Source organism: Enterobacter sp. RHBSTW-00994 (genome assembly GCF_013782625.1).
GTDB lineage: Bacteria > Pseudomonadota > Gammaproteobacteria > Enterobacterales > Enterobacteriaceae > Enterobacter.
On sequence record NZ_CP056199.1, the window covers coordinates 518,166 to 748,851 of the forward strand.

217 protein-coding genes, 4 tRNA genes, 9 pseudogenes and 1 other annotated feature (2 of these 231 only partly in view) are annotated in these 230,686 nt (G+C 51.6%); of the genes and pseudogenes, 106 read left to right on the forward strand and 124 right to left on the reverse strand.

Going from position 1 to position 230,686, the window contains the following annotated elements; translation table 11 throughout:
• The 5 genes from gbpA to HV346_RS02455 form a co-directional block, all read right to left on the reverse strand.
• On the reverse strand, nt 1-37 hold the beginning of the coding sequence (gene gbpA, locus HV346_RS02435) for an N-acetylglucosamine-binding protein GbpA (protein WP_181622031.1). It extends 1,415 nt beyond the left edge of the window; the window shows 37 of its 1,452 coding nt (coding positions 1-37); it begins with the start codon at nt 35-37; the stop codon falls past the left edge of the window.
• A gap of 137 nt (nt 38-174) precedes the next feature.
• A complete protein-coding gene (ridA, locus tag HV346_RS02440) occupies nt 175-561 on the reverse strand; it encodes a 2-iminobutanoate/2-iminopropanoate deaminase (RefSeq protein WP_008501391.1) in 387 nt (128 codons plus the stop codon).
• A gap of 73 nt (nt 562-634) precedes the next feature.
• Nucleotides 635-1,096, reverse strand: a complete 462-nt coding sequence (gene pyrI, locus HV346_RS02445) for an aspartate carbamoyltransferase regulatory subunit (RefSeq protein ID WP_181622032.1) — start codon at nt 1,094-1,096, stop codon at nt 635-637.
• Between the two features lie 12 nt (nt 1,097-1,108).
• Nucleotides 1,109-2,041, reverse strand: coding sequence for an aspartate carbamoyltransferase (gene pyrB / locus HV346_RS02450; protein WP_181622033.1), 933 nt, complete (start codon nt 2,039-2,041; stop codon nt 1,109-1,111).
• A gap of 34 nt (nt 2,042-2,075) precedes the next feature.
• The gene (locus HV346_RS02455) at nt 2,076-2,180 is read right to left on the reverse strand and encodes a pyrBI operon leader peptide (protein WP_181622034.1); all 105 of its coding nucleotides are present in this window, start codon (nt 2,178-2,180) and stop codon (nt 2,076-2,078) included.
• On the opposite strand from HV346_RS02455, the pseudogene HV346_RS02460 reads away from it, so the two are divergent.
• Nucleotides 2,160-2,284: pseudogene (locus HV346_RS02460) on the forward strand (hypothetical protein). The gene HV346_RS02455 and the pseudogene HV346_RS02460 sit on opposite strands and share 21 nt — an antisense overlap.
• Here HV346_RS02460 and HV346_RS02465 read toward each other — a convergent pair.
• The 5 genes from HV346_RS02465 to arcA (HV346_RS02485) all read right to left on the reverse strand — a co-directional run bounded on the left by HV346_RS02465 (nt 2,281) and on the right by arcA (HV346_RS02485) (nt 7,533).
• Entirely contained in the window at nt 2,281-2,760 is a 480-nt protein-coding gene (locus HV346_RS02465; protein WP_181622035.1) for an arginine repressor, read from the reverse strand. The pseudogene HV346_RS02460 and the gene HV346_RS02465 sit on opposite strands and share 4 nt — an antisense overlap.
• A gap of 85 nt (nt 2,761-2,845) precedes the next feature.
• The gene (locus HV346_RS02470) at nt 2,846-4,249 is read right to left on the reverse strand and encodes a YfcC family protein (protein WP_181622036.1); all 1,404 of its coding nucleotides are present in this window, start codon (nt 4,247-4,249) and stop codon (nt 2,846-2,848) included.
• A 47-nt stretch (nt 4,250-4,296) separates the two neighbouring features.
• Nucleotides 4,297-5,301, reverse strand: a complete 1,005-nt coding sequence (gene argF / locus HV346_RS02475) for an ornithine carbamoyltransferase (protein WP_181622037.1) — start codon at nt 5,299-5,301, stop codon at nt 4,297-4,299.
• A gap of 89 nt (nt 5,302-5,390) precedes the next feature.
• The gene (gene arcC / locus HV346_RS02480) at nt 5,391-6,302 is read right to left on the reverse strand and encodes a carbamate kinase (protein WP_181622038.1); all 912 of its coding nucleotides are present in this window, start codon (nt 6,300-6,302) and stop codon (nt 5,391-5,393) included.
• 10 nt (nt 6,303-6,312) lie between these two features.
• Nucleotides 6,313-7,533 (reverse strand): arginine deiminase, encoded by a 1,221-nt coding sequence (arcA, locus tag HV346_RS02485; RefSeq protein ID WP_181622039.1) that lies wholly within the window; start codon nt 7,531-7,533, stop codon nt 6,313-6,315.
• A gap of 673 nt (nt 7,534-8,206) precedes the next feature.
• Between arcA (HV346_RS02485) and HV346_RS02490 the strand changes: the two genes are divergently transcribed.
• Nucleotides 8,207-8,659 (forward strand): YhcH/YjgK/YiaL family protein, encoded by a 453-nt coding sequence (locus HV346_RS02490; protein ID WP_181622040.1) that lies wholly within the window; start codon nt 8,207-8,209, stop codon nt 8,657-8,659.
• A gap of 84 nt (nt 8,660-8,743) precedes the next feature.
• Here the strand turns inward: HV346_RS02490 and argF (HV346_RS02495) are convergent, their stop codons facing one another.
• Nucleotides 8,744-9,748, reverse strand: a complete 1,005-nt coding sequence (gene argF / locus HV346_RS02495; RefSeq protein WP_181622041.1) for an ornithine carbamoyltransferase — start codon at nt 9,746-9,748, stop codon at nt 8,744-8,746.
• Between the two features lie 164 nt (nt 9,749-9,912).
• On the opposite strand from argF (HV346_RS02495), the gene rraB reads away from it, so the two are divergent.
• The 5 genes from rraB (at nt 9,913) to HV346_RS02520 (ending at nt 14,092) form a co-directional block, all read left to right on the forward strand.
• Nucleotides 9,913-10,338, forward strand: a complete 426-nt coding sequence (gene rraB / locus HV346_RS02500) for a ribonuclease E inhibitor RraB (protein WP_181622042.1) — start codon at nt 9,913-9,915, stop codon at nt 10,336-10,338.
• Nucleotides 10,339-10,382: 44 nt separating this feature from the next.
• Nucleotides 10,383-11,141: a tRNA isopentenyl-2-thiomethyl-A-37 hydroxylase MiaE gene (gene miaE / locus HV346_RS02505; RefSeq protein ID WP_181622043.1), complete on the forward strand. Its 759-nt coding sequence runs from the start codon at nt 10,383-10,385 to the stop codon at nt 11,139-11,141.
• Nucleotides 11,142-11,170: 29 nt separating this feature from the next.
• Nucleotides 11,171-11,902, forward strand: a complete 732-nt coding sequence (locus HV346_RS02510) for a topoisomerase II (protein ID WP_181622044.1) — start codon at nt 11,171-11,173, stop codon at nt 11,900-11,902.
• 105 nt (nt 11,903-12,007) lie between these two features.
• Nucleotides 12,008-12,092, forward strand: a tRNA-Leu gene (locus HV346_RS02515).
• 89 nt (nt 12,093-12,181) lie between these two features.
• A complete protein-coding gene (locus HV346_RS02520) occupies nt 12,182-14,092 on the forward strand; it encodes a site-specific integrase (protein ID WP_181622045.1) in 1,911 nt (636 codons plus the stop codon).
• Between the two features lie 133 nt (nt 14,093-14,225).
• On the opposite strand, the gene HV346_RS02525 is transcribed toward HV346_RS02520, so the two are convergent.
• Complete coding sequence (locus HV346_RS02525; RefSeq protein WP_181622046.1) at nt 14,226-14,558, reverse strand: NIPSNAP family protein; 333 nt, start codon at nt 14,556-14,558, stop codon at nt 14,226-14,228.
• A gap of 1,250 nt (nt 14,559-15,808) precedes the next feature.
• Here HV346_RS02525 and HV346_RS02530 point away from each other — a divergent pair.
• Together HV346_RS02530 and HV346_RS23365 are read left to right on the forward strand one after the other, a co-directional pair.
• Nucleotides 15,809-16,366, forward strand: coding sequence for a recombinase family protein (locus tag HV346_RS02530; RefSeq protein ID WP_181622047.1), 558 nt, complete (start codon nt 15,809-15,811; stop codon nt 16,364-16,366).
• A 65-nt stretch (nt 16,367-16,431) separates the two neighbouring features.
• The gene (locus HV346_RS23365) at nt 16,432-16,782 is read left to right on the forward strand and encodes an ASCH domain-containing protein (RefSeq protein WP_181622048.1); all 351 of its coding nucleotides are present in this window, start codon (nt 16,432-16,434) and stop codon (nt 16,780-16,782) included.
• Nucleotides 16,783-16,802: 20 nt separating this feature from the next.
• On the opposite strand, the gene HV346_RS02540 is transcribed toward HV346_RS23365, so the two are convergent.
• Nucleotides 16,803-17,300, reverse strand: a complete 498-nt coding sequence (locus HV346_RS02540; protein ID WP_181622049.1) for a hypothetical protein — start codon at nt 17,298-17,300, stop codon at nt 16,803-16,805.
• A 240-nt stretch (nt 17,301-17,540) separates the two neighbouring features.
• Here HV346_RS02540 and HV346_RS02545 point away from each other — a divergent pair, with 240 nt between their 5' ends.
• The 3 genes from HV346_RS02545 (at nt 17,541) to HV346_RS02555 (ending at nt 20,645) form a co-directional block, all read left to right on the forward strand.
• A complete protein-coding gene (locus HV346_RS02545) occupies nt 17,541-18,005 on the forward strand; it encodes a helix-turn-helix transcriptional regulator (RefSeq protein WP_181622050.1) in 465 nt (154 codons plus the stop codon).
• A gap of 190 nt (nt 18,006-18,195) precedes the next feature.
• A complete protein-coding gene (locus tag HV346_RS02550; protein WP_181622051.1) occupies nt 18,196-18,618 on the forward strand; it encodes a hypothetical protein in 423 nt (140 codons plus the stop codon).
• A 341-nt stretch (nt 18,619-18,959) separates the two neighbouring features.
• Nucleotides 18,960-20,645 carry an integrase arm-type DNA-binding domain-containing protein gene (locus tag HV346_RS02555; protein ID WP_181622052.1) on the forward strand — a complete coding sequence of 562 codons (1,686 nt, stop codon included), beginning with the start codon at nt 18,960-18,962 and terminating at the stop codon, nt 20,643-20,645.
• Between the two features lie 121 nt (nt 20,646-20,766).
• On the opposite strand, the gene HV346_RS02560 is transcribed toward HV346_RS02555, so the two are convergent.
• The 18 genes from HV346_RS02560 to HV346_RS02645 form a co-directional block, all read right to left on the reverse strand.
• A protein-coding gene (locus HV346_RS02560; RefSeq protein ID WP_181622053.1) for an IS3 family transposase occupies nt 20,767-21,887 on the reverse strand; the annotation gives its coding sequence in 2 pieces (ribosomal slippage) (nt 20,767-21,629 and nt 21,629-21,887; 1,122 coding nt in all).
• A 221-nt stretch (nt 21,888-22,108) separates the two neighbouring features.
• The gene (locus tag HV346_RS02565) at nt 22,109-22,720 is read right to left on the reverse strand and encodes a hypothetical protein (RefSeq protein WP_181622054.1); all 612 of its coding nucleotides are present in this window, start codon (nt 22,718-22,720) and stop codon (nt 22,109-22,111) included.
• 65 nt (nt 22,721-22,785) lie between these two features.
• Nucleotides 22,786-23,415: a DUF4400 domain-containing protein gene (locus HV346_RS02570; RefSeq protein ID WP_181622055.1), complete on the reverse strand. Its 630-nt coding sequence runs from the start codon at nt 23,413-23,415 to the stop codon at nt 22,786-22,788.
• On the reverse strand, nt 23,412-25,430 hold the full coding sequence (traD, locus tag HV346_RS02575) for a type IV conjugative transfer system coupling protein TraD (RefSeq protein ID WP_181622056.1): 2,019 nt from the start codon (nt 25,428-25,430) through the stop codon (nt 23,412-23,414). The genes HV346_RS02570 and traD overlap by 4 nt, the downstream gene beginning before the upstream one ends.
• Nucleotides 25,427-25,945, reverse strand: coding sequence for a transglycosylase SLT domain-containing protein (locus tag HV346_RS02580; protein ID WP_181622057.1), 519 nt, complete (start codon nt 25,943-25,945; stop codon nt 25,427-25,429). Before HV346_RS02580 ends, traD begins: the two co-directional genes overlap by 4 nt.
• A complete protein-coding gene (locus HV346_RS02585; protein WP_181622058.1) occupies nt 25,924-26,598 on the reverse strand; it encodes a TIGR03759 family integrating conjugative element protein in 675 nt (224 codons plus the stop codon). Before HV346_RS02585 ends, HV346_RS02580 begins: the two co-directional genes overlap by 22 nt.
• A gap of 3 nt (nt 26,599-26,601) precedes the next feature.
• Nucleotides 26,602-27,261: a pilus assembly protein PilL gene (locus HV346_RS02590; protein WP_181622059.1), complete on the reverse strand. Its 660-nt coding sequence runs from the start codon at nt 27,259-27,261 to the stop codon at nt 26,602-26,604.
• Nucleotides 27,262-27,374: 113 nt separating this feature from the next.
• Nucleotides 27,375-27,758: a hypothetical protein gene (locus HV346_RS02595; RefSeq protein WP_181622060.1), complete on the reverse strand. Its 384-nt coding sequence runs from the start codon at nt 27,756-27,758 to the stop codon at nt 27,375-27,377.
• A gap of 70 nt (nt 27,759-27,828) precedes the next feature.
• Complete coding sequence (locus HV346_RS02600) at nt 27,829-28,272, reverse strand: STY4534 family ICE replication protein (protein ID WP_181622061.1); 444 nt, start codon at nt 28,270-28,272, stop codon at nt 27,829-27,831.
• A 283-nt stretch (nt 28,273-28,555) separates the two neighbouring features.
• On the reverse strand, nt 28,556-28,738 hold the full coding sequence (locus HV346_RS02605; RefSeq protein ID WP_001561310.1) for a hypothetical protein: 183 nt from the start codon (nt 28,736-28,738) through the stop codon (nt 28,556-28,558).
• 107 nt (nt 28,739-28,845) lie between these two features.
• Nucleotides 28,846-30,651 carry a DNA topoisomerase III gene (locus HV346_RS02610; protein WP_181622062.1) on the reverse strand — a complete coding sequence of 602 codons (1,806 nt, stop codon included), beginning with the start codon at nt 30,649-30,651 and terminating at the stop codon, nt 28,846-28,848.
• Nucleotides 30,652-30,842: 191 nt separating this feature from the next.
• Nucleotides 30,843-31,268 carry a DUF3158 family protein gene (locus tag HV346_RS02615; RefSeq protein WP_181623674.1) on the reverse strand — a complete coding sequence of 142 codons (426 nt, stop codon included), beginning with the start codon at nt 31,266-31,268 and terminating at the stop codon, nt 30,843-30,845.
• Nucleotides 31,258-31,869: a PFL_4669 family integrating conjugative element protein gene (locus tag HV346_RS02620; protein ID WP_181622063.1), complete on the reverse strand. Its 612-nt coding sequence runs from the start codon at nt 31,867-31,869 to the stop codon at nt 31,258-31,260. Before HV346_RS02620 ends, HV346_RS02615 begins: the two co-directional genes overlap by 11 nt.
• 159 nt (nt 31,870-32,028) lie before the next feature.
• Entirely contained in the window at nt 32,029-32,901 is an 873-nt protein-coding gene (locus HV346_RS02625; RefSeq protein WP_181622064.1) for an STY4528 family pathogenicity island replication protein, read from the reverse strand.
• Nucleotides 32,891-33,448 (reverse strand): DUF2857 domain-containing protein, encoded by a 558-nt coding sequence (locus HV346_RS02630; RefSeq protein ID WP_181622065.1) that lies wholly within the window; start codon nt 33,446-33,448, stop codon nt 32,891-32,893. The genes HV346_RS02625 and HV346_RS02630 overlap by 11 nt, the downstream gene beginning before the upstream one ends.
• A complete protein-coding gene (locus HV346_RS02635; protein WP_249415120.1) occupies nt 33,432-34,652 on the reverse strand; it encodes a ParB family protein in 1,221 nt (406 codons plus the stop codon). The genes HV346_RS02630 and HV346_RS02635 overlap by 17 nt, the downstream gene beginning before the upstream one ends.
• A gap of 79 nt (nt 34,653-34,731) precedes the next feature.
• Nucleotides 34,732-34,926 carry an AlpA family transcriptional regulator gene (locus HV346_RS02640; protein ID WP_001561320.1) on the reverse strand — a complete coding sequence of 65 codons (195 nt, stop codon included), beginning with the start codon at nt 34,924-34,926 and terminating at the stop codon, nt 34,732-34,734.
• A 138-nt stretch (nt 34,927-35,064) separates the two neighbouring features.
• Nucleotides 35,065-35,955: a hypothetical protein gene (locus HV346_RS02645; RefSeq protein ID WP_181622067.1), complete on the reverse strand. Its 891-nt coding sequence runs from the start codon at nt 35,953-35,955 to the stop codon at nt 35,065-35,067.
• Nucleotides 35,956-36,115: 160 nt separating this feature from the next.
• On the opposite strand from HV346_RS02645, the pseudogene HV346_RS02650 reads away from it, so the two are divergent.
• The 10 genes and pseudogenes from HV346_RS02650 to HV346_RS02695 all read left to right on the forward strand — a co-directional run bounded on the left by HV346_RS02650 (nt 36,116) and on the right by HV346_RS02695 (nt 53,493).
• Nucleotides 36,116-36,895: pseudogene (locus HV346_RS02650) on the forward strand (HNH endonuclease).
• A gap of 68 nt (nt 36,896-36,963) precedes the next feature.
• Nucleotides 36,964-37,341 carry a hypothetical protein gene (locus tag HV346_RS02655; RefSeq protein WP_181622068.1) on the forward strand — a complete coding sequence of 126 codons (378 nt, stop codon included), beginning with the start codon at nt 36,964-36,966 and terminating at the stop codon, nt 37,339-37,341.
• Between the two features lie 324 nt (nt 37,342-37,665).
• Nucleotides 37,666-41,181, forward strand: a complete 3,516-nt coding sequence (locus tag HV346_RS02660; protein WP_181622069.1) for an AAA domain-containing protein — start codon at nt 37,666-37,668, stop codon at nt 41,179-41,181.
• A 96-nt stretch (nt 41,182-41,277) separates the two neighbouring features.
• On the forward strand, nt 41,278-42,267 hold the full coding sequence (locus HV346_RS02665) for a restriction endonuclease (protein ID WP_077905616.1): 990 nt from the start codon (nt 41,278-41,280) through the stop codon (nt 42,265-42,267).
• Nucleotides 42,268-42,603: 336 nt separating this feature from the next.
• Complete coding sequence (locus HV346_RS02670) at nt 42,604-45,897, forward strand: helicase-related protein (protein ID WP_181622070.1); 3,294 nt, start codon at nt 42,604-42,606, stop codon at nt 45,895-45,897.
• Nucleotides 45,894-46,592 (forward strand): DUF4391 domain-containing protein, encoded by a 699-nt coding sequence (locus HV346_RS02675; RefSeq protein ID WP_181622071.1) that lies wholly within the window; start codon nt 45,894-45,896, stop codon nt 46,590-46,592. Before HV346_RS02670 ends, HV346_RS02675 begins: the two co-directional genes overlap by 4 nt.
• A 39-nt stretch (nt 46,593-46,631) precedes the next feature.
• Entirely contained in the window at nt 46,632-48,599 is a 1,968-nt protein-coding gene (locus HV346_RS02680) for a site-specific DNA-methyltransferase (RefSeq protein WP_181622072.1), read from the forward strand.
• 10 nt (nt 48,600-48,609) lie between these two features.
• Complete coding sequence (locus HV346_RS02685) at nt 48,610-49,716, forward strand: AAA family ATPase (RefSeq protein ID WP_181622073.1); 1,107 nt, start codon at nt 48,610-48,612, stop codon at nt 49,714-49,716.
• Nucleotides 49,709-50,395 (forward strand): DUF4276 family protein, encoded by a 687-nt coding sequence (locus HV346_RS02690; protein WP_181622074.1) that lies wholly within the window; start codon nt 49,709-49,711, stop codon nt 50,393-50,395. Before HV346_RS02685 ends, HV346_RS02690 begins: the two co-directional genes overlap by 8 nt.
• Nucleotides 50,392-53,493 (forward strand): DEAD/DEAH box helicase family protein, encoded by a 3,102-nt coding sequence (locus HV346_RS02695; RefSeq protein ID WP_181622075.1) that lies wholly within the window; start codon nt 50,392-50,394, stop codon nt 53,491-53,493. Before HV346_RS02690 ends, HV346_RS02695 begins: the two co-directional genes overlap by 4 nt.
• A 360-nt stretch (nt 53,494-53,853) precedes the next feature.
• Here the strand turns inward: HV346_RS02695 and HV346_RS02700 are convergent, their stop codons facing one another.
• Complete coding sequence (locus HV346_RS02700; protein WP_181622076.1) at nt 53,854-54,108, reverse strand: hypothetical protein; 255 nt, start codon at nt 54,106-54,108, stop codon at nt 53,854-53,856.
• Between the two features lie 254 nt (nt 54,109-54,362).
• Between HV346_RS02700 and HV346_RS02705 the strand changes: the two are divergent.
• Nucleotides 54,363-54,786, forward strand: a pseudogene (locus HV346_RS02705) (FosA7 family fosfomycin resistance glutathione transferase).
• Nucleotides 54,787-54,913: 127 nt separating this feature from the next.
• On the opposite strand, the pseudogene HV346_RS02710 reads toward HV346_RS02705, so the two are convergent.
• Nucleotides 54,914-55,567, reverse strand: a pseudogene (locus tag HV346_RS02710) (IS630 family transposase); the annotation flags it as partial.
• Nucleotides 55,568-55,856: 289 nt separating this feature from the next.
• Here HV346_RS02710 and HV346_RS02715 point away from each other — a divergent pair.
• Complete coding sequence (locus tag HV346_RS02715; RefSeq protein WP_249415123.1) at nt 55,857-56,528, forward strand: IS110 family transposase; 672 nt, start codon at nt 55,857-55,859, stop codon at nt 56,526-56,528.
• Nucleotides 56,529-57,043: 515 nt separating this feature from the next.
• Here the strand turns inward: HV346_RS02715 and HV346_RS23375 are convergent.
• The 5 genes from HV346_RS23375 to HV346_RS02740 form a co-directional block, all read right to left on the reverse strand.
• Nucleotides 57,044-57,253, reverse strand: coding sequence for a hypothetical protein (locus HV346_RS23375; protein ID WP_249415124.1), 210 nt, complete (start codon nt 57,251-57,253; stop codon nt 57,044-57,046).
• Entirely contained in the window at nt 57,250-57,453 is a 204-nt protein-coding gene (locus HV346_RS23380; protein ID WP_249415125.1) for a hypothetical protein, read from the reverse strand. Before HV346_RS23380 ends, HV346_RS23375 begins: the two co-directional genes overlap by 4 nt.
• Nucleotides 57,454-57,674: 221 nt before the next feature.
• Complete coding sequence (gene nhaC / locus HV346_RS02730; protein ID WP_181622077.1) at nt 57,675-59,093, reverse strand: Na+/H+ antiporter NhaC; 1,419 nt, start codon at nt 59,091-59,093, stop codon at nt 57,675-57,677.
• Between the two features lie 11 nt (nt 59,094-59,104).
• On the reverse strand, nt 59,105-60,475 hold the full coding sequence (locus tag HV346_RS02735) for an FAD-dependent oxidoreductase (protein ID WP_181622078.1): 1,371 nt from the start codon (nt 60,473-60,475) through the stop codon (nt 59,105-59,107).
• A 297-nt stretch (nt 60,476-60,772) separates the two neighbouring features.
• A complete protein-coding gene (locus HV346_RS02740; RefSeq protein WP_249415126.1) occupies nt 60,773-60,943 on the reverse strand; it encodes a helix-turn-helix domain-containing protein in 171 nt (56 codons plus the stop codon).
• A 241-nt stretch (nt 60,944-61,184) separates the two neighbouring features.
• Here HV346_RS02740 and HV346_RS02745 point away from each other — a divergent pair, with 241 nt between their 5' ends.
• Together HV346_RS02745 and dcm are read left to right on the forward strand one after the other, a co-directional pair.
• A complete protein-coding gene (locus tag HV346_RS02745) occupies nt 61,185-62,195 on the forward strand; it encodes a hypothetical protein (protein WP_181622079.1) in 1,011 nt (336 codons plus the stop codon).
• A complete protein-coding gene (gene dcm, locus HV346_RS02750) occupies nt 62,192-63,442 on the forward strand; it encodes a DNA (cytosine-5-)-methyltransferase (protein ID WP_181622080.1) in 1,251 nt (416 codons plus the stop codon). The genes HV346_RS02745 and dcm overlap by 4 nt, the downstream gene beginning before the upstream one ends.
• 109 nt (nt 63,443-63,551) lie before the next feature.
• Here dcm and HV346_RS02755 read toward each other — a convergent pair whose 3' ends face one another.
• A complete protein-coding gene (locus HV346_RS02755; RefSeq protein ID WP_181623676.1) occupies nt 63,552-64,418 on the reverse strand; it encodes a phosphorothioated DNA-binding restriction endonuclease in 867 nt (288 codons plus the stop codon).
• Nucleotides 64,419-64,716: 298 nt separating this feature from the next.
• On the opposite strand from HV346_RS02755, the pseudogene HV346_RS02760 reads away from it, so the two are divergent.
• Nucleotides 64,717-65,160: pseudogene (locus HV346_RS02760) on the forward strand (SymE family type I addiction module toxin).
• 49 nt (nt 65,161-65,209) lie between these two features.
• Here the strand turns inward: HV346_RS02760 and trpS are convergent.
• Complete coding sequence (trpS, locus tag HV346_RS02765) at nt 65,210-66,214, reverse strand: tryptophan--tRNA ligase (protein WP_181622081.1); 1,005 nt, start codon at nt 66,212-66,214, stop codon at nt 65,210-65,212.
• A 198-nt stretch (nt 66,215-66,412) separates the two neighbouring features.
• Between trpS and fosA the strand changes: the two genes are divergently transcribed.
• On the forward strand, nt 66,413-66,835 hold the full coding sequence (fosA, locus tag HV346_RS02770; protein ID WP_181622082.1) for a FosA/FosA2 family fosfomycin resistance glutathione transferase: 423 nt from the start codon (nt 66,413-66,415) through the stop codon (nt 66,833-66,835).
• Here the strand turns inward: fosA and HV346_RS02775 are convergent.
• Genes HV346_RS02775 through HV346_RS02785 form a run of 3 tightly spaced genes read right to left on the reverse strand, consistent with a single transcriptional unit; the run spans nt 66,832 to nt 68,249 of the window.
• Nucleotides 66,832-67,641, reverse strand: a complete 810-nt coding sequence (locus HV346_RS02775; RefSeq protein WP_181622083.1) for a GNAT family N-acetyltransferase — start codon at nt 67,639-67,641, stop codon at nt 66,832-66,834. The genes fosA and HV346_RS02775 overlap by 4 nt on opposite strands.
• 42 nt (nt 67,642-67,683) lie before the next feature.
• Nucleotides 67,684-68,070 (reverse strand): VOC family protein, encoded by a 387-nt coding sequence (locus HV346_RS02780; RefSeq protein ID WP_181622084.1) that lies wholly within the window; start codon nt 68,068-68,070, stop codon nt 67,684-67,686.
• Nucleotides 68,067-68,249, reverse strand: a complete 183-nt coding sequence (locus HV346_RS02785; protein ID WP_181622085.1) for a hypothetical protein — start codon at nt 68,247-68,249, stop codon at nt 68,067-68,069. The genes HV346_RS02780 and HV346_RS02785 overlap by 4 nt, the downstream gene beginning before the upstream one ends.
• Before the next feature lie 93 nt (nt 68,250-68,342).
• On the opposite strand from HV346_RS02785, the gene HV346_RS02790 reads away from it, so the two are divergent.
• Together HV346_RS02790 and HV346_RS02795 are read left to right on the forward strand one after the other, a co-directional pair.
• Complete coding sequence (locus HV346_RS02790; RefSeq protein ID WP_181622086.1) at nt 68,343-69,113, forward strand: DeoR/GlpR family DNA-binding transcription regulator; 771 nt, start codon at nt 68,343-68,345, stop codon at nt 69,111-69,113.
• Nucleotides 69,114-69,177: 64 nt separating this feature from the next.
• Nucleotides 69,178-69,783: an ATP-dependent Clp protease proteolytic subunit gene (locus HV346_RS02795; protein ID WP_181622087.1), complete on the forward strand. Its 606-nt coding sequence runs from the start codon at nt 69,178-69,180 to the stop codon at nt 69,781-69,783.
• 29 nt (nt 69,784-69,812) lie between these two features.
• Here HV346_RS02795 and HV346_RS02800 read toward each other — a convergent pair whose 3' ends face one another.
• Nucleotides 69,813-70,109 carry an SH3 domain-containing protein gene (locus HV346_RS02800; protein WP_181622088.1) on the reverse strand — a complete coding sequence of 99 codons (297 nt, stop codon included), beginning with the start codon at nt 70,107-70,109 and terminating at the stop codon, nt 69,813-69,815.
• A gap of 207 nt (nt 70,110-70,316) precedes the next feature.
• On the opposite strand from HV346_RS02800, the gene HV346_RS02805 reads away from it, so the two are divergent.
• The gene (locus HV346_RS02805) at nt 70,317-71,438 is read left to right on the forward strand and encodes a cupin domain-containing protein (RefSeq protein ID WP_181622089.1); all 1,122 of its coding nucleotides are present in this window, start codon (nt 70,317-70,319) and stop codon (nt 71,436-71,438) included.
• Nucleotides 71,439-71,490: 52 nt separating this feature from the next.
• Here HV346_RS02805 and HV346_RS02810 read toward each other — a convergent pair whose 3' ends face one another.
• From HV346_RS02810 to HV346_RS02820, 3 genes are read right to left on the reverse strand one after another with little or no spacing between them, the layout of a single operon-like run.
• Nucleotides 71,491-72,228 (reverse strand): hypothetical protein, encoded by a 738-nt coding sequence (locus tag HV346_RS02810; protein ID WP_181622090.1) that lies wholly within the window; start codon nt 72,226-72,228, stop codon nt 71,491-71,493.
• A gap of 29 nt (nt 72,229-72,257) precedes the next feature.
• Nucleotides 72,258-74,210 carry a DUF262 domain-containing protein gene (locus HV346_RS02815; protein ID WP_181622091.1) on the reverse strand — a complete coding sequence of 651 codons (1,953 nt, stop codon included), beginning with the start codon at nt 74,208-74,210 and terminating at the stop codon, nt 72,258-72,260.
• Nucleotides 74,200-75,534 (reverse strand): DUF262 domain-containing protein, encoded by a 1,335-nt coding sequence (locus tag HV346_RS02820; RefSeq protein WP_181622092.1) that lies wholly within the window; start codon nt 75,532-75,534, stop codon nt 74,200-74,202. Before HV346_RS02820 ends, HV346_RS02815 begins: the two co-directional genes overlap by 11 nt.
• A gap of 245 nt (nt 75,535-75,779) precedes the next feature.
• Between HV346_RS02820 and HV346_RS02825 the strand changes: the two genes are divergently transcribed.
• Together HV346_RS02825 and foxA are read left to right on the forward strand one after the other, a co-directional pair.
• A complete protein-coding gene (locus HV346_RS02825) occupies nt 75,780-76,739 on the forward strand; it encodes an AraC family transcriptional regulator (protein WP_181622093.1) in 960 nt (319 codons plus the stop codon).
• 121 nt (nt 76,740-76,860) lie between these two features.
• Nucleotides 76,861-78,969 (forward strand): ferrioxamine B receptor FoxA, encoded by a 2,109-nt coding sequence (gene foxA, locus HV346_RS02830; RefSeq protein WP_181622094.1) that lies wholly within the window; start codon nt 76,861-76,863, stop codon nt 78,967-78,969.
• Between the two features lie 84 nt (nt 78,970-79,053).
• Here foxA and HV346_RS02835 read toward each other — a convergent pair whose 3' ends face one another.
• A complete protein-coding gene (locus HV346_RS02835) occupies nt 79,054-80,469 on the reverse strand; it encodes a PLP-dependent aminotransferase family protein (RefSeq protein WP_181622095.1) in 1,416 nt (471 codons plus the stop codon).
• Between the two features lie 176 nt (nt 80,470-80,645).
• On the opposite strand from HV346_RS02835, the gene HV346_RS02840 reads away from it, so the two are divergent.
• Entirely contained in the window at nt 80,646-80,807 is a 162-nt protein-coding gene (locus tag HV346_RS02840; protein WP_181622096.1) for a DUF1127 domain-containing protein, read from the forward strand.
• A gap of 47 nt (nt 80,808-80,854) precedes the next feature.
• On the opposite strand, the gene HV346_RS02845 is transcribed toward HV346_RS02840, so the two are convergent.
• Both HV346_RS02845 and HV346_RS02850 read right to left on the reverse strand, forming a co-directional pair.
• Nucleotides 80,855-81,109, reverse strand: coding sequence for a DUF4282 domain-containing protein (locus tag HV346_RS02845; protein WP_181622097.1), 255 nt, complete (start codon nt 81,107-81,109; stop codon nt 80,855-80,857).
• 82 nt (nt 81,110-81,191) lie between these two features.
• Nucleotides 81,192-82,583 (reverse strand): PLP-dependent aminotransferase family protein, encoded by a 1,392-nt coding sequence (locus HV346_RS02850; RefSeq protein ID WP_181622098.1) that lies wholly within the window; start codon nt 82,581-82,583, stop codon nt 81,192-81,194.
• Nucleotides 82,584-82,685: 102 nt separating this feature from the next.
• Here HV346_RS02850 and HV346_RS02855 point away from each other — a divergent pair, with 102 nt between their 5' ends.
• Nucleotides 82,686-83,165, forward strand: a complete 480-nt coding sequence (locus HV346_RS02855; RefSeq protein ID WP_181622099.1) for a carboxymuconolactone decarboxylase family protein — start codon at nt 82,686-82,688, stop codon at nt 83,163-83,165.
• Between the two features lie 65 nt (nt 83,166-83,230).
• Here the strand turns inward: HV346_RS02855 and HV346_RS02860 are convergent, their stop codons facing one another.
• Together HV346_RS02860 and HV346_RS02865 are read right to left on the reverse strand one after the other, a co-directional pair.
• Nucleotides 83,231-83,866: a DUF2272 domain-containing protein gene (locus HV346_RS02860; protein WP_181622100.1), complete on the reverse strand. Its 636-nt coding sequence runs from the start codon at nt 83,864-83,866 to the stop codon at nt 83,231-83,233.
• A 20-nt stretch (nt 83,867-83,886) separates the two neighbouring features.
• The gene (locus HV346_RS02865) at nt 83,887-85,041 is read right to left on the reverse strand and encodes a hypothetical protein (protein ID WP_181622101.1); all 1,155 of its coding nucleotides are present in this window, start codon (nt 85,039-85,041) and stop codon (nt 83,887-83,889) included.
• Nucleotides 85,042-85,429: 388 nt separating this feature from the next.
• Here HV346_RS02865 and HV346_RS02870 point away from each other — a divergent pair, with 388 nt between their 5' ends.
• From HV346_RS02870 to HV346_RS02895, 6 genes are all read left to right on the forward strand, one after another.
• Complete coding sequence (locus HV346_RS02870) at nt 85,430-85,753, forward strand: antibiotic biosynthesis monooxygenase (protein ID WP_181622102.1); 324 nt, start codon at nt 85,430-85,432, stop codon at nt 85,751-85,753.
• Nucleotides 85,746-86,147, forward strand: a complete 402-nt coding sequence (locus HV346_RS02875) for an amino acid-binding protein (protein WP_181622103.1) — start codon at nt 85,746-85,748, stop codon at nt 86,145-86,147. The genes HV346_RS02870 and HV346_RS02875 overlap by 8 nt, the downstream gene beginning before the upstream one ends.
• Nucleotides 86,116-86,811 carry a winged helix-turn-helix domain-containing protein gene (locus HV346_RS02880; protein WP_181622104.1) on the forward strand — a complete coding sequence of 232 codons (696 nt, stop codon included), beginning with the start codon at nt 86,116-86,118 and terminating at the stop codon, nt 86,809-86,811. Before HV346_RS02875 ends, HV346_RS02880 begins: the two co-directional genes overlap by 32 nt.
• A 114-nt stretch (nt 86,812-86,925) precedes the next feature.
• Nucleotides 86,926-87,396, forward strand: coding sequence for a MarR family transcriptional regulator (locus HV346_RS02885; RefSeq protein WP_181622105.1), 471 nt, complete (start codon nt 86,926-86,928; stop codon nt 87,394-87,396).
• Nucleotides 87,393-88,460: an HlyD family secretion protein gene (locus HV346_RS02890; RefSeq protein ID WP_181623677.1), complete on the forward strand. Its 1,068-nt coding sequence runs from the start codon at nt 87,393-87,395 to the stop codon at nt 88,458-88,460. The genes HV346_RS02885 and HV346_RS02890 overlap by 4 nt, the downstream gene beginning before the upstream one ends.
• Nucleotides 88,461-88,462: 2 nt before the next feature.
• Nucleotides 88,463-89,539, forward strand: a complete 1,077-nt coding sequence (locus HV346_RS02895) for a DUF2955 domain-containing protein (RefSeq protein WP_181622106.1) — start codon at nt 88,463-88,465, stop codon at nt 89,537-89,539.
• Here HV346_RS02895 and HV346_RS02900 read toward each other — a convergent pair.
• The 4 genes from HV346_RS02900 to HV346_RS02915 all read right to left on the reverse strand — a co-directional run bounded on the left by HV346_RS02900 (nt 89,536) and on the right by HV346_RS02915 (nt 93,017).
• Nucleotides 89,536-90,807, reverse strand: a complete 1,272-nt coding sequence (locus HV346_RS02900; protein ID WP_181622107.1) for a DUF445 domain-containing protein — start codon at nt 90,805-90,807, stop codon at nt 89,536-89,538. The two genes, HV346_RS02895 and HV346_RS02900, sit on opposite strands and share 4 nt — an antisense overlap.
• Before the next feature lie 113 nt (nt 90,808-90,920).
• Nucleotides 90,921-91,568, reverse strand: a complete 648-nt coding sequence (locus tag HV346_RS02905) for a LysE family translocator (protein ID WP_181622108.1) — start codon at nt 91,566-91,568, stop codon at nt 90,921-90,923.
• A 38-nt stretch (nt 91,569-91,606) separates the two neighbouring features.
• The gene (locus HV346_RS02910; protein WP_181622109.1) at nt 91,607-92,359 is read right to left on the reverse strand and encodes an AraC family transcriptional regulator; all 753 of its coding nucleotides are present in this window, start codon (nt 92,357-92,359) and stop codon (nt 91,607-91,609) included.
• A 112-nt stretch (nt 92,360-92,471) separates the two neighbouring features.
• Nucleotides 92,472-93,017, reverse strand: coding sequence for a YfaZ family outer membrane protein (locus HV346_RS02915; protein ID WP_181622110.1), 546 nt, complete (start codon nt 93,015-93,017; stop codon nt 92,472-92,474).
• A 560-nt stretch (nt 93,018-93,577) separates the two neighbouring features.
• On the opposite strand from HV346_RS02915, the pseudogene HV346_RS02920 reads away from it, so the two are divergent.
• From HV346_RS02920 to tssD, 3 pseudogenes are all read left to right on the forward strand, one after another.
• Nucleotides 93,578-94,256: pseudogene (locus HV346_RS02920) on the forward strand (hypothetical protein).
• 3 nt (nt 94,257-94,259) lie between these two features.
• Nucleotides 94,260-94,448 (forward strand): annotated as a pseudogene (locus HV346_RS23385) (hypothetical protein).
• Between the two features lie 44 nt (nt 94,449-94,492).
• Nucleotides 94,493-94,973: pseudogene (gene tssD, locus HV346_RS02925) on the forward strand (type VI secretion system tube protein TssD).
• A 50-nt stretch (nt 94,974-95,023) separates the two neighbouring features.
• Here the strand turns inward: tssD and yjiA are convergent.
• The 14 genes from yjiA to hpaG form a co-directional block, all read right to left on the reverse strand.
• A complete protein-coding gene (gene yjiA / locus HV346_RS02930) occupies nt 95,024-95,977 on the reverse strand; it encodes a GTPase (RefSeq protein ID WP_181622111.1) in 954 nt (317 codons plus the stop codon).
• 10 nt (nt 95,978-95,987) lie between these two features.
• Complete coding sequence (locus HV346_RS02935; protein WP_181622112.1) at nt 95,988-96,191, reverse strand: YbdD/YjiX family protein; 204 nt, start codon at nt 96,189-96,191, stop codon at nt 95,988-95,990.
• A gap of 99 nt (nt 96,192-96,290) precedes the next feature.
• On the reverse strand, nt 96,291-98,444 hold the full coding sequence (locus HV346_RS02940) for a carbon starvation CstA family protein (protein ID WP_181622113.1): 2,154 nt from the start codon (nt 98,442-98,444) through the stop codon (nt 96,291-96,293).
• A gap of 204 nt (nt 98,445-98,648) precedes the next feature.
• Entirely contained in the window at nt 98,649-99,548 is a 900-nt protein-coding gene (locus HV346_RS02945) for a WYL domain-containing protein (protein WP_181622114.1), read from the reverse strand.
• Between the two features lie 180 nt (nt 99,549-99,728).
• Nucleotides 99,729-100,241, reverse strand: a complete 513-nt coding sequence (locus HV346_RS02950; protein ID WP_181622115.1) for a 4-hydroxyphenylacetate 3-monooxygenase reductase subunit — start codon at nt 100,239-100,241, stop codon at nt 99,729-99,731.
• Between the two features lie 17 nt (nt 100,242-100,258).
• Entirely contained in the window at nt 100,259-101,821 is a 1,563-nt protein-coding gene (gene hpaB, locus HV346_RS02955) for a 4-hydroxyphenylacetate 3-monooxygenase, oxygenase component (protein ID WP_181622116.1), read from the reverse strand.
• Between the two features lie 192 nt (nt 101,822-102,013).
• Nucleotides 102,014-102,928 carry a 4-hydroxyphenylacetate catabolism regulatory protein HpaA gene (gene hpaA / locus HV346_RS02960; RefSeq protein WP_181622117.1) on the reverse strand — a complete coding sequence of 305 codons (915 nt, stop codon included), beginning with the start codon at nt 102,926-102,928 and terminating at the stop codon, nt 102,014-102,016.
• A gap of 9 nt (nt 102,929-102,937) precedes the next feature.
• A complete protein-coding gene (gene hpaX, locus HV346_RS02965; RefSeq protein ID WP_181622118.1) occupies nt 102,938-104,314 on the reverse strand; it encodes a 4-hydroxyphenylacetate permease in 1,377 nt (458 codons plus the stop codon).
• A 59-nt stretch (nt 104,315-104,373) separates the two neighbouring features.
• Nucleotides 104,374-105,162 (reverse strand): 4-hydroxy-2-oxoheptanedioate aldolase, encoded by a 789-nt coding sequence (gene hpaI / locus HV346_RS02970; protein WP_181622119.1) that lies wholly within the window; start codon nt 105,160-105,162, stop codon nt 104,374-104,376.
• Nucleotides 105,163-105,172: 10 nt separating this feature from the next.
• The gene (gene hpaH, locus HV346_RS02975; RefSeq protein ID WP_181622120.1) at nt 105,173-105,976 is read right to left on the reverse strand and encodes a 2-oxo-hept-4-ene-1,7-dioate hydratase; all 804 of its coding nucleotides are present in this window, start codon (nt 105,974-105,976) and stop codon (nt 105,173-105,175) included.
• 8 nt (nt 105,977-105,984) lie between these two features.
• The gene (locus HV346_RS02980; protein ID WP_181622121.1) at nt 105,985-106,365 is read right to left on the reverse strand and encodes a 5-carboxymethyl-2-hydroxymuconate Delta-isomerase; all 381 of its coding nucleotides are present in this window, start codon (nt 106,363-106,365) and stop codon (nt 105,985-105,987) included.
• Between the two features lie 9 nt (nt 106,366-106,374).
• Nucleotides 106,375-107,226 (reverse strand): 3,4-dihydroxyphenylacetate 2,3-dioxygenase, encoded by an 852-nt coding sequence (hpaD, locus tag HV346_RS02985; RefSeq protein WP_181622122.1) that lies wholly within the window; start codon nt 107,224-107,226, stop codon nt 106,375-106,377.
• 1 nt (nt 107,227) lies between these two features.
• Nucleotides 107,228-108,694, reverse strand: a complete 1,467-nt coding sequence (gene hpaE, locus HV346_RS02990) for a 5-carboxymethyl-2-hydroxymuconate semialdehyde dehydrogenase (protein ID WP_181622123.1) — start codon at nt 108,692-108,694, stop codon at nt 107,228-107,230.
• On the reverse strand, nt 108,691-109,968 hold the full coding sequence (gene hpaG / locus HV346_RS02995; RefSeq protein WP_181622124.1) for a 4-hydroxyphenylacetate degradation bifunctional isomerase/decarboxylase: 1,278 nt from the start codon (nt 109,966-109,968) through the stop codon (nt 108,691-108,693). The genes hpaE and hpaG overlap by 4 nt, the downstream gene beginning before the upstream one ends.
• A gap of 270 nt (nt 109,969-110,238) precedes the next feature.
• On the opposite strand from hpaG, the gene hpaR reads away from it, so the two are divergent.
• The 3 genes from hpaR to tsr all read left to right on the forward strand — a co-directional run bounded on the left by hpaR (nt 110,239) and on the right by tsr (nt 113,483).
• A complete protein-coding gene (gene hpaR / locus HV346_RS03000; RefSeq protein WP_181622125.1) occupies nt 110,239-110,679 on the forward strand; it encodes a homoprotocatechuate degradation operon regulator HpaR in 441 nt (146 codons plus the stop codon).
• Nucleotides 110,680-110,690: 11 nt separating this feature from the next.
• On the forward strand, nt 110,691-111,701 hold the full coding sequence (locus HV346_RS03005) for an Ldh family oxidoreductase (RefSeq protein WP_181622126.1): 1,011 nt from the start codon (nt 110,691-110,693) through the stop codon (nt 111,699-111,701).
• A 117-nt stretch (nt 111,702-111,818) separates the two neighbouring features.
• Complete coding sequence (tsr, locus tag HV346_RS03010; RefSeq protein WP_181622127.1) at nt 111,819-113,483, forward strand: methyl-accepting chemotaxis protein; 1,665 nt, start codon at nt 111,819-111,821, stop codon at nt 113,481-113,483.
• A gap of 16 nt (nt 113,484-113,499) precedes the next feature.
• On the opposite strand, the gene HV346_RS03015 is transcribed toward tsr, so the two are convergent.
• From HV346_RS03015 to HV346_RS03025, 3 genes are all read right to left on the reverse strand, one after another.
• On the reverse strand, nt 113,500-114,027 hold the full coding sequence (locus HV346_RS03015) for a GNAT family N-acetyltransferase (protein ID WP_181622128.1): 528 nt from the start codon (nt 114,025-114,027) through the stop codon (nt 113,500-113,502).
• A gap of 67 nt (nt 114,028-114,094) precedes the next feature.
• Complete coding sequence (locus HV346_RS03020; RefSeq protein WP_181622129.1) at nt 114,095-115,456, reverse strand: MFS transporter; 1,362 nt, start codon at nt 115,454-115,456, stop codon at nt 114,095-114,097.
• Nucleotides 115,457-115,673: 217 nt separating this feature from the next.
• The gene (locus HV346_RS03025) at nt 115,674-116,588 is read right to left on the reverse strand and encodes a GntR family transcriptional regulator (RefSeq protein ID WP_181622130.1); all 915 of its coding nucleotides are present in this window, start codon (nt 116,586-116,588) and stop codon (nt 115,674-115,676) included.
• 139 nt (nt 116,589-116,727) lie between these two features.
• Here HV346_RS03025 and HV346_RS03030 point away from each other — a divergent pair, with 139 nt between their 5' ends.
• On the forward strand, nt 116,728-117,750 hold the full coding sequence (locus HV346_RS03030; protein WP_181623678.1) for a zinc-binding alcohol dehydrogenase family protein: 1,023 nt from the start codon (nt 116,728-116,730) through the stop codon (nt 117,748-117,750).
• Between the two features lie 41 nt (nt 117,751-117,791).
• On the opposite strand, the gene HV346_RS03035 is transcribed toward HV346_RS03030, so the two are convergent.
• The 12 genes from HV346_RS03035 to HV346_RS03090 all read right to left on the reverse strand — a co-directional run bounded on the left by HV346_RS03035 (nt 117,792) and on the right by HV346_RS03090 (nt 127,406).
• Complete coding sequence (locus HV346_RS03035; RefSeq protein WP_181622131.1) at nt 117,792-118,265, reverse strand: FidL-like protein; 474 nt, start codon at nt 118,263-118,265, stop codon at nt 117,792-117,794.
• A gap of 2 nt (nt 118,266-118,267) precedes the next feature.
• Nucleotides 118,268-119,008 (reverse strand): winged helix-turn-helix domain-containing protein, encoded by a 741-nt coding sequence (locus tag HV346_RS03040; protein ID WP_181622132.1) that lies wholly within the window; start codon nt 119,006-119,008, stop codon nt 118,268-118,270.
• Nucleotides 119,009-119,162: 154 nt separating this feature from the next.
• Nucleotides 119,163-119,708 carry a helix-turn-helix transcriptional regulator gene (locus HV346_RS03045; RefSeq protein ID WP_181622133.1) on the reverse strand — a complete coding sequence of 182 codons (546 nt, stop codon included), beginning with the start codon at nt 119,706-119,708 and terminating at the stop codon, nt 119,163-119,165.
• A gap of 204 nt (nt 119,709-119,912) precedes the next feature.
• The gene (gene opgB / locus HV346_RS03050; RefSeq protein ID WP_181622134.1) at nt 119,913-122,204 is read right to left on the reverse strand and encodes a phosphatidylglycerol--membrane-oligosaccharide glycerophosphotransferase; all 2,292 of its coding nucleotides are present in this window, start codon (nt 122,202-122,204) and stop codon (nt 119,913-119,915) included.
• Nucleotides 122,205-122,473: 269 nt separating this feature from the next.
• Nucleotides 122,474-122,959 (reverse strand): DUF2501 domain-containing protein, encoded by a 486-nt coding sequence (locus tag HV346_RS03055; protein WP_239006534.1) that lies wholly within the window; start codon nt 122,957-122,959, stop codon nt 122,474-122,476.
• 85 nt (nt 122,960-123,044) lie between these two features.
• Entirely contained in the window at nt 123,045-123,782 is a 738-nt protein-coding gene (gene dnaC, locus HV346_RS03060) for a DNA replication protein DnaC (protein ID WP_181622135.1), read from the reverse strand.
• The gene (dnaT, locus tag HV346_RS03065; RefSeq protein WP_181622136.1) at nt 123,779-124,324 is read right to left on the reverse strand and encodes a primosomal protein DnaT; all 546 of its coding nucleotides are present in this window, start codon (nt 124,322-124,324) and stop codon (nt 123,779-123,781) included. Before dnaT ends, dnaC begins: the two co-directional genes overlap by 4 nt.
• 125 nt (nt 124,325-124,449) lie before the next feature.
• On the reverse strand, nt 124,450-124,878 hold the full coding sequence (locus tag HV346_RS03070; protein WP_126545177.1) for an organic hydroperoxide resistance protein: 429 nt from the start codon (nt 124,876-124,878) through the stop codon (nt 124,450-124,452).
• 84 nt (nt 124,879-124,962) lie between these two features.
• Entirely contained in the window at nt 124,963-125,415 is a 453-nt protein-coding gene (locus HV346_RS03075) for a MarR family transcriptional regulator (RefSeq protein ID WP_181622137.1), read from the reverse strand.
• Nucleotides 125,416-125,456: 41 nt separating this feature from the next.
• Nucleotides 125,457-126,098, reverse strand: coding sequence for a TetR family transcriptional regulator (locus tag HV346_RS03080; protein ID WP_181622138.1), 642 nt, complete (start codon nt 126,096-126,098; stop codon nt 125,457-125,459).
• A 67-nt stretch (nt 126,099-126,165) separates the two neighbouring features.
• Entirely contained in the window at nt 126,166-126,639 is a 474-nt protein-coding gene (locus tag HV346_RS03085) for a threonine/serine exporter (protein ID WP_181622139.1), read from the reverse strand.
• On the reverse strand, nt 126,630-127,406 hold the full coding sequence (locus HV346_RS03090) for a threonine/serine exporter ThrE family protein (RefSeq protein ID WP_181623680.1): 777 nt from the start codon (nt 127,404-127,406) through the stop codon (nt 126,630-126,632). The genes HV346_RS03085 and HV346_RS03090 overlap by 10 nt, the downstream gene beginning before the upstream one ends.
• Nucleotides 127,407-127,824: 418 nt before the next feature.
• On the opposite strand from HV346_RS03090, the gene HV346_RS03095 reads away from it, so the two are divergent.
• Together HV346_RS03095 and bglJ are read left to right on the forward strand one after the other, a co-directional pair.
• A complete protein-coding gene (locus HV346_RS03095; protein ID WP_181623682.1) occupies nt 127,825-128,562 on the forward strand; it encodes a LuxR C-terminal-related transcriptional regulator in 738 nt (245 codons plus the stop codon).
• Nucleotides 128,559-129,194 (forward strand): DNA-binding transcriptional activator BglJ, encoded by a 636-nt coding sequence (gene bglJ, locus HV346_RS03100; protein ID WP_181623681.1) that lies wholly within the window; start codon nt 128,559-128,561, stop codon nt 129,192-129,194. Before HV346_RS03095 ends, bglJ begins: the two co-directional genes overlap by 4 nt.
• A gap of 38 nt (nt 129,195-129,232) precedes the next feature.
• On the opposite strand, the gene HV346_RS03105 is transcribed toward bglJ, so the two are convergent.
• Complete coding sequence (locus HV346_RS03105) at nt 129,233-129,691, reverse strand: YbaK/EbsC family protein (RefSeq protein ID WP_181622140.1); 459 nt, start codon at nt 129,689-129,691, stop codon at nt 129,233-129,235.
• Between the two features lie 329 nt (nt 129,692-130,020).
• On the opposite strand from HV346_RS03105, the gene HV346_RS03110 reads away from it, so the two are divergent.
• Nucleotides 130,021-131,364: a PTS transporter subunit EIIC gene (locus tag HV346_RS03110; protein WP_181622141.1), complete on the forward strand. Its 1,344-nt coding sequence runs from the start codon at nt 130,021-130,023 to the stop codon at nt 131,362-131,364.
• 83 nt (nt 131,365-131,447) lie between these two features.
• On the opposite strand, the gene fhuF is transcribed toward HV346_RS03110, so the two are convergent.
• Both fhuF and HV346_RS03120 read right to left on the reverse strand, forming a co-directional pair.
• On the reverse strand, nt 131,448-132,236 hold the full coding sequence (gene fhuF, locus HV346_RS03115; RefSeq protein WP_181622142.1) for a siderophore-iron reductase FhuF: 789 nt from the start codon (nt 132,234-132,236) through the stop codon (nt 131,448-131,450).
• A gap of 95 nt (nt 132,237-132,331) precedes the next feature.
• The gene (locus HV346_RS03120; protein ID WP_181622143.1) at nt 132,332-133,396 is read right to left on the reverse strand and encodes a GGDEF domain-containing protein; all 1,065 of its coding nucleotides are present in this window, start codon (nt 133,394-133,396) and stop codon (nt 132,332-132,334) included.
• 254 nt (nt 133,397-133,650) lie between these two features.
• Between HV346_RS03120 and HV346_RS03125 the strand changes: the two genes are divergently transcribed.
• Nucleotides 133,651-133,881, forward strand: a complete 231-nt coding sequence (locus tag HV346_RS03125; RefSeq protein ID WP_181622144.1) for a DUF1435 domain-containing protein — start codon at nt 133,651-133,653, stop codon at nt 133,879-133,881.
• A 42-nt stretch (nt 133,882-133,923) separates the two neighbouring features.
• On the opposite strand, the gene HV346_RS03130 is transcribed toward HV346_RS03125, so the two are convergent.
• The 4 genes from HV346_RS03130 to rsmC all read right to left on the reverse strand — a co-directional run bounded on the left by HV346_RS03130 (nt 133,924) and on the right by rsmC (nt 135,427).
• Nucleotides 133,924-134,010, reverse strand: a tRNA-Leu gene (locus tag HV346_RS03130).
• A 31-nt stretch (nt 134,011-134,041) separates the two neighbouring features.
• Nucleotides 134,042-134,128: transfer RNA gene (locus tag HV346_RS03135), tRNA-Leu, on the reverse strand.
• A 28-nt stretch (nt 134,129-134,156) separates the two neighbouring features.
• Nucleotides 134,157-134,243 (reverse strand) — tRNA-Leu (locus tag HV346_RS03140).
• 155 nt (nt 134,244-134,398) lie between these two features.
• Nucleotides 134,399-135,427 (reverse strand): 16S rRNA (guanine(1207)-N(2))-methyltransferase RsmC, encoded by a 1,029-nt coding sequence (rsmC, locus tag HV346_RS03145; RefSeq protein WP_181622145.1) that lies wholly within the window; start codon nt 135,425-135,427, stop codon nt 134,399-134,401.
• Nucleotides 135,428-135,529: 102 nt separating this feature from the next.
• Between rsmC and HV346_RS03150 the strand changes: the two genes are divergently transcribed.
• The 8 genes from HV346_RS03150 (at nt 135,530) to HV346_RS03185 (ending at nt 141,858) form a co-directional block, all read left to right on the forward strand.
• Nucleotides 135,530-135,943 carry a DNA polymerase III subunit psi gene (locus tag HV346_RS03150; RefSeq protein ID WP_181622146.1) on the forward strand — a complete coding sequence of 138 codons (414 nt, stop codon included), beginning with the start codon at nt 135,530-135,532 and terminating at the stop codon, nt 135,941-135,943.
• Complete coding sequence (rimI, locus tag HV346_RS03155; RefSeq protein WP_181622147.1) at nt 135,912-136,355, forward strand: ribosomal protein S18-alanine N-acetyltransferase; 444 nt, start codon at nt 135,912-135,914, stop codon at nt 136,353-136,355. Before HV346_RS03150 ends, rimI begins: the two co-directional genes overlap by 32 nt.
• A 17-nt stretch (nt 136,356-136,372) precedes the next feature.
• Nucleotides 136,373-137,050, forward strand: coding sequence for a pyrimidine 5'-nucleotidase (yjjG, locus tag HV346_RS03160; RefSeq protein ID WP_181622148.1), 678 nt, complete (start codon nt 136,373-136,375; stop codon nt 137,048-137,050).
• A 91-nt stretch (nt 137,051-137,141) separates the two neighbouring features.
• A complete protein-coding gene (gene prfC / locus HV346_RS03165; RefSeq protein WP_181622149.1) occupies nt 137,142-138,731 on the forward strand; it encodes a peptide chain release factor 3 in 1,590 nt (529 codons plus the stop codon).
• Between the two features lie 305 nt (nt 138,732-139,036).
• A complete protein-coding gene (gene osmY, locus HV346_RS03170) occupies nt 139,037-139,654 on the forward strand; it encodes a molecular chaperone OsmY (protein ID WP_181622150.1) in 618 nt (205 codons plus the stop codon).
• 81 nt (nt 139,655-139,735) lie between these two features.
• Nucleotides 139,736-139,897, forward strand: coding sequence for a DUF1328 family protein (locus HV346_RS03175; RefSeq protein ID WP_002887716.1), 162 nt, complete (start codon nt 139,736-139,738; stop codon nt 139,895-139,897).
• A 129-nt stretch (nt 139,898-140,026) separates the two neighbouring features.
• Nucleotides 140,027-141,079: a patatin family protein gene (locus HV346_RS03180; protein ID WP_181622151.1), complete on the forward strand. Its 1,053-nt coding sequence runs from the start codon at nt 140,027-140,029 to the stop codon at nt 141,077-141,079.
• The gene (locus HV346_RS03185) at nt 141,076-141,858 is read left to right on the forward strand and encodes a TatD family hydrolase (RefSeq protein ID WP_181622152.1); all 783 of its coding nucleotides are present in this window, start codon (nt 141,076-141,078) and stop codon (nt 141,856-141,858) included. The genes HV346_RS03180 and HV346_RS03185 overlap by 4 nt, the downstream gene beginning before the upstream one ends.
• On the opposite strand, the gene HV346_RS03190 is transcribed toward HV346_RS03185, so the two are convergent.
• Nucleotides 141,853-142,713, reverse strand: coding sequence for a YjjW family glycine radical enzyme activase (locus tag HV346_RS03190; protein ID WP_181622153.1), 861 nt, complete (start codon nt 142,711-142,713; stop codon nt 141,853-141,855). The two genes, HV346_RS03185 and HV346_RS03190, sit on opposite strands and share 6 nt — an antisense overlap.
• Nucleotides 142,688-144,235: a YjjI family glycine radical enzyme gene (locus HV346_RS03195; RefSeq protein ID WP_181622154.1), complete on the reverse strand. Its 1,548-nt coding sequence runs from the start codon at nt 144,233-144,235 to the stop codon at nt 142,688-142,690. The genes HV346_RS03190 and HV346_RS03195 overlap by 26 nt, the downstream gene beginning before the upstream one ends.
• Nucleotides 144,236-144,498: 263 nt before the next feature.
• Here HV346_RS03195 and deoC point away from each other — a divergent pair, with 263 nt between their 5' ends.
• The 4 genes from deoC to deoD are packed head-to-tail and all read left to right on the forward strand — an operon-like array spanning nt 144,499 to nt 148,710.
• Nucleotides 144,499-145,278: a deoxyribose-phosphate aldolase gene (gene deoC / locus HV346_RS03200; protein ID WP_220131480.1), complete on the forward strand. Its 780-nt coding sequence runs from the start codon at nt 144,499-144,501 to the stop codon at nt 145,276-145,278.
• Between the two features lie 56 nt (nt 145,279-145,334).
• Nucleotides 145,335-146,657, forward strand: a complete 1,323-nt coding sequence (gene deoA, locus HV346_RS03205; RefSeq protein ID WP_181622155.1) for a thymidine phosphorylase — start codon at nt 145,335-145,337, stop codon at nt 146,655-146,657.
• Nucleotides 146,658-146,710: 53 nt separating this feature from the next.
• Entirely contained in the window at nt 146,711-147,934 is a 1,224-nt protein-coding gene (gene deoB / locus HV346_RS03210; RefSeq protein ID WP_181622156.1) for a phosphopentomutase, read from the forward strand.
• Nucleotides 147,935-147,990: 56 nt separating this feature from the next.
• Nucleotides 147,991-148,710 (forward strand): purine-nucleoside phosphorylase, encoded by a 720-nt coding sequence (gene deoD / locus HV346_RS03215; RefSeq protein WP_181622157.1) that lies wholly within the window; start codon nt 147,991-147,993, stop codon nt 148,708-148,710.
• An 85-nt stretch (nt 148,711-148,795) separates the two neighbouring features.
• On the opposite strand, the gene lplA is transcribed toward deoD, so the two are convergent.
• Together lplA and HV346_RS03225 are read right to left on the reverse strand one after the other, a co-directional pair.
• Nucleotides 148,796-149,815 carry a lipoate--protein ligase LplA gene (lplA, locus tag HV346_RS03220; protein WP_181622158.1) on the reverse strand — a complete coding sequence of 340 codons (1,020 nt, stop codon included), beginning with the start codon at nt 149,813-149,815 and terminating at the stop codon, nt 148,796-148,798.
• A 36-nt stretch (nt 149,816-149,851) separates the two neighbouring features.
• Nucleotides 149,852-150,499 (reverse strand): YtjB family periplasmic protein, encoded by a 648-nt coding sequence (locus tag HV346_RS03225; protein WP_181622159.1) that lies wholly within the window; start codon nt 150,497-150,499, stop codon nt 149,852-149,854.
• Nucleotides 150,500-150,616: 117 nt separating this feature from the next.
• Between HV346_RS03225 and serB the strand changes: the two genes are divergently transcribed.
• From serB to nadR, 3 genes are read left to right on the forward strand one after another with little or no spacing between them, the layout of a single operon-like run.
• Entirely contained in the window at nt 150,617-151,585 is a 969-nt protein-coding gene (gene serB / locus HV346_RS03230) for a phosphoserine phosphatase (protein WP_181622160.1), read from the forward strand.
• 11 nt (nt 151,586-151,596) lie between these two features.
• Nucleotides 151,597-152,982 (forward strand): DNA repair protein RadA, encoded by a 1,386-nt coding sequence (gene radA, locus HV346_RS03235; protein WP_181622161.1) that lies wholly within the window; start codon nt 151,597-151,599, stop codon nt 152,980-152,982.
• Nucleotides 152,983-153,017: 35 nt separating this feature from the next.
• Nucleotides 153,018-154,250: a multifunctional transcriptional regulator/nicotinamide-nucleotide adenylyltransferase/ribosylnicotinamide kinase NadR gene (nadR, locus tag HV346_RS03240; RefSeq protein WP_181622162.1), complete on the forward strand. Its 1,233-nt coding sequence runs from the start codon at nt 153,018-153,020 to the stop codon at nt 154,248-154,250.
• A 108-nt stretch (nt 154,251-154,358) separates the two neighbouring features.
• On the opposite strand, the gene HV346_RS03245 is transcribed toward nadR, so the two are convergent.
• Nucleotides 154,359-155,360: a zinc-binding alcohol dehydrogenase family protein gene (locus HV346_RS03245; protein WP_181622163.1), complete on the reverse strand. Its 1,002-nt coding sequence runs from the start codon at nt 155,358-155,360 to the stop codon at nt 154,359-154,361.
• A gap of 108 nt (nt 155,361-155,468) precedes the next feature.
• Between HV346_RS03245 and HV346_RS03250 the strand changes: the two genes are divergently transcribed.
• The gene (locus tag HV346_RS03250; RefSeq protein WP_181622164.1) at nt 155,469-156,368 is read left to right on the forward strand and encodes a LysR family transcriptional regulator; all 900 of its coding nucleotides are present in this window, start codon (nt 155,469-155,471) and stop codon (nt 156,366-156,368) included.
• 88 nt (nt 156,369-156,456) lie between these two features.
• Here the strand turns inward: HV346_RS03250 and ettA are convergent, their stop codons facing one another.
• Nucleotides 156,457-158,124, reverse strand: a complete 1,668-nt coding sequence (ettA, locus tag HV346_RS03255) for an energy-dependent translational throttle protein EttA (RefSeq protein ID WP_181622165.1) — start codon at nt 158,122-158,124, stop codon at nt 156,457-156,459.
• Nucleotides 158,125-158,354: 230 nt separating this feature from the next.
• Between ettA and sltY the strand changes: the two genes are divergently transcribed.
• Together sltY and trpR are read left to right on the forward strand one after the other, a co-directional pair.
• On the forward strand, nt 158,355-160,292 hold the full coding sequence (sltY, locus tag HV346_RS03260) for a murein transglycosylase (protein ID WP_181622166.1): 1,938 nt from the start codon (nt 158,355-158,357) through the stop codon (nt 160,290-160,292).
• A 55-nt stretch (nt 160,293-160,347) separates the two neighbouring features.
• Nucleotides 160,348-160,677, forward strand: a complete 330-nt coding sequence (gene trpR / locus HV346_RS03265) for a trp operon repressor (protein WP_181622167.1) — start codon at nt 160,348-160,350, stop codon at nt 160,675-160,677.
• Here the strand turns inward: trpR and yjjX are convergent.
• Nucleotides 160,668-161,183 carry an inosine/xanthosine triphosphatase gene (yjjX, locus tag HV346_RS03270; protein ID WP_181622168.1) on the reverse strand — a complete coding sequence of 172 codons (516 nt, stop codon included), beginning with the start codon at nt 161,181-161,183 and terminating at the stop codon, nt 160,668-160,670. The two genes, trpR and yjjX, sit on opposite strands and share 10 nt — an antisense overlap.
• 50 nt (nt 161,184-161,233) lie before the next feature.
• Between yjjX and gpmB the strand changes: the two genes are divergently transcribed.
• Nucleotides 161,234-161,881 carry a 2,3-diphosphoglycerate-dependent phosphoglycerate mutase GpmB gene (gpmB, locus tag HV346_RS03275; RefSeq protein WP_181622169.1) on the forward strand — a complete coding sequence of 216 codons (648 nt, stop codon included), beginning with the start codon at nt 161,234-161,236 and terminating at the stop codon, nt 161,879-161,881.
• Here gpmB and robA read toward each other — a convergent pair.
• Nucleotides 161,878-162,747, reverse strand: a complete 870-nt coding sequence (gene robA, locus HV346_RS03280; protein WP_181622170.1) for an MDR efflux pump AcrAB transcriptional activator RobA — start codon at nt 162,745-162,747, stop codon at nt 161,878-161,880. The genes gpmB and robA overlap by 4 nt on opposite strands.
• A 211-nt stretch (nt 162,748-162,958) precedes the next feature.
• Between robA and creA the strand changes: the two genes are divergently transcribed.
• From creA to creD, 4 genes are read left to right on the forward strand one after another with little or no spacing between them, the layout of a single operon-like run.
• Nucleotides 162,959-163,429 (forward strand): protein CreA, encoded by a 471-nt coding sequence (creA, locus tag HV346_RS03285; RefSeq protein ID WP_181622171.1) that lies wholly within the window; start codon nt 162,959-162,961, stop codon nt 163,427-163,429.
• A gap of 14 nt (nt 163,430-163,443) precedes the next feature.
• Complete coding sequence (creB, locus tag HV346_RS03290) at nt 163,444-164,133, forward strand: two-component system response regulator CreB (protein WP_181622172.1); 690 nt, start codon at nt 163,444-163,446, stop codon at nt 164,131-164,133.
• Nucleotides 164,133-165,557 carry a two-component system sensor histidine kinase CreC gene (creC, locus tag HV346_RS03295; protein ID WP_181622173.1) on the forward strand — a complete coding sequence of 475 codons (1,425 nt, stop codon included), beginning with the start codon at nt 164,133-164,135 and terminating at the stop codon, nt 165,555-165,557. The genes creB and creC overlap by 1 nt, the downstream gene beginning before the upstream one ends.
• Before the next feature lie 59 nt (nt 165,558-165,616).
• Nucleotides 165,617-166,966: a cell envelope integrity protein CreD gene (gene creD / locus HV346_RS03300; protein WP_181622174.1), complete on the forward strand. Its 1,350-nt coding sequence runs from the start codon at nt 165,617-165,619 to the stop codon at nt 166,964-166,966.
• 46 nt (nt 166,967-167,012) lie between these two features.
• Here creD and arcA (HV346_RS03305) read toward each other — a convergent pair whose 3' ends face one another.
• Nucleotides 167,013-167,729: a two-component system response regulator ArcA gene (arcA, locus tag HV346_RS03305; RefSeq protein WP_003856501.1), complete on the reverse strand. Its 717-nt coding sequence runs from the start codon at nt 167,727-167,729 to the stop codon at nt 167,013-167,015.
• A 95-nt stretch (nt 167,730-167,824) separates the two neighbouring features.
• On the opposite strand from arcA (HV346_RS03305), the gene yjjY reads away from it, so the two are divergent.
• The 7 genes from yjjY to HV346_RS03340 all read left to right on the forward strand — a co-directional run bounded on the left by yjjY (nt 167,825) and on the right by HV346_RS03340 (nt 174,636).
• Nucleotides 167,825-167,965, forward strand: coding sequence for a protein YjjY (yjjY, locus tag HV346_RS03310; RefSeq protein WP_001541509.1), 141 nt, complete (start codon nt 167,825-167,827; stop codon nt 167,963-167,965).
• A 399-nt stretch (nt 167,966-168,364) separates the two neighbouring features.
• Entirely contained in the window at nt 168,365-169,051 is a 687-nt protein-coding gene (locus HV346_RS03315; protein ID WP_181622175.1) for a tRNA/rRNA methyltransferase, read from the forward strand.
• Between the two features lie 211 nt (nt 169,052-169,262).
• Nucleotides 169,263-169,331, forward strand: a complete 69-nt coding sequence (gene thrL, locus HV346_RS03320; RefSeq protein ID WP_015572623.1) for a thr operon leader peptide — start codon at nt 169,263-169,265, stop codon at nt 169,329-169,331.
• Nucleotides 169,270-169,387 (forward strand) — a sequence feature (Thr leader region). It overlaps the preceding gene by 62 nt.
• A gap of 24 nt (nt 169,388-169,411) precedes the next feature.
• Nucleotides 169,412-171,874 (forward strand): bifunctional aspartate kinase/homoserine dehydrogenase I, encoded by a 2,463-nt coding sequence (thrA, locus tag HV346_RS03325; RefSeq protein WP_181622176.1) that lies wholly within the window; start codon nt 169,412-169,414, stop codon nt 171,872-171,874.
• Between the two features lies 1 nt (nt 171,875).
• The gene (gene thrB, locus HV346_RS03330) at nt 171,876-172,805 is read left to right on the forward strand and encodes a homoserine kinase (protein ID WP_181622177.1); all 930 of its coding nucleotides are present in this window, start codon (nt 171,876-171,878) and stop codon (nt 172,803-172,805) included.
• A 3-nt stretch (nt 172,806-172,808) separates the two neighbouring features.
• Entirely contained in the window at nt 172,809-174,095 is a 1,287-nt protein-coding gene (gene thrC / locus HV346_RS03335) for a threonine synthase (protein WP_181622178.1), read from the forward strand.
• Between the two features lie 247 nt (nt 174,096-174,342).
• Complete coding sequence (locus HV346_RS03340; RefSeq protein WP_181622179.1) at nt 174,343-174,636, forward strand: DUF2502 domain-containing protein; 294 nt, start codon at nt 174,343-174,345, stop codon at nt 174,634-174,636.
• A gap of 33 nt (nt 174,637-174,669) precedes the next feature.
• On the opposite strand, the gene yaaA is transcribed toward HV346_RS03340, so the two are convergent.
• Nucleotides 174,670-175,443: a peroxide stress protein YaaA gene (yaaA, locus tag HV346_RS03345; protein ID WP_181622180.1), complete on the reverse strand. Its 774-nt coding sequence runs from the start codon at nt 175,441-175,443 to the stop codon at nt 174,670-174,672.
• 66 nt (nt 175,444-175,509) lie between these two features.
• Complete coding sequence (locus HV346_RS03350; protein ID WP_181622181.1) at nt 175,510-176,940, reverse strand: sodium:alanine symporter family protein; 1,431 nt, start codon at nt 176,938-176,940, stop codon at nt 175,510-175,512.
• A gap of 262 nt (nt 176,941-177,202) precedes the next feature.
• Here HV346_RS03350 and tal point away from each other — a divergent pair, with 262 nt between their 5' ends.
• The 3 genes from tal to HV346_RS03365 all read left to right on the forward strand — a co-directional run bounded on the left by tal (nt 177,203) and on the right by HV346_RS03365 (nt 180,267).
• Entirely contained in the window at nt 177,203-178,156 is a 954-nt protein-coding gene (gene tal, locus HV346_RS03355) for a transaldolase (protein WP_181622182.1), read from the forward strand.
• A 110-nt stretch (nt 178,157-178,266) separates the two neighbouring features.
• Entirely contained in the window at nt 178,267-178,854 is a 588-nt protein-coding gene (gene mog / locus HV346_RS03360; protein WP_181622183.1) for a molybdopterin adenylyltransferase, read from the forward strand.
• Nucleotides 178,855-178,977: 123 nt separating this feature from the next.
• Nucleotides 178,978-180,267 (forward strand): MFS transporter, encoded by a 1,290-nt coding sequence (locus HV346_RS03365; protein WP_181622184.1) that lies wholly within the window; start codon nt 178,978-178,980, stop codon nt 180,265-180,267.
• On the opposite strand, the gene HV346_RS03370 is transcribed toward HV346_RS03365, so the two are convergent.
• The 7 genes from HV346_RS03370 to satP all read right to left on the reverse strand — a co-directional run bounded on the left by HV346_RS03370 (nt 180,264) and on the right by satP (nt 187,232).
• Nucleotides 180,264-181,010 (reverse strand): ABC transporter permease subunit, encoded by a 747-nt coding sequence (locus HV346_RS03370; RefSeq protein WP_249415127.1) that lies wholly within the window; start codon nt 181,008-181,010, stop codon nt 180,264-180,266. The genes HV346_RS03365 and HV346_RS03370 overlap by 4 nt on opposite strands.
• A 26-nt stretch (nt 181,011-181,036) precedes the next feature.
• Nucleotides 181,037-181,951 carry an extracellular solute-binding protein gene (locus HV346_RS03375; protein WP_181623684.1) on the reverse strand — a complete coding sequence of 305 codons (915 nt, stop codon included), beginning with the start codon at nt 181,949-181,951 and terminating at the stop codon, nt 181,037-181,039.
• A 143-nt stretch (nt 181,952-182,094) separates the two neighbouring features.
• Nucleotides 182,095-183,231, reverse strand: coding sequence for an ABC transporter substrate-binding protein (locus HV346_RS03380; RefSeq protein WP_181622185.1), 1,137 nt, complete (start codon nt 183,229-183,231; stop codon nt 182,095-182,097).
• Between the two features lie 22 nt (nt 183,232-183,253).
• Nucleotides 183,254-184,030 carry an ABC transporter ATP-binding protein gene (locus HV346_RS03385; protein ID WP_181622186.1) on the reverse strand — a complete coding sequence of 259 codons (777 nt, stop codon included), beginning with the start codon at nt 184,028-184,030 and terminating at the stop codon, nt 183,254-183,256.
• Nucleotides 184,027-185,100, reverse strand: a complete 1,074-nt coding sequence (locus HV346_RS03390) for an iron ABC transporter permease (RefSeq protein WP_181622187.1) — start codon at nt 185,098-185,100, stop codon at nt 184,027-184,029. Before HV346_RS03390 ends, HV346_RS03385 begins: the two co-directional genes overlap by 4 nt.
• 181 nt (nt 185,101-185,281) lie before the next feature.
• Nucleotides 185,282-186,541 carry a chloride channel protein gene (locus HV346_RS03395; RefSeq protein WP_181622188.1) on the reverse strand — a complete coding sequence of 420 codons (1,260 nt, stop codon included), beginning with the start codon at nt 186,539-186,541 and terminating at the stop codon, nt 185,282-185,284.
• Between the two features lie 124 nt (nt 186,542-186,665).
• Nucleotides 186,666-187,232, reverse strand: coding sequence for an acetate uptake transporter (gene satP, locus HV346_RS03400; RefSeq protein WP_181622189.1), 567 nt, complete (start codon nt 187,230-187,232; stop codon nt 186,666-186,668).
• 295 nt (nt 187,233-187,527) lie between these two features.
• Here satP and dnaK point away from each other — a divergent pair, with 295 nt between their 5' ends.
• The 4 genes from dnaK (at nt 187,528) to nhaR (ending at nt 192,985) form a co-directional block, all read left to right on the forward strand.
• Entirely contained in the window at nt 187,528-189,441 is a 1,914-nt protein-coding gene (gene dnaK, locus HV346_RS03405; RefSeq protein ID WP_181622190.1) for a molecular chaperone DnaK, read from the forward strand.
• A gap of 87 nt (nt 189,442-189,528) precedes the next feature.
• The gene (dnaJ, locus tag HV346_RS03410) at nt 189,529-190,674 is read left to right on the forward strand and encodes a molecular chaperone DnaJ (protein ID WP_181622191.1); all 1,146 of its coding nucleotides are present in this window, start codon (nt 189,529-189,531) and stop codon (nt 190,672-190,674) included.
• Between the two features lie 177 nt (nt 190,675-190,851).
• Nucleotides 190,852-192,027 carry a Na+/H+ antiporter NhaA gene (gene nhaA, locus HV346_RS03415; protein WP_181622192.1) on the forward strand — a complete coding sequence of 392 codons (1,176 nt, stop codon included), beginning with the start codon at nt 190,852-190,854 and terminating at the stop codon, nt 192,025-192,027.
• Between the two features lie 58 nt (nt 192,028-192,085).
• Nucleotides 192,086-192,985 (forward strand): transcriptional activator NhaR, encoded by a 900-nt coding sequence (gene nhaR, locus HV346_RS03420; RefSeq protein WP_181622193.1) that lies wholly within the window; start codon nt 192,086-192,088, stop codon nt 192,983-192,985.
• 58 nt (nt 192,986-193,043) lie between these two features.
• On the opposite strand, the gene rpsT is transcribed toward nhaR, so the two are convergent.
• On the reverse strand, nt 193,044-193,307 hold the full coding sequence (rpsT, locus tag HV346_RS03425; RefSeq protein ID WP_008502037.1) for a 30S ribosomal protein S20: 264 nt from the start codon (nt 193,305-193,307) through the stop codon (nt 193,044-193,046).
• Between the two features lie 99 nt (nt 193,308-193,406).
• Here rpsT and HV346_RS03430 point away from each other — a divergent pair.
• The 10 genes and pseudogenes from HV346_RS03430 to HV346_RS03475 all read left to right on the forward strand — a co-directional run bounded on the left by HV346_RS03430 (nt 193,407) and on the right by HV346_RS03475 (nt 205,628).
• Nucleotides 193,407-193,628 (forward strand): annotated as a pseudogene (locus tag HV346_RS03430) (DUF2575 domain-containing protein).
• A gap of 7 nt (nt 193,629-193,635) precedes the next feature.
• Nucleotides 193,636-194,574, forward strand: coding sequence for a bifunctional riboflavin kinase/FAD synthetase (gene ribF / locus HV346_RS03435; protein WP_181622195.1), 939 nt, complete (start codon nt 193,636-193,638; stop codon nt 194,572-194,574).
• 34 nt (nt 194,575-194,608) lie between these two features.
• Complete coding sequence (gene ileS / locus HV346_RS03440; protein ID WP_181622196.1) at nt 194,609-197,425, forward strand: isoleucine--tRNA ligase; 2,817 nt, start codon at nt 194,609-194,611, stop codon at nt 197,423-197,425.
• Nucleotides 197,425-197,925 (forward strand): signal peptidase II, encoded by a 501-nt coding sequence (gene lspA / locus HV346_RS03445; protein WP_181622197.1) that lies wholly within the window; start codon nt 197,425-197,427, stop codon nt 197,923-197,925. Before ileS ends, lspA begins: the two co-directional genes overlap by 1 nt.
• A gap of 55 nt (nt 197,926-197,980) precedes the next feature.
• On the forward strand, nt 197,981-198,451 hold the full coding sequence (gene fkpB, locus HV346_RS03450) for an FKBP-type peptidyl-prolyl cis-trans isomerase (RefSeq protein ID WP_181622198.1): 471 nt from the start codon (nt 197,981-197,983) through the stop codon (nt 198,449-198,451).
• On the forward strand, nt 198,432-199,382 hold the full coding sequence (gene ispH, locus HV346_RS03455; RefSeq protein WP_181622199.1) for a 4-hydroxy-3-methylbut-2-enyl diphosphate reductase: 951 nt from the start codon (nt 198,432-198,434) through the stop codon (nt 199,380-199,382). Before fkpB ends, ispH begins: the two co-directional genes overlap by 20 nt.
• Nucleotides 199,383-199,587: 205 nt before the next feature.
• On the forward strand, nt 199,588-200,409 hold the full coding sequence (gene dapB / locus HV346_RS03460) for a 4-hydroxy-tetrahydrodipicolinate reductase (RefSeq protein WP_181622200.1): 822 nt from the start codon (nt 199,588-199,590) through the stop codon (nt 200,407-200,409).
• Between the two features lie 454 nt (nt 200,410-200,863).
• On the forward strand, nt 200,864-202,012 hold the full coding sequence (gene carA, locus HV346_RS03465; protein WP_181622201.1) for a glutamine-hydrolyzing carbamoyl-phosphate synthase small subunit: 1,149 nt from the start codon (nt 200,864-200,866) through the stop codon (nt 202,010-202,012).
• A gap of 18 nt (nt 202,013-202,030) precedes the next feature.
• A complete protein-coding gene (gene carB / locus HV346_RS03470) occupies nt 202,031-205,255 on the forward strand; it encodes a carbamoyl-phosphate synthase large subunit (protein WP_181622202.1) in 3,225 nt (1,074 codons plus the stop codon).
• 139 nt (nt 205,256-205,394) lie between these two features.
• A complete protein-coding gene (locus tag HV346_RS03475; protein ID WP_181622203.1) occupies nt 205,395-205,628 on the forward strand; it encodes a YgdI/YgdR family lipoprotein in 234 nt (77 codons plus the stop codon).
• 40 nt (nt 205,629-205,668) lie between these two features.
• On the opposite strand, the gene HV346_RS03480 is transcribed toward HV346_RS03475, so the two are convergent.
• From HV346_RS03480 to idnO, 3 genes are read right to left on the reverse strand one after another with little or no spacing between them, the layout of a single operon-like run.
• A complete protein-coding gene (locus HV346_RS03480) occupies nt 205,669-206,136 on the reverse strand; it encodes a YhcH/YjgK/YiaL family protein (RefSeq protein WP_181622204.1) in 468 nt (155 codons plus the stop codon).
• Entirely contained in the window at nt 206,133-206,663 is a 531-nt protein-coding gene (locus HV346_RS03485; protein WP_181622205.1) for a gluconokinase, read from the reverse strand. The genes HV346_RS03480 and HV346_RS03485 overlap by 4 nt, the downstream gene beginning before the upstream one ends.
• Nucleotides 206,664-206,676: 13 nt before the next feature.
• Entirely contained in the window at nt 206,677-207,441 is a 765-nt protein-coding gene (idnO, locus tag HV346_RS03490; RefSeq protein WP_181622206.1) for a gluconate 5-dehydrogenase, read from the reverse strand.
• 244 nt (nt 207,442-207,685) lie between these two features.
• Here idnO and HV346_RS03495 point away from each other — a divergent pair, with 244 nt between their 5' ends.
• The 6 genes from HV346_RS03495 (at nt 207,686) to folA (ending at nt 214,218) form a co-directional block, all read left to right on the forward strand.
• Nucleotides 207,686-208,678 (forward strand): LacI family DNA-binding transcriptional regulator, encoded by a 993-nt coding sequence (locus HV346_RS03495; protein WP_181622207.1) that lies wholly within the window; start codon nt 207,686-207,688, stop codon nt 208,676-208,678.
• Between the two features lie 134 nt (nt 208,679-208,812).
• Entirely contained in the window at nt 208,813-209,763 is a 951-nt protein-coding gene (locus HV346_RS03500) for a 2-hydroxyacid dehydrogenase (protein ID WP_181622208.1), read from the forward strand.
• A 73-nt stretch (nt 209,764-209,836) separates the two neighbouring features.
• Entirely contained in the window at nt 209,837-211,141 is a 1,305-nt protein-coding gene (locus tag HV346_RS03505; protein WP_181622209.1) for an MFS transporter, read from the forward strand.
• Nucleotides 211,142-211,235: 94 nt separating this feature from the next.
• On the forward strand, nt 211,236-211,766 hold the full coding sequence (gene kefF / locus HV346_RS03510) for a glutathione-regulated potassium-efflux system oxidoreductase KefF (protein WP_181622210.1): 531 nt from the start codon (nt 211,236-211,238) through the stop codon (nt 211,764-211,766).
• Nucleotides 211,759-213,624 (forward strand): glutathione-regulated potassium-efflux system protein KefC, encoded by a 1,866-nt coding sequence (gene kefC / locus HV346_RS03515; RefSeq protein ID WP_181622211.1) that lies wholly within the window; start codon nt 211,759-211,761, stop codon nt 213,622-213,624. The genes kefF and kefC overlap by 8 nt, the downstream gene beginning before the upstream one ends.
• 114 nt (nt 213,625-213,738) lie before the next feature.
• A complete protein-coding gene (gene folA, locus HV346_RS03520; protein ID WP_181622212.1) occupies nt 213,739-214,218 on the forward strand; it encodes a type 3 dihydrofolate reductase in 480 nt (159 codons plus the stop codon).
• 37 nt (nt 214,219-214,255) lie between these two features.
• Here folA and apaH read toward each other — a convergent pair whose 3' ends face one another.
• From apaH to lptD, 6 genes are read right to left on the reverse strand one after another with little or no spacing between them, the layout of a single operon-like run.
• On the reverse strand, nt 214,256-215,104 hold the full coding sequence (gene apaH / locus HV346_RS03525; protein ID WP_181622213.1) for a bis(5'-nucleosyl)-tetraphosphatase (symmetrical) ApaH: 849 nt from the start codon (nt 215,102-215,104) through the stop codon (nt 214,256-214,258).
• Between the two features lie 4 nt (nt 215,105-215,108).
• A complete protein-coding gene (apaG, locus tag HV346_RS03530; RefSeq protein WP_181622214.1) occupies nt 215,109-215,486 on the reverse strand; it encodes a Co2+/Mg2+ efflux protein ApaG in 378 nt (125 codons plus the stop codon).
• Between the two features lie 3 nt (nt 215,487-215,489).
• Nucleotides 215,490-216,311, reverse strand: a complete 822-nt coding sequence (rsmA, locus tag HV346_RS03535) for a 16S rRNA (adenine(1518)-N(6)/adenine(1519)-N(6))-dimethyltransferase RsmA (protein ID WP_181622215.1) — start codon at nt 216,309-216,311, stop codon at nt 215,490-215,492.
• Nucleotides 216,308-217,297 (reverse strand): 4-hydroxythreonine-4-phosphate dehydrogenase PdxA, encoded by a 990-nt coding sequence (gene pdxA / locus HV346_RS03540; RefSeq protein ID WP_181623686.1) that lies wholly within the window; start codon nt 217,295-217,297, stop codon nt 216,308-216,310. The genes rsmA and pdxA overlap by 4 nt, the downstream gene beginning before the upstream one ends.
• Nucleotides 217,294-218,580 (reverse strand): peptidylprolyl isomerase SurA, encoded by a 1,287-nt coding sequence (surA, locus tag HV346_RS03545; RefSeq protein ID WP_181622216.1) that lies wholly within the window; start codon nt 218,578-218,580, stop codon nt 217,294-217,296. The genes pdxA and surA overlap by 4 nt, the downstream gene beginning before the upstream one ends.
• A gap of 53 nt (nt 218,581-218,633) precedes the next feature.
• On the reverse strand, nt 218,634-220,985 hold the full coding sequence (gene lptD, locus HV346_RS03550) for an LPS assembly protein LptD (protein ID WP_181622217.1): 2,352 nt from the start codon (nt 220,983-220,985) through the stop codon (nt 218,634-218,636).
• A gap of 239 nt (nt 220,986-221,224) precedes the next feature.
• Here lptD and djlA point away from each other — a divergent pair, with 239 nt between their 5' ends.
• On the forward strand, nt 221,225-222,043 hold the full coding sequence (gene djlA, locus HV346_RS03555) for a co-chaperone DjlA (RefSeq protein ID WP_181622218.1): 819 nt from the start codon (nt 221,225-221,227) through the stop codon (nt 222,041-222,043).
• Between the two features lie 35 nt (nt 222,044-222,078).
• Here the strand turns inward: djlA and HV346_RS03560 are convergent, their stop codons facing one another.
• The 4 genes from HV346_RS03560 to polB form a co-directional block, all read right to left on the reverse strand.
• Nucleotides 222,079-225,804 (reverse strand): S6 family peptidase, encoded by a 3,726-nt coding sequence (locus HV346_RS03560; protein ID WP_181622219.1) that lies wholly within the window; start codon nt 225,802-225,804, stop codon nt 222,079-222,081.
• Nucleotides 225,805-225,920: 116 nt separating this feature from the next.
• Nucleotides 225,921-226,580, reverse strand: coding sequence for a bifunctional tRNA pseudouridine(32) synthase/23S rRNA pseudouridine(746) synthase RluA (gene rluA / locus HV346_RS03565; protein WP_181622220.1), 660 nt, complete (start codon nt 226,578-226,580; stop codon nt 225,921-225,923).
• A 12-nt stretch (nt 226,581-226,592) separates the two neighbouring features.
• Nucleotides 226,593-229,499, reverse strand: coding sequence for an RNA polymerase-associated protein RapA (rapA, locus tag HV346_RS03570; protein WP_181622221.1), 2,907 nt, complete (start codon nt 229,497-229,499; stop codon nt 226,593-226,595).
• 127 nt (nt 229,500-229,626) lie between these two features.
• Nucleotides 229,627-230,686, reverse strand: partial view of a DNA polymerase II gene (polB, locus tag HV346_RS03575; RefSeq protein ID WP_181622222.1) — the 3' portion only. 1,298 nt of this gene lie beyond the right edge of the window; only the last 1,060 of its 2,358 coding nucleotides appear in the window; its start codon lies beyond the right edge, outside the window; it ends in the stop codon at nt 229,627-229,629.

Below are 230,686 nucleotides of genomic sequence, written 5' to 3' on the forward strand. Positions count from 1 at the left end.
TTGTTGCCACCGCAAACGCGATTTTTGAAAGTTTCATGGCGAGTCCATTAAAAGAGGGATACTGCGCAGGCAGTGTATTAATGGACGCAGAGGGGCGTCATTTTAAGCCGTGAGGAAAAATAACCAAAAAAAAGGCAGCCTAAGCTGCCTTTCATTCCACTGAGTGGAAATATCTTAGCGACGAACGGCAATCGCTTCGATTTCAATTTTCACGTCTTTAGGCAGGCGAGCCACTTCCACACAAGAACGGGCCGGGAAGGTGGCGTTGTGCTCGGTGAAGAAGGCTTCATAGGTGGCGTTAACGGTCGCGAAATCGTTCAAATCTTTTACGAATACGGTGGTTTTCACGATATCGCCGACTTTCAGACCCGCAGATTCCACGATGGCCTGGACGTTTTCCAGCGACTGACGCGCCTGTGCGGCTACATCTTCCGGAACAGCACCGGTCTTCGGGTTCACCGGGATCTGGCCAGAGGTGATGATCATGCTGCCCAGATCAACGCCCTGAACGTATGGACCAATAGCGGCTGGTGCATTTTCCGTCGCGAGTACTTTGCTCATGTTTTCTCCAGAATAACAGCGTTAAGAATGTTCCCGGCCATTATAACAGCCGGGATTTCATTACCAACCTCAATTAGTTGGCCAGCACCACATAATGAGAAAACTCTTTTTCACAGTATTTGCATTTGAGTGCAATGTCATCTGCGCGTTTTTTCACTGCAAAACTGGATGAAACCGGCTCAGCATGACTGATGCAATTACTGTTTGGGCAAACCAGCACGCTGTCGATGCGTTCAGGCAGGCTCGGACGGGATTTGCCCACCACTTCGTACTCGTCGATACGGTTAACCGTGGCATGTGGTGCGTACAGTGACAGCTGGTTAACCTGCTCGTCAGTCAGGAACGTATTTTCGATTTTGATCAGGTCTTTGCGGCCCATTTCACCGGAGGGCAGGTTCAGACCGATGGTGATGCGCTGGTCGGTTTCCGTCAGTTTAAACAGCGTCAGCAGCTTGAAGCCTACCTGCGCAGGGATGTGGTCAATCACAGTGCCACGTTTGATGGCCTCGACCTGAAGTTTGTTATCGTGTGTCATTGTCGTTTCCCCTTACAGTGCTAATTCGCGATTCAGAACCAGTGCCAGTAACGCCTGGCGAGCGAAGATACCGTTTCCGGCCTGCTGGAAATACCAGGCGTGCGGCGTCTTATCCACGTCGGTGGCGATCTCGTCGATGCGTGGCAGCGGGTGCAGCACTTTCATATTGCTACGTGCGCCCTCGAGGTCGCTGGCGCGCAGGACAAACTGCGCTTTCACGTTGGCGTATTCCGACGGGTCCAGACGCTCTTTTTGTACACGCGTCATGTACAGAACATCCACCTCGCCCATCACCTCTTCGATGCTGGCGTGCTGGCTCCACGTCATCTCTTTTTCATCAAGCATGTCGAGGATGTACTGTGGCATCGCGAGTGCAACCGGTGCGATGAAGTAGAAACGGTTGCCATTAAATTTCGCCAGTGCCTGCGCCAGCGAGTGAACTGTACGACCGTATTTCAGGTCGCCGACCATGGCGATGTTCAGGTTTTCCAGGCGTCCCTGGGTTTCCTGAATGGTAAACAGATCCAGCAGGGTTTGCGTCGGGTGTTGGTTCGCGCCATCTCCGGCGTTCAGAACCGGAATACCGCCTGAAAACTCGGTTGCCAGACGTGCCGCGCCTTCCTGCGGGTGGCGCATCACAATTGCATCGACATAGGTGCTGATCACCGAAATCGTATCCGCCAGCGTTTCACCTTTTTTCCCCAGCGATGTATTACTGCTGTCAGAGAAACCCACCACGCTTGCCCCGAGGCGGTGCATGGAGGTTTCAAATGACAGGCGCGTGCGGGTAGAGGCTTCGAAGAAACAGCTCGCAATCACCTTATGCTTCAGCAGTTCCGGTTGCGGGTTCGCTTTCAGTTTTGCCGCGGTTTCCAGAACCAGTTCCAGCTCGTCGCGGCTGAGGTCGTTTATGGAAATGATATGTTTTTGATAAAGCGGATTCATGTTTATCTCCTGACGCCGGGCAAAAAAAAGCCCCTCAAATGAGGGGCCCTGGGAATAGGGTTATCAACGGGAAGAAAAACGGCAGGCCAGCGTCTGATTTCAGACGCGGTAAGACAGTATGTCGTACACGCTTGACCATGCTTCCTCCCGGCAAATTGTCGGGCATTATACGCAGCTCGCTTTTCTTATCAAGCGATTTAATGCACGCTTTACTCAATGCAAACGGTTCTTTGTGAATATTAATTCGTTCTGAGTAAATAATTAATTTGTTTATGCACCAGGGCAGTGCGCTTCACCACACGAGGGGCGACCCAGACAATACTGCTTCCGGCAACCACTCCTAATATTTCCGGTAACTGGTGATAATCCAGAATGCGCGCCACTGCACGGCCATATCCAGCAACGGTATGAATAAGGATAAACTCGCTATTGTGTTCAACACTGACCACCATTTCGGATATGGAACGCGCAGCATCGGGGGCGGGGCGGAGTTGAGGATTCAGCGAATAAATCTTTAGGCCTTTGGCATTTCGTATTTTTATGACACCGAGCAACTTGAGCAGACGTGAGACGGTGGACTGACTAATGCTGTCGAAACCGTGATCCTGCAAGTCGCGGCGTATTTCTTCCTGGGAGAGATAACTCTTTTCAGTAATCAGACGCTGACACACTGCCAGCTGTAGCTGCTCTTTTGGAGAGTAATCACCATAGTCCGTCATATATAAATCCCATGTAAGTTGCCAAAATGTCCGGTGGCACTGCACCGGACCGTAGGCCGGAACAGCACAGCGCCATCCGGCAAATTTAGAGAAGCGCACCCAGGCTAAGGGCCGCCATAATGACCACGGTCAGAATACCCAGCAGCGGCGCAACCCACTTCAGATAACGCACGTAAGGAACGCGAGCGATAGCCAGCCCGCCCATGACAACAGCAGACGTTGGCGTCACCAGGTTAACGATACCGGATGCAGACTGGTACGCGGTCACAACAAGGTCGCGATTGACGTTAGCGAAATCGGCGAGCGGAGCCATGATCGGCATCGTCAGAACGGCCAGTCCGGATGAAGAAGGCACAAGAAATGACAATACGACTTCCAGCCAGTACATCACGTTGATAAACGCCACCGTGGACAGCCCGCTCACCAGCCCTTCAGCGCTATGCAAAATGGTGTGGGTAATCATGCCCTTATCCATGATGACTACGATACCGCGCGCGATACCGATAATCAGCGCGACGCCCAGCAAATCCCGTGCACCGTTGATAAATGTCGAGGTCAGTTCTTCTTCGCTCATTCGGGCGATCAGGCCGACAATGATGGCACTGGCAAGAAATACCGCCGAGATCTCCGCCATCCACCATCCCAGTACCGCAACCCCGTAAATCATGACCGCGAAGGCCAGGGCGAAAATCACCAGGATGACTTTGCGCACCGGGGTAAATTCCAGCGACTGTTCGCCTTTGTTACCGAGGAAGTGGGCGTGATTTTCTTCCTGTTTGTCTGCCACGATCGACAGCGACGGATCGTTGCGGACTTTACGGGCGTAACGCATCACCCATGCCACGCAGATGATCCAGCCTATCACCAGCAGTGCCACGCGCAGAGCGATCCCATTGGTGAAGGGGATCCCCGCCGCGTTTGCGGCAATCACGGTTGCAAACGGATTAATGGTTGACCCCAGCGTGCCGATCCCAGCACCCAGCAGAACGGTAGAAGCTGCAACAACCGGGTCAAAACGTGCGGCGAGCATGACCGGCACGAGCAGCGTGTAGAACGGCAGTGACTCCTCCGCCATGCCGTAAATCGTACCGCCAGCGGCAAATAGCGCCATCAGGATCGGGATCATCCACTCTTCACGTCCGCGAAGCCGGGTGGTGACGCGCTCGATCCCGGCGTCAATCGCCCCGGTTTTGGTGACGATCCCGAGAAATCCCCCGATGATCAGAATGAACAGCGCTACGTCGATCGCACCTGCCTGGCCTGACACTGGATCGTACAGCCCGGCGATGGGGGCCATGAGAACTGAGATAATGCCCTGCGGATGTGCGGCTACGTGTGCGTAAGTCCCGGCAATCGGAACCTCTTTACCGAGGGTTTCATTCATTGCCATTTGGTATTGCCCGGCCGGAACAACCCAGCTCAGAGCTGCCACCACGGCAATCAGAAAAAAGAGAATGGTGTAAGCGGAGGGAAACTTGAACTTGCCCATGATGTTCTCCTGAATCCCGGCGCACCCCGTGGTACGCCGGGCGGTGATTAATCGCCGAGTGTCGCCACCATGACCGCTTTAATGGTGTGCATGCGGTTTTCTGCTTCGTCAAAGACGATAGAGTTTGGTGATTCAAAGACCTCTTCCGTCACTTCCAGCCCTTTCAGGCCGTAGGCCATTTCGATTTCGCGACCCACTTTGGTGTGTTCGTTGTGGAAGGCTGGCAGGCAGTGCATGAATTTCACGTTCGGGTTGCCCGTGGCTTTCATCACGTCAGCGTTGATTTGGTACGGTTTCATCAGACTGACGCGTTCAGCCCAGGCTTCTTTTGGTTCGCCCATCGATACCCAGACGTCGGTGTAGAGGAAGTCTGTTCCGTGAACACCTTCTTCCACATCATCGGTGAGGGTGATGCGTGCGCCGGTTTCTTTGGCGATGGCGCGGCACTGTTCAACCAGCGCAGCTTCCGGCCAGAAGGATTTCGGTGCAACCAGGCGGATATCCATGCCCATCTTGGCTGCGCCGACCATCAGGGAGTTGCCCATGTTGTTACGCGCATCGCCCAGGTAGGCAAAGCTCAGCTCAGGCAGGGTTTTGCCTGGGGCGTGTTCCAGCATGGTCATCAGGTCTGCGAGGATTTGTGTGGGATGGAATTCGTTGGTCAGTCCATTCCACACCGGAACACCGGCAAATTCACCCAGCTCTTCGACGATCTCCTGCCCATAACCGCGGTACTCAATGCCGTCATACATGCGGCCCAGTACGCGGGCGGTGTCTTTCATCGACTCTTTATGGCCAATCTGTGAACCACTAGGGCCGAGGTAAGTGACCTGTGCGCCCTGGTCAAATGCGCCAACTTCAAAGGCACAGCGGGTGCGGGTAGAGGTTTTTTCAAAAATCAGGGCGATGTTTTTACCGACCAGCGTTTGTTTTTCACGTCCGGCTTTTTTGGCGGCTTTCAGCTCGATGGCGAGGTCGATCAGGTATTGGATCTCTGTTGGGGTGTAGTCCAGCAGTTTGAGAAAGTTGCGGTTTTTCAGGTTGATAGTCATGTGTAAATCCTTTTTTAATTTTAGCTGTCTGATGCCCTCACCCCAGCCCTCTCTCTGGGGAGTGGGTCAGGAAGAGGGGAGAATGCTGCTTAGCGGCGAATCAGCGTGCCTTTCTCACCGGCGAGGATCTCCGCGCCATCGGCCAGTGCACCGATCCCGGCGATGCCGTTACAGGTTTCAACAAATTCACGGCAGGCGGCGACTTTCGGCCCCATCGAGCCGGCGTCGAATTGCATCTCTTTAAGCAGTTCAGGCGTAACCTGCGCCAGTGGGCGCTGAGTGGGTTTGCCCCAGTCGAGGTACACCGCATCGGCATCGGTCAGGATCAGCAGCGCGTCGGCTTCTATCTGGCGTGCCAGCAGGGCGGCGGAGAGATCTTTGTCGATCACCGCCTCGATGCCGTGATAACCGTTGGCGTTTTCCACAACCGGTACACCGCCGCCGCCGTTGCAGATCACGAGGTGATCGCGCTGGATAAGCGCGGTGATGGCATCACTCTCTACAATGCGTTTAGGCTGCGGTGAGGGAACGACGCGGCGGAAGTAGCTGCCGTCAGCCTTGAATACCCAGCCTTTTTCCGCTTGTAGCGTGTTGGCCTGTTCCTGGCTGTAGACCGGTCCGATGTACTTGGTCGGGTTACGGAAAGCCGGATCATTGCCATCCACTTCTACCTGCGTGAGCAGGGCGCTCACATCGCGCTGTGGAAGGTTGTTTTTCAGCGATTGCTGGAGCATGTAGCCAATCATCCCCTGGCTTTCCGCCCCAAGAATATCGAGCGGGTATGGCGCTACTTTGTCATACGCGCTGTTTTGCAGTGCCAGCAAACCAACCTGCGGCCCATTGCCGTGAACCAGTACCACGCGCCACTGCGCCGTAAGCCCGGCAATGGTGCGCGCGGCTAAATCAATATTCTGACGCTGGATATCGGCTTCCAGTGGTTCGCCGCGTTTGAGCAAGGCATTACCGCCGAGTGCCACGACCAGAGTGGGTTTTCTTTCCATGATGACTCCTTTAAATTCCGTCGCGTTCCAGTGGGCAACTCATGCAGCGTGCGCCGCCGCGGCCACGTCCCAGTTCATCGCCAGGAATAGGCAGTACGGTGATGCCAGCTTTGTCGTACTTCTCGTTGGTCCAGATGTTGCGCTCGTAGCCAATTACCACGCCGGGGCGAATGGTCAGTACGTTGTTGGCGTCGTTCCACTGTTCGCGTTCTGCTTCAAAGGCATCGCCGCCGGTGGTGATCAGGCGTACCTGCGTGATCCCCAGCGCTTTTTCGATGGCGTGTAGCAGGTCCGTTTCTTGCGTGCGTTGCAGGCCACCGTGTCCGTCTGGGGTAAGCGTCCAGCACTGGGCATCTTTGCGAACCACTTCCGGGTAGACGGAGAAGGTATCCACATCGATGTGGGTCATAACGGTATCGAGGTGCATACAGGAGCGGTGTTTTGGCAGTTCAACGGCAATCACACGCTCGGCCTGGCGGTGTTTGAACAGGCTGTTGGCGAGAAATTCCACGCCTTGTGGAGTGGTGCGTTCGGATAATCCAATTAATACCGCGCCACGGCCAATGACTAATACATCGCCGCCTTCCAGAGTGGCGTGATCGTAATTAATGTTCTCGTCACCAAAGTATTTAATAAAATCACCATCGGCAAAGGCAGGATGCCAGCGGTATATAGCGCGCAGGTTATTTGTTTCACGCTGGCGAGCAGGTTTTGCCATTGGGTTAATTGACACGCCGTTATAGATCCAGCATGAGGTATCACGAGTAAATAAATGGTTTGGCAGCGGCTTCATAATAAAATCATTCGCCGTGTGGGTATCGACAACCATATTTTTAATAAATGCAGGGATTTCGCCATACGTTAATCCGCCGCTTAACCGACGTGCCAGTTCCCGGTGCGGCATATCCGCCAGCCAGCCACGAACGTCATTAGCAAATGTAGGACCGAGGCGATAATCAGAGATTTGGGTATCCAGCAACCAGGCTTTAGCATCTGTAATATCAAGTGTTTGGGTGATCAGGTCGGTCAACAGCAGGACATCCACACCCTGCTCACGCAGCGTGTTTGCGAATATATCATGCTCTTCGCCCGCACGTTCAACCGATAACACATCATCGAATAACAACTCCTGACAATTCGATGGCGTTAAACGTTTCAAACTTAAATTTGGACGGTGCAGCATAACGCTACGCAATTGACCAATTTCAGAACCGACGTAATGCTTTTCCATAATTATCCCTTTAACTTTTTTCAGAATAAAAAGGGCTGAGCCATGCGGGATGTTTATTTGCATGGCGACCAGGCTCAATTGATTTCACGGCTCATAGTAGGCGGTTAGATATTTCATATTGTGATGATGCTCACGCGGAACTGGATATTTAAAGGTTTGTTTTCAGTTGCATGATTCGTATCAGATAATGATTAATTTGGTCTAATTGTGGGATGAATAGCTAAGCAGAAATCTTTTTCGTTATTTGTATTTGTTATTATTTTGTGTATTTTAATATTTTGAAATAAATAGCTATTGGTTTGATTTTAAAGGTTTATTTTTAATTTGTGGAATGGCTATGCATAAATAACAATTAACTATTTTCGACTTAAGGAAAATCAATAAATAATTATTGGTTTATAGCGCAAATTATCAAAATGACAAAGTGTGAAGTGGTAGCGAGTAATGTTATTTGGTTTTACTAATCAATTGGTTAGTGCTTGTGTGCAACGCACGCAATCTTACGTTATGCATAACCACTGCATAATTGCCTGTTAGCGGTTAACAGCGAATTAACATGTTTCCCGATAAACATGCGCTTGCGCAAATCTCTTTGAAAAAGTGGTGGTATGGCAGTTGAAATTTCCGTATAAAAGATGAAATTGAAACAATGTTTTATATTAAGGGTTGAATCATGATTGTTGGCAATATTCACCATTTGCAGTCCTGGCTGCCGGAAGCGTTACAACAGGCGATTGAGCATGTTAAAGCGCATGTCACTGACGAGACGTCGCTCGGTAAACATGATATCGATGGTAACCGTCTGTTTTATCTGGTGTCAGAAGACATGACTCAGCCATTTGCTGAACGTCGTGCGGAGTACCATGCTCGCTACCTTGATATCCAGATCATCATGCAAGGTCAGGAAGGGATGACCTTCAGCACGCTGCCTCACGGTACGCCAGACACAGACTGGCTGGCGGATAAAGACATCGCGTTCTTGCCGGAAGGCGAGCTGGAAAAAACCGTGGTGTTGAGCGAAGGGGATTTTGTGGTGTTTTATCCGGGAGAAGTGCATAAGCCGCTGTGTGCGGTAGGGACGCCGGCAAAAGTTCGTAAAGTCGTTGTGAAGATGCTGGTGGGGTGATCCCTTTCCCCAAAGTGCGGGGGAAGAAAAGAGCGTTTGGAGCAATACCTCTCCCCTGTGGGGAGAGGGCTAAAGTGAGGAGAATTACTCCCCAAGCGTCGCGACCATCACCGCTTTAATGGTGTGCATGCGGTTTTCTGCCTGGTCGAACACAATGCTGGCAGCAGATTCAAAGACTTCGTCTGTGACCTCCATCCCGCCATGCAGAGCGTACTCTTTCGCCATCTGCTTGCCGAGCGTGGTCTGGTCGTCGTGGAACGCAGGCAGGCAGTGCAGGAACTTCACGTTCGTGTTGCCGGTCAGCGCCATCATCTGGCTATTCACCTGGTAACCGCGTAACAGCGCAATACGCTCCGCCCATTTCTCTTTTGGCTCGCCCATCGATACCCATACGTCGGTATAAATGAAATCAGCGCCTTTCACACCGGCTGCCACATCTTCGGTCAGGGTGATTTTGCCGCCGTTTTTCACGGCTAATGCGCTGCACTCTGCGACCAGACTCTCTTCCGGCCAACAGGCTTTTGGCGCAACCAGACGCAGGTCCAGCCCGGTCAGTGCTGCGGCTTCCAGCATCGAGTTACCCATGTTATTACGCGCATCGCCAGCGTAGACCAGCGTCATCTCATTAAACGCCTTGCCCGGCAGGTGCTCTTGCATGGTGAGCAAATCGGCCAGCAACTGCGTGGGGTGGAACTCGTTAGTCAGCCCATTCCATACCGGGACGCCTGCATATTCAGCCAGCGTTTCAACCACTTCCTGGCCGTGACCACGGTACTGAATACCGTCGTACATCCGCCCAAGCACGCGCGCAGTATCTTTAATTGACTCTTTATGCCCAATCTGGCTGCCGCTCGGCCCGAGATAGGTAACGCGAGCGCCCTGGTCATATGCGGCAACTTCGAAAGAGCATCGTGTGCGGGTTGAGTCTTTTTCGAAGATGAGCGCGATGTTTTTACCGGTAAGCTTTTGTACTTCCGTGCCATTTTTTTTATCAGCTTTGAGCTGTGCGGCAAGTGTCAGCAAAGAGGTGAACTGTGCAGGCGTAAAATCGAGCAATTTCAGAAAGTGTTTCTTATACAGATCAGACATGTTATCCCCACATGGCGAACGCCACTTATTGAATTAAAATTCACTTTATATGTATGAATATTCATTTGCAACACTGTTTAACAAATCTTTCTTACAAAGGTGGAGGCAAACACGTCCGTGTGTGAAAATAGAAGTATCTGCCGCACTTTAAAGAGGAATGAGCCATGGCAAACCCGGAATTACTGGAAGAGCAACGCGAAGAGACGCGTCTGATTATTGAGGAGCTGCTGGAAGACGGTAGCGATCCGGACGCGTTGTACACCATCGAGCACCATTTCTCCGCCGACGATTTCGAAGCACTGGAAAAAATGGCGGTAGAAGCCTTCAAACTGGGTTACGAAGTGACCGAGCCGGAAGAGCTGGAAGTTGAAGAGGGTGATACCGTCATCTGTTGTGACATCCTGAGCGAAGGCGCGCTGAAAGCAGAGCTGATTGACGCCCAGGTTGAACAGCTGATGAACCTGGCTGAGAAATTTGACGTGGAATACGACGGCTGGGGAACCTACTTCGAAGATCCAAACGGTGAAGATGGCGACGACGAAGACGATGAAGATTTCGTCGATGAAGACGACGATGGCGTGCGCCACTAAGTGTTATCTGCGGCAGCTTCGGCTGCCGCATTAAAAGGTCAAAAATGGATTACCCGCAGATACTCTCTCCTGTCCTCTCGTTCCTCCAGTGCCCGACCCCGCAAGCATGGATTGATAAAGCCCGAGACCCGGCCAACTTGCCGCTGTTGCTTACCGACCATATGGTATGTGAGCTTAAAGCTGCGCAGACGGCACTGCTTCTGGTACGTAAATATGTTGCCGATGAGACGGGGGCAAACGCGCTTCTCGACTGGCTCAAACCTTACGAAGCATTCACTTTCCGCGAAGGGCCGGAACCGGATTTTGTTGCCTTGCACAGGAAAATTGGCAAAAGCGTGATGCCCAAAACGAACGACCCCTGGGGCCAGGCGCTTATCGACAGTATGGTGCTGCTGATAAAAGAAGAACTGCACCACTTCTGGCAGGTGCGTGAGGCGATGCTGACGCGTAATATTCCGTACGTCAAAATCACCGCCAGCCGCTACGCCAAAGGAATGCTCAAAGAAGTGCGTACTCACGAACCGCTGACACTGATCGACAAGCTGATTTGCGGCGCATACATCGAAGCCCGTTCCTGTGAGCGCTTCGCCGCGCTGGCCCCGTTCCTGGACGATGAATTGCAGACGTTTTATCTCTCGCTGCTACGCTCTGAAGCGCGGCATTATCAGGACTATCTGACACTTGCTCAGCAGGTGAGTGATAAGGATATCTCTTCCCGCATACAGCTTTTTGGTGAAATTGAAGCCACACTTATCTCGACACCGGATAACGAGTTTCGCTTCCATAGCGGCGTGCCGGTGTAAACCGGCACATCAAAAGGATGCGAGATACCATGAGAAAAACCTGGACACGTATTGTCGTTGTCGCTGTTATTGCCGCCGCTGTGGCCTTCTGGGTCTATTTCGATAAACAGCGGCAGCAGCAAAATCCTGAACAGCAGCTTGATACCACCCTCAACGCGATGCCTGCCTGGCAAGTGCTTAAAGAGCAGGAGCCCGCGCTACAGCAACGCATCCGCGAGCAGATCCTCACCATGCAAAAAGCGGGCGAGCCTGAACAACACATTATTGATGTGATCCAGCCGCAGATCCTCAATCTACAGATGTCACGTCTGCAAAACGCGCCAGATGCCAATGTGGTGGAGTATATGAAGGCGAATATGGAACAGACCGCCGCCATCCAGAAGGTGAGCGACGATGCCTGTTTTCGCTTTCTTTACCCGGCGGTGAAAGGCGGTGTGAACCCGATGCGTGTGCTTGATAAACCGATGACGCAACGCCGTATGCAGGCTGATGCTGACATGATGCGCGCAGCCTACGGTAAAGATCGCCACACCGTTACCCCGGAAGAGCGTGAAGCCGCAGTGGCAGATGTGCGCCCGATTATGAAGGAACTGGCTGACAAGTATGGCGAGGACATTCAGCTGTTGCAGATGCCGGAGCAGGCGGTAGGCAAAGAGAAGCTTTCGTGCGACATGGTACAGGAGATGTGGGCGAAGGTGTTGAAGCTGCCTGAGAAGCAGGCCGCCGGGGTGATCCGGCTGGCGGTTTCGGAGCTGGATTAGGCTGTGCGCTTGTTTTTTCGACACTTAGCACAGGTTTAGCGTGTCGCCGCTTGCAAGGCGGCGCGCGACAGGTATAATCCACAACGTTTCCGCATCCCCTTCAGTGCCGAAGTGGCGAAATCGGTAGACGCAGTTGATTCAAAATCAACCGTAGAAATACGTGCCGGTTCGAGTCCGGCCTTCGGCACCAAGACTCATCTAATTAGTTGTTTTTAAATAACTTTTCCCATATTTCTGCTCGTAATCGCGTAGCCCTACTACAAAAGGGTATACGAGGCGATGTCTCAGCGTTATAACCTCTATCGTCGAACCAGCGGCATTTATGTTGTCCGCATTAGCGTTCCCCAACGTTTTCGTCGATACGCAGGACAGTGTGAGATTCACACTTCAACAGGCACTCATGATCTTCATGAAGCAAAGCAGAAGTCCGCGCTCCTGTTGGCGGTCTGGTATCAGACCTTACAAGAGTATGAACAATTGGATTACCGATCTTTAAATGACTCTGCCCCGCTGCTTGCCGGAGAGGGCATGATCTCGCTTGCTAACTTTGCTCAGTCAATCGAGTTGCCTGTATCGCAGTTGATTCAGGCGGTGACAAATCGCAATTTGCCAGTGTTCTGGTTGGCGACGGGGCAGGTCGGCTTTTATGTTGAGGCCCTCTCTGAGGCTGAGTTAGACCCTCTTGATGGCAGCTACGTGCTTAACTACGGCGAAGAGCAGGGCATAGAGGGTATTGCTAAAGGTTATCTGCAACTCACTGCGCAACCAGCGCATTTGCGTAACATTATTAGCGATGGTTATTCAGAAGCTTCGGTGTTCAAAACTGCCGGAAGCGAAGCTAAAGGCGGTTGGTTTTTCACCTCCAGTTGTCCGGTAATTAAGCCCGATACGCTGCTGATCAATAAAATCCATGCAGAAAGCCTCCGACTTGATTGGCTGGCTAAGACGATTCCTCCAGCCATTGGCGTTCATTCTGCCGCACCTCTTGCCGCTCCGGTCCCCACTATCGATAACGAGTATGTTAATCGAAAGTATTACACCAAGAGCCTGTCGTGGTTATGTTCTGAGTATGTAAAGCATCGGCGCAAGGGCAAGGTATCGGAGTCGGCTATAGGTGATATCCGTAACTACTTCGGTTTTATGATTGAAGCGATGGGCGACATTCAACTGGAAGATTTTGATCGCGATTTCCTCCGGGTTTATGAGAGCAAGCTGCGCACGATCCCGGCAAACCGGAATTTAGTCAAAGCTAAATATGGAGTGAAAACGCTGGATGATTTAATTACCAAATCGGCAGAATGCGGCGATAAGTTGATGACTGAGGAATCCGTCAGGAAGTATATCAATGGCCTTTATGGTGCAATGAAGTGGGCTGTTGCTGATGGCAAACTGCTGAAATCGCCATGCGAAAACTTTTTCCCGCGCGATGATAAAGACGAGCGAGATCAGGATCACACTGACGTGTTTGAACCGCATGAAATTAAGGCGATTTTTTCACTTCCATGGTTTGTGGCTGGAACCGGTGAACGTAACGTGCAAGGACGATTCCATCAATATTGCCCGTTTCACTATTGGGCACCTTTGCTGGGGCTACTGACGGGGGCGCGAGTTAATGAAATCGCGCAATTGCTGCTTGATGATGTTCTGACAGAAGACGGTGTTTACTACTTGAACCTTGAAAGCGATAGCGAAAGCGGAAAGAAACTAAAAAATGCCAATGCTCGTCGCAAGATTCCGATTCACTCCACGCTTATTGGTCTCGGTTTTATAGACTACGTGAACGCCTTAAAAGATGCCGGGTATGTCCGCCTGTTCCCCGAACTCAAGCCGCATAAAACTAAAGGCTATGGTAGACCGGTTTCCGCATGGTTCAATGAATCGCTGTTGGCACGTCGATTGAAACTTGAGAGGAACAGAACAAAGTCTTTTCACTCGTTTCGCCACTCTGTCTCAACCTTACTTAAAGAGAAGGGTGTCATCCCGGAATTACGTGCGCAGCTAGTCGGACATGTGCGAGGTGAAACTGAAACAGAAGTGCGGTATAGCAAAGATCTCAAACCGATTCATATGATTGAAGTCGTGAAGAAAATTGATTTTTCGTTGCCTGTGATAGCGAAATTCAACATTCCTGACGGGTTGGATGCTGTTAGAGATGCGTTGCGAAGAAAAAGCGGCAAACAAGCAGACTAATCCGGGGTTACTATTCAGTTGAGTAGAGCTTCAATGCGCAGGGAAGCTCCCTGGCGCATTTTTCATTGAGCGTAGTGGAATTCATAGTGCTAAATTTGGAGACCCTAAAACGCGTCTGGCGAATCCAGTTGACCTACGATTGCACCCGTAGCCCTTCTACGCTTTCCGGTGGCAGGTTCATCACTGTTTTAATGCTGGTCACGATGCTGAGAATAATCTCTTCGCGTGGGCCGTTGCGCCAGTCTGCGTTTGCGTAAAAAGCATCGAGAACCGCAACCATGCTTTCAGCACTGTCAAAGGCACGAATCAGATAGTAGCAATCGGAATCATGTAACGAGTAGCCAAACGACACAACGTCGATCCCGTGGCGTTGGTGTAGGGGAACGCTGATTTCCTGCATGATGGCGTGAAAAGCGGTGCCGGTGCCTTTGTGTAAGGTGTATTGCAGTATTTCGACGGTTCTCAAACGTTATCTCCGTATCGCCCTCTGGGCGGTTCCTGATTGATAGCAATAAAGTAAACCGGACTGGGCCATGAAGCTACCACTAATCAGACAGTCATCCGTAAGCAGAAGCAGCAAGAGCCTCAGACGCGCTGGGAAGCTCTCTGGCGAGTTTCTTAAAGAAGGTAGTGGAAATCATGGTGCAGAATTCGCGGCGCTCTCATAGAGTTTCTGGTGAAGCCAGTTGAAACAAGAGTAGCGGAGATCGAGCAATCAATGAGAAATCTGGGCGAGCTTTAGCTTTACCGCACCGCTTAACTTCGTAGGCTGTTTGCCTCTATAAGGAAAAGCCTGCCACCGCCGAAGTTTTTGGACGCAATGCCTGAAAGTGGGGCTGGCAAACCTAGGAGATCCACTTTTTCGCGCGACAATTTTTCCGGTAGCTTTTGTCGTATTGGTTGAGTGTTTCTGGTGGGGATTAAGCTGAAATATCAAGACAGGAAGGTTTTGGTTTCTTGGTTGTGTTTTCTTCTTAACTTCTTGTTTTGTTTTATATGTTTTATTAAACCTCTTCTCTGGGGAGCAAAACTAGCCCAAGGGATCAATGCGATGCTTTGCAGTGAGATCCTTGGCTAATCAGGCTTCCGGAGTTGTAACCTCTTCTCTGGGTCCCTGCTTGGATCGGCGATATGAGCTACTCTGCTTTAAAAAAGACTCACCGGAGTAAGCCTTTTGCAAAACATGATAACTCACTATTGGGTATTGGTTATGCAAGTCCAAGACTCAGCACCCTGTATAACCTCACGCACTCTGGCATACGCCGCCTTTCGGAACTAGACCAGTGGGTAATAGTGCGACCCCTCTTTTCACCCCGGCTCCGCTACGCTAGCGGCAGAGCCTTGTTGATGCGCCATTTCGGGTAAGCGTCTGTATACCAAAACCCCGACAATGTTCTCCAATAGTAACATTTTGAATCTATGGTTCAACATGATTTTGATTATACCTAGCACCCAGCAGAACGAGAGTTAGGTCTTCACCGCTACGGGAGAAGTGAATCCAGCATCATGTATTCCGATATTTAAAATGAGTTTTCTTATCATGCCTCTTTGGGCCATGTGTCGCTATAGCGTTCAACACCATGCCAACAAACGACCGTTTTCCGGCATCTCTTTTGAGGTGACTCCCAGACTGTTGGAAAATTAGCCTTGGCAATTGTTGGCAGGCGTCCTATTGTTGACACCGTTTTCTGGCAGGGGCCGGATGAGGTGATTACTATGGCGACTTTTGGCTACGGGCGTGTTTCTACATCGCAGCAGGAAACTGAGAACCAGAGACTGGAGATTGAACAAGCGGGATGGCAAATTGACTTCTGGTTTGCCGATGTTGTCAGCGGGAAGGTTCCGGCCATGCAGCGTAAAGCGTTCTCTGAGTTGCTTGGTAAGATCCGTGAAGGTGAAACGCTGGTTGTAGCGAAGTTGGATCGCCTCGGGCGTGATGCTATTGACGTCCTGCAAACGGTCAGGGCGATGGCAGAGCGTAATATCAAGGTCATTGTCCACCAGCTTGGCGCAACGGATCTCACCTCCGCTGCGGGTAAGCTCCTGCTGTCAATGCTGGCAGCGGTTGCTGAGATGGAACGTGACCTGCTGATTGAGCGGACCCAGGCGGGTTTGTCGCGGGCAAAAGCCGAAGGTAAGAAGCTGGGAAGACCCTCTAAAATCGCACCAGCAGACCGTAGAGCGATTATCGAGAAAAAGAATAATGGAACCAGTGTCAGTGCCTTAGCGCGTGAATACGGCGTTTCCAGAGCGACTATAGCCGCGTTGCTTTAAACGTTTATTGCTTCTCGAAGCCCTTGGGTGATAACTCGTTGTATAGCGGTTCTAATGGAGATCAAATGAAAGCTTTATCTGTAGTTTACCCCGGAGGTTCAAAGATCGCTGACGGACAAAAAAAGCTTGAGATACGTCGCTGGCACCCCGCTCTTGGTGAGAATGAAGCGGTTTTGATTGTAGAAAACCATAAGTTCCTCATGAATGAAGGAGATGAGGACATCGGTCAGGCTGTTGCGATCGTCACACTTGGACAAATCCGGGACTTCACCCCTGAGGATGTTGAAGCTGCTTGTGCATCGAGTTTTGAGCCGGGCTGGTTAGCGTGGGAGATTCAAAGCGTAAGAAAGATTGTGGCACCGTTTCCGGTTAGAGCTGCAAGGAAGCTCTACGAGGTGGAATGCCCCCACTTATGAATTTGGGGGGCTTATGGTGGTTACTCAAACGAAGCCGCGATGACTTCCCCGGTGTTGGCGTTAAAAATACAGAAATATTGAAGTGGTGTTAGCATCCCCAGGCTATTAATTGCCTTAGCCTGTTGTCCGAACATTTGAATAGTTCGTTTGTTCTCGTCGTGCCAGAGGTAGGTGGTGAATTGCGATTGTTCTTCGTTGCCTGACCATACATGACGGAACGTCGCTTTCTTGTCCATTACCTGCCTGCACTCCCTGACCGGGTTGTGGTGCGTTTTCGCATAGCATTCTGGGCTGTTACCTGAACATAAGGCATTTTGTTTTGCTGGCGGTTGTTCTGCACCTACAGCGGAAAAGGCGCATACGCCCGGCACCAATGAGAGAGTGCCGAGAATCCCCCATGTAATTGCGCGTAGCGTGCTGATCTGCCGTTTTGATACAACATGCGCGACCACACTATAACTAGCCCAGCTAAGCACGGCCCCAACTGCTATCGGTAATATAAAGTCTGATCCCGCCATGATTCCCTCATTTTCCAAACAGCATCGCGCTTGATAGCGAACGCTGGTGACGCCCAACCGATGACGATCATCATACTTGCTAGGTTCAAAATGTCACTATTGGTGTTTATTTTGAATCATTGGCGGTTGTCATGATACAGGCGACTAATGCGAGTGACTAAGCTCGCTAACGCAAAGTTAGATTCAAAATGTCTTATGTGGAGCGTGGCCTTACAGTGGTCAAAGCTGCACATTCAGGGAATGAAAAAATCCCTGAGAATACAATTTGGCGAGCGGGTAAAAGAACTGCGCATAGCCACCGGATTGAGCCAGGAGGCCTTTGCCGATCGGTGTGGGTTTGCACGTAGCTATATGAGCCGCATTGAACGCGGTGGCTCTAATGCGTCCCTTGATGCCATTGAGGTGCTGGCTAACGCCCTGAGCGTTGAGCCGTGGCGGTTGTTAGCGTCTGATTCATCCGAAGATAACGACCCAGAACTGTTGGTTCCATACGCGGCCGATGGCTCGTGTTTTCACCCCGGTTTGGCGAGCACCCGTGATGGTTCGTTTGGCGTAGGTGATAAAGCGGCTCAGAAGCGTTTTGGCACGTTTTCCGAAGCACTTGAGTATCTCCGTGGCATGGAGACGGCAAAATGGCGTAGGCCAAATCCTAGCGGCAATTGGGGCATTGTGTCAGCGGTGCGTTGGGACAAACTGGAGAAGTAGCGCAGGTATAAGTTTATAAATTCCGTCTTCTGTATGAATGGACAGTATATATAGACGATTGATTATGCCCGGTTGCACATACTTCTTGTTTCTGGAGGGGCGAAAAACATCGAAATACAGGTGCGTTACATAGGCGTTACGGTGGCGTTTTTCTACATCGAGATATGAATGGAATAGCGGGGTTGTGTTGATGGCATTTGAAATTGTCACGGCAGTAATTGCGTCCTCTACGGCATTGACCGTTGCAGTTGTTAGCTACTGGTTCACGAAAAAACGCGAACGAGAAGCCGAGCTACGAAAAGAACGCCTAGAGCACTATAAAGAACTTGTTTCTAGTCTGAGTGACATCCTTGAAGGCGATAGCAATTTTCAGGGGCAAAAGCGGTTCGCATTAGCCTGTAACAATCTTAATCTTATTGCTCCTGTGCCTGTTATCAAAGCCCTGCAATCCTTTCAGGACGAAATAAAATCAAGTAATCCGAGCCGAACCCTTGAACGTCATGATGAGTTACTGTCGTTGTTGCTGGTAGAGATGAGGGGAGACCTTAATATTTCACCTGGTGGTGGGTCTGAGTTGATGTTTCGGCTATGGTCACCAGGGAAGCAGCAATGAACGCGTTCTTTTCACTAGAACCCCTCACGAAGTGATCCTACAATTTCGTTCTTACATTCGAAGGTATACGCGATAACAGCAGGTTACGGAGAGTTAGGTTCGAGTCCGGCCTTCGGCACCAAGTGATGCAATAATTAGCTACCTAAGGGTGGCTTTTTTTGTGTCCATTTTCGTCCAAATTCGTCCATATCCGTCTGTAATTCAAAGATAATTTATTTTTCGGTAATAACTATATTTATTTTGTGGTCTTTCCGTGTTGGTCATTTTTCATCCATTGACATCCACGCGATTTGGGGGCAAAAAAGGGGGCAAACCCGGTTCGATAGAGGAGTGACCCCCAAATGGCGCTTACAGATCTCGCAATCCGGCATGCCAGGCCGCTTGGCAAGGCATACAGGCACTCTGACTGTCACGGTCTTTACATTCAGGTTAACCCCAGCGGATCTAAGCTGTGGTATCTGAAATTTCGCTTTGGAAACAAAGAGAACCGTATGGCATTAGGCCCTTATCCGCTTATTTCTCTGGCACTGGCAAGAGAGAAGCAAGCGGATATAAGAAGGCTTATTTTAGAAGGCATTAATCCGGCGGAAAAACGCAGAGAGGAAAAGCGGGGTGGAGAGCCCCTTTATACGTTCGAGTCCGTGGCGCGCGAATGGGTCTCCAGCAACGTGAACTGGTCGGCGGAACATAAGAAGCGGGTGCTGCGTTATTTCGAACTTTACGTCTTTCCCACGAACGGCAGTTGTGACATCACTAAGATGAAGGTCAAAGACCTGCTGGTACCCATCAAAGAGGTGGAGAAAGCGGGCAAACTGGATGTTGCTTCCCGGCTTCAGCAGCGCACTGCCTGCGTGATGCGCTACGCCGTCCAGAACGGCATCATCGATCATAACCCTGCATCAGATTTAACCGGCGCGGTCTCCACGCCCAAAGTACGTCACCATCCCGCGCTGGATTTGAATCTTATCCCTGATTTCCTGGAAAGAGTCGACGATTTCAAAGGCCGTCAACTGACTCAACTGGCGGTAAAGCTGGCGCTGTTGCTGTTTATCCGCTCCAGCGAACTGCGCTTTGCCCGCTGGGATGAAATTGACCTGCATAACGCCATGTGGACCATCCCCGCTGAGCGTGAGCCGATCCCCGGCGTTAAGTACTCTTCGCGTGGCGCGAAGATGCGATCTCCACACCTGGTGCCTCTGTCGCATCAGGCCATCGAACTGCTGCGCGAGGTGCGGCAGCATTGCCGACCGGGAACTGAACTGGTATTCCCCGGTGATCACAATTACCGCAAGCCGATGAGTGAAAACACCATCAACAAAGCGCTGCGGGTGATGGGCTACGACACCCAGAAAGATGTCTGTGGCCACGGTTTTCGCACTATGGCCTGTAGCGCGCTGGTGGAGTCGGGCCTGTGGTCAAGCGACGCGGTAGAGCGCCAGATGAGCCATCAGGAGCGCAAGCGCGTGCGGGCGGCGTATATCCATAAGGCGCAGCATCTCGAAGAGCGCCGGGAGATGATGCAGTGGTGGGCCGATTACCTGGATGCGAACCGCTTTAGGCATGTGGTGCCGTATGGCTTCAAAAAATCGCCGGGAGGCGCACTCGACCATATGAGCTTCCAGGAGCGCAATGACCGGCAGCTGGAGGAGCTGAAAGCCAGAATACTCGCTGACTCGGATTGGCTGACGGCGTCTGAGTTATCGGCAAAAGCGGGTTTTCGTTCCGCCGATCCTGATGCTGGCCCGAAAGGCTGGAAAGCTGCCGGGAAGATATTCTCGCTGAAGGTCGACGGGGAGGATTTGTACCCGGATTATGTTCTGGATGAGAAAATGCGGCCTCTTAAGGTTGTGAGGTTGATACTCTCGCTGTTCAAGGAACGCAAAACGCCGTGGGGACTGGCTATCTGGTTTGGCTCGGCTAATCGCAGGTTGAGAGGTGGGAAGCCGAAAGATTTGTTGGTGTCAAAGTCAGAGTTGGTACTGATGGCGGCGCAGGATGAGGTGGAGTCGGGGGATGCTGGCATTTAGTCATTATCGGAGCTGGGCTGTTTATATCGGATGGAAACAGGAGCAAAGTACCCCGGCATTTATATAGACATTAAAAATGTTGGTTGTGGCTTTGACCTGCCCCCAGGATTAGATACAACCTTCAGTTAGTAATGTCGGTTGGTTTTTCTTCATATTTCCTGTTTCGCCAGTCCGTTGCGAATTCAGCTGGTGTCTGGTAATCCAGCGATGAATGGGGACGGCACTCGTTATAATCCTGCCGCCAGTCATTAATCGTTTTCCGGGCATGAAGAATATCGCTGAACCAGTGTTCATTCAGACACTCATCGCGAAAGCGTCCGTTAAAACTCTCAATAAATCCGTTCTGCGTTGGCTTACCAGGCTGGATAAGCCGTAGTTCCACACCATGCTCAAAGGCCCATTGATCGAGCGCGCGGCAGGTAAATTCCGGGCCCTGATCGGTTCTTATTGTCGCCGGATAGCCCCTAAACAGCGCGATGCTGCCCAGAATACGCGTGACATGAACGCCTGAAATACCGAAAGCAGCGGTGATCGTCAGACACTCCTTCGTGAAATCATCCACACAGGTCAGGCACTTGATCCTCCGACCGTTGGCCAGTGCGTCCATAACGAAATCCATCGACCATGTCAGGTTCGGCGCATCCGGGCGCAGAAGCGGAAACCGTTCGGTTGCCAGCCCTTTACGGCGTCGTCTGCGTTTTACGCTCAGTCCATTAAGGTGGTAAATACGGTATACCCGCTTGTGATTGACGTGAAGGCCCTCCCGACGCAGCAGCTGCCAGATGCGGCGGTAGCCAAAACGCCTGCGCTCCAGTGCCAGCTCAGTGATGCGCCCTGATAAATGTGCATCAGCTGCCGGACGCTGAGCCTCATAGCGGCAGGTCGACAGGGACAAACCCGTAAGCCTGCAGGCACGACGTTGCGACAGACCGGTCGCATCACACATAAACTCAACGGCTTCCCGCTTCTGGCCTGTCGTCAGTACTTTCGCCCCAGAGCCACCTGAAGTGCCTCCTTATCCAGCATGGCTTCGGCAAGTAGCTTCTTGAGGCGGGCGTTCTCCTCTTCAAGAGATTTAAGCCGCTTCACCTCAGGAACTTCCATGCCACCAAACTTCTTGCGCCAGGTGTAGAAAGTGGCATCGGAAATTGCGTGCTTACGGCAGAGCTCACGGGCAGAAACTCCGGCTTCCGCTTCGCGAAGAATACTGATGATCTGTTCGTCGGAAAAACGCTTCTTCATGGGGATGTCCTCATGTGGCTTATGAAGACATTACTAACATCGGGGTGTATTAATCAACGGGGAGCAGGTCAGCAAAGTACGGTATTGCATGACGATGACTCTCCTGTTTACCCAGAGACAGGAGAACAATAAATTTGAGGGACATATTAAGCAGTCAGAAACTATTTGTAGAAACTAAAGAATTTCATCTTTAGCCTCTACAAATATGATGGTAATATTTTTTATTCAATGGGTTTAACCATGATGTTGTTTTTGTTTATTTTCTTAAATCCGAGCTTTCTATAATAACTTATGAGTTTCGTAAAGGCTTTTTTCTCATCTTTATCGGTCCTGTCTATATTCATTCTTTTATTCCAGTCATCCTGTAACTTGTTTTCATCATGATATTCAAGTTGCAAAGGAAACGCTTTTAATGCCATCAAGCCAGCATTGGAACCGAAATTTTTAATGCCGTCATCAATTATTCTTCTTGAATAGTCATTACCACGGAATTCAGGTAGGATTTCTAGGCGGTCGAGTATAAGAAGGTTAGTATTGTATATTCCAAATTCAGACAGGTTTTCTATTTTCTTTTTAAACTCAAAGCTATTTGGTCGATAGATTTCTCCGATAAATGGCTCAGTGTTTGAAACTAAATCTAATAAATAGTCAGGTCCACAATCTGCAGCCATTGTATTGATAAAGAAATACTTAACTTTTCCTGCAACGATTTCTTCATCAAATTCATTGAGAAGAATAACATCTCCTTGTATTTTTGTGACAAAGCGTGCTGGTTCATCCTCAAAAAGACAGGAATTTTGAGTATATATGATACTGGTAAGTATTTGATTCATGTTGGTTTCTTGGCTTCGCATTAAATATTGCTTTCCATAATGTAGAGTTAGACCTTATTGACGAGTTAAATGTATTTTTTGAGATTAAAAATTGTCGCCATATACATAATACCAGCAGATATGATCAAAAGTAGTAACCAAAACTGCGACAAACTTGTCGGTAAAGCGAGGTAGCACAGGACACCCGTATGTTTGAAAGGAAAGCTGAGCCTTAAAATCCAGTAAAACATAGAGCTTGATTCATAGCCTCCTCCAAATCGCCGAAGATCTCTGAGCACCAGTCCTTCCACTATGGCAGCAATCGTACACAGGCAAAATAGTGGCAGCATTATAATCAACCATATCAGGCGCTGCATAAAACTCACTAGCGTATAAACCAGGGCGGTGAACGGTTTTTGCAGGAGTCTGTTGACCATAAGTACGCGAGTTGTCCCTTTTTCCAGCAGCATGACAATTTCATCCCTCAGCGGATGCGGCTGTAACGCACTAACCAGTTCCGCCTGCTCTCTCTTCATAACCTGAAAAACATGCCTGCTCCCCTCCTGCGGCCACCAGAAATACAGTCCTCCTATTTCCAGCACCACCCGCAGCATAAGCGCGCCGATGACCAGCCCGATAAGCCGCCCAGTCAGCGACAGCAGCCAGCCAATCGGTCCTTGTGGCGGATGTGATGGAGGCGGTCGCTGTTCGCTCATTCCGCCTGTCCCTGCTGGCGCGCCTGCATCCACGCCGCCAGTTGCGCGACGGACTCCGGCAGCGGGCAGTGTTTATCCGCGATGGGCAGCGGCAGACGAATTTTCCACAACTGACCGCCTTCAAGCAGGGCAAAGGCCTGGCCTTTGGGAAGTTGGATCAGCGCGGCGGTATCCAGCAGAGGTACATTGCGGGTGACCACCTGCTCGCGGGTATTGCTGCTGAAGCTGTTGATGCCGCCCGGTGTGTCGGTGACGCCGGAACTCACCTGGCGGCTGCGCACTTCGACCTGTGGCAGTTGCTTCGTCAGCAATTCGGCGGTGGCGGTTTCGCGCACCCGCAGCATAATCAGGTTATTAAAGTTGCCCACTACCTGACCTGCTTTGGGCGCGCTACCGATGCGGGCCTGAATATCACTCAGCGTCTGGGTATAAGCAGTGACCTGAATGCCTGCGCCGCCGCCCTTGTTGACCAGCGGGATAAACTCTTCGCCCATCAGTTCGTTAAACTCATCGCAGTGCAGGTTGATGGGCGACGGTTTTTCGCTATTGCCGGGCAATCCTTCATTGGGGCCAAACTTGTAGAGATGCCCGGCGACGCTCACCAGGTCGGCAAACATAGAATTGCCGACGGCGGCAGCGACCACTGAATCAGAGAGCGCGTCCAGCCCGACATAGACCACCGCCTTCTGGCGGATCGCCTGCTGCCAGTCGAGGATCGGACGTGTGTCGTTCAGATCGTGGTAGTCCGGGGCCAGCAGGGCGGCGAGCGTGCCGGTGGTCAGCTTTTCCAGCAACGGCAGCAGCGAGGCGACAATCTTGTCGAAGTAAGTTTTGTCATAGCGCACCGCCGAGAGCAGGCCGTCGAGGATCGGATCGTATAATTTTTCCGCGTTGAGGTACTGCTCCAGCGCCACCACGTGAGGATCGCGGCCCAGCATATGGCGAGGTGTATTTTTGTCGTTAACGCGCTCCGCCAGTTGCGCCACCACTTCCCACGCCCGCGCGTTGTGACGCGGCAGCACGATGCGGGCATAGTCGATAAACAGGGCGTCGATATTGACGACGTGGCGGGAAATTAACTGATAGTCGGGACTCTGGCCGAGCGCCACCAGGGCGCGGGCGATGATATTCACAAAGCGCCAGGCGAACTCGCGAAAGGCCGCCGAGTTGCCTTCGCCGGAAAGCTGTCCGGTGAGGCGCGACGCCACCTCCGAGATGCGGCCAAAGCGCCCGATGGCGTTATAGCGGGCGGAGATCTCCGGATACGCAAGATGGAACAGGATAAAGCGGTCGCCGCGTCCGGTGCGCTGCGCCTCTGTCCACAGGCGCTTCAGCAGATCCGCGTCGCCTTTCGGATCAAAGACGATCACCACCTCGCCACGGCGGATGTCCTGAGTGGCAAGCAGTTCCGCCAGCCGGGTTTTGCCGACGCGGGTGGTGCCGAGCACCAGCGTGTGGCCGGGGCGCTCGCTGAGCGGCAGAGTGACGTCGCACTCTTTCTGTTCCACCCCATGCAGCCACGGATTACCGCCAACGGGCGGCAGCGGGCGCACCGGGTTCAGCCAGCGATCGGCGCTGAGCAGGCGAGCAAGGCCAGGCAGAGTATTCTCACTGCGTTTTTCGATGTGTCTTGCCAGGCGGTAACACCATCCCGGACGCAGCCAGCGTGCGGCTTCCGGTTGCAGGCAGTCGTACAGACGCTGGGTGTGGATGGGCTGCCAGCGAAAACCTTTGCCGAGAAACAACCGCTGGCGACTGACCGGGATTTTCCTGCTGGTGAGCGCGTAGCGCGGCAGGCGCAGGAGGTTGTGGTGGTAGCGCACGATGTGCCAGCCCTGCCAGCCGCGTCGCAGGGCCAGCAGCATCAGGGCACAGGCCATCAGGCGGGCCTGCAATGGTGTGAGCATCAGCAGCGGGGCCTGCGTCAGGCAGATTAATGCGCCACAACTGGCAGTGACGGTGCTGTAAAACTCCACAGGTGGGCGCAGCAGCGCCTCCAGCGCGTAGCGGCTCATGGCAATGCGGCCTGTTGCAGATGGCGACTGACCAGCTTGCGGTAGCGTGCAGCGGGTGCGCCGCCCGCAGGACGGTGGTAGCGGGCGGCGGCGTTGAGCCAGCTTCCGGGACGTTCATCGTAGCGCTGACGCAGCAGTTGCGCGGTGAGCGACAGGTTCTGCAGGGGATGCAGGGCGTCGCAGGGAGAGTCAAAATACGCCCGGTGCCAGCCGATATTGATTTGCCCGAGCCCCACGTCAATGCGCTTCGGGCTGGTACGGCGGATCGCGGCCAGCAGCGCCTGGCAGGCCTGCTCCTGGCTGGCATAGCGGTAGCCGGTACCTTTGATATTGAGCGTCCACGGCCACGGGAGATGCCTGCCGCTCAGGTTCGCCCCGCTTTCGGTTTGTGTGACGGCCCATAGCAGTTCCGGTGGCACGCGGTAATGCTCCGCGGCGCGCAGGTACGCTTCCGGCAGCGGCTGCGCCAGCGCCAGACAGGGCAGCAGCAGGATCAGGGCAGGATCTCGTGCCATTGTTCCCCCTTACGTTCCAGCGCCACCGGAATTTTGCTCTGCCCCAAAAGAAGCCAGCGGCCCGCGTCGTGGTTAAGCGTGATGCTGTGTTCACTCACCAGTTTTGCGTCAATGCCATGCGCCATCGCCCAGCGGCGCACCCGGTTATCATCACCTTCGCTGTTGACCAGCCAGATATCCAGCGGACGCTGTTGCGCCAGCAGGGTACGCAGCAGGCTGTCGCAGGGCGGGCAGTCATCTTTAACAAATAGCGAAACGCGGGTAGTGCTGGCGGACGTGGTTTTCAGCGGCGTCAGGCCCGGATACAGGCGTTGCCAGGCCGCGTCATAGGCGCGCTGAAAGGCGAGTTCTTTCTCCAGCCGCTGGTATTCCTGCCTGACCAGCAGTTCGGCGAAGCGCTGACGTTCGTGGTCTGTGTCGGCTTCGACGCCCAGCGTGGTCAACGGATCGAGCCCCGGCGACCAGACGCCGCGCGCCTGCTGTTTCAGCGTGAGATAGCGCTGCCACTCCTCTGGCGTGACGCCCCAGACGGTGGCCTGCTGTTGCGTGGTCAGCGGTCTGAGAACTGAGTCCGCGTTCTGGCTGGTCTGCACCTGAAGCGGTTGCGCCCACACGCTGGTGGTGAAGAGTAACAGAGGAACCAGGCGTTTCATCGCTTACTCCGGTACTTTCAGCGTCAACTGGCGTTTACCGTGACGGAACACCGCCCGGCGCTCATCAAACCGCACCAGCCGCCAGCCGTGCCACTGTTCTCCCCTGCGCAGCCACACTACCTGATGGAGGTAAACGGCCTCCGGCGGCACAATTACGGCCAGTCGGATATCGCCACGTTGTATGGTCCCGGCGAGAAAAAACGGGGCCGTTAACGGCCCCAAAGGGCGGAGGGACACGGGATGACGGTAAGCCACCGTCGGGGGGAGGGAATGGTCGCTGGCGAAACAGACTTCACGGCGGTTTTCGTCGGTGGTTATTCGCCACGCCGGGCCCACCAGTAGTTGCAGGGCGGCCTTCAGGCGCAGCGGGCCGGTGTTGTACTGGCTCAGCGGTAATGGGAGCCCATAAAGCTGCGCCCGGCGCGCATCGGCGAGACACAAAGACCAGCCGCTGTCGCGCAACAGGTATTGCAACGCTTCCCCTACCGTCGGATGAAAACCGGGCGGAACGGACAGGGCGGTAAGCTGTTCGAGTGGCGGCTGTTGCGGTGACGTGCTGACCAGCAGATAGCGGTCGTAGCGGACGACTTCTGGCGTTGCAGGGGAGGCGGCGGCCACGCCGTTGAAAATAAACAGGAGCAGAGCTGTCAGCAGTCGTTTCATCGCATCCTCCACAGTGCTTTTACAGGAGCGTGCTGGATGAGAGGGCTGGGGACTACCGACAACTGTTTGCGGCGTCAAAAAATAGCGCCCGTTATTCCGGGCGCAAAATCAGATCAGTAAGGGAATCTTTCCCCCATCAGCCCCAGCGTGGCGGCGATGGGGATACCGCGCTCAGAAAAATGAACGCGTAATGTCAGCCTGACGGTTTGCTGCTGTGTGCTGCCGTTAGTTTTTTGCGTCAGCACCGAGCGGTAGTCGATACGGATGGTGCGCTGCGGCGGTTGGTGGGCGATAAAGGCCACTACCGCTGCCATTTCAACACCTTTCAGCAAGTCCCTGATGGCGTTGTCATTCCGGTCTTCAAGACAGTGCTTGTGGGCTGGAAGGGTAATGGCCAGATCCAGCGGCAAGCCAGCGTCCAGCGCCTCGTCATCAAGGTTAATCAGTTTGCCCCGGTTAAGGGCTTCTTCACGTGAGTTCAATACGGTATTCATCATGCATCTCTCCGGTAAAAGACCAGGGAAACGCCCCGACGAGGAATTTCCCCGGCAGGGTGAATGCTGTGCGTCAGAACTGCGCTACAGGCTCTGCTGGCGGTGCGGCTGGCGCTGGCTGGGATTCCGCTTCGCGCTCTGCCCGGTAAACCTCTTCACCGTCAATTTTGATAAGCCCAATGTGCAGCAGATGGGCTTTCAGGCTGACGCCGGTTTCGCCTTTACGGTCGCCTTTGCTGTAGACAAAGGTGTCGGCATACAGATCGCCGAGGCGGAACTGGATCAGCACCTTGCGTTTCTGCTCGCAGGCGTCGATACAGCGGCGCACCAGTATCTGCGCTTCCTTGCCGCTGACGCGGCAGTCGAACCAGGTGTGCTCCGCGTTGCTGGCTTCGCCCCGTAGTGCGGCAATGTCGCAACACAGGAACGGTTCGCCTTTTTTCGGGGTCACTTCCCGGATCCGGTTGAGGTAGCCCAGACCGCTGGTGTACAGGTTGAAGTAGTGGGTATCGTTCATGGTGGTATCTCCGTGTTGAAGGTGCGGAGCGCCCCATGCGCGGGAACGTCCCGCTTCGGGTTTGGCTCATTGGCTGCAAGGCCTCTGAGTTACTGGCAGTACGGGCATTCCGCGCTGTGCGCCTCCGCGTTTCAGGAATGCATGGCGGGTTTTGGGATTAACCCGTTTAGTTGAATCTTTGGCTGGGGGAAGCGAAAGGTGGAATTGTTTTTACGGCGTGAAAGTTGGAAGTACAGAATGCAAAAAGGCCTTAATGACTAAGGCCCTGAAAGGTAGCTAAATATTATTTCCGGCGGTCATCGACTTCTTTGGCGACACCTTTAAAGGGAGTGCCGTCCTGCTTCTGGTCGATAAAGCGACCTGTCGTTGTATCGCGTTTGGTGTAGTTGCCATTCTGCGGATTCTGAACCTGTGTGCGGTCTGTAACAGAGCCCTTGCGATAACCGTCTCCGGTATTCTTGGCCATCTTAACACTCCGAAAAATGAGGAATATTCCTCAGAGAGGATCATCAGACTGCCAATTTGAACGAGCAATCAGGGAAAAGTAAAAGTGTGATGTAGGAAACAGGTTATTTACTCATTCCGTAACGATTTAATCAGCTCAGTGACGTTCTGCTGCTGCTGCGTCAGAAACGTCTCCAGCCCCATTTTCCCCGTCGCGATGTCATCCAGCTTCTGCTCCCATAGCGCAGTGGTGCCCGGATCTTTCAGCGTTTCCGGCAGGGCGTCAATCAGCGTGCTGGCGGTATCCGTTGCCAGCAGAAAGCGTCGCTGCTTAATCAGATAACCGCGCTTAAGGAGCGTCTGGATAATCCCGGCGCGGGTGGCTTCGATGCCGATGCCCGCGTTTTCTTTCAGCCGCTGCTTCAGGCGCTCATCGCTGACAAAACGGGCGGCGTTTTTCATCGCGGCAACCAGCGTCCCTTCGGTGTAGTGCTCCGGCGGCTGGGTCTGGCGGGCGCGAACATCTACCTGTTCCACCAGACCGGTTTGCCCCTGTTGCAGGGCAGGAAGTGCCTGCGTTTCTTCCGCTGAGTGGGTTGCCATTTCGCGCAAAAACAGTTGTCGCCAGCCACTGACAATCACGACTGAGCCACGGGCAGCCAGTGTTTCCCCGGCGCAGTTCAGGCGCAGGTTGGTTTTATCCACTTCATGGTCCGGCAGAAACTGTGCCAGAAAATGGCTGCGCACCAGGCCGTAGACCTTGCGCTCGCTGTCATTCATCTGTGTCAGATCTACCGTTTTACGGGTCGGGATGATGCCGTGGTGGGCGGTGATTTTACTGTCGTCCCACAACCGGGAGCGCTGTAGCAGATTAAGCTGCGTGGCGATGGGCTGGAGTGAGGTGTCGCTGGCGACCAGCGAGGCCAGCACCTGCGGCGCTTCAGCGTGCATGGAGAGCGGCAAATAGCCGCAGTCGGTGCGTGGGTAGGTGGTGGCCTTATGGGTTCCATACAGGCGCTGGGCTATATCCAGTACCTCCTGCGCGCCCATGCCCCACTGTTTTGAGCAGACCTGCTGCAGGGCGCTGAGGGTGAAGGCCAGCGGTGGCGGCGTTTTCTCCCGCCGGGTGGTCACATCCAGTATCAGCGCGGTACTGGCCTGTTGCAGGCGGGCGGTGGCCTCACGGGCGGCGGATTCACGGATACAGCGGCCTTCGTCGTCACAATACGCGCTATCGGGTTGCCACTGCGCCAGAAAGGTAGTGCCTTCAGCATGCAGCCGGGCGTCCACCCGCCACCAGGGGCGGGGCGTGAAACGGGCGATCTCCCGGTCGCGTTCCACCACCAGACGCAGGGTCGGCGTCTGCACCCGGCCCACGGAGAGCACGCCCTTGTGCCGCCGGTTCATCAGCGTGCAGGCGCGTGTCATGTTGATGCCGACCAGCCAGTCGGCGCGGGCGCGCGCCAGTCCGGCCTGGTACAGCGGGAAAGTACTGTCACCAGGTCGCAGCGCAGTGAGCGCCTTGTGGATACTGGCCTCATCCAGCGCCGACAGCCACAGACGCTGGACCGGACCGCGCCAGCGGCATTGTTCCAGAATTTCACGGGCGATGGTTTCGCCTTCGCGATCGGCGTCGGTGGCAATCACCACTGCATCCGCCTGTTTCAGCAGCTTCTCAATGATACGGAACTGCCTGCGTACCTCCGGGCGGATCACCAGCCGCCATGTCGGGGGAATAAACGGCAGGTGTTCTGCCCGCCAGTGTTTCAGCGCCGGATCGTAATCCTCCGGCGCAGCCATGCTCAGCAGATGGCCAAAGCACCAGGTGATGGTCACGGTGGTGTTATGCAGGTAGCCGTCGCTGCGGTTACGGGCGTCAAGAATGCGGGCGATATCACGCGCCTGAGAGGGTTTTTCGCACAGGTAAAGTTGCATGGGCTGTCTCCGGTGAAAGGGAGTTCAGCATGGTGTGCCGGAGGGATAAGGCGACAGGGGAAACTGGAGGGAGAAGGTAAAAATTGCACCTTAAAACGTGCATTAAGCGGATAGTGCCTGTTTTTAGGTGCATGAGGTGAGTTTAAAATAATCGCTAAAGTGACACTCAGGGTTTAACTTTGCGCAAAATTTTAAACCAGCGTGGTTAACGGCTGTATCCGCCGCAGCATAAATATCACCACCGAAAGCTGCGTATTCAGCACCTGCCGCCTCCATTCGAGCACCATCAGTGCATCCCTCAATTCATCGCTCATGTCAGGCTGTTGAATGGCTTCCTGCAACGCCACACCTCCCGAACGGTTGTTGTCCAGATTACGCCAGCGCAGATAGCTGACGCCGGAGCGTGCCGGGTTGCTGCACAGGATCAGCGGTACGTTACGCCCCGGCAACTCATACACCGCCTGTTTCAGCATCGGCTGACGTTGTTGCAGTTGTACGCGCAGCGCCTGTAATTCCTGCACCAGCGCTCGCAGCTCTCCCTTACCCTTAAAGGCCTTTAAAAGGCCCTTTAGCGAGCTTTTGCGGGCAGCGTTTTCTTCGTCGTCTTCACCGATCATCACGCAGGATCTCCGCAAGCATCTTTTTGGGCAAATTCCCGAGCTTATGCGCCATCGTCTGCGCCAGCGGACTGTTCGCCCGCACGTCAGCGCGGGTCACGCCAGTGGTGCGAAAGCGGTTTAAGAAGCTGAAGACCTGGAGCATCAGGCGTGGGATGGTGGCAATGAAATCGCGCTTCTCCGCCTGGGTGATAAGGCCGAGGTGCCAGGCAAGCAAGGTGCGGCGGACAAGCAGATCGTAATCAATCAACTGCTGTAGCAGGCGCGAACCGGGTGGTGAGAATAGCGCCAGCGGCAGGATGAATTCGGTCGGGGACGGGTTACTGACCTGGGTGGTGTGGATAGCTCCCGGCAGGCTGGCGAAGGCCTGGTCCAGCCGACGGTTTTTTTGCTTCAGCAGGTGTGCGATCAGGTTCAGGCGGATGCACAGTTGCTTCAGCCAGTGGGCGGCCCATGGATCATCGGCCTCTTCGGCGCGCAGCAGACGCCTGAGTAACGCCAGACAGAGCAGCATGCCAGTGGGATGCGCCTGCCACAGCCGGGCGGCGATGCGGGTGTGCAGGGTGATGCGGATATCGCTGAACAGGGTTGTGCCAGGCATAGGAAATTCTCCATGGATTCAGATGCCCGCAGTGTCGGTCCGCGCAATGAGTCAGGCGACGGGAAACCCATCTGGTCCGCAGAAAGTTAATTTCGCCGATGAATGAGGTTTGATTGATAGCTGGTATGCCGGCTTTATGCGGTGCGCATAAAATCCGGGCTAGCTGCGCCTGTGCCGAAGCTGATTGAACTCGCCCCGTCGGGCCTTCTCCAGCGTTGCCAGCAGATAGGCGAGGGGGCGGTGGATATCGTGGGCGGCTATCCGCCACAGGCAGTCGTCCAGCACCTGCTGGCAGAGAGCGGGATCCAGATTGCGCATCGCGCGTTCGGCGGCGTGACGCTCGCTGGCGCTGAAGGGATTATCCACAGGCCAGTGCAGCAGTTGCGTACGCTTTTGATGTTTATTGTTTAAATCTGTACCAGTATGTACGCAATGCGGCTCAGGTTGCCCGCCAGCCCCCGCCACATCACTGAGTCTTAATTGAAGACTCGGGCATTTTTTACTGAGTCCTCGATTAAGACCAGGGGCGGTCTTCAATGGAGACTCAGTGCAGGTTCGTCCACTATCCACAGGTTGTTGCAGGGTGAGCAGCAGCCCGATGGCGATGTTGCGGATACGGCGGTTGCGGTGGCGGGAACAGGCCGTAAGCAGCGCCAGATATTCGCTGTCCATCCGGCAGGCATCAGTATGAGTCAGTGGCGCATCATGCAGGGCGTAGAGGTTGCCGGTGATCCTGCCGCTTTGCTCGTCGCGCAGTCGCTGGCACAGGCTCAGCCAGCGGGTGATCCGCAGCATCATCAGCGCGTTGCTGACGGTACTGCGCGAGGCCTTCTCGCCCTCAGGCTGGTCAGAGAGCCAGCCCTGTAATTCGTTGTAGGAGGGAAAGACGCCGCTGCCGTCGTCGCGGGCGTGCAGGCGCAACAGTTGCCATGCGAACTTGTCGCGCGGGGAGAGGTTGCGCGCCAGCAGCAGGCGCTTCGGCACGCTCTGCTGCGGGTTGCCGAGAAACAGCAGCCGATCGTCACTCTTCATGCAGCAGCTTCTCCTGAGTCCACTGGCGCAGCAGGTTCCAGATGACCGTCAGCGACAGATCGTGTTCGCGGGCCATTGCCATCATGGCGGTCAGCGCTTCGGGTGAGTCGAGCTTTTTCACGCTCATTTTCTGCCACTCGTTCCACACCAGTGTTTCCACCTGCTCATCGGGTGCATTGTTGCGCCCTTGCCGGACAAACAGACCAATCAGCCGTCGCCGGGCACAGACCTCCGGCGTGGAAAGGCCAAAGTAGTGGTTGATGAACTCGATGGACGCGCCCAGCGACAGGGCTTCCTCCAGACGCTGCTGGAACAGCCGCTCCTGCTCCATCCTCGCCAGCATCCGGCCCAGCATCTCGTGGTCAATGTGGGTGATGATGAACTGCACCGCGCTGTTGCTGAGAAACAGGATGTCATCGGCGGTGAGCCGCGTCAGCTCGCACAGCTCCTGCGGGCTGAAGCCGAGCGATTCGCAGTAGCGGATCTGCCCCTCCTTCAGCGCCTGGACGATGTGGGTGAGCACTGCCTGATTAACTGAGGGCGTCATGGCGAACCTCCCGCAGCCGCCGCTGGCGACACAGGCTGATAAGCTGCATCAGTTGCTGGATCTGAGCGTTGTCGTAGTCCGGCGACAACAACAATTCGAGGGCGGGCATCGGTGTACTGATATCACCATTCAGGGCGGCCAGCACCTGATAGCAGCGCCGTGCCGCCGGATGGGGAAAATCGTCACAGGGCGCGAGGGTGAAACCGGCCGGCGCGCTGTCGTCAGGCTGGATACAGGCGTCCAGTCCCCAGCAGGCACACAGCGACCGTGCCGTATGCACCAACGGTGAGGGCTTTGGTTCGCCGGGCGCGGCGGGTTCAGTCGGTGGCTCAGGCTCTGGTAGTGGTGCTTTTTCCGCCTCCGGCGGTGGCGGCCAGAGGACCTTTTCGGCCGGAGGCCCCAGCAGCACCTGCCGCTTGCTCTGTCCATCAGTCAGTTCTGCCAGCAACGTATTCCAGCTCATGCCGCTGCGACAGCTCATCTCGCCGAGCAGTTCGTCCTGCACCAGTTGCGGTACCACGGCTTCCGGCTCGCCGTTGAAGGTGGCGAGGGCGGTGCTGAACAGGTCGGCAAATTCCGGCTGGCGTTCCAGCGGCATCAGCTTTACCCAGACCTGTTCCGCTGTGCTGCGTAGTGCCAGCAGGCGATCAATAACCTTGCGGGTCAGACCGCCATATAGCGCGTTAGGGATGCAGGGCAGCAGCCAGTCGACGGTCTGCAACATCCGGCTGATTTGCGACTGGCTGACGGGATAGCCGTCGCGGGTGAGTTGCTCCGCCAGCGCCAGCTGCGTTGGGCATTCAATGCCTGCCTCGTGGTAAAGATCGCGCAGATGCAGAATGCCTTCCGCCCGTTCGATAAACATCAATCCGTTATGCAGGTCGCTTTCGACCAGATGGCCGATCAGGCACTGGACTTCACCTTGCTGCGGTGACAGCGTTTCCGGCCACGGTCTGAACGGCCAGCAGACGCGGTGGTAACGCTCATTCTGCGTCTCCTGCCACAGTTCATTGAGGATGGCGAGGCGCGTATTCCCGCCGCTGGCGAGCATATATTTTTCATCGCCGGGGCGACGGGTCAACACCGGCGGGTTATCCAGCCCGCGGGCAAGAATTGACGCCTTCAGCACGTCATAGCCGGGGTTGCGGGTGACGCGGGGATTGAGAGAGAACGGCTGGATTTGTTCCAGACTGACCTGGACCATTTCCTGTTCTCCGGTAGTGCTGGCACCGTGAAGCCAGCGGTTGAGCAGGTGTGAAGCGCACATAATCTTCCTCCGGCATTCAGACATCGCGGGTGAGGCGGATGCGTTGGTGGATCCACGCGTCCACCTCGCTTTCCAGCCAGGCGACGTGGCGGCTGTTGAGTCGGATGGACGGAGGAAACTGTTGCAACTGGATTTGCCGGTAAATCCACGATTTACCGAAGCCGATTTTGTCTTCCACCTGGCGTAAGCGTAAAAATCTGTCGCTATTCATAACCATTCCTCCTGTGTCCAGATTCGTTCACATCAGCACGATGGGCGTGGTTATCAAAGCAGCAGCGTCCCTGCCAGGCAGTAAAAATCCTTATCTGGGTTAGTGAGAGTTGTTAGTTGAAAGAATTAGTTGATCGCGTTACGGCGGTGCGCCGCGCTGGAGTGCGGTTTTTAACGTCTCGGCGCTCAGCGGCAAGTGCATACCTTCCTCACGCGCCCAGCATTCGAAAATGTTCAGCAGTTTGTAGGGATGGTGCAGCAATTCATCTTCAATCTGTGGGTTGCGTTTACAGGCCAGCCACAGCAGGCGGGAGAGGGCGGCTGTGATCCGCTCTTTGGATTCGGGTTGGTGACGGGCCAGAAAGTTTTCGAGGTGGACGCGGCGGATCACGAACAATGCGTCAGGAGGTAATGTGTCCTGCAAGTAGCAGACTGACATGTTGAGCCGGGATTTCAGCTCATTGCGGCCGTTGCCATACAGCTGGCCAATCAGCAGATGCAACTCTTCCTGGAGGTTGTTCTGCGTGGCGAGCAGTTCCAGTAAAAGCTCCCGTAGTGATTTGCGGCAACAGAGTTGGTAGTAGCTGTTGTTCTCATCGCAGACCACAATGCCAATCTGGTTGCAGCAGTGGGTATCTTTGGGGCAAGGACAGTTAAGCGTTTTCGCCAGTTGCTGGTGGAGCAGCAGGCGCTCAAGGCCGATTAACGGCAAATTCCACAGATGGCTGGTGGTCAGTTGCAGTGTCGGGTCGCGTCGGCATGGAGGAGAGTTCGCCATCACTTTGCGGTTGCCGGGTTTATTGCACTGCGAAGGTGGAAAGGGCGGCTTGCTGAATCGGCAGGCAAAGCGGCAAGGAGGATTGAGTGGTCTCAGAAGTACGGGCGAGGGGAAGTAGACTGAGAGAGGCAGATCGCCGTGCAGGGCATGGCGGATCAGATCGGCAGGCAGCAATGTGATGTTGTGCTGCCGGATGACTTCTGCGGCTTCGTCCAGCGTCAGCCACTCCTGGCGGATTTTGTGTGGGGGCATGAGGTGTTCCTTTTTGTGTTGTGGGTTGCGTGTCGTGCTTGTTGATGGTGAAAACCGGTGTGAGATGTTTTTGCTAAAACAACTAACCTGATCAGTTTAGTTAACGATCTTTTCAGACATAATCTGGTGATGAATTACGCTGGAAAAACAGGATGTAACATTGAATAGCTCGGAAGACGATTTGCTTGAAGTTGCGTGGTATTTGTCGAAGTACGGTAAATCTCAACCACCCGTGGGACTGGGTGTTCAGAAATGGAAAGAGGCTTTTGCCTTGTTTTATCCTCGCTTTGGAGCGGGTAAAACCGCCAGCGAGTTTCACAATAGTCTGAAAAATAGTCGTGACCGTTTTGATTCCTGGCTTACTGATGTGCGTGTTGGCTGGCGTGACGAGTAGGGCGCTCCCGCTGCGCTTTCTCATTCAGCGCAGCGTGTGCATCAGCGATTGAGTCTGCTTTCAGACAGTGCGATTGAGCAGCGCGTTCTTTCGTTAATATCTTCTGATGGAGATGAACAGGCGCAACGTGACTGTCTTGCTATTCAGCAGGATAAAAGTATTGAAGATACCGTACGCGAGCAGCTGATTGCGGCACGGCTGGGGCAGGGTACCTTTCGGAAAAATTGTCTCATGCTGTACCCGGCATGCCCTGTTACGGGAACGACGTTTGCGCCGTTACTCCGTGCCAGCCATATAAAACCGTGGGCTGCCTGCAAGAATGGGAATGAACGCCTTGATCCGTTTAATGGAATTATACTGGCCGCACATATTGATATTCTTTTCGATCAGGGATGGATTTCATTTGAGAATGATGGGCGTTTATTAATTAGCAATGAGCTGGATATTAGTGTTAAAGAACAGCTTTTGTTGCCGGAGAAAATAAAGACGTTTTCTGTCGAATCGTATTGTTATCTGGAGTGGCATCGGGAGAATTTACTGAGATAATTAAGTTTTGACGAGAATGCCTTTGATATAGGATATCGTGATTCGTTTGGTAAGGGGCAAAGTACAAAATGAAGATGGTAAAAATATATTCAACAGGAAGTTGTGATGCTGCAACACGTGAAGGTTCGGCGGAAGTTGTGCTGGAGTGTGAAGGGAAAATAAAATATCTGACCTTCTCCTACAGTGATACGACCGCAAATAGATGCATTCTCCAGAGCCTAATTGATGGTGTGAATTGTTTGAAGAAACCCTGTAACGTTGAGTTAATTAGTTCATGTGAGCTCGGTGTGAAGAAAGCGCAGAAAGGAAAGGGAGTTAATGTAGATTTGCACGAGGAATTATGTGGAATCTTGATAAAGAAAGAGTGTGAATATTCTTTTTCTGTCATGCATGGCGAAGGAGACAGTTTGAATGCTTTTATTCGCAAGCATCGGACAAAACAATAGCTGGAGAGCCTACATACAGAACCATCTTCGACAGCGCTATTTTCTGAACTTACAGGTTCCAATATTGCATTGAACGCTGCCAGTAGGGCTCACGGGCTTCTGGAGCGTGCTGTGCAACCGGTAACCCTCTGCTGCTTCGGTTATAAAGCTTTTATGTGCCATGCAGCAGGATATGGTTGCCTCCTGGACTCCATATAACCCGAGTATTTGTATCGAAGCGTGAACAAAACATTGCAGCCAGCCTTTCAACGTGGACAATAGTTATCCATACGGTGATTTTATATTCGATAAATCAATGGATTTCATTGAGTCATAGGACTGGTAATGGATGAAAATGCTTTAGGGTTTGCCTCATACTGGCGCAACTCGCTGGCAGATGCTGAGTCAGGAAAGGGCAGTTTTGAACGGAAAGACGCCAAAAATTTCACTAACTGGCATGGGATAGCGGCGGGACGTCTTGACGAAGCGATCGTCGATAAATTTTTTGAAGGGGAAAAAGACGATGTCGAAACAGTAGATGTCATTTTGCGGCCAAAGGTTTATTTCCGGTTGCTGCAGCATGGAAAGGACCGTTCTGCTGGTGCGCCTGATATTGTTACCCCGATAGTGACGCCAGCCCTGCTGAGCCGTGAGGGTTTTTTATATCCGACTCCAGCGACCTCCATTCCCAGAGACCTGCTTGAACCTTTGCCAAAAGGCGCATTTTCGATTGGTGAAATTGAGCAGTATGACAAATATAAAACGACACATACGTCATTCTCTATCAACTTTGATGAAAGTGTTGATAACACTGCCGAAACGGATGAAGAACGAGAAGCACGATATGCAGCCTGGCAGCAGGATTGGCGTCAATATCTGGATGATTCAGAGAGGCTACTGAAGAACGTTGTCGGCGACTGGATTAAAAATCCCGAGCAATATGAACTCGCTGAGCACGGTTATATTGTTAAAACGGCGCAAACTGGCGGTGCCAGTTTCCATATCCTCTCGCTGTATGACCATTTGCTTGTTAGCAAAAAGGACGTGCCGCTTTTCAATCGCTTCGCCTCGCGAGAGGTTCATGCCGCAGAGTCATTACTTCCTCCGGAAGCAAAATTCAGCGACAGACTTGGACACTCCGGGGATAAGTTTCCGCTGGCAAAGGCTCAGCGCGATGCCTTAAGCCATTTTCTGGATGCGAGGCATGGCGATATTCTTGCCGTAAATGGGCCTCCTGGAACCGGAAAAACCACACTGGTGCTTTCTATTATCGCCACGCAGTGGGCCAGAGCGGCTCTCGAAAAAGCGGAGCCTCCGGTTATTATCGCGACGTCAACGAATAACCAGGCTGTAACGAACATTATCGAGGCGTTCGGGAAAGACTTTTCCCAGGGCACTGGGGCAATGGCCGGACGATGGTTGCCAGAGCTGAAAAGCTTCGGCGCTTATTTCCCCTCAAGCACTCGTAAAGCCGAGGCCGCCAAAAAATACCAAACTGAAGATTTCTTCATCCAGGTTGAGTCGAAAGAGTTTGTAGAAGATGCACTGCTGTTTTATCTGGAGAAAGCTAAGGCAGCCTTTCCTGAAAAAGATTGTTCATCCCCTGAAAAAGTCATTGAACTCCTGCACGGTCAGTTGGTAGCAAAATCCGAACAGCTGGTAAGGCTGAACGCAACATGGCAAACGTTAAGTCAGGTTAGGGCTGCGCGTGAGCTTATTGCGAATGACATTGAGCAATATCTCGATAATTTAAATAAATTACTCTCCGGGCAAGAACAAAAAGTCACAATACTTAAGAGTGCCAAAACAGAGTGGAAAAAATATCGCGCCAGTGAATCACTGATCTATTCATTATTTTCATGGCTTCCAGCGGTTCGCAGTAAGCGACAGTACCAAATCCAATTGTTTGTCGAAGATAAATTAGGTGCGCTGATTGCGGGGAATCAGTGGTCTGATCCTGAAACCATTGAACGTAATATCGATGGACTGCTCAACTCCGCTGAGCGCGAGCAGGCAACATACCGGCAGCAGATTGACTCCGCGCATGAAATAGTTCTTAAAGAACGGCAGGCGGCTCAGGAGTGGCAGAACCTGGCACATGATTTAGGCTATGTGGGCGACGGCGAGATGAGTTTCTCGCAGGCCGATGAACTGGCTGATACGCAGATCCGCTTCCCCGCATTTTTACTGACAACCCACTACTGGGAAGGTCGTTGGCTAATGGATATGGCGAAGATCGATGATCTGCAGGAAGAGAAGAAGAAAAAAGGCGCTAAAGGGGTAACCTCCCGATGGCAACGCCGAATGAAGCTTACCCCATGTGTGGTTATGACCTGCTATATGCTGCCCGGCAATATGCAGATAAGTGAACACAAAGGGCAGCGTAAATTCGAGAAAAGATATTTATATGACTTCGCTGATTTACTCATTGTCGATGAAGCCGGGCAGGTGCTTCCTGAAGTGGCTGCTGCCTCGTTTGCCTTAGCTAAAAAGGCATTAGTGATTGGTGATACGGAACAGATCCCGCCAATATGGAGTATTGCTCCCGCTATTGATATAGGTAACATGCTGGCGGAAAAAATTCTGTCAGGTAGTACGCAAGAAGAGATTACTGAGAAATATACGACAATCGCAGAGCTTGGTAAAAGCGCCGCATCTGGCAGCGTCATGAAAATAGCGCAGTGTGCCTCACGCTATCAATATGATCCCGAACTGGCTCGTGGAATGTACTTATATGAACACCGTCGGTGCTTCGATAATATTATTGGATACTGCAATACGCTCTGCTATCACGGTAAGTTGTTGCCTAAAAGAGGGCGTGATGAGAGCAATTTAATGCCCGCCATGGGTTATCTCCATATTGATGGTAAAGGAGCGCTGGCAAGTAGCGGAAGTCGATATAATTTGCTTGAGGCTGAAACGATAGCTGCCTGGCTGATAGATAATCAGCAAGATATTGAAGCGCATTACGGCAAGTCGCTTCATGAGGTTGTCGGTATCGTGACGCCTTTTAGCGCGCAGGTATCGACCATCAAACAGGCGCTGGGTAAACAGGGTATCAGTGCTGGTACGAATGAAAAAGCGCTCACGGTGGGCACAGTCCATTCTCTTCAGGGGGCGGAAAGGGCAATTGTTATATTCTCGCCAGTCTATTCAAAACATGAGGATGGCGGGTTTATTGATAGCGATAACAGCATGCTGAACGTTGCTGTTTCACGTGCGAAGGACAGTTTCCTCGTCTTCGGCGATATGGATCTGTTTGAGATCCAACCATCCTCATCTCCGCGGGGATTGCTGGCAAAATATCTCTTTGAGTCTGAGAAGAATGCGCTCTCTTTTGATTATAAAGAGCGTAAGGATTTAAAAACTTCCGAGACCAAAATTTACACACTCCATGGTGTGGAGCAGCATGATAATTTCCTGAATCAGACGTTTGAAAATATCGGTAAACACATCACGATAGTCTCTCCATGGCTAACCTGGCAAAAACTGGAGCAAACCGGTTTTCTTGATTCTATGATTGCGGCGTGTTCACGGGGTATTAACGTCACGATTGTCACTGACAGAAGCTACAACACTGAACATAATGATTTTGAGAAGCGAAAAGAGAGGCAGCAGAACCTCAAAGCGGCGCTGGAGAAACTGAACGCCCTTGGTATTGCGACAAAACTGGTCAATCGTGTTCATAGCAAAATTGTTATTGGTGATGATGGCTTGCTATGCGTGGGATCATTCAACTGGTTTAGTGCGACACGTGAAGCTCGATATGAACGGTACGATACATCGATGGTTTATTGTGGTGATAACCTGAAGGGAGAGATTGAGGCTATTTATAATAGCCTTGAGAGGCGTCAGGTTTAGAGTAGGAATTTGAATGGCCATCTTATCGGCATTTTTACGGGATAAGATGGTTGTGAGGCATTTTCAGAAGGAATTATTGTGGCGACTAAAATGTGGATGATCCGCGGTGATGGCGGAAAATTGTACGATGACTTTAGGGACAAACAGGTTGTTGCAATCGGCTGGTCGCAGCTCGCTCCCTATGTAAAACCGGGATGCTCAAGAGAGCAGTTGTTTACCCGGTATCAGGAACTTGAGCCACAGACTAAGCCTGGCACCGTTCGTTCTGGCGCTTCTCAGGTCTGGCGCTTTGTGAATGAGATGCAGAAAGGTGACTGGGCTATCACTTATTCACCTTCTAATCGGACCTATTTAATCGGGAAAATTGCCTCAGATTTTGAGTTTCATGCCGAGTGGCTTGAAGATGGCATGGGTATTGCCCGTAAAGTGAAGTGGAATGCGGAAGAAATTAAGCGCGATAGTCTGAGTGATGCAACCAGAAACACCCTTGGCTCAACGCTGACGGTTTTTCAGGTGCCTGATTTTGCAGTGAATGAATTAGTGCAGGGCAAAAAGCCTGTCTCAGATGTCGTGCCGGAAGTACCTGTTTCAGGTGAAGAGGATGAGGTTGTTTCTAATCCTCTGCGCGACATGGAAATGATCGCTTTTGAAGGCATCAAGGATCGTATCAACCGTCTCGACTGGGATGAGATGCAGAATCTGGTCGCAGGCGTGTTACGCAGCATGGGATATAAAACCCAGGTATCGCCTGCTGGTGCTGACCGTGGGAAAGATATCATTGCTTCCCCTGACGGTTTTGGCTTCGAAAATCCGCGCATTATAGTTGAGGTGAAGCACCGACGGGAACAGATGAGCAGCCAGCAAATCCGTAGCTTTATCGGTGGCCGTCATAAAGACGATCGCGGGCTGTATGTCAGCACCGGTGGATTCAGTAAGGATGCACGCTATGAGGCCGATCGTTCTACAATCCCGTTGACACTATGGACGCTTGACGATTTGGTCCGCGCGTTAGTGGAAAACTATGAGCAAGTGGATATTGAGACTAAGCTGTTGGTTCCACTTAAGAAAACGTACTTGCCTGCATGAAACATCAGCATTGTCTCTGTGTAAACAGTTACTGTACTTACATAGCTCTGAATTGATCATGCTTATGTGATAGCATCGCAGGACCATTAGATCTGTCTGTTGTATGACTGGAATGGGGAACGCAACATATGCATTTCCCCTCCATCTCACAGAGCCATCATGCATTAGTGCTTTTAAGAAACAGGCAATCTTTTGGCTACAGTCAGGGGCTGCTGTTGACCAAGTATAACTCGACATCCAGTAATGTGCCCCCTGACTAATAATGTCGAGATTGCCCCGTGTTATTGAGTGATAGCCTGAGGCAGACTCCATTTTAGGCTGCCGCGAGAGAGTATCATGAAACTTATTGATAACATTAATGCGTTATTGGGAGATGAGCTGAAGCAGACGTTACAACCTGGTGTGAAGCTTAAAATCGCAGCATCCTGCTTTTCTATTTATGCATTTGATGCGCTGAAAGAACAACTTGAAAATATTGATAGCCTGGAATTCATTTTTACTTCCCCTATATTTGTAGAGGAAGATGCGGTTGATAAACTCAGAAAAGAAAAACGTGAGTTCCATATTCCAGGCGAAAATAAAGAGCGAAGCTTTTTTGGTAGCGAATTTGAAATCCAGCTAAAAAATAAACTGACTCAGAAAGCTATAGCCCGTGAGTGTGCGGAATGGATCCGTCGTAAAGCTCAATTTCGTTCAAACTTAACTCCAGCACCGATGCAGCCTTTTGCTGTTGTTAAAGCAAATGATAAGGAAGTTGTGTATCAGCCTTTGCAAGGATTCACGGCAGTTGATCTTGGGTATGAGAAAGGCAACGCTGTTTCCAATTTAGTTATGGGCATAGATGAATCGTCATCAACGGCAACATTTCTGACGCTCTTTGAACAAATCTGGCAAGATAAAGAAAAACTGACTGATGTAACCGAACGCCTGGTGCATTACATGAGTACGGTCTATCTGGAGAACCCACCTGAACAGATTTATTTCCAACTACTCTATAATCTTTTTAGCGAGTTTTTAGAAGATATCAATGACGATGTACTGCCAAATGATAAAACTGGTTATCAGGATAGTTTGATTTGGAAAAAACTCTTCAACTTCCAACGGGATGCAGCGACCGGTATTATTAACAAGCTGGAAGCCTATAATGGTTGTATTCTTGCCGATAGCGTCGGTTTGGGTAAGACGTTTACGGCACTGGCAGTCGTTAAGTACTACGAGCTGCGTAACAAATCTGTATTGGTTCTTTGTCCGAAAAAGCTGGCGGATAACTGGACCAACTATAATCAGAATCTCGTTACTAATCCGTTTGCAAAAGACCGATTTAACTTTGATGTACTATGTCATACTGATTTGCAGCGCACTCGAGGAGAATCGTTCGGTATTGCACTGAATCGGATCAACTGGGGAAATTATGATCTGGTAGTGATCGATGAATCACATAACTTTCGTAATAATCAGGCTTTTAAAGAGCGCGAAACACGATACCAGACTCTGATGAACAAGGTAATTAGAGCAGGAGTCAAAACAAAGGTTTTGATGCTTTCAGCTACACCAGTAAACAACAAATTTAGTGATCTGAAGAATCAACTGGCTCTGGCGTATGAAGGAGATCCTGGTTCTCTCCATCGGCAGATTGGTACTCAATCAGGAATAGATGAAATATTTCGGCGTGCGCAGAAAAGTTTTAATGTATGGGCGGAGTTGTCGCCGGAAAATCGCACCGCTTCAGCGTTATTGAATGCACTCGATTTTGATTTCTTCCGTTTGCTTGATAGTGTGACTATTGCGCGCTCACGCAAACATATCCAAACTTTTTATGACACCAAAGACATTGGTCGTTTTCCTACGCGTAATAAGCCTCTTTCATTCCAACCCTCTCTGACAACCCATGAGCAGGTGATTGGTTTTAATACTATTTTTGAACAGTTATCCAGCCTACGTTTAGCTGTTTATGCCCCGGTCAGTTATATTCTGCCGAGTCGTATGGCTAAATATGAAGCACTTTATGATACCAGCGTAAAAGGTGGCAGTACGTTGCGTCAGGTTGACCGCGAGAAGGCCTTACAACGATTGATGACCATAAATCTGCTTAAGCGGCTGGAAAGTTCAGTACAAGCATTCAGGTTAACGCTTAGTAGTTTGCAAAAAATATTACGTGATGCTCTGCACAATATTGCCGCGTTTAAGGCTAGCGGTTTAGAAGAGGAGCTTACGACGGTTGATCCTGATAACGGAATTAGCGATCCGGATATTGAGCTCGACCTTGAACTTGATGATTTGGAAGAAGCTTTCTCGACTGGTGGGAAAGTTAAAATTAATCTGGCGGATATGGATTTGCCCTCGTGGGAATATCATCTTGTCAATGATTTAACCATTATTGATGAACTCTTAGATGAGATGGCGAGAGTAACGCCGGAACATGATGCTAAGCTGTTGCATCTGAAAGGTGTGCTAGAAAATAAATGGGCAAATCCTATCAATCCAGGTAATAAAAAAGTTTTGATCTTTACTGCTTTTGCCGATACTGCGGATTACCTCTATGAGCAGTTACATGATTTATGCTGGCAAAAACACGGATTACATCTAGGGAAAGTCACGGGAAGCAGTACCGTTAAATCGACGATTGGGAAGGGTTATGATTTTCAGAGCCTGTTGACGTTGTTTTCACCACGATCAAAGTCGAAGGATCAGATCTTACCTGATGAATCAGCCAGTCTGGATATTCTGATTGGTACCGACTGTATTTCAGAAGGACAGAACCTGCAGGACTGCGATTACCTCATTAACTATGATATTCACTGGAATCCAGTGCGGATTATTCAACGCTTTGGCCGTGTTGATCGTATTGGATCAACCAATGAATACATTCAGTTAGTTAATTACTGGCCTGATATCAGCCTTGATGAATACATCAATCTGAAAGAGCGGGTAGAAAACCGCATGGTAATTACCGACCTCACCTCAACAGGTGATGATAACGTCCTGACGGCGCAGGCTAATGATGTAGCTTACCGTAAGGAGCAGCTCAAACGACTGCAGGAAGAAGTGATTGACCTGGAAGATGTGAAAGGAGGCGTTTCGATTACCGATTTGGGTCTGAACGAATTTCGTATGGACCTGTTGGGGTATCTGAAAACTCATCCAGATATTCGCCGTTTACCTTACGGCTTGCATACAGTTGTATCTGCCGAACCTGCTAAAGGCTTAGTTCCTGGTGTCATCTTTGCGCTGCGTAATCGCCATCATGGGATCAACATAGATAGGCAGAATCGTCTGCATCCCTATTACCTTATTTATATTGCCGATGATGGATCTGTGGCCATCAATCATCTTCAAATCAAGACTCTTCTGGACAGTATTCGTGCTGTTTGTAAAGGTCGCGAGATTACCGATGAAGCAGCCTGTCAGCGTTTTAATCAGAAAACGCTGGACGGAAGGGATATGAGTCATTATTCCGAACTGCTGGATCGGGCAATTCACGCGATGGTAGCTGTTAAGGAACAGAGCGATATTGACAGCCTGTTTAGTGGTGGGCCTACTTCAGCGCTGAACAATGAGATTGCTGGGCTAGAACAGTTTGAATTGATTAACTTTATCATCATTCAAAATTCTGATGAGGACTGTAGATGATGACTCAGCATTATCGTTTTCCAGCTTCAGCTGAGTTAAATCGGCGCTTGCCAAAAGAAACGTTTTACCAAAGGTTGAATCCAGATTCTGCCCTTAGAAAAGCATTTGTGGTGCAACTGCAGGAGATTGTCTGGAAATATAAACTGGCGGATGGAACACTGAATCTGGCAGCAAACAAAGATTATCCGGAACTACAGGTTATCGACATTGAACTTAAATCCGGGGCGTCTGATATTGATGTGGCGGTACTGCGTGCAATTGATTCATTGATTGTGTTCCCTGTGTACTTCCGTGTCATCCGCAGGTGCAATGAGGTTCTACAGATTCAATATCAGCTGGGCTATAAGCCCCCTGTTACTGAGGTTCAGCATAAGGTCACACCAATACGTTACTTCGCTTCCGGTTGGTTTTCGCTACCTGATGAAAAAGACCTCGTCCCGTTACCCGTGGCGTTGAATATCTATCAGTTGTATCGACAGTTGCTGCAACCATTGGCTACACTGCCGCCTCGTCGTGATGAACCCTTAACTATGTGGATGGCGCGTTTAGAGGATATAGCCAGGCAGGAAAGGCGTATCAGCCAGCAGCAGAAACAACTTCAGCGCGAAAAACAGTTTAATCGCCGGGTTGAGCTGAATCGTGAGCTGGTGGAACTCCGGCATGCACTAGCAGCCTTGCAGGCTGCAGATGACTAAATCTATTGATTATTATCAGAAAATTTTACGGGAATATTTATGGATAAGCTGAAAATGCACAGCCCTAATCTGGTAGAACAGAATATCGACAAGCTGGCGGCGCTGTTCCCCAACTGCGTAACAGAGTCTAAAGATGAGCATGGCAAGCTGAAGCAAGCTATCGACTTTGACCTGCTAAAGCAGGAGTTGTCGCGCCATATTGTCGATGGGCCGCAGGAGCGCTATCAGCTTAACTGGCCGGGTAAGCGTGAGGCGTTACTGACAGCCAATGCACCTATCGCTAAGACTCTGCGCCCCTATCGTGAAGAGAGCGTAAACTTTGATACAACCCGAAACCTGTTTATTGAAGGGGATAATCTTGATGCGCTGAAGCTTTTGCAAGAGACTTATCTGGGTAAGGTAAAGATGATCTATATTGATCCTCCATACAATACGGGGAAGGATTTTATCTATGAAGATGATTTTGCTGTTGAAACAGATGAATATTTAAAATTTTCAAATCAAAAGGATGAAATTGGCAATCGTTTGACATCTAATACAGAAGCTAATGGGAGAATGCATTCTGATTGGTTATCTATGATGTACTCACGATTGAAATTAGCACATGGTTTTCTACACGATTCTGGTGCTATTTTTATTTCTATACATCATAAGGAAGTAGCTAATTTAAGAAAAATTGCCGATGAAATATTTGGTGAGAAAAATTTACTTTGTATGTTTGCATGGAGGACTGATGGGAATTTTGATAATCAAGCAAAATTTAAATACTGTCATGAGTATGTCCTCGCTTATGCAAAGAGTGAACCATCTTTTTTGCACCCGTTAGTAGTTGATCCAAATACACCAGAAGGAAGTAAAATATTTAGACCAGAGATAAGAAATACAATAGTTAAAAATGGTCCTAAAAACCCACCTAGTCTAATTACTTTACCAAAGGGATTTCCTGTTTCTTTTGAGGAAGGGGTGATTCGGAAAAAAGATGATTCATGGCCACATATCTTGAGTGATATTAATGTGAGTAATCACAAGATTACTACAGAGGTGCAGTTTTATAGTGGATGGAGTTCAAAAGAGCTTCTTGAAGATTTTATAAATAACGGCTGCCAAGCTATTAATGATGCGAAAGGGCAAGAAACAATCTTTGAAATTACAGCAACAGGTGCTATCGAAGCTATAAAGTTGAGAGGTAAACCTAGCCATGTTATTTCCATGCTTGCTGGTTTTGGGGGCTCGCAGAAAGCTTCAGCAGAGTTACAGGATATAGGAGTTGTTTTTGATGACTATCCTAAACCTACATCATTGATTAAATATTTTGCCAGTATGATCAATTGTAATGATTTTGTAATAATGGATTTCTTTGCTGGCTCAGGAACAACAGCTCAGGCAGTTATTAAATTAAATTCTGAAGATGGAGGAAATAGAAGATATATTCTAGTGCAATTACCTGAACCCTGTCATGAAAAATCTGAGGCTTATAAATCAGGTTATAAGACGATATCTGAAATATCACTTCAGAGATTACGTCTTTCGGGTAAATCTATTTTGGACGAAAACTATAATTGTCAATGGAACAAAGACATCGGTTTTCGTGTCCTCAAAATCGACACCTCCAATATGTCCGATATTTACTACGCCCCTGATGCCGTAACCCAGGACGATCTTTTCGATCAGGTAGAAAACGTCAAATCCGATCGCAGTGAAGAAGATCTTCTGTTCCAGGTTATGCTTGACTGGGGGGTAGATCTGACTTTGCCGATCCACTGCGAAACTATTGCCGACAAAAAAGTCTTTTTTGTCGATGCCCAACCGGATAACAGCCATGGAGCACTGGTAGCTTGCTTCGATAAAACGGGCGGAATTGATGAAGATTTTATCAAGCAGCTTGCTGCATTCAGCCCGCTGCGGCTGGTATTCCGTGATGCTGGCTTCGCATCTGATGCAGCAAAAACCAATGCCGAACAGTTGCTTAAACAGCTCAGTGCTACCACCGACGTAAAAACTATCTAAGGAGACCGATATGGGGACTACATTAGATAAATTGACTATTCAGGGCTTTAAGTCAATTCGTGAGCTTAATGACTTCGAGCTTAAGAAACTAAACGTCATTGTCGGGGCCAACGGGGCGGGTAAAAGTAATTTTATCTCTTTCTTCAGAATGCTACATGCGCTTATTGAGGGCAATTTAAATCGCTACGTGAGAGACAGTGGCGGCGCTGGAGATTTGCTGTTTCAAGGGCGTAAAATCACTCAGAAAATGTTTTTTGAAACCCACTTTGGTTCTCGTGGTTATCGCTTTACGCTAGTACCGACTCCAGCAGACGGTTGCGCCATCGAAAATGAGGGGCGCTACTACTCGGGGGGAACAACGGGATGGTGGGTACTAGGTGATAGCGAGGACGGAAAATCCCGGCTCGCGGCAGAGGTTCTGGAAAATAAGTCAGATGCGGGTTATTCAAAACCCGTCTATAACGCTATCACTTCGTGGCGGATTTACCATTTTCATGACACTAGTTCCACCGCTGCGATGCGAAATTACGAGATCGTTCAGGATTGCGAAGTATTGCGCACTGATGCGGCCAACCTTGCACCTTTCCTGATGAATCTACAAAAAGATCATCCACATCAATATAAGACCATCGTTGATGCGGTGCGGCTGGTCACGCCTTTTTTTGATGATTTTATTCTTAAGCCCAGAAAGCAGGGGGCTAAAGAAAACGTCAATCTGAGCTGGATGCAAAAAGGGTCTGACTACCCGATGCAACCTTATCATCTATCTGACGGTTCAATTCGCTTTATCTGCCTGGCGACGGCGCTTCTACAGCCTAATCCGCCATCCACAATCATTATTGATGAACCGGAACTGGGGCTTCATCCAGCGGCCATCGTTATTCTGGCGGAGTTAATTCAGCAAGCGGCGCAGCGCACTCAAGTGATTGTTGCTACTCAATCGCCGGCGCTTATCGACCAGTTTGCTATAGACGATATTGTGGTGGTGAACCGCCAGGATGGTGCTTCGACGTTTACCCGGCTGAATGAGTCTGACTATGCGCAGTGGCTGGAAAGTTACTCTGTAGGAGAGCTCTGGACCAAGAATGTCATCGCCGGAGGCCCACGTTATGAATAGTTATATTAACGTGATTGCCATTGTTGAAGGTAAGACTGAGCAGGTATTCGTTGAACAGATACTAGCCCCTTGGCTGGCTGAAAGGATGATTTTTATGACCGCCACGCAGGTGAGTAAACCTGGCCAGAAAGGTGGAGATGTACGTTTTAGTCGGGTGAGCCGGGATATTGGTCTTCATCTTAAGCAACGTACTGATACCTATGTCACGACGTTGGTCGATTATTATGGCGTGACGGAATGGCCGGGGATGGATTCGTTACCTGCTCAGCGAGCACCAGCGCAGATCGCTGAGCATTTGAATACTGCAGTGATGAATGAGGTCAATAATCTGTTTGCCGAACAGCAGTCCGCGCGGCGTTTTATCCCCTTTATCGCGCTTCATGAGTTTGAAGCTTTGTTGTTTAGCGACAGTTCAATCCTGGCGGAAGAGCTCGGTATACCTGTCGCTAATGTGGAGGCGGTTGTGGCTGAGTGCGGTGAACCCGAAGCGATAAATAATGGTCGTGAAACCGCGCCGTCCAAGCGGTTAAACAGATGGACGCAAGAAGGGAAATTTGGCAAAACGACGCAAGGAATTGCGATAGCAAAGCGGATTGGAATTACCAGAATGAGAGAACAGTGCCCGCTATTTAATGCATGGATTGCGCGGTTTGAGGCGCTGATGGTGGAATCAGCATGAAATTAAAATTTAAACATCAGGCATATCAGGCGGACTCAGTTCAGGCGGTTATCGACTGCTTTAAAGGCCAGTTACCCGATGAGGCTGCTCGTCGCTACAGAATCGACCCTGGTACATCTGCTCAAGGTCGCTCAGGCTCAACAACCTATGTTGAAGCTGGGTTCAAAAACGCCGATATTCAGCTAAGTGAGTCGCAGTTACTGACCAATATTCAGGCGGTACAGGCGCGTCAAAACCTGCAACTGTCAACGGCGCTAGATAATTACCGGGATGCGAATGGTAATAAGCAGACCAAATATCATCCAGGAGCCAAACTTAATCTCGATATTGAGATGGAGACGGGTACTGGTAAGACATATTGCTATGTGAAAACCATTTTTGAGCTCAATAAACATTACGGCTGGAGTAAGTTTATTATTGTGGTGCCGAGCATCGCCATCCGAGAAGGTGTTTATAAGTCTTTGCAAATTACGGCTGAGCATTTTCTTGAGGATTATCACCGTCAGGCTCGTTTCTTCATATATAACTCGAAAGAGCTGCATCAGTTAGAAAGTTTCTCTTCTGATGGTGGTATTAACATCATGGTCATCAACGTGCAGGCCTTTAACGCACGTGGTGCTGATGCTCGTCGCATTTATGAAGAGTTAGATGACTTTCAGACCCGTCGTCCAATAGACGTGATCAAGGCTAACCGCCCAATCATGATCCTGGATGAACCGCAAAAGATGGAAGGTGCTAAGACACTAGATTCTTTTGCCGAATTCAACCCTCTTTTTATTTTGCGTTATTCGGCTACTCATAAAACCGAGCATAACAAAGTATTCCGTCTTGATGCGCTAGATGCTTATAACCAGAAGCTGGTCAAAAAAATTGCAGTGCGTGGAATTACTACGCGAGGGCTGGCGGGGACTAATGCCTACCTGTATCTGGAAAATATTGAAATATCTGCCAGTAAGCCGCCTGTGGCACGACTGGAATTTGAGATTAAACTCGCCAGCGGTGCGATAAAGCGTGATGTGCGTAAGGTAGGTAAAGGCTACAACCTATATGAACAGTCAAATGGGTTAGAGCAATATCAGGGCTTTGTCGTTTCTGACATTAATGCCAATACTGATACGATCAGTTTTACTAACGGAGTTGAGTTGACGGCAGGCGATGCCAGTGGTGATGTCAGCGAGGAGGCACTACGCCGAATGCAAATGCGAGAAGCAGTGAAAGCTCACTTTGAAAAAGAGCGGCAACTGTTCCCGTTAGGTATCAAAGTATTGAGTCTGTTCTTTATTGATGAAGTTGTTAAATATCGCGACTATAGTGCACTTGATGACAAAGGTGAGTACGCCCGGATCTTCGAAGAGGAATATCTTCGTGAACTTGAGTTACAGGCTGATCTACTGACGCCAGATTACCAGCATTACCTGAATGGAATCCCGGTAGAAAAAACCCATAATGGCTATTTCTCCATTGATAAGAAGTCTAAGCGCCTGATTGATCCTGTATTAGGTAAAAAAGCGACGGAAGCCGATGATGTAGACGCCTACGACTTGATCCTGAAGGCTAAAGAGAAACTACTTAGTTTCGATGAACCTACCCGCTTTATCTTCTCTCACTCCGCGCTGCGTGAAGGCTGGGATAACCCGAATGTATTTGTTATCTGTACGCTTAAACACAGTGACAACACCATCTCGCGTCGTCAGGAAGTTGGACGAGGATTGCGTCTGGCGGTTAATCAGTTGGGCGATCGGATGGACGATCCGCTGACAGTGCATGATATTAATCGATTAACGGTTGTGGCGAGTGAGAGCTATAAAGACTTTGTCACCGCGTTGCAAAAAGATATTAGCAAGTCTCTGTCTGCCAGACCGCGCAAGGCTGATGAGAAATACTTTATTGGAAAAATACTGCATACAGAACAGGGTGATATCAGGGTTGGTGATGACTTGGCGAAGAAAATTTATCGCTACCTGGTAAAGCATGATTATACGGACGATCGGGATAATATTACTGAAACGTGGCTTCAGGCCAAAAAAGCAGGTGTAATTGCACCTTTGCCTGACGATCTTCAACCATACTTTGAGCAGATAGTTGGTCTCATTGATGGGGTGTATAGTGATGGTAATCTGCCGCCACTGGACAACGATCGTAAAGGTAAGACTAATCCACTCAATGTTAATTTTGAAAAGAAAGCATTTCAGGAATTGTGGGCCAGGATCAACCATAAAGCCATTTATCAGGTTGAGTTCGATACGGATGAACTCATTAGCAAGGCAACTAAAGCTCTTGATTCACAGCTACGTGTAGAAAAACTACACTTTAATATTGTTCGTGGCGAACAGGTAGACGATGCTACTTGGGAACAACTGATGACTGGCCAAGGTTTTGTTGCCCGTGAAACCGCACGTGAAGAATATAATGCTTCTATTCACTCGCGTGTAAAATATGATTTACTGGGTAAAATTGGTGAGCCTACTCGCCTTAAACGTAGCACTGTGGCTGCAATTCTCAGGGGAATCCAACCTGCTGTATTTGAACAATTCAAACATAATCCAGAGGATTTTATTAGTAAGGCAGCTCAGCTTATTAATGAGCAAAAGGCAACGATGGTGATAGAGCATCTGACTTACCATCTTCTGGAGGATAAATTTGATGCAAGTATTTTTACTGCCGGGCAAATTAAGCAGGATTTTACCCATGCTGGTCAGCCGTTGAAAAAACATATTTATGATTACTTGGTTACAGATTCTGAGATCGAGCGTAAATTTGTCTACGGTGATCCAAAGTCTGTTGAGCAAGGTGGGTTGGAGTTGGCTAAAGAAGTCACGGTTTATGCCAAATTACCAAAAGGTTTCTTCATTCCCACTCCAGTTGGTAACTATAATCCTGACTGGGCAATTGCATTTGAAGAAGATGCAGTAAAGCATGTTTACTTTGTGGCTGAAACAAAAGGATCAATGTCATCGCTTCAACTTAAGGGAATGGAAGAGGCAAAAATTGAATGTGCCAGACGCTTCTTTGAAAAATTAAACGCAGAGTTGGTTGCAAAAAATGTAACTTACAATGTGGTGGATAATTTTAATAGTTTGATGAATATCGTGCGTTAGTTAAATCAATAGCGGGCTAACTACTGTAAAGAGGTTAGTCCGTGTTTTTATTGTAAGCATGACTATTCTTTTATTTATTTGTATTAGTCGCGACTTGCACTGACATATGACTTTTAAAGGTTGAGAATTACCAGTTTTGATATGGTGTCGAATCTTTATACAAAACACAAGGTAATTCTCATGCTTCATACTACCAATCCCGTAATCAAACACAAAGCTGGTTTGCTCAATCATAATCGTACAGCGTGAATCGTCCTGACGAAGACGGGTTATATCTTCCACGTATACTGGTGATAAATTGATTAATTCCAGTAGTAATCCCAGATGTTTTTTAAAAAACCATTTACTCGTCAAACCTGCTTACTCTCCGAGCAAATATCTTTGCTCACGTAAGTAACGTCCTTCTAGCTGCAAAAGTTCAGCTTTAGTCAGAACACCTTTTCTTTGAAGGTTAACAAGCAATTGTTCGACGTTATCAAGCTCTATAGTATCGGCAGATAGAGCGGTAATGGCAGTTGCCATATTACTTATATTATCGCGGGTAGCCGTAACGTTATGCTTTTTCGCAAGTTGATAGATATAGCTTGCTACACTGGTAGGCGTCTTTTGTGGCATGGATCCATCCTTATTCTTTGGTTCTATGAGCGCGATGATGGCTTCCCTTTGGCTGAACTTTGGCGGCAGGAGAGTTAATCACGGCGTATACAGATTTATACTCGTCGAGCTGTTTCTGCAGTATTAGAGGCGCACTTATCTCAAAATTTTATGAGTTTGAGATAGTATAGATCACTACTTAAAATTATCTCAATTTTCATTATTTTTGAGATAGATTATTCCCTGTTAAGACATGATAATTTATAGGTATCCCTATGCTTCAATCTCTGAATCACTTAACGCTTGCTGTCGGTAATTTGCAAACTAGCCTAGATATTCTAGCGTGATTTGCTGGGGTTGCTGCTACATGCTGAGTGGGATACCGGCGCTTATCTTACCTGTGGCGATCTTTGGATTTGCCTTTCTTACGACGTATCACGTAATTACGTGGCACCGCAGGAAAGTGACTATACCCACTACGCATTCAGCATCGCGCCAGAATATTTTGAACCGTTCTCGTATAAGCTGAAACAGGCAGGAGTGACGGTCTGGAAAGACAACAAAAGCGAAGGGCAATCTTTCTATTTTCTTGACCCGGATGGTCACAAGCTGGAGTTGCATGTGGGAGATTTAGCATCTCGACTGGTGCAATGCCGTGAGAAGCCTTACTCTGGAATGCGTTTCGGACCTGGAAAATAATCACGCAACTTTGTGATCTTCCACGCAGTATTCAATTTTATGTCCCATTCTGGGGGCAAATCCCCAAAATAAAATCTCACAATCCATTAATTTTCAATGAATTAAAAGAAAAGGCGAGTCCGGCCTTCGCACCGGCAAGATAGTATTTTTCATTCTGGCCCGGCGTGACAACGCGCTTTTGCTGCCCGCGTAACTGCCAGTCAGCGCCAACTTTGGGATTGAGGTGAATATCCACTTCATCTTCGTAAAACACCGGGTGTTCTGTGCTACAACTGGCTAACGCCACATTAATCGCTGTCATCTTTTCTTCCTTATTCGGATCCCGGATACGCAGTGTTGGTGTTGCTCTGCGCCATACCAGTCCGGCTGCAGGTAACCATCGCCGGATGGTTGATGCATGTAGCGAACAACCGATGACATCACGGGTTTTTATCGCCAGCAGTTCGGTACTCCAGCGGGAACGCTGATAACCAAAATCGCCGGGAGAATGCTTAGCAAGCTCACGCAGCAATGCGCAAACATGCCCGAACGGCCAGCGCCTCCTACGTCCTGACGGCAGTGACTTCAGGCCTTCAGCACCAGACCGCGTGAACCAGTTAATCCAGCGACCAATTGATGAGCGGGCGCAGCAGAGCGTTCTGGCAACATGACTGATGGTGTCACCACGATGCAGCATCAGCATGGCTGTGAGCCGCCGGGCGTGGTTTTTGTCCTTTGTTTTATGGATCGTTTTCTGCATCAGGCGTCGTTCAGTTCTGGGTATTGGTGCTATGATCGGCATTGCTTAGTCCGGCTGGTGATTTGGGATATTCAGCGATTAATCAGATCGCATAAACCGGAATGAGTTCCCCTAAGTGATCTACTATTCCGAGCAGTTATGTAGACATAGGGATTTTTTCAACTGTGCTGGTCAATTAGAGCAAGAGCAGAATAAAGAAACTTCTGAAGAAGAGTCCATGATTTTATGGACTCTTTTTTTTATTCTCACCTTTAAACCATCTATGAATAAATCGAACTTTTACTGAGCTGAAGGATCAGATCACGCATTCCCTGACAACGCAGGCTGCCCCGTGGCAAAGCAAAAGTTCAAAATCACCATCTGGCTCATCTACAACAAAGCCCTCATCAACCAGATAAGGGGATTGGGGGGGGAATATGGTATTGCCATGTCGGAAGGGGCTCATAAGATAATGGCCTGTCTGCCTGATTATCTGGAAGATGCGGAAAATGACCTGAGCGCACTCAGTCGGCAGTTGTTTCACGAAATGCTTCAGGAGCTACAGGCCAGTCAGCAGCGGATTAAAGAGCTGTACGTGCGTCTTGCGCATCTCAGTCAGCAAAATGAGGATACTCTCCGACTGGAAAGCATTCCTGGTATTGGGCCGATGGGAGCGTCAGCCCTGACGGTCGCTCTGGGTGACAGCAACGACTTTCATAATGGTCAACACTTTGCCAGCTATCTGGGGCTGGTGCCAAAAGAGCACAGTAGTGGCGGCAAGGTCAGACTTCTGGGCATAACGAAACGTGGAGATGGATATTTGCGGGGGCTACTTATTCATGGTGCCCGCTTGGTAGTCTACCGCGTCATTAATCTCCCGGAAGAGCGGTGTAACGGTCTCCAGCGATGGCTGAAGGGTATCATTGCCCGGGGGGTAAATAAGGCGGTGGTGGCGCTGGCCAACAAAAATGCCCAGATAGCCTGGGCACTGGTAAACCAGAAAACAGAGTATATAACCAGGTAACTCACTGATTTTAATAAGTCCAGAAAGTTGATGTGCTGACAGGTAGAACCGACTCTCTGTGAACCTGGCAAATAGCCGGGCTGTAATAAGCCATGACGCTAATGAGGCCAGAGAGTACGGATGTTCATCAGGGCTCACGAAGCCGGATATATGTGTGTGGCTACTTTGTCAGAAAAAGCTCTGTCCGTGCTTGCATCGGGGAGGTGTCCATATGGGCTATTTAGCCCACGGTGTATCCAGACGATCGGTATCCACTTTCCAGCGTTCTTCGTAGTGCGATTCGGATGAAAAATCTGTTTCGATCCCCATCGTGGCCGCTTCAAAATCCACGTGTCGTTGTTCAAGGATCTGCTGTATATCATCTGCAACCGCTGAGCGGGTATGAAGCAGGTTTTCGATTACCAGGCTAATTTCCTCACCTTTACGATACCAACCCTCACAATGGTGTAGTCGAAGGCCATGTAAACTGGCTAAAAATGCTGAAACGCCAGATGTATGGTCGGGCAGGGTTCGAGCTACTGAGGCGACGAGTGATGAGTCCTCTGGCTTAAAAAGTTCCACCCAAGTTGTGGAAGATCCAGTTTTGCACCGTTGGTAACAATCAGAATACGCAGCCACTTTTGCGCCGCTACCTTATCGCCTTCGAACAATTCTAGCGCGCGATCGATAACATGGATAATGCGCACCAGGCGTTCGCTCTGGTCAGCATTAAACAGTGTTTTCACGTTGTGACTAAGGTCGTTGACGGGATACCTGACATTTTGCACAGGTCGTTCTGGGAAATCTTCGCCCAGCCAGTGATCAGGGCTGCCACCTTGCCGTCCAGCCCATGCTGGATTGCTGCCCCATCTGAATTGCTCAGCCCGGCCGCCTGCCATAAGCGTGGCGGCCAGGCCTGCGTTGTGGATAAGCTAAATGTTTTCATGGCACATCTCCAGCTGGCAAATATATTATATCCAAATGGTGAGCTGCAAACGGCGCGTCTGTAAACCAGCCAGATGATGTGGGAATCCTCACCCTTTAGGGCGGGGAGGATGTCAATCGGAAAACCGTGCCTTATATCCCCGCCCCGAAGGACGGGGTTTTACGGCCTACCTGATAACCGTTCTTCGTAGACCCGGCAAGCGTAGTGCTGCTGGGTAGGGTTCAGGCAGGATTAAGCACCGCTGTTGGCTGATGTTTCAGCAGTCGGAATCCGGTGGACGCATAAATCAGCGCAAAGACCATCGAGCTGAAGAAGAACACGCAGTATGGCAGATAGCTGTAAACCGGAATACCCAGCGTTGTCGCCATATACAGCCCAGCGGCGGACCACGGAATAATTGGCGCCGTCATAGTGCCGAAGTCTTCCAGGGGGCGGGCCAGCACCAGCGAGTTCAGGTTCAGATCCTCAAACTTCTTCTGCATCAGTTCAGAAACGACAATTTTGTTCAGACCGTCGGATCCTGTCAGCAGGTTGATGATCACGCACAGTACGCCGCTGCACAGGATCGCGCTGAACACGCTTTTGATCTTGCTGGCGGCTTTTTGCAGCGCCACGTCCATCATCCCGGTGCCGGTGAGGATCCCGGCGAACATCATCGCGCAGATGATAAACGCCATGAAACCGCCCTGATTGTTCAGTCCGCCCTGTTCGAGCAGTTCACGCACCGAAGGCAGCACCGCACCATTCCCGACGCCGATCATCGTCAGCTTAAAGCCGCCCATGGTGGCTTTGATACCTTCTGTCAGTGGGAAACCCTGATATAGCCAGCCAATTACCACCGCCGTCAGCGCGCTGCATAGCAGGGCCGGGACCGTCGGCAGCCGCAGGAAGGTAAAGCACAGCACGATCAGCATCGGCAGCAGAGGCCAGAAGCCAAATTTGTACAGCGAAGCCAGCTGCGTCAGCATCTTCAGACTGTCGGCTGAAATTTCGCCCTGCGCGGTATGTGACAACCCCATGAAAATAAAGAATACGATACTGATGATGGTTGACGGAATCGTCGTCCACAGCAGGTATTTAATCAGATCGTAGAGCCGGGTTTTGGTCACGGCAGAAGTCAGGTTAGTGGTGTCGCTCAGCGGTGAGAGCTTATCGCCAAAATAAGCCCCGGTGACAATCGCCGCCGCCAGTACCGGCAGGTCGGCCTGCAGGCCTGTACCAATACCCATCAGCGCCACGCCGATGGAAGCCACCGATCCCCACGATGCCCCGGAAACATACGACAGCACGGCGTTAAGGATGAAGGCGATAACAAACAGCCAGCTCGGATCGACAAGTTTCATGCCGTAATACACCAGCATCGGCAGCGTGCCGGCGTAGCTCCAGGTGGCGACCATAAAGCCAACAAAAATCACAATCAGCACCGGCGCCATCACCGCGGCGATTTTCTCAATCACGAAAGCCTGAATTTCCTCGTAGGTATATTTTAAACGGGTGATGGCGATGATGGCGGAAAACGCCGCTGACAGCAGCAGGCAAACGCTGGCAGGCCAGCCCATCACCCCAATTCCCAGCACCAGCACCACGACCATAAAGACGATCGGGGTCAGCGCGACATAAAAACTCGGTTGCTCTCTCATATCGCCTCCGCTTAAAAAACTTTCACGCCGCTGGCTTCAAGGCGAGCCTGCACGTCGTGAATATTGACCTGAGAAACTCCCGTTGCGGACTGGAGCGCCACGGCAGCCGCCACGCCCGCACCTTCGCCGGTGACAATGCAGCAGCCCATATTGCGGATGGTGGCATAGGCGAAATCATCAGCGTCAATGGCACGCCCACAGACCAGCAGGTTTTCGACGTTCTGTGGCACCAGCGAGCCGTATGGGATCTGGAAATAGTGCGGTTTCAGCGGTAGCTGTAAGCGGCCATTACCGTCGATAAACTCCGGGAAAACGCCAATCGAATCGGCGTGACGGCCCTGATGACAGATGTCGTCGCCAGTGATGCGGCAGCGGCCGATAATGTGGCGTGATTCCCTCGTTCCCACGGTCATACCGAAGTTTTTGAGTTCAGCATTTTCAAAGCCGGGCAGGTATTTTTTCAGCACCTCGATGGCCTGCATCGCCTGTTTACGACCGTCAATTTCGGCGCGCGTCAGGTCGAGCACGTCCGTGCAGTCAACGGCTGGAATGCTCACCACGTTCAGGTAATTCGCATCGCCATAGTCGGTGACGGTGCTCCATGAGCCACCAAGCGTGACGTTCGCCGGGATCATCCCCGCCGATTTACCTTTGGCAAACACTTTGCCCAGATAAGGGCTGAACATGGCTTTGCAGGAATCATGAATGTCGTAGGACCAGTTTTTATTTTCTTCGTCAGCCCCCCAGTCGCCGTATTTCGGTTGGGTCTCCTTGATATGTGTCATAAATCTATTTTTATTGACATTCGAACAGCTAAATACTGTGGTGACGCACATTAAATCTTCTTTGGAACGCTTATGAAATGGCGCTCCGGCAAATGCCGCAATATCGGCGTCACCTGTACAGTCGATAATGACCTGCGCCAGTATCGCCTGACGTCCTGATTTACTTTCAGTGATGACCCCGGTGATTTTATTTTGCTCTTTAATTACGTCCACGGCGGTAATATGCAACACTCTTTGCACACCCGCCTGTTCCAGCATGACATCGGCAACCAGTTTAAATTTCTCGGCGTTAATCGCCTGGCTTAAAGACTGAGGCTCAGGTGCAGTCGCCCCCATTTTTCTGGCGGTTTCTTCAATTTCACGAGCTAGGCCGTTGGCTTCGACGGTGCTTTCATGGCGCCACCAGGCAATGGATTCAACGCCAGCAGTGGTCATCATGCCGCCGTAGCAGCCATAACGCTCAATCAACGTCGTGGGGATCCCCTGGCGTGCCGCAGCGATAGCCGCTGCAATTCCGGACGGACCACCACCCACAACCAGCACCTCGGTCTGTAACATCACTGGTATTTGACGGGCAGGCTCAACATAGTAATTCATGCCATCTCTCCGTAATCAGATAATCGTTGTGATATTCATGAGAAATATTCCCGATGAATGTTTACGTTATTTGTTAAAATTGCAAAAACCATGCTAAGCATAAAAATAAACTGGAAAAAGCATTCTTCCGGCTTTTTTATTAATTTCTGAAGGCTGGCGCATTCTTTCTTTTTATGAAAAATAAGTGGTATCGAAGTTATGACATAATCACAAATCAACGAGCCACCTGACAGACCATTTCAAATTAAAACATTTTTTCGTGGATGCTATTTTCATAATGAAACAGTGGCTATCTTTTTATTCCACCACGCCAGATTTAGGTTCAAGGTTATAGGCTTTCAGTTTACGCCACAGCGTAGTACGGCCAATTTTGAGGATCCCCGCGACTTTACTCAGGTTCCAGTCGCAGGCGCGGCAGGCATTTTCGATGGCCTGAATCTCAACCTCTTCCAGTGACGCCAGATGCACGACGCTTTCCTCTAACTTAATCAATAAAAATATTTACGAGGTGTAGTCTTTAATAGAGAAGTCATTCTAAGCAGTATTTGTTTAAATAATTTAATAAGTGTTAAATATAATGCTTGAATAAATACTAGATGGCAGATAAAATGTCTAATAAGAAATATTCTGGTAGATATGAATAAATTATTGTGTTATTGATATCTAATCATGAAAAATATTAAGATAATATTTGAATTAAGGATTTATCATGGAATTTGCAGAACTTTCAAAATCAGCTTGTCTTTATTGGCCTAAAGAACTGGCGGAAGAGGCACTTTCAGTAAGCTTGATTAGCCCTTTAATTGAAACACAAGAAGAGTTTTTATCAATTTTAAAGATCTCTAGCCATACGCCGACATCGTGGGTTGATGCGATTAAGCTTTGTGATGCTATTTCTCCAAATTTATTCTTAAAGCATTTAATGGTACTTTCAGATGTAGGAGGGGAGAGGTTACAGCGTTACTCAAAAGATATTAAAAGAATATTCCCAGATGGGAAAATGGTCTTTGAAACGAATGGTAAAGAGCATTCATACGAATTTAAAAGTAAAAGATCCTGGAATACAAAGAATCTGAACGTTGAAAAAAGTCTTTTGCTTAAAAATATTGATGATTTCAGTGATGAGATGATGGACGTTTGTATGCTGATTCTTTGGGCTGCAAATACGATAAATAATACTGCCTTGCCTAAAGAAATGATTGATAATTGTATTATTGGGAACATGATTGGTAATAAAGAGGAGATTACCAAGTTTGTCAGAGAGCGGTATATTATGGTGAGTCGTCAAACTGGTGGCTCAACTGCGAATGATTTGGGACATATTTGCGAAAAGTATATTAAAGAGAAATTAGAAGAAAAGGTTCATAGCTATATCTCTTTAGATGGTCATACCATCGAAGGTATTACACATAATGATAAAGATCTGACAACATTCGATCTGGTTGCAAAAAATACAAAAACAAAAAAAAGCATTGGTATTGAAGTTAGTTTTCAGGTGACAACAAATTCGACAATTGAGCGTAAGGCTGGATTAGCAAAAAGCAGGAAAGATTTGTTAAATTCAGCAGGCCATAAAGTTGCATATGTTATTGATGGTTCAGGGAATTTTCAAAGGGCTAATGCGATTAGAAGCATTATTTCGCATAGTGACATGACTGTGAATTTCTCAGATAATGGGATCAATGAATTAGCTGGATTTATATGTGAGACACTTAAATGATTAAATTTGTTGACCTTTTCTCTGGAACTGGGGGGATACGTCTGGGTTTTGAACAGGCTATGAAAGAGAAAGGGTTTGAAACTCACTGTATAAAGAGTGCTGAGATTGATAAAAATGCTTGTGAGACATACAAGTTAAATTTTGAAGAAGATTCTTATCATGACATTCATGATATTGATATAAAAGAAGATTTTGATGTTCTCCTGGCTGGTTTTCCATGCCAGGCTTTTTCGTATGCAGGTAAACAATTAGGGTTTGCAGATACTCGGGGCACACTCTTTTTTGAGGTCGAAAGAATAATAAAAAAGAATCGCCCAAAATTATGTTTACTTGAAAATGTTCGTGGGCTGACAAGTCATGATAAAGGCAGGACGTTTGCGACCATCATAGGCAAATTACATCAGTTGGGCTACAGTGTTGAGTATAGATTGCTCAACTCAAGTAATTTCGGCATCCCTCAAAATCGGGTGCGTATTTACATTGTTGCATCCCTGAATGAAGAATTAAATGTGACGATCCCGAACGATCTGGGTGCTAAAGACTCTCATAACTATGCACCTGGGATTTTATCGCACCATACTTATAAAGCATCTAAAGTTGAAGATATTTTAGAAGAAGATCCCGATCCCAAATACGATTGTAGTGATTGGTTCAGAGGACGCCTTGAAAGTATATTCGAGGGGGACCTCAATAAGGTTCATGGCATTCGACTTATTGATACCAGAAACGGGAATTCGATTCACTCCTGGGATTTGGGTCTAAAGGGGGATTGTACTGAAAACGAAGTTATGTTTATGAATTTGCTGATTGCAAACAGAAGAAAACATATTTTTGGTACTCACCAGGATGGTAAGGCACTTTCCATTGAGCAGATCAAGACGTTTTATGAATTTAATGATCTTGATGAGGTGATAGGAGCTCTGTTGTCCAAAGGATACTTGAAAAATATCGACGGAAAATATAATCCAGTATGCGGAAATATGTCTTTTGAAGTTTTCAAGTTTCTTGATCCGAAAAAAATATCCATCACTTTAACGGCTTCTGATACAAACCGACTTGGTGTTTTTTATAATAACCGGTTGAGAAAGTTAACACCAAGAGAGGCCGCTCGATTACAAGGCTATCCAGATGATTATATATTGCACCCAAAAGATGTATTGGCTTACAAACAACTGGGTAACGCCGTAAGTGTGCCTGTGATTCGCAATATATTTCTGGACTTACTGAACCATAATAATATTTTTTAAAGTAAAAATAAGGCTGATGAAATCAGCCTTATTTTTTTTGATCATGTATTGTTTAAAGTTTAAAATAACCGGGTTATATCTTTTCATAAGAAAATAAATACCTATATTTTCATAAAAATACTTCTCGCCGATGCCATTCTAAAAAGGTCTCATTGGGGTAATTCCCCTTCATCATCGGCAGTGAAATTTGCTTCCCGGCAAAGTCCCGGAACAGCCTCGCGACAATCCCACCTCCATTTACTGCCTCAGAAATAAGCACCCGCATATTCTCATCCAGCCCAATCGAGCCTCTATCGAACGCCTTATGATGAATTGCGCACAGTGCCAGCCCGTTCGGAATTTCACATGGCCCACCATACTGTTTCCATTTGATATGGGCCGCTTCCAGGGCTACTGGGGAATGATCGTGCCGCATGTTGAATCCGCAGATCGCACATTCATAGTTATACGCACGCAGTACCTGCTGGCGGAAAAGCGGATCGCGCACCTTGCGGATCTGCTGGATATCAAAACCCATCTCATCCGCGATCTCTTCTTGGATGCTTTCAGGGAAGTGCGTTTCAAGGATCTGTTGCGCGAGTGAGCCAATCAGTTTTGAGCTTTTAATCAGCAATGCATAGTTTTCTTCATCAAACCCACCTGCAACGCGCTGTTTAACAAGTTCTCCCGCAGGCGGCTGTCGGTTTCCTGATGTCGAACAGAACTCGTCATTTTCCAGTTCCCAGAACCCATCGCCTTTGAGGCGCCAGAACGGCATGTCAGGGCGATACTGGGCACGTTGCGGGCCAAACCGTTCCAGCAGGCTATGCAGCTGATCGCGCACTTCCGTACTATAGTCGAACAGGCGAGCATGCCCCTGCTGGTAATTTGCCAACACATACAGAAGCAAAAGAGGCTTATGTGGCGCACGCTGTTCACCTTTGCGCCAGATGGTGATATCGGCAATTGCCTGTTCGAGAATGTTGCTGGAAGCCATCGCTTTACGGAAGAAGATAAATAATTGCGATGATGCTCGCAAAACGTAGGCCAATCAACCCACCCCCTGAAAAAACGTCACCTTACACATCCAGCATTATTTCCTGAATCCGCCTCGCAAATTTCAATTTAATATCACCGTAAACCACTGTGCTTATATTTGGTACAGTGTAGTGGGCGTTAGAGATAATGCTATTTGGCAAAGAGGTATATCAAGGGATATATTTACGAAGAAACGCGATATGAAGGTGCGACAACACCCTCATACCGCTGACCACAAAAAATAAGAGGAGTTGAAAATAGCTTTGACGAATTTTAAGGCAGAGTTTTTTCTTTTCAAACAGAATCAGATGCTTTTATGGTGGTGATTGAAAATCGCGATCTGATATGCAAAAAAAGTATTCACCGCCTTTACGGCAACCCGACGAATATCGCGCCGGCTCATCCTCGAGTGGGAACAGCGCAAGAGCGTTCGGCTGTATTCCAGAGTAGACCATAAATATCTTCCTCTGGCGGACGACTGGTTAACCCTGGTGGGTTTTATCAACGGTATTCCTGTAAAAAAACGGGTAATGAAAGACTGCATTGTTATTACGCCGCAACATACAAGAGAATTATGGGGATGCCTGGAAAACATGGGCGTTGTGAATATAAATAAACAGAACGTCGCGTAGTGGTTAAAAACATTTCCGGGATCGTTGAATGATACTGGCGATATCCCGGTGATTAAACGTAATGTCTGAGAAATATCCCGACCCTGCGCCGGGATTAATATTTACAACATGCACGCCTTTACATCACAGGTATCCCCAACCCCGCCTTAACCTCCCGCAGCGTCCCCTGCGTCACCCCCTGTGCCCGTTCCGTTCCGCGTTTCAGCATCGCCATCAGCTCCCCCTTATCCTGCATATACATCGCTCTTCGTTCCCGCATCGGCGCAATAAGTTCCTGTAAGCACGCTTCCAGCACGTTTTTGCATGCCCGGTCCCCAAGCCCGCCAGCCTGATAGTGCGCCTTCATCGCCGCCACTTTGGTTTTGTCCGGATGAAACGCATCCAGGTAGGTAAACACGACGTTGCCCGTTATCTGCCCTGGGTCGCTCACTTTCAGATGAGTTGGGTCCGTGTACATGGCGCTGACGGCCTGGTGAATGGCCTCTTCACTGGCAGAAAGGTGCAGCGTGTTGCCGAGTGATTTCGACATTTTTGCGCTGCCATCAATGCCGGGCAGGCGGCTGGTGTCGCTCAGCATCGCTTTGCAGTGGCGCAGTACGGGGGCGGGCAGCAGGCTATTCATCTTATGAACGATCTCGTTGGTCTGCTCAATCATCGGCAACTGGTCGTCACCAACGGGTACGCACTCGGCCCTGAATGCGGTGATGTCCGCCGCCTGGCTGATGGGGTAGGCCATAAACCCGACCGGCAGCGAGCGGGCAAACCCTTTCTGTGCAATCTCATTTTTCACCGTCGGGTTACGCTCCACGCGGGCGACGGTGACGATGTTCATGTACAGCATTGTCAGTTCGGCAAGGGCGGGCAGGGCAGATTGCAGGCAGATCGTGGTCAGGTTCGGGTCGATACCGGCGGCGAGATAGTCGGCCAGCACTTCGGGGATATTATCGCGGATCTTCTGCGGATTGCTGCCGTTGTCGGTCAGTCCCTGAAGATCGGCGATTAAGACAAACTGTTGGTGGCTGTGTTGCAGGGCAACGCGCTGGCGCAGCGAGCCGACATAGTGACCCAGATGCAGCGGGCCGGTTGGACGGTCACCAGTGAGAATGGTGCTTTGGGTATTCATAAAAACTCCTTAAGGGTGAGTGCCGAAAGGGGTTCTGGAAATGCAATAGCCGCCTTTCGGCGGCTATCTGAATGTGGGAAAAACTACTCCGTGCCGCCTTTAAGAAGGCAGCCACCAACGGTTTACGGTGAGTACGGCGTGGTTTATGTTCATCCCATTACCGTATCATGTCTGGCGCGAAAAACAAAAGGGCATCCCATGCTGCAATCTCTCAACCATCTGACGCTTGCCGTCAGCGATCTGCAAAAAAGCGTCACTTTCTGGCGCGATCTCCTGGGGCTTACGCTTCATGCGCAGTGGTATACCGGTGCATATCTCAGTTGTGGCGATCTCTGGCTTTGCCTTTCATATGATGACGCGCGACGCGTGGTTCCCCCGCAGGAGAGCGACTACACCCATTACGCATTTAGCGTTGCAGAGGACGATTTTGGCCCGTTGTCGCACAAGCTGGAACAGGCGGGTGTTAGCGTCTGGAAGCAGAACAAAAGCGAAGGGGCATCGTTTTACTTTCTGGATCCGGACGGGCACAAGCTGGAACTGCATGTCGGCAATCTCGCGGCACGGCTGGCAGCGTGTCGCGAGATGCCCTATGCAGGAATGCAGTTTTATCCGCAGGACTAACGCTGCACCATCTCATACTGTGTGATCGCCAGCGGCTGGTATCCGGCGGCGGCGCACAGCGGGGCGAAATGTTCCGGTACTGCCACGGGTGTGCTGATTCCGGGGTAACGGGCGTTGAGATGTTGCAGCATCTGACGTGCATGCCCCTGGCCGCGCGACGTAGGTTCGACAAATAAAAAGCGCAACTGCGGTATTGGAGCGTTTGTCGTGATAGCAGCCCAGGCGCCAGAGTCTTCTCTGAAGACCTGGCAAGGCAGCAACGGCAGAGAGAGCGGATCGAGCTGCCAGGGTATGTGCTCCGCAGGAGCAGACCAGACCGCCCTGAGCAGTTCATCAGTGGTTGCGGCGTTCAGTTCTCCATTGATATGGACCCCGCGAACATCCCCTTTAAATCCCCACAGCCCCTGTGTGAGGTGAAAGCCCAGGGATCTATACAACGCGATGGCGGCGCTGTTTTCGCGAAGCACTTCCAGATAAAAGTGGGTGATGCCCTGCGCTTTGATCGACTCACACAAGGGGGACAGCAGGCCACGTGCCAGCCCTTTGCCGCGATAAGCTGGAATGATAGCAAATGCGCCCAGTCTGGCGGTGTTGGCTCGTCGGTTGATAAGGGCGATAGCCACCGGTTCATCGCCTCTGAGCCAGACGCGGGAAGCCTCCAGGCTGACGCCCTCGGAACTGAATCGTAAGGCAAAGGCTTCAGGCGTGAGCGAGAACGGGACGAAATAATCCTGAAAGCAGCGTTCCAGAATACCGGTAAGTTCGGCAACGCTGAAGTGAAGGGCACTTACGGCAGTCAGTTCCATCGCAATTATCCATGTGGGCTAATGGAGAGTGAGTGTAGCGGATTATGCCCCAACCAGTTCAATCCTGTTTCCGTCTGGATCGGCAATCACGGCTTCATAAAACCCATCTCCCGTCATTCGCGGCGGGCTAAGCAGTGTGTCGTTTAACTTTGCCTGCTCTGCCATTTTGTCCACGTTACCTTTACTGCCGACATTGATGGCGATATGTGCCCAACCGACAAATTCAGCATAAGCGGGGGCATCGGGCAGTTGAGGAACGGTCATGAGCTCAATGGTCGGCCCGTCGTTCAGCGTCATAAAGTGCGATGCAAATCCGGCGCGGTTGTTACTGAGGTAGCGTTCGTTACAGTGCCCGCCAAAAACGGTTTCCCAGAACTGAACCTGTGCGTCAAGGTTGCGGGTCCAGAGTGCGACATGTGCAATATTCATATTAACCCTCGTTGTTTGTTCGGTGTGGTGTTGATGATCCCCGGAAAACTGGCCGGTAGCTCTTCATGCAGTACCTTTTGCCGGCATCTCTCGGTGTGGATGACAGGCTCAACGCAAAAGCCGTCATAGGGTTTACTGGGGACGACTTGATCCTGGTGTCGATCGTTGCTCTTCATCATGATGCTTCCTCTGACCACATCGATTGACAGAATGAGCCGCTATGCAACATTATGCGCATTGATGCTCGATTCACGTTTTCAAAAGGATTTATTATGCTCGATTATGCTGCTTTTCCTGAACAACGACAAGACCTGATCCGCCAAATCCTTCAGGAGAACGGAAGAGTGGTGTGCGCCGAACTAGCCACGCAGATGAAGGTGTCTGAGCATACAATTCGCCGTGATTTACATGAGCTTAGCAAAGAAGGTTTCTGTAAAAAGGTCTACGGTGGGGCAGTCCTTCAGCTTCCGGATGCGGGAAATTTTTTCAGCCGTGAGCAAAAAGATAGTGCAAAAAAAGACACAATCGCGCAGAAAGCAGCAACCCTGATCAAAGCCAGCGGCTGCATTTTTATCGATACCGGAACCACCAACCTGGCGCTGGCGAAAGCACTCCCGGCAGATCTCAGCATCACGGTGGTGACGAACTCCCCGGCGATTGCGGCCGAGCTGCTGCGGCATCCTCTTTGTGAAGTGATCATGACAGGTGGGCAGATCCAGCGGGCGTCCGGTGGCGCGGTTGGGGCGACGGCAGCCGGCCAGATCCAGGGCATTATTTTCGATCAGGCATTTATTGGTGGCTGCGCGATGGACCCGGATATGGGGCTGACCGGTTTTGATTTTGCCGACTGTGAATTCAAAAAAGCGGTGATCGCACAAAGCAATCAGACCATTGTGGCCCTGATGACGGACAAGCTTCCCGGCGTGGCGCGCTTTGTGGTGGCAAAGAGCCGCGATATCGATGTGCTGGTGGTCGAAAAGCCGATGGAGAAAGAGGTTTCCGCCGCGTTTGCCGCACAGGATGTTCGCATTGTGTGCGCTTGAGGACTTTGACAGGCAAAACAGGCTACACTCTGGTTTTGAGCGCTAAAAGCCGAGGATAAGAACAATGCACTACACACAGAAAGATCGCGACAACACTGAGAAAGCAGAGGGGAAAAACGGCGCGGGCGCTCTGCAGCAAAAACTGCTTGAGTCACGCTCGATTATTATCTCGGGTGAAATCGACCAGGCGCTGGCCGAGAAAGTGATTGCTCAGTTGATCCTGCTGCAAAGCGTGAGTAACGATCCGATCAAGCTGTACATCAACAGCCAGGGCGGTCACGTGGAAGCGGGCGATACCATCCACGATTTTATTAAGTTCATTCGCCCGGATGTGCATGTGATCGGGACAGGCTGGGTGGCAAGCGCCGGGATCACTATCTTCCTGGCGGCGAAAAAAGAGCACCGCTATGCGCTGCCAAATACCCGTTTTATGATCCATCAGCCGCTGGGTGGCGTGCGGGGTCAGGCGACGGATATCGAAATCGAAGCACGCGAAATCATTCGCATGCTGGATCGCGTGAATAAGTTGATTGCCGACGCAACGGGTCAGCCGCTGGAAAAAGTGAAAAAAGACACCGACCGTAATTTCTGGATGTCGCCTGCAGAAGCACTGGACTACGGCATTGTGGGGAAAATTATTACCCATTATGACGAGCTGAAGCTGGACTGATTCAGGTCAAAAGCGCCCGGAAACGGGCGCTAACGCACATCAAATACCACCGCCATCCAGTTTATTCGGGTGCTTTCCGGGAATGCCGGATACGGATCAGGCCGCGTACAGGCTCCCGCCCAGATAAACGTCTCGTCATCAATACGATACCAGTGCGCGTTACCTTCTACCGCATCCCCCACCACGGCGGCCTGAACCCTGACATCACTTCCGGCGGGTAATGCATGGGCGACAGGTGAAAACACGGACGGATTATCTTTGCGCGTATAGACCCCAATGGTGGTCCTCACGTTGCCCGTAATCGGGAGTTCGGGGAAATCGCTCATCTCAGGCCTCATGACAACACTCTCTCTTAACGTAACGATATAAGCTGCTGTAAATCTGGCGATCACGATAAAGCGTTAAACTGTCACGCTGTGTCATACGAACGGCTGACGGGCAAGGCTTTTTATCCCCGTTTGACCCACGACAAGGCAGCCTGCCTGTGCCTCTTTCATAATCGCACCTGTCTCCCCTCCTTACTGGTGCAACTTATGGCGTATCAACTGAACCTGAACTGGCCGGAATTTCTTGAAAAATACTGGCAAAAACAACCTGTTGTGCTGAAAAATGCCTTTCCCGATTTTATCGATCCGATTACCCCGGATGAACTGGCCGGGCTGGCAATGGAGCCGGAAGTCGATAGCCGCCTGGTGAGCCATTTCAACGGCAAGTGGCAGGCGAGCAACGGTCCATTTGAGGACTTCGAGGGCTTAGGTGAAACCGGCTGGTCGCTGCTGGCCCAGGCTGTTAACCACTGGCATATGCCGTCTGCTGAACTGGTTCGCCCGTTCCGTGTTCTGCCGGACTGGCGTCTTGATGATCTGATGATCTCCTTCTCTGTGCCTGGCGGCGGCGTCGGTCCTCATATCGATCAATACGATGTGTTTATCATTCAGGGAATGGGGAGCCGCCGCTGGCGTGTAGGCGACAAGCTGCCAATGCGTCAGTTCTGTCCGCATCCTGCATTGCTGCACGTTGATCCGTTTGAGCCGATCATCGATGAAGATCTGGAACCGGGCGATATCCTCTACATTCCACCTGGATTCCCGCACGACGGCTTCACCCATGAAACCGCGCTGAACTACTCCGTGGGTTTCCGTGGGCCAAATGGCCGTGACCTGATCAGCAGCTTTGCCGATTACGCACTGGAAAACGATCTGGGGGGTGAACACTACAGCGATCCGGATCTGACCTGCCGCGAACACCCTGGGCGCGTGGAACAGTACGAGCTTGATCGCATTCGTCAGATGATGATCGACATGATCAGCAAACCGGATGACTTCACGAAATGGTTTGGCAGCTTTGTCTCTACGCCGCGCCACGAGCTGGATATTGCGACAGCGGAACCGGCCTATGAGCCGGAAGAGGTGCTGGATGCGCTTCAGGGCGGTGAAACGCTCACTCGCCTGAGTGGTTTGCGCGTACTGAACATCGGTGGGCGCTTCTTTATCAACAGCGAACTGCTGGAAACGGTGGATGCGAAAGCCGCAGATGTGCTGTGTCGTTATACGGAATTCGGTCAGGCTGAACTGGGCGAGGCCCTGAATAACCCGGTGTTTGTTGAAGAGTTAACCGGGCTGATTAACCAGGGTTACTGGTTCTTCGAAGAGTAATATCTGCTATCAGCGGCGGGCGCAGTGCCCGCTGCTGATGATACCGCGAGGATTAATTATCGTAACCCCAGCGGGCTCGTAGGGTGCGGATGAATGCATCGGCGCGCAAAGGTCGTCCGTCCGGGCCTTGCAGTACGACAGACCCCTCCGGCAGGCCGAAGAGTGTTTCAATCTTCGTTTTAATTTTCCCTACACGCGCATCGTTACGTGCAGCGCGTTGACGGCCTTTTGGTTTCGCGCGGGTGACGGTTGTTGTTTCGTTTTCCTCTTCCTCTTCCTCTTCCTCTTCCTCTTCCTCTTCCTCTTCATCGTTCCAGTCGTCGTCTTCTTCGTCGCCGGGGTCTTCTTCTGTAAGCTCCTCTTCGTCGTATTCCGTCACGTCGTCATAGGCATCCAGTCGTTTCCATTCACCGTCTTCATGAGTCCACAATTCGCCATCCTGAAGATGATAAAGCGGCGTGCCAGCGAGAGGCGGAATGCTATCGCTGATGCGTGATTCGCTCTCTTTTCGATAACCAATGCCATCGGCAAGTCCGGTTAAAAATCGTTCGCTACCGTCAATGATGAGAAAGACCGACCAGCAGTTGTGCATAAAATTAACGCTTTGCGTCATGAACTGATAAATCGTGCAGCTCTGATCGGGCGCACGACGCGCAAGGGCGGCTAGCGTCGGGCAGACGAATTCATCAAGAGCGATCTCCGCGTTGTCCAGCTTGTCGATATTGATTTCAACGGTGGGCATTGGCCCCTTGCTGGCATGTAACTTCAGTGATGCTGTCGGATGAGTCACAGTGTGCATTTCCTTTTGTCGTTGTGCGGTTAATATCGGTACAGCAGAACATTGATCATCATATTTTTATGATGAAGGATATTCGCCACTGAAGAATGGTCCCAGTTGCCGTAGCTCATCATAAATACCTGCTTCAGGCTTTCTGCATGGGTCGATTTCTCGTAATGCTCTTTCTTCGCCACCGGAGAGTAATTGCTCAGTTTTGAATTATTGCCAGGGCTTATCAGACAAAGATTGCCAAAATTATCGACGCCATTTTTTAAACCTTGAGTTTCTTCAAGTGGTAATTCGTTGTTCATCGGATGTTGTGGCGAGTAATGCTCAACCGAGGTACGGAAGGTGAAGGTAAAATTCTTCACCCGATTCTCAATATATTGCATGTCGACACCCGCAAACTGGCGTTTATTTTTCAGGTTTAGCCACAGCAGGTAATCAAGGCGGTTAAAGATATAGTTTTGCACACCCGTACCTTTATGCAGCGGTGCTTCGTCGAGTTCAACAGGGAAGATGACCGGTGCTTTCTCCATCACGTCAAAATCATAGGGCTGCTCGCTACCGGCGTCTGTTAAACGTTCGAGTAAAAAGTGATTGGCCATATTTTCGAGGTAATTGAGATAATCCCGACCATTAATACTCATCTGGCCGGGTTCTGCGTATTTATTCAGCCAGTACAATGCACCGTTCAGCCAGTATTTGTAGATTTGCGCCGGGAACGATACATGGAACATGGACAGCAACATGATCGCATTCTCGTTGAGCGGAATATTACGCTCCCTGTGTGAGAGCTTTTCCGGGACCGCGAACGTATTGGTATAACTGAAACTTTTCTCGTAACGCGTCAGCGCTTGCAGGCTCCAGTCATCGTCATTTTCACGTTTGATGATGTAGCGATCGAAGAGCATCCGGCATTTCAGTAATTGCATGATGAACTGCCGTGGCTCCGGGTTGCTGGTGGTGAAGGTATCCAGCAAGCGTTTGTCGTCCAGCGGTGTATTGCGCTCCGTCAGGCGGAGTACCTGCAACAGAAAATTCGGGAAGGTAATCACCGAACCAAACGTGCCGGGATGGGCTTCGTCAGGCTCACGGGAGATTACCGGCTCCGGAATATCTCCTCTTGGGCTGAAGATAATATCGCGAAGAGTGCGGTTTTCTGCATGTTCATCACGTTTCAGATGGGGGTGTAAAAGGGTGTCAAAATCATCCGGGATGGTATTCCAGTTGCGGTTAAACCACAGATCCCGCAGGGAGTGATGGACGCTCAGTTGCACATAACGCTGCATATTGGCGCAGGCATCCCAGATCGTGGAAAACGCGATGCGTTCAATATCGCTGGCGTTTTCCCCTAACTTATCCATCAGGCGGGCCTTCAGAATTTCGTGTTTTTCCAGCTGTTCACCACGGTTATTCATAATCTCAAAATAGTGATTCAAATCGGTATCAGCAGGAACCGTGACACGTAAAACAACGACATTTTCCAGTAAAAAACGCAGGAAAATAGCGTGGTCGATTTTCATTTTTTGAATGAAGTTCACCATGATGCGCCAGGCGTGATAGATCCCCTGTTCAATATCATTTTCGTTGTCGGGAATATCGCCTTTTTCAAACAACGCACTCAGCGTAATGTCTGATTCGCCGCGGCAGTCAAAGTGAAGATTAATTTCGCCAATGTTGGGCAGTGGCAGAGAGAAGGCGTGTTTCATCACGGCGAGTAAAATGCTGAGTGTCGTATGCCGTTGCTGTCCGTCGATGGTTTCAAAACGGCCAGGGCCTCTTTCCGCAACCACCAGACTCCCGATGAAATAGTGGTTATCGCCCCGGTTTAGCAGGGCGACATCCCATATATCCTGGATTAACTGCTCAATCTCTTCCTGTCCCCAGGCATAATTACGCTGATAAATCGGGATCGTATAATGGCCTGTCTGGAAAAGCTGGCTGACCGTTAGCGCGGCGACGTCCTTCTGGACAGGGGAGTTATTTGACATAGCCTTTCTCTTTTAATGCCTCGGTAAGCAGATCAATTTTTGTCCCTTTGATATCGTTGGTATGGATCACAGGAACCAGATAATTCAGAACATCGCCGGGCCGGTGAGCCAGCTTAATTTTACGCAGCAGTCCCTGTGGACTGACGGCGGCATTTTCAATGGTCTCGACGGTTATGCGGTGATAACTGAGGCGAAGCCTGTAGCTCCACGCAAAACAAATTTCAGCCGCTTTTTCGAGCCCTTCATGGCCAAATCTGTCGTGATAATAGAGCAGCGCGCAGTTGAAGAGATTACGCACGTAGCGATCGCCAATACGCGTGTTCCCTTCATATTGGGTGAGAATGTTTAGCAGCGGCTTAACCGGAGAGACATCAGGATGGAACAAGGATTCGTACAGTGAGCCGTAATGATCAATATATTCAAAAAAGCGTTTCCCGTTGATCAGATGCTGATCGATCTGAAACGGGAAAACCATCGTTTGCTTATCATCCTGCCGCTGAGGATCACGGTTAAATTGATCCACCAGATCATCCAGAGCCACCAGATTCGCAGCGTAGTTCCAGGTGTTTTTATTCGCCGAAACCCCTTTAAAAATCGAGATTTGGCTTTTGGTCAGGGAATGACCGGATTCACCATTTGTCCAACAGCGCAGGGGGAAGAGGATTTTACTCATCAACAGATCAAGCCCTGGGCGAGCAGGCCGATCTTTCTTCGGTGTGACGTTGCTTTCCCAGTTTCTGACGCAGCGCTGCCGTTCTTCCGGGGTATTCTCATCCATTTCACGCAGATGGAATGCTTTTAACAGATCGTAGGCTTCGAGTGGTTTTCCACGGGCGTTTTGCGAATCAAAGAACTGAAATGCTTCGCTGAGATTATCCAGCGTCACACAGATCAGCTCGCAGTTGTGCAGCAGGTACTGATAAATATTTTGCTGGTCTTCAGGTGTTAACTGATTCAGGCGACGACGGATCAGTTCGGCATTTTTTTCGACATTGTGCTGGGTGATGTTGTTACTGAATGTGTGCTGGAGAAGGGAGGGAGAACAGTGTATCTGCTTTTCATCAAGCAGGGCGCACAGAAGGCTCAGGGTGAGTAGCCGTTGCTGCCCGTCTACAACCTCTTCTGTCGGGCTGTCGTGTCTGGCTTTATACGACACGATGGTTCCCAGACGATACCGTGATTGATGCCGGTGCTGAATAATATCGTCAATGAGCTGGTTGACGTGAAATTCGCGCCATTTATAGGGACGCTGGTAATCGGGGATAGAAAGTGATTTTTCCAGAGCCGCTTTTACCGTGACTATATTTTTACTGAGAATGGTCATATCAAAGACTGTGAGAAAAGGGTGAAGTGATAACGTGTTTTGGCAGTCTAATGGATATCAATAACAATGGGAATCGTCTGATTGCTATGGTTTTTTGGGGTATTACATGGTTCCCGTTTTATGATTTTTTTTGCCACCGGCATCCCTGCTTTTACATTATTTTTTTCCTTCGGTTATACGGATAATTGTTGCCGTACTGCGGCAATGTTAAGGTTGAGCCGCTTATTCACCGTCCGGGTTTATTTATGAACAATGCCGCTAATCTGCAACTCTGCGCTAAACGCCTCTTCTGTGTGGAAGATTTTATCGGCTTCGGCGAGCGTTACGGCATTGATTACCGTTTCCCGCAGCTGACAGACGCCGATGCGATCACCAGCCCCGTTTTGCACGGGGATGTTGAAGAGATGACGCTCTCTTCGGGCATTTCGCTGACGCATTCAGATGTGCGCGTTTTACAGCCGTATGAAACCACCTCCCGTCACAGTAGCCCCTTATATATGCTGGTGGTGCTGGAAGGGAGCGTGACCCTGGCACTCAACGGTGAAGAGTACGTAGTGCGATCTGGCATGGCGTTCAGCTCTCGTCTGAGCACGCAGCAGGTAATGCGCGCGCGTCACGATGCTGGCGGTATGCTGAAAACGCTCTCGTTCGGTGTTTATCCTGATGATGCAACACGTGAAAGTTTGCTGGAATCACTGCTTCAGGAGTGGCAAACCCTGCATGTCCCCACTTTTATCTGGCAGGTTCCGGGCTTTGTGCTCTCGGGGATCCAGCATGCGCAGCAGCAAGGGATCAGCGCGTTATCACGCAAGCTGTTACTGGAAGGGCTGATGTATCAGTTGCTGGGGCATGGTCTGAATCAGCGCCAGCACACTCTCCCTTGTCGGCCGGAGCACGCCAGACTTGAGCGTATACGCGCCATGCTTGAGCAGTCGCCGGAACAGGAATATACCCTCGGTCAACTGGCAACACTCGCTGCAATGAGCCAAAGCAGCCTGCGCAGTAAGTTCCGTCAGCGCTACGGCTGTACCTTGTTTGATTACCTGCGGGACTGTCGTCTTGAGCTGGCACGGCGGTTTCTTCTGGAAGGGCACAGCGTGCAACAGGCGGCGTGGATGTCCGGCTATCAACATGCCACGAATTTCTCGACCGCGTTTCGCCGCCGCTACGGTATCTCTCCGGGTGAGTTGCGTAAGCCCCGCTAACCTACTTTCTCCTGTCGTGCGAACCGCATCTGCGCGGTTTGTCATTCCGCATACGTAACCTGGCGGTGCGCATAGCTGTTTGCGAACTCAAAAAGGTAATAATTCTTATTAACAATTAGAAATGCCTTTGGAGATGTTCATGTTCGCTAAATCGCGTCTGGCACTGCTGGTAGGATGGGTTACCGGTAGCGTCGCTTTTCCTTTGCTGGCGCAGGATGCCCAAAAAACCGAAACCGTGGTGGTCACCTCGCAAATGCAGAGCGGCGCGACCAAGCTTGAAACGCCGGATATTGAAACCCCGCAGGCGGTCTCTATCGTCACCCGCGAGCAGTTTGAAGAGCAGGGGGCAACCAGTGTGCGCCAGGCGGTGAGTTACACGCCGGGGGTGTACAGCAACCAGATAGGTGCTTCAAACCGCTTTGACTACATGGTGTTGCGTGGCTTCTCCGATGGCAGCCTGGATAACGTCTACCTCGACGGCCTGAAAATGATGGGGGATACCAACTCCCACAGTTCGCTGGTGGTTGACCCGTGGTTCCTGGAAAATATTGAAGTGGTTCGTGGCCCTGCCTCGGTGCTGTATGGCCGTTCTTCGCCGGGCGGTATTGTGGCCCTGACATCGCGTAAACCGTCGTTCGATCCTGGCGGGGAGATCAAGCTGTTCGCCGGGAATAACGATCAGCGCGGGGCGATGTTTGATGTTACCGGTGCGCTGGACGATAACGATCGTGTGGCGGCGCGCCTGAGCGGTATGACCCGCTACGCCGATTCCCAGTTTGATCCGCTGAAAGAGGAACGTTATGCCCTGATGCCCAGCCTGACCTGGCGCATCACCGACAACACGCGTCTCGATCTGATGGCCTACCTGCACCGCGATCCGGAAGGCGGTAGCCACTCCGGCTTGCCGTATGACGGCACTGTTGATCCGCATGACGGGAAGAAGATCTCCAATACCTTCTTTGAGGGTGAGGATGATTACGACAAATACGATCGTCGCGAGAATATGGTCGGTTATAACATTGAGCATATGTTCGATAGCGGCTGGTCTGTACGGCAGAAGCTGCGTTATCTGCATACCAAAGTGGAGCTAAATCAGGTCTATGCGGCGGGCTGGCTGAACGAAACAGAGCTAAATCGTGGTTATTCCGGCTCTGACGAGAAGATGAACGCGGTGACGCTGGATAACCAGGTCGACGGCAGCTTTGACACCTGGGCAGTTAACCACCGTGTGCTGATCGGTATGGATTATCAGGATCGTAGTAACAACACAACGGGTTACTACGGTGGATTCCCGGCGATCGATGCTTTCCATCCGGTGTACGGTGCGAAGCCTGACTACATCACCATGTACAGCCAGGAAAAACACAAGCTACGCCAGACGGGTTACTACCTGCAGGATCAGATGTCACTGGATAAATGGCGTCTGACGCTCGGTGGGCGTTACGATCAGGTGAGCGTGTCGAATATCGATAAACTCAACAACACCCGCGGCGATCTGGATAAGAACAACTTCAGCAGCCGCGCGGCGTTGCTCTACCTCTTTGATAACGGTATTGCACCTTACATCAGCTATTCCACAGCTTTCACACCGACCAGCTTTGCTGATGAGAACGGCAATATTCTCGACCCGATGAAGGGAAAGCAGTGGGAAGCGGGTGTTAAGTACGAGCCAGAAGGGATGAACAGCCAGTTCAGCGCATCTGTCTTCCGCATCAACCAGAAAAACATTGCCACCAAAGAGGAGCCGACTGATCCATATCGTTCCATCGGTGAAATTGAGTCTGAAGGGGTGGAGCTGGAAGCGATTGGGCAACTGACTGACAGTCTGCGTATGCAGGCGGCTTATACCTATACCGATATTCGCTACAAGAAAAGCAGCCCGGAAGAAGAGGGTAAACGTGCCGTTTACGCCCCTCGTAACATGGCCAGTGCCTGGCTGAGTTATGACGTTAAAACCGGTCCACTGGATGGCCTGACCGTCGGCTCTGGTGTGCGTTACGTCAATGGCGTGACCAGCGATCGCCAGAATACCCATACCCTGCCATCGTATACGCTGGTGGATATGGTCGTCGGGTATGACTTGTCAAAAGTGGGGCTGACCGGGGTGAGTGCGCAGCTTAACGTCAATAACCTGACGGACAAGAGTTATGTGGCTGCCTGTAACTCGCTCTCTTACTGTTACTTCGGGGCAGAACGCAGCATTGTAGGCAGCGTGTCCTGGAAGTTCTGAATCCGGGATGAGAGCACAACGGCAACCACGGTTGCCGTTTTTAGTTTTTTCTTCCTCTCAACGCGGAGAGGGCATCGGGTCGCACTACTCTTCCATCGCGATGACAATCGCCTCGCCCATCTTCTTCAGCGCATCCCGGTTTTTGTCCGTCGGTGGCAATGCTACATTGATCCGCAGGCAGTTGCGGTATTTCCCTGAAGCCGAAAACAGAGAACCTGCCGCTGCCTGAATCTTCAGACGGCACAGTTGTTTACTCACGCAAACCATATCCACCTTTTCCGGTAGCTCTACCCACAGTAAAAAACTGCCCTGCGGACGTGTCACGCAGATTTCAGCGGGAAAATACTGCCGCACCCAGCAGGTGTAGGTTTCCATATTTTGCTGATAAATCTGGCGCATGCGGCGAACGTGACGATGGTAATGGCCGTCGCGGATAAAGGCGGCTACCGCCATTTGCGTTGCCGGGACATTAAACCCACCGGCGGCGTACTTCATGTGCATCACCCGGTCGTAATAACGCCCCGGCACAATCCAGCCGACGCGCAGTCCGGGCGCCACGGTTTTGGTAAATGAACTGCACAACAGCACGCGGCCATCAATATCAAAAGAGTGAATAGTGCGCGGCCGAGGGTATTCTGCCGCCAGCTCGCCATAAATATCATCTTCAACAATGACGATGTCGTGACGCTGCGCAAGCGCCAGCACCTGCCGCTTGCGCGCTTCAGGCATGATAAAACCGAGTGGGTTATTGCAGTTGGGAACCAGGATCACAGCCTTTATCGGCCACTGTTCCAGTGCCAACTCCAGGGCTTCAATGCTGATCCCCGTTTCCGGATCGGTAGGGATCTCAATCGCTTTAATATCAAATCCGCGCAGCATTTGCATCGTACCGTGAAACGACGGGGATTCGACCGCAACAATATCCCCAGGCTTACACACGGAAAGCAGGGCAATCGACAATGCCCCGTGACAACCGTTAGTGATCACAATTTCATTCGGGGCGACAGTTGACCCACCGTCCAGCATCAAACGTGCGATTTGCTCGCGCAGCTCAAGGCGTCCGTCAAGCACGTCATAACTCAGCATTTCACACGGATTATGTTGCGCAATTCGGCTCATTTCACGCCAGAGCGGCTTCAGACCAGGCTGGGTGAGATCGGGAGAGCCGCCGCCAAAGGAGATCATCTCCCGGTCACCGCGCGCATCCAGCAGCATCATCACTTCGTCCCACTGGGTCACATCCACCGGGCGCTGGACAGGGCGCGTCATCGCCGGAACAGGCGGCTGAGCTTTGCGCGGTGACACAAAATAGCCAGAGCGTGGCTGCGGGGTGATCAACTGAAGGTTTTCAAGGATCTGATAGGCCTGCTGAATGGTACTGATACTGACGCCATGTTCCTGGCTCAGGGTACGCACAGAGGGTAAGCGTTCACCACTGCGATACAGCCCTTGTTTAATGCGTTCTGCCAGGAGATTGGCCAGATGTTGGTAGCGCGTCATGCTGTATCCTTTGTTTTCACCATACAGATTACAAGACCAGTACAGATTGTGCGTAAAAATAGCATTCAGATACTGTTTTAGCGGATCTGTATGTTAAACAAAAGTTGTTTTTGAATCTGTATTGAAGGCGGGCATTTCCACGATGATAAAGCCTCTGGCAAAGTGAGGAGAGCATCATGGAATTCTTTGAAAATCGTTCAAAACGTCCGTTTATTGCATTTATCTGGATCGGGAAAACGATCAAACACTGGTATCGTGTCAACCGTACACGCCGCATTTTAAGCCGCATGAGCGATGAGCAACTGAAAGATGTCGGACTGTCGCGATATGATGTCTGAGGTCGTTGGCCGGGCAGGCATAGCTGCTACCCGGCAACGTTAAAAGATTACTCGACAGATTTCACTGTCGTGTTTTCTGCAATTCGGCGCAGGTATTCATTGTTCTTGAAGGCAACCATGATCAATTCAAACATCACGCGGCAACCGATCAGGCTGAAGATCATACCGAAAAACCCGGTGATCAGATGTTCAGTGAACATGGAATACACGCCGCCAATTAAAATAAATGCCATGGCGATCCAGTAGAAAAAGACCAGCACACGTGGCGTTAACAGGTAGTCGAATCCCAGAATTGATTTCATTTTTCTTTTCCTTAGAAATATAAAAAATAGCGAAGGGTGTATCTCTATCACAGTCTGGTGTTGTGCGGATAGCTATCTGAATTCAGAGTAGTAAATCCAGCGTCTGCTGTTTTGGTCTTCTCAGCAGATCCCGCGCTTCCTCATATGTCCGCACGTTGTTGTAGCCCATCACCAGCCCGTAGCGTTTGCCAGACCCGCGATACCATTCGGACAAGGCATTGACCTGCAACTGCTGTTGCTGCCAGCATTGCGCAATTTCGCGGTCACAACTGCCTTTGGTGAGAAATGCCACTATGTGCATTCCGCCATCGTTTTGCTCGGTGAAAAACAGGTCGCCATACACCTCCTGTAGTGCAGCAATCATCCAGTCACGGCGGGTTTGATAGAGGGTTCGCATCTTTTTCAAATGGCGGAAAAAGTGCCCTTCGCTGAGAAATGCCGTGAGGATTTTTTGCGTCAATACAGGCTGGCCGCTGGCAACAATGTCGGCACAGTCAGTAAACGCATCCACGGTGCTTACGGGCATAACGATGTAGCCCATACGCAGCGACGGCATGATTGTTTTGCTGAATGAGCCCATAAAAATCACCCGGTCATGTGAGTCGAGACTCTTCAGCGACGGCAATACTTTGCGGGTGTAGTGAAACTCGCCATCGTAATCATCTTCGATGATCCAGGCTTCATTTTGTGTGGCCCAGTCAAGTAACTGCTGTTTGCGCGGCAGAGAGAGCGTCACCGCCAGTGGGCTCTGGTGTGAGGGTGTCACAATCGCAAAACGGGCGTCATGGTGATGGCGCAGCAGGTAATCCGTATCCATTCCTGAACGGTCTACTGGTACGGTGTGCAGGTGTGGCACGATGCGCTTAAGCAATTGCTGGCCCATAAAATAGCCCGGATCTTCAAATACGACTTTGTCGCTACGGCTGGCAAGGGTATCGAGGATCAACCGCAGGCTGCCGCTGTAGCCGCTGGTGATCAGCACCTGTTCCGCTGTGCAGGACAGACCGCGTGAGATATTGAGATAGCTGGCGATGGCCTGGCGGAGTGGATACCAGCCCATAACCGGTGGGTTGAGCATCTCTTCCTGGCGCATAGCGCGCGAAGCCTGGCCTGCCAGCAGCAACCATTTCTTATAGGGAAAACTGTCCAGGGCGGGAATACCTGGCCGTAAAAATCCGGCCCGTTCGCGCTGGCTGATAAGCGAAGCCGGTAAGAGGCCGGTCGTCTGGTCTGTCGTGGCGGTTTGTTTAACAGGCAGGGAGAGATCCGGGTTGACCCGCGTTCCTCGTGCCCCCTGGCTGACCAGATAGCCTTCACCGGTGAGAATGGCATAGGCCGTTTCGACGGTTTTGCGTGCCACCTTCAGCTCTTCCGCCAGGACGCGAATGGCAGGTACTTTGTCTCCGGGTTTCAGCACACCCCGCGTAATGTTATCGCGGTAACGGGTATAAATGTCGTGATAACCCGGCTTCATGTCCTACCTCATTTCATCATTTTTGTATCTTTTTACTATGTCATGAGCAGCGTAAATTTGCCTCATCGCATTTCATATGCCGCACACAAAAGAGGAAAGACAATGAGCACTCGCGTTAACCACCATAAAGCGACACCTGCACTCGCCAAAGCGCTGTCAGACCTGAGTATGGCGGTCGCCAGGACCTCCATCGACCCGGCGCTGAAGCACCTGATCGACATTCGTGTTTCGCAGTTGAACGGCTGTACTTTCTGTCTGGATATGCACTCAAAAGAAGCCAAAATCGCCGGAGAACGCGAACTGCGCCTGTATCATCTGGCGGCCTGGCGTGAATCACCGTTGTTTAGCGCCCGTGAAAAAGCTGCGCTGGAATTTACCGAGGCGCTGACACAAATCAGTGCCCACGGCGTGAGCGATGCGTTGTACCGCAGCGTGGCAGAGCATTTTTCAGATGTGGAGATTTCAGAGCTGAACTTCGCGATTGTGGCGATCAACGCCTGGAACCGCCTGGGGATTACGTCCCGCATGGAGCCAGGCTCACTGGATGTGGCTTACGGCCTGAACCGCGCTAACCTCGAATAATTCCGCGTTCACCCGGCCTGCATGACGCTATATTGCAGGCCGGGTCAATATCGAGTGGACAAGCACTAATTGAAATTATGTTTGAGCACAGCAAACCATAAATGCTGATCGTCTACTATGTGGCCATTTGAGTCTATTTTTAACCGTTTACACGTGACCGAATCCATAACATTTGCACCGATGACATCAATGTAATTTTTCCCTTTATCGATGACTAAATCAGTATGGCTCTCATAAGCAGTTGTTTTATCGTAATAAGCATTTGCTTTTTCTGAAGTTAAATTTTTCCCTCTGGCATAAGCAATGAGATCACCAATGTCTGGTGCTTTGCCTTGAGTGTTAATTCGATATCCCCAATAGGCAGAAGATTTATCGTGTTGCTGTAACGCGGTGATAAATTTTCGAATGTAAACAGAATGGCTCTGATTAAAAGGGAATTCCTGTTTATTAAACCCACCCTGTGCCATGAAGGCACTCATTCCCACCGCCGACCATGCATATTTATCATCCTGGATTGCCCATTTCGACGGTGAACCCCCACCAATTTTACAGTAATGATCAATGACATATTGGGCGTAATCATCTTCGTCATCCTTATGACCGATCTTTTTCGAGTGGGTGGTGAGATCCCAGGTGGACTCTCCCCAGTATATCCACTCTTTCTTTGCGGCATTAATAATAGAGTCAACTGTTGCGGGCATTATATCTCTCCTGTTCAGTGTTACTGGATTGGTGTATTCAGAATTTTATCCACGAGTGCTTTAAGAGGGGTGTTGTCATCTTTTATTTTTTCGCTAATATCTTTTACTGCATTTTGTATTTTAATTCTTTCGATAGTATCGGTCTGAATAAGTCTGACATAGAGGGCACTGGCTGCCTGATAAGCAGTGAATCCCTGCTCACCAGCAATAATGCTTGCCAGGAAATTTATATATTCTGGTTTGAAACACATTTGCAAAATATTGACAGCGGCAAGCTTTTCTCCCGGATCCTGGCTTTTTGTGAGTGCTGGTAGCATAAATAGCGCCGCTTTACCAAACTGGCGAAGGCGGCTTGCGACGGCAGACATTCGTTGTAGTCTTTCATCACCTTTTTCCATCTCCTCACGGGTTTGCTTGTACTCACTTGCCAGTTGATTCACTGCAACACTTACCGTTTCCGGAGGGTTGTCCTGCGCGAGTTTAGCGAGTTGTTCAGCATTGCTGATTTCTGCTTTGGATGGAATGACCGGTGAACCTGCTGGCGCAACGTTTGGCGTTGGATTACTCAGTACGGCGTTAAAGATCTCAGTTAATTTTCGGTCCGAGAAAATGAATATTTGTTGGAGAAAGAGTCGGGTGCAAAAGTAGCCATTTAAGAATCCCGCCGTTAAAAACGTAATGAGAATAGCTAATGATACAGATGTATTAATGCCAGAGGGATCTTTACCTGCCACTAATGCCATCTTTTCGCTGATTTGCCAGAGCGTTGATCCAATTGTTTTTACATTGACGAGCGTTAACCCGACAATAATTTTTGTAAGCCAGTCAGAAATTTCTTCAAGGTTTGTGTTGGGGCGGGTTTGGCTTGATTGCTGTGTGCCCATTTGTGTATCTTTGTTGCCATTAGTACTGAGTCCAGTTTTAGGAACGCCAAAAAGAAATCCGAGGGCTGCACCAATGGCCAAACATGCGCACATCCATAATAACAAGGCTCCCATATAACGATAGCGCGTGTAGTCTCCCAAAATACTGATGAAAATTAGCGAAATGAACCCAATGAATATTATCGGTCGAATCATTCTAACTGCAATTCTTAGATTTCTCAGAGAGCTGTTTTCATCCCAATCACTAAGTACCAGTTTTCTTTTTAGAAATGCAATGAATTCATTAAGCATCTGGTCTCTCCATTCTCATCTTTCAGCAGGGTGTAGCCTGAATTATTGATGTGGTGAATGTTAGTAATGATAAAGTCTTATTTCATTCTTACGCATTTTATGCTGTGGCTATATGGCTAATCAAAAAAGTGAAAGAGATATGACTGGCGTCAGATATTATTATTAGTTGAGTGTGACGGATATGTTTCCATTCCATGGAAAAAACAATATTTCATTGATTTTTATTTTAAAGACTTTCTGTTTTTATTGTTTATATGAATATATCCAGCATTAAATATTGATAGCGAGTTAAGCTATGGTGATAAGACAAAAACATTTCGCTCCTCACCGAAGCATCGCATCTTACCTTCCTTCATGCTCTCCTGAACCTCACAACGGAGAGACAACCATGATCGCAGTCCTTTTCGAAGCTAAAGCCGAACCTGAACACCAGGCGCGTTACCTGCAACTCGCTGCCGGGCTAAAACCGCTGCTGGCGGATATTGACGGTTTTATTGATATTGAGCGTTTTCAGAGCCTGACGACCGACGGCAAAATCCTCTCGCTCTCCTGGTGGCGAGATGAAGACGCCATCCGCAACTGGAAGCAGAATGTGTTCCATAAAGCGGCTCAGGCCGAAGGACGAGAATCGATTTTTGCGTTTTACCACATTCGGGTGGCGAAGGTGGTGCGGGAGTATTGCTCCGAAAACGGAGGCCATGCCCATGTATGACATTCATGTAATTTTCAGGGAGACGCCCGGTGAGCTGGCCCGGTTTGGTCAACTGCTCGGGCGTCATGGCGTAGGGCTGGAGGGCGGCGGTGTGTTTGGTGTTAACGCACACTTCCTGGTTGCAGAAGGCGACAAGGCCATGCGCGTATTGGGCGAAGCCGGTTTTAACGTGCAATCTGTCAGTAAGCCACTGATCCGCAAGCTGAAGCAGGAGCGTCCCGGTGAGTTGGGGGAAATAGCCGCTGCGCTGGCCTCACAGGGGGTGTCTATCCTTGCGCAATACAGCGATCACGCGAACCATCTCATTCTGCTGACAGATAATGATACTCTGGCGGCTGAGATCACCCGACAGTGGATCACCGATGCTGAAAACGCGCCAACTCACAGCGGATAACACCGCGCTGGAACAGGCAGTCGCGGCGGTTGCCGCCGCAATGTCCGACCCGTCGCGCGTCAAAATGCTCTGCGCCTTAATGGACGGGCGGGCGTGGACGGCCACAGAACTAAGCGCCGCCGCGGATGTAGCGCCCTCGACCGCCAGCGGTCACCTTACCCGGCTGGTGGACGGTAAATTGATCACCTGCCTTTCCCAGGGACGCCATCGTTACTATCGCCTGGCGGGGCATGACGTGGCGGAACTCGTGGAGCAAATGATGGGGTTGTCGTGGAGCCGAATCACTCCACCAGAAACCACAGCACCAAAAACGATGCGCGAAGCCCGCACCTGTTACGATCATCTGGCAGGTTCGGTTGCTGTAGAAATCTACGAGTTTATGCAGGCGGATGGCTGGCTGGAACCGGATGGCTCCTCGTTAACTCCGCGTGGGCGCGAGGCGTTCCTGCGCGCGGGGATCTCTCTCAGCGACAAACCCCGCCGTAAGGCCTGCTGCGCCTGTCTGGACTGGAGTGAACGGCGGTTTCATCTGGGGGGGGAAGCAGGGGCGGCGCTTTTCATTCATCTCGAAAGCAAAGGATGGATCCAGCGCGTGGCGGGTTTTCGGGAGGTGGTGGTGACGGCTTCCGGAAGAGTCGCTATCGTCAGGCACTTTACGGGCTGAAACATGCCCGGTGACACCGTTGTCCCTTTCACAATTCCTGCTCTTTCCTTTCTCGTTTCTTGATACTTACCCTGATAACTATTATCTTGGCCGCGTGATACGAGAGGATTTCCCATGAGTGAAAACGATCTGTTTAGCCGCCGGCCAATGGGCATGCGGATGGCGATGATCGTGCGTCAGTGGCGTGCGGTGATTGACGATGCCATTCTCGATACCGGGTTAACCCAGTCGAGCTGGACGGTGATGATGCAGCTTCAGCAACTGGGCGATAATGTTTCGGTAAGCGAACTGGCGGAAGTGCAGGGCATTGAACTGCCGCCGCTGATGCGTACGCTCACCCAACTGGAAAAGCAGGGATATTTACTGCGTACCACATCGCCTTATGACAAGCGCATCCGGCTGCTGGCGTTGACACCCAAAGGGAACGCCATACTCAAGACGCTCACCCAGGTGATAGAAACCTTTCAGGCGCGCGTGTCACAGAATATCGCGCCTGAGCATCTTGAGATTTTCAGTGCCACATTGAATCAATTCGCCTGCAATTTGCGGACAATCCGCGAAGAAGACAACAAGACCGAAAAATAATGACTCCTGAACAAAAGTTTGCCCGCTGGGTAAGGGTGAGTATTGCCTCTTTCCTGCTGATGTTTGTCTATTTTATCGTCGCGGATATCTGGATCCCGCTGACCCCGGATTCCACCGTGATGCGCGTCGTGACACCGGTCTCTGCACGCGTGGCGGGCTATGTCGCTGCGGTACACGTACAGAACAACAGTCAGGTGAAGAAAGGCGATCTGCTGTTTGAACTTGATGACACGCCGTTTCGCAACAAAGTTGAAGCCGCGCAAATCGCCCTTGAGCAGGCTCGTCTTTCTAACGACCAGCTTGACGCTCAAATTACCGCTGCGCAGGCCAGCCTGAAAACGGCGCAATTAACCGCCCGTAACGACAAGGTGACTTTTGACCGTTACCAGAAGCTCAGTACTCTGCAAAATGTCTCACAGGCGGATCTGGATAAAGTCCGCACCACCTGGCAGAGCAGCGAGCAGTCTGTGAGTTCGCTGAAGGCGAACATTCACAACCTGCGTATTCAGCGCGGAGAGCGCGAGGAGCACCGCAACGTAACGCTGCAAAAATACCGTAATGCTCTGGATGATGCCCAACTGAACCTCAGCTGGACGAAAGTCTACGCGGAAGCTGACGGGACGGTCAGTAACCTGCAGTTAAGCCCCGGTTTTTACGCCTCGTCGGGCTCTGCCGCGCTGGCACTGGTGAATAATCAGACCGATATCGTGGCCGATTTCCGTGAGAAAAGCCTGCGTCATACTCATCAGGGAACTGATGCCGCCGTGGTATTTGACGCCTTCCCAGGGCAGGTTTTCCGCGCGCATGTTACCAGCAGCGATGCAGGTATCCTGGCCGGTCAGGAAGCGGTGAATGGCGAACTCTCTGAACCTGAGACGTCTAACCGTTGGGTGCGCGACGCTCAGCGTATGCGGATCCATGTGGCACTGGATGAGGCACTGCCGAAGCATTTGCCTGGCGGAGCACGTGCGACGGTGCAGCTCTACAACAGTGAAGGGCCGTTTGCGCGTTTCTTTTCCAGGCTGCAAATCCATCTCGTCAGCCTGCTGCACTATGTCTATTGATCATGTCTATTAATACTCTGGCGCGGGTGTTTACCCCGCACGGCAACATCGTTTATACGGCAAATGACTTTCGCCAGACGCTGCGCATTGTCTTTGCCGGGATGATTGCGCTTAGCGTATCGAGCTTTTACAACACCAGCTACGGCGTCTTTTATGTGGTGTACCCCATCATGCTGTTGTCGCTGGTTCCGGTATTCAACCGCCATGTGGCAAAGCAGTTCGTGTTCAGTGCATCACTAAATTGCGTCGAAATGGTGATTATTATCGGCTATTTGTCGCAATGGCCGTTGATCATGACGCTGGTGGTGTTTGCCCTGTACGTGATGCGTTTTCGCTTTATGAGCCAGGGACCGTTGTTTCTGTTTGGTTCGATGGGCGTGGTGTGTCAGAGCGTGATGCTCAACTTTATGAGCTACCCCACCACGAACTGGCATACGCTGCTGTTTTCCAATATCGAAGCCAGCGTTATGGCCGTCTGTTTAAGTGCGTTGATGAACTACCTGCTGCCGGACGTTGAGCCGCGTAACCCCCCACCACTGATTGAGAAAGACGCGGCCCGGGTGCGCCATGAGTCGCTGCTCTCTGGTACAGTCGCAACGCTCATCTTCGTGGTTTTTCAGCTCAGTGATTTAAGTGATTCGCTGTCAGCGCTGATGGCCGGAATTTTGATTTTGTTTCCGATGCATTACCGCGGTTCGGTGATGAGCTCAATCTGGCGTGTGGTCGGTGTGGTGCTGGGTTGCCTGTACATTCTGGTGGTGCAACTGGTGTTGTACGATCACAGCAGTCATATGCTGCTGATGATGCCGCTGATTGGGCTGGGGCTGGCGTTTGGCGCGCGTCTGCATGTCATGGAGAAAGTCGGCGCGGGCGTTGGGTTTGCGAGTATTACCACCATCGGCATTATGTTCGGGCAAAACATGCACCCGGATAGCGACCTGGTGTTCAGCGATCTGTACCGGATCACCTCCGTGACGTTTGCGCTGGTGGCGACGCTGACCCTGGTCTTTTTAGTGCATTTGATCCTCAACGGCTTTGAGGCGACGCGTTACGTCATTGCGCCGCCAACAGAGGATTAAATGTGCAGTACGGCGGGCAGCTGTGAGAGTAAAAACAGGATCAAACCGATCGTCCCGCCGACCAGCGTACCGTTAACGCGGATGAACTGCAGGTCTTTACCGATGTTCAGCTCAATCTGGCGCGACATATCGTTCGCATCCCAGCCTTTCACCGTGTCACTGATGTGGCGGGTAAGAAATGCGGCAAAGTCCGGTGCGACGCGGTGTGCAGCTTGCTCCAGATGCTCGTTCAGCGACGTCCGCAGGCTGGCATCGTTCGTCAGCGTTTCACCAAACCACAATCCGGCCCGGGCGATGCGCTGCTTCACGCGTGAATCGTCGTTCTGCATATCCGCTTTCAGCCACTGGCGCAGGTCGGTCCACATCTCCCCCAGATAGCGGTTAAACGCTTCGTCATTCTTCAGATAGTGTTTGATGTTCTCAGCTTTCGCCGCCATGTCAGGGTCGTTCTTCAGGCTGTCGATAAGCTTCAGCGTGGCGTTGTCGAACGCCTTGCGGATCTGGTGAGTACGGTCGTGGCTGATGTCATCCAGCAGAGTATTCACCGCCTTCGCGACCATCTCCGCACTCTGATCGCCCAGCCATTCCGTCGGCAGCACCATCGCCTTGCGCGGGTGTTCCGTCTCAAGCCAGTGAACAATCTGTGTGGCGATGAAATCTCGCGTACTTTCTCGCTGAATAAGCGTAATCAAACGGTTGATGATGGCGTCCAGCAGTACCTGATGACGGTTATTTTTGGTCATGCTTTCCAGCATCACCGCGCTGGTTTCGGTGAAGTCGACCTTATCGATAGCCTGATGCACCGCGCGTTTTAGCAAACGCTGAATACGCCCGTCATCGGTCAGCTCCAGAAAACCGCTCATCACCTGAATCAGGTGCTGCCCAACGCGCTGAGCGTTTTCAGGCTGGCTGAACCAGTGGCCCATCATCTTTGCCGGTTCATAACGACGAATGAGTGCCACCAGTGACTGAGTATCGAGAAACTTCTCCTGCACGAACTGGCCGAGATTGTCACCGATCCGATCTTTATTACGCGGGATAATCGCCGTATGGCGTGAAATGAACGGGATCGGAACCCGGCGAAACAAGGCCACCACGGCAAACCAGTCCGCCAGGGCGCCGACCATCGCCGCCTCGGCAATGGCCTTGACGCCGCGCACCCAGAAGGTCTGCGGCAGAAAGAGAGTGGTGATAAACGCTGCGGCGGCAATCAGCAGCAGCGACAGTGCCAGCAACTTGGCGCGTTTGAGTTCAGCTATTTTGTCCATGAGGTTAAGGATAGAGGCCGCGCTGGATAAAATGCAAAAGGTTGTAGAGGAATACAGAGTGTTCACGAAATGAATATGTTTACGGGATATCTCAAATACGCCAATCAGAGCCGTCAACTGATGGTGTATAAAACCCGCCACAAAACCCAGCCGCCGAATACCATCAGCACACTGCCTGCTGTGCGTTCAATCCGCCACACGGCGTGGCTCAGTTTGTGTTGCACTGCGGGCAAGCCAATAAGTGACACCACGGCGAGATCCCACACCAGCACCGCCATCACCATCCAGATGCCGCTGACGGATTTCTGAAGGAGTGTCACATCTGGCCCTAATAACGACGTCATCAGCGCCAGATAGAACAACGCATTTTTGGGGTTCAGCAGAGCGGAGCCCAGTCCGAGCAGTATCTGTTTGGACACCGAAGGGCAGCACCGATGGGTTTCATTGAGCGCCAGAGCTTGTGGGGGGCTGCGTACCAGATGCGCGCCAATCCAGAGCAGATACAGTGCCCCTAATAGTTCGATCAGGGTAAATACCCCGGTGAACTGGCGCAGCACCTGCCAGCCGATAACCACCAGCAAAATATACAATCCGTTGCCCACCGCAATGCCAAAACAGAGCCCCATACTGCCACGCAGTCGGTAACGTACGGCATATCCTGTCAGCAGGAAAAAGTCGGGCCCCGGACTTAACAGGGCAACAAAATGCGCCAGCGCGAGAGCAAGAAACGTGGAAGGGAAAAGCGTCGATAACAGTTCCATAGTCACCTCAGAAGAATATCTGCGGTCACACTACGGTATTACGAGGGGTATTTATTGTCAGATATTGATCGACCCGTAGCGTACTGACGAGGCGTTGCCGCCGTATAGCGTACAAAGGTTTTATGGAAATGACTCTGATCGGCAAAACCGCTCTGATAGCCGACATCGGCAATATCATCTCCGGCTCGCAGACGTGCTTTGGCGTACTCCACACGCGACATATTAAGAAAACTTCCGGGTGTCAGGCCAGTGTCTTGCCTGAAGGTGCGTATCAGGGTCTCTTTGCGTAACGAAAATCGCCGGGCAAACTCATCCAGCGTCGGCGGGGTGAGGAGGTTGGAAAGTATCGTCTGTTGCAGTTGCTGGCTGGTTGGACGCAATATGTCCTCCTCTTGCTCTCGATGGGGAAAAGCGGCCAGCAGCGCGTTGAGCGATGAGGGAGTCATTGTGTCCACGACGTTGAGATAGAGTCTGAAAATCGCCTCACTGCGAATGACCTGCCGGGCGAGCGGGAGAGTGGTTTCGATATAAAGCATGTGATAGCTGCGGGGGTGTCCGTTATGCGGGTTGCAGCTGTGCGGGACATGGGCGGGTATCACGATGATATCACCAGGCGAAAGAAGGTACTCCTGGCCGTTACAGACGCAGTGTGTTTTTCCTTCCACAATGGCGCCGATCGACAACTGGGCATGGCTATGGCATTTGTAGGCCTGACGGCTTTGCCTGGTACTACGCAGCTCTAAACCGGATTGTCGGGTGAAGGTCTGATTAATATCACGCGGTGTTGTCATCGGCCCGTCCAGACGTTTTTTGATTTTTATATCACAATCGTGTTGTTGCGCATTCTGAAAGCAATAAAAAAACCTGCCAGAGGGCAGGTTTTGTGGATTACGTGGGGCAGGATTAGAAAGAGACGCCGCCGCCAACATAAGCGCCATCGATCAGAGTGTGGTTTGGACGACCATCTTTGCCATCAACGCTGACATGGCGATAACCCACTTTCAGGGTGACTGGTGTAATTGGCGTCCAGCTTACGCCACCATTGGCTTCAACGTAGTTTTTCACGCTGTTATTCAGCCCTTCTGGTGCGGCATAGCCTTCACCGAATACATGGATGCTGTCGGTCAGTGCCACGTTAACACCGCCGCCGATAGGGAACGCCACACCGTTATCGCCTTTTTTTGGACCGATATAGATGGCTTTCGCACCGGCATTCAGCATCACCGGGCCCACTTCAAGGTTATAACCCGCACCTACGCCACCTGTTTGCGTCCCGTCCTGGGTGTTTTTTAGCCAGTTGCTTTCTGCATAGACGCCAGATGAGGATTTACCCATTTCCAGATTGAGGTTGGTGAAGTTTTTACCTTGCTCAATGCTACCGCCCATCGCGAGGGCAGAGCCCGATACGGCAGTCAAAACGGAAAGGAGAAGGATATTAAGCTTTTTCATGGTGTACGCCTTGTCATCAAATTAATCTGAGGACACCTTAGCAAGCGATGTTTACGACTGCAAATGTGATTGTAGTCACTGTTTTATGCTGTTTTTGTTATTTTTATGCTTTGATAGTGTTGTGGTGACGTTGTTTCATTGCGACGTCAACAGGTAACATTTTAGCGTTTAGGCGAAGTTTAATTTTCAGGCTAAACCTAAACTGAACGGGGCAGGAATAATGATTGGAAGTGAATTAATTAAGGTTCTAATAGTTTCCAAAAATGTTTCTATTGTCACAGATAATAACGTAAATTTACATTTTAAAGATTAAAATATACTCAATTATTCCTGGTGCATGGGTATTGATGGCACTAATGCTTGCTGCCTCTTTGTTTTATATTGCCATGGGAAAGGAAAATTTCTGTGTAAGGCGATTGTGATTTTTGCGTTGCTTGAACCGATCTTTTATCTACGCAAATTCTGATCCTTCTCTCAAAGAGAACGCTGAATCTCCATTTACTCAACACCAGAGCATGCATACACTTTTTCCCGGATGTAATGAATGGCAAGGCGTGACCATGTATTACAGGGATGACATTATCCGTTATTTGCAGTCCAATAACATTCTCGCATTGAAGCTTGACCAGGCAGTAACAGGTGTACATAAGGCGGTATCAAACCAGATTGAGATAATAGGTGCTGGCGCAAAGCGAGTACGGTATTACACGTCATGCTTGCCGATGAATACCAGGATGTTTGTCAGAGACAAAAGACAGAAGATGTCCGGTTTACATAAGGTGTGATGCATCTTTTGCAACAGGGTGATGTTGTTTATGAAATGCTCAAAATATATTTTGAGGAAAGATTTAAAGACAAAACGTCTGCGCAGTTAGAACACATCAAACAAATGTTAATGGCGGTGAATGTTCACATAGCTTCCAGTTCGCTGACAAACGCCGGATTCGCTTTAGCAGCAGCATCGACCGTAGCCGTTGGTATGAATTCGGCACACTGGTTGGCGGTTGGACACTGAGAGGAATCGCGGCAGCGGGTATATATGGCGTTGTTCAGAATGCAGCAGATAGTTCACATCGTCTTCAAATTATTTACCCTGAATACTACGCAGCGCTATATGCGTAAGAGCTGGAAATGATGTACTTCCTGATCGAACCATTGTTTGAGCGAGCCAATGCGCTTAAATCACAGTGGATATCGGATCGTGGTATTGCCTATATTATTGCTAAAATGGTTCGATAATTTATGATGAATCTTATTAGGTGTTTTTTTTAAGAGATTATTCAAATCATTATTTTCAATGTATGGTCCCTTCCTACTAACAATTTTGTTCGCAGTCATTTTCGCTCGTTTTTTTCAGATGCTCCTATTTGGTTAGTGCCTTTGTTCTTCGTATTCATGATTTTTATATTTTCTCGTTATGTAAAATGGTGAAAATTCAACGGTAATGTTTTTTAAAACATTAATAAGGATATTGTATGTCTACTCCAGCACACTTATGGCTCGATGATGAAAATGGTTCTCCTATTCCAGGCGGCTGTATAATGCCTCGGCGTTTAGGCTCTATCGAATTAAAATCCTTCTCTCATGGCGTAACCATCCCTGTTGACCCGAACCTGGGAAAACTCACCGGAACACGCGCCCATCGTCCGATTGTGATAGTTAAAGAGTTCGATCAAACGACCCCCTCTCCTGTATCGCGCTGTCTGTGAAGGCCGTACCCTGAAGAAAGCCACAATCAAGATGTACCGAATCATGGAGTCCGGTGCTGAGGCAGAGTATTTCAATATCATTCTTGAGAACGTAAAACTCACAACAGTTTCACCATACCTTTCGTCTAATGGACTGAGCAGTACGCATCTTGAAACGCTCGAATTACGTTATGAGTCGATAACCTGGAAGTATACGGAAGGGAATATTATCTATTGTGATACCTGGAATGATCGATGCACTGTATGAAGCCATCACCCTGGCCCTCTCCCACAGGGAGAGGGAAACAGTATATTCGACTATTTTCGTAACCCGGCAAACCCCGCCCGAATCTCTTCTTCCGGCAGTTGGATCCCAATAAACACCATTGTGCTGTGCGGTTTTTCATCGCCCCACGCTCTGTCCCAGTCGGCGCTATACAAGCGCTGTACGCCCTGGAACAGCAGACGGTTCGGCTCACCGTCGATCCACAGCATCCCTTTGTAGCGCAGTAGCTTGTCGGCAAACGACAGCAGCAGGTTTTCCATCACGCGGGAAACGTCGCTGATATCCACCGGATAATCCAGCTCGACCACAATCGACGACACGTCGTTTTGCTTGTCGGCCATAAAGTGAAAACGCGGCGTTGAGGTGACGTTTTCTTCCAGCATAAAACCGTTGGTGTTGAACAGCTGAGAAAGGTCGATATCCCCGTGCGTCACGGTGTAGATCGGCGCGCGAGCATTGATGCGGGTCAGGCGTTCTCGCAGTTGTTCACTCTCGCCTGCGACATCGGTTTTGGTCAGCAGGATGCGGTCGGCATAGCCCACTTGAGACTGGGCGATGGTGAACTGGCTCATCTGTTCGTCGGCGTGAACGGCATCGACCAGCGCGATGACGCCGTCCAGCAGATAGCGTTGGCAGAGGATGTCGTGCGAGAAAAAGGTCTGGATAATCGGGCCTGGGTCGGCCATGCCGGTGCACTCAATCACCAGTCGGTCGAAATCAATATCGCCGCGATCGCGACTGTCGAGCAGATCGAGCAGGGCATCCTCTAATTCGTTAGAGCGGGTGCAGCAGATGCAGCCGTTGGTCAGGGTTTTGATCTGCGTTGCGCGGTCGCCAATCAGCTGGTCATCAACGGAGACTTCACCGAACTCATTTTCGATGACGGCGATTTTGAAGCCGTGTTTTTCGTTGAGAATATGGCGCAGCAGGGTCGTTTTGCCCGCACCGAGAAAGCCGGTGAGTAAGGTAACTGCAATCGGTGTCATGGTCTCTCCTTTAACAGCAGCGTACGCCGCCTTCTCCACTTCCGCCGTAGCGCGCTTCCTGACGCTCGCGGAAAAATTCGCTGTAGGTCATGCAGGGCTTATCCGGATGATTGGTCTTCATATGCTCAACGTAGTTGTCATAGTCCGGAATGCCAATCAGCATTTTTGCCGCCTGACCGAGGTATTTTTTTGCTTCGCCTAAGTTACCAAACATAACGCATCCTGATAAGAAAAAGCCCGGCGAGGGGGAGTCGCCGGGCGTTGTTTCCCCTCACCTCAACCCTCTCTCAACAGGGAGGGTGAGGTTTGTGGATTAGTGGTGTGACGAGGTCTTCACGCCGCCTTCCGGAACAGGCACGTATGGTGTCTCTTTATCCGTACGACCTTGTGCGTTACGCACATTAATCCAGGTTTTGATGCCGTAGAAAATGATGCTGTACACCACGACCAGGAACAGAATACTCAAACCTGCGTTGGTGTAGTTGTTCACCACGATATGGTTCATGTTCGCAATCTGCTGTGCCGTCAGGTCACCGCCGCCAGCGGCAATCTTCTCTTTGTACTGGTTAGCCATGAAGAAGAAGCCTTCCAGTTGCGGGTTGGCGCTGAACAGTTTCAGACCCAGTGCCCAGGTGGTGCAGAGCAGCAGCCACAGAGCCGGAACAACCGTGACCCAGATGTATTTGGTGCGTTTCATTTTCACCAGTACAACCGTGCCGAGTACCAGTGCAACCGCTGCCAGCATCTGGTTAGAGATACCGAACAGAGGCCACAGGCTCTTCACGCCGCCCAGTGGATCAACTACGCCCTGATACAGCAGGTAACCCCACAGGCCTACACAGCCCGCAGTGCCCAGCACGCCAGCCACCAGAGAGTCAGTTTTCTTCAGGAACGGTACGAAGTTACCCAGCAGATCCTGCAGCATGAAGCGGCCAGCACGCGTACCGGCATCCAGCGCAGTCAGGATGAACAGTGCTTCAAACAGAATACCGAAGTGATACCAGAAGCCCATATCGGCCCACGGCAGCACTTTGTGGAACACGTGTGCAATACCGACAGCCAGCGTTGGTGCGCCACCTGCACGGTTCAGAACCGACGGCTCACCAATGTCTTTTGCGGTCTGCATGATCTGTTCAGGCGAGATCACAAAGCCCCAGGAGCTGACGGTTGCGGCCGCATGGGCGCTCGCATCTTTCAGCTGTGCCATGATCATCGCGGCGTTTTCACCTCCCATCTCATGCAGGTTCGGCATGGTAATGCCTAAGCCGGCTGGTGGGGTGTTCATCGCAAAGTACAGACCCGGTTCGATAATGGAGGCGGCAACCAGCGCCATGATTGCGACGAAGGATTCCATCAGCATTGCGCCGTAACCGATCAGGCGAGCGTCTTTTTCGTTCGCCAGCAGTTTTGGTGTTGTACCGGAAGCAATCAGAGCGTGGAAACCAGATACCGCACCACAGGCAATGGTAATAAACAGGAACGGGAAGAGCGCGCCTTTCCACAGTGGACCTGTGCCATCAATGTACTGGGTGACCGCTGGCATTTTCAGATCCGGGTTGAGGATCACAATGCCGAGCGCCAGACCGACGATAACGCCGATTTTCAGGAAGGTCGCCAGGTAGTCACGCGGAGCCAGGATCAGCCATACAGGCAGCAGGGCAGAGATAAACGCGTAGCCAATCAGTGCGAAGGTAATGGTGGTGTCTTTAAAGGTCAGCGCCGGGCCCCAGTATGGGTCGTGCGCGATGATGCCGCCAAAGTAAATAGAAGCAACCAGCAGAACGATACCAATCACCGAGACTTCGCCTACGCGGCCTGGGCGGATAAAGCGCATGTAGATACCCATGAACAGGGCAATCGGCACAGTTGAGCAGACGGTGAAGACGCCCCACGGGCTTTCGGCCAGCGCTTTCACCACGATCAAGGCCAGCACCGCCAGGATGATGATCATAATCAGGAAGCAACCGAACAGGGCGATCGTACCTGGTACGCGACCCATCTCTTCTTTGATCATCTCACCCAGAGATGCACCGTTACGGCGAGAAGAGATAAACAGCACCATGAAGTCCTGTACCGCGCCCGCCAGTACGACACCGGCCAGCAGCCACAGCGTACCCGGCAGGTAACCCATCTGCGCGGCAAGTACCGGCCCAACCAGCGGCCCCGCACCTGCAATCGCGGCAAAGTGGTGACCAAACAGCACATAGCGGTTGGTGGGAACATAGTTCAGGCCATCGTTGTTAATGACCGCCGGAGTGGCGCGCGTTTCGTCAAGTTTCATGACCTTTTGCGCGATGTACAAGCTGTAATAGCGGTACGCCACCAGATAGACGGAGACAGACGCGACCACGATCCACAGGGCGCTTACGTGTTCGCCCCGGCGTAATGCGACAACCGCCAGACAGAAAGCGCCGAGGATCCCGAGTAATGCCCAGGGCACGTGCTTAAGTAGTTTTTTCGTATCCATAATTAGACCTGGTTTTAAGATGAAAAATGGGTCAGGGTTCGTTGTGAGGAAGTATTGAGTAATGCTGAGGCGATCTTGCCAGACACGCGTGTGTGTAAAGGAAGGTAAATCGGTGAGTGGTTGTAAGTCGTGGGTAAGCGGTCAAAGATGCGGACGAGTGGTTCAGGCTCGCCGCAATCGGGCGTCATTATGTGATTAAGATCACTAAGATTGTTCTTCAGGAACTTGTGTCAGATAGCCTTCCAGAGTCTCAAGGAGTTTATCCTTGAGCCACTCCGGTTCTAAAATCTGGATATTGGGCAGCCAGTAGAAAATCAGCGGCAGGATCTGATTCTCATGTGCGGCCTGGCAACGTAGCGTTATGCCCCCGCTCTGTTCGGCGATTAACGCCTGCTCCGGCAGCAGATTACGTCGTCTGAAGTAGTGTGAAATATTATCGTTAATGAATATTTTCACTTCGAAATTATCTGTTGATACCCAGGGATCGAGGCTTTTCTCCAGTAATTCAACCGCATTATTGTCAGGGGTAAATGTGGTGCTTTGAATATCAAACCAGCTTATCTGACTCAGCGAGAAGGATTTTAGTCGGCTACTCTCGGTCGCTTGTAAATACCATATATTTTTTTTGTTAATGAGTTTGTAGGGATTAATGAGGCGCGTCTTGCCTTTATAAACGATCTGGCAAACATTACGATTCTTAATCGATTTCTCAATATTGGGTAAATGGCGACGAATATCCGTTTGCACAGTATGTTCTGCATCATTGCTCAGAATAAGAATATGGTTATCGTCGACGCGTGACTCGAGTTTTTGCCAAAACTCCGCGCTCCGGTCAGGGAAAAAGCTATCAGCATTCAGGAAGTTAGCAATGGTGTGATGCAGGCCTTGTCCGGCGGATATTTGAGCAGAATGAATCAGGCGATATTGCCCGCTTCCGGTGTGTTCAACAATGGGAGAAAGCGCATTCAAATCCCGGTATACGGTGCGCTCAGTAATTTTAAATTTTTCCATCAGTGCACTGCGGTTGACCACACCGTTTAAATGTAGCTCCATCAGAATATCGACCAGACGTTCAGCCGAGCGGCTCCGCGTCGAATTAGCCATAAGGTATTCCTGTCTATTTTATGATGATGCGCTGAATTATGCAGATGGCACTGACAGGGAATGTCAGTATTCAGACACAAAAAATTTATCTTATGGTTATATAACGGCGTGATTTAGCGGAAACATTAATATTATTTGCGGGGGGATGCGCTGGCCTGAGAATAGCCAGCGCATTGGGGATCATACGACGGCGTCAAGCTCCCCGATTACCGGGTGGAACTGGCGTTTAAAATAGATCAGACCGTGGCCCTCTTCACTCAGGATGATGTTTTTAATTTCAACCAGATAGACAAGATGCGTGCCGATGGTTTGCACCTGGCTTATCACCCCTTCAAGGCTTGCCAGCGCGCCTGTCAGTACCGGTTGCGCGAGCGGGCCTTTTTGCCAGCAGGAGAGGGTAAAACGATCCTCCATCGCCATTCCGGTCATCCCGGCGAAGTGGCGGGCCATGATCTCCTGCTCGTGATTCAGTACGTTGACGCACAGTTTTCCATTTCCCTGAAAAACCGGGTTCATGGCGCTGTTGGCGTTGATGCACACCATCAGTGAGGGAGGCGTGTCTGTGACGGAGCAAACGGCGGTGGCGGTAATGCCACAGCGGCCGGCTTCCCCTTCAGTGGTCACAATATTGACCGCTGCCGACAGGCTGGCCATTGCATCGCGAAAACGCAGGCGTTGTTCATTGGGTTGCATTGAAACCTCCCGCTGCGTTATTTCAGCAGCTTATCCAGCATGTTGATATCGCTGTTGTTGTGCAGGTGTGGCACAGTCCAGCCGTGTTGGTCGTACTCGGACATACAGCGGTCGACCATCGCCATCATCTTGTCCATGTTACCGGAGGTCTGCGCCTGACGCAGGCACTGCAGGCGGATCTCATCCTGGCTACCGGAGTAGTTAATTTCATACAGCTCATGGCGGCCGCCAAACTCGCTGCCAATGGCATCCCACATCAGTTTCAGGATCTTGATGCGTTCGACATGATCCATGCCGTTGGAGCCGCGAACGTATTTCGCCAGATACTGATCGATTTGTGGGTTATTCAGATCACGGGCACTGGACGGCAGATAGATCAGGCCGCTGGTGACGTTACGTTCGATAATGTTTTTGATCTTGGCGTAGGCCATCGGGGCCATTACGCGGTACGTCTGGAGCGCGGCATGATCCGGCAGATATGCGCCGTTGACCCATGGGGTGGCTTCAGAGCACATGGAGTCGCTCAACGCCCAGAACATATTGCGCCAGGCCACCACTTCACCGAGATCGGCCTGTACACCGCGGAACTCCAGCGTGCCGGTACATTCCAGCGACTTTTTCAGCAGGGCGGTGATGAAGTCGAGTTTTACCGCCAGGCGCACACAGGCCTGAAGCGGGTACATACGGGCAAAACCGCCTTCCATTGTCCAGCGACGGCAGCGATCAAAATCGCGGTAGATCAGCACGTTTTCCCACGGAATCAGCACATGATCCATCACCAGAATCGCATCATTTTCGTCAAAGCGGCTGGAGAGCGGGTAATCGAATGGGGAGCCGGTCGCACCTGCCACCATCTCGTAGGAGGCGCGAGAAATCAGTTTTACCCCTTCTGCGTCCATTGGCGCGACGAACATCAGGGCGAAGTCCGGGTTGTCGCCCATCACTTGCGCTGATCCAAAGCCGATCATGTTGTAGTGAGTGAGCGCTGAGTTGGTTGCCACCACTTTTGCCCCGCTGACGATGATCCCGGCATCCGTCTCTTTCTCCAGCTTGATGTAGACATCTTTCACTTCATCAGCGGGTTTATGGCGGTCAATAGGCGGGTTCACAATCGCGTGATTAAAATACAGGCCCGTTTCCTGGATGCGGGTGTACCAGTTACGGGCGTTCTGCTCGAACTGGCCGTAAAACGCCGGGTTGGCCCCCAGGGCGCAACCAAAGGCGGCTTTGTAGTCGGGTGTACGTCCCATCCAGCCGTAGCTCAGGCGTGACCACTCCGCAATGGCATCGCGCTGCTGGCGGAGATCGTCTGCACTTTTCGCCACGCGGAAGAACTTATGGGTATAACCGCCGCTGCCCGTATCGGTTCCCCAGCACAGCGCGTCCTGCATCTCTGGCTTGTGCAGTGCATCGTACATTTGTGCAACGGATGCTGCCGCATTGCGAAATGCAGGATGGGTCGTGACGTCTTTAACGCGTTCGCCATAGATGTAAATCTCACGCCCATCCTGCAGGCTCTTCAGATACTCTTCGCCGGTTAAGGGACGTGTGGCGCTTGCGCGGAAATCTTCAGGTTTCATAGGGACCTCTTCAGTATTAATCGGAATATTATTGTTAAATTTATGTTTTGTTTTTGTTGTTTAATTGAAGCGCGAGAGGCGCGTGGCGTGAAGGGACGATTGGGACAACGGCGGGTACTTTTCGGGCGGGTGCGGGTTTTGTGATCGCGGTCCCCTCACCCTAACCCACTCCCCAGAAGGGAGAGGGAACAATTACCCTCTTTCCCCTTTAGGGAGAGGGGTAACCGGTACTTTCTGCGCCCGGTACGCGCTGGGTGAGCACCCGACCAAGCGATTAAAAAAACGTGCGAAATAGGCCGGATCTTTAAACCCAAGCTGCCAGGCAATTTCGCTTACGGCCCTATCGGAGAACAGCAGTAGACGCCTGGCTTCACGCAGTTGTCGGTCAAAGATCAGCCGCTTGGGCGGGCGGTTGGCAAAGCGCCGACAGATATCAGTCAGGCGCGATTCGGTCAGATGCAGCTCGCAGGCGTAGTCCGGAACCGTCCAGTGCTGGTGGAAATGCGTGTCGATCATCTGGTTAAAGCGCTGGAACAGCTTCAGTTCGCCACGCATCCCACTTGCCGCATGATCGTCGAGCCTCGCATTACGCAGCAGGAGGGTAAACACCGCCTGAGCGAGGAGTACCAGCGTATGCTCGCGCCCTGGCAACTGCTCGGTAGACTCTCGCTCAATCAGCTGCCAGTAATGCGTGAGGGCGGCCAGCTCATCCGGCTTATCGGCCAGTGACAGGCACATACCCGGCAGACCGAACGTTTCCCGCGTGCCAGGGTAGAGCACTTCCAGCAGGGGCCAGATCAGATCTTCTCGCACCGTCAGCACATGCCCGTCGCTGTCTGATTCCGTGATAAAGGCATGCGGAACGGACGGCGGCGTAAGGACAAACAGCGGAGCTTGCACCGAATAGCGGTGATCGTCGAGCTGTAGCTCGATCTGCCCGGTATCGAGAAAGTGCATCTGAAAGTACTGATCATGGCGATGTGCCTGCATATCGCGGCCAAAAAAGGCCGCCATACGGGCAAATGACTGGTAGTGCACATCGTCCGTACCCAGACTTTCGTCATACTCTTTGCTGATATCAATATTGGCGATCGGGCTTTGGCACATAACCGCTCCTTACGGCGTGGCGCGCGGACGCGACGCTTTCATCGGGATCGTCCAGATAATGATCGCCCCAACAACCAGCAGGGCTGCCACAAACCACAGGCCGCTGTTGAAGCTGCCAGTTAAATCTTTCAGCCAGCCGATCACAAAAGGACTGAGCGCCGATCCGATGTTGCCGGTGGCGTTGATCACCGCAATCCCGATGGCCCGTGCGCGGAAGCTAATGGATTGATCTGGTGTGGTCCAGAAGATCGCCATCGCGCTAAAGGAGCCGGTGGAGGCCATGATGATCCCCAGCAGTTGGATCATGCTGTGGCTGGTTGCGGAAGCCAGTAACCAGCCCACGGCAGCAAACAGATACGGCAGGGCGGTGTGGTGTTTGCGTTCCTGGTACTTATCGGAATGTCGGCTCCAGTAAATCATGCCAAGAATGGTGCAAACTTGCGGGATGGCGGCCAGCAGGCCAATGGTGATATTGCTGCTGCCCTCGTTGAAGCTTTTGAGGATCTGCGGCGTCCAGATGCTGATGGCGCTCAGGGTGTTGGTCAGGCAAAAATAGGCCAGCGTATACATCAGCACAATCGGAGTGAACACCTCACGCCACAGGCTGCGTTGCTGCATGGCGTGATGGCTGATTGCCCCTTCGGGCTGCACCAGCGTCAGCCTGTCGTTATCCATCATCTCCTGCAGGCATTTTTTGTCATCATCGGTCAGCCATTTGGCTTTGGAAGGGGAGTCATCCAGCCAGAACCACACCATGATCCCAAGGAGAACTGACGGGAAACCTTCCAGCAGGAACAGCCACTGCCAGCCGTGCAAATTCAGTATGCCATCCAGCGCCAGGATATAGCCGGAGACGATAGATCCCAGCGCGGTGGTGACGGGCATGGCAATCATAAAGAGGGCATTGGCGCGGGCACGGAAAAACGCCGGGAACCAGTAGGTTAAATAGACCAGAATACCCGGCAGAAAACCGGCTTCGGTAATGCCCACCAGGATACGCAGGATGTACAGGCTGTTCGGCCCGGTGGCAAACATCGTTGCAGTAGAGGCTACGCCCCACAGCACCATGATGGTGGCGATCCAGCGTCGTGCACCGACGATCCCCAGCATGATATTGCTGGGGATCCCGAAGATCACATAAGCGGCGTAAAACAGGGTCGTTGCCAGACCAAACATGGTGGCGCTGAGGCCGAGATCACGGCCCATCGTGAGGCCGGCAAAGCCGATATTGATGCGATCCAAAAACGAAAAAATAAACAGGACGAACAAAAATACGATCAACCGACGAAACAGTTTGTTGATGACCGCCTGTTGCCGGGTGGTCAGTTGCTTATGCTGATTTGCCGGATCGAGCTGGTCCGGAAGTGCTGATGATGTATCGCTCATTGTCTTTCCTCTGATGGGAATTTTTGTAGGATGCAGCGGGTGTGTTGTGGGTAGCAGCGTTAATACACGCCTGAATCTGGCGCTTTTTGTCCTGCGCCAAAGCGTTCCGCCAGCGCTTCTGCTGCGCGGGCCAGCAGGGTGGTATCGACCCCAACGGCGACAAACAGCGCGCCGAGTTCAAGGTAACGTTTTGCCAGCACCTCGTTCGCCATCAGGATGCCGGGCGCTTTGCCCGCCGCGCGGATCTGCGCAATGGCCTGTTCGATGGCGGCCTGAACGTAGGGGTGCTGCGGATCTCCTGCAAAGCCCATATCGGCACTGAGATCCGCAGGGCCGATAAACACGCCGTCTACCCCATCGATATCCAGGATCTGCGGCAGATTTTTCAGCGCTTCACGGGTTTCGATTTGCACCAGAACACACATGGCATCGTTGGCCTGATGCAGATAATCCGGTATGCGGTTCCAGCGTGAGGCGCGTGCCAGTGCGCTGCCCACGCCGCGAATGCCTGCGGGAGGATAACGTGTCGCGCTAACCGCCAGACGCGCTTCGTCGGCGTTTTGTACCATCGGAATCAGTAGTGTTTGTGCGCCAACGTCCAGCAGTTGTTTGATCTGCACCGGGTCGTTCCATGACGGACGCACGACCGGCTGACTGGCATACGGCGCAATGGCCTGTAACTGGGTCAACACAGTTTGCACGTTATTAGGCGCGTGTTCCCCGTCGATCAGAAGCCAGTCAAAGCCTGCACCAGCCAGCAGTTCGGCGCTGTAACTGCTGGTCAGCCCCAGCCACAAACCGATTTGCGGGCGGCCGGCTTTCAGCGCCTCTTTGAAGCTATTTTGCATGTGGATCTCCTTACACAAAGCGGCAGCTAATCGAGCCCATGTTGCCGTAGTCGACATGGAAGGTATCGCCTTTGCTGGCGGCAACCGGTCGGGTAAATGATCCGCCAAGGATGATTTGGCCGGGTTCGAGTTGGACATCATACGGGGCCAGTTTGTTGGCCAGCCAGGCCACGCCATTGGCCGGATGATTCAATACGCCAGCCGCGACGCCAGTCTCCTCAATCACGCCATTGCGATAGAGCAGGGCGGAGATCCAGCGCAGATCCAGGGCGTCAGGTTTAATGGGACGACCGCCGAGGATCACCCCCGCGTTAGCCGCGTTGTCCGAAATGGTGTCGAACACTTTGCGTGGACGCTGGGTTTCAGGATCGATGTTGTGGCAACGGGCATCAATCAGCTCCAGTGCCGGGATCACATAATCCGTCGCGTTGTAGACATCAAACAGGGTGCAGTTCGGGCCGCGCAGCGGTTTCGCCAGCACAAACGCCAGTTCTACTTCGATGCGTGGGACGATAAAGCGCTCAGTCGGAATATCGCTGCCGTCGTGGAAAAACATGTCGTCGAGCAACGCTCCGTAATCGGGTTCACTGATCTGTGAACTGGCTTGCATCGCTTTCGACGTGAGGCCGATTTTGTGGCCTTTCAGCACGCGGCCTTCGGCGATTTTCAGGCTTACCCATTCGCGTTGTACGGCGTAAGCATCGTCGAGGGTGATCGTTGGGTAATCGAGTGAGATCTGGCGGATCTGTTCCCGGGACTGCTCAGCCTGATGCAGACGGCGGGCAATCAGGGTATGGGTATGTTTGTCGAGCATAGAAAACCTCAGCGAAATAACGCGTGCACATTGTTTTGTTTGTAATTGAGCGTCGGGTGCAGCTCATCAAGCTCGAACGACAGCGCCAGATAGCGGCTTGCCATCAGTTCGGCAAAATGCGTTTTGATAAGCCCGAACAGCATTTCACCAACGGCTTCCCGGCTCTCCAGACTGCGACCCGCACCGATTTTCAGCGTCATATGTACAAACGCGTAGTCGTGCTTGCCGTCAGCCATCTGCCAGGTATCCAGCCAGTGTGCGCGGCTGCGAATACCTCCCAGAGGGAAAACACCGGTGGCGGCCAGCGCCTCGTTCACTTTGGCGAAAAGACCCGGTAAATCGGCCTGCTCGCGGATGTTGTCCGTACATTCAGCGATAAAATGCGGCATGATGCGTCCTTAGGCAGGGAGCGGAAAAACAGCGTTAACCTGGCCTGTACCGGAGCTGGCGAACAGCTCCGTCAGGAACTCCACCTTGCCGTCGTACTTGTCCCAGCCAAGCATGCCGAGCAACATGACGGTGTCGTGCATATTGCCCTCGCCGTAGCAGTAGTCGGCGTATTCCGGCAGCATATTGCAGAACGCTTTAAACTGGCCTTCGCGCCACAGTTTCACCACGCGCTCGTCCATCTGACGATCAAACTCGCGGGTATAGCTGTTCATCCCTTCTTCCGCGCGCTGGTCGTCAATAAAGCGGTGTGACAGTGAACCACTGGCAAGTACGGCAACCGTACCGTCATATTTTTCAATCGCGCTGACGATGGCCTCACCCAGCTTGCGGCTGTCGGCAAAGTCGTGAACGGTGCAAAACGCGGAGATGGAGATCACCCTGAATGTCTTGTCACTGTTCATGTAGCGCATCGGCACGAGCGTGCCGTATTCCAGTTTCAGGCTTGGGATGTTGTGCGCTTTAGCTCGCACGCCAAGCTTCACTGCTTCGTCGGCGATGAGTTGGCCGAGTTCCGGATTGCCGTCGTAGTCGTAGGTCATATCGCGAATAAAGTGGGGCAGCTCGTTACTGGTGTAGAGGCCGGAGAAATGGTCCGCACAGTTGATGTGGTAGGCGCTGTTCACCAGCCAGTGGGTGTCGAACACGATGATTGTATCGACGCCGAGCTCCCGGCAGCGCTTGCTGATCTCTTTGTGCCCGTCGATAGCCGACTGACGACAGCCATGGTTTTTCCCCGGTAGCTCAGAGAGATACATTGACGGAACGTGGGTGATTTTTGCGGCTAAGGCTAATGTGCCCATTTCAGACTCCCCATTTTGGAATTGGATGGTCGCCCATGGAGATGCAGACGTTTTTCATCTCGGCGAAGACCTCAACGCTGTATTCCCCACCTTCACGGCCCGTACCAGAGGCTTTCACGCCACCAAACGGCTGACGAAGATCGCGGACGTTCTGGGTGTTTACGAACACCATGCCCGCTTCGATACCCCGCGCCAGACGCAAGACCTTGCTGATGTCCTGTGTCCAGATGTAAGACGCCAGACCGTATTCAATGTCGTTTGCCAGGCGCAGGCCTTCCGCCTCGTCTTTAAATGGCAGCAGACAGGCGACGGGGCCGAAGATCTCTTCCTGCGCCACGCGCATACGGTTATCGACATCGGCCAGTACGGTGGGGCGCAGGAAATTGCCGCTGCGAAGGTGTGCAGGCAGATCGGTCGGCTTATCCGGGCCGCCCGCCAGCAGGGTTGCTCCCTCTTCAATCCCCAGACGGATATAACCGGAGACTTTCTCCCAGTGCTGATGGCTAATCAGTGCGCCCACCTGAGTCGTCGGATCGGCTGGATCGCCCACGCGCAGACGGTTAGCACGCTCGGCGAAGCGTTTCACGAACTCCGGATAGATACTTTTCTGAATGAAAATGCGGGAACCGGCGGTGCATCGCTCGCCGTTGATGGAGAAGATGGTGAACAGGGCAGCGTCCAGCGCGCGTTCGATGTCCGCATCTTCAAAAATCAGCACCGGAGATTTCCCCCCAAGCTCCATTGAGTACTTTTTCAGGCCGGCGTTCTTCATGATGTTGCGACCAGTTGCCGTACCGCCGGTAAAGGAGACCGCCCGGACATCGTGATGGCGTACCAGCGCGTCACCTGCGGTTGCACCGTAACCCTGCACGACGTTCAGTACACCCGCCGGGATCCCGGCTTCCAGCGCCAGCTCGCCCAGACGGTCGGCCGTCAGCGGCGACAGTTCAGACATTTTCAGTACTGCAGTATTTCCGAGCGCCAGACACGGCGCGACTTTCCAGGTCGCAGTCATGAACGGAACGTTCCACGGAGACACTAACGCACAAACGCCGACGGGCTGCACCAGCGTGTAGTTCAGCATTTTGTCGTCAACCGGGTAGGTCTTGCCGTTCATCTGCTGGCATACCTCGGCGAAGAATTCGAAGTTGTGTGAGGCACGCGGGATCAGAACGTTTTTGGTCTGGTGGATCGGCAGACCGGTGTCGGCGGTTTCCATTGCCGCGATGTCTGGCACGTTTTCGTCGATCAACTCGCCCAGGCGACGCATCAGGCGAGCGCGCTCTTTCATTGGCAGGTTGGCCCATTTCGGGAAGGCCTCTTTTGCCGCGGCAACGGCCTGGTTCACATCGCTTTCGCTGCCGGAGGCCACTTCCGCTAATACGTCGCCAGTTGCGGGATTCGTGGTCGGGAAGTAGTCGCTTCCCGCGATGTTTTTACCGTTGATCCAATGGTTTATCTTTTTCATTTCACGCTTTCCTCACTGACAATTCGATTGACCAGACGTCCCACACCTTCCACTTCCACGATCACTTCATCGCCAGGCTTGACGTCAGAAAGGCCTTTTGGCGTGCCGGTGGCAATCATGTCGCCTGGTTGCAGGGTCATAAATTCGCTCAGGTAAGCAATCAGGAACGGGATGCTGAAGATCAAATCTGCGGTGGTTCCTTCCTGGCGCAGTTCACCGTTAACCCAGGTGCGCAGGGCTAAATTGTGTGGATCGGGGATGGTCTCTTTCGCCACAACGTTTGGGCTGATGGGGGTTAACCCGTCACGGCTTTTTACCCGCAGGTTTGGGCGGTAGTAGTTTTCCAGATAGTCGCGGATGGCGTAGTCGTTACACACCGTGTAACCCGCGACATAATCCATTGCTTCAGCTTCACTGACCTTGCGCGCCGTTTTGCCGATGACCACCACCAGTTCCGCCTCGTAGTGCATGTATTCCACATTGTGCGGGCGTACTGACGCCTGGTTGTCGCCGTTAAAGGTGTTCGGCGCTTTGATAAATACCAGCGGTTCGGTAGGCGGCTTAAAGTCCAGCTCGCTGGCGTGATCGGCGTAGTTCAGTCCGAGGGCAAACAGCGTGGCGTGGGGATGTGGGCCTTGCGCAGTAGAGACCTCACGCTCGTCAACCACCGGGTTTTCAAGCGTTGGGAAGCCTTTTGCCAGAATACGCACGCGATCGCCGGGGCGAAGCGCTACGCGGGTATGCGGTGTACCAATCAGGATCGCATCGCCGGGGTTTAGCGTGGCGAACTCACTCAGCGCGCTTAACAGCTCTGCGGCACTGCGCTGTAAATCACGGGTGTTCCAGTGATCCGCTTCGCGGCCGTTGATTTCGGTGATGATGGTCAGGGCATCGATGTTATCGACGGTGGAGAGTGCTCCCAGTGGGCAAAATCCGTCGCGGCATTTGGCTTTAATCGCCGGGCGATAAAAGCTCTCTTCCGGCAGGCTCACTTCGTTGGCGAGCGCATATCCGGCAATGTATTCCGCCGCCTCATCCACGCGGACTTTGCTGGCTGTTTTACCCACGACCAGCGCAACCGTTGCGCCGCTTAGCACCGTTTCCCCCTGGGGGAGCGGGATCGGTTCACCTGCGCAGATCACGGTATTGTGCGGTTTGATAAACCATACCGCTGTTTTCGGTGGTGTGTTGTAGGGGGCTTTTTTAAACGCCTCACTCCAGGCTTCACGCTGGCTTTGATGGTTTAGCGCGACGGCAAAAACAGTACCTTTCATTCACATACTCCTCAGGCCGGAAGTCCGGGCTGTGATTTCATTAATATGTTAATGATCTGGTTTTATGCTTTTGCTGTTTATTTGGCAATCAGAAGTGAAAAATTTGTGATATGAATAACAATAAACTTACATTTTGTTTTTGATTATCAAATAAATCATGTTGTTAATGAAATTCATTGGTTTCTGTTAGACTTTTTTGCTGAAAATGTGTTGTTTATAAAAACATCTTTTATGAATTGTTTACTTGTTAATGACTATTGGGGAGAGGTTATGCATGACTCATTAACCATCGCGCTGTTGCAGGCCAGGGAGGCGGCAATGTCTTACTTCCGGCCGATTGTGAAGCGGCATAACCTGACGGAACAGCAGTGGCGCATTGTGCGTGTGCTGGCGGAAAGCCCATCGATGGATTTTCACGATCTGGCATTTCGCACCTGTATTTTGCGCCCAAGCCTGACGGGCATTCTGACGCGCATGGAGCGTGACGGGCTGGTGTTACGCTTAAAACCAGTGAATGACCAGCGCAAGCTGTATGTGTCGCTGACCCAGGAGGGCAATGCGCTGTATCAGCATGCGCAGGCGCAGGTGGAAGAGGCTTATCAACAGATTGAGGCGGAATATACGCCGGAGAAAATGAAACAGTTAACGGCGCTGCTGGAAGAGTTTATTGCGCTGGGAAACCGCCATATTGCTGAGCGGGGAGGTCAATAATGGAGAGTGCAATGGAAACAGTAACGCTGTCACTGGAAGAGGCCTACGCGCTGGCGCATAAGGTGTTGTGCGAGAATGGCTTTAATGAAAAACATGCCGCTGTGATTGCACAAAACGTTACCCATGGGGAGCGTGATGGCTGCGCTTCTCATGGGCTGTGGCGGCTGCTGGGGATTGTCGAGACGTTACGCAAAGGTAAGGTTTCACCCGATGCTGAGCCGGTTATCACCGATACTGCTCCTGCCATCGTTAAGGCTGACGCGGGTGGCGCATTTTCGCTGCTGGCGTTTGAAAGAGCCTTACCGCGATTGATTGAAAAGGCGCGCGGTTGCGGGATTGCCGCACTGGCGATTAACCGCTGCGTACACTTTTCTGCGCTGTTTGCCGACGTTGAGCCATTAACGGAGGCCGGGCTCGTGGCGCTGGCCACCACTCCCAGCCACGCCTGGGTTGCCCCTGCAGGCGGAACACAACCCCTGTTTGGCACAAACCCGATTGCGTTTGGCTGGCCGCGTGGGGATGCGCCGCCGTTTATTTTCGATATGGCCACCAGTGCTGCGGCGCGCGGTGAAATTCAGCTCCATCAGCGTGCAGGAAAAGCTGTGCCGGAAGGCTGGGGGATTGACGGTGACGGACAGCCCACAACGGATGCGCAGGCGATCCTTGATGGGGCGATGTTGACGTTTGGTGGGCACAAAGGGTCAGCGCTGGCGGCAATGGTTGAATTGCTGGCCGGACCGCTGATCGGTGACATGACCAGTGCAGAATCACTGGCCTGGGATGACGGCGCCGGGGGGCTGCCATATGGCGGAGAACTGATATTAGCCTTAGATCCATCCCGTTTCTTAGGGAATGACGCGGCGGTTCATCTGGCGCGTGCTGAGACACTTTTTTCGGGTATGCAGCAACAAGGTGCGCGGTTGCCTGGCGAGCGCCGTTATCTTTCTCGTCAGCGCAGCAGTCGCGACGGTGTAGAGATAACCCATTCACTTTTCAGGGATATATCTTCTTTGGCGAATTAATCATCTGTACCGTCAACATAACAAGAGGGATTTTGTCCCTCTTGCCAGTACGTTTTTCGTAAAGTTTTCCTTTTCCAGGCCGAAAATTCTGTTATCTGTCTGATGGAAAGAGAAAACATGTTAAATCGAATCAAGATTGTCACCAGCTTATTGCTGGTTTTAGCTATTTTTGGTCTGTTACAACTCACCTCTGGTGGTCTTTTCTTCAATGCCCTGAAGCATGACAAAGAGAATTTCACCGTCCTGCAAACCATTCGTCAGCAGCAATCTACGCTCAACGGTAGCTGGGTGGCGTTGCTGCAAACCCGTAACACCCTGAACCGTGCGGGTATCCGCTACATGATGGATCAGAGCAATATTGGCAGCGGCGCAACCGTATCTGATTTGATGCAAATTGCCTCTGCTTCTCTGAAACAGGCGGAAAAAAACTGGGCTGACTACGAAGCTCTGCCGCGCGATCCGCGTCAAAGCGACGCCGCTGCGCTGGAAATTAAACGTAACTACGATATCTATCACGGCGCACTGGCGGAACTGATCCAACTGCTGGGTGCAGGAAAGATTAATGCGTTCTTCGACCAGCCGACGCAGAGCTATCAGGATGGTTTTGAGAAGCAATATGTGAACTATTTGCAGCAGAACGACCAGCTGTACCAGACGGCAGTGAGTGACAGCAATAGCTCATATGGCCAGGCTATCTGGGTGCTGATAAGCGTGCTCATTGCGGTGCTAGTAGTGATTGTCGTTGTCTGGCTGGGCATCAAGCAGACACTGATTTCCCCACTCAATCGACTGATCGACAGTATTCGCCATATCGCCAGCGGCGACCTGGTGAAGCGTATCGATGTGGAAGGTTCTAACGAGATGGGCGAACTGGCCGATTCTCTGCGTCATATGCAGGGTGAGCTGGTGCGTACCGTGGGTGACGTGCGTAACGGAGCGAACGCCATTTACAGCGGCGCGAGCGAAATCTCCATGGGTAACAACGATCTCTCCTCCCGTACTGAGCAGCAGGCTGCCTCGCTTGAAGAGACCGCGGCTAGCATGGAAGAACTGACGGCTACGGTTAAGCAGAACGCCGAAAACGCCCGTCAGGCGAGCAACCTGGCGTTGAGCGCATCTGAAACCGCACAGAAAGGGGGGAAAGTGGTGGATAACGTGGTGCAAACCATGCGTGACATCGCGGGCAGTTCGCAGAAAATTGCCGACATTATCAGCGTGATCGATGGTATTGCCTTCCAGACCAACATCCTCGCACTGAACGCTGCCGTCGAAGCCGCACGTGCGGGTGAGCAGGGCCGCGGGTTTGCGGTGGTGGCCGGTGAAGTGCGTAACCTGGCACAGCGTAGCGCCCAGGCGGCACGCGAAATCAAGAGCCTGATTGAAGACTCTGTCGGTCGGGTTGAGATTGGCTCAACGCTGGTCGAAAGTGCCGGTGAAACCATGGGTGAAATCGTGAATGCGGTAACCCGTGTGACTGATATTATGGGCGAAATTGCGTCTGCTTCCGACGAACAAAGCCGTGGTATCGACCAGGTTGGTCTGGCAGTCGCTGAGATGGATCGTGTGACTCAGCAAAACGCCTCGCTGGTGGAAGAATCCGCTGCCGCTGCGGCTGCCCTGGAAGAGCAGGCGAGCCGTCTGACTCAGGCTGTTGCGGTGTTCCGTATTCAGCAGGAACAGGCCCGTGCGCGCGAATTTACCTCAGTGAAAACGGCTTCAGCGCCGGTTATGGCGCGTAAATCGGCCTCTACCGATGCCGGTGATAACTGGGAAACTTTCTGATGTAAAAACGCCCTGTTCAGGCAGGGCGTGACGTTAACATCAGGCGCATGGCACAGCGTGATCCATACGTGAGACCGTGCGCTGTTTCTTCCTCTCTTTTCTGGCGTAACTCTGCCGGTAGTTCTTCATCTGACACCATCGCAAACCCCAGACGCATATAAAATGGCGCATTCCACGGCACATCCCGGAAAGTGGTCAGCGTGAGGGATGCGCGTTTCTGCATGCGCGCCTTTTCAGCAACACAGGCCAGTAGCTGGCGACCAATGCCTTTTCCTTGCCATTCCAGATGAACCGATAACTCCACAATAAACAGCGACAAGGCATGAGCGTCGGCCAGAACAAAGCCTACGGGTTGCCCATCGGCAAGCGCCACCCAGCTCATTTCCTGTTCGGCGAAGAGTTGATGCTGCTCAACAGAAATGCCGGGACTGTCAGCAAGCCAGGCGAGTGCAGGGAGATCGCGAAAACGTTGGCCCGCAGAGTGTTCAATGGCGGGCAGGGAGGTGATGTCAGCCTGCGTGGCAGGACGGTAGGTGATTTTCATGGCCTGAAGTATAGCGCGGTGTGTAGCAGCCCCGACAATATAACGTTTGCCGGGGCGGTCGTGAGGCTTAGTCTTTTCGTGGGTCGCTGATCGGTTGACGCACAAGGAAGATATAGGCCAGCGCGCCGATTGCGGTGACGCAGCCGCAGATAATCAGCGCCAGGCGGAAAGAGTGTGTGGTATCCACAATGAACCCGGTGATGATCGGGGCGAACGAGGCGCAGATAAAGCTCGCAAAGTTCTGGATACTACCGACAGAGGCTGTCATGCGCGATGCCACGGCAACGTGGATCAGCCCCCAACAGGATGTTCCGGCAAAATGGATACAGAACAGCGCCATACCGATCAGCAGGACAGCACTCATCGAGGTGGTGGCATTTGGGACGATGAAAGTGAACGCCGCCGAGCAGAACATGCCGGCAATAATACAGATTTTACGGCTTTTGATGGGGGCCATTCCTCCTTTGACCAGCCAGTCAGTGACATAGCCGTTGACTAACATACCGGCTGCGCCAAACAGGAAGGGGATCGCGGCCATCAGGCCAGTGCTTTTTAAATCCAGGTTATAGGAGGTTTGCAGATAACCCGGTAGCCAGGCCAGATAGAGCCATGCTGTGTAGTTGATACCGCTGAAACCCAGCATCATTCCCCACATGGTGCGGTTGCGGAACAGGCTACGCCATTCGGCAAAGCTCAGTGGATCGCGACGCACATTGATACTGCCTGCATTGAGGTAGGCCTGTTCGACGGGTGTCAGTTCAAGCTGTTCGCGGTTGCGGTAAAGCATGTACCAGCCAATGGCGAGAAAAACACCCAAAATCCCGATGGTAATGAACATGCCACGCCAGCCCATCACCAGCATCATGGCGGCCAGAATCGGCGGACTGATTGCGACCCCAATGGTGGATGCGGCGTTGAAGAAGCCCATCGGGCGACCGCGCTCTTTAATGTTGAACCAGTCGTTGATCACCTTCACACCGCACGGGTTCATTGGCGCTTCACCAATCCCCATGCCGATACGCACCAGAACGAATTGCGTGAAGCTGTGCACCATGCCGGAAAGCGCCTGGAAGAGTGACCAGAAGAACATGCCCAGCCCGAGCATAATACGTGGACCTTTACGATCTAACAGCGGTCCGCAGGGAAGTTGTGCAATACCGTAAGCCAGAGAGAACACGGACAGCAGTGCGCCAATTTGCGTTGCGCTGAGTCCCAGTTCTTCACGAATGGTTAAATTCGCAACGGACAAAGAACTGCGATCAAGATAATTGATTACCGCAGCAAAGAATAAAAGAATCATGGCTGTTGTCTGAATTCGTTTTATTCTGCTACTGCGTTGAATCATTCCCTCAGGCGGCACTGAAATATCCGCAGGTGAGGGAGCGTCGAATGAAGAACGCGGATCCAGGGTAATATTGTTTTTTTCCACGCCGGACTCCTGAATGTTATAGTTTTATTGTCTGGGCAAGCTGTTGTTGCACAGAGTGGATTTTTAAAATCAGCAGTGAAATAAATTAATCACCACCGCTCACAAATCTTTTTAATGCAGTCGACTGTTTGTGAGCATAGGTAAGGGATATTTTTCCGGCGTTTTAATTTTGATGAAACCGTGCACTTGATAGAAATTTGCTGTTTTTAATCCGTTCTTAATGAGAACCCTCACTACTCTGATTGATCGACCGAATCATCGATTGTTTGGCTGAATTCAAATGGTTACAGAGTGCCAGAGTGGCATCCAGGTCACTGCGGCAAATCAGTGCGCTGAGAATAGTCATGTGCTCGTCAATGGCGATGATGTTGCGCTGCTTGAGATCGCTCTCATCCCATTGGTAGTGAAAGTGGAATATCACAGAAATGATTTCAAGTGACTGATTAAAAAAGATGTTTCCTGCTGCGGAAAGCAGTAGCGCATGGAAATCACGGTCGAGCTGGGAAAACATACGAAAGCTGCTGCCGATGCTGTCGCGCAGCATTCGATGACGTTCAAGAAGCGTTTTTGCCTGAAGCCAGCGAGGGTCATCATCGGGTAAGTTGAGGAAGTGCTGTAGAGCGTGCGTCTCCAGCATTTCCCGTAGCTCAAACAGTTGCTCTGCATAAGCCTGATCAAACTGCTTCATGCTCCATTGACCGCGTTTTTCACTTTGGATGAGGTTGTAACGCCCGAATTTTAAAAGATATTCGCGTACAACAACCGGGCTGACACCCGCTGACCGTGCCAGCTGCAGTTCAGAGAATGTCTCCCCAGGTCGAAGCTGACGCTGGTTAATCATGGTGAAAAAAGCCTGTTCAAAAAGGCGGTTTTGTTCGGCCATGGAGGCGCTGGTACAGGCAAATCCGTCATCATTATCGGGTCTGCGAACGATGACATAATCGCTGCCGACCTGCGTCAGTACGCCGCATTCGCTCAGGTGGCCCAGGATATGGCGCACCGTTGTACGGCTGATGTTGTACATTTCCGCCAGGGCGCTTTGCGACGGTAAGGGGGACGGAATATGACCGCGTGCCATATCGTCGATGACCTGGTTAATCACATTGTGGCGTAAGTTTTGCGAACGACTCATGGTTCCCTCCGTTTTTGTTCATTAAAACCCGATTTAAAACATTTTTGTGAGTAGCTATTCACAAATTATGTTTCTGGTTTCTCTGCCCGTTTATTTTTCATCGATATCTGAGGCAACAAAAAAACGGGAGGGCTGAATGATGTCAACAATGAATACGCTGATTTGCGAGGAACCTAAAAAACTGATCTGGAAAATGCGTGAAATACCGGTTCCAGGCGATCGTGACGTGTTGATAAAAATAAAAGCAGTAGGGATTTGTGGGACGGATATTCATGCCTGGGGCGGCAATCAACCTTTTTTCAGTTATCCACGAGTATTAGGGCATGAAATATGTGGGGAGATTATTGCGCTGGGTAAAAATATACCCAATATGAAAACAGGTCAGCAGGTTGCCGTTATTCCTTACGTTGCCTGTCAGCAGTGTCCGGCGTGCAAAAGTGGGCGGACCAACTGTTGTGAGAAGATCTCGGTGATTGGTGTCCATCAGGACGGCGGATTCAGTGAATATTTGTCGGTCCCTGTTGATAATGTGTTACTTGCTGAAGGCATTGATCCCCATGCCGCGGCGTTGATTGAGCCGTATGCCATTAGCGCACATGCGGTGCGCCGGGCCGCAATCATTCCTGGCGAGCAGGTTCTGGTGGTGGGGGCGGGGCCGATTGGCCTTGGCGCGGCGGCGATTGCAAAAGCGGATGGGGCGCAGGTGGTGGTGGCTGATACCAGTCCGGCGCGTCGGGAGCATGTCACTGCCCAGTTGGGCGTGCCCGTAGTGGATCCTTCTGCTGACGATTTCGACACCCAGGTGCGCGCGCAGTTTGGTGGTTCACTGGCGCAAAAAGTCATTGATGCTACGGGTAACCCACGTGCGATGAACAACACTGTAAATCTGATTCGTCACGGTGGCAGCATTGTTTTCGTGGGGTTGTTTAAGGGCGATTTGCAGTTCTCTGACCCGGAATTTCACAAGAAAGAGACCACCATGATGGGCAGCCGCAATGCGACACCTGAGGATTTCGCCAAAGTCGGTCGCCTGATGGCCGAGGGGAAATTGACCGCCGATATGATGCTTACACATCGCTACCCTTTCACTACGCTGGCGGAGTGTTACGAGAAAGATGTGATCAACAATCGCGAACTGATTAAAGGTGTGATTACGTTCTAGTTGCCATGCAGCGCCCGGAGTGATGTTGGGCGCTGTTTTTTTTATTCTGCACAGACCAGCAAAGGTGAAAAGGCGTTACTGATGACCGTAGCCTCATCGGGTGTGCGTTCAACCGTCACTAACCGTTTTTGACCGAGGGTTAAGCCTTCAATGTATTTTTCAAATATGCCGTCAGGAAGCTGGTCGTGCCCAAAACGTTCGATCTTCAGGATCGTGATTTCGTAGAGTGAGTCATGCATGTGTTGCCATGAAAACATCTCCTGGCGTGACACTTGCCATCGCTGTTGCTTACGGGTGACGTCCCCGTTGAGGGTGAGATATCCGGTTCCGTCGTCATGAAAGCGAAGAAAAATGCCTCCCTCGACGTTGAATGTTGGAGCTGTACGTTGATCCGTAAAGGTGAGATTGCCCTGACAGGAGAGGGAGAGTGGCGGCGTGCGGAAATACCAGAACAGTGCCAGGACGATCAGAACCCCATTGAAGGCGATAACCCGCCTGACTTTTTTGCGTGTCATTTTTACCACTTGTAGTAGTAGAGCGTGCGGCAGGCGCGGGCTTTACTCTTTGTCAGAGAGCATTGTGAAAGAACCAGTCGTCCTTCGTGGTCATAGAAGAGCGTATTTTGAATGTGCAGGTAAAAAACGGAGTTGTTCAGGCAGGGCAGGTTGCCTTCGTGCTGTATCGCCTGAGTCAGTGAAATCGCCTTGCCGCGAAACACATCCGCCAGGGGGGTAAAGGTGTACACCGGGCACTTCCCGATACGGGTAAGCAGATACAGCGGTGTACGATCCTGTTGTTGCTTTATCACCACTGACCAGAAGCATAGCGTCATCACAAGCAGCGTCATCGCGATGCACAATAGCCTTGCTGGATACCCGTGACGCGGTTTTTCGGCGGATATAACCTCTTTTCTCTCTGCCCGAAGAGGCTGCACCGGGATATCTGCACTCAGCATGAACCCCGTTTTGGGAATGGTGATAATAAATCGGGTGTCCGGAAACTGGCTGACCAGCATTTTCCGTAAGATACTGATGTACTGGTTTAACGAATTATTTGAACCTTGCAGGCCGCGTTCGTCCCAGACCTCGCTCAGAAATACTTCTCGTTCAACAACGTTCCCGTGATGAATCACCAGCAATTGCATGATGGCATTTGCTGTGCCAGTGAGTATCTGAAGCTCTTCATCCGGCGCATCGACACGTGAAAGAGAACCGTCTTCGTCGTTATAGACGAGGACATCAGCGAGCAGGTATTTCATAGACAGTTGTAAAACAGGCAGAGAGAACGAAATACAAACGGTGAGTGTTGAACACACAGTTCATCAGGTAAGGCTGCCATTCTATCTAAAATGTTACCGATAACATTGATCCAAACTGGTTTTTGTTCAGATCAATAAGTAAACGGTAAACGGGTCAAAGCATGAGCGACTGCCGCTCAAGCAGGCATATTTTGCGGTGAAATTGTGCCAGGTTTTGGCAGTGGAACTTACTCATCGCATTTCGCTTGTGGGTGTAGATGGTTTTGGGAGATTTTTTTAACAGTTGTGCGATACGCGCCAGACTTAATCCTTTGCCAATCAGCATGCAGACCCGTAACTCTGAACGGGTGAGCGTGGCATCCGGCTCGGCGACATCCGTGAAGTCGGCTGTTTTTAAGCGGTTGCTGAGCTGGGCGATGGACAAATCGGCAGCAAGGACATTGACCCGCTCACTGGGCAAATATACCTGGATATCGTTGATCCGAAACGCCTCGGTAAAGACCAGCCAGCCAAGATCCGTGGCACTTGTCATCACCTGTTCGCGGATGCGCAAAATGTTCTCAGGCCTAACCTCATTGATCCAGAAAATGTCCGGACGTGGGTTCATCATCGCTGAAACAATGGCTTTGAGGCCGAGCCACAGGAAGTAGTTGTCACTCAGGATAATGATCTGATAATCAGCATATGTGGTGCGGGGCATAATCGTTTGTTTATTCCACAGATAACCCTGGCCAGCTGTCGCCGTCAGTATTTAAGAGGTGCTCAGTGTAAGAGGGGGGCTCTTTTTGTGGGTATTTATAAATGAATTTGTGTTAAACAAAGAATATTATTTCTGTTTATAAGTGCTTTATAGATTTTTGATTTGAGACTGTGCGCCCGACAGAATGCCGGGCGCGGAAGAACATTAACCTTCACTGTTCACTATTTTAATTTCGACCATCCCAATGCCCAATTTACGAGGGGAGTGACCGAGGATATTCCCTTCGTTGGTGGATTGCGGGTCTGGCGGGACAATGACCACGGTATTGCTGCGGGAAGGGTTGTCAAAATGCAGCGTGGTGGTTGTGACATCATTTCCCAGGACCAGCTCCTGCTCGTTATTCCCGACGCGAACAGGAATAGGATGGTTCGCGTTTGGACCAAAGGCTTTAGCGGTAATGACCAGATCAAATTTCTCTGGTAGAGGATGAGCGTATTCAATTTTCACTTCATCACCCAGTTGCGCGTTGGACCAGCGTCCCCAGGATTCCGGGCGGGAAATGCCGCTGAACTGTTTAACCTCTTCCGGCGCGCCCGCCACGTTAAAGATGAAGCTGTCGGCTTTGTAACGAATATCGTTATCGACGATTTTCAGCATGTCGACGTTGCGCTGATAGCGGGCAGTATCGATCACGGTATCTTTAAACGCGGTTTTGCTTTTCCAGAGTTCTTTATCGACACGCTGGACGGTTTGTTCCCCGCCAAGTTGTCCCTGAGATACACACCAGTCGGTAGACAGAGAGAGTGGCTGAGACCAGAGCTGGCCCATTTTGTAGCACTTGTCGATCCAGACAAAGTTATCCCGCGGGGCGAAATCAGCCAGCTGGAAACGTAATGGCGCAGAGTATTCACTCTCTGGGAGCGGCTCGACACGGTTATCCGATACCCGCAGCAGCAGTGGCAGGCGGAAGTGGCTGCCCGAGAATGCAATCATGCTTTTCTTCTGGTCGATCGTGAAGTCTTTCATCTCTTTCGGGAAGTTCCACAGGCGGATGATATCTGGCTTCCACGCGAGGATTTTCTCCCTCATATTGAGGAAAACTTCCGACAGAGATTGTCCTGACAGCGTACTGCGGCCCAGGCCAATAAAGTTATCGCCTCCCAGAATATCCAGCACGGTTGCGCCGTTGTCCATCGAGTTACGCTTGGTGGCAATAACATCCTGCTGGGGGTGATCGCCACGCAGAACAAAGAACAGGTTGCTGCGATCCTGCTTGTTCAGCGCGTCCCACGCGCTGTTTTTCATCGCCAGGTGGTCGGAAGAGACCACAATCACCGTGTCTTTGAAGTATGGCGAGGCTTTAATTTTCTCGATTAACGCCGCGATATGCTCCTGACTGCAAGTGACCGCACTGAATGATTTATTGTTTTTGCCATTGATATCGTAGCGTTTGCGTTTACAGGTACGTGACACAAACCCGTCAGGGTGATGGGTATCAACGGTCAGGGCAAAGAGGGAGAAACGCTTACCGGAACGGGACAGCGCTTCAAACTTTTTCCAGGTTTCGTCCAGGACGGTGTCGTCGTAGAAGCCCCAGTCGTTACGATAGTTAGGGTCTTCCACCGTGGTTTTTAACTCTTCCGAACCGAAGAGGTGGTCAAAACCGTGCGATCGGAGGAACACATCTTTACCGGCAAAACGCAGGTTGGCCCCTTGTACAAAGTAGTTTTCGTAACCGGAGTTTTTCAGGATATCGCCGAGGCAGATATTCTGAGGGAAGAAGCTCGACATTGACGCAGAGGCATTACCTTCAAACGGCGCAAATAATGGGATGCCGCACTGCGAGGCCACCATACCGGCGATGGTGTAATCCGTACCGGGGAGTTGCATGGTGTGGCTGAAGTCGAGTCCTTCATTTTTCAATGCGCCCAGTTCTGGCGTCAGATTCGGGAAGGCATCGTCATCAAAGTAGGTTCGTTCCAGACTCTCACCGTAGATGTAGACCAGATTAAGTTTTGGATGGGCAATTTGTTTCGACGGTTCTTTGTAGTAGGCGATGAAATCCGGATCGCCGTCGCGTGACTGCGATTTGACCAGCTCGGTGATCTGGTGAAACGCCGGGCTGGCATCAACGGAGGCCAGAGCCAGAAAAAGTGCCAGCAGGCTGTAGCCAACATGATGTGGATGATGGCGACGGCGGCGCAGCACCCAGGCCAGCGTGCTAAAAATAGCCACTAACGCCAGTACGATCCCTGCACCAGGAAGGATGTACTTGCCCACACCCGCGCCGGTCAGACTGTTGGTCAGGGTATAGAGAACGGCATCATTAATACCGTCACCGGTAAAGTAATCGCTGGCATATAAGGTAATGTTTAAGACAACAAAAATACCGAGCACCACTAATGTGGCGACAAACCACCAGGTGTTACGGCCCGCTTTCCAGGCATAAATGCCAATGGAAGCAAGGAAAAGGGTTAGGGACATCAACTCTGACAACAGCCTATCCTCATGACGCCAGTTTCTTAGCTGGCTAACCGATCGTTTTTTGGTAATACAATGTAATTGCGATGACGCATAGCTGCAATTTTAGTGTCACTAAAATGTGCTGTTGTTAGGATTTGGTTTAGATATTTATTTTTTTGAAGGCGGTCGCACCCCGGTGGAGGGACGCTGAGGGACTGGCAGGGGGTAAAAACGCTCAACTGACGCCGCGTTGCAAGACTAACGCAATAAACGCGGCGTGTTGTGACAGAAAATGGGGCGGATCAGGAGATGAAGTTCATACCCTGTTTTAACACCAGATCGCAGGCTTTGGTTTTCACTTTTTTCGCCAGGGCTGAGTCCCCGATGGTGCTCAGGTTAAGCTGCTGACCATCTTTGGCATTAAGCAGACCCTGGATCCCATCCATATAGTTGGTGTCCTGTTTCTGCTCTTGCGTATCCAGACCCAGTTTGCCCAGAACCTGGTTTTTGATGTTTTGCGTGTCGGTCACTGAGGCCAGCTTTTGCTTCGCGCAATACTCTAAAATACCTGCCGCGTTATTCATCGTACCCGCGCTCAGGCTTTGCGTATTACCGCCCAACAGGCTGGTAAGCGAAGAGGCTGAAAGCCCGCCGCTCTGAGAACTGCTGCTCTCTTTGGTCAGTTCGTTCGCTGCGCTGGCCAGTGAATCCTGCCATGAAGCTGCCTGTGCGACGCCGGTAACCAGCAGTGCGCCTAATGCTGTGCTGAGAAGAAAATGCTTTTTCATAATAGCCTACTCGAACAAAGACCCTTATCGGGCTGGAAGTGGCTCAGTATATACCTCCGGGCCACCCGCACTTCCTGGAAATATCCTAATACTCTTTGCCGGTTACGCGGCTACGGTAGCTTTCCCAGTCAAAAATTATATAGAGACTATTGCCGAGCTTCATGCGATCCATGACGCGCTCACCCAGCAAGCGTGTCATCTCATCGATATTGTGGTTGGTCAGCATCCCGGTCGGGCGCTTTGACGACGATCGACGGTCAACAATTTGGTTAATAATCACCTTTTCATAACGTGATTCGGTCTGAACGCCAATCTCGTCAATGACCAGTAAATCCACATTGCTGAGATCGTTGAGCAGTTGCTCTTCGCTGGTCTCACGGTTGCTGAATGTGTCTTTCATGGCTGACATGATGTCGGCAACGGTAATAATCAGAACCGATTTTCCGCGCAACAGCAGCTCATTGCAGATGGCGGCCGCGAGATGGTTTTTCCCGGTTCCAGGTTTACCGCTAAAAATAAAGCTGGCAATGTTGCCGTCAAACTCGTCCACATACTGACGGGCCAGATTGAGGGCGTTCATTTGCCCCTGAGACTCGACTTTGTAATTATCAAAGGAGCAATTCTGGTGCAGGGGACGGATGCCTGAGCGGTTGAAGGTGCGCTGCATTTTCATGGCGCGATTTTCGCGGGCAAGGGCGGCTGCGCGGATCTCGCCCTGTTCTTTTTGCCAGGCCAGTAACTCTTCACCGGTGGTGAAAGCGGGTTTTACGTTGGCTGGCATCATTTTTTGCAGCCGTTTCATCAGGTCGCCGACGTTTTTCATTTCGCACCTCGGAATCCATGGGGGATCTGTTTATCCGGTTCTGAAAAAGCGTTGATATCGCGTTTAGCCTGGCCACCGCTATTGGCGCGGTTGATCTGGATACTGCGCGCGAGTTTCTGCTGCCATTGAATATGATGGAATACTTTGCCTTCAGCCTGCCAGTACGCCGTAAATGCAGCCAGCTCTTCTGGCGTCACCGGCTGTGAGAGTGCAATGCCCCATAATGCGGCCTGCCGCTGAAAATCAGCATCGGGCTGCCATCCTGCGTACATGGCAAATTTTCCCATAGGAATGGCAACGGGAGCACTGCCTGGCTCTTCAAAGAATTGTGTATCCAGAGTCACATCACTCACCGGACGTGACAAACGCGACTCTATGTCTAAAAGCTGGGCCAGACGTTCCGGCGTTACCGCGTAAAACGCAGGGGCGTTGTCCGCAAATACCGCGACTGTGCCGCCTTCGGCGTTGGTCAGGACGCCACGGGGATCGCGCATAAAGGCATCAATGCCAGCGATGCTGGTGGTCAGAATTCTGGAAGACATACACTATCTCAACTGGGTTACTACGGGCGTGATATGGGCTTATGGTAGCACAGAGATAAAGGGGGGAGCAGGGGGGATATTCGGGACGAATACCCTCCCCCAACGGAAGAGGGTATGTGGCAGGATTACGCGATGATGTTCAGTGTAACGTCGATATTGCCGCGAGTTGCGTTGGAGTACGGACAAACAATGTGGGCCGCATCAACCAGTTTTTTGGCTTCAGCAGGGTCCATACCTTCAACGTGGATGTTCAGTTTTGCTTCAATGCCAAAACCGGTTGGCAGTGGACCAATGCCAACTTCACCTTCGATGAACGCATCTTTCGGCAGGGCGAATTTGTCACGTGCCGCGACGAATTTCATTGCGCCCAGGAAGCAAGCAGAATAACCCGCCGCAAACAGCTGCTCAGGGTTAGTGACTTCACCACCCATGCCGCCCATCTCTTTTGGGACACCCAGTTTCACATCCAGTACGCCATCGGAAGAGGTTGCACGGCCATCACGGCCTCCGGTTGCTTTGGCTTTGGCAGTGTAGACAACTTTTTCTAAAGACATGGCAGGTTCCTCATCTTACGTTTATGTGTGCTATTAAATAGCGTGCGATATATGTGTGTAAATAAATACGCGTAAAGTATAGCCTTACGCGTGCTGTAGTTGATGCCGCAAAAGCTCAAGTTGCTGTTTGAGTGCCAGCATGGTCGTGGTATCACATTGTGCTGCACAGCCCACGGCGTGCGGGATACCTTTCGCTTGCTGTTGTAGCGCACGTCCCGCATCACTCAGTGTCACTGCGACCTGACGTTCGTCCTTACGAGAGCGCTGGCGGCTGATCAACCCTGCGCTTTCCAGACGTTTGAGCAGCGGCGTTAATGTTGCTGAATCAAGAAACAGACGTTCACCGATATCCGACACCGTAATATCATCCTGCTCCCAAAGTACCAGCATCACCAGATATTGTGGGTAAGTCAGGTTAAGCGGAGCCAGCAGTTGCCGGTACAGCTTGTTAAGCGCCAGGTTTGCCGAGTAAAGGGCAAAACAGAGCTGGTTATCCAGCAGAAGCGCGGCGGTGGTGTCTTTCGTCTGTGTGTTCATGAGATAAATATAGGTAGTGCGCGATATAATTGCAAGCGATTTTATGGGCAGGTATAACGCAGGGCAACCTGAACGGCCATTTTGCGATAGTGCTGACGCTGGGCATGTTCGTCTGCACCCTCTTCAAACAACAAGGTAAAGGTATAGCTGTTGGCTACGTAGTGGAAACTGAAGCTACTGATGAGACGGTGAAGATCGCGGGCGTCTACCGTTTGGTTGAACAGCTGCTTTTCTTTTCCCCGGCGCAGGATTTCCTCCAGCAGTTCAAGGGCGCTGCGGTTAACCTGACGTAGGTAGCTGGACTGCTGCATAAAGCGACCACGCTGCATGTTTTCCATGCAGATAATGCGAATATAGTCCGGGTGATCGGCATGGTAATCAAAGGTCGTTTCCACCAGATGTACCAGCGCTTCAACGGGAGGCATTCCGGAAAGGCTAAGACGTTTTTCACTGGCACGGATCTGGGTGTAAACATACTCAAGCGCCAGCAGATAAAGGTTTTCTTTCGTCTTGAAATGATAAACGACCATCCGCTTGGTGGTCTCTGCTTTTTCAGCAATCTGCTCCATACGTGCACCATTCAGCCCATATTCAGCAAAGAGCGCAATGGCGCTCTGAAAAATTTTATCCTTCAGGCTGGAAGCTTCATTGTGCTCAGGGGATTCACTGCCAGAGTTAGCCACATCCTTTCCTTATCGTCACCAAACGCAATGCAGGGATTATCACCATGGCAGCGTGAGAACACAAATTTCAAACGCGCGGGCGTTTGCGGTAGAGCCATAAACCGGGAATAGACAGACCAATGGAGAGCGCGCCGACGATTGAGGAGGCTTTAAGGAAATTGCTGAGCAGCAAGATCATTTGTGGCTCGCTGTAACCGAAGTGACTGATTTTGACCGCCGAAATCATAGCCGTATAAGCAGAAATACCGGGGAACATCGGGATCACAGCAGCAACGGTAAAGACTTTTGGGTGCGCCAGATACCAGCGTGACCACTGAATACCAATACTGCCGACCAGCATGGAAGCCATAAACGTAGACCATTCGATGTTAAAACCTGCGGTCATCATAACCATTCGTGAACCATGGCCTATCGCCCCCAAAAGCGCACACCAGGGCAGCGCACGTTGTGGCACGTTGAACACCATCGCAAAACCCACGGCAGGTATAGCAGCCAGAGCCATGTCCTGTGCCAGTGCCAACAAAAAATCGATCATGCCCATCCGCGTAGCCCCCACAACGTCATTGCCATTACGACACCAATGCAGGTCGCGAGCGTCAGCAGGCTGGCAATTGCCCAGCGAGCCAGGCCGGTATTGATGTGTCCTTTGAACATATCAGCAACGGCATTAATCAACGGAAAACCCGGAACCAATAACAGCACGCTGGCTGCCATAGCAACTGTGGGTGTCGCAGCGAAAAGAGGCAGGCGCAGCAGCAAACCTGATACTGTCGTAGCGACAAAGGCGGTGATGCAGAAGTTAATTTGTGGGTGCATTTGTCGGTGTGTCAGCAACTGGCGGACATACATGGCAATCGCACTGGCAAAAAAGGTGATGACTGCCCCATCCCAGCCGCCATTATTGAGCTTACAAAAACAGGCACAGGAGAGGCCAACCATTAATACAACCAGCCAGCGAGGGTAACGTAATGGTTTGATTTGATTGAATCGTTTTTCAATCTCTTTGAGATCCAGAAGCTTGTGCTCAGCCAAAATGACAATATGCTGCACCTCTGTCACAACATGCATATTAATGCCGCGATCGTGATTTTTGCGGGTAGAGGTCAGACACTGCCCGTCTTTTATCGTTGTGAGCACAATGGCGTTTGATGAGATGGAACTTTCAACGCTATCCATCCCCATCGCCAATCCTAGCCGTGTGGATAGCTCCTCGACCAGTGCGCTTTCCGCGCCGTGTTGTAATAGAAAAAGCCCGCACTGAATACAAAGCCGTGTTGTGGCTCGTTGCGTTGACTGATCTGCCTGCATGTAGTGCCCTGAAAAAGAAGAAGGATAGCTTGCCTGATGGCCCTGAATGTTTACTTTTAGCACAAAGTGCAGACCCCCGTGCTCTGGGTCAGATCAATATTTATGCAAACAGTTACACGAATGATGAGAGCAAACAGCGTGTTTTATTATTTTTGGTGTGAATATTTTTAATGAGTAATATAGATTTTTTGTATTTAGTTTTTCTAATTTTATATTTTCATTTTTTTAATGTTGTTTTAATTAAATCTGATTGTCATTTGTGAGATATTAATTCCGTTTTGGGCAATTCTTAATTCATCAAGTGTTATCTCAATGTCTGTTTTTGTTAATCAGTTTGAGATTCAGGGACGAAAAACGTTTTACCTTGATGTATTTTCACTTTATTAAAAAGTAAATGATGAATGGACTCGGAGGAACTATGTTGCCATTGAAGGGTAGGCACGCCGTTGTAATCAGTAAAATACCCGTTATGCAAACTGGGCTTGGCGGTGTAATGGCGTGCAATTTTCCAGATTATGAACTGACCTATTGCCGCTCACAGCAAGAGCTGACTTTACTGCAGTTACGTCGGGCAGGCGTTATTATTGCTGATATTTCAGGTGATTATATCAACCCGCGCGGAGCCCTCGAGCAATACTATGGGTTATTGAATCAATACAGGGAAATTCACTGGATATTCTTAGTCTCTCGCCCCCTCTATTCGATAGCCGTTGAGTTGCTTATGCGTCCTGAGAGCACCCTGCTTTCCGATATGGAACCCATTGAAGGGGTAGTCAGCGCGATACGCGCCGGGAGTAAACGTTCTGAGCGCATTAGCCAGACGCTATTAATCCCCGATTGCCCCGACGTCGATGAGGAGAGTGAGACACTTATTACGCTCACACATTCTGAACGCAAGGTGCTGCGTTTGCTGGGTAAGGGGTGGGGAATAAATCAAATAGCAACGTTGCTTAAGAAGAGTAATAAGACAATTAGCGCTCAGAAAAACAGCGCAATGCGTCGATTGTCACTGCGCAGTAATGCGGATATGTATGCGTGGATTAGCAGTACACAGGGAATGAGAGAGCTGAGTTTAATTTCAGCCTATGGAGAGTTTGAGGAATGGAAAAGACCATTACACCAAGACATATTGCAGTCATCGAAAATTGCGCAATGAGTGCTGTTGGGCTGAAGCATCTTTTTGCTCAGCCTCCACTTAGCCATTATCAGTTACATCTGTTTAATAAATTCGACAGTTTTAACGCGCAGCTTCCCCATACTCCTTTTTTTTCGGTGATTTACTCACTTTCTGATGCTCGTGAGGAACGTCGTAATTGTTTGGCATATTTGCGGGATCTTGCTTTTACCCACGGTGACATTCAGCGGATTGTCCTGGCGGCAGATGAGATGGAGGCGAAGCTGATCAGTCACCTTTCTCCTGCTCGCCTGCATGGCATCATCAGTAAATCCGTGTCTCTTAATCATCTGCTTGAGGGGCTGGTGATGTTACTCAGCGAAACACGCCGAGTGAATGACAACATGATCAACCATTGGTATGTGAGTCAGAATCGAATGCTGAGCCCAACTGAACGGGCGATTTTACGATACATGTCGTTTGGGTATTCCATCCCTGAAATTGCAGAGCAACTCGAACGTAACATTAAGACCATTCGCGCGCATAAGTTTAACGCGATGGTAAAACTAGGTGTCAATTCTGATGTGGGGTTGCTGGATGCGGCAGATATACTGACGCATCTTCCGGCGGTAGATTTTCGTCGTGTAGCGTTAACTGTTCCAGCTTTCTCTTAACAATTTTGCCGCGCGCCAGACCTGTTTTGGCGTCGTGGCTAAATGCAGACATCCACCCATTTCGCTGATGTCAGTTCGGCCATTCTTTCCGGCGAAATACGCACTGCACTGTGTATCCCGCCACCGGCAGGTAACACTTCTGAATACTGTTTTAACGATATATCACAGTACACTGCCAGCGGATTTTCCAGTCCGAAAGGGCATACTCCTCCAACCGGATGTCCGGTCACGATGACCACTTCATCGCTACTGAGCATGCGCGCCTTCGCGCCAAACGTGTCTTTCAATTTTTTGTTATCCAGACGAGCGTCCCCTTTTGCGACAACCAGAATCACTTCATTTTTAACTTTTAGCGATAACGTCTTGGCTATTTGACCTGGTTCAACGCGGTGAGCGGCAGCGGCCAGAGCAACAGTGGCTGTGCTTTGATTGAGCTCTATCACCTCAATATCCGGAGCGTTGTCGGCAAAAAATTGCTGTACAGACTGCAAACTCATTGTTTCCTCCTGACAAATATCCTGCGTAATCTGTCATAAGAAATTATGCTCTGTAAATATCTCTTAAGTAACAAATATCCCATATGGCCGATTTCTGGATCGCCTTCACATTCACAGAAACCGGTTACAGTAACCGGTTGCAGAAGCGTGAAAGGGAGATTAATACTGATGCTGTAACTTCCCCTGTATCCAATAATAAGAGCAAATTATGAAACCATTCCGTTTGAGCTGTACCGCTGGTACAAGAGCCAGCAAGGTTGTGAAGCTGATTTATGGAACAACGTGTGGCGTGAATACGCCCGATACAAACGTCTGACAGGAGATCTGCTATGTCTGCCAACCATGCTGCGTTTAATCTGATATTCCGCTTTGTTGAGAATTACGTAAGCCCGATTGCCGGGCGGATCTCCTCACAACGTCATGTTATGGCCATTCGTGACGGATTTATTTCCGCAATGCCGTTTATGATTGTGGGTTCGTTCTTGTTAGTGTTTGCTTACCCTCCATTTTCTCCAGATACGACCTGGGGGTTTGCCCGTGCCTGGCTGGATATGGCGAAGCAATTTGAAGGCCAAATTCTGACGCCTTTTGATATGACAATGGGCGTCATGTCCATCTACATCTGTGCGGCGATAGCCTATAACCTTGGCAAACACTACGTTAAGTCGCACCAGCTAGACCCTTTTATGTGTGCAATGTTGTCGCTGATGGCGTTTCTGCTGGTGGCTGCACCAAAAACTAAAGGTACATTGCCGGTAGACAGCCTGGGCGGCACAGGGATCTTTACCGCGATTTTGGTGGCAATCTACTGTGTTGAGATGATGCGTTTCCTGAAAGCACATAACATCGGTATTCGCCTGCCTGAACAGGTTCCGCCGATGATCAAGAACTCCTTTGATTTGTTGATTCCTGTGCTTGTGGTTGTGCTGACGCTGTATCCTCTGAGCCTGCTGATCCAGTCTCAGTTTGATATGCTGATCCCACAGGCCATTATGTCTATCTTTAAACCGCTGGTCTCTGCCGCTGACTCTTTACCGGCGATTCTGCTGGCGGTGTTGATTGGTCACTTGCTTTGGTTTGCGGGGATCCATGGCGCGGCGATTGTTTCCGGGATGCTGCAGATGTTCTGGCTGACCAATCTTGGGATGAACCAGACAGCGCTGGCACAAAGCGCGCCGCTTCCACATATCTTTATGGAAGCGTTCTGGACATTCTTTATTGTGATTGGGGGATCGGGTGCAACGATGGGGTTGGTGTTCTGCTATTTGCGTAGCCGCTCCGCGCACTTACGTTCGATTGGGCGTCTGAGCGTTGTACCGAGCATCTTTAATATTAACGAACCGGTGATTTTTGGCACGCCGATCGTCATGAACCCCGTATTCTTTATCCCATTCCTGTTGGCTCCTATGGTCAACGCTGTGCTGGCGTGGGCTGCCATGAAGCTGGATCTGATTGGACGTGTGATCTCTGTTGTCCCCTGGACGGCTCCTGCACCTGTCGGCGCTGCATGGGCGCTTGGGTGGGATTTCCGCGCAGCCGTACTGGTGGTGCTGTTGGCGCTGGTCTCCGCTATCATCTACTACCCATTCTTTAAAGTGTATGAGAAGCAGCTGTTAGCGCAGGAAGCAGAAGAGGCGCAACGTGCAGAAGAAGAGAGCCAGCAAGTCGCATAGACAAACGCAAAACGGCAACTCCAGGTTGCCGTCTTTTGTGTTTTTACCCTCTCCTGACGGAGAGGGTATCTGGCCGCCTGTGATTACTTCAGTGTACAGTCGCCACACTGCTGTACATCAGGAAGGCGATAACGCTGGCAGCAGGTGCGGCGAACCAGAAGCCCATCACGCGGTACAACGGTGCGGAAAAGTGGATTATCACGGCCATCCGAAAGCTGCTTTGTAAAAAAGCAGAACTGACGCAATGCATCAACCTTCTCATCACCTAGCAAGGGTTTCATTTCCGTTAAATACCAGTGAATTAAATACCCGGTATTACTCCAGATGAGTTTCCCGTTGATCTCTCCCGTCTCTTCCAGCGCATCGATAACCGGGATGAGTGTGCGGGTGACTAACTGCTCCATACGTTCCTGAGCGGACAACGAAGGGGCAAGCCGGTCCTCATTAACGTCGATCCAGAAACAGGCTGCTCGCCCGGTTTCATGAAACTCGACATGAAAATACTCAGGTGAGAGATCCAGCATGGCATCCTGGGTTAACAGTGCAACCATGATTGGGGGAACCATCAGGCCGATATACCACTGTGCCCAAAGAGACAGCAACGGTTTGTTTTCCCGTGGCAGAGTCGGTTGATTGCGATAGATATGGTCAGAATACACGGCCAGCAAGGACTGCCGTTCCGCTGGTTGACGCCACTGCGTCAGCGTCATGGCCTGATGTGGGTGTGGCTCATCCAGCTTGATAAAATCCAGCAGATGGGCGCGAGTGCTGGCAATGGTGCTACGTATCGCGTCTGCAAGTGTATTTTCCCCGGTGGAGAGACGGGCTCGCCAGAGTATTGGGTCAACGGCTTGTGCGGTACGAGTGGCCATAGTAATTGGATGGAAATCTAAATGATAATGATTGCCAATCCTAGCTATAGCGCATGGCGATCGCAAGTCTTTTGTCCTGGAGGGCAAAGTGCTTGCTAAATGGTTTCCAGCTCTTCGCTCAACAGAATATTGTTGCGCCCCATATGTTTAGCTTCGTAGAGGGCTTTATCGGCTTTTTCCAGAGCAATCTCCACATCTTCTCCTTCAAAAATAGCGATACCAATGCTGATAGTGACATTGGTGGCGACACTTTCGTTGAACATATGCGGGATTTTCAGATCGTACACTTTCTGACGAATGCGTTCGGCTGTTTGGCGTGCATTTTCGAGGGAAATGTTGGTCAGAAGTACCATAAACTCTTCCCCGCCAAAGCGGGCGACGATATCTCGTGAACGCACCGCATCACGGATCGCGGCAGAGACGCGTATCAGGGCTTGATCGCCCATCATATGACCGTAGTGGTCGTTGTAGGCTTTAAAGTGGTCGATATCCAGCAAGAGAACAAAATGTTCCCCGGTGTCCGGAGCCGGAAGATTCTTTAAACGGCTTTGCAAGCCACGTCGATTATACAGACCCGTAAGAGGATCCATCATGCTGAGATCGGTGAGTGTTTCCCGTTCTTCAAGCAGTTGATATAGCAACTGCTGAGCGAAATGATCGTTGCGACGCTGTAGGACATGATGAATGCCAATAGCCACCATTGGTAACGCGAGAGAGTATGTCATTCGCAGCCACTCTTCGTGGTTACTTAACCACAGGCAGGTAATAAACGTTGGCAATGAATGCAGGGTAAACGCTTTGATGTTACTTGCGAAAGCCAGCGATCCTATAAAAAGAACACTTAATAGTGCCAACATCAAATAGGTCGCATGATTGTGCGTAATAAGCGAAAATTTATAGGCGATTTGCCAGGCCCATAAAAAACCAAAGAGTGTTGAAACAACAGGAATATTGATTTTTTTAGATGCGTATTTCCAGTGCCAAAACAGTAAACCTGCGCTCAGTGTGAAAATCACAAACAGGGGCACAGAGAGCAAGCGCACCGAATAGAGCGGGTTTGTTACCGAGAACATTGCCGAGGCAGCGTTCAGAAATAAAAACAAACGTAAAGATAACTGATATTTCTTGTTGAGCAAAGACCGCCAGGATTGTGATGTCATATTAGTGCGTTTTTATTAAAATTTAATTAAAACAAACAAATAGGTGCTACTGGAAAATAGTGAGTGCAAAAAAATCGTATTGTTATTATCTGCGAAACATTATAGGTAGTTAACAGGTGAGCAATTTATCACCTTAGGCATTTCCTGTCATTATAGGAAAGGTAAAGGTCGATGAATTCTGATTATGGATGCTGACAAATGATAATTGTTATCATATGATATTGGTTATTATTATCGTATCCAGAGGGTAAACCATGTTGAGCAGGGCGCTGGGAAGTGGTTGGGGTGTGTTGCTGCCTGGGATGATCATCGGAGGGCTGATGTATGCCGATCTTTCCATCACCATCTGGAAAGTGATTATTGTGTCTGGATTGCTGATTACGTCTGCAATGATTTGGCACAAGCAATTGAGGCATTTCGTACTATTGCCGTCATGCGTTGCACTAATCAGTGGCATGTTGGTGATAATGATGAGTTTGAAATGATAGAAAATATCTGGGTGAACATCAGAAGAGAAATAAGATAATTGGTGCGAGGGGGGGGACTTGAACCCCCACGTCCGTAAGAACACTAACACCTGAAGCTAGCGCGTCTACCAATTCCGCCACCTTCGCACAGTCATCTTATTTTTTGATATCGCCTCGTTGGTGCGAGGGGGGGGACTTGAACCCCCACGTCCGTAAGAACACTAACACCTGAAGCTAGCGCGTCTACCAATTCCGCCACCTTCGCCCAGTGCGAGCAATATCAACATGGTTTTTGGTGCGAGGGGGGGGACTTGAACCCCCACGTCCGTAAGGACACTAACACCTGAAGCTAGCGCGTCTACCAATTCCGCCACCATCGCATACCATCGATACTGTAAAAGTATCGTAACCACGGAGGCGCATTCTAGATGTTTTCAGCTTTTCGTCAACAGAAAATTGTGTAGGGTGTTTTGATTGATGCAAAAATGGACATTTAAGTTACCCGGCAAGCAGAGTTGCTGCCGGGCAAGGAGGATTATTTTTTCGCCTGACGCGTCATCACGGTGCGATAGACTTTAAAGCGGCCCGTCTGCGCAATCACTTCATGGAAGCCAAAAGTTTCGTCCAGGATCTTCGGATACGGGAGGAAGGCGTTGGCAACGATACGCAGCTCACCACCGCTATTCAGATGACGCACCGCGCCACGAATCAGTGTTTGTGCTGCTTCAAGGCTGGTTTCCATCCCATCATGGAACGGTGGATTAGAGATGATCATGTCAAATCGACCGGTAATGTCGGAGAAGACATTGCTGGCATAGACATCACCTTCAATGCCGTTTGCGGCCAGCGTTGCACGGCTGGCTTCAACGGCCGGTGCGCTTACATCGCACAGTGATAAACGTACTTTGGGCGAATGGCTGGCGAGGACAACGGAAAGTACCCCCGCACCACAACCAACGTCCAGCACTTTACCTTTGGTATGCGGAGTCAGTGTAGAGAGCAACAACTGACTCCCAACATCCAGACCATCACGGCTAAAGACGCCCGGGAGGGTTTTAATGGTTAGGCCATCAAGCTGGTACTCACCCCAATATTTTTCCGCATCAAATGTCGTCTGTTTTTCCAGACGGCCATGATACAGGCCACAGCGACGGGCACTGTCGATTTTGTTCAGTGTGCAGTATTCGGCCAGAATTTGTTCGGCACTGCGAACGCCGCTGCGATTTTCACCGACAACGAAGATATCGCAACCAACCGGCAGCAAAGAGAGCAGGTTCATCAACTGGAACTGAGCCTCAGGTTTGTTCTTAGGCCAGTAGTAGATCAGTGTGTCACAATCTGCCACATCGTGTTGTTCAGCGACCAGACTAAAGCGAACACGTTCGCCCATCTGGCGGCTTAAAAGCTGCCAGTGGTGTAACTGTTGAGTATGTGCGCGGCTCTCAGCGCATTCGAAACGGGCAGGCAGGTCGTCCTGCATATCTCCGGCAAAAAAAATACGGCTTTGTTCGAAATCATCACTGTGACGCAGCAAGACTTCACTTGCCGGGGTAAATGCAGACATGAATTGTTCCTCGATAAACACTGGCGGCGATTATAGTAGTTTGATGGCGCAGATACGACAGGTTTGGTATATTTGCGCGCCTGACAGACAGGAGTTTTCACTATGACATCCCGACGAGAGTGGCAGTTGCAGCAACTGGGGATCACTCAGTGGGCCCTGCGCCGCCCGACGGCACTGCAGGGTGAAATTGCCATTTCCCTTCCTGAACATGTTCGCCTGGTGATAGTGGCTGATGAACCGCCAGCACCCGGAGAAGTAGTGATCAGCGATGTATTACGCGCGCTGGCACTTACCCCTGATCAGGTCGTGTTGTTGACTCCGGATCGCGTGGCGATGTTGCCACATGGGAGTCGCTGTAATAGCTGGCGGCTTGGAGGAACGGAAGCGATCGCGCTAGAAGGTGGCCGCCTGGTGTCCCCGGCGCTTGACGAACTGAAGGAAAACCCTGTAGCGCGACGCGCGCTGTGGCAACAAATCTGCGAATATGAACACAATTTCTTCCCTCAAACCGTCTGATTTAACGCAGGCATTCGCTATTGAAAAGCGCGCCCATTCCTTTCCATGGAGCGAAAAAACGTTTGCCAGTAATCAAGGCGAGCGTTATCTGAACTATCGGTTGGATGTCGATAACACAATGGCGGCTTTCGCCATTACTCAGGTCGTTCTCGATGAAGCGACGCTGTTTAATATCGCTGTCGATCCTGCGTTTCAGCGCCGTGGGCTGGGTCGGGAACTGCTGGAGTTTTTAATTCGTGAGCTGGAAACACGTGATGTGTTTACGCTGTGGCTGGAGGTTCGGGCATCTAACGTTGCTGCCATCGCACTCTATGAAAGCTTAGGCTTTAACGAGGCAACGATTCGCCGAAATTACTACCCTACAGCGGAAGGTCGCGAAGATGCCATTATCATGGCCTTACCGATTGGATAACGAAAAAGGTTGTAACGATGAACTGGGACTGGATTTTCTTTGACGCTGACGAAACGCTGTTTACGTTTGATTCGTTTGGCGGTCTACAGCGGATGTTTCTGGACTATAGCATTACCTTTACCGCTGAGGATTTTCAGGACTATCAGGCGGTGAATAAGCCACTGTGGGTCGATTACCAGAATGGGGCTATCACCGCGTTACAACTGCAACATCAGCGTTTTGAAAGCTGGGCTGAACGTCTGAACGTGACGCCGGGTGCGCTGAATGACGCATTTCTTAATGCGATGGCTGAGATTTGCGCCCCGTTACCGGGCGCCGTTTCCCTGCTGGCATCGTTAAAAGGTAAAGCGAAGCTTGGGATCATCACCAATGGGTTTACTGCATTACAACAGATCCGCCTTGAGCGAACAGGACTGCGTGACCACTTTGATGCACTGGTGATTTCTGAACAAGTGGGTGTACCAAAACCCGATCCGCGTATTTTTGATTATGCACTGGAACAAGCGGGTCATCCTGATCGTGAGCGTGTGCTGATGGTGGGGGATACAGCGGAGTCGGATATCCTTGGCGGGAATAATTCAGGGTTAGCGACAGTGTGGCTAAATGCACACAACCGCGTATTGCCAGATGGTATTAAACCAACCTGGACCGTCTCATCATTGAACGAACTGGAGCAACTCCTGTGTAAACAATGATTGCCTGCCCCCTATTGATGGGTAAAATAGCCGCAATTTCGTATTCCATGATGCGTGGCCTGCTGCCGCGCTTATATAAGAAGATTTAATTATGACGTTGTCTCCTTATCTGCAAGAGGTGGCGAAACGCCGTACTTTTGCCATTATTTCTCACCCGGATGCCGGTAAAACGACCATTACCGAAAAGGTATTGCTGTTCGGACAGGCGATTCAAACGGCGGGAACGGTTAAAGGCCGTGGCTCCAGCCAGCATGCGAAATCTGACTGGATGGAGATGGAAAAGCAGCGTGGTATTTCGATCACCACGTCCGTAATGCAATTCCCGTATCACGACTGCCTGGTAAACCTGCTGGATACCCCAGGCCATGAAGACTTCTCCGAAGATACCTACCGTACTCTTACGGCGGTGGACTGCTGTCTGATGGTGATCGATGCCGCGAAAGGTGTAGAAGATCGTACCCGTAAGCTGATGGAAGTTACCCGTCTGCGTGATACGCCGATTCTGACCTTTATGAACAAACTTGACCGTGACATCCGTGATCCGATGGAAGTGATGGATGAAGTTGAAAGTGAACTGAAAATCGCCTGTGCGCCGATTACCTGGCCGATTGGCTGCGGTAAGCTGTTCAAGGGCGTTTATCACCTCTATAAAGACGAAACCTATCTGTATCAGACGGGTCAGGGCCACACCATTCAGGAAGTGCGCATTGTTAAAGGTCTGGATAACCCGGATCTGGACAAGGCGGTGGGTGAAGAGTTGGCCGCGCAACTGCGCGACGAGCTGGAACTGGTGAAAGGGGCATCCCACGAGTTTGACAAAGATCTGTTCCTGGCCGGCGAAATCACACCTGTGTTCTTTGGTACTGCGTTGGGTAACTTTGGTGTCGACCATATGCTTGACGGCTTGATTGAGTGGGCCCCGCGTCCGATGCCGCGTAAAACCGACGCGCGTGAAGTGGAAGCACAGGAAGAAAAGTTCACCGGTTTTGTCTTCAAAATCCAGGCGAACATGGACCCGAAACACCGTGACCGTGTGGCATTTATGCGTGTCGTATCCGGTAAGTATGAAAAAGGGATGAAGCTGCGTCAGGTACGCACCGGTAAAGATGTTGTGATTTCCGATGCGCTGACCTTTATGGCAGGCGACCGTTCGCATGTTGAGGAAGCTTATCCGGGCGATATCATTGGCCTGCACAACCACGGTACGATCCAGATCGGTGATACTTTCACCCAGGGCGAGATGATGAAGTTCACCGGTATTCCGAACTTTGCTCCAGAACTCTTCCGCCGCATTCGCCTGCGCGATCCGTTGAAGCAGAAACAGCTCCTGAAGGGCCTGGTTCAGCTTTCTGAAGAAGGTGCGGTGCAGGTGTTCCGCCCGATAGCGAACAATGATCTCATCGTCGGTGCTGTGGGGGTACTGCAGTTTGATGTGGTGGTTGCGCGTCTTAAGAGTGAATACAACGTTGAAGCGATTTACGAATCGGTGAACGTTGCCACTGCGCGTTGGGTTGAATGTTCGGACGTCAAGAAATTCGAAGAATTTAAGCGTAAGAACGAAATCCAGTTGGCACTGGATGGTGGTGATAACCTGACCTATATCGCTCCAACAATGGTAAACCTGAATTTGACTCAGGAACGTTATCCTGACGTCCAGTTCCGTAAAACCCGCGAACACTAATCCCCTTTCAGAGCACGGCAATCGCCGTGCTCTTTGTAATTTCCTGCCTTATTAATCCCTTGCGGAATGTTCTTAAATCGCCCGACTTTTCTGTTGTTTGCTTGTTTTTTAACCCATTCTGAATGCGGTGCTGTGATTGTGATCTATATTTAACACAGCGTTTAGCATCTTACGTGGATGAAATGGCTGTTCAGTAATGCATGATCAACCTTTAATTCTGACGCTGTAATTAGATACAAGATTAATAACTAGTCTGAAAGGATGTTTGACGCCCAAATCATGGGCAAACTACAGGAACAACATCGATGAATATGACAAGACTGAAGATTTCAAAAACTCTGCTGGCAGTGACTTTAGGGAGCGTTCTGGTGAGCGGTTCCGCTTTGGCGGAAAGCAGCACAATGGACAAGGCCCAGTCTACAGCCAATAGCGCAGGGGAAAAAATCGATAGCTCTATGAATAAAGTCGGTAATTTCATGGATGACAGCTCTATCACAGCAAAAGTGAAAGCGGCTCTGGTGGATGATCAAAACATCAAGAGCACCGATATTTCCGTTAAAACCGACAAGAAAGTTGTCACTCTGAGCGGTTTTGTTGAAAGCCAGGCTCAGGCCGAACAAGCGGTCAGCGTGGCGAAAGGCGTTGAGGGTGTCACTTCAGTAAGCGACAAGCTGCATGTGCGCGACGCAAAAGACGCGTCAGTGAAAGGCTATGCAGGCGACGCCGCAACCACCAGTGAAATCAAAGCTAAACTATTAGCAGATGACACCGTGCCATCACGGAAGGTGAAAGTAGAAACCACGGATGGTGTGGTCCAGCTTTCCGGTACGGTTGATTCTCAGGCGCAGATTGAGCGTGCTGAAGCTATCGCCAAAGCCGTTGATGGTGTGAAGAGCGTCAAAAACGATCTGAAAGCGAAATAAGAACGACATCTGGAATCACGCAAGTGAGCATCTGGGCGCTCACATTAAGCGGTCGACATTAACTATGGTAAGGAGAGGCTTATGTTTCGTTGGGGCATTATATTTCTGGTTATCGCGTTAATTGCCGCCGCTCTGGGCTTTGGTGGTCTGGCAGGTACAGCAGCGGGTGCGGCGAAAATTGTCTTCGTCGTCGGTATTATCCTGTTCCTGGTCAGCCTGTTTACCGGACGTCGCCGTCCTTAGCAAAGCGTTAGCTGACATCAACAAATCGACAACAAAGCCAGTCCTTGTGACTGGCTTTTTCTGGTTTGGGCTTTGCGTAAGGTGTACGTTACTGTCTATTCACAGAACAAATAAAACAGGAAGGCAGTGGTGGGACAACGAATTCCCGTTACGCTCGGCAATATTACGCCGCTGGCGTTAAAGCCTTTTCGTCCAGGCCAGCTTGCACTGGTGTGTGAGGGCGGCGGGCAGAGAGGTATCTTCACCGCCGGTGTGCTGGACGAGTTCATGCGCGCGGAGTTCAACCCGTTCGACCTGTTTTTTGGTACGTCGGCAGGGGCGCAAAATCTTTCTGCTTATGTCTGTAACCAGCCAGGCTATGCCCGCAAAGTGATCATGCGCTATACCACCTCGAAGGAGTTTTTCAATCCTGTCAGGTTTGTGCGTGGCGGGAACCTTATCGATCTGGACTGGTTGTTAGATTCAACTTCGAGCCAGATGCCGCTGGCGATGGACACGGCATCGCGTCTGTTTGATACCGGAAAAGCATTCTGGATGTGCGCCAGCCGGGGTGATGATTATACGCCAGGCTATTTTTCGCCGCAGAAAGAGAACTGGCTCGATATTATTCGCGCGTCCAGTGCGATCCCAGGGTTCTACCGCACAGGGGCACTTCTTGACGGAGTGAGCTACCTTGATGGCGGTATTAGCGACGCAGTTCCTGTGCAGGAAGCCGCTCGCCGGGGAGCAAAAACGATTGTGGTGATCCGCACCGTGCCATCGCAGATGTATTATACCCCGCAGTGGTTTAAACGTATGGAACGCTGGCTGGGTGACAGCAGTTTGCAACCGCTTGTTGATATCGCTAAGCGCCATGAATCCAGCTACGGTGAGATGCAGCGTTTCATTGAAAAACCACCAGGCAAGCTGCGCATTTTAGAGATCTATCCGCCAAAACCACTTCTCAGCATGGCGCTGGGGAGCCGTTTACCTGCGCTTCGCGATGACTATAAAACAGGACGGCTGTGCGGACGATATTTTCTGGCAACGGTAGGTAAACTACTGGCTGAACGTCCGCCAATTCGGCGACATCAACGCATTATTACCCCGCCAGCGGTTACGGCGAATGATGTACTGACGACGCCGTTGGTTGATATTCCACAGGCCAACGACACCCATTTTGATAACGAGGATCTGGTGTGACTTACCGCTTTGTCGACACCCATTGCCATTTTGACTTTCCGCCTTTCACAGGCAATGAAGAGCAAAGCATTGAGCGAGCTGCAAATGCGGGCGTGCAGGCGATTATCGTACCGTCTATCGAAGCCGCTCATTTTGAGCGCGTGAGAGATCTTGCCGGGCGGCATAGTGCGCTGTATGCCGCGCTTGGTCTGCATCCGATCGTTATAGAACGGCATCTCGACGAACACATCGACAGGCTGGAAACGTTTTTGCAAACGCCTGACAAGAAGTGTGTTGCGATTGGCGAGATCGGCCTGGATCTTTACCGCGACAATCCGCACATTGAACGTCAGGAAACGATCCTGAATGCGCAACTCAGGCTGGCAAAGCGTTATGATTTGCCCGTGATCCTCCACTCCCGACGTACCCACGATAGGCTGGCCATGCACCTGAAACGCCATAACCTGCCGCGCACAGGTGTCGTGCATGGTTTCTCGGGCAGTCTGCAGCAGGCGCAGCGCTTTATTGCAATGGGTTATAAAATTGGCGTAGGCGGAACGATTACCTATCCGCGTGCCAGCAAGACGCGAGACGTCATGGCGCAACTGCCGCTTGCATCGCTGCTGCTGGAGACAGATGCACCAGATATGCCGCTGAATGGTTATCAGGGGCAACCGAATCGCCCGGAGCAGGCGGCACGTGTGTTTGCCACATTATGTGAATTGCGTCATGAACCGGCTGATGTGATTGCCAATGCGTTGCTGTGTAATACCGGTGATCTGTTTGGTATCAGGCTATAGATAGAGTGCAGGGCGGATCACCGTGATCTGCTGTTTTTCCAGCGCCAGTGCCAGTGGCTCAACATCATCTGGTGTGGCGCTTCGCCATAATGCCGCTTCGCCGTAAACCCCATGAGCATGAAACGCGTTGATCCGTACAGGAATATCTCCCAGAGAGAGGATAAACGTGGTCAGTGGCTTCAGGTGCTCCAGATAATCACACCGTTCAGGGATAACCAGTAACCGCAGTTCTGTCAGACGGTTATGGTGCGCCAGCCAGCGAATACTTTGCTTAATCAGCGGGTTCTCTCGTCCGGTCAGGAAACGGTGATGCTCGTTACCCCAGGCCTTTAGGTCCAGCATTGCACCGTCAAAAACGGGGAGCAACTTTTGCCAGCCGGTTTCCCCCAACAAGCCGTTGCTGTCCACCAGACAGGTCAAATGCTTCAGGGCTGGATCGGTTTTGATCGCCGTAAACAGGGCGATCAGGAACGGCAGTTGGGTTGTTGCTTCACCACCACTGACGGTAATCCCTTCGATAAAAGGCGCGGTTTTGCGGATCTGCGCAAGGATATCCTCCACATTAAAAGTGTGTGCCATCGGCGTTGCCTGCTGCTGACAAAGGTGAAGGCAGGTATCGCACTGGTGGCAATCACTCTCCTGCCACCAGACGCGGCCAGCCTGAATATTCAGCGCGCCATGCGGGCAATGGGGCACACAGTCGCCACAGTCGTTGCAGCGTCCGATGGTCCACGGATTGTGGCAAGTTTTACAGCGCAGGTTACAGCCCTGCAGGAACAGGGCCAGACGACTGCCCGGCCCGTCCACACAGGAGAAGGGAATAATCTGACTAACTAAAGCGCATCTGCTGTTCATGACTAATCACCCGTGGTTGACGCTCCAGAATGCACGTATTGCGTGCGGCTTCTTCTCCGAGCCAGGTGGTATTGATACGTGATCCTGCATCGCGGTATTTCTCCAGATCCGACAGCCGCACCATATAGCCTGTGACGCGTACCAGATCGTTGCCCGCGACGTTGGCGGTGAATTCGCGCATGCCAGCGTTAAACGCGCCAAGACAGAGTTGAACGACCGCCTGCGGATTCCGTTTTACGGTCTCTTCCAGCGTCAGGATATCGCTAATGCCCGAGTGATAATGCTGGTGATGTGGCGCGACGGCCAGCAGATGGCTAACAGGATCGGGCTCATCACCGTAAGGGAGTCGGGCGCCTGGCGTTGTGCCACTATCGGAGCTGATCCCGGATTGGGCATGCAGCATGGCACGTTGTTTCCAGCCGTATTTCACTGGGGTATTTTCGACAAAAGTGGCGAGCTGAGCACTGATACGGTAGCCGAGGGCATTAGCATGCTCGTTTTTACCGTAACGTCCCTCAAGTCCCTCTTTCTCACACAAGACGTTGACTGCCTCTGCCAGGCCATACATACCGAACATAGGTACAAAACGATCGGCATCAATCAGCTCCTCTTTCACGAGAAAGCTATTCTCAAAGAAACCTGATTGTGTATAGAGAACGTCACAGCGGGCATCAATGATCGCGATTTGTTGCTGACAGTAGTGCGGCAACTGATGAGTGAAGAAGTCATCGAGAGATTCACTGTGCTCAGCAATGGTTTTCAGGTTGAGGCGTACCAGCGTGCTACCTCCACCCGCCAGCGGTAGGGAGTTGTAACAACTCACCACACCATAACGGCCTTTTGTGAAAATTTTATCATTCATCGGGCCATTAGAAATATGAGGTTTGCTGCATTCACAAATGTTTTTGGCCACTTCAAGCAGCAAGTCATCCGGTGTTAAATCAGGATCATAAATGAACGTGAGATTAGGTGCGACCTGCTTTAACTCTGCGTCGGCGCGTAAAATAGCCCGTGTGACAGGCGTATCCTTTGGGCCGATGTTGGCGTGCATAAAGGCATCAGGCAGTGTTCTGTCGAGATAACGCCAGAAACGTTTTATTCGAATATCGATCTCTTCTTGTGTTAGAATTCTAACATATGGTTGCAGGAGAGTATCGAGATGTCCCAGGAACACCGGCATCGAGGTAACGGAAGGAACATGATGGTACAGGATGGTTAATAGCGAGAGGGCATCATCAAGATCCTTTGCGCCCTCCAGCTCCAGCCATTCTGAACCGTTTGCCAGAAACCGGGCGTAATCCGGCAGAACATAACGTGGTTTGAACGGCGCATGGCCTTCAAACATGTCGCAGATAAAACCTTCATCCAGCGCGGCCCTGGCCGCCTGAGGCAAGGCGGGATAGGGGAGATTATTCTCTGCCTCCAGAGCCAAAAAATGACGTTTTTGCTCAGGCGTCAGTACCGGGCTTGTCACAATTTGCTGGCAACGTTGTTGCAGGGCATCGGGTCTGAAGGTGGACATGTTCGCTTCCTTTATTGTTCTGCGGATGATGCGGCGATTGTAGGAATTCATCCCGGTGTGGCTTTTGATCCGACGCGGGTGATCGCTGCTTTAGCCAGCGGTTTCAGAATTAAAATTTGAAGTTGATCTCATTACAGTAATGCAAATTTGTACGAAGTTTTCATTAACTGTGATGAATGTCGAAGTGTGAATGCGGGTGAATGTTAGAATACTCACAGACCCGCAAGGTGAAATTTTATACGGCGATGCCGTTGGAGAATGTTATGACCGATTTAACAGCAAGCAGCCTGCGTGCGTTGAAACTGATGGATCTGACCACCCTGAACGATGACGACACCAATGAGAAAGTCATCGCATTGTGCCATCAGGCGAAAACGCCAGTAGGTAACACTGCAGCCATCTGTATCTACCCGCGCTTCATCCCAATTGCACGTAAGACTTTGAACGAGCAGGGCACGCCAGATGTGCGTATCGCGACTGTGACGAACTTCCCGCACGGTAACGACGATATCGAAATTGCGCTGGCGGAAACCCGTGCGGCAATTGCTTACGGTGCTGACGACGTTGATGTCGTGTTCCCATACCGCGCGCTGATTGCGGGCAACGAGCAGATCGGTTTCGATCTGGTGAAAGCATGCAAAGAGGCGTGTGCTGCGGCAAACGTGCTGCTGAAAGTGATCATCGAAACCGGCGAGCTGAAAGAAGAAGCGTTGATTCGTAAAGCGTCTGAAATCTCCATCAACGCGGGCGCAGATTTCATCAAAACCTCAACTGGTAAAGTGCCGGTCAACGCGACCCCTGAAAGCGCGCGTATCATGATGGAAGTGATCCGCGATATGGGCGTGTCTAAAACCGTTGGTTTCAAACCGGCTGGTGGTGTGCGTACAGCCGAAGACGCGCAGCAATTCCTGGCCATTGCTGACGAACTGTTTGGTGCTGACTGGGCGGATTCCCGTCACTATCGCTTTGGCGCATCCAGCCTGCTGGCTAGCCTGCTGAAAGCGCTGGGTCACGGCGACGGCAAGAGCGCAAGCAGCTACTGATTCTTTTCCTGCGGCGGGTTCATCCGCCGCATTTAACCTGATTCCCGGGGGTTACCGTGTTTCTCGCACAAGAAATTATTCGTAAAAAACGTGATGGTCATGCATTAAGCGACGAAGAGATCCGCTTCTTTATCAACGGTATTCGTGATAACACCATCTCTGAAGGGCAGATTGCTGCTCTGGCGATGACCATTTTCTTCCACGATATGTCGATGCCTGAACGTGTATCGCTGACCATGGCGATGCGGGATTCCGGAACCGTTCTGGACTGGAAAAGCCTCAATCTTAATGGCCCGATTGTCGACAAACACTCTACAGGCGGTGTGGGTGATGTGACGTCGCTGATGCTTGGCCCAATGGTGGCAGCCTGCGGCGGTTACATTCCAATGATCTCCGGGCGTGGTTTGGGCCATACGGGCGGTACGCTCGATAAGCTGGAAGCTATCCCGGGCTTCGATATCTTCCCGGATGACAATCGCTTCCGCGAAATTATTAAAGATGTTGGTGTGGCGATTATCGGCCAGACCAGCTCTCTTGCTCCGGCTGACAAGCGCTTCTACGCGACGCGAGATATTACCGCGACGGTGGACTCCATCCCGCTGATTACGGCCTCTATTCTGGCGAAGAAACTGGCAGAAGGCCTGGATGCGCTGGTGATGGATGTGAAGGTCGGTAGCGGTGCATTTATGCCGACTTACGAACTCTCTGCTGCACTGGCTGAAGCGATCGTTGGCGTTTCCAACGGCGCTGGCGTGCGCACTACCGCCCTGCTCACTGACATGAACCAGGTGCTGGCATCCAGTGCGGGTAACGCGGTTGAAGTTCGCGAAGCCGTACAGTTCCTGACGGGCGAATATCGTAACCCGCGTCTGTTCGACGTCACGATGGCTCTGTGCGTAGAGATGTTGATCTCTGGCAAGCTGGCTAAAGACGATACTGAAGCTCGCGCGAAACTGCAGGCGGTTCTGGACAACGGCAAAGCGGCTGAGATCCTTGGTCGTATGGTTGCCGCGCAGAAAGGCCCGGCTGATTTTGTTGAGAATTACGCGAAATACCTGCCTGTTGCGACGCTGAGCAAAGCGGTTTACGCCGATACCGAAGGCTTTATTTCTGCAATGGATACCCGTGCGCTAGGCATGGCGGTTGTCTCGATGGGGGGCGGTCGCCGTCAGGCCTCTGACACCATTGATTACAGCGTTGGCTTTACCGATATGGTGCGCCTTGGTGACAGCGTTGATGGGCAACGTCCGCTGGCTGTGATCCACGCAAAAGATGAAAACAGCTGGCAGGAAGCGGCGAAGGCAGTAAAAGCGGCCATTCAACTTGACGACAGCGCACCGGAAACCACACCAACCGTCTATCGTCGTATCACCGAATAGCTGTATACTGATCTGATCACTATTTTTTGAAGCACTACGTACGGAGAAAAATTATGAAACGTGCATTTATTATGGTGCTGGACTCATTCGGCATCGGCGCAACAGAAGATGCTGAGCGCTTTGGTGACGTCGGTTCCGACACCATGGGTCACATCGCTGAAGCCTGTGCTAAAGGCGAAGCGGACAACGGCCGTAAGGGCCCGCTGAATCTGCCAAACCTGACCCGCCTGGGGCTGGTGAAAGCGCATGAAGGTTCTACCGGTAAAATTGCCGCCGGTATGGAGGGCAATGCTGAAGTCGTGGGCGCATATGCCTGGGCGCATGAGCTCTCCTCCGGTAAAGACACTCCGTCAGGTCACTGGGAAATCGCCGGTGTTCCAGTTCTGTTCGACTGGGGTTACTTCTCTGATCATGACAACAGCTTCCCGCAGGAACTGCTGGATAAGCTGGTTAAGCGTGCTAATCTGCCGGGCTATCTCGGTAACTGTCACTCTTCCGGTACGGTAATTCTGGATCAGCTCGGTGAAGAACATATGAAAACCGGTAAGCCGATTTTCTATACCTCTGCTGACTCTGTGTTCCAGATTGCCTGCCACGAAGAGACCTACGGTCTGGATAAACTTTACGAGCTGTGCGAAATCGCACGTGAAGAGCTGACTGAAGGTGGCTACAACATTGGTCGTGTTATTGCGCGTCCATTTATTGGCGATAAAGCAGGTAACTTCCAGCGTACCGGCAACCGTCACGATCTGGCCGTTGAGCCGCCAGCCCCAACAGTGCTGCAAAAACTGGTTGATGAGAAAGACGGGCACGTGGTTTCTGTAGGTAAAATTGCGGATATCTATGCTAACTGCGGTATTACCAAAAAAGTGAAAGCCACGGGTCTGGATGCGCTGTTTGATGCCACCATCAAAGAGATGAAAGAAGCGGGTGATAAGACCATTGTCTTCACTAACTTCGTGGACTTCGACTCCTCCTGGGGTCACCGCCGTGATGTCGCAGGTTATGCTGCCGGTCTGGAGTTGTTCGACCGTCGTCTGCCTGAGCTGATGGAGTTGGTGGGTGAAGATGACATTCTGATCCTGACTGCTGACCATGGTTGTGACCCAACCTGGACCGGTACTGACCATACCCGTGAGCACATTCCGGTTCTGGTGTACGGCCCGAAAGTAAAACCAGGTTCACTTGGCCACCGTGAAACCTTCGCGGATATCGGTCAGACGCTGGCGACGTACTTCGGCACGTCTCCAATGGACTACGGCAAGAATATGCTGTGATGACTTGGGCGGGAGATTCCCGCCCTTCGTACATTTAAAACTGAAAGGATATAACGATGGCAACCCCACACATTAATGCAGAAATGGGCGATTTCGCTGACGTAGTTTTGATGCCGGGCGACCCGCTGCGTGCGAAGCACATTGCAGAAACTTTCCTTGAAGACGTGCGTGAAGTGAACAATGTTCGCGGCATGCTGGGCTTCACCGGGACCTATAAAGGCCGCAAAATCTCCGTAATGGGTCACGGTATGGGTATTCCATCCTGCTCCATCTACACCAAAGAGCTGATCACTGATTTCGGCGTGAAGAAAATCATTCGCGTAGGCTCTTGCGGTGCGGTTCGTATGGACGTGAAACTGCGTGATGTGGTTATCGGTATGGGTGCATGCACCGATTCCAAAGTGAACCGTATGCGTTTCAAAGACCACGACTTCGCCGCGATTGCAGATTTTGGCATGGTGCGTAACGCGGTTGACGCGGCAAAAGCACTGGGCGTTGATGCACGTGTGGGCAACATCTTCTCTGCCGATCTGTTCTATACGCCAGATCCGAGCATGTTTGATGTGATGGATAAATACGGCATCCTGGGTGTGGAAATGGAAGCCGCAGGTATCTACGGTGTTGCTGCGGAGTTTGGTGCAAAAGCGCTGACCATCTGCACCGTGTCTGACCATATCCGTACTCACGAGCAAACGACGGCTGCTGAACGTCAGACGACCTTCAACGATATGATCAAAATCGCCCTGGAATCCGTTCTGCTGGGTGATAAAGAGTAAGATCGGTTGTGCCGGGTGGCGGTTTCGCTTAACCCGGCCTACGGTTGTGTAGGCCCGCTAAGCATCGCGCCAGCGGGCTTTTTTGTTAGCGAACAGCCAGAGCAATCCACGCCGACAGTTCCCGTAGCTCTTTTTCCTGTTCCGGGAAATCGCCGATCAATGCGTCGCACTCCTGCTGCAGCATATCTGCCCGGTACAAGCATCCCTGCAAACGTGCCGCCAGCGCTTCTAATGGCGCCGGATTCAGGCTATCCGTAAAGACCTGTGTACGGGTAATATGACCCTTCTCAACGTCAAAATGCAGCTCAACGCCACCCCAGGTGAAACGCTCGTCCAGCAGATGTGAAAATGCAGGCGCCTGGCCAAAATTCCATTCCCAACTGCTTTGACGGGCAAAGGTCTCGGCAAAATTAGGCAGATCCGGGGTGTTATCAGGTGAAATCACTTCCGCTTCTACGTGCTCGCCGTAATATTCAAAGAAAGCGTCGCGAATGGCATCGCAGATTTGTTCGTGGGTAATGCCCGGCAGCAGTTCGACAAGGTTCGCGACGCGACCCCGCACGGAGGTTATTCCTTTGGCCTGTAGCTTTTTCTTGTCGGGGTTAAGGTAATTCGCCAGCCTGCTGAGATCGGCATTCAGCAATAATGTGCCGTGATGGAAACCCCGATCTTTGGTTTCTCGATAAGCAGAGCCGGAGACTTTACGGTCACCTTCCGCAGTTTTGACCACCAGATCGTTACGACCAGAGGCTTCAGCTGTGACGCCAAGAGCGTTGAGTGCATTGAGCACAATAGCGGTAGAGATGGTTTTATCATACTCCGGTTTCCCTGCCATAAAGGTGAAGCAGGTATTACCCAGATCGTGGAAAACTGCACCGCCGCCGCTGCTCCGGCGGGCAAGACGGACATTATCCTCTTCCATGCGCCGCGTATTGCACTCTTTCCACGGGTTTTGCGCGCGGCCAATGACCACAGTATCTGCATTACGCCACAGGAACAGCACGCGCTGCGTGGCTGGCATTTGGCGGAAGATGCACTCTTCCACCGCGAGATTAAACCAGGGATCGTAAGAGTCAGAGATAAGCAGGCGTAACGTTGTCGTCATGGCAGATTTCCTTTTCCGAATCGTCCGCCTACTTTATCACTGATCCTTCTTCTCGCCCTCTTCCTCTTCGGGAATGGACTTGCTGGCAGTCAGCAGGAAGGGAGATTGCTGCCAGCGTGTGCGTTTACCTTGCAACAATGTACGAGCCAGCACGACACCGATCGCCAGCGAGAGCAGCAGCATCAGGCGGAGAATGTTGGTGGTGTTATCCACCTGTTTTGCTTCTGTGGGAAGGGTATGGGTGTCGAGTGTCAGGCGCAGATACCCCAACGGACCATTTTTCCCCTGAATGGGTTCGACGATTTGCTGGTTAAAGTAGCCCCCGGCTTTTTTGCCATCCAGCGCCAGCCTGTCACGCACGTCGACGTGCTCACCCGCGCGGGCTATCAGGTCACCTTCTTCGTCATAAACTCCGGCATCCAGGATACGGCTATTCTCCGTTAACTGGCGTAATATCTGGCTTATCCGTTTATCATCTGGTGTTTCAGTCCGCATTGCCGGGGCGACATTCAAGGTCACCTGACGTGCCAGAGTCCGCGCCAGCTCTTCAAGCTGCGGATTACGTTGTCGTTGATGATTCTGGCTAAACCAGGATGTCCCTTGCATAAGCGCTACCAATAGCGCGAGGCAGATCAGGACAATCACGGCACGATGAAGCCGGAATTTCAGTTTTGCGCGAGCCATATTCCACCTGCTGAAAATTTACGGCTTAATGTTGCCAGAAGTGATGGTTACAGGGTAGCCTCATGCGTTATTTTCCCTCTGGAACCTTCCGGCGCGAACGAATTTACAGGAGCTTCAATGCCGAACATTACCTGGTGCGATCTGCCTACAGATGTCTCTTTATGGCCAGGATTGCCGCTCTCATTAAGTGGTGATGAGGTAATGCCTCTGGATTACCATGCGGGTCGTAGCGGCTGGCTGCTGTACGGACGCGGTCTGGACAAGCAACGCCTGACGCAATATCAAACCAAACTGGGTGCTGCCATGGTGATTGTGGCTGCCTGGTGTGTGGAAGATTACCAGGTGATCCGCCTGGCTGGCTCTTTGACGCAGCGCGCGACGCGCCTGGCGCATGATGCCGGGTTGGATGTGGCGCCTCTTGGTAAAATTCCGCACCTGAAAACGCCGGGTCTGTTAGTGATGGACATGGACTCAACCGCCATTCAGATCGAATGCATTGATGAAATTGCTAAGCTTGCGGGCAGCGGCGAGATGGTAGCGGAAGTGACCGAACGCGCCATGCGTGGAGAGCTGGATTTTGCCGCCAGTCTGAGGCAACGTGTGGCGACCCTGAAAGGGGCGGATGCCAATATTCTGCGCCAGGTACGCGATGAGTTGCCGTTGATGCCAGGGCTGACACAACTGGTGCTTAAGCTGGAGACGCTGGGCTGGAAGGTGGCAATTGCGTCCGGCGGGTTCACCTTCTTTGCGGATTACCTGCGCGATAAGCTGCGGTTGACCACTGTGGTGGCGAATGAGCTTGAGATCATGGATGGCAAACTGACCGGCCACGTGATCGGCGATATCGTTGATGCGCAGTATAAAGCCAACACGCTGACGCGTCTGGCCGAAAAATATGAGATCCCGGTGGCGCAGACAGTTGCCATTGGTGACGGCGCAAACGATCTGCCGATGATCAAAATTGCCGGTCTTGGTATCGCCTATCATGCCAAGCCAAAAGTAAACGAAAAGACGGAAGTGACAATCCGTCATGCCGATCTGATGGGGGTGTTCTGCATCCTGTCGGGCAGCGTGAATCAGAAATAACGAGGTAAAACGTGGCGAAAGCTCCAAAACGCGCATTTGTCTGTAATGAATGTGGTGCGGATTACCCGCGCTGGCAGGGGCAGTGCAGCGCCTGCCATGCCTGGAATACCATCACCGAAGTGCGTGGTGTGGCCGCTTCGCCAACCGTTGCCCGCAACGAGCGCCTGAGTGGTTATGCAGGCAATGCAGGAGTTTCGAAAGTCCAGAAACTGTCTGACATCAGCCTGGAAGAACTGCCGCGTTTCTCTACCGGATTCAACGAATTTGACCGTGTACTGGGCGGCGGCGTTGTGCCGGGAAGTGCGATTCTGATCGGGGGGAACCCTGGTGCGGGGAAATCCACCTTACTGCTGCAAACGTTGTGCAAACTCGCTGAGCAGATGAAGACCCTGTACGTCACGGGTGAAGAGTCATTGCAGCAGGTGGCGATGCGTGCCCACCGTCTGGGTTTGCCGACCGGTAACCTGAACATGCTGTCGGAAACCAGCATCGAGCAGATCTGCATGATTGCGGAAGAAGAGCAGCCGAAACTGATGGTGATCGACTCCATTCAGGTGATGCACATGGCGGATATACAGTCTTCTCCCGGCAGCGTGGCTCAGGTGCGTGAAACCGCCGCCTATCTGACCCGCTTTGCGAAAACGCGTGGCGTGGCGATTGTCATGGTCGGCCACGTCACCAAAGACGGCTCTCTGGCAGGCCCGAAAGTGCTTGAGCACTGTATCGACTGTTCTGTGATGCTCGACGGTGACGCCGATTCCCGTTTCCGCACCTTGCGCAGCCATAAAAACCGCTTTGGGGCGGTGAATGAACTGGGTGTGTTTGCTATGACTGAGCAAGGATTACGAGAAGTCAGTAACCCCTCGGCCATCTTCCTGAGTCGCGGTGATGAAGTCACCTCCGGTAGCTCGGTGATGGTGTTGTGGGAAGGGACGCGCCCGTTGCTGGTGGAGATCCAGGCGCTGGTGGATGTCTCAATGATGGGCAACCCGCGTCGTGTCGCGGTGGGTCTGGAACAGAACCGCCTGGCGATTCTGCTGGCGGTTTTACATCGTCATGGCGGATTGCAGATGGCGGATCAGGATGTGTTCGTCAACGTGGTTGGCGGCGTCAAGGTTTCTGAAACCAGTGCGGATTTAGCGTTGCTGTTGGCGATGGTCTCCAGCCTTCGCGACAGGCCGCTGCCGCAAGATCTGGTGGTTTTTGGTGAAGTCGGGCTTGCCGGGGAAATCCGTCCTGTGCCAAGCGGTCAGGAACGTATATCTGAAGCAGCAAAACATGGCTTCCGTCGTGCGATTGTTCCCGCAGCCAACGTACCGAAAAAAATTCCGGAAGGCATGCAAGTTTTTGGGGTGAAGAAACTCGCGGATGCGTTAAACGTCTTTGACGACTTATAATTACGTATTCGATTTTGCAGGAGGCACTATAACGTATGTCGTCATTTGACTATCTTAAGACCGCAATTCGCCAGAAAGGCTGCACCTTGCAGCAGGTGGCAGAGGCGAGCGGCATGACCAAAGGCTATTTAAGCCAGCTGCTGAATGCAAAAATCAAAAGCCCCAGCGCGCAAAAACTCGAAGCATTGCACCGTTTTCTGGGGCTTGAATTCCCGCGTATGCAAAAGAACATCGGCGTGGTGTTCGGTAAGTTTTATCCGCTGCATACTGGCCATATCTATTTGATTCAGCGCGCCTGTAGCCAGGTTGATGAGCTGCATATCATCATGGGCTATGACGAAAAGCGCGACCGCGAACTGTTCGAAGATAGCGCCATGTCACAGCAGCCAACGGTGTCTGACCGCCTGCGATGGTTGCTCCAGACGTTTAAGTATCAGAAAAATATCCGTATTCATGCTTTTAACGAAGAGGGGATGGAACCCTATCCACACGGCTGGGATGTGTGGAGCAATGGCGTTAAAGCTTTTATGGAAGAGAAGGGCATCGCCCCTAACTGGATCTACACCTCTGAAGAGTCTGATGCGCCACAGTTTCGCGAACATTTAGGAACAGAGACTGTACTGATCGATCCTAAACGTACCTTTATGAACATCAGCGGGGGGCAAATCCGCGAAAACCCGTTCCGCTATTGGGATTATATCCCGACGGAAGTGAAACCGTTCTTTGTGCGTACGGTGGCGATTCTGGGCGGAGAGTCGAGCGGTAAATCAACCCTGGTCAACAAGCTGGCGAATATTTTTAACACCACCAGTGCGTGGGAGTATGGGCGTGATTATGTCTTCTCCCATTTGGGGGGAGATGAGATGGCGCTCCAGTATTCGGATTACGACAAAATCGCACTTGGGCACGCGCAGTACATCGACTTTGCGGTCAAGTACGCTAATAAAGTGGCGTTTATCGATACTGACTTCGTCACCACCCAGGCGTTCTGTAAAAAATACGAAGGTCGCGAGCATCCGTTTGTGCAGGCGTTGATTGATGAATACCGTTTTGACCTGGTGATCCTGCTGGAAAATAACACCCCGTGGGTGGCCGATGGCATGCGTAGCCTTGGTAGTTCGGTGGACCGCAAAGAGTTTCAAACCATGCTGGTAGAGATGCTTCGCGAGAACAACGTGCCGTTCGTGCATGTTGAAGAGTCAGACTACGATTCCCGTTTCCTGCGCTGCGTAGAGCTGGTGAAGGAGATGATGGGGGAACAGGGGTAAATCCCCTTCACCCCAGCCCTATCCCCAAAGGGACGAGGGTGGAAAGACAGCTTTGTGTGATCCTCTCTCCATAGGGGAGAGAGGATCCGGTTGAGGGGAACAAACCAGTCAGAATTCAACCACCACTTTCCCGCGCATATGCCCATCCAGCACTTTTCGGTGCGCTTCGCTGATGCTTTCGACGCTCAATCCGTGCAGCGTTTCACTGAGCGAGCTTTCCACCACGCCGTTATCTACCAGCTTCGCTACCGCATCTAAGATCTCGCCCTGACGAGCCATATCCGCTGTCTGATACATGCTGCGGGTGTACATAAATTCCCAGTGCAGTGTGGCTGATTTAGATTTCAGTTTATTTTGATCCAGAGGATGTTCGTTCTCGACGATGGTGCAGATGTGTCCCTGTGGCGCAATCAGTTCACTGACTGCGTTCCAGTGGCCATCGGTGTCGTTCAGGATAAAAATATAATCCACAAATGTGATCCCTTGTTTTGCCAGTTCACCTTTCAGATCGTGATAATTCACCACCTGATCGGCTCCACGATCGCGACACCACTGGGCGGAGTCTTCACGTGATGCCGTGGCGATCACGGTCACGTTGCTGTTGTGCTTCGCGAATGGGATCGCAAGCGATCCCACGCCACCAGCGCCGCCGATGATCAACAGTGTTTTATCCGATCCCGCATCCTGAATATTTAATCGCTCAAACAAACCTTCCCATGCTGTCAGCGCAGTTAACGGCAGAGCCGCAGCAGATGCCCAGTCGAGGGTGTTTGGCTTGTGCCCAACAATACGGGCATCAATCAGCTGATGGGTTGTGTTACTGCCGGGACGAGTAATATCTCCCGCATACCACACCTCGTCGCCAGGTTTGAACTCGGTCACACCAGCACCAACGGCTTTCACGATGCCACTGGCATCCCAGCCCAGAATGCGGGGTTCTTTGAGGCCATTTTTGACAATACCGGCATGAACCTTCGTATCAACAGGGTTGATGGAGACGGCTTTCACCTCGACCAGCAGATCGTTCTCACCCGGCTCTGGCATTGGCAGTGACAACTCAATAAACGCGGAGGGATTTTGTGGGTTGATGGCAATTGCTTTAACAGACATGGGGAACTCCTCAATAGGATGCGTTGTAGTGAGGTTAGTCTATTCAGTGACCAGTGGCGTGATAAGATGGACAATTGAGAACGAAGTGTTCGCATAAGGTGAACAATCATGTTTAAACAGCTTCAGGATATGGCACTGTTCGCGCTGGTCGCCGAAATGGGCAGTTTCACGGCGGCCGCTCAGAAAGCCGGATTGCCGAAATCCAGCGTCAGCCAGCGTATCAGCCAGCTTGAGCAGCAGGTGGGGATCCGCCTGATTAACCGTACCACGCGTAAACTCAATCTGACGTTTGCCGGAGAGCACTATCTGGTGCATTGCCGGGAAATGCTGGCTGCCAGCGAGCGCGCGGAATATGCCATTCAGCGTCTGCGGGATAACCCCAGTGGCCGGCTACGCATTACCTGCCCCGCCGGGATCGGCTCAACGCTGCTGGCACATATGAATGCGGAATTTCAGCGGCGCTACCCGGATGTTTCGCTGGATGTCAGCATCTCTGATGATGTGGTTGATCTGGTGGAAGCCGGGTTCGACGTCGCACTACGGACAGGCAAGCCGCAGGACTCATCCCTGATTGGCCGCATGATAGGTGATTGCCCGCGCTTTTTGCTGGCATCGCCCGGGTATCTGGCAAACTTTGCGGATCTTGTCCATCCCCGCCAACTGGTTGAGCATCGCTGTATTAGTCATAAAGCATGGTCTGAATGGCTCTTACAGCGTGGAAGTGAAGACTATCGCTATCTGCCGGATAATACGCATGTTACCGACAACCTGGTCTATGCGAGGGAGAGTGCCATAGCGGGGGCAGGGATCACGCTCTTACCCGCTTTTTTGCTGGAAGATAAGATTGGGAAGGGCGCGCTGGTAGAGGTATTACCGGAGTGGAATGTGGCGGGGAACGAGTTGTGGTTGGTCTACCCGAGCCGCAAACTTAACTCGCCTGCGCTGATGAGCTATATCGACTTTGCGATGCAGTTTGATGAGGTGAAGCAGTTTTACGTGGGAGGATAGCGGTACAGCCTGATGCCCTCACCGGATGCTCTCCCGACGAAAGAGAAGAAAACATAAAAAAAACGGCAACTTTCGTTGCCGTTTGCTTTTACTTGGAAATACGTTTGTACTTGATACGTTTTGGCTCCAGTGCGTCAGCCCCAAGCGTACGTTTCTTATACTCTTCGTATTCGGTGAAGTTACCTTCGAAGAACTCCACTTTACCTTCATCCTGGTAATCCAGAATGTGGGTGGCGATACGGTCAAGGAACCAACGGTCGTGCGAGATAACCATTGCGCAACCTGGGAATTCCAGCATGGCGTTTTCCAGTGCCCGCAGGGTTTCGATATCCAGGTCGTTTGTTGGTTCATCGAGCAGCAGGACGTTACCGCCAACCTGCAGCAGTTTTGCCAGATGCAGACGACCACGTTCACCACCGGACAGTTCGCCTACGCGTTTGCCCTGATCAACACCTTTAAAGTTAAAGCGGCCAACGTAGGCACGGCTTGGCATTTCGGTGTTGCCGATACGCATGATGTCCAGACCGCCAGACACTTCTTCCCATACGGTTTTGCTGTTGTCCATCGCATCACGGAACTGGTCAACGGAGGCCAGTTTCACAGTTTCGCCCAGGGTGATAGTGCCACTATCAGGCTGCTCCTGGCCAGACATCATGCGGAACAGGGTCGATTTACCTGCGCCGTTAGGGCCGATAATCCCGACGATAGCGCCTTTCGGTACGGAGAAGCTCAGGTCGTCAATCAGCACGCGATCGCCATAGGATTTACACAGATTGCTGACTTCAACGACTTTATCGCCCAGACGAGCTCCAGGTGGAATAAACAGTTCGTTGGTTTCGTTACGTTTCTGGTATTCGGTGTTGTTCAGCTCTTCGAAGCGTGCCAGACGGGCTTTGCCCTTAGACTGACGGCCTTTTGCGCCCTGACGAACCCACTCCAGCTCTTTCTCGATAGATTTACGACGAGCCGCTTCCTGAGAAGCTTCCTGCGCCAGACGCTGATCTTTCTGCTCAAGCCAGGACGAGTAGTTACCTTCCCACGGAATACCTTCACCACGGTCCAGCTCCAGGATCCAGCCAGCCACGTTATCGAGGAAGTAACGGTCGTGGGTAATTGCCACAACGGTCCCTTCGAAATCGTGCAGGAAACGTTCCAGCCATGCCACTGATTCTGCATCCAGGTGGTTGGTTGGTTCATCGAGCAGCAGCATGTCTGGTTTTTCCAGCAGCAGACGGCACAGCGCGACGCGGCGGCGTTCACCACCGGAGAGTTTCTCGATTTTGGCATCCCAGTCAGGCAGGCGCAGGGCATCAGCTGCACGCTCCAGTTGCACGTTCAGGTTGTGACCGTCGTGCGCCTGGATGATCTCTTCAAATTTGCCTTGTTGCGCCGCGAGCTTGTCGAAGTCAGCATCAGGCTCGGCGTACTTCGCGTACACTTCATCCAGACCTTTCAGTGCGTTAACCACTTCAGAAACGGCTTCTTCAACGGATTCACGCACGGTATGTTCCGGGTTCAGCCTGGGTTCCTGCGGCAGGTAACCGATCTTGATACCGGGCTGCGGACGTGCTTCACCTTCGATGTCTGTATCGATGCCGGCCATGATGCGCAGCAGGGTGGACTTACCGGCACCGTTGAGACCCAGAACACCGATTTTTGCGCCCGGGAAGAAGCTCAGCGAGATATTTTTGAGAATATGACGTTTCGGCGGAACCACTTTGCCGACACGATGCATGGTATAAACGAATTGAGCCACGTTGGACTTCGCCTCTTTTATCGTGATGAGAATAGATAACAGCTGCGAAGTGTAGCCTTTTTCAGCGCCTAATCCCAGCCAGGAACACCGGGAGTGTTAAAACGCGCAAGCAAAGGTAAAAAAGTGTCCACAACGTGGCGCGTTGAAGGATGCCTGGTTAGCATAAGTTAAGTAGACTTTGATGCGGCAAGACGCTGCAATTGACGAAAAAAAACAATGAGGAAGAGCTTGTGGAAAGAGCCAAACAGGTGGTCTGGCGTCTGCTGGTTGCCAGCGTATGTGTGCTGACGATAAGCCATGCGGCGCACGCCGATTCACTGGATGAACAACGTAACCGCTACGCGCAAATTAAGCAGGCGTGGGACAATAAGCAGATGGATACCGTTCAGGCACTGATGCCGACGTTAAAAGATTATCCTCTGTATCCGTATCTGGAATACCGCCAGATCACAGATGATCTGATGAATCAAACGACGATCGCTGTTAATCAATTTATTCAGGCCAACCCGACACTGCCGCCTGCGCGAACGCTGCAATCGCGTTTTGTGAACGAGCTGGCGCGCCGCGAAGACTGGCGTGGACTGCTGGCCTTCAGCCCGGAAAAACCCAATACCACCGAAGCACAGTGTAACTTTTACTACGCCAAATGGGCCACAGGGCAGCAAGAAGAGGCGTGGAGTGGCGCTAAAGACCTGTGGTTAACCGGGAAAAATCAGCCTAATGCCTGTGATTCGCTGTTCGGTGCATGGCGTGCCTCCGGCAAGCAAGATCCGCTGGCCTACCTGGAACGCATTCGGCTGGCGATGAAGGCCGGAAATACCCGGCTGGTAACGGCGCTGGCGGGGCAGATGCCGTCAGATTACCAAACCATCTCCTCTGCCATTATCCAGCTGGCAAATGATCCTAACTCTGTGCTGACTTTTGCACGTTCGGTTGCCGCAACTGATTTTTCGCGTCAGATGGCCGCAGTGGCCTTCACCAGTGTTGCGCGTGATGATGTGGAAAATGCACGGCTGATGATCCCACAATTGGTACAGGTACAGCAGCTTAACGAGGATCAGACTCAGGAACTGCGCGATATAGTGGCGTGGCGGCTGATGGGCACGGACGTGACCGACGAGCAGGCACGCTGGCGTGATGATGCGGTGATGCGTTCCAGTTCCACTTCGCTGGTAGAGCGCCGCGTACGTATGGCGCTGGGCAGCGGCGATCGTCGCGGGCTTAATACCTGGCTTGCGCGTCTTCCTATGGAAGCTAAAGAAAAAGATGAATGGCGCTACTGGCAGGCCGACCTGCTGCTGGAGCGTGGCCGTGATGACGAAGCTAAAGAGATCCTCCATTCACTGATGCAGCAGCGCGGGTTCTACCCAATGGCTGCCGCGCAGCGTCTGGGTGAAGAGTATACTTTCCGGATTGATAAAGCACCGGCCAACGCCAGCCCCGCATTGACACAAGGCCCGGAGATGGCGCGCGTTCGCGAGCTGATGTACTGGAATATGGATAACACCGCGCGTAGCGAGTGGGCCAATCTGGTCACCAGCCGTACTACGGATGAAAAAGCCCAGTTGGCGCGTTATGCCTTTGATAACCACTGGTGGGATCTAAGCGTGCAGGCGACGATCGCCGGGAAGTTGTGGGATCATCTCGAAGAACGTTTCCCGCTAGCCTATAAAGACCTTTTCGATCGCTATACCAGTGGCAAAGATATTCCGCAAAGCTATGCCATGGCGATTGCCCGTCAGGAGAGCGCCTGGAACCCGAAAGTTCGCTCTCCGGTAGGGGCCAGCGGCCTGATGCAGATCATGCCTGGCACAGCGACGCATACAGTGAAGATGTTCAATATTCCAGGGTACAGCAGTCCATCACAGTTGCTTGACCCGGATACCAATATCAACATTGGTACGAGCTACTTGCAGTATGTTTATCAGCAGTTTGGTAATAACCGCATCTTCTCCTCTGCGGCATACAATGCGGGTCCTGGACGTGTTCGTACCTGGCTCGGCAACAGTGCAGGACGTATTGATGCAGTGGCGTTTGTGGAGAGTATTCCCTTCTCCGAAACGCGCGGATATGTGAAGAACGTACTGGCTTATGACGCGTACTATCGCTACTTCATGGGGCAAAAGGATACCCTGATGAGCGATGCTGAGTGGCAGAGACGTTACTGATCGGCGTGGGTTGTGTTATGCTGTACTCGCTAAAGAGTACAACAGGCGGCATAACATGACCCAGCATTCCCCTTATTCATCGGCGATGGCCGAGCAACGCAATCAGGAGTGGCTTCGTTTCGTGGAGTTGCTCCGTCAGTCTTACGATCAGGATTTGCATCTACCTCTGTTGCAACTGATGCTCACGCCCGACGAGCGTGAAGCGTTGGGGACACGTGTTAGGATCATCGAAGAGTTATTGCGCGGTGAAATGAGCCAGCGCGAGCTGAAAAATGAGCTTGGCGCGGGTATTGCGACGATTACCCGCGGTTCAAACAGCCTGAAATCCGCCCCTGTCGAGTTACGTCAGTGGCTGGAATCGGTGTTGTTGGATATTCAGCGGTAAATCGCGTTATGGAACGGGCTTAAGGCCAGGATCACTGCCTGATGGTAGACGCTTGAGCGTGTCAGCGTACCGGCAGTAAAGACACCAATCGCGCCTTCTTTACGGCCAATCTCATCGATGCCGGTGTATTGTGACATCACCGGCCCGAGAGCTTCACCTTCACGCACTTTTTCCAGGATAACCTTCGGTAACGGCAGTGTAGCCGAACGAGCTTCGCCGCGCTGTTCACGGCTTTCAATGACCACCCAGCTAAATGTTGCGCCGTCGTCGATACCTGCTTCAATCGCAACCCAAAAATCGGCCTGAGGGCAAGCGGTCTTTGCATTCGCAACACGATTTCGTGCGCCAGCACGCGTTTCCTCGCTTCCAAACGGCTGTTCAGGAACGCCACTCTCGACGGCTATAGCGTCAATATGGCAGGATCCTTCGCCGAAGATCTCATCAAATGCCCTTAGAATTGCCTGAATTTTGGCAGGATTAGTGGTAGCTGAGACAACATGGTGCATAATTAAGCTCGATTCAAAAAAAACTCATCGCAGTATAACGGAAAAAAAGCATGTTACAGGTATACCTTGTTCGCCACGGTGAAACCCAGTGGAACGCCGAGCGACGTATTCAAGGCCAATCAGACAGTCCTCTCACCGAAAAGGGTGAGCAACAAGCATGGCAAGTGGCAGAGCGTGCCAGAACATTGGGGATCACTCACGTGATTTCCAGTGATTTAGGTCGTACACAGCAGACTGCGCGCATTATCGCTGATGCCTGTGGTTGCGATGTAGTGCTTGACCCACGCCTTCGCGAACTGGATATGGGCGTGCTGGAAAAACGCCACATCGATTCTTTGACGGAAAAGGAAGAAGGCTGGCGTCGTACGCTGGTAAACGGTACGGAAGACGGTCGTATTCCTGAAGGTGAGTCAATGCAGGAGCTGAGCGTGCGCGTTCATGCTGCGCTGGAAGAGTGCCTGAAGCTTCCGGCAGGAAGCCGTCCGTTGTTAGTCAGCCACGGTATTGCGCTGGGTTGTCTGGTCAGCACCATCCTGGGCCTTCCTGCGTATGCGGAGCGCCGTCTGCGTCTGCGTAACTGCTCTCTTTCCCGTATCGACTATCAGGAAAGCCAGTGGCTGGCGTCAGGATGGGTTGTGGAAATGGCAGGGGACATTTCGCATCTCGATGCCCCTGCGCTGGACGAACTGCAGCGTTAGCGGCGGACAGGGATTAAGAATTCCATCCGCAGATTGATTGGGCGTTCTTCCGGTTTAACGTCGCTTGCCGGATAGTAACGCTCAATGTCCTGACCTTTACGGCGGTTCAGCTTCAGCATTGGCATGCAGGTTCCGTATACGGTCAGGATAAACTCCTGAACACCGGTTCCCAGCCCTTCGTAGGTGAACATGACGTAATCGCCACCTTCCAGCACGACCGGTTTTGCCCCCTGGATATAGCCGTTGGCCATTTCCGGCGTTAACGCCGTGGTGTAGAACACCTCTTGTTCGTCGTCTTTTTCCTGGCTTGGATGCGTTTCATTCAGACCGTACAGCAACGGTGGGATGGCGGGCGCATGGCTCAGGAAATCGCGCCAGAACTGAACACGCATTTGGTGACGGAACTCGGAAATCTGCTCCAGAGAACAGGCATAACTTTGCGTCGTGCCGATCAGGTGGGTTTCAGGCAGCGTGATAATTTCATGTTTTGGCATCGCAAATTCACCGAGTCGCAGCGGCGGGCGCATACCAAATGAGCTCCAGTCTGGCGCACGGCGGTAGAGCGCTGGCGTCAATGAAAACTGTTTTTTAAAGGCTCGGGTGAAGGTTTGCTGTGAATCAAAACGGTATTGCAGAGCAATATCCAGAATCGGACGCGCAGTAAGCCGCAACGCAACTGCGGATTTCGAAAGGCGACGTGCGCGAATATAAGCACCGATAGCATGTCCAGTGACATCCTTGAACATCCTTTGTAAATGCCACTTGGAATAGCCTGCTTTTGCCGCCACATTATCCAGTGACAAAGGCTGGTCAAGATGACCTTCCAGCCAGGTAAGCAGGTCGCGAATAATTCCAGCCTGATCCATATACTATCCTCATCCTTAAAACAGCAGATACCTGATATCAGGTTAGCGGATAATAGCATTTTTTGATGTTTTAGCATTCGGTGTTTTTTTTGTGCATTAATGCTTTTTGCAGCACATTATGGACCTTTATTTTCTAATCCTGTGATCTTGCTACATTTTTGTCTAACGTGTTGAATAATCGCTCACTGTAATTTTAAAGAATGGTAACAATATGAAATACAAGACATTGATCTTCACCGCTCTGTTGCTGATGGTTGGCCGTATGGCACAGGCGGAACAAATCGGTTCCGTTGATACCGTGTTCAAAATGTTCGGCCCTGACCACAAGATTGTGGTCGAAGCGTTCGACGATCCTGATGTGAAAAACGTCACCTGCTACATCAGCCGCGCAAAAACGGGCGGTATCAAAGGTGGATTGGGGCTGGCTGAGGACACCTCCGACGCGGCGATTTCCTGTCAGCAGGTGGGGCCGGTTGAATTGAGTGACAAAATCAAAAACGGCAAAGCGCAGGGGGACGTGGTATTCCAGAAACGGACCTCGTTAGTGTTCAAGAAACTGCAGGTCGTGCGCTTCTATGATGCGACACGCAACACGCTCGCCTATCTGGCGTATTCCGACAAAGTGGTGGATGGCTCACCCAAAAATGCGCTCAGCGCCGTACCGATTATGCCGTGGCGCTAACTCAGGGATGAACCATGCAGCAACCGTTGATTTGGCTGGTTGAAGACGAAATCAGTATTGCGGAGACGCTTATCTACATGCTTCAACAGGAAGGTTTTGCGGTGAAGGCGTTTGAACGCGGCTTACCCGTACTGGAGGATGCGCGTCGGCAGATGCCTGCGCTGGCCATTCTGGATGTCGGACTGCCTGATATCAGCGGGTTTGAGCTGTGCCGTCAGTTGCTGGCGCAACATCCCTCACTGCCGGTGCTGTTCCTGACGGCTCGCAGTGATGAAGTGGATAAGCTGCTTGGTCTGGAAATCGGGGCTGATGATTATGTGGCGAAGCCTTTTTCCCCGCGCGAAGTCTGTGCGCGAGTGAGGACGATTTTACGGCGGATGCAGAAGTCAGCCGCGCCTTCGGATATCGTTCGTATCGGGGAGTTTGAGTTGAACGAACCCGCTGCCCGCATTAGCTGGTATGGGGAAGCGTTATCCCTCACGCGCTACGAGTTCCTGTTGCTCAAAACATTGCTGCTTGCACCGGGGCGCGTATTTTCACGTCAGCAGTTAATGGACAAAGTGTGGGGAGACGAAGGCGACAGCTTTGATCGGACGGTTGATACCCATATTAAAACCCTGCGCGCGAAACTGCGTGCGGTGAATAACGAACTCTCTCCCATCAGTACGCATCGCGGGATGGGATATAGCCTGGGGCTGTACTAATGCGCATTGGGATGCGGTTGCTATTGGGCTATTTCCTGATCGTGGCGATCGCCGCCTGGTTTGTGCTGTCGATCTTTGTTCAGGAGGTTAAACCCGGCGTACGCAGGGCAACAGAAGGGACATTGATCGACACTGCGACGTTGCTGGCGGAGGTTGGACGCGATGATTTGCTCTCCGGCGATCCGCTACACGGGCGTGTGGCACAGGCTTTTTCGCAACTCCATCAGCGGCCTTTTCGCGCCAATATCAGCGGCATCCATAAAGTGCGCAATGAGTACCACGTTTACATGACCGATGCACAGGGGCGGGTTGTATTTGATTCTGCGGGGCTTGCGGTAGGCGATGACTACTCTCGCTGGAACGATGTCTGGCTGACGTTGCGTGGGGAATACGGTGCGCGCAGTACCCAGCGCCACCCTGATGATCCGGAAAGCACAGTGATGTATGTTGCTGCGCCAATTGTGGACCAGGGCAAAATTATTGGTGTGCTATCGGTAGGGAAACCCAATAGCGCCATGGCGCCGGTTATCCACCGTAGTGAACGTCGCATTTTGTGGGCGGGTGGAGCACTGCTGGGGATTGCGTTACTGATTGGGCTGGTGGTGGCAGGGTGGATTAATCGCTCGATCAGCACGTTGTCTCGTTACGCGGATTCGGTAACCCATGACGCGCCTTTGCCGCTGCCGGATCCTGGCAGCAGTGAACTGCGGAAGCTGGCGCAGGCTCTGGAGAATATGCGTATTCGCCTGGAAGGGAAGAACTACATCGAACACTATGTTCATTCGCTGACTCACGAGCTGAAAAGCCCGCTTGCAGCCATTCGCGGGGCGGCAGAAATTCTGGCGGAGCAGCCGCCTCCTCAGGTAGCTGCGCGGTTTATCGATAACATACTGGTGCAAAATGCGCGTATGCAGTCGTTAGTGGAAAAGCTGCTTGCTCAGGCGCGGCTTGAGAATAGAGTGGATATCGTTCCCGTCACGCTGGATGTGGCGATGCTTTTTACGCGGCTTACCGATGCGCGATCTGCGATCTTGTCCGCCAAAAACATCATGCTGACCTGCCAGTCCGCGCAGTGCCATGTTACGGGGGATGTTGATCTGCTGGAACAAGCGCTGGGGAATTTGCTCGATAATGCGATTGACTTTACACCGCAAGGTGGCGCGATAGCGCTTGCTGCTCACGAGGAGAAACAGCGGGTAAGGCTCAGTGTAACCGACACGGGCAGTGGGATCCCGGATTATGCCCTTGCGCGTATTTTTGAGCGTTTTTACTCGCTTCCGCGTGATAACGGCCTGAAGAGCAGTGGGCTTGGGTTGGCCTTTGTGCAGGAAGTTGCGCGTCTGCACCAGGGCGAGATTACGTTGCAAAACAGGGATGAAGGCGGTGTGATAGCCACGCTGACACTTCACCGTCCCTTCACATAACTTCAAACTGACCCCACACTGCGGCGTTACGATCTCCTTATTACAAAGGAGACGTAAAGATGAAATCCCCCCTGTTCTGGAAAGTCAGCACCCTTTTAGGGTGCATCCTGCTCTTATTAATCCCGCTGTTTATGGTCAGTAATTTGATTTCGGAGCGGGTGAGCTACCGCAACGATGTTGAAAATACGCTTCGCCAAAGCACCAGTGGCCCACAACAGCTCGTTGGCCCGTTGATTGCCATTCCGGTAACGGAGATTTACTACAAGATTGAGGAAAAGAAAAAGGTTGAGTACAAACGGAGTTACCTCCATTTTCTGTTACCAGACACGTTACTTATTGAAGGTAATCAGCGTGTTGAATCACGAAGTATCGGGATTTACGACGGACAGATCTGGAATAACGAGCTGAGTATAAAAGCGCAGTTTACTACCGAAAAACTGGCGCAACTCAAAGGCGAAACGATAACCCTGGGACAACCCTTTATTACGGTAGGCGTGGGGGATGCGCGAGGAATTGGCGCGGTTAATGTGTCGAAGATCGGCGATGAGACTTTAGTCGTGGAGCCTGGCTCGGGAGTGTCAGGGCAATTGCCCGGTGTGCATATTCCGCTGACCAGCAAAGTGATGGCCTCGAAAACATTCGCCCTGGATATGACGCTCAATCTGGCGGGAACCGGCAGTTTCTCTGTGGTTCCGGTGGGCCGTAGCAGCGAACTTACTCTCAATAGTAACTGGCCACATCCGGGCTTTATGGGAGACTACCTGCCTGTTAAACACCAAATCAGTGCATCGGGTTTTCAGGCTCACTGGCAGAGTAGCTGGTTTGCCAACAATCTGGAAAGCCAGTTCAGTGATGGGGAAATACCGGAATGGCATGCGATCCCGGCATTTAGCGTGATGGTCGCGACGCCTGCCGACCAGTACCAACTGACTGACCGCGCAATTAAGTACGCGATTTTACTTATCACCCTGACCTTTATGGCCTTCTTTGTCTTTGAAACCTTAACCGGGCTGCGCCTTCATCCGATGCAGTATCTTCTGGTGGGCTTGTCGCTGGTGCTGTTTTATCTGGTGTTGCTGGCGTTGTCAGAGCATGTCGGATTCACAAAGGCCTGGATTACGGCCAGTCTCGTCGGGGTGTTGATGAATGGAGTCTATCTGCAGGCGGTATTAAAGAGCGGGAAGCGAAGCGGTATGTTTGTTCTGGCGCTACTGGGGCTGGACGTGGTGATGTGGTTCCTGCTCCGTTCCGAGGATAGCGCGTTACTGCTGGGCTCTGCGGTTCTGGCACTGGCCTTGTTTACGGTGATGTACCTGACCCGCCATTTTGACTGGTATTCACTTTCTCAGGCTAAACGTGCGGTTCCACCGACGGACGTGGATAATGATGCTATGCGGATTTGGAAATAAAAAAAACGGCGCAAAAGCGCCGTTTTTTAATACGTTGAGGGGGGGATTATTCCTGCAGATCGCCGCAGAAACGATAGCCTTCACCATGAATAGTGGCGATGATTTCCGGCGTATCCGGCGTAGATTCGAAATGTTTACGAATACGACGAATGGTGACGTCCACGGTACGGTCGTGTGGCTTCAGCTCGCGACCGGTCATTTTCTTCAGCAGCTCTGCGCGGGACTGAATTTTGCCCGGATTTTCGCAGAAGTGCAGCATGGCGCGGAATTCACTGCGGGGCAGTTTGTACTGCTCACCGTTCGGGCTAATCAGCGACCGGCTATTGATATCAAGTTCCCAGCCGTTGAATTTGTAGCTGTCTACGCTACGACGCTCTTCGCTGACCGTGCCCAAATTCATGGTGCGGGACAGCAGGTTACGTGCACGAATGGTTAATTCGCGAGGATTAAACGGTTTGGTGATATAGTCATCCGCGCCGATTTCCAGACCAAGAATTTTATCAACTTCGTTATCACGGCCTGTCAGGAACATTAATGCGACGTTCGCCTGTTCACGCAGTTCGCGCGCCAGAAGAAGGCCGTTTTTCCCAGGCAAGTTGATGTCCATAATGACCAGGTTAATATCATTTTCAGAAAGGATCTGATGCATTTCTGCGCCATCGGTCGCTTCAAAGACATCGTAGCCTTCTGCTTCGAAAATGCTCTTTAACGTGTTGCGTGTTACCAACTCGTCTTCAACGATAAGAATGTGCGGGGTCTGCATGTTTGCTACCTAAATTGCCAACTAAATCGAAACAGGAAGTACAAAAGTCCCTGACCTGCCTGATGCATGTCGCAAATTAACATGACCGGCCTAACGTGACTAAAGTACGTAATTGCGTTCTTGATGCACTTTCCATCAACGTCAACAACATCATTAGCTTGGTCGTGGGTACTTTCCCTCTGGACCCGACAGTGTCAAAAACGGCTGTCATCCTAACCATTTTAACAGCAACATAACAGGCTAAGTGACACCGGACACCCAATAAAACTACGCTTCGTTGACATATATCAAGTTCAATTGTAGCACGTTAACAGTTTGATGAAATCATCGTATCTGAATGCTAGCCTTTGTCACAAATTTTCAATAAACCAACTAGTTGCGGATATTGATTGATAAACATTACGAATCCAATCGGGACTTGGCATTCATACGGGTATTATCATTATTAAACATAGGGATAAGCCGTATCTATTAACATTCTAACCGATTGTTCAGTCTCAAAATAGTTTAGCGTTTTTAATTTGTTATGAAACGCTATTTCGGTGATTGGTGTTGCAAATTTGTAAATTCGTGCTGCGTAATATGTTGATGGGTATCACACTTTTACGCGCTAACTGATTAAAAAGAGAGCATAAATGCATCTGTCGATAGTGCTGGTTGCACCAGCAAGAGCAGAAAATATAGGCGCTGCGGCGCGTGCCATGAAGACCATGGGTTTTACCGATTTACGTATCGTTGACAGCGTTGCGCACCTTGAACCTGCCACGCGCTGGGTGGCTCATGGTTCCGGTGATATTCTCGATAATATAACCACTTACCGTACGCTGGCTGAGGCGTTGCATGACATATCCTTTAGCGTCGCCACCACTGCGCGGAGCCGCGCAAAGTTTCATTACTATGCGACACCTCAGGAACTGGTTCCTCTGTTGACGGAGAAAAGCCAGTGGCTGACGAAGGCGGCACTGGTTTTTGGCCGTGAAGATTCGGGGCTGACCAACGAAGAGCTGGAGCTGGCCGATGTGCTGACTGGCGTACCGATGGTGGCGGATTACCCCTCTCTGAATTTAGGGCAGGCGGTGATGGTTTATTGCTATCAATTATCATCGCTAATGCAAATTGCTTCCCCTCAGGCGATCGCCACGGATGAAAACCAATTGTCAGCTTTGCGCACGCGTGCCCAAAGTTTGTTGTCGCAACTGGGCGTTGCCGACGATCAGAAAATGGCCGACTGGTTGCATCAACGTTTGGGGCGTCTTGAGCAGCGGGATACGGCAATGTTGCACCGATTACTGCACGATATTGAAAAAAAATTGACCGAGTAAAATGTTGTCATAAGTTTTCGATATGGAGAAACCCTCTGATAACGGAGGGTGAGTCTGGAGTTTTCGGATGAAAATAAATGTGCAAGCAGCGGGTCGTGAGAGTGTCCCGAATTGTGATCAAATTAAAAATTTATTGACTTAAGATGCCTAATCCTTTAACCCTAAAAGAATACAGCACAGACAGATAATAATTACAGAGTACACAACATCCATGAAACGCATCAGCATCACCACCATTACAACAACCATCATCATTACCACAGGTAACGATGCGGGCTGACGCGTACAGGAAAAACAGAAAAAAGCCCGCACCTAAACAGTGCGGGCTTTTTTTTCGGCTAAAGATCATGAGGTAATACCATGCGAGTGTTGAAGTTCGGCGGTACATCAGTGGCAAATGCAGAACGTTTTCTGCGTGTTGCCGATATCCTGGAGAGCAACGCCAGGCAGGGGCAGGTGGCAACCGTGCTTTCTGCCCCTGCGAAAATCACCAACCATCTGGTGGCGATGATTGAGAAGACCATCGGTGGACAGGATGCACTCCCGAACATCAGCGACGCCGAGCGTATTTTCGCTGAGCTTCTGCAAGGGCTGGCTGATCTTCAGCCTGGTTTCCCGCTTGCACAACTGAAAACCGTTGTTGAGCATGAATTTGCACAGATCAAACACGTCCTGCATGGGATCAGCCTGTTGGGACAGTGCCCGGATAGCATCAATGCGGCGCTGATCTGTCGCGGTGAGAAACTTTCTATCGCTATCATGGCGGGCCTGCTGGAAGCGCGTGGCCATAACGTCACGGTGATCGACCCTGTAGAAAAACTGCTGGCGGTAGGCCATTACCTCGAATCGACCGTTGATATAGCCGAATCGACCCGTCGCATTGCCGCGAGCAAAATTCCGTCTGACCACATGATCCTGATGGCTGGGTTTACTGCTGGAAACGAGAAGGGTGAACTGGTAGTGCTGGGCCGTAACGGCTCTGATTACTCTGCTGCAGTGCTGGCGGCCTGTTTACGTGCAGATTGTTGTGAGATCTGGACTGACGTCGACGGTGTTTATACCTGTGACCCGCGCCAGGTTCCGGACGCAAGGTTGTTGAAGTCGATGTCATATCAGGAAGCGATGGAGCTCTCCTACTTTGGCGCTAAAGTTCTTCACCCTCGTACGATTTCCCCAATTGCTCAGTTCCAAATTCCTTGCCTGATTAAAAACACCGGTAACCCACAAGCGCCGGGTACGCTGATTGGCGCGAGCACTGATGAGGATGGACTGCCGGTCAAAGGTATTTCCAACCTGAACAACATGGCGATGTTTAGCGTATCGGGACCCGGCATGAAAGGCATGGTTGGCATGGCTGCACGAGTCTTCGCCGCGATGTCACGCAATGGTATTTCTGTCGTGTTGATCACCCAGTCCTCTTCCGAGTACAGCATCAGTTTCTGTGTTCCCCAGCTTGACTGCCTGCGTGCTCGCCGCGCGCTTGAAGAAGAGTTCTATCTGGAGCTGAAAGAAGAGCTGCTGGAGCCGCTCTCTATCCAGGAACGTCTGGCGATCATCTCCGTGGTCGGTGATGGCATGCGCACGTTGCGCGGGATCTCTGCCAAGTTCTTTGCCGCGTTGGCGCGCGCCAATATCAACATTGTCGCCATTGCACAGGGCTCGTCAGAGCGCTCTATCTCCGTTGTTGTTGATAACGAAGATGCGATGACAGGGGTCCGTGTCGTGCATCAGATGCTGTTCAACACCGACCAGGTGATTGAACTGTTCCTGGTGGGCGTGGGGGGCGTCGGAGGTGCGTTACTCGAACAGGTAAAGCGCCAGCAGGCATGGCTAAAGAAGAAACATATTGACCTGCGCGTGTGTGGTATCGCGAATTCAAAAGCGTTGCTGACCAATGTGCACGGTCTGAATCTGGAGAACTGGCAGGCGGAGATGGCAGAGGCGAAAGAGCCTTTCAATCTGGGGCGTCTGATCCGCCTGGTCAAAGAGTATCACCTGCTAAATCCGGTGATTGTCGATTGTACTTCCAACCAGGCGGTGGCGGATCAGTATGCTGACTTCCTGCGTGAAGGATTCCATGTGGTCACGCCAAACAAAAAGGCGAACACCTCGTCAATGGATTACTACCACCAGTTGCGCCTGGCCGCCAGTAAGTCCCGTCGCAAGTTCCTGTATGACACCAACGTCGGGGCGGGATTGCCGGTTATCGAAAACCTGCAAAACCTGCTGAATGCGGGAGACGAGTTGCAGCGTTTCTCCGGTATTCTGTCTGGCTCGCTGTCATTCATCTTCGGGAAGCTTGATGAAGGCATGAGTCTTTCTCAGGCAACGAGCATTGCCCGTGAAATGGGCTTTACCGAACCCGATCCTCGTGATGATCTTTCTGGAATGGATGTGGCGCGTAAGCTTCTGATCCTGGCACGTGAGACCGGACGCGAACTGGAACTGTCTGATATCGTTATCGAACCTGTGCTTCCAGCAGGGTTCGACGACAGCGGTGACGTTAGTGCATTTATGGTCAATCTATCGCAACTCGATGACGCATTTGCTGCGCGAGTGGCGAAAGCCCGTGATGAAGGCAAGGTATTGCGCTATGTTGGCAATATCGAAGACGACGGCATTTGCCGCGTGAAGATCGCTGAAGTGGACGGGAACGATCCACTGTTCAAAGTCAAAAACGGCGAAAACGCCCTTGCGTTTTACAGCCACTATTATCAGCCATTACCGTTGGTCCTTCGCGGCTATGGCGCAGGGAACGATGTGACGGCTGCGGGTGTGTTTGCCGATCTGCTACGGACCCTGTCATGGAAGTTAGGAGTTTAACATGGTGAAAGTTTATGCCCCGGCTTCCAGCGCCAATATGAGCGTCGGATTTGATGTGCTGGGTGCGGCGGTGACGCCGGTCAATGGTTCGCTGCTGGGTGATACCGTTACGGTAGAAGCGGCAGACAGCTTTAGTCTGAATAACATTGGCCGCTTTGCCAGCAAACTGCCGGCAGAACCGCGCGAGAATATTGTGTATCAGTGCTGGGAGCGATTCTGTCAGGAGATCGGCAAAAATGTGCCCGTCGCCATGACGCTGGAAAAAAGTATGCCGATCGGCTCCGGGCTTGGCTCCAGTGCCTGTTCTGTGGTTGCTGCGCTGGTTGCCATGAATGAGCATTGCGGTAAGCCGCTTAACAACAACCGCCTGCTGGGATTAATGGGCGAGCTGGAAGGGCGGATTTCCGGCAGCATCCACTACGATAATGTGGCTCCGTGTTTCCTCGGCGGCATGCAGTTGATGATTGAAGAAAACGGCATCATCAGCCAGCAAGTTCCGGGATTTGATGAGTGGTTATGGGTGCTGGCGTATCCGGGCATTAAAGTGTCTACCGCCGAAGCCCGTGCGATTTTGCCTGCTCAGTACCGTCGTCAGGATTGTATTGCGCATGGCCGCCATCTGGCGGGCTTTATCCATGCCTGTTACACCCGTCAGCCACAGCTTGCAGCGAAATTAATGAAAGACGTTATTGCTGAGCCGTATCGCACGAAGCTGCTGCCAGGGTTCAACGAAGCGCGGCAAGCGTCACTGGATATTGGTGCGCAGGCGTGCGGGATTTCGGGTTCCGGCCCAACGCTGTTTGCATTATGCGATAAGCCTGACACCGCGCAGCGCGTGGCTGAGTGGCTCTCTAAACACTACCTGCAAAATCAGGAAGGCTTTGTTCATATTTGCCGTCTGGACACGGCTGGCGCACGAGTACTGGGATAAATAATGAAACTCTACAACCTTAAAGATCATAACGAGCAGGTCAGCTTCGCGCAGGCAGTCACGCAGGGATTAGGTAAAAACCAGGGGCTGTTCTTCCCGCACGATCTGCCGGAATTTCAACTGACGGAAATTGATGAGATGCTCAAGCTGGATTTCGTCACCCGCAGTGCGAAAATTCTCTCGGCGTTTATTGGCGATGAAATTCCACAGGCGCAGTTGGAAGAACGCGTGCGCGCGGCATTTGCGTTCCCGGCGCCGGTCAATCCGGTCGAGCCAGATGTGGGCTGCCTGGAGTTGTTCCACGGTCCAACACTGGCCTTTAAAGATTTTGGCGGCCGTTTTATGGCGCAAATGTTGACCCATATCAGCGGTGACAAACCTGTCACCATCCTGACGGCAACATCCGGTGATACCGGCGCAGCAGTGGCACACGCATTCTATGGTCTGAAAAACGTTCGTGTCGTGATCCTCTATCCGCAGGGAAAAATCAGCCCATTGCAGGAAAAACTGTTCTGTACTCTCGGCGGCAATATTGAAACTGTGGCGATCGATGGTGATTTCGATGCCTGCCAGGCGCTGGTTAAACAGGCCTTTGATGACGAAGAACTGAAAACTGCGCTGGGTCTGAACTCGGCAAACTCGATCAACATCAGTCGTCTTCTGGCGCAGATTTGTTACTACTTTGAAGCGGTTGCACAACTGCCACAGGAAGCCCGTAATCAACTGGTGATCTCTGTGCCAAGCGGCAACTTTGGCGACCTGACGGCAGGTTTACTGGCGAAATCTCTGGGTCTGCCAGTAAAACGCTTTATTGCTGCCACCAATGCTAACGACACCGTGCCACGTTTCCTGCAAGACGGGAAATGGGCGCCACACGCGACTCAGGCAACACTCTCTAACGCCATGGACGTGAGCCAGCCAAACAACTGGCCACGTGTGGAAGAGCTGTTCCGCCGTAAGGTCTGGCGTCTGGGCGATCTGGGCTATGCAGCTGTGACGGATGAAACCACCAAAGCGACGATGCGTGAACTTAAAGCGGTGGGCTACACTTCTGAACCACACGCGGCGATTGCTTACCGCGCTCTGCGCGACCAACTGAATCCAGGTGAATATGGTCTGTTCCTCGGAACGGCGCATCCAGCGAAGTTTAAAGAAAGTGTGGATGAGATCCTGGGTGAATCGCTGCCGCTGCCAAAAGAGCTGGCAGACCGCGCTGATCTGCCGCTGCTGTCTCACAATCTGCCTGCGGATTTTTCGGCACTGCGTAAATTGATGATGACCAACGCGTAATTTTTTTCGCCCGGTGAGTGACGCGCCACCGGGTATCAAGCAGCATCAATAACAGGCCGGGTCAGGCATCTTTGCCACCCGGCCTTTTTATGGAGAAATTAAGGAGAGATTGAGCAGGAATAAAGTAGAAATTCCCAATAAATGCGGTCACTTAGAGATTAGGATTGCAGAGAATAACATCCCCGATTCCCCTCACGTAATCTCCTTACATCGGCCCACGTTGGGCAAGATTAATAAGGAGTAACCTATGTCTACATTGAAACCTGCTCTGCTGGCACTTTCGCTGATGCTGGTCGCTCCCATGGCGGTACAGGCTGCAGAAATCACACTTGTCCCTGCGGTAAAACTACAGATAGGCGATCAGGATAATCGTGGACATTACTGGGATGGTGGCCACTGGCGCGACCATGACTGGTGGAAATCACATTATGAATGGCGCGACAACCGCTGGCATCCGCATGATGAACATCGTGGTCATGATGACCGCCATGACGACCATCGTGATGATCATCGTCCTGGCCCGGACTGGAAACACCATTAATCTTTTCCCCCGCCAGGCGGCGGGGGAAATGTATTACTGCTCGTGACGCTTAAACACCAGTTCACCTTTCCCTGACGTTTCCTCGTCAAAGAAATATCCTTCGCTGTTAAACCCGGTTAACTGTTCTGGCTTCGTCAGGCGGTTTTGAATGATGTAGCGGCTCATCAGCCCACGCGCTTTCTTGGCGTAGAAACTGATCACTTTAAACTTACCGTTTTTCTCGTCCAGGAATACCGGCTTGATGATCTCTGCATTCAGCTTTTTCGGTTTCACGGATTTGTAGTACTCGTCAGAGGCCAGATTGATCACGATGTTATCGCCCTGAGCCTGCAGCGCTGCATTCAGCTTATCGGTAATGGTCTCGCCCCAGAAATGGTAGAGGTCTTTGCCTTTTGCATTTTCCAGACGGATGCCCATTTCCAGGCGATAAGGTTGCATCAGATCCAGTGGGCGCAGGACGCCATACAGGCCGGATAGCATGCGCAGATGTTGCTGAGCAAAATCGAAGTCGGCTTCGCTAAACTCTTCCGCCTGAAGGCCGGTATAAACGTCGCCTTTAAAGGCCAGAAGTGCCTGACGAGCGTTCGACGGCGTGAAGTTGGGCTGCCAGTCGTGAAAACGGGTGGCGTTAAGATCCGCCAGTTTATCGCTGATGCTCATCAAAGAGGCGATTTGTGGCGCGGAGAGTTTACGTGCCTCGTGGATCAACTGTTGCGAATAGTCCAGCAGTTCTGGCTGGGTATAACGATCGGTTGCGAGCGGGCTCTGGTAATCGAGCGTTTTTGCAGGTGAAATCAGAATCAGCATATCCAGTCCTTGCAGGAAATTTAGAGCGACTTTAGCAAAAAAACGCATTGAATAGATCGATGGCTGTTATTGCCGTGGCAAATCATCCCAGGCACCAGGCGCAATTTGCGACTCAATTTCAGGGTAACGTGACGCATCAAAGACAGGTTGTACGCCAAGCTTACGCTGGCGAAGATAATCCCGGGCAATAAGCGTCACGACCGGAGAGAGCAATAAAATTGCCGTCAGATTAGTGATTGCCATCAGCGCCATAATGACATCTGCCAGTTGCCAGACGAGTGGCAAGCTGAGCAACGACCCTGCCATGACCATCAGGATCACCCCAAGACGCAATACCCATTGGGTTCTTCGTGAATCGAGACGCAGGAAGATGAGATTGTTTTCGGCGTAAATGTAGTTTGCCACTATTGAACTAAAGGCAAACAGGATAACGATAAGCGAGACGAAGCCTGCTCCCCACCCCCCGGCCAGATTGACCAACGCTTGCTGAACCAGCTGGATCCCGGCGGTTCCAGATGCGTGTGGAAGTGGGCCTGCAAGAAGCACAATCATGGCGCTGGCGGAGCAAATCACGATGGTATCTGTAAAGACACCAATCATCTGAACGATGCCTTGCGCGGCCGGGTGAGGGGGCCACGATGCGGCTGCAGCGGCTGCATTTGGCGTTGATCCCATTCCTGCCTCGTTAGAGAACATTCCGCGCTGAAAGCCGGCGGTCAACGCCTGACTGATGGTATAGCCTAGTGCGCCAGACGCAGCTTCTCGCCAGCCAAAGGCACTTTGAAAAATCGTCGCAATTACATCGGGCAACTGATCGATATGTATGACGGTGACAAACAGTCCGGCCGCTACCCACAGAAGCGCCATTGCCGGAACCATCCACTGCATCAAACGTGCTACACCTTTGATGCCTGTTGTCATGGTTAACAGCGTGAATGCCGCGAGTACAGCTCCGGTAAGCCACTCCGGGCAACTGAATGCATAGCGCAACGCATGAGCGACAGAATTCGCCTGTACGGTGTTGAAAATGAGGCCGTAAGCCAGGAGCAAAAAGAGCGAGAAGAGAATGCCCATCCAGCGCATTCCCAGACCTCGGGACATGTACCACGCCGGTCCACCTCGAAACTGGCCGTTTTTATCCTGCTCTTTGTAGAGTTGAGCCAGTGAGCATTCGGCGAAGGAGGTAGCCATACCGATTATTGCCGTGACCCACATCCAGAAAACAGCGCCTGGGCCGCCAGCACTAATGGCTAATGCCACCCCCGCCAGGTTGCCGCTGCCGACGCGCGCAGCAAGGCTGGTGCAGAGTGCCTGGAATGAGGTGAGTCCGCCAGGCTGTGGACTGACGCTGTTTTTCAGACTTTTGCTAAACTGGCGAATATAACGAAACTGAATAAAACCGCTGCGAAGCGTGAACCATATACCTGCTCCCAGTAGCAGATATATCATGATCGAACCCCAGAGGATTTCGTTGATAAATGAGAGGAAATCAGGCATTAACGTCCCTCTTGTTGATGCCAAAGTGAATATGTAAGCGCTACCACTGATTGACCATGCTGTTACTTAGCAGGCTGTTAATATTCTGAGTTTATCATACTATGGCTAAGCGCACTGTCTGCGGTTGCGCTACCCCTCTGTCGTGTTATCATCAGAGCAGACCGGTTACATCCCCCTAACAAGTAAACCTGTCATTTTTCCGCTGCTGGCAAGCTGTCGGTCGCGTGAATTATCCAGGGCACGTTAAAAGAGAAACACTATCATGACGGATAAATTGACCTCCCTTCGTCAGTTCACCACTGTCGTAGCTGACACCGGAGATATCGCGGCAATGAAGTTGTATCAGCCGCAGGATGCCACAACTAACCCTTCTCTGATCCTTAACGCCGCGCAGATCCCTGAGTATCGTAAACTGATCGACGACGCTGTGACCTGGGCGAAAGCGCAGAGCAACGATCGCGCGCAGCAGGTTGTGGATGCAACTGACAAACTGGCTGTAAACATCGGTCTGGAAATCCTGAAACTGGTTCCGGGTCGTATTTCTACTGAAGTTGATGCGCGTCTGTCCTACGACACCGAAGCGTCAATCGCGAAAGCCAAACACCTGATCAAACTGTACAACGATGCTGGTATCAGCAACGATCGTATCCTGATCAAGCTGGCTTCAACCTGGCAGGGTATCCGCGCAGCAGAGCAGCTGGAAAAAGAAGGTATCAACTGTAACCTGACGCTGCTGTTCTCCTTCGCTCAGGCGCGTGCATGTGCAGAAGCAGGTGTTTACCTGATTTCTCCGTTCGTGGGCCGTATTCTGGACTGGTACAAAGCCAACACCGACAAGAAAGAGTACGCAGCATCTGAAGATCCAGGCGTTGTTTCTGTTACTGAGATCTACGAGTACTACAAACAGCACGGCTATGAAACTGTCGTGATGGGCGCAAGCTTCCGTAACGTTGGCGAAATCATCGAGCTGGCTGGCTGTGATCGTCTGACCATCGCACCTGCACTGCTGAAAGAGCTGGCAGAAAGCGAAGGTGCGCTGGAGCGTAAACTGTCCTATACCGGTGAAGTGAAAGCGCGCCCAGAGCGCATCACGGAATCCGAGTTCCTGTGGCAGCACAACCAGGATCCAATGGCGGTAGATAAACTGGCGGACGGTATCCGTAAGTTTGCTGTTGACCAGGAAAAACTGGAAAAAATGATCGGCGACCTGCTGTAATCATTGCGCGTGACCGGGGTCCCGGTCACGCTACTTCTTAAGTACCCTGTCTGATTTTCCCCTCTGCGTGTATCATTCCTCATCATCTGTATTGGTTGAATGGAATGGATATGAATACCTTACGCATCGGCTTAGTTTCGATTTCTGACCGCGCCTCCAGCGGTGTTTATCAGGATAAAGGCATCCCCGCACTTCAGGAGTGGCTGGGTAACGTGCTGACGACACCTTTTGAAATCCAGACCCGATTGATTCCTGATGAGCAGGCGATCATCGAGCAGACGCTGTGCGAGCTGGTGGATGAAATGAGTTGCCATCTTGTCCTCACTACCGGGGGAACAGGGCCTGCACGCCGCGATGTCACACCGGATGCCACGCTGGCGATTGCCGATCGTGAAATGCCTGGCTTTGGCGAGCAGATGCGCCAGATCAGTCTGCACTTTGTCCCGACCGCTATTTTGTCCCGTCAGGTTGGCGTGATCCGCAAACAGGCGTTGATCCTTAACCTGCCAGGCCAGCCTAAATCGATTAAAGAGACGCTGGAAGGGGTAAAAGCAGAAGATGGTCGCGTGGTTGTGCCAGGAATTTTTGCAAGTGTACCGTATTGTATACAGTTGCTGGAGGGCCCCTATGTGGAAACTGACCCACAGATCGTAGCAGCTTTTCGTCCTAAAAGCGCACGTCGCGAGACAATCTCCTGAAGTTAACAAATATGTGACATTAGCTACAGCCGCGGTAGCGTGTGGATTGATTTACGGTATAGTAATTTTTTCTTTACGATTTCTGTAAAAATAAATCCACAACGCTGATAACAATGGTTCGCTATGTCACATTACACCCGACCTCTGAATCGTCAGGACTATAAAACGCTCACGCTTGCGGCACTTGGCGGCGCGCTGGAGTTTTACGATTTCATCATCTTTGTTTTCTTCGCTGCCGTCGTGGGAGAGTTGTTCTTCCCGGCGGATATTCCAGAGTGGCTGCGTCAGGTACAGACATTCGGTATTTTTGCCGCTGGCTATCTTGCTCGCCCTCTGGGCGGGATTGTGATGGCTCACTTTGGCGATTTGGTTGGGCGTAAGAAAATGTTTACCCTCAGCATATTACTGATGGCCGTCCCCACGCTGGCGATTGGCCTGCTGCCAACCTATGCCACGATGGGCATCATTGCTCCCTTATTATTGCTGTTGATGCGTATCCTTCAGGGTGCGGCGATTGGCGGTGAAGTGCCTGGCGCCTGGGTGTTTGTCGCTGAGCATGTACCCGCGCGCCGCATCGGCATTGCCTGCGGAACATTAACGGCGGGCCTGACGGTCGGTATCCTGCTTGGATCTGTTGTTGCCACGATTATCAATACCAGCATGACGCCACAGGCTGTTCATGACGGGGGCTGGCGCATTCCCTTCCTGCTGGGGGGCGTGTTCGGTCTGGTTGCTATGTATCTGCGTCGTTGGTTGCAGGAAACGCCTATTTTCCTGGAGATGCAGCAGCGTAAAGCGCTGGCGCAGGAGCTACCGGTAAAATCAGTGGTGGTACATCATAAAAAAGCTGTGGTGGTATCGATGCTGCTTACCTGGTTGCTGTCGGCGGGTATCGTGGTGGTTATTTTGATGTCACCCGTCTGGCTGCAAAAACAGTATGGCTTCGCCCCGGCAGTAACGCTTCAGGCAAACAGTATTGCCACTATCATGCTCTGCGTTGGTTGTCTGACGGCCGGTGTTGCAGTGGATCGCATTGGCGCAAGCCTGACGTTTATCGTCGGTAGCGTGTTGCTGGCGGTATCAAGCTGGGCGTTCTACCATCTTGCAGGGAGCCATCCTGAACAGCTGTTCCTGCTCTATGGCGTGGTGGGATTGTGTGTCGGGGTCGTTGGCGCAGTGCCTTATGTGATGGTGCGGGCGTTTCCCCCAGAGGTGCGCTTTACCGGGATTTCGTTCTCTTACAACGTCTCCTATGCCATTTTCGGTGGCTTAACGCCGATTGCCGTTACCCTGTTAATGGGCGTTTCGCCTATGGCTCCCGCCTGGTATGTACTGGCACTGTCACTGATGGGACTGGCATTAGGCGTCTGGCTGCGTCAAAAACCGCTGGAAGCCCCTGTGTTTGCTCGTTAAGCCTGTTGCCGCCCCCTTGACGCCCGTTTACCGAGAACAAAGCAGACCATCGGCAGGGGAAGCGTCACGATAAGCAGCATCCACAGCAGGGTATACACGGCATCGACGCCATCATTTTGCAGATTGGTGTAGAGCTTTACGGGTATGCCCTGCGGAAAGTAAGCAAAGATCATGACGATGCCAAATTCGCCCACAGCGCGCACCCATGCCAGTGTAACGGCTGATGCAAGCCCAGGTATGGCCAGAGGAAGCGTCAGAAAACGGAAGCGGTTCCAGCCTGATGCCCCCAGCGTCTGACCAGCTTCGAGGATAGCCCTGGGGACGGTGGCAAAAGCCGAGCGGGCCACCACGATAAAGTAAGGTAATGCTCCATAGACCTGTGCCAGCACAAACGCCGCCGGGTTGTTGACGAGCGTTGTACCCAGCAATGAAAGCCACTGACCGACCAGACCATACGGACCAAAGGCCGACACCAGTAAAATACCCATTGCCAGTGGTGGCGTTAGCAGGGGGATCATCACCAGCAGTTCGCCTATTATCCGTTTTCGTCCGGTTGCCTGAGAGAGCCACCAGGCAGCCGGTACGCCGATCGTTATGATGATCCCAAGCGCCAGAAGACCGAGCCCCATCGAAACGACAATGGCGTGATCATCCCGCCAGGCAAGCTGCAGATGATGCCACGGCGTAACGCTCAACAGCGTAATGAACGGGATGCTCAGCAGCAGGATCGCGGGCAGTGACAACCACCCCGCGACCCAGCCCGGACGTCTTAGCGGGCGTATAAACTGTCTCCTTTCGGACCCGCGTAGCCGTACTCTTTAAACAGCTTCTGACCTTCAGCGCTTTGCATGAAGGAGACGAATTTTTTGCCTTGCGCCACACCGTTAGGTGCATTTTTCAGTACCGCGGCGTAGAACACCATCGGCTGGGTGTGAAGTACCTGGTCTTTACCCTGGCCGTCGTTTATGGTGAAGCTAACGGTGTCATACCACTGTTTCGCCATCGTCGGGTTGCTCAGGTTGATCTCATCCGGCAACGCGACATACGGCAGATGAGCCGAGCGCACTTCGCTCTCATACCCTGCCGCTGCATCCACCTGGCCACTTTCCAGGCGTGCCAGCAGGCCACCTTCCTGATGAGTCTGCGCCGGGTTTTGCAGTGAACCTAAAATCTTGTCGGCGATACCAGGCATCTTGTAGTACTTCTCAGCCAGAAGAAGGGTGAAGACGATATTCTGCCCCTTCGGATCAACATACGGATCAGTACGGCCGAAGGAGATATCTTTTTGTGCCAGCAGATTCAGCCATGAGCCGTCTTTCTTCTGGCTGGCTTCCTCAAACTGCGCGGCGTGTTTGCCTTTCGGGCTATACGCCACCACCATGCTGGTGCTGGCTACTGGTACGGCGTCATCAATCAGCCCCGCATCTTTGAGGATCTGCATAGGTCCCGGAGTGATAGAGACAAAAACGTCGGCCTCAAGTTTATGGCTTGCCAGCAGGCGTGCCATCCCGTACGCGCCTTGCCCCTGACCCTGATAATCACCACTTTCCGTTTTTACGAATGCCGGGCCCAGACCTTGATCCATCACTTTACCCATCGATCCGGCATAGGTGACCCGAATGTCTTTCGCCAGCGCTACAGATGTACATTGCAGCAGCGCAACCGCTGCCAGGGCATACTTCATTTTTCCATTAGCCATGAAATTATCTCGTTATGTATTATTTTATACATCGAGTTTCCTGGAAAGACACAGAGATAACAAGGTATTCAGAAGGGCTGTTGACCTGAGGTTGAAAGAAAGCGCCATCCGGGGATGGCGTTTGACGATCAGTGGGAAGGGGTATAGCTCAGAATGATGTTGTCATCCGGAATGTGGGTAAAGTTTTTGATAATGGCGTGGTAATCCGCCAGAGGATCAACATCGTTAAACAACGTCGGGTAGAAGATTTTACTCAATGTTTCAATGGCGACGATGTTGTACGGGTTGTTGTAGAAGTGGTGATACAACGCCCCGGTGTGGCCTTCGGCAACGGCCGGGATGTTGGCAACACCCTGGCGTGCCACTAAGGCGTTGAACGCGGCAGTAACATCAGCCGCCGGAACGTTATAGCCAAACGGGATAATCGCCGTGCCTTTGCCCGGGCGTTTAGAGCCGGTCATTAGGTAGTAATCGGGGTTCAGGGAGATAATTTTTTCTACCGACACATTACCGGTTGCCCCTGGCAGCAACTGCGAGCCAATGTTTGTACCGCCAGCGGCTTCGACCAGCCCGCCCCAACCGTTGCGTGCGTGGGTAAAGCAGCAGCCATTATCCAGCCCACCGACACCGGCAATCGGTTCGATAAAGACCAGGGGTTTCTTCGTGGCTGACGCCAGACGCTGGTGGATTTTATCCAGTCGCTGTTGATAGAAATCGATATAGGCCTGAGCGCGATCGGTCTGGCCCATGACTTTACCCAGTAAGGCGATACTTGGCAGGGTGTTTTCGACCGGATGCAATTCGTAATCAACGAACACCACCGGAATATGCAGCGCGTCGAGTTTTGCCAGCACGCCGCTTTGCACCAGCGAAGGTTTAGCACGAAGCTGAGCGATCATCAGGTCTGGCTGGCGAGAGATCACCGTTTCGAGATCCACATTTCCCTGATCGGAAAACTTCATGTCGAGGATCTTCTCCGCTTCCGGCCACTGGCGCTTCAGAACGTTCCAGGTTTCGGTATCCTGCTTTTTCGGCAGGTTGTTCCACGCCACCACTTTCGCGAACGGATTATCTCGCTCAAGCAATGCCAGGGCGAAAATGTCCCGCCCGTCCTGCAAAATGATGCGTTGCGGTTCGTGTTGAATCGTCACTTCGCGGTTATCCCGGTCTTTTACCGTGACCGGCCAGTTTTGTGCCTGGGCGATAAAAGGTGAAAGGAGTAATGCCAGGCCACCCGCGGCCGCGATGATTTTTTTTAGCGTCATGTTTTCCCCGTCTTCTTTTTTCTTATGGTGTTAACCCGTCGACCACCACGTGTGGTAGCCCACGGGAACAGTATTCCACCCGGCCATCGACGCCATATACAGTCGCCAGATTCGCAGGGGTAACAACCTCTCCCGGAATGCCGCTGGCAATCAGTTCGCCGCTTTTTAGCATCAGGGCATATTGTGCATGGCGCAACGCAATGTTGATGTCGTGGATCACCACCACGGTGACGATGTTACGCAACCGCGTTTCACGGGCGACGATATCCATCACGTGAAACTGGTAGTTGAGGTCGAGCGCACTTAACGGTTCATCGAGCAACAGCAGGTCCGGCTGGCGGATGAGCGACTGAGCAAGGCCAATCAGCTGTTTTTGTCCGCCGGAAAGCTGGTCAAGGAAGCTCATCGCCAGATGGGCTACGCCCAGTTTGTCGAGGATGGCGTAGGCTTCCTGTTCGGCGTTATGGCCGGAATCATTACCGCTGGCACGTCGAGCGACAATCACTGACTCCAGCGCATGCAGATGCACGCCCTGGGGTAAGGATTGCGGCAGATAAACCACTTTTTGCGCCCGTTTCGCCGAGGGCAACGTCATCAGATCGTCGCCATTCAGCAGCAGTTGTCCCTGGGCGGGGTTTAAATCTGCAAGTGCGCGCAAAAGGGTTGATTTCCCGGAGCCGTTCGGCCCAAGCAGAGCCGTGATTTGTCCGCGAGGAAGCAATGGCGTATTTAGTCCGGCAATGATCTTTTTCTTGCGATAACCAGTGTGCAGGTCGTGTACGCGAAGGCCGTCGGTCATATGTTCCCCCGGTTACGAATAATGATACTGAGGAAGAACGGGACCCCCACCAGCGAAGTCACAATGCCGACGGGAATAATGACGCCGGGCACGATATTTTTGGAAAATACGGATGCCAGGGAGAGCACCAGCGCGCCGATCAGCATACTGCCAGGCAGATAAAAACGATGGTCCTCGCCAAACATCATGCGTGAGATATGCGGCGCAACCAGGCCGATAAAGCCAACGGGGCCGACGAAGGCAACCGTTAGCGCGGAAATAATGCTGATGCGTAACAATGTGGTCAGGCGCAGTTTCTTCACGTTAATGCCAAAACTCACCGCACGATCTTCGCCCAGGCGTAGTGCCGTCAGCTTCCAGGCGTTTTTCAACGACAGTGGCACGATAATCACCAACGCGACGGCCAGGATCGCGAGTTTATCCCATGAGGCTCTAGCCAGGCTGCCCATGGTCCAGAAGACCAGCCCTTGCAGGGTATCTTCACTGGCGACAAACTGCAGAATGGAAATCAGGGCGTTAAAGGTAAATACCAGTGCGATGCCAAAGAGCACCACGCCAGAGGTTGCCACGCGCGTCCAGCGGCTGATGCCATCAAGAATAAAACAGGCCAGCAGTGCGAAAACAAAAGCGTTCGCGGGAATAAACCACTTATCAGCAATACCCGGAATGCCTAAGCCCAGCACAATGGCCAGTGCTGCGCCGAAAGATGCCGCAGAAGACACACCAAGCGTAAAGGGGCTGGCAAGTGGGTTATTCAGGATGGTTTGCATTTCTGCCCCGGCCAGTCCTAGCGCCATACCGACGGCGACAGCCATCAACGCAAAGGGCAGGCGTAAATCCCAGACAATCACACGTGTTCCTGCATCTGCACCTGCAGCATTAACCAGGGTGTGCCAGAGCGTGGAAACGGAGATTCCGGACGGACCGAGTGTGAAATCCAGGATTAAGGAGCAGACAATACAGAGCAGAAGTATGCCTGCCAGTATGAAGCGTCTGATCAGGATCTTACGGTAATGCGATGCGATGGTGGTCTCGCCAGATTGTTCACTGGCGGCAAGGCTGGAATTCATCAGATAACCTTATGCAACACGAGAGAATCGTTTTATCCCTTTAACGTTCCTGTTCGGGTGCTGCCTGATATCCAATATCCGGGATGCGCCAGGCAACACTATTCTCAATGATAATGCTTATCAATTAAATGTCGTGATTATTCTAATTCCGTTTAGTAATCGTTTCTGTTTAGTACGAAAATTAATCTTTCTTCGTGTATTCCAGCTGTCTGCAGGTCATATAAGCCCCTGTTACACACAGCGTCACCGGGACCAGAAAACTGTGGTCCATCCGGGTAAACTCCATCATCAGCGTAATCGCCGTCACCGGCATTTGCATGGATGCTGACAAAAAGCCAGCCGCGCCAGTCAGGGCAAAGCCGGCCATGTCGCTGCCGGGGAAGAATCGACCAATAAGGATAAACAGCAGAGATCCCAACAGAGCGCCAAGCGTCAGTCCTGGTGTCAACAACCCCCCTTCGGCCCCCCCGCGGAGTACCGCCCAAATGACAAAGACCTTGATACATAAGATTGCCAGTGCGAGCTGCAAGGTGACATCTCCGTCGAGTGTCAATTGCGTTGGACCTTTACCATTTCCGGGTAACTGCGGAAACCATATTGAGAGTGCACCGAGAACCACGAAGGCTATCAGACTGAAAACTGGCATTTGCCAGTTGTTACGCACTTTACTGCGCGCACGCTGCGTGAGGCGACGGAAAAGAAATGCTGCCGTACCAAACAGAGGGCCAGACAGCGCGCCCCAGAAAACCAGTGAAGTGGCCGCGATTTCACTGGTGAAGCGATACTGGTGCTCGTTGCCCAGTCCCAGCGTCGCAACCCAGGCGGCCAGTGCAGAGGTGACCAGTGCCGCAATAGCGGTTTCCCAACTGAAGCTCACCAGCAATACCTCGAGGGTAAAGACCGCGCCTGCCAGCGGCACATTGTACACCGCAGCAAGACCTGCACCTGCCCCACAGGCGATCATCAACCGGAGGTCGGTTGTCGTAAGATGCAACTGACGGGCGACACCGCCTGCAAACAACGCACCGACTTCACGCGGGGCAACTTCCCGGCCAAGTGGGGAGCCCATCGCCACGGTGATGATTTGCAGTAGCGCATGAATCATTGTGGTGATGCCTGGCATTGGGGTATCCGGGTTTTTAACGGCAGCGCTAATGCTGACACGTTTTTTGCCATATCGGCCAAGTAGCCACCACCCACAACCGGCAACAATACCGGCGGCTACGATAGCAAGAAAGCGTCGTTGTGCGCTGGCATCAGTCACGCCCTCCAGAAAGGTTTGAGGACTAAGCACTGTGCTCTGGCTGTAGCCATAAACAAGATGCTGAATTTCATGAAGCAGGAGAGCAAGAAGCATGCCGCCAAGACCGGCTAATACACCGGTGAGAAGAAGGGCCGTCCAGCGCCGGAGCCAGTTAGTGCGGGTTAAAGAGGTCATCATGGTCAATGTGTTGTGATGGAAAGCGGTAGCACCATCATTTCACAAAGTGGGTTAACGGGATATCAATCGACAGGATTGGAGCAGGGAAGATTTCGTGCCCGTGAACCGGGCACGAAAGCGTTGATTAGTGAGATTCACCAATCGGCAGAATGGTGCGACCGAACTGCTCGTTCAGTACTTCACCCATTGCCAGGTAGATTGCGCTTGCGCCACAGACCAGACCAATCCAGCCAGCAACGTGAACGATGCCCTCGTTATCCACCAGATGACCAATCGCCAGCAGGGCGAAAAGAACGGTCAGGCTCAGGAAAACGAACTGCAGTGCACGGTTAGCTTTCAGGGTTCCGAAGAACATGAACAGGGTGAAGACGCCCCACAGGCCCAGGTAGACACCCAGGAAGTGCGCGTTAGCGGCATCAGCCAGACCCATTTTTGGCATCAGCAGGATCGCAACCAGGGTCAGCCAGAAAGAACCGTAAGAGGTAAAGGCGGTTAAGCCAAAGGTATTGCCTTTCTTATATTCCAGCAGGCCCGCGAAGATTTGCGCGATACCGCCGTAGAAAATGCCCATCGCCAGGATAATGCCATCCATCGGGAACATCCCGATATTGTGCAGGTTCAGCAGGATAGTGGTCATGCCAAAACCCATCAGGCCCAGCGGAGCCGGATTAGCCAACTTAGTGTTGCCCATAAGTCCTCAAAAAATCATCATTAATATGGTGAAATGGTTAATCCCACGCCAATTCTCCCAGGCGGGGCGCGGCATCATAATTGGAGCAAATGGCGGCGTCTATGATCTAATCAGGGTGAAATTAAAAAAATTTTTATCCTTCCCCCTTGATGGATGCCGTTACGACCCCATCTTGTAGTCAACCGCAGTGTGTGGACCTGAAAAAAATCAAATCTGGGCAGTTGAAAAAGCACGTTCTGCCCTTATTACAGGTACACAACCACATGTTGATCGAATTTTTAGTGGAGACGTTTAGATGGGTAAAATTATTGGTATCGACCTGGGTACTACCAACTCTTGTGTAGCGATTATGGACGGCACTACTGCACGTGTGCTGGAGAACGCCGAGGGCGATCGCACCACGCCTTCTATCATTGCTTATACCCAGGATGGTGAAACTCTGGTTGGTCAGCCGGCTAAACGTCAGGCAGTGACAAACCCGCAAAACACCCTGTTTGCGATTAAACGCCTGATTGGTCGCCGCTTCCAGGACGAAGAAGTGCAGCGTGATGAAGCCATCATGCCGTACAAAATCATCGGTGCTGACAACGGTGATGCATGGATTGATGTAAAAGGTCAGAAACTTGCACCACCGCAGATCTCAGCTGAAGTGCTGAAGAAAATGAAGAAAACGGCTGAAGATTACCTGGGCGAACCAGTAACTGAAGCCGTTATCACCGTACCGGCATACTTCAACGATGCGCAGCGTCAGGCAACCAAAGATGCCGGCCGTATTGCGGGTCTGGAAGTCAAACGTATCATCAACGAACCAACCGCTGCTGCACTGGCTTACGGTCTGGATAAAGAAGTTGGCAACCGTACTATCGCGGTTTACGACCTGGGTGGTGGTACTTTCGATATCTCTATTATCGAAATCGATGAAGTTGACGGCGAGAAAACCTTTGAAGTTCTGGCTACCAACGGTGATACCCACCTGGGTGGCGAAGACTTCGATAGCCGTATGATCAACTACCTCGTTGATGAGTTTAAGAAAGATCAGGGCATTGACCTGCGTAACGATCCGCTGGCTATGCAGCGCCTGAAAGAAGCCGCTGAGAAAGCGAAGATCGAGCTGTCTTCCGCTCAGCAGACCGACGTAAACCTGCCGTACATTACTGCAGATGCGAGCGGTCCAAAACACATGAACATCAAAGTGACGCGTGCGAAACTGGAAAGCCTGGTTGAAGACCTGGTAAACCGTTCCATCGAGCCACTGAAAGTTGCACTGCAGGATGCTGGCCTGTCCGTATCGGACATCCAGGACGTTATCCTGGTCGGTGGTCAGACACGTATGCCAATGGTTCAGAAGAAAGTTGCTGAATTCTTTGGTAAAGAGCCTCGTAAAGACGTTAACCCAGATGAAGCTGTTGCGATTGGTGCAGCCGTTCAGGGGGGGGTATTGACGGGTGATGTTAAAGACGTACTGCTGCTGGACGTTACCCCGCTGTCTCTGGGTATCGAAACCATGGGCGGTGTGATGACTGCACTCATCAACAAAAACACCACTATCCCAACCAAGCACAGCCAGGTGTTCTCTACCGCTGAAGACAACCAGTCTGCGGTAACCATCCATGTGCTGCAGGGTGAACGTAAACGTGCTGCAGATAACAAAGATTTGGGTCAGTTCAACCTCGATGGTATCAGCCCAGCACCACGCGGCATGCCGCAAATCGAAGTGACCTTCGATATCGATGCTGACGGCATTCTGCACGTTTCCGCGAAAGACAAAAACAGCGGTAAAGAGCAGAAAATCACCATCAAGGCATCTTCTGGTCTGAACGAAGATGAAATCGAAAAAATGGTTCGCGAAGCGGAAGCAAACGCTGAGTCTGACCGTAAATTCGAAGAGTTGGTGCAGACCCGCAACCAGGGTGACCACTTGCTGCACAGCACCCGTAAGCAGGTTGAAGAAGCAGGCGATAAACTGCCAGCTGACGACAAAGCGGCGATCGAGACTGCACTGAGCGCGCTGGAATCTTCTCTGAAAGGCGAAGATAAAGCGGATATCGAAGCGAAGATGCAGGAACTGGCGCAGGCTTCTCAGAAGCTGATGGAAATTGCTCAGCAGCAGCACGCACAACAGCAGGCTGGCGCTGACGCTTCCGCGAACAATGCGAAAGACGACGATGTTGTCGACGCTGAGTTCGAAGAAGTGAAAGATAAAAAATAATCGCCCTGATGCAGGGTAATTAATCGGCACGGGCGTAGGAGATTTCTCCACGCCCGTGCTCGCATGTTAAGGGGCTTAAAAAAACCAATGGCGAAGCAAGACTATTACGAGATTTTAGGCGTTCCGAAAACTGCGGAAGAGCGTGAAATCAAAAAGGCGTATAAGCGCCTGGCTATGAAATTCCACCCGGACCGTAACCAGGGGGACAAAGAGGCCGAAGCCAAATTTAAAGAGATCAAAGAAGCTTACGAAATCCTGACTGACGCACAGAAACGTGCAGCCTACGACCAGTACGGTCACGCGGCCTTTGAACAAGGCGGCATGGGAGGCGGTGGATTTGGTGGCGGCGGTTTTGGCGGCGGCGCAGATTTTGGCGATATCTTTGGCGATGTGTTCGGCGATATCTTCGGCGGCGGTCGTGGACGTCAGCGAGCAGCTCGTGGTGCGGATCTGCGTTACAACATGGATCTGTCTCTTGAAGAAGCGGTACGGGGCGTGACCAAAGAGATCCGCATTCCGACGCTGGAAGAGTGTGATATCTGTCATGGCAGCGGCGCGAAAGCAGGAACGCAACCACAGACCTGTCCAACCTGTCACGGTTCAGGCCAGGTGCAGATGCGTCAGGGCTTCTTTGCAGTACAGCAGGCCTGTCCGCACTGTCATGGTCGCGGTACGCTGATTAAAGACCCATGCACTAAGTGTCATGGTCATGGTCGCGTTGAGAAAACCAAAACCTTGTCCGTTAAAATCCCGGCGGGTGTCGATACGGGCGACCGTATCCGTCTGACAGGCGAAGGCGAAGCGGGTGAGCATGGCGCACCAGCAGGCGATCTGTACGTTCAGGTTCAGGTGAAGCAGCATCCAATCTTCGAGCGCGAAGGCAATAACCTGTACTGTGAAGTGCCAATTAACTTTGCGATGGCAGCGCTTGGCGGTGAAATCGAAGTACCGACACTGGATGGACGCGTCAAACTGAAAGTACCGGGCGAAACGCAGACAGGAAAACTGTTCCGCATGCGCGGCAAAGGTGTGAAATCAGTCCGCGGTGGAGCGCAAGGCGACTTGCTGTGCCGCGTTGTGGTTGAAACGCCTGTGGGCCTGAATGAGAAACAAAAACAACTGTTGAAGGATTTGCAGGATAGCTTTGGTGGCCCAACGGGTGAAAAAAATAGCCCGCGCTCCAAAAGCTTCTTTGATGGCGTGAAAAAATTCTTTGATGATTTGACCCGCTAATCAACCTCTGACAGATGTGAATTTCTCAAAGCCCGGAAGCGATTCCGGGCTTTTTCTTGTACGTGATAATAGCTCGGTAAAATCGAGCATATAGTCAATATTAATCTGTTTTTACCGACTGGTTTGGCTTGGTAATATGGTTTTATCGAGGTATTGTCGTTAAAGAGAGAATAAAAAGTGAAACTTCTACATCAATTCTTCCGCAATGAAGCATCCGGCGGCATCATTTTAATTATTGCTGCTGTGACGGCGATGGTGTTGGCCAACCTGGGTGCAACACGCGACTTGTACCACGCATTTCTGGAAACCCCTGTTGAACTTCGGGTCGGTATTCTGGAAATCAATAAAAACATGCTGCTGTGGATCAATGATGCGTTAATGGCTGTGTTCTTCCTGTTGGTGGGGCTGGAAGTCAAACGTGAGCTGGTTCAGGGATCGCTTGCCAGCCGTCAGCGCGCCGCATTTCCGGTGATTGCGGCAATCGGCGGAATGGTTGTTCCGGCACTTCTTTTCCTGGCCTTTAACTATCAGGACCCGGTTGCCCGCCACGGTTGGGCTATCCCGGCGGCAACGGACATTGCCTTTGCTCTCGGTGTCCTGGCGTTACTGGGAAATCGTGTCCCGGTAGCGTTGAAAATTTTCCTGATGGCGCTGGCGATCATTGATGACCTCGGGGCAATCGTCATTATCGCGTTGTTCTACACCAGCGAACTGTCGATATTGTCATTAAGCGTTGCTGCTGCTGCGATTGTTGTGTTGGCGCTGTTGAATATCTGCAATGTTCGCCGCATTGGTATTTATGTCCTCGTGGGGATCATCCTGTGGACTGCCGTGTTGAAATCGGGCGTGCATGCGACCCTGGCGGGTGTCATTGTGGGCTTCTTCGTGCCACTTAAGGCTCAGGAGGGGAAATCGCCTGCCAAACAGCTTGAGCATATGCTCCATCCCTGGGTTGCCTTCATGATCCTGCCGCTGTTTGCCTTTGCTAACGCGGGTGTTTCGCTGGATGGAGTGACGCTGGAAGGCCTGACCTCAATGCTGCCGTTAGGTATTGCTGCGGGTCTGCTTATTGGTAAGCCATTGGGTATTGGCCTTTTCTGCTGGCTGGCGCTTAAACTTAAACTCGCTTCATTGCCTCAGGGAACAACCTGCAAGCAGATTATGGCGGTAGGCGTGTTGTGCGGCATCGGATTTACCATGTCGATTTTCATCTCGACGCTGGCATTTGGCGCTCATGCGCCTGAGCTTATCGTGTGGGCTAAACTCGGTATCTTAATCGGGTCATTACTGGCGGCAGTGATTGGTTTTACGTTGCTGAAGATGAAATTGCCGGGACACCTAGGTCAGGCATAACGGAGACCGGGAGAGGGGAGCACCTTCTCCCGGCATACAATCAGGGAGTGAAGGGACGATGTCTCATTTAAATTACAACCATCTGTACTACTTCTGGCATGTCTATAAAGAAGGGTCGGTCGTCGGTGCTGCAGAAGCCCTCTACCTGACGCCACAGACCATTACCGGGCAGATAAAAGCCCTGGAAGAGCGTCTGCAAGGGAAGCTATTTAAGCGTAAAGGCCGCGGTATTGAGCCGAGCGAGTTGGGAGAACTGGTGTTCCGTTATGCGGATAAGATGTTTACCCTCAGCCAGGAGATGCTCGATATCGTGAATTATCGCAAAGAGTCGAATTTGCTCTTTGATGTGGGCGTGGCCGATGCGTTATCAAAACGTCTGGTGAGCGGGGTGCTGGATGCGGCTGTCGTGGAGGATGAACAGATCCATCTGCGCTGCTTTGAATCCACGCATGAGATGCTGCTGGAGCAATTGAGTCAACACAAGCTGGATATGATTATTTCGGATTGTCCGATTGATTCCACCCAGCAGGAAGGATTGTTCTCGGTGAAGATTGGTGAATGCGGCGTGAGTTTCTGGTGTATTAATCCGCCACCGGAAAAACCCTTCCCGGCTTGCCTTGAGGAGCGTCGTTTGCTGGTTCCCGGAAGGCGTTCCATGCTTGGCCGTAAGCTGCTGAACTGGTTTAACTCCCAGGGGCTTAAGGTTGAGATCCTCGGTGAGTTTGATGATGCTGCGCTGATGAAAGCGTTTGGCGAAGCACATAATGCTATCTTCGTTGCGCCCACACTCTATGCGCATGATCTCTATGCGGATCACAAAATTACGGAGATTGGACGGGTAGACAACGTCATGGAAGAGTATCACGCGATTTTCGCAGAAAGGATGATTCAGCACCCGGCAGTACAGCGTATCTGCAACCGTGATTATTCGGCGCTCTTTACGCCCCCGGTAATGTAAGGCAATAAAAAAACCCGCGTTAAGCGGGTTCTTTTAAACAAGCAACAACAAGTGGCGATTAAGCCAGTTTGTTGATCTGCGCGGTCAAGTTTGCTTTATGACGCGCTGCTTTGTTTTTGTGGATCAGACCTTTAGCAGCCTGACGATCCACGATTGGTTGCATTTCGTTAAATGCATTCTGTGCAGCAGCTTTGTCGCCAGCTTCGATTGCTGCGTATACTTTCTTGATGAAAGTACGCATCATAGAGCGACGGCTTGCATTGTGCTTACGAGCCTTTTCAGACTGGATGGCACGTTTCTTAGCTGATTTGATATTAGCCAAGGTCCAACTCCCAAATATGATCTATGTGGACAATTCAAAGGCCGAGGAATATGCCCTCTATACCTTCTTTTGTCAATGGATTTGTGCAAATAAGCGCCGTTGTATGGCGACGCTACGTTACGTAGTGATGGCGCAGGATTCTACCAGCTTGTCTCTCGTGAATACAGCTTTTCGGCAGAAAAATCGTCGTCCAGCGGCAGTTTTTTTCTCTCTGAAAGGTCAGCATGATGAAATCATTACGGCTTTCTGTTTTGCGGGAACAATCGCCGGTTAACCTTAACCGCTGTACAAGGTATACTCTGGCGATTTTCACTGTTTTGAGCCAGTCATGAAGCTGATACGCGGCATACATAATCTCAGTAACGCCCCTCATGGGTGCGTGCTGACTATTGGTAATTTCGACGGCGTGCATCGTGGGCATCAGGCGCTGTTGCAGGGATTGCGTAAAGAGGGGCAGGCCCGTGGTCTGCCCGTCGTAGTAATGATATTCGAGCCACAGCCGCTGGAGCTGTTTGCGGGCGATAAATCGCCCGCACGCCTGACTCGCCTGCGTGAGAAATTGCGCTATCTGGCGGAGTGCGGTGTGGACTACGTACTCTGTGTACGTTTCGACCGTCGCTTTGCCGCGCTGACAGCACAAAATTTTGTTGGCGACCTGTTGGTCAAGCAGCTTGGCGTGCAGTTTCTCGCTGTGGGCGATGATTTCCGCTTTGGCGCTGGTCGTCAGGGCGATTTCTTGTTATTACAGAAGGCTGGTCTGGAGTACGGTTTTGACGTCACCAGTGCGATGACGTTCTGTGAAGGCGGCGTTCGTGTCAGCAGCACGGCGGTTCGCCAGGCGCTGGCAGATGATGAACTGGAAACGGCAGAAAATCTGCTGGGGCATCCATTCACCATTTCAGGCCGTGTAGTACACGGTGATGCGCTGGGCCGTACGATAGGTTTCCCGACGGCGAATATACCGCTACGTCGTCAGGTATCCCCGGTTAAAGGGGTCTATGCGGTAGAAGTGACCGGACTGGGCGATACGCCATTCTTCGGTGTCGCCAATATTGGCACACGTCCAACCATTGCCGGTGTGCGACAGCAGCTGGAAGTCCATCTGCTGGATGTTGTAATGGACCTCTATGGTCGCCATATAGATGTAATCCTGCGTAAAAAAATACGCAATGAGCAGCGATTTGGTTCGCTGGATGAACTTAAAGCACAAATCGCGCGAGATGAATTAACCGCCCGCGAGTTTTTTGGGCTATCAAACCCGGCTTAAATGCCTACGTGATAAATACGGAACCGAGAATCTGATGAGTGACTATAAATCAACCCTGAATTTGCCGGAAACAGGGTTCCCGATGCGCGGCGATCTCGCCAAGCGCGAACCGGGAATGCTGGCGCGTTGGACCGATGATGACCTGTACGGCATCATTCGTGCAGCCAAAAAAGGCAAAAAAACCTTCATTCTGCATGATGGCCCTCCATATGCGAATGGCAGCATTCATATTGGTCACTCTGTAAACAAGATTCTGAAAGACATTATCGTGAAGTCCAAAGGACTCACGGGTTTTGACTCGCCTTATGTTCCAGGCTGGGACTGCCACGGTCTGCCAATTGAGCTGAAAGTGGAGCAGGAATTCGGCAAGCCGGGTGAGAAATTCACCGCAGCGGAATTCCGCGCAAAATGCCGCGAATACGCTGCAAACCAGGTTGATGGTCAGCGTAAAGACTTTATCCGTCTTGGCGTACTGGGCGACTGGTCACATCCGTACCTGACCATGGACTTCAAAACCGAAGCCAACATCATCCGTGCGCTGGGCAAAATCATCGGTAACGGCCACCTGCACAAAGGCGCGAAGCCAGTGCACTGGTGTGTAGATTGCCGTTCTGCACTGGCAGAAGCGGAAGTTGAGTATTACGACAAAACGTCACCATCCATTGATGTGGCTTTCCAGGCCGTTGACCAGGATGCCGTAAAAGCCAAATTTGGCGTGTCATCTGTAAACGGCCCAATCTCTCTGGTTATCTGGACGACCACTCCGTGGACACTGCCAGCAAACCGAGCGATCTCCCTGTCTGGTGAATTTGAATATGCGCTGGTACAGGTTGAAGGTCAGGCGGTTATCCTGGCGAAAGATCTGGTCGAAAGCGTACTGAAGCGCGCACATATCAGCGAATACAGCATTCTGGGTACTGTGAATGGCGCTGAGCTGGAGCTGATGCGCTTCAAACACCCGTTCCTGGACTTCGATGTCCCGGCAATCCTGGGTGACCACGTTACGCTGGAAGCCGGTACGGGCGCAGTCCATACCGCAGGCGGTCACGGTCCTGACGACTACAATATCAGCCTGAAATACGGTCTGGAAATCGCCAACCCGGTTGGTCCTGACGGCTCTTACCTGCCAGGAACATACCCGTCTCTGGATGGCATTAACGTCTTCAAAGCAAACGACATCATCGTCGACATGCTGCGTACCAGTGGCGCGTTGCTGCACGTTGAGAAGATGCAACACAGCTATCCGTGCTGCTGGCGTCACAAGTCGCCAATCATCTTCCGTGCAACGCCGCAGTGGTTCGTAAGCATGGATCAGAAAGGCCTGCGCGAGCAGTCTCTGAAAGAGATCAAAGGCGTACAGTGGATCCCGGACTGGGGCCAGGCGCGTATCGAATCCATGGTGGCAAACCGTCCTGACTGGTGTATCTCCCGTCAGCGTACCTGGGGTGTGCCGATGTCTCTGTTTGTCCACAAAGAGACACAGGAGTTGCATCCGCGTACCCTGGAATTGATGGAAGAAGTGGCGAAGCGCGTTGAAGTTGACGGCATTCAGGCATGGTGGGATCTCGACTCCCGCGACATCCTGGGTGCAGATGCGGATAACTACGAGAAAGTGCCAGATACCCTGGACGTATGGTTCGATTCAGGATCAACCCACTCCTCAGTGGTTGATGTGCGTCCGGAGTTTAGCGGCCATGCGGCAGATATGTATCTGGAAGGTTCTGACCAACACCGTGGCTGGTTTATGTCATCTCTGATGATCTCTACCGCGATGAAGGGCAAAGCGCCATATCGCCAGGTACTGACTCACGGTTTCACCGTGGATGGTCAGGGCCGTAAAATGTCCAAGTCCATCGGTAACACCGTCTCTCCTCAGGATGTGATGAACAAACTCGGCGCGGATATCCTGCGTCTGTGGGTGGCATCGACTGACTATACCGGCGAAATGGCCGTGTCGGATGAGATCCTGAAACGTGCTGCCGACAGTTATCGTCGTATCCGTAACACCGCGCGCTTCTTGCTGGCAAACCTGAATGGGTTTGACCCAGTAAAAGACATGGTACAGCCGGAAGAGATGGTGGTGCTGGATCGCTGGGCTGTAGGCTGCGCGAAAGCGGCTCAGGACGATATCCTGAAAGCCTATGAATCTTACGATTTCCACGAAGTGGTACAGCGCCTGATGCGCTTCTGCTCCATTGAGATGGGCTCGTTCTACCTCGATATCATCAAAGACCGCCAGTACACCGCGAAAGCGGACAGCGTAGCCCGTCGTAGCTGCCAGACTGCGCTGTTCCACATTGCAGAAGCACTGGTACGCTGGATGGCGCCTATCATGTCCTTCACTGCGGATGAAATCTGGGGCTACTTGCCAGGCGATCGTGAGAAATATGTCTTCACGGGCGAATGGTACGAAGGTCTGTTTGATCTCTCTGGCACTGAAACCATGAACGATGCATTCTGGGATGAGCTGCTGAAAGTTCGTGGTGAAGTGAATAAGGTCATCGAGCAGGCTCGTGCTGACAAGAAAGTCGGCGGCTCTCTGGAAGCGGCAGTGACGCTGTATGCAGAACCTGAGCTGGCGACGAAACTGACAGCGCTGGGTGATGAATTACGATTTGTCCTGTTGACCTCTGGTGCAAAAGTTGCGGATTATGCCGACGCTTCTGCAGATGCACAGCAGAGCGAGTTGCTCAAAGGGCTGAAAATTGCTCTGAGCAAAGCCGACGGTGAGAAATGCCCGCGTTGCTGGCATTACACAACGGATGTCGGTCAGGTGGCGGAACACGCAGAAATCTGCGGACGCTGTGTGAGCAACGTCGCCGGAGACGGCGAGAAACGTAAGTTTGCCTGATGAGTAAATCTCTCTGTTCAACAGGACTGCGCTGGCTGTGGCTGGTGGTGGTAGTGCTGATTATTGATTTGGGCAGCAAGTATCTGATCCTCCAGAATTTCGCTCTGGGGGAGACAGTGCCGCTGTTCCCGTCTCTTAACCTGCACTATGCCCGTAACTACGGTGCGGCATTCAGCTTCCTTGCTGACAGCGGTGGCTGGCAGCGCTGGTTCTTCGCCGGTATCGCGCTCGGTATCTGCGTTGTACTGTCGGTGCTGATGTACCGTTCGAAGGCGACGCAAAAACTGAATAACATTGCTTATGCTCTGATCATCGGTGGTGCATTAGGCAACCTGTTTGATCGTCTGTGGCATGGTTTTGTTGTCGATATGATCGACTTCTATGTCGGCGACTGGCACTTTGCAACCTTTAACCTGGCCGATAGCGCAATATGTATCGGTGCGGCGTTAATTGTGCTGGAAGGCTTCTTGCCGAACGCAGCTGCGAAAAAACAGGCGTAATCTCTCCCACCCGGTGTGCATTATGCCGCCGGGTTAAAACAACTGGACGATGTGCATGTCTAAATCCATACAGAGCAATAGCGCAGTACTGGTTCACTTCACGTTGAAACTGGATGATGGCTCAACCGCGGAATCCACACGCAACAACGGTAAACCGGCCCTGTTTCGTCTTGGTGATACTTCCCTGTCTGAAGGTCTGGAACAACAGCTTCTGGGTCTGAAAGAGGGAGAGAAAAAGGCGTTTTCGCTGGAGCCGGATGCGGCATTTGGCGTGCCAAGCCCGGATCTGATCCAGTATTTCTCTCGCCGTGAATTTATGGATGCGGGCGAGCCGGAAATCGGCGCAATTATGCTCTTTACCGCAATGGATGGCAGCGAAATGCCTGGCGTGATCCGCGAGATCAACGGCGATTCAATCACCGTCGATTTCAACCATCCGCTAGCCGGGCGTACCGTCCATTTTGATGTCGACGTGCTGGAGATTGACCCAGCGCTGGAGGATGTGAATGCAGATCCTGTTGGCTAACCCGCGCGGCTTCTGCGCCGGTGTAGACCGCGCTATCAGCATTGTTGAAAATGCGCTGGAAATATACGGCGCACCTATCTATGTTCGACACGAAGTGGTGCATAACCGCTATGTGGTTGACAGCCTGCGCGAGCGCGGGGCGATTTTTATTGAGCAGATCAGCGAAGTGCCAGATGGGGCGATCCTGATTTTCTCTGCACACGGCGTATCTCAGGCTGTACGTAACGAAGCCAAAAGCCGCGATCTGACGGTGTTTGACGCGACCTGCCCGTTAGTGACCAAAGTCCATATGGAAGTGGCGCGCGCCAGTCGCCGTGGTGAAGAGTCTATTCTGATTGGTCATGCAGGCCATCCGGAAGTGGAAGGAACCATGGGCCAGTACAGCAACCCGGAAGGGGGGATGTACCTGGTGGAATCACCGGATGATGTCTTTTCACTGAATGTGAAAAATGAAGCTCGTCTGTCGTTTATGACTCAGACAACGCTTTCAGTGGACGATACGTCTGATGTGATCGACGCATTGCGCAGTCGTTTCCCGAAGATTGTTGGGCCGCGTAAAGACGATATCTGCTATGCCACGACCAACCGTCAGGAAGCCGTGCGTGCGCTGGCCGAGCAGGCTGATGTCGTGCTGGTTGTCGGTTCTAAAAACTCCTCCAACTCCAACCGACTGGCTGAACTGGCACAGCGGATGGGCAAAGCTGCTTTTTTGATTGATGACGCGACGGATATTCAGGAAACATGGGTCAAAAATGCGGGCTGTGTAGGCGTAACGGCAGGGGCATCCGCACCTGACATTCTGGTGCAGAACGTGATTTCTCGTCTGCAAGAGCTAGGGGGCGGTGAGGCGATACCGCTTGAAGGCCGCGAAGAAAATATCGTCTTCGAAGTGCCAAAAGAACTGCGTATTGACGCCCGTGAAGTCGAATAATCCCTTTTCAGATAAAAGGCCAGCACCTCATGTGCTGGCCTTTTTTTTAGCCATTACTTTATCGTGAAGACGAAATCATGTCTTTTTCTGATATTTAAGTCAGTTTCACGTTAAATTCTAATTATCGGTGTTTTCAGTTGGCGGCCTAGACGAAGGCTGGGTAATCTGAAAACGGTTTACATCATTTTAACGTAAGAGAATAACTATGCATGATGCACAGATCCGTGTCGCAATTGCTGGCGCGGGTGGACGTATGGGCCGACAGCTGATTCAGGCGGCGCTACAGATGGATGGTGTGGCGCTTGGCGCTGCGCTGGAGCGCGAAGGTTCATCTCTGCTAGGAACGGATGCGGGTGAATTAGCAGGGGCTGGCAAAACCGGTGTCACCGTTCAAAGCAGCCTGGATACAGTAAAAGATGATTTCGATGTGTTCATCGATTTTACTCGCCCTGAAGGGACGCTGAATCATCTGGCATTTTGCCGTCAGCACGGTAAAGGGATGGTCATTGGCACAACAGGTTTTGACGATGCCGGTAAGCAGGCAATCCTGGAAGCGTCACAGCATGTTGCTATCGTCTTTGCAGCAAACTTCAGTGTGGGCGTGAATGTGATGCTCAAACTGCTGGAGAAAGCGGCGAAGGTCATGGGTGATTATACCGACATCGAGATTGTCGAAGCGCACCACCGCTATAAAGTCGATGCGCCATCAGGTACAGCATTGGCGATGGGGGAAGCGATTGCTCATGCACTGAATAAAGATTTAAAAGAGTGTGCGGTTTATACCCGTGAAGGTTACACCGGTGAGCGCGTACCCGGTACGATTGGCTTTGCCACTGTTCGTGCGGGCGATATCGTCGGTGAACATACTGCGATGTTCGCCGACATTGGCGAACGTGTAGAGATTACGCACAAAGCATCAAGCCGTATGACCTTTGCCAATGGTGCGGTACGTTCTGCTTTGTGGCTAAAAGGCAAGAAATATGGTCTTTTTGATATGCGAGATGTACTTGATCTCAACAATTTGTAAGATTTATTACCCATCGTGATGTGGTTATTGCAGTCGTAATGCATTGATTGCATAGGGCAATATTTTATTGCCCTTTTATTTTTCATGTTTAACTGAATTAATTAAACATAACTCTTGAAAATAAACGTTATCTTGTGTTTTTGTGTTGGTATTTTGTAAATTTTGACCATCTGGTCTACTTTTTACTGTCTTCTCTCTTTATTTTCCATTAAACGTGCCACGCAAGCGTTTTCCGATGTGATTTACTTGATCTTTTTGTCGGTTAATCGGCTTAACGCGCGCCAGCTTCCCAAAAGAACAAACAAAATATCCGTTTTGAGTTGACTTTCACCGACTAAATCCCCAGAATGCCGCCGTTTGCCGAAAATCCACTGGCAACAAATTTGCATTGATTCATGACATGGTTGTGAATTAATATGCAGATAAAGTGAGTGAATATTCTCTGGAGGGTGTTTTGATTAAGTCAGCGCTATTGGTTCTGGAAGACGGAACCCAGTTTATCGGTCGGGCCATAGGGGCAACAGGTTCGGCGGTTGGGGAAGTCGTTTTCAATACTTCAATGACCGGTTATCAAGAAATCCTCACTGATCCTTCCTATTCCCGCCAAATCGTCACCCTTACTTATCCCCATATCGGCAATGTCGGCACTAACGCCGCTGATGAAGAGTCCTCTCAGGTACATGCACAAGGTCTGATTATTCGCGACCTGCCGCTGATTGCCAGCAACTACCGCAATACCGAAGATCTTTCTTCTTACCTGAAGCGCCATAACATCGTGGCGATTGCTGATATCGATACCCGTAAGCTGACGCGTTTGCTGCGTGAGAAGGGTGCACAAAACGGTTGCATCATCGCGGGTGATAACCTGGATGCGGCCCTGGCGCAGGAAAAAGCAAAAGCTTTCCCTGGTCTGAACGGCATGGACCTCGCGAAAGAGGTCACCACCGCGGAAGCCTACAGCTGGACACAAGGTAGCTGGACGCTGGAAGGTGAGCTGCCGGAAGCGAAAAAAGAGAGCGAATTGCCTTTCCATGTTGTGGCATACGATTTCGGCGCGAAACGTAACATTCTGCGCATGCTGGTTGATCGCGGCTGCCGCCTGACAGTGGTTCCGGCGAAAACCTCTGCTGAAGAAGTGCTGAAGATGAATCCGGACGGTATCTTCCTCTCCAACGGCCCTGGTGACCCGGCGCCATGTGATTACGCAATCAACGCGATTACCTCCTTCCTCGAAACGGATGTTCCGGTCTTCGGCATCTGTCTTGGCCACCAGTTGCTGGCGCTGGCGAGCGGAGCTAACACCGTAAAAATGAAGTTTGGTCACCACGGTGGCAACCATCCGGTAAAAGATATCGATAATAATACCGTGATGATCACCGCCCAGAACCACGGCTTCGCCGTCGATGAGGCATCTATGCCTGCTAACCTGCGCGTGACACACAAATCGCTGTTCGATGGCACTCTGCAGGGCATCCATCGTACCGACAAGCCTGCATTCAGTTTCCAGGGTCACCCGGAAGCGAGCCCAGGCCCGCACGATGCCGCACCGCTGTTCGATCACTTCATCGAACTTATTGAGCAATACCGTAAGACCGCTAAATAATCAGGAGCCGAGAAGAAAATGCCAAAACGTACAGATATAAAAAGCATCCTGATCCTTGGCGCTGGCCCGATTGTTATCGGTCAGGCCTGTGAATTTGACTACTCCGGCGCGCAGGCCTGTAAAGCCCTGCGTGAAGAGGGTTACCGCGTTATCCTGGTCAACTCTAACCCGGCAACCATCATGACCGACCCGGAAATGGCTGATGCAACTTACATCGAGCCGATTCACTGGGAAGTCGTACGTAAAATCATCGAGAAAGAGCGTCCGGACGCGGTTCTGCCAACCATGGGCGGCCAGACTGCGCTGAACTGTGCGTTGGAACTGGAACGTCAGGGCGTGCTGGAAGAGTTCGGCGTCACCATGATCGGCGCAACCGCTGATGCGATTGACAAAGCAGAAGACCGCCGCCGTTTCGATGTGGCAATGAAAAAAATCGGTCTCGACACAGCACGTTCCGGTATCGCACATACCATGGAAGAAGCGCTGGCTGTGGCGGCTGACGTGGGCTATCCGTGCATCATCCGTCCGTCCTTTACCATGGGCGGCACGGGCGGCGGGATCGCGTACAACCGCGAAGAGTTCGAAGAGATTTGCGAACGTGGCCTGGATCTTTCCCCAACCAAAGAGCTACTGATTGATGAGTCGCTGATTGGCTGGAAAGAGTACGAGATGGAAGTGGTGCGTGATAAAAACGACAACTGCATCATCGTCTGCTCTATCGAAAACTTTGATGCGATGGGTATCCACACGGGTGACTCCATCACGGTTGCACCAGCCCAGACACTGACCGATAAAGAATATCAAATCATGCGTAACGCCTCGATGGCGGTGCTGCGTGAAATTGGCGTGGAAACTGGCGGGTCAAACGTTCAGTTCTCAGTGAACCCGAAAAATGGCCGTCTGATTGTTATCGAGATGAACCCGCGTGTATCACGTTCTTCCGCGCTGGCATCCAAAGCAACAGGCTTCCCGATTGCTAAAGTCGCGGCGAAACTGGCTGTGGGTTACACCCTCGACGAGTTGATGAACGATATCACCGGTGGCCGTACTCCGGCATCGTTTGAACCGTCTATCGACTACGTTGTGACTAAAATTCCGCGCTTCAACTTCGAGAAATTCGCGGGCGCGAATGACCGCCTGACCACCCAGATGAAATCGGTGGGTGAAGTGATGGCGATTGGCCGCACGCAGCAGGAATCCCTGCAAAAAGCACTACGCGGCCTGGAAGTGGGCGCAACCGGCTTTGACCCGAAAGTCAGCCTGGATGACCCGGAAGCGCTGACGAAAATTCGCCGTGAGCTGAAAGATGCAGGCGCTGAGCGTATCTGGTACATCGCCGATGCCTTCCGTGCAGGCCTGTCTGTAGATGGCGTATTCAACCTGACCAACATTGACCGCTGGTTCCTGGTGCAGATTGAAGAGCTGGTTCGTCTCGAAGAGAGCGTGGCTGAGATGGGCATCAACGGCCTTGATGCCGATTTCCTGCGCGTGCTCAAGCGCAAGGGCTTTGCTGATGCGCGTCTGGCGAAACTGGCTGGTGTTCGCGAAGCGGAAATCCGCAAACTGCGTGACCAGTACAACCTGCATCCTGTGTACAAACGCGTGGATACCTGCGCCGCAGAATTTGCGACTGACACTGCATACATGTACTCCACGTATGAGGATGAGTGCGAAGCGAACCCATCCGTTGACCGCGATAAAATTATGGTACTCGGCGGCGGTCCAAACCGTATCGGCCAGGGTATTGAGTTCGACTACTGCTGTGTACACGCCTCGCTGGCGCTGCGTGAAGACGGTTACGAGACCATCATGGTGAACTGTAACCCGGAAACCGTCTCAACCGACTACGACACCTCTGACCGCCTGTACTTTGAGCCGGTAACGCTGGAAGATGTGCTGGAAATCGTGCGTATCGAGAAGCCAAAAGGCGTTATCGTGCAGTACGGTGGCCAGACCCCGCTGAAACTGGCGCGTGCGCTGGAAGCGGCAGGTGTTCCGGTTATCGGCACAAGCCCGGATGCCATTGACCGTGCAGAAGACCGCGAGCGTTTCCAGCAGGCGGTTGACCGTCTGAAACTGAAACAACCGGCAAACGCCACTGTCACCGCGATTGAACAGGCCGTTGATCGGGCCAAAGAGATTGGTTACCCGCTGGTGGTTCGTCCATCCTACGTGCTGGGTGGCCGCGCGATGGAAATCGTTTATGACGAAGCTGACCTGCGTCGCTACTTCCAGACCGCGGTAAGCGTATCCAACGACGCACCAGTCCTGCTCGACCGTTTCCTCGACGATGCGGTTGAAGTGGATGTGGATGCGATTTGCGACGGCGAAATGGTGTTGATTGGCGGCATCATGGAGCACATTGAGCAGGCCGGTGTTCACTCCGGTGACTCAGCCTGTTCTCTGCCAGCGTACACCCTGAGCCAGGAGATCCAGGACGTCATGCGCCAGCAGGTGCAGAAACTGGCCTTCGAGCTACAGGTTCGCGGCCTGATGAACGTGCAGTTCGCGGTGAAAGATAACGAAGTCTACCTGATTGAAGTGAACCCGCGTGCGGCGCGTACCGTACCGTTCGTCTCCAAAGCGACGGGTGTGCCGCTGGCAAAAGTGGCTGCTCGCGTAATGGCAGGCCAGACGCTGGCTCAGCAGGGTGTCACTAAAGAGATCATTCCACCGTATTACTCGGTGAAAGAAGTTGTGCTTCCGTTCAATAAATTCCCTGGCGTTGACCCGCTGTTAGGGCCAGAAATGCGCTCGACCGGGGAAGTGATGGGTGTGGGCCGTACATTCGCCGAAGCGTTCGCAAAAGCGCAACTGGGCAGCAGCTCTACCATGAAAAAACAGGGGCGTGCGCTGCTCTCTGTGCGCGAAGGTGATAAAGAGCGTGTGGTTGACCTGGCCGCTAAACTGCTGAAACAGGGCTTCGAGCTGGATGCGACTCACGGAACGGCGATTGTTCTGGGTGAAGCAGGCATTAACCCGCGTCTGGTGAATAAGGTGCATGAAGGTCGTCCGCACATTCAGGACCGTATCAAGAATGGCGAATACACCTACATCATCAATACCACGGCAGGTCGTCAAGCGATTGAAGACTCCAAACTGATTCGCCGCAGCGCACTGCAGTACAAAGTGCACTACGACACCACCCTGAACGGCGGTTTTGCAACAGCCATGGCGCTGAATGCGGATGCGACCGAGAAGGTGACTTCAGTACAGGAAATGCACGCGCAAATTAACAAGTAAGCCAAAATGCCCGGCAGCATCTCGTCTGCCGGGTATTATCCCCACTTCAGAACCTTCTGGTTTCCCCTCCCGGCTCAGTTAGCTAACCTAAAATGGTTAGGACGATAATGACATTCAACTGAGAGCAGGGAAAAACACCATGCAAAATAAACAACTGATCGCATCGATTTTGACCGCAGCAGCGCTGTTTACCGTTGCAGGCTGTTCATCTAATCAGGCTGTTAAAACGACTGACGGCAGAACCATTGTGACTGACGGTAAGCCGCAGGTGGATGATGATACGGGCCTGGTATCCTACAAAAATGCCGAGACGGGTAAAACCGAGCAGATTAACCGTGACCAGGTTAAATCCATGGGTGAGCTGGATAACTAAGTTCTGCCAGTGGCCCCGTGAATGGGGCCAGCAATACAACCTACAGCAGATCCTGATTGATTTTGACGATGATCTTGCGCAGCGGTGCACCTGCATCAAGCGCACACATTGGGCGGTGTAGTTCGCCGGGGAAGAGGATCGCCAGCTCCTCCGGATGAAGGTGAATCAACGTTTCACTGCTGATGTGTTCACAAAAGCCGATATCATGCGCATCATTAAATGGACCGTTCGGGGTGATGCTAAGCCCCTTATTCCCCGCCCCAATAATCTCTTCACCTTTCAGAACAATATGAATATCTATGTACTGCCGATGATACTCTGGACGCTGTTCTGTCAACGATTTTGTCTGGCCTTCGACCACAGAGAAAAAGAGATTATCGCCTTCCACCGTATATTTCCCGGCGGGTAGTGTATGCGGATCTTGCGCGATAACCGCGTGAAGCGCTTTACGGATAGCCCGCGGATACGAGGTGTTTTTAGCGGCTGCGGTTAAGGTATCGATAATCATGCCAGTATCTCCCTGGGATGTGTCTGTTCGAGTAGCGTTAATGCGTTTGTCACGATCTGCGCCACGTTCGGCGCGACATCGACGGCGATAATATCCGGTTCGCTTTCATCAGGAGCTTCCAGTGCGGCAAACTGACTGCGTAACAACGCTTCTGGCATAAAATGCCCTTTACGCTGTTGCATACGCCCGAGGATGCAGTCGTAATCCCCTGTCAGCCAAAGAAAGCGCACATTATCACTCCCCTTGCGCAGTTGGTCGCGGTAGCGTTTTTTTAGCGCCGAGCAGACCAGCACGCCGGATTCATTCTTTTGCTCCAGGCTAAACATGACGTCCGCAATCCGCTCCAGCCAGGGGTTGCGATCCTGGTCATTAAGCGGCTGACTCGCCGCCATTTTGATAATATTCTGCCGTGGGTGAAGATCATCTCCATCGATAAACTTTGCCCCCAGTTGCTGGGCAAGGGCTTGCCCGACTGTCGTCTTTCCCGTACCCGATACGCCCATCAGAATAATGCATTGTCCCGCCATAATGCCTCCCGACTCAGACGGCAACCAGCATGCCGCCATCGACAAACAGCAGATGCCCGTTAACGAAATCAGATGCCTTTGAGGACAAGAACACCGCAGCTCCCATCAGTTCCTGAGGATCACCCCAGCGCGCCGCCGGTGTACGTTTGCAGAGCCAGTCGGTAAAGGCTTTGTCGTCGACCAGCGTTTGCGTCATCGCTGTTTTGAAGTAACCGGGGGCAATGCCGTTGACCTGGATGTTATGGCGAGCCAGCTCGACGCACATGCCGCGGGTGAGCATTTTGACTGCCCCTTTAGCTGCCGCATACGGCGTAATGGTGTCGCGCCCCAGTTCACTTTGCATGGAGCAGATATTGACTATTTTTCCCTGTCGGCGAGTGACCATACGTTTAGCCACAGCCTGAGAAACCAGGAATACGGCGGTCTGGTTAACGGAAATAACGTCATTCCACTCCTGGACCGGAAATTCGGTAAAAGGATGACGACGTTGAATGCCCGCGTTATTAAATAACACATCAATTGCGCCAATCTCTTTTTCAATCTGGCTAATGGCATTTTCTACGGAATCTGCGTCGGTGACATTAAATACCGCCGGATAAGCCGTTGCGCCTTCATCGCGTAATTTCATGACGGCATCATTAGCCCGGGTTTCAGAAATATCATTAATAATAATTTCCGCACCGTATTGCGCCAGACCCTGAGCCATGACAAAACCAATACCTTGCCCTGCGCCCGTAATTAAAATGCGTTTACCTTGTAAGCTGAAAAGATCTTTCATCTTGATATCCTGATTAACGGCTGAATAGAGATAACGTCGTGTGTTCTATCTCACGGATTTTCACCTGGTAAAACTGTGATGAAGATCACTTCAAATCGTGTTACGAAAAGGGGTTACGCTAAACGTGAAGCGGGGCGGGAAATGCCACACTGTGTAGGGGTTTTGCCCAGGTTGCGCGATTCTCTTTTCCCCCTGTGGCAGGCATAATGGCCTGATGTGGCGGCGGTAATTGACGGGTTGGTTGATGAAAGTACAACGTATTACGCTTAATGATATTGCAGAGCTGGCTGGCGTAACGAAAATGACCGTCAGTCGCTATTTACGTACTCCCGATAAAGTGAAGCCCGATACAGCGGAACGTATTGCCAGCGTGATTGCAGAGATTGGCTATGAGCCGGACCCGGATAATCCGGCCATGAGCAGTACCGTTGTTCCACGTATTGGCGTATTAATTCCTTCCTTTCATAACCAAATTTTTGCCGATCTGTTAGCGGGTATCGAATCGGTTACCGCTGCACACGGTTATCAGACGCTGGTGGTGAATTATGACTATGACCGCCAGCGTGAAGAGGAGCAGATTGCTGCAGTGCTGGCGTTTAACGTCAAAGGCTTGCTCTTAACCGAGTCTGTGCACACCCTACGGGCAGAAAAATATCTCAATGCGGCAAAAATCCCTGTTGCTGAAGTCATGGGGTTGTCTGATAACCCTGGGCGCATCAACGTGGGGTTTGATAATTTCAATGCGGGCCTGGATATGACCAATATGCTGCTGGCAAGCGGTAAGCGGCATATTGTCTACTTTGGTTCGATGTCGGATGTCCGCGATGAGCAGCGTTATGCCGGGTATTGCCAGGCGATGGAGCGTGCCGGGCTGGCGGTGGGGCGTATTGCGCCCAATAAGGTTTCGTCAGTGTCCATCGGGACAGGCATGATGACCCTGGCGCGCCAGATGTATGCCAGTATGGACGGTATTCTGTGTACCAACGATGACCTTGCTGTCGGCGTGTTACAGGAGTGTCTGGCATCGGGTATCCGCGTACCGGAGGAGATGGCGATTGCCGGTTTTCATGGCCTGGAGATCGGCCAGATTGTCTCCCCCCGTCTGGCGAGCGTTTTGACACCGCGTGCGGAGATGGGCAAGGTGGCAACCGAGATCCTGATAAAGAAAATCAAAGGGCTGCCAACGATTGAAAAAGTCGATCTGCACTACCGCCTGTCGATGGGGGAAACCATCTAAATTGTCTTACCGATCACGGACGGTGTAACAGCCGTTTTTAACACGATTCAGCGTGACGGAGATCGCAAAAAACCCTACAAAAAACCCGTTTGATAGTGTCATCAGTCTTAACGAAACTTCAAACAGGTGATCCCATGACTACTGCTATTTCCCGCGCTGTTCTTTTAGTGGCCCCCGTTATCGATAGCCTGCAGACGCAGCTGGCGAGCGAGTTCCCACTGCTGCGCCTGTACGAACAGGACGATCCCATCGCATTCCTGCGTGAGCAAGGTGAGAACATTGCCGCCGTCGTGACGCGTGGGGATGTGGGCGTACAAAACAGCGTGCTGGAGCTGCTGCCACATGCGGGGCTGGTGGCTATCTTTGGCGTTGGTACTGATGCCGTGGATCTGGACTATGTCCGCTCCCGGAATATCGCGGTCACGATTACATCCGGTGTCTTAACCAACGATGTAGCCGATCTGGCGATGGGGCTTCTGCTGGCTGGTGCTCGCCAGCTATGCCAGGGCGATCGTTTCGTGCGGGAAGGGCGCTGGCTCAGTGGTGGCCTGCCGCTGGCTACGCAGGTGAGCGGAAAACGGATTGGTCTGCTGGGCATGGGCAACATTGGTCAGGCAATTGCCCGCCGTGCTTGCGGTTTTGATATGCAGGTGCTGTATCACGACCGCAAACCCGCGCCAGAACTGGGTTATCAATGGTGTGCTGACCTGCATACGCTGGCCCATGAAAGTGATTTTCTGGTGGTTGCCGCATCTGGCGGTGATGCTAACCGGGGTCTGATCGACGCTTCAGTATTTAACGTGATGCCGAGGCATGCCTGGATTATCAACATCGCCAGAGGTTCTTTGATTGATGAACCGGCATTAATTCGGGCGTTACAAAACGGTGTTATCGCCGGTGCGGGTCTGGATGTTTTCGACGATGAGCCGAATGTTCCTGCGGAGTTGATGGCGCTCGAGAATGTCGTGCTGCAACCACATGTCGCCAGTGCGACCCATGAAACACGGCAACGAATGAGCGACGTGGTCTATGCCAACGTTGCCGCTTATTTTGCAGGCGCGGTATTACCCAACGCGATTAATTAATTCTTCACGTTTTATCTCTGTACCTGGTTCTTATGTAATCACAACAATAACCTCTGCATAGAGAGTGCAAAATATGAACGAGAACATTCCCAGCACCCGCTGGTTGCGTATTATTACGCCGGTCTTGATCGCCTGTATTATTTCTTTTATGGACCGGGTTAATATTAGTTTCGCGTTACCTGGCGGTATGGAAGAAGATTTAGGTATTACCAGTCAGATGTCTGGTGTTGCCAGTGGTATATTTTTTATTGGTTATTTATTTCTGCAAATACCGGGTGGACGTATTGCCGTTAATGGCAGCGGGAAACGTTTTATTGCCTGGTCCCTGATGGCGTGGGCGGTGGTATCCGTAGCAACAGGTTTTGTGACCCATGAATACCAACTGTTGGTTTTGCGCTTTATTCTCGGTGTCTCTGAAGGGGGGATGTTACCCGTCGTTCTGACGATGGTCAGCAACTGGTTCCCTGAAAAAGAGTTAGGGCGTGCCAATGCCTTTGTAATGATGTTTGCTCCTCTTGGCGGGATGCTGACAGCCCCGGTTTCCGGGGCCATTATCGCCTCGCTCGACTGGCGCTGGCTGTTTATCATCGAAGGCTTGTTGTCACTGGTGGTGCTGGCCGTGTGGTGGTTCATGATAAGCGATCGCCCGGAAGAGGCCCGCTGGTTACCGGCGGCTGAACGTGACTATCTGGTGAAAACCCTCGCGGCAGAGCGGGCCGCAAAACTGGCAGAAGCCCCCGTGAGTAACGCGCCCGTTAAAGATGTCTTCCGCAATGCCGGGCTGATGAAGCTGGTGATCCTTAACTTCTTCTACCAGACTGGCGATTACGGTTACACGCTGTGGCTGCCGACGATCCTTAAGGGGCTGACGGGTGGAAATATGGCGAGCGTGGGCTTCCTGGCGGTACTGCCTTTTGTGGCGACGCTTGCGGGGATCTACGTGATTTCTCTGTTCAGCGATCGCAGCGGTAAGCGCAGACTGTGGGTTCGTTTTTCACTGTACTGTTTTGCTGCTGCGCTGATTGCTTCCGTCGTGTTGCGCGAACATGTGGTGGCGGCGTACATCGCACTGGTGATCTGCGGATTCTTCCTGAAGGCGGCAACCAGTCCCTTCTGGTCAATGCCGGGTCGAATTGCTGCGCCAGAAGTGGCGGGGAGCGCCCGTGGGGTGATTAACGGTCTGGGGAACCTCGGGGGTTTTTGTGGCCCGTACCTGGTGGGGGTGATGATTTATCTTTATGGTCAAAATGTCGCAGTATGTGCGCTGGCGGGATCGCTGCTCATTGCCGGAACCATGACCTTCCTGCTGCCGAAAAAATGCGACCTGAGTGTAACCCCTGATGATGAACTCGTCAGTAAGCAGCCTCGTCGCGCGTAACTCCCGGATACATAAATAACAGTTATCATTGTAAGCGGTTCAATTAACTGTCTACACTCTGCTGATTGCAATACGCGTGAAGACAGGCTACTCAATGATTCTGATAATTTATGCGCATCCTTATCCGCATCACTCGCATGCGAATAAACGGATGCTGGAACAGGCAGGGACGCTCGACGGCGTGGAGATCCGCTCCCTTTATCAACTTTACCCCGATTTTAATATCGACATCGCCGCCGAACAGGCGGCGCTGGCACGTGCTGACCTGATTATCTGGCAGCACCCGATGCAGTGGTACAGCACACCTCCTTTACTCAAGCTCTGGATCGACAAGGTCTTTTCCCACGGTTGGGCGTACGGCCATAACGGTAACGCACTGAAGGGGAAAAGCCTGATGTGGGCCGTGACCACCGGAGGTGGCGAAAGTCACTTTGATATCGGTTCGTTCCCAGGTTTTGAGGTACTGGCACAGCCGTTACAGGCAACTGCACTCTATTGTGGACTGACCTGGCTTCCTCCTTTTGCGATGCACTGCACCTTTGTCTGCGACGATGAGACGTTGCAGGCGCAGGCTCGTCACTACAAACAACGCTTACTTGAGTGGCTGGAGGCGCACAATGGATAGCCATACGCTGATACAGGCACTGATTTACCTGGGGGCGGCAGCGCTGATTGTTCCCGTGGCCGTTCGGCTGGGACTGGGGTCTGTGCTCGGTTATCTGATTGCGGGTTGTGTCATTGGCCCCTGGGGTTTTCGCCTGGTCACTGATGCCGAGTCAATTTTGCATTTTGCGGAAATCGGCGTGGTGCTAATGCTGTTTGTGATTGGCCTGGAGCTTGATCCGCAACGGTTGTGGAAACTGCGGGCGTCGGTATTTGGGGGGGGCGCACTACAGATGGTGGCCTGCGGCCTGTTACTGGGCGGGTTCTGTATCCTGCTGGGCATGGAGTGGAAAGTCGCGGAGCTGATTGGGATGACCCTGGCGCTCTCGTCCACGGCGATTGCCATGCAGGCGATGAATGAACGTAACCTGACGGTATCCCAGATGGGACGTAGCGCGTTTTCCGTGCTGTTGTTCCAGGATATTGCCGCCATCCCGCTGGTGGCGATGATCCCGCTTCTTGCAGCTAGCGGCGCATCAACCACGCTGGGTACATTTGCGTTGTCGGCGTTAAAAGTAGCGGGTGCACTGGCGCTGGTTATTTTGTTAGGCCGCTACGTTACACGTCCTCTGCTGCGTTTTGTGGCTCGATCTGGCCTGCGGGAAGTGTTCAGTGCCGTAGCACTGTTCCTGGTGTTTGGTTTCGGTTTATTGCTGGAAGAAGCTGGGTTGTCGATGGCGATGGGGGCGTTCCTCGCGGGGGTGTTACTGGCAAGCTCCGAATACCGTCATGCACTGGAAAGCGATATTGAGCCCTTCAAGGGACTGCTGTTGGGGCTGTTTTTCATCGGCGTGGGTATGTCCATCGATTTTGGCACGCTGATGACGCATCCACTGCGGATCATTATTCTGCTGGTGGGCTTCCTGGTCATTAAAATGGGGATACTGTGGCTCATTGCCCGTCCCTTGAATGTTCCCAACAAACAGCGTCGCTGGTTTGCTGTTTTGCTGGGGCAAGGAAGTGAATTTGCTTTCGTGGTATTTGGTGCAGCGCAGATGGCAAACGTGCTCGATCCTGAATGGGCAAAAGCGTTAACGCTGGCGGTGGCTTTGTCGATGGCGGTAACGCCGGTTTTGCTGGTGGTACTGACGCGTCTGGAGAAATCCGGCAGCGAACAAGAACGCGAAGCGGATGAAATTGATGAAGAGCAGCCGCGCGTAATTATTGCCGGGTTTGGTCGTTTTGGGCAGATCACCGGACGTTTACTGCTGTCGAGCGGCGTGAAAATGGTGATCCTCGATCACGATCCTGACCATGTTGATACCTTGCGGAAATTCGATATGAAAGTCTTCTACGGTGATGCGACCCGTGTTGATTTACTGGAATCCGCAGGTGCGGCGAAAGCGGAAGTGCTGATTAATGCGATCGATGATCCACAAACCAGTCTGCAACTGGTGGAACTGGTGAAAGAGCATTTCCCGAATCTGGCGATCATTTCTCGTGCCCGCGATGTCGATCACTACATTAAATTGCGTCAGGCCGGCGTTGAGACACCGGAACGTGAAACGTTTGAAGGTGCGATTAAGTCGGGACGTCTGGCGCTGGAAAGTCTTGGATTAGGTGCATATGAGGCCCGCGAGCGTGCGGACTGGTTCCGTCGCTTCAACACCGAAATGGTGGAAGAGATGGTGGAGATGGCGGAAAGCACAGCGTCAGAACGTGCGGCGGTGTTTAAACGCACCAGTGCGATGTTGACGGAAATTATTAACGAGGATCGTAACCATCTGTCGCTTGTCCAGCGACACGGCTGGCAAGGCACTGAAGAGGGAAAACATACGGGCAATCCGCAGGATGAACCAGAGAGTAAACCTAATGCGTGAAGTGGAGTTGCCAGCAATTTTAAAAAATTTCCCGTTCTTTACTCTGGCTGTAGTCGACGAAAGATTATGCTTTCCGTATAGTGGCGGCAATTTTTTGCATCCGGGAATTTTTCAATGATCAGTCTGATTGCAGCGCTGGCGGTAGACCGCGTCATCGGTATGGAAAACGCCATGCCGTGGAACCTGCCTGCCGATCTCGCATGGTTTAAACGTACAACGTTAAACAAGCCGGTAGTGATGGGCCGCCTGACCTGGGAGTCGATTGGTCGTCCATTGCCGGGTCGTAAGAATATCGTTATCAGTAGCAAGCCCGGTACTGACGATCGTGTCGAGTGGGTAACATCCGTGGAAGAGGCGATTGCAGCCTGCGGTAATGCCGAGGAGATCATGGTTATCGGTGGTGGTCGTGTGTACGAGCAGTTCCTGCCGAAAGCGCAGAAGCTGTATCTGACGCATATTGATGCGGAAGTGGAAGGGGACACCCATTTCCCGGATTACGATCCGGACGAGTGGGAATCCGTGTTCAGTGAATTCCATGATGCGGATGAGCAGAACTCACACAGCTACTGCTTCGAGATTCTGGAGCGCCGTTAAGTCATTAGCCTCCCCCGACGGGGGAGGCTAAAAAGTATCAGGAGGCGACCGCCTCATTTTCCCCTAAGTCCAGTTGCCGGTTCGACGGCTGCACAAAGTAGGTTTTATCTTCCCAGCGTAAGCAGGTGAGCTCTCCGCCCCAGCAGCACCCGGTATCCAGTCCATAAATCCCTTCAGGCGTGCCTTTCCCTTCAAGCGATGCCCAGTGACCAAACACCACGCTGTATTCATTTGTTACCGGGCCAGGAATAGCGAACCACGGTTTTAGCGGGGAAGGGGCATTATCTGGTGTATCTTTGCAGTACATATCCAGCTGACCGTTCGGGAAGCAATAGCGCATGCGGGTAAATGCATTAGTGATAAAGCGCAAACGGGCAAGACCGCTTAACTCCTCACTCCAGTTGTTCGGCATATCGCCGTACATGGCATCGAGGAAGAACGGATAGGAGTCGCTTGCCAGAACCGCTTCAACGTCACGCGCACAGGCTTTTGCCGTTTCGAGATCCCACTGTGGAGTGATCCCGGCGTGAGCCATCACCAGTTTTTTCTCTTCATCAATTTGCAGCAATGGCTGGCGACGGAGCCAGTTGAGCAGCTCATCGGCGTCCGGCGCTTCCAGTAACGGTGAAATACGATCTTTGGGTTTATTACGGCTGATCCCCGCAAAGACGGCCAGCAGATGCAGATCATGATTGCCGAGAACAAGGCGCACGCAGTCGCCCAGTGATTTTACGTAGCGCAGGACGTCAAGAGAGCCAGGGCCGCGCGCAACCAGGTCGCCCGTCAGCCACAGCGTATCTTGCCCAGGTGTAAAATCGACCTGTTTTAACAACGCGATCAGTTCATCGTAGCAACCGTGAACGTCGCCAATGAGATATGTAGACATTGTATTAGTGAATGAGTGTTGGGACGGCGAGACGGAACACAGGAATGGCAATGCGGAAGGCATTACCATCGACGTCGACCATTTCATAATGGCCTTGCATGGTTCCCAGCGGTGTTTCTATCACTGCACCGCTGGTGTACTGATACTCTTCGCCAGGAGCGATGTGGGGTTGTTCACCCACGACACCTTCACCCTGGACTTCGATTTCACGGCCATTGCCATTAGTGATAAGCCAGTATCGCCCGAGCAACTGCACAGGCATCCGCCCCAGATTGCGTATGGTTACGGTGTAAGCAAATACAAAACGTTCTTCATCCGGTGTGGATTGCGATTCGATATAGATGCTTTGCACATGAACACAGACGCGGGGCGAATCATACATGACTTAACTCTCCTTCGGCGGCGCGTTGTCGCTAACGTAATTCGCCAACTGACAGTATTGCGCGACGGAAATGTTTTCTGCACGCATGGCCGGATCGATACCCAGTTCCGTTAATACCTCGACGGTAAACAAGTTACCGAGGCTGTTGCGGATGGTTTTACGACGTTGGTTAAATGCCTCCGTCGTGATACGGCTCAGTACGCGCAAATCTTTAACCGGATGCGGCATCGTGGCGTGCGGCACCAGGCGAACAACGGCTGAATCTACTTTTGGTGCTGGTGTAAAGGCGGTTGGTGGTACTTCAAGCACAGGGATAATCTGGCAGTAGTACTGCGCCATAACACTCAGTCGACCATACGCTTTACTGTTTGGTCCGGCAACCAGTCGGTTGACGACCTCTTTTTGCAACATGAAATGCATGTCGGCAATGGCATCAGTATAGCTAAACAGATGGAACATAAGCGGCGTAGAGATGTTGTAAGGCAGGTTACCAAAGACGCGCAGTGGTTTACCCAGCTTTTCAGACAGCTCGCTAAAGTTCATTGTCATGGCATCTTGCTGATAAATCGTCAGCTTTGGCCCCAAAAATGGATGCGTTTGCAGGCGAGCGGCCAGATCGCGATCCAGTTCGATAACCGTTAATTCGTCGAGGCGTTCACCGACAGGTTCGGTCAGTGCCGCAAGTCCTGGGCCGATTTCAACCATAGCCTGGCCTTTTTGCGGATTGATAGCCGAGACGATACTTTCGATCACAAACTGATCGTTGAGGAAGTTTTGCCCGAAGCGTTTGCGGGCTAAGTGGCCCTGATGGACTCGATTAGTCATTGCGTATTAGTGATCATTTTGATGGCGAGATTAAGCGCCGTAATAAAACTGCCGACATCTGCTTTTCCCTGACCCGCCAAATCCAGCGCAGTACCATGGTCAACAGACGTTCGAATAAAAGGTAGACCGAGAGTGATATTCACACCCCGGCCAAAGCCCTGGTATTTTAGCACGGGCAGGCCCTGATCGTGGTACATCGCGAGCACGGCGTCGGCATTATCCAGATACTTGGGCTGAAAAAGGGTATCGGCAGGCAGCGGCCCGCTGAGATCCATCCCTTTCGCGCGCATTTCATCCAGCACTGGAATGATGGTATCGATCTCTTCCGTGCCCATGTGCCCGCCTTCTCCAGCATGTGGGTTCAGGCCACATACCAAAACATGCGGCTGTTCGATACCGAATTTGGTTTGCAGATCGTGATGCAAAATCGTGATGATCTCACGCAGAAGTGCGGGAGTAATGGCATCCGGAATCGCTTTGATCGGCAGATGGGTAGTGACCAGCGCGACGCGCATTTCTTCGGTCGCCAGCATCATCACCACTTTTGGACTCTGCGAACGCTCTTCGAAGAATTCAGTGTGGCCGGTAAAGGGAATACCCGCCTCGTTAATCACACCTTTATGCACTGGTCCGGTAATCAATGCGGCAAACTCGCCCTTCAGACAACCATCACACGCGCGCGCGAGCGTCTCGACGACGTAATGACCGTTTTCTGTGCTGAGTTGGCCGGGTATAACGGGTGACCGCAACGGTACGGAAAGAAGGGTTAACGAGCCAGCCTGCTGTGGCACAGGCGGTTGGCCTTCAACGTAGGGCAGAAGCGTTAAAGGCAGACCGAGCAATGTTGCCCGGTCTTGTAACAGTGTTGCGTCTGCGCAGACGACCAGTTCGACAGGCCAGCTACGCTGGGCGAGCTGGACGACGAGGTCCGGACCAATCCCGGCGGGTTCGCCGGGAGTGATGACAACACGATGTTGTTTCATCAGTTGCTCAATATTTTCACGTAAGCGCTGGCGCGTTGTTCCTGCATCCAGGTGGCTGCTTCTTCAGAGAACTTACGGTTAAACAGCATACGGTAAGCTCTGTCTTTTTGCGCCGCGTCGGTTTTATCCACGTTGCGGGTATCCAGCAGTTCAATCAAGTGCCAGCCAAACGTGGAATGCACAGGAGCGCTCATCTGACCCTTATTCAGTTTCATCAGCGCATCACGGAAAGCAGGATCGTAAATATCTGACGCTGCCCAACCAAGGTCACCGCCCTGGTTAGCTGAGCCGGGATCCTGAGAGAACTCTTTTGCTGCATTCGCAAAGGAGGTTTTACCGCTCTTGATGTCAGCTGCAATCTGCTCCAGCTTCACACGAGCCTGGTCGTCAGTCATGATCGGAGATGGCTTCAGAAGGATATGACGTGCGTGAACTTCCGTTACGGAGATGCTCTGGCTCTGACCACGCAGGTCATTCACTTTCAGAATGTGGAAACCCACGCCTGAACGAATAGGACCCACGATATCGCCTTTCTTCGCCGTGCTCAGTGCCTGGGCAAAGATTGAAGGGAGTTCCTGAATACGACCCCAGCCCATCTGGCCGCCTTTCAGCGCCTGCTGGTCGGCAGAGTAGGTGATCGCCAGTTTACCGAAGTCGCCGCCATTACGAGCCTGCTCAACGATTGAACGCGCCTGGCTTTCTGCTTCAGCGGCTTGATCGGATGTTGGGTTTTCTGGCAGTGGGATCAGAATGTGGCTCAGGTTCAGCTCGGTGCTGGCATCATTTTGATTGCCAACCTGTTTCGCCAGGGCATCAACTTCCTGTGGCAGGATGGTGACACGGCGACGAACTTCATTGTTACGCACTTCTGAAATCAGCATTTCCTTGCGGATCTGGCTACGATACGTTGGGTAGCTGATGCCATCATAGGCCAGGCGGCTACGCATCTGGTCCATGCTCATGTTGTTCTGTTTGGCAATGTTAGCAATCGCCTGATCGAGTTGCTCGTCAGTGACCTTTACGCCCATTTTCTGCCCCATCTGGAGGACAATCTGATCCATGATCAGACGTTCCAGGATTTGGTGGCGCAGCGTTGCGTCATCTGGAAGTTGTTGACCTGCCTGGCCCGAGTTGAGCTTCACAGATTTCATCAAGCCATCAACGTCACTTTCAAGCACTACGCCGTTGTTAACCACAGCGGCGACTTTATCGACAACCTGGGGGGCCGCGAAGCTGGTGTTCGCAACGATGGCGATACCGAGCAGCAGCGTTTTCCAGTTCTTCATACTTTTTCCATTTCAATTAACCGCAAAGCGGATTACGTTGCAAATCAACTACATCACAAAGAAGTACGGTACGGCAGAATGTTCGAGCGTAGCATTTGCTGCGTGCCCAGACCATAGTTGGAGCTCAGGCCACGTAATTCGATATTAAAGCCGATGACGTTATCGTATTTGCTCTGATTGTTGTTGGTATTCCAGCCGTTAAGTTTGCGTTCGTAACCTACACGCAGCGCATAGCAGCAGGAGTTATATTGCAGACCTAACATCTGGTCGGCTGACTTATTGGTGTTGGTGTCAAAGTAGTACGCGCCCACAATCGACCAGCGATCGGCGACAGGCCAGCTTGCCGCACCACCCACCTGCGAGATACCTTCTTTGTATTGCTCTGCAGTGTATTGGGGTAATGTTGCCTGAATGTATTCCGGGCTGGCATAACGATAAGTCAACTGTACCATCCGGTCTTCATCACGACGATACTCAATTGCCGCACTGCTTGTCGCAACATTATTCAGACGCGTATCGTATTGCAGACCACCGCGTAAACCCCAACGGTCAGTCATGCGCCAGTAGGTATCACCCGCCCATACCAGTGAGCCTGTTTTGTTGTCTTTCTCCCAGTTGATGTTGTCATCACCGGTGCGAGACTCGGTGAAATAGTAGATTTGACCAACAGAAACGTTAAAACGTTCAACGGCTGCATCATCATAAACACGAGATGTAACACCCGAGGTCAACTGGTTGGCTGATGCGATACGGTCAAGACCGCCATATGCACGGTCGCGGAACAGACCGCTATAGTCAGACTGCAGTAAAGAAGAGTCGTAGTTGTTGATGTTACTTTGATCACGATACGGCACGTACAGGTACTGCATACGAGGTTCGAGCGTCTGAGTATATCCGTCCGCTACGGTCATATCGCGTTCGAAAATCAGCTTACCGTCCATCTTGAATTGCGGCAGCGTACGGTTGACCGACTCTTCAAGATTAGCGTTATTGCTGGTGTTGTAATCATCAATATTTTTCTGCTGATAGTGAGTCGCCATCAGCTTAGCTTCGGTGTTCAGGCTTGCCCAGTCGTTCGCCCACGGAAGATCAATGGTCGGTTCAAGGTGGACGCGTGTCGCTTCCGGCATACTTGAACTCGTATTGATGAAGTGCACCGCCTGAGCGTAAACGTGGGTATCGAACGGACCGACATCATTCTGATACCAGTTAACGTCTAACTGTGGTTCAGCACCGTATGTACTGCTCGTCTGGTTACTAAAGACCTGGAACTCTTTGGTAGAGACCGTCGCGTTAAAGTTCTCCAGAGCATAACCGACGCTGAATTTCTGCGTGGCATAGCCATCGGTACTCGAACCGTATTTCGAATCGAAGTCGTTAAAGTAGCTTGAGTCGCTGACTTTGGTGTAGTCGACATTGAAACGCCACACCTGGTCCATCACCCCGTCATGACGCCAGTAGAACATCCAACGGTGGCGGTTGTCGCCAGACGGATTATTCACGTCGTCCTGGTAGACTTTATCTGAAGGCAGATAGTCAAACTCCATCAGACCAATACCCGCCTGGGTCAGATAGCGGTATTCATTTTGCCACTGTATGTTGCCGCGCTTGTGGATATAGTGCGGCGTAATGGTGGCATCCATGTTCGGCGCAATGTTCCAGTAATACGGCAGATAGAACTCAAAATAGTTCGAGGTGCTGTATTTGGCATTGGGGATCAGGAAGCCTGAACGGCGCTTGTCACCTACCGGCAACTGCAGGTATGGGCTATAGAAAACGGGGACGGGGCCGAGTTTGAAACGCGCGTTCCAAATCTCCGCAACCTGCTCTTCGCGATCGTGGATGACTTCGCTACCCACTACACTCCAGGTATTCGAGCCTGGCAGACAGGAGGTGAAAGAGCCATTTTCCAGGATCGTATAGCGGTTTTCTCCGCGCTGTTTCATCAAGTCTGCCTGACCACGGCCCTGACGTCCTACCATCTGGTAGTCACCTTCCCAGACGTTAGTATCTTTGGTATTCAGGTTGGACCAGGCTTTCGGACCTTTCAGGATGACCTGATTGTCGTCGTAGTGCACATTACCCAGCGCATCCACCGTTCGAACCGGTTCGGCCGCACCTTCCGGCTGCTTCTGGTGTAACTGCACTTCATCTGCCAGCAAACGGCTGTTGCCCTGATTAATATCCACATTGCCCGTGAACGTGGCGTTGTCAGGATACGTGCCTTTTGAGCTGTCAGCATTAATTGTTACCGGCAAGTTATTCGTATCACCCGTCACCAATGGGCGATTATAACTTGGGACGCCAAGCATACACTGCGAGGCGAGATCGGCTGCCAGTCCCTGATGGCTATACAGGGCTGTGCCAATCATGGTGGCCAGGAGGGTGGGGATACGTTTTTTCATACGTTGTATTTAGTGTTCCGTCATCAGTGGCTACGGCTTACAAACGCTCAGAGACTATCTTACTCATTAGCGCAGTGCCAGCGTTAATCCTGCCCGTTTGCGCACCAGAGTGTTAGGCTCGCTATCGAATGACGGGTATGATAATGCAAATTATAGGCGATGTCCCTCAATTGACCGTGGCTCGACCACTGTAATGATGGCGTGATGTCGAACCGGGAACCTGACTATTTGGGGAGTATATGCAGTATTGGGGTAAAATAATCGGTGTTGCGTTCGCATTAATGATGGGCGCTGGGTTCTGGGGAATCGTGCTGGGCCTCATTATTGGCCATATGTTTGACAAGGCGCGCAGCCGTAAAATGGCCTGGTTTGCCAACCAGCGCGAGCGTCAGTCGCTCTTTTTTGCCACCACGTTTGAAGTGATGGGGCATCTCACTAAATCGAAAGGGCGTGTGACAGAAGCTGATATCCAGATTGCCAGCGTCTTCATGGATCGTATGAATCTGCACGGGGAGTCTCGTGTAGCGGCGCAAAATGCGTTTCGCATTGGTAAAGCGGACAATTATCCACTGCGTGAAAAAATGCGTCAGTTCCGCAGCATCTGCTTTGGCCGTTTTGATTTAATTCGGATGTTTCTGGAGATCCAAATCCAGGCGGCATTCGCTGATGGCTCCCTGCACCCTAATGAGCGTGATGTTTTATATGTGATCGCCGAAGAGCTGGGTATCTCCCGCATGCAGTTCGATCAGTTCCTGCGCATGATGCAGGGGGGCGCGCAGTTTGGTGGCGGGTATCAGCAACAGCAGTCTTCTGGTGGTGGCTGGCAGCAGGCGCAGCGTGGCCCAACGCTGGAAGATGCCTGCAATGTGCTGGGCGTGAAGCCAACAGACGAGGCAACGACGATCAAACGAGCCTACCGTAAGCTGATGAGCGAGCACCATCCGGACAAACTGGTGGCGAAAGGCTTGCCGCCAGAGATGATGGAAATGGCGAAGCAGAAAGCTCAGGAAATTCAGAAAGCCTACGAGTTGATAAAAGAGCAGAAAGGTTTTAGATAAGCAGGGCCGCGTAAGCGGCCCTTTGTTTTTGTGATTTAGCGGAACGACACGTTCACACCCGTATTGAATTGCCAGCCGTCAATACCTGCCTCGCCCAGGCGGGTTTGGTAGCCACCGTTAGCAAAGAGCGTAATGTTTTCAGCAGCTTTTCCATTTATCCCCAGATTGAAACTGGCATAGCTACCTGGGGTGGCGGCGCTAAAGTCGGCGCTTTGATCCGCATTGTTCCCGGAGATCGTCACGCCAGGATTATTATTTTCATCCCAGTTCACCTGTGAACCGGCTGTGAACTCCAGCGCATCAGTAAGATGATAGCGATAACCAAGACCGACGTGATAGAGCGGACGGACGATACTGTCGTAAGACGTGTGCGTATTATCAACGTCGTCGATATCATCAATATCAAGGTACTGTACTCCCACCCCTATCGCTGGAGTGACAACATGTTTGCCAAAGGTGAGATCTTTCCCCACGTTCAGATCGGCGGTCAGACCTTTCGCTTTCACTTTAGCAATACTTTCACCGCGCAGCGTGGTGCTGATATCACCACTGTATTTAGATACGTCCAGCAGTAGTTCACCGAACCAGCCGGAAGCATGACGCCATTCGGTCAGTGTGCTCAATGTATGTGCCGTGTAATCCCCTTGGCTTTCTCCATCCTGCGCATGTGGTGTGACGCTAATCTCAGCCGTTGACCATGCGACGTTAAGGGACAGGTGCTGTGACTCATCAGGACTTTGCCAGTGTGCTGCACGCCCACCAAACAGGAAGCCGTTTGCCTTTTGATCGAAATCGTAACCAAACTGGCTGAAGCTCAGGTTGCTGTTATAGCGATCATCCTGATGGAAGTATTCCATAAAGATGCCCAGATTTTCTTTCTCCGACCGCATAGCTTGCTGGTGAAGTGTGCTTCGCAGGGAATTGTTGTAGTTCAGTAGCGCCGTCGGCAGTGACAGATAGGACGGTACTTGTGGGATAACGGCACGACGAACGTTGTCTGCGGGCTGTTCTGGATCTGAAGGGAGATCCTCCGGCGGTGTTACATCAGGCAGTTCATCGTCAGCTGGTGTGTCTGGCTCGTCAACGACCTCTTCGGCTGGGATGGTGTTTTCCCCTTCAAAAAGAAGATCGTTTTGCAGACGGTAGTCCCAATATCGCTTGCCGGAGGTGAGATTATCACCTGCATCGCTTTTCCCTGGTGCGAAGGCATAAAGTGAATAGCGCCATGCCCCCATCGCAACATAACCACCGCTGAGCTTAACGCTTTCCTTACTGACACTGCCGTTTACCTGCACCAGCGAGACACCTTCTTGCGCATCGGCTTTACCATTGTTGTTGGTATCGGTATTCAGGGTTTCTCCCGAAAGTGAGAGATTGAGCCACAGCGGTTCATTTCCGCTGATATCGCCATTGATCACCAGACGGTCGGAAAGGCTGCTGGCTGTACCGAGCTGTGTGCGCAGAACCGCCTGACTATTGCTGCCAGTGGTCAGCGTACCGTTAATGTTCAGGGTTTCTGGTTCGAACACGCTAGCTTTCAGTAAGATTTCGGGTGTTTCGCGCTGCCAGCCGGGATAAATCACCGCGTTGTTGCCAAGCGTGATATCGGCCGTGGTTCCAGAGCCACTTAACAGTGTCCCACTGCCCATCGTGAGTGAAGAGGAGAGACGACCATTTAGTGCCAGTTGCCCTGCATTGATTGTTGTACCTCCCGTCCAATCGCCATTACCCGTGAACCACAGGATTCCGTTTCCCTCTTTCACCAGTTTGCCGTCTCCGCCGATGTCAGCGGTAATTTCAACGTCATTAAAGCCATCGGTGCTTTGATCCAGTGAACTGTCTTGAATAACGCGCAATGTGGCATTTTCGGCAAGTAAGGCTGAACCGCTGAATTTACTCCGGCTTTGCAGTATCAGTTCTGCGTTGTCGCTTATATTCACATTGCTGCTCAAGTCGCCATGCTCACCCACCATCAGGGACGTATTACTGCTAACGGTTGTGGTCGTGACAGCAAAGGTGCTATCAATCCAGTCGTTGCTAAACACGATATTATTAGCATGCGGGGTTGGACGCCCGCGCAGGATCAGATTGCCGTTAGTGAGGGACAACGTATTGACTGCGACATTACCCGCCAGCGTTCGCGTTTTGCTTTCCTCAGTGGATACGACAATATCAAGATTCCTCTGGCTCTCAGCAGCACCGATTTCACCAATAAACAACCGGTCTTTGTCAGAAGAGAGCGTGAGCGTAGAGCGTTGCTGGTTATTATTGTTGAGAAGGGTAGCACCGTTATCGTTGTGTTTGATTTCGTCAAAGGTCATATCGTAACCGTTGAGATCAATATTACCGCCACGGAAGCCAAACTGGACGTTATCAGCCGTGATTTGACCTTCGCCCGCCAGTTGTACGGTAGGGCGGCCACTTACCAGCGTGATAGTTGAAAAGGCCTGACGTTGACCCTTCTCATCGACACGTTGTGCTAATACAACAGTACCATCACCGACATTTAGCGCACCGCCGTTGATACCTTCTGCGTTAACATAAAGTGTACCCGCGCCGATTTTATGAAGTGTATCGCCAGCCAGACCATTAACCTGCCAGTTGACGGTTTTATCCGCATCGACTTCTACACCACCACCGACCCAGGTATAGTTTTGTCCTTCAGCAGGTTTGACGATGTAGTCATTTGAAAACTGGAGCTTAGCCGCACCATGATTGACGGATTGCTCAAGAACGATTGTCCCCCCGTCACCATTAAAACGGAGATCTTTGGTGGCATCTAGCTCAGCATTTGTTGACTGGGAAGGTAATTCTTTGTTCGCAACTCCATGCCATTGCCAGTTTGCGGCACCTTGAGAAATATTATCACTGCGCCATATTATGCTGCCGTTCTCAGCGCTGTCCGTTACATCGGGATCGGTGTTTTTAGCTAATACACTCTGATAAAAATCGTTACGGAAATAAAGATTGTAACTATTGACGGAATAAGGGGTACTCCCACTTATCCATGGAGATACTCCAATCAGTTTCCATATTTTATCCTGATTGTCGTAAACGAAAACAGGGCTTCCACTGTCTCCTGATTGCACCGCTGAACTAAAAGGGAGTGCTTGTGGATTAGGCGGACCGTAGTTTACCCAACGTAACCGGTAAGCATTTTCGAATACCGGGTTTGTAAACATACCACCAGTAACCCAGTTATAGGCACCCGTTAATGTTGTGACATTATTTGTCCCTGGAACAACCTGCTTCTGTGTGCCAGAACCGACTCGCGTATACCATGTATAACGTGATTTCTCTTTTAAAGCACTGCTGTCTTTAAGAATTGGCGTCGGAGCGCTTTCTGTCACCACTTTATTAAGTCGTGGTACGTGAAAGTCTATATTATATTCAGGAACGACAGGGTGATTATTACGGTTAATCAGGACATATTTCGTCTTGAATTTTGCATTGTTCCCGAAATCAACAGAAGTATAACCCCCATTATGCTTTACGCTGGTGATATAAGATGGGCCGACCAGCGTCGCGATACCCAGACTATCTGATACGCTAAAATCAGGCACTGGAAAATCGAGTGTCCCTGCAACAGTTCCATCCGTTTTATACACCACGATCCCTGTCGTGCCAGGGCTGTACTTCCCTTTGTTTTCAGCAAAATCTCTGTAATCCTGCACGGAAACGTCTTCACGCATCACACTTGCGTTAGCATCACAAAGCGCAAAAGAGATAAAACTGGCAAGCAGTTTTTTTTCCCATTTCATTAATCAGCCCCTTACAAAAATAAGGGGGGGATTATATTTTTATCCGATTTCTGGCGGTTTGGTTTTTATTAATTTGTGAATTTTGTTTATCTTAATATATACAACTCAGTTATATTTTAGAAATCCACCGGAGCTTTAAACGTCATCGCATTACCGAAAATCGGATGGGTAATGGTCAGTATTTGCGCATGCAGTTGTAACCGCGGCGCTAATGCCAGCGCTTCTGGTGGCGCGTAGAATCGGTCTCCCAGAATCGGATGGCCGATGGCAAGCATATGGACACGAAGCTGATGCGAGCGCCCGGTAATCGGTTTAAGCAGTATGCGCGCAGTATTGTCGGGCGCGTACTCCAGCACTTCATACTCGGTTTGCGCTGCTTTGCCGGTTTCGTAGCAGACCTTTTGCTTTGGCCTGTTCGGCCAGTCGCAAATCAGCGGTAAATCTACCAGACCTTCTGCTTTTTCCGGGTGACCCCAGACGCGCGCCACATACTGTTTTTTCGGCTCACGTTCGCGAAACTGCCGCTTGAGTTCACGCTCAGCCTCTTTATTCAGAGCCACCACAATCACGCCGCTGGTTGCCATATCAAGGCGATGGACAGACTCAGCCTGCGGATGATCGCGCTGAATGCGCGTCATCACGCTGTCTTTGTGCTCTTCAAGACGCCCAGGGACGGATAACAGGCCACTCGGCTTGTTGACCACCATAATGTGTTCATCCTGATACAGGATGACCAGCCAGGGCTCCATCGGGGGATTGTAGGGCTCCATTACCATCTTGTGCTCCGCTTACTGGTGTGTCACGACGATAAGACGCAGTGCATCCAGACGCCAGCCAGCCTGATCCAGGCTTTCCAGAACCTGCTGGCGATTGCTTTCAATAGCAGCAAGTTCGTCATCACGAATGTTCGGGTTCACTGCTTTCAGGGCTTCCAGACGAGATAACTCGGCAGACAGCTTCTCATCCGCCTCGCTTCGTGCCGTGTCAATCAACGCTCTGGCCGCGCTTTCAGCCTGAGACTCACCCAGTTGCAGAATCGCGTGGACATCTTGCTGTACCGCATTCACCAGCTTGCTGCCCGTGTGGCGGTTGACCGCACTGAGCTGACGGTTAAAGCTTTCGAACTCGACCTGCGCAGCCAGGTTTGTACCGTTTTTATCCAGTAGCAGGCGCACAGGCGTTGGCGGCAGGAAGCGGGTTAGCTGTAACTGTTTTGGCGCTTGCGCTTCAACAACGTAGATAAGCTCCACCAGCAACGTACCTACCGGCAAGGCTTTGTTCTTCAGCAGTGAAATGGTGCTGCTGCCAGTATCACCTGACAAAATCAGATCCAGTCCATTGCGGATCAGCGGATGTTCCCAGGTAATGAACTGTGCATCTTCCCTGGACAGCGCCACGTCACGTTCGAAGGTGATGGTGCAGCCATCTTCCGGCAGGCCTGGGAAATCAGGCACAAGCATGTGATCGGATGGTGTCAGGACAATCATGTTCTCGCCACGGTCGTCCTGATTGATGCCAACGATATCAAACAGGTTCATAGAGAAACTGATCAGGCTGGTGTCATCATCTTGTTCTTCGATACTTTCTGCCAGCGCCTGGGCTTTCTCTCCACCATTGGAGTGGATCTCCAGCAGGCGGTCACGCCCCTGCTCCAGTTGAACTTTCAGCGCGTCGTGTTTCTCGCGGCAGGATTTGATCAACTCATCGAAACCGTCAGTATTTTCTGGGGCGGCCAGATAACCGATCAGATCGCTATGCACTTGATCGTAAATGGTGCGACCTGTCGGGCAGGTATGTTCAAATGCATCCAGCCCTTCGTGGAACCAGCGTACCAAAACGGACTGCGCTGTTTTTTCCAGATAAGGGACGTGAATTTGAATATCGTGTGCCTGACCAATACGGTCCAGACGGCCAATACGTTGCTCCAGCAGGTCCGGGTTAAACGGCAAATCGAACATCACCAGATTGCTGGCAAACTGGAAGTTACGCCCTTCAGAACCGATTTCAGAGCACAGCAGAACCTGTGCACCACTGTCTTCTTCACCGAACCAGGCTGCCGCACGGTCTCGCTCAACAATAGACATGCCTTCGTGGAACACTGCTGCACGAATACCTTCGCGCTCGCGCAACACTTGCTCCAGTTGCAGGGCGGTTGCCGCTTTGGCGCAGATCACCAGCACTTTCTGTGAGCGGTGGGCAGTCAGATAGCCCATCAGCCATTCAACGCGCGGGTCGAAGTTCCACCATGTGCCAGTATCGCCCTCGAACTCCTGGTAAATCTGTTCCGGATAAAGCATATCGCGCGCACGTTCTTCCGCTGTTTTACGCGCACCCATAATGCCGGAGACTTTAATCGCCGTTTGATACTGGGTCGGCAATGGAAGCTTGATGGTATGCAGTTCGCGTTTCGGGAAGCCTTTAACACCGTTACGGGTGTTACGGAATAGCACGCGGCTGGTTCCGTGGCGGTCCATCAGCATGGCGATCAGTTCCTGACGAGCGGATTCCGCGTCGTCACTGTCGCTGTTTGCTGCCTGTAACAGCGGCTCGATGTCCTGCTCACCAATCAGATCGCTCAGTGTATTGAGTTCATCATTCGATAAGTTTTTACCCGCCAGCAGTAGCGTGACTGCGTCAGCCACCGGGCGATAGTTTTTCTGCTCTTCAACAAACTGCTCAAAATCGTGGAAACGATTTGGATCAAGAAGGCGCAGACGGGCAAAGTGGCTCTCCAGGCCCAGCTGTTCTGGGGTTGCCGTCAGCAGCAGAACGCCAGGCACGCGCTCAGCCAATTGTTCAATGGCCATGTATTCACGGCTTGGGGCGTCTTCACTCCAGACCAGATGGTGTGCTTCATCGACGACCATCAGATCCCATTCGGCATCGCACAGGTGTTCCAGGCGCTGCTTGCTGCGGCGCACGAAATCCAGCGAGCAGATCACTAATTGCTCCGTTTCGAACGGGTTGTCCGCATCGTGCTGGGCTTCAGCGTAGCGTTCGTCATCGAACAGCGAGAAACGCAGATTAAAGCGGCGCAGCATTTCGACCAGCCACTGATGTTGCAGCGTTTCAGGAACCACAATCAGAACGCGCTCGGCAGCGCCCGAGAGCAGTTGTTGATGCAGGATCATGCCGGCTTCAATGGTTTTACCCAGGCCAACTTCGTCTGCCAGCAGCACGCGTGGCGCGTGGCGACGGCCTACATCATGGGCAATATTAAGCTGATGTGGGATCAGGCTGGTGCGCTGACCGCGCAGGCCACTCCACGGCATGCGGTACTGTTCACTTTGATACTTACGTGCGCGATAGCGCAGAGAAAAACGGTCCATGCGGTCAATCTGACCGGCAAACAGGCGGTCCTGCGGCTTGCTGAAAACCAGTTTGCTGTCGAGCAGCACTTCACGCAGGATGACATCAGTCTCGTCGGTATCGAGACGTGTGCCAATGTAAGCGAGCAATCCATTCTCTTCTTTTACGTCTTCAATCTTCAGCTGCCAGCCTTCATGGCTGGAAACGGTGTCGCCCGGGTTGAACATCACGCGGGTAACCGGGGAGTCATTGCGTGCGTACAGACGGTTTTCACCGGTTGCGGGGAACATGAGTGTCACCATACGCGCATCCAGCGCTACCACAGTTCCCAATCCAAGTTCGCTTTCTGTATCGCTGATCCAGCGTTGACCAAGTGTAAAAGGCATATTTGTTCGGCTCTAATCTTTAATTGCAGGCAATAGTTCAACCACCGTCATAAATGACGGTATCGAAAAATGGGTCCGGGAATGGAAAGGGCGCTATGGTACTGGATGGCAGCGATTTCGTCACGCGTCAAAATAAGCCAAGTTGCCCTGTCACTAGTGTAGCAAAATCATCGTCGATGAAGGGCAAAATTCCGTCAGCGACGGGTTGCAGCTGGCGCGTCAGGTAGTGTTCGTAGTCAAGCGGCGATTGTTGATAATCTACCGGTTCCGGGCCGCTGGTGGTCCATATGTACTTGATGGTTCCACGGTTTTGATACTGTGGCGCACGCCCACGGCGAATGTTTTCTTCATCAGCCAGACGTGCTGCACGGACGTGCGGGGGGACATTTCGCTGGTATTCCGCCAGTGGGCGGCGCAGGCGTTTGCGGTACACCAGTTGATCATCCAGCTCACCGGCCATCAGGCGGGCAATCGTCTCACGCACATAATCCTGATAGGGCTCGTTGCGAAAGATCCGCCGATAGAGCGTTTGCTGGAACTGCTGCGCCAGCGGCGTCCAGTCTGTTCGCACCGTTTCCAGCCCTTTAAACACCATGCGCTGGTCCTCACCCTCCTGAATTAACCCGGCGTAACGCTTCTTGCTACCCTGATCGGTTCCCCGAATGGTCGGCATCAAAAAGCGGCTGAAATGGGTTTCAAACTCCAGTTCTAATGCGCTGGTTAATCGCTCTTTTTGTAGATGGTTTTGCCACCAGCTATTGACGAAAGCGACCAGTTTTTTGCCAATTCGTGAGGCGTCGTCTTCATTGTGTGCACGTTTTAGCCAGACGAAGGTTGAGTCGGTATCACCGTAAATGACGTCATAGCCCTGAGACTCAATCAGTGCTTTGGTCTGGCGCATGATCTCATGCCCGCGCATGGTGATTGACGAGGCGAGGCGCGGATCGAAGAACCGGCACGCGCTGGTTCCGAGCACGCCGTAAAAGGCATTCATGATAATTTTTAGCGCCTGCGACAGCGGTTGATTGCCGTGACGTTTGGCCTCATCACGCCCGTGCCAGATTTGGCTGACGATGTCAGGCAGGCAGTGTTTTTCACGGGAAAACCATGCGCCAAGAAAGCCCGTTGTGCTGTGTGCATCATCCGGTTGCGCCATGCCTTCTATCAAACCAACCGGATCGATAAGG

Coding starts and splice junctions, on each gene's coding strand:
- ridA (WP_008501391.1), bottom strand. CDS start 561: ATGAGCAAAGTACTCGCGACGGAAAATGCACCAGCCGCTATTGGTCCA.
- pyrI (WP_181622032.1), bottom strand. CDS start 1,096: ATGACACACGATAACAAACTTCAGGTCGAGGCCATCAAACGTGGCACT.
- pyrB (WP_181622033.1), bottom strand. CDS start 2,041: ATGAATCCGCTTTATCAAAAACATATCATTTCCATAAACGACCTCAGC.
- HV346_RS02455 (WP_181622034.1), bottom strand. CDS start 2,180: ATGGTCAAGCGTGTACGACATACTGTCTTACCGCGTCTGAAATCAGAC.
- HV346_RS02465 (WP_181622035.1), bottom strand. CDS start 2,760: ATGACGGACTATGGTGATTACTCTCCAAAAGAGCAGCTACAGCTGGCA.
- HV346_RS02470 (WP_181622036.1), bottom strand. CDS start 4,249: ATGGGCAAGTTCAAGTTTCCCTCCGCTTACACCATTCTCTTTTTTCTG.
- argF (WP_181622037.1), bottom strand. CDS start 5,301: ATGACTATCAACCTGAAAAACCGCAACTTTCTCAAACTGCTGGACTAC.
- arcC (WP_181622038.1), bottom strand. CDS start 6,302: ATGGAAAGAAAACCCACTCTGGTCGTGGCACTCGGCGGTAATGCCTTG.
- arcA (WP_181622039.1), bottom strand. CDS start 7,533: ATGGAAAAGCATTACGTCGGTTCTGAAATTGGTCAATTGCGTAGCGTT.
- HV346_RS02490 (WP_181622040.1), top strand. CDS start 8,207: ATGATTGTTGGCAATATTCACCATTTGCAGTCCTGGCTGCCGGAAGCG.
- argF (WP_181622041.1), bottom strand. CDS start 9,748: ATGTCTGATCTGTATAAGAAACACTTTCTGAAATTGCTCGATTTTACG.
- rraB (WP_181622042.1), top strand. CDS start 9,913: ATGGCAAACCCGGAATTACTGGAAGAGCAACGCGAAGAGACGCGTCTG.
- miaE (WP_181622043.1), top strand. CDS start 10,383: ATGGATTACCCGCAGATACTCTCTCCTGTCCTCTCGTTCCTCCAGTGC.
- HV346_RS02510 (WP_181622044.1), top strand. CDS start 11,171: ATGAGAAAAACCTGGACACGTATTGTCGTTGTCGCTGTTATTGCCGCC.
- HV346_RS02520 (WP_181622045.1), top strand. CDS start 12,182: ATGTCTCAGCGTTATAACCTCTATCGTCGAACCAGCGGCATTTATGTT.
- HV346_RS02530 (WP_181622047.1), top strand. CDS start 15,809: ATGGCGACTTTTGGCTACGGGCGTGTTTCTACATCGCAGCAGGAAACT.
- HV346_RS23365 (WP_181622048.1), top strand. CDS start 16,432: ATGAAAGCTTTATCTGTAGTTTACCCCGGAGGTTCAAAGATCGCTGAC.
- HV346_RS02540 (WP_181622049.1), bottom strand. CDS start 17,300: ATGGCGGGATCAGACTTTATATTACCGATAGCAGTTGGGGCCGTGCTT.
- HV346_RS02545 (WP_181622050.1), top strand. CDS start 17,541: ATGAAAAAATCCCTGAGAATACAATTTGGCGAGCGGGTAAAAGAACTG.
- HV346_RS02550 (WP_181622051.1), top strand. CDS start 18,196: ATGGCATTTGAAATTGTCACGGCAGTAATTGCGTCCTCTACGGCATTG.
- HV346_RS02555 (WP_181622052.1), top strand. CDS start 18,960: ATGGCGCTTACAGATCTCGCAATCCGGCATGCCAGGCCGCTTGGCAAG.
- HV346_RS02565 (WP_181622054.1), bottom strand. CDS start 22,720: ATGAATCAAATACTTACCAGTATCATATATACTCAAAATTCCTGTCTT.
- HV346_RS02570 (WP_181622055.1), bottom strand. CDS start 23,415: ATGAGCGAACAGCGACCGCCTCCATCACATCCGCCACAAGGACCGATT.
- traD (WP_181622056.1), bottom strand. CDS start 25,430: ATGAGCCGCTACGCGCTGGAGGCGCTGCTGCGCCCACCTGTGGAGTTT.
- HV346_RS02580 (WP_181622057.1), bottom strand. CDS start 25,945: ATGGCACGAGATCCTGCCCTGATCCTGCTGCTGCCCTGTCTGGCGCTG.
- HV346_RS02585 (WP_181622058.1), bottom strand. CDS start 26,598: ATGAAACGCCTGGTTCCTCTGTTACTCTTCACCACCAGCGTGTGGGCG.
- HV346_RS02590 (WP_181622059.1), bottom strand. CDS start 27,261: ATGAAACGACTGCTGACAGCTCTGCTCCTGTTTATTTTCAACGGCGTG.
- HV346_RS02595 (WP_181622060.1), bottom strand. CDS start 27,758: ATGATGAATACCGTATTGAACTCACGTGAAGAAGCCCTTAACCGGGGC.
- HV346_RS02600 (WP_181622061.1), bottom strand. CDS start 28,272: ATGAACGATACCCACTACTTCAACCTGTACACCAGCGGTCTGGGCTAC.
- HV346_RS02605 (WP_001561310.1), bottom strand. CDS start 28,738: ATGGCCAAGAATACCGGAGACGGTTATCGCAAGGGCTCTGTTACAGAC.
- HV346_RS02610 (WP_181622062.1), bottom strand. CDS start 30,651: ATGCAACTTTACCTGTGCGAAAAACCCTCTCAGGCGCGTGATATCGCC.
- HV346_RS02615 (WP_181623674.1), bottom strand. CDS start 31,268: ATGATCGGTGAAGACGACGAAGAAAACGCTGCCCGCAAAAGCTCGCTA.
- HV346_RS02620 (WP_181622063.1), bottom strand. CDS start 31,869: ATGCCTGGCACAACCCTGTTCAGCGATATCCGCATCACCCTGCACACC.
- HV346_RS02625 (WP_181622064.1), bottom strand. CDS start 32,901: ATGAAGAGTGACGATCGGCTGCTGTTTCTCGGCAACCCGCAGCAGAGC.
- HV346_RS02630 (WP_181622065.1), bottom strand. CDS start 33,448: ATGACGCCCTCAGTTAATCAGGCAGTGCTCACCCACATCGTCCAGGCG.
- HV346_RS02635 (WP_249415120.1), bottom strand. CDS start 34,652: ATGGTCCAGGTCAGTCTGGAACAAATCCAGCCGTTCTCTCTCAATCCC.
- HV346_RS02640 (WP_001561320.1), bottom strand. CDS start 34,926: ATGAATAGCGACAGATTTTTACGCTTACGCCAGGTGGAAGACAAAATC.
- HV346_RS02645 (WP_181622067.1), bottom strand. CDS start 35,955: ATGCCCCCACACAAAATCCGCCAGGAGTGGCTGACGCTGGACGAAGCC.
- HV346_RS02655 (WP_181622068.1), top strand. CDS start 36,964: ATGAAGATGGTAAAAATATATTCAACAGGAAGTTGTGATGCTGCAACA.
- HV346_RS02660 (WP_181622069.1), top strand. CDS start 37,666: ATGGATGAAAATGCTTTAGGGTTTGCCTCATACTGGCGCAACTCGCTG.
- HV346_RS02665 (WP_077905616.1), top strand. CDS start 41,278: ATGATCCGCGGTGATGGCGGAAAATTGTACGATGACTTTAGGGACAAA.
- HV346_RS02670 (WP_181622070.1), top strand. CDS start 42,604: ATGAAACTTATTGATAACATTAATGCGTTATTGGGAGATGAGCTGAAG.
- HV346_RS02675 (WP_181622071.1), top strand. CDS start 45,894: ATGATGACTCAGCATTATCGTTTTCCAGCTTCAGCTGAGTTAAATCGG.
- HV346_RS02680 (WP_181622072.1), top strand. CDS start 46,632: ATGGATAAGCTGAAAATGCACAGCCCTAATCTGGTAGAACAGAATATC.
- HV346_RS02685 (WP_181622073.1), top strand. CDS start 48,610: ATGGGGACTACATTAGATAAATTGACTATTCAGGGCTTTAAGTCAATT.
- HV346_RS02690 (WP_181622074.1), top strand. CDS start 49,709: ATGAATAGTTATATTAACGTGATTGCCATTGTTGAAGGTAAGACTGAG.
- HV346_RS02695 (WP_181622075.1), top strand. CDS start 50,392: ATGAAATTAAAATTTAAACATCAGGCATATCAGGCGGACTCAGTTCAG.
- HV346_RS02700 (WP_181622076.1), bottom strand. CDS start 54,108: ATGCCACAAAAGACGCCTACCAGTGTAGCAAGCTATATCTATCAACTT.
- HV346_RS23380 (WP_249415125.1), bottom strand. CDS start 57,453: ATGAAAACATTTAGCTTATCCACAACGCAGGCCTGGCCGCCACGCTTA.
- nhaC (WP_181622077.1), bottom strand. CDS start 59,093: ATGAGAGAGCAACCGAGTTTTTATGTCGCGCTGACCCCGATCGTCTTT.
- HV346_RS02735 (WP_181622078.1), bottom strand. CDS start 60,475: ATGAATTACTATGTTGAGCCTGCCCGTCAAATACCAGTGATGTTACAG.
- HV346_RS02745 (WP_181622079.1), top strand. CDS start 61,185: ATGGAATTTGCAGAACTTTCAAAATCAGCTTGTCTTTATTGGCCTAAA.
- dcm (WP_181622080.1), top strand. CDS start 62,192: ATGATTAAATTTGTTGACCTTTTCTCTGGAACTGGGGGGATACGTCTG.
- HV346_RS02755 (WP_181623676.1), bottom strand. CDS start 64,418: ATGGCTTCCAGCAACATTCTCGAACAGGCAATTGCCGATATCACCATC.
- trpS (WP_181622081.1), bottom strand. CDS start 66,214: ATGAATACCCAAAGCACCATTCTCACTGGTGACCGTCCAACCGGCCCG.
- fosA (WP_181622082.1), top strand. CDS start 66,413: ATGCTGCAATCTCTCAACCATCTGACGCTTGCCGTCAGCGATCTGCAA.
- HV346_RS02775 (WP_181622083.1), bottom strand. CDS start 67,641: ATGGAACTGACTGCCGTAAGTGCCCTTCACTTCAGCGTTGCCGAACTT.
- HV346_RS02780 (WP_181622084.1), bottom strand. CDS start 68,070: ATGAATATTGCACATGTCGCACTCTGGACCCGCAACCTTGACGCACAG.
- HV346_RS02785 (WP_181622085.1), bottom strand. CDS start 68,249: ATGATGAAGAGCAACGATCGACACCAGGATCAAGTCGTCCCCAGTAAA.
- HV346_RS02790 (WP_181622086.1), top strand. CDS start 68,343: ATGCTCGATTATGCTGCTTTTCCTGAACAACGACAAGACCTGATCCGC.
- HV346_RS02795 (WP_181622087.1), top strand. CDS start 69,178: ATGCACTACACACAGAAAGATCGCGACAACACTGAGAAAGCAGAGGGG.
- HV346_RS02800 (WP_181622088.1), bottom strand. CDS start 70,109: ATGAGCGATTTCCCCGAACTCCCGATTACGGGCAACGTGAGGACCACC.
- HV346_RS02805 (WP_181622089.1), top strand. CDS start 70,317: ATGGCGTATCAACTGAACCTGAACTGGCCGGAATTTCTTGAAAAATAC.
- HV346_RS02815 (WP_181622091.1), bottom strand. CDS start 74,210: ATGTCAAATAACTCCCCTGTCCAGAAGGACGTCGCCGCGCTAACGGTC.
- HV346_RS02820 (WP_181622092.1), bottom strand. CDS start 75,534: ATGACCATTCTCAGTAAAAATATAGTCACGGTAAAAGCGGCTCTGGAA.
- HV346_RS02825 (WP_181622093.1), top strand. CDS start 75,780: ATGAACAATGCCGCTAATCTGCAACTCTGCGCTAAACGCCTCTTCTGT.
- foxA (WP_181622094.1), top strand. CDS start 76,861: ATGCCTTTGGAGATGTTCATGTTCGCTAAATCGCGTCTGGCACTGCTG.
- HV346_RS02835 (WP_181622095.1), bottom strand. CDS start 80,469: ATGACGCGCTACCAACATCTGGCCAATCTCCTGGCAGAACGCATTAAA.
- HV346_RS02840 (WP_181622096.1), top strand. CDS start 80,646: ATGGAATTCTTTGAAAATCGTTCAAAACGTCCGTTTATTGCATTTATC.
- HV346_RS02845 (WP_181622097.1), bottom strand. CDS start 81,109: ATGAAATCAATTCTGGGATTCGACTACCTGTTAACGCCACGTGTGCTG.
- HV346_RS02850 (WP_181622098.1), bottom strand. CDS start 82,583: ATGAAGCCGGGTTATCACGACATTTATACCCGTTACCGCGATAACATT.
- HV346_RS02855 (WP_181622099.1), top strand. CDS start 82,686: ATGAGCACTCGCGTTAACCACCATAAAGCGACACCTGCACTCGCCAAA.
- HV346_RS02860 (WP_181622100.1), bottom strand. CDS start 83,866: ATGCCCGCAACAGTTGACTCTATTATTAATGCCGCAAAGAAAGAGTGG.
- HV346_RS02865 (WP_181622101.1), bottom strand. CDS start 85,041: ATGCTTAATGAATTCATTGCATTTCTAAAAAGAAAACTGGTACTTAGT.
- HV346_RS02870 (WP_181622102.1), top strand. CDS start 85,430: ATGATCGCAGTCCTTTTCGAAGCTAAAGCCGAACCTGAACACCAGGCG.
- HV346_RS02875 (WP_181622103.1), top strand. CDS start 85,746: ATGTATGACATTCATGTAATTTTCAGGGAGACGCCCGGTGAGCTGGCC.
- HV346_RS02880 (WP_181622104.1), top strand. CDS start 86,116: ATGCTGAAAACGCGCCAACTCACAGCGGATAACACCGCGCTGGAACAG.
- HV346_RS02885 (WP_181622105.1), top strand. CDS start 86,926: ATGAGTGAAAACGATCTGTTTAGCCGCCGGCCAATGGGCATGCGGATG.
- HV346_RS02895 (WP_181622106.1), top strand. CDS start 88,463: ATGTCTATTAATACTCTGGCGCGGGTGTTTACCCCGCACGGCAACATC.
- HV346_RS02900 (WP_181622107.1), bottom strand. CDS start 90,807: ATGGACAAAATAGCTGAACTCAAACGCGCCAAGTTGCTGGCACTGTCG.
- HV346_RS02905 (WP_181622108.1), bottom strand. CDS start 91,568: ATGGAACTGTTATCGACGCTTTTCCCTTCCACGTTTCTTGCTCTCGCG.
- HV346_RS02910 (WP_181622109.1), bottom strand. CDS start 92,359: ATGACAACACCGCGTGATATTAATCAGACCTTCACCCGACAATCCGGT.
- HV346_RS02915 (WP_181622110.1), bottom strand. CDS start 93,017: ATGAAAAAGCTTAATATCCTTCTCCTTTCCGTTTTGACTGCCGTATCG.
- yjiA (WP_181622111.1), bottom strand. CDS start 95,977: ATGACACCGATTGCAGTTACCTTACTCACCGGCTTTCTCGGTGCGGGC.
- HV346_RS02935 (WP_181622112.1), bottom strand. CDS start 96,191: ATGTTTGGTAACTTAGGCGAAGCAAAAAAATACCTCGGTCAGGCGGCA.
- HV346_RS02940 (WP_181622113.1), bottom strand. CDS start 98,444: ATGGATACGAAAAAACTACTTAAGCACGTGCCCTGGGCATTACTCGGG.
- HV346_RS02945 (WP_181622114.1), bottom strand. CDS start 99,548: ATGGCTAATTCGACGCGGAGCCGCTCGGCTGAACGTCTGGTCGATATT.
- HV346_RS02950 (WP_181622115.1), bottom strand. CDS start 100,241: ATGCAACCCAATGAACAACGCCTGCGTTTTCGCGATGCAATGGCCAGC.
- hpaB (WP_181622116.1), bottom strand. CDS start 101,821: ATGAAACCTGAAGATTTCCGCGCAAGCGCCACACGTCCCTTAACCGGC.
- hpaA (WP_181622117.1), bottom strand. CDS start 102,928: ATGTGCCAAAGCCCGATCGCCAATATTGATATCAGCAAAGAGTATGAC.
- hpaX (WP_181622118.1), bottom strand. CDS start 104,314: ATGAGCGATACATCATCAGCACTTCCGGACCAGCTCGATCCGGCAAAT.
- hpaI (WP_181622119.1), bottom strand. CDS start 105,162: ATGCAAAATAGCTTCAAAGAGGCGCTGAAAGCCGGCCGCCCGCAAATC.
- hpaH (WP_181622120.1), bottom strand. CDS start 105,976: ATGCTCGACAAACATACCCATACCCTGATTGCCCGCCGTCTGCATCAG.
- HV346_RS02980 (WP_181622121.1), bottom strand. CDS start 106,365: ATGCCGCATTTTATCGCTGAATGTACGGACAACATCCGCGAGCAGGCC.
- hpaD (WP_181622122.1), bottom strand. CDS start 107,226: ATGGGCACATTAGCCTTAGCCGCAAAAATCACCCACGTTCCGTCAATG.
- hpaE (WP_181622123.1), bottom strand. CDS start 108,694: ATGAAAAAGATAAACCATTGGATCAACGGTAAAAACATCGCGGGAAGC.
- hpaG (WP_181622124.1), bottom strand. CDS start 109,968: ATGAAAGGTACTGTTTTTGCCGTCGCGCTAAACCATCAAAGCCAGCGT.
- hpaR (WP_181622125.1), top strand. CDS start 110,239: ATGCATGACTCATTAACCATCGCGCTGTTGCAGGCCAGGGAGGCGGCA.
- HV346_RS03005 (WP_181622126.1), top strand. CDS start 110,691: ATGGAAACAGTAACGCTGTCACTGGAAGAGGCCTACGCGCTGGCGCAT.
- tsr (WP_181622127.1), top strand. CDS start 111,819: ATGTTAAATCGAATCAAGATTGTCACCAGCTTATTGCTGGTTTTAGCT.
- HV346_RS03015 (WP_181622128.1), bottom strand. CDS start 114,027: ATGAAAATCACCTACCGTCCTGCCACGCAGGCTGACATCACCTCCCTG.
- HV346_RS03025 (WP_181622130.1), bottom strand. CDS start 116,588: ATGAGTCGTTCGCAAAACTTACGCCACAATGTGATTAACCAGGTCATC.
- HV346_RS03030 (WP_181623678.1), top strand. CDS start 116,728: ATGTCAACAATGAATACGCTGATTTGCGAGGAACCTAAAAAACTGATC.
- HV346_RS03035 (WP_181622131.1), bottom strand. CDS start 118,265: ATGACACGCAAAAAAGTCAGGCGGGTTATCGCCTTCAATGGGGTTCTG.
- HV346_RS03040 (WP_181622132.1), bottom strand. CDS start 119,008: ATGAAATACCTGCTCGCTGATGTCCTCGTCTATAACGACGAAGACGGT.
- HV346_RS03045 (WP_181622133.1), bottom strand. CDS start 119,708: ATGCCCCGCACCACATATGCTGATTATCAGATCATTATCCTGAGTGAC.
- HV346_RS03055 (WP_239006534.1), bottom strand. CDS start 122,959: ATGAAAAAGCATTTTCTTCTCAGCACAGCATTAGGCGCACTGCTGGTT.
- dnaC (WP_181622135.1), bottom strand. CDS start 123,782: ATGAAAAACGTCGGCGACCTGATGAAACGGCTGCAAAAAATGATGCCA.
- dnaT (WP_181622136.1), bottom strand. CDS start 124,324: ATGTCTTCCAGAATTCTGACCACCAGCATCGCTGGCATTGATGCCTTT.
- HV346_RS03070 (WP_126545177.1), bottom strand. CDS start 124,878: ATGTCTTTAGAAAAAGTTGTCTACACTGCCAAAGCCAAAGCAACCGGA.
- HV346_RS03075 (WP_181622137.1), bottom strand. CDS start 125,415: ATGAACACACAGACGAAAGACACCACCGCCGCGCTTCTGCTGGATAAC.
- HV346_RS03085 (WP_181622139.1), bottom strand. CDS start 126,639: ATGGGCATGATCGATTTTTTGTTGGCACTGGCACAGGACATGGCTCTG.
- HV346_RS03090 (WP_181623680.1), bottom strand. CDS start 127,406: ATGCAGGCAGATCAGTCAACGCAACGAGCCACAACACGGCTTTGTATT.
- HV346_RS03095 (WP_181623682.1), top strand. CDS start 127,825: ATGTTGCCATTGAAGGGTAGGCACGCCGTTGTAATCAGTAAAATACCC.
- bglJ (WP_181623681.1), top strand. CDS start 128,559: ATGAGTGCTGTTGGGCTGAAGCATCTTTTTGCTCAGCCTCCACTTAGC.
- HV346_RS03105 (WP_181622140.1), bottom strand. CDS start 129,691: ATGAGTTTGCAGTCTGTACAGCAATTTTTTGCCGACAACGCTCCGGAT.
- HV346_RS03110 (WP_181622141.1), top strand. CDS start 130,021: ATGTCTGCCAACCATGCTGCGTTTAATCTGATATTCCGCTTTGTTGAG.
- fhuF (WP_181622142.1), bottom strand. CDS start 132,236: ATGGCCACTCGTACCGCACAAGCCGTTGACCCAATACTCTGGCGAGCC.
- HV346_RS03120 (WP_181622143.1), bottom strand. CDS start 133,396: ATGACATCACAATCCTGGCGGTCTTTGCTCAACAAGAAATATCAGTTA.
- HV346_RS03125 (WP_181622144.1), top strand. CDS start 133,651: ATGTTGAGCAGGGCGCTGGGAAGTGGTTGGGGTGTGTTGCTGCCTGGG.
- rsmC (WP_181622145.1), bottom strand. CDS start 135,427: ATGTCTGCATTTACCCCGGCAAGTGAAGTCTTGCTGCGTCACAGTGAT.
- HV346_RS03150 (WP_181622146.1), top strand. CDS start 135,530: ATGACATCCCGACGAGAGTGGCAGTTGCAGCAACTGGGGATCACTCAG.
- rimI (WP_181622147.1), top strand. CDS start 135,912: ATGAACACAATTTCTTCCCTCAAACCGTCTGATTTAACGCAGGCATTC.
- yjjG (WP_181622148.1), top strand. CDS start 136,373: ATGAACTGGGACTGGATTTTCTTTGACGCTGACGAAACGCTGTTTACG.
- prfC (WP_181622149.1), top strand. CDS start 137,142: ATGACGTTGTCTCCTTATCTGCAAGAGGTGGCGAAACGCCGTACTTTT.
- osmY (WP_181622150.1), top strand. CDS start 139,037: ATGAATATGACAAGACTGAAGATTTCAAAAACTCTGCTGGCAGTGACT.
- HV346_RS03175 (WP_002887716.1), top strand. CDS start 139,736: ATGTTTCGTTGGGGCATTATATTTCTGGTTATCGCGTTAATTGCCGCC.
- HV346_RS03190 (WP_181622153.1), bottom strand. CDS start 142,713: ATGAACAGCAGATGCGCTTTAGTTAGTCAGATTATTCCCTTCTCCTGT.
- HV346_RS03195 (WP_181622154.1), bottom strand. CDS start 144,235: ATGTCCACCTTCAGACCCGATGCCCTGCAACAACGTTGCCAGCAAATT.
- deoC (WP_220131480.1), top strand. CDS start 144,499: ATGACCGATTTAACAGCAAGCAGCCTGCGTGCGTTGAAACTGATGGAT.
- deoB (WP_181622156.1), top strand. CDS start 146,711: ATGAAACGTGCATTTATTATGGTGCTGGACTCATTCGGCATCGGCGCA.
- deoD (WP_181622157.1), top strand. CDS start 147,991: ATGGCAACCCCACACATTAATGCAGAAATGGGCGATTTCGCTGACGTA.
- lplA (WP_181622158.1), bottom strand. CDS start 149,815: ATGACGACAACGTTACGCCTGCTTATCTCTGACTCTTACGATCCCTGG.
- HV346_RS03225 (WP_181622159.1), bottom strand. CDS start 150,499: ATGGCTCGCGCAAAACTGAAATTCCGGCTTCATCGTGCCGTGATTGTC.
- serB (WP_181622160.1), top strand. CDS start 150,617: ATGCCGAACATTACCTGGTGCGATCTGCCTACAGATGTCTCTTTATGG.
- nadR (WP_181622162.1), top strand. CDS start 153,018: ATGTCGTCATTTGACTATCTTAAGACCGCAATTCGCCAGAAAGGCTGC.
- HV346_RS03245 (WP_181622163.1), bottom strand. CDS start 155,360: ATGTCTGTTAAAGCAATTGCCATCAACCCACAAAATCCCTCCGCGTTT.
- HV346_RS03250 (WP_181622164.1), top strand. CDS start 155,469: ATGTTTAAACAGCTTCAGGATATGGCACTGTTCGCGCTGGTCGCCGAA.
- trpR (WP_181622167.1), top strand. CDS start 160,348: ATGACCCAGCATTCCCCTTATTCATCGGCGATGGCCGAGCAACGCAAT.
- yjjX (WP_181622168.1), bottom strand. CDS start 161,183: ATGCACCATGTTGTCTCAGCTACCACTAATCCTGCCAAAATTCAGGCA.
- gpmB (WP_181622169.1), top strand. CDS start 161,234: ATGTTACAGGTATACCTTGTTCGCCACGGTGAAACCCAGTGGAACGCC.
- robA (WP_181622170.1), bottom strand. CDS start 162,747: ATGGATCAGGCTGGAATTATTCGCGACCTGCTTACCTGGCTGGAAGGT.
- creA (WP_181622171.1), top strand. CDS start 162,959: ATGAAATACAAGACATTGATCTTCACCGCTCTGTTGCTGATGGTTGGC.
- creB (WP_181622172.1), top strand. CDS start 163,444: ATGCAGCAACCGTTGATTTGGCTGGTTGAAGACGAAATCAGTATTGCG.
- creC (WP_181622173.1), top strand. CDS start 164,133: ATGCGCATTGGGATGCGGTTGCTATTGGGCTATTTCCTGATCGTGGCG.
- creD (WP_181622174.1), top strand. CDS start 165,617: ATGAAATCCCCCCTGTTCTGGAAAGTCAGCACCCTTTTAGGGTGCATC.
- arcA (WP_003856501.1), bottom strand. CDS start 167,729: ATGCAGACCCCGCACATTCTTATCGTTGAAGACGAGTTGGTAACACGC.
- HV346_RS03315 (WP_181622175.1), top strand. CDS start 168,365: ATGCATCTGTCGATAGTGCTGGTTGCACCAGCAAGAGCAGAAAATATA.
- thrA (WP_181622176.1), top strand. CDS start 169,412: ATGCGAGTGTTGAAGTTCGGCGGTACATCAGTGGCAAATGCAGAACGT.
- thrB (WP_181622177.1), top strand. CDS start 171,876: ATGGTGAAAGTTTATGCCCCGGCTTCCAGCGCCAATATGAGCGTCGGA.
- thrC (WP_181622178.1), top strand. CDS start 172,809: ATGAAACTCTACAACCTTAAAGATCATAACGAGCAGGTCAGCTTCGCG.
- HV346_RS03340 (WP_181622179.1), top strand. CDS start 174,343: ATGTCTACATTGAAACCTGCTCTGCTGGCACTTTCGCTGATGCTGGTC.
- yaaA (WP_181622180.1), bottom strand. CDS start 175,443: ATGCTGATTCTGATTTCACCTGCAAAAACGCTCGATTACCAGAGCCCG.
- HV346_RS03350 (WP_181622181.1), bottom strand. CDS start 176,940: ATGCCTGATTTCCTCTCATTTATCAACGAAATCCTCTGGGGTTCGATC.
- tal (WP_181622182.1), top strand. CDS start 177,203: ATGACGGATAAATTGACCTCCCTTCGTCAGTTCACCACTGTCGTAGCT.
- mog (WP_181622183.1), top strand. CDS start 178,267: ATGAATACCTTACGCATCGGCTTAGTTTCGATTTCTGACCGCGCCTCC.
- HV346_RS03365 (WP_181622184.1), top strand. CDS start 178,978: ATGTCACATTACACCCGACCTCTGAATCGTCAGGACTATAAAACGCTC.
- HV346_RS03375 (WP_181623684.1), bottom strand. CDS start 181,951: ATGAAGTATGCCCTGGCAGCGGTTGCGCTGCTGCAATGTACATCTGTA.
- HV346_RS03380 (WP_181622185.1), bottom strand. CDS start 183,231: ATGACGCTAAAAAAAATCATCGCGGCCGCGGGTGGCCTGGCATTACTC.
- HV346_RS03385 (WP_181622186.1), bottom strand. CDS start 184,030: ATGACCGACGGCCTTCGCGTACACGACCTGCACACTGGTTATCGCAAG.
- HV346_RS03390 (WP_181622187.1), bottom strand. CDS start 185,100: ATGAATTCCAGCCTTGCCGCCAGTGAACAATCTGGCGAGACCACCATC.
- HV346_RS03395 (WP_181622188.1), bottom strand. CDS start 186,541: ATGATGACCTCTTTAACCCGCACTAACTGGCTCCGGCGCTGGACGGCC.
- satP (WP_181622189.1), bottom strand. CDS start 187,232: ATGGGCAACACTAAGTTGGCTAATCCGGCTCCGCTGGGCCTGATGGGT.
- dnaK (WP_181622190.1), top strand. CDS start 187,528: ATGGGTAAAATTATTGGTATCGACCTGGGTACTACCAACTCTTGTGTA.
- dnaJ (WP_181622191.1), top strand. CDS start 189,529: ATGGCGAAGCAAGACTATTACGAGATTTTAGGCGTTCCGAAAACTGCG.
- nhaR (WP_181622193.1), top strand. CDS start 192,086: ATGTCTCATTTAAATTACAACCATCTGTACTACTTCTGGCATGTCTAT.
- ribF (WP_181622195.1), top strand. CDS start 193,636: ATGAAGCTGATACGCGGCATACATAATCTCAGTAACGCCCCTCATGGG.
- ileS (WP_181622196.1), top strand. CDS start 194,609: ATGAGTGACTATAAATCAACCCTGAATTTGCCGGAAACAGGGTTCCCG.
- lspA (WP_181622197.1), top strand. CDS start 197,425: ATGAGTAAATCTCTCTGTTCAACAGGACTGCGCTGGCTGTGGCTGGTG.
- fkpB (WP_181622198.1), top strand. CDS start 197,981: ATGTCTAAATCCATACAGAGCAATAGCGCAGTACTGGTTCACTTCACG.
- ispH (WP_181622199.1), top strand. CDS start 198,432: ATGCAGATCCTGTTGGCTAACCCGCGCGGCTTCTGCGCCGGTGTAGAC.
- dapB (WP_181622200.1), top strand. CDS start 199,588: ATGCATGATGCACAGATCCGTGTCGCAATTGCTGGCGCGGGTGGACGT.
- carB (WP_181622202.1), top strand. CDS start 202,031: ATGCCAAAACGTACAGATATAAAAAGCATCCTGATCCTTGGCGCTGGC.
- HV346_RS03475 (WP_181622203.1), top strand. CDS start 205,395: ATGCAAAATAAACAACTGATCGCATCGATTTTGACCGCAGCAGCGCTG.
- HV346_RS03480 (WP_181622204.1), bottom strand. CDS start 206,136: ATGATTATCGATACCTTAACCGCAGCCGCTAAAAACACCTCGTATCCG.
- HV346_RS03485 (WP_181622205.1), bottom strand. CDS start 206,663: ATGGCGGGACAATGCATTATTCTGATGGGCGTATCGGGTACGGGAAAG.
- idnO (WP_181622206.1), bottom strand. CDS start 207,441: ATGAAAGATCTTTTCAGCTTACAAGGTAAACGCATTTTAATTACGGGC.
- HV346_RS03495 (WP_181622207.1), top strand. CDS start 207,686: ATGAAAGTACAACGTATTACGCTTAATGATATTGCAGAGCTGGCTGGC.
- HV346_RS03500 (WP_181622208.1), top strand. CDS start 208,813: ATGACTACTGCTATTTCCCGCGCTGTTCTTTTAGTGGCCCCCGTTATC.
- HV346_RS03505 (WP_181622209.1), top strand. CDS start 209,837: ATGAACGAGAACATTCCCAGCACCCGCTGGTTGCGTATTATTACGCCG.
- kefF (WP_181622210.1), top strand. CDS start 211,236: ATGATTCTGATAATTTATGCGCATCCTTATCCGCATCACTCGCATGCG.
- kefC (WP_181622211.1), top strand. CDS start 211,759: ATGGATAGCCATACGCTGATACAGGCACTGATTTACCTGGGGGCGGCA.
- folA (WP_181622212.1), top strand. CDS start 213,739: ATGATCAGTCTGATTGCAGCGCTGGCGGTAGACCGCGTCATCGGTATG.
- apaH (WP_181622213.1), bottom strand. CDS start 215,104: ATGTCTACATATCTCATTGGCGACGTTCACGGTTGCTACGATGAACTG.
- apaG (WP_181622214.1), bottom strand. CDS start 215,486: ATGTATGATTCGCCCCGCGTCTGTGTTCATGTGCAAAGCATCTATATC.
- rsmA (WP_181622215.1), bottom strand. CDS start 216,311: ATGACTAATCGAGTCCATCAGGGCCACTTAGCCCGCAAACGCTTCGGG.
- surA (WP_181622216.1), bottom strand. CDS start 218,580: ATGAAGAACTGGAAAACGCTGCTGCTCGGTATCGCCATCGTTGCGAAC.
- lptD (WP_181622217.1), bottom strand. CDS start 220,985: ATGAAAAAACGTATCCCCACCCTCCTGGCCACCATGATTGGCACAGCC.
- djlA (WP_181622218.1), top strand. CDS start 221,225: ATGCAGTATTGGGGTAAAATAATCGGTGTTGCGTTCGCATTAATGATG.
- HV346_RS03560 (WP_181622219.1), bottom strand. CDS start 225,804: ATGAAATGGGAAAAAAAACTGCTTGCCAGTTTTATCTCTTTTGCGCTT.
- rluA (WP_181622220.1), bottom strand. CDS start 226,580: ATGGTAATGGAGCCCTACAATCCCCCGATGGAGCCCTGGCTGGTCATC.
- rapA (WP_181622221.1), bottom strand. CDS start 229,499: ATGCCTTTTACACTTGGTCAACGCTGGATCAGCGATACAGAAAGCGAA.